The following is a 230,686-nucleotide window of genomic DNA, read 5'->3' on the forward strand; positions in this document are numbered from 1 at the left end:
CACTGCTTGACCGAGCCGGACGAGCGCGCATGCGCCGACAGCACCTTGTTGCGGCAGCGCGCCTCGGAAGCGGCCATGGCGACCTCCTCTTCCGACATCGGCGTCTCCTCGGCGCCCATGCCGGTGATGCTCTCGCCGGACAGATTGAGCTTTATCGAATCGACGCCGTATTTGATCAGTTGGCGCACGGTGCGGCGGATTTCCTCGGGACCGGAAACGACGATGCCGAGGTTCAGCCCCTCATGCGGAATGTGCGACGGCGAGGAATCGCCGAGGCCGCCGACCGTGGTGATCTCCGGCCCCGCCGCGAGGTAGCGCGGTCCGGGGAAGCGGCCCTGGTTGATGAATTTCTTGGCGACGACATCGAGACGCGGCTTGGCGGCGGCCGCACCCCTGCCGGCGGTGAAACCGGCATCGAGCACCAGCTTGGCCATTTCCATGGTGACCAGCATGTGCTCCTCGATCTCCATCATCTGGATGGGGTCGATGCCGGGCGCGTTGTTCCAGGACAGATGCAGATGCGCATCGATCATGCCGGGCATCAGCGTCGCGCCCATGCCGTCGATGACGGTTGCGCCCCCTGGTGCGCCGCCAGTGTAGGACGACGAAGAGGACGAGCCGAAGCGCGACGAGCCCTTGGTGATCTGCTTGATGCGGTTGCCCTGCACCAGCACCTCGCCGGTGTAGGGATATTCACCTGATGCGTCGAGCACGCGCACATTGGTGAACAGCGTGCTGCCCGAACCGTTGCCGTTCCAGCTATCGTCTGCCATCACAAGCCTCCCAACTTGCCGAGCGCGTAGTTCTACGCCCGATCTGAAATCCTCACCTATCAACCCGTCTCAAAAAATCGGCGAGCTTCTGGCTGCTTTCGCGCGGGCTTTCCACCGTGGCCCAGTGCCCGCACCGATCCAGCGACGAGAATACGGCGCCCTTGATCTTGTCGGCAAGCGCCTGGGCGACCCCTTGCGGGTTGACCGTGTCAGCGTCGCCGGTGACCAGCAATGTCGGCGCCGTGATCCTGCGCGCATCGACGGCGGTCGCCTTGGCCAACGCCTCGCAGGTGCGGGCATAGGATTCCGGATCCTGCCTGGTGATCGACTCCCGCACAAAGGCGACGGCGGCAGGCGAGGTTTCCCTGGTGTGCGCCGAGATCGCATTGGCGACGATCTGGTCGGCGATGTCGGCGATACCACCCGAACGCGCCAGCCGCGCCCGATTGCCGAGCCCTTGCCTGGTCGCTTCAGCCGGTTCCGCGAGCGCACCGAACAGCGCCAGCGATTTAACCAGCGAGGGCTGCGTCGCGGCGATCTGCTGGCAAACGATGGTGCCCATCGAATGGCCGACGAAATGCGCAGATACGACCCCCATGCCGGCCATGGCGCGGATGACGGCCTCGCTCATCCCTTCGATGGTCAGTGGTTCGATCGGGCGTGGCGAGCGGCCAGAGCCCGGAAGGTCGAGCCGGATGACGCGGTACCCGGAAAGTGCCGCCATCTGCGGCTGGAACATGTTCGACGTGCCGCCGAGGCCATGGATCATCACCACGGCCGCACCATCGCCGACGGTTTCGGCAACGACCTGGCCAACTGTCACCGTGGTCATTGCGCATGCTCCGCGAAGCGGTTTTCCAGCGTGCCGATGCCGTCGATCTCGATGCGCACGACGTCGCCGGCCTTGAGGTATTTCGGCGGATCAAAACCGATGCCGACACCGACCGGCGTGCCGGTGGCGATGATGTCGCCGGGCTTCAGCGTGATGCCTTGCGACAGGGTGGCGATGATGGTCGGAATGTCGAAGATGAGCAGCGAGATCCGGGAATCCTGACGCAGATCCTCATTGACGAAACACCGGATGCCGGCGGTCGCCAGATCAAGTTCGTCCTTGGTCACCGCCCATGGCCCCATTGGACAGAATGTGTCCTGCGACTTACCGATCAGCCACTGGCTGTATTTGCCTTGCAGGTCGCGCGCCGTGACGTCGTTGACGATGGTATAGCCCCAGACATGGTCGAGCGCATTCGCCTTCGAAATGCCGCGCCCGCCCTTGCCGATGATGACGGCCAGTTCCGCCTCGTAGTCGATCGCCGTCGAAACCGAGGGATCGATCAGCACGCTGGCATGGTTGGCGACGACCGATTCCGGCACTTTGGAAAAGATGATCGGATGCTTGGGGATCGCGCCGGCGCCGGCGCTGGAATCGAAACCGCTGCGGGCGAATTCATGCGCGTGCTCGTGATAGTTCTTGCCGACGCAGAAGATGTTGCGGCGCGGCTGCGGGATCGGCGCTTCGATCTCGACCTGCACCAGCGGGATCGGCGAGAGCGTGCGCGGCAGGCCGGCGCCATTGCGCTCGATCAAAGCCAGAATGCCTGATTTGGCCTGGTCGACGGAGAAATCGAAGGGGGCAATGGTCTGGGCATCGAGGTCGACAAGACCCACGCGACGTTCGCCGGCGATCGAAAAAGTCGCGACCCGCATCCACTTCCTCCCTGAACCTTTTATGAACCAATACTGGCTCTTTCGATACACGCTATCGCCGATTGGTTCACGCTTCAAGAGGATTCCGACTCACAGATCGACAAAATATAGGCATATCGCGTCCGTTTTTCATCTGAACGCTGGACCTCGCGGCAATCGGTTGATAATATTGGTTCAACATTGGATCAGATAAAAGCTCTTAACGGATGCCGAAACTCGTCGCCAACGATATCGCAACAATGCTCAAGAAGCGGATTTCCTCGGGCGAGTGGCTTGAGGACGGCCGCATGCCGCCTGAGCGCGACCTAGCGGTCGAATTCGGCGTCGCGCGCAACACAGTGCGCCGTGCCGTCGGCTTCCTGGAGGACGATGGAACTGTCGTCCGCCATGTCGGTCGAGGTACCTTTCTGACCGCGACCAACCCGACGTCGATCACCTCAATGGTCACGCGGATGGAAGGCACCAGCCCCGCCGACATGATGGAGATCAGACAGCTGCTCGAACCGGCGGCCGCCGCCTTTGCCGCAACCAATGCCAGCGCCACCGAACTGAACGCGGTTCGCGAAGCGCACCAGACCGCATGCGACGCCAGGGACATGCCGGATTTCGAGCATTGGGACGCGGAATTCCATCACCGGGTGTTTGCGTGCTGCCGCAATGACTTTCTGAAGGAGATCCACAATCTCATGCGCGCCATTCGCAACCAGTCACCCTGGTTCGAAAATGAAGAAGCGTTCGTTCTCGGAGGAACGCCGCCGAGCCTACTGCGACGAGCACCAGGCGATCCTAGATTGCCTGTTTCATCGCGATCCTGAAGGTGCGAAAAACGCAATGCTTGCGCACCTCAGAACCGTCGAGCGCAACCTTCTGGGTCGATAGATCCGCGCATCGTTGGCCGCCCGTCAGTAAGGCAGCCCGACATAGTTCTCGGCGAGCGCGGTCGATGCGGCCCGTGAGTGCACGAGGTAGTCGAGTTCGGCTTCCTGGATGCGCTGACCGAAGTCACCGGTGTCGGGAAAACGGTGCAGCATGGTCGTCATCCACCAGGAAAAGCGCACTGCCTTCCACACCCGCGCCAGCGCCTTTTGCGAATAGACCTCGATGCCGGTTTGCGACTTCTCGATGTAGAAATCGCGCAAGCCGGCGAAGAGATAGCGCACATCGCTGGCGGCGAGGTTGAGGCCCTTGGCGCCGGTGGGCGGCACGATGTGGGCGGCGTCGCCGACCAGGAACAGCCGGCCGAAGCGCATCGGCTCGGCAACGAAGGAGCGCAGCGGCGCGATCGACTTTTCGAAGGACGGCCCGGTGGTGACGTTCGCCGCAGTCCGTTCCGGCAAGCGGCGGCGCAATTCGTCCCAGAAGCGGTCGTCCGACCAGGCCTCGACGCGGTCGCCCTCGGGGCACTGCACATAGTAGCGGCTGCGATGCGTCGAGCGCATCGAGCACAGCGCAAAGCCCCGCTCGTGATTGGCGTAGACCAGTTCCTGATCGGCCGGCGGCACTTCTGCCAGCACGCCGAGCCAGCCGAACGGATAGTGCCGTTCGAAGGTTTTCAGCGCGCGCTCCGGGGCCGATTTGCGGCTGACACCGTGATAGCCATCGCAGCCGGCGATGAAGTCGCAATCGATGCGATGAGAGACGCCGTCCTTGGCGTAGGTGACGAACGGCGCGCCATCGAAATCATGCAGCGCGACATCGGCGGCCTCATACACCGTGACGAGGCCGGCCGCCTCGCGCTTATCCATCAAATCATGCGTCACCTCGGTCTGGCCATAGACGGTGACATGCTTGCCGCCGGTGAGTGCCGCGAGATCGATGCGGTGCAGGCGTCCGTCGAAGGCCAGCGAAATGCCGGAATGCGGCAAGCCTTCGGCATGCAGCCTTGCCGCAGCGCCCGCCTCTTCCAGCAATTCGACCGTGCCCTGTTCGAGCACCCCTGCCCGCACGCGGCCAAGCACATGCTCGCGGCTCGAGCGTTCCAGAATGACGGTCTCGACGCCAATGCCGGCCAGAAGCTGGCCAAGCAGAAGGCCAGAGGGTCCGGAGCCGACGATGACGATTTGAGTGCGCATCAGTGGCCGAGACTTTCGATCTGTGCTGCCAGTTCGGCGGCGAGCCGCAGCGACGCGGCGGTGGCCACCACCATCTGCGGCAGCAGCAGCCATTCCAGCGTCCAGGCCGCGCCCGAGCGCTCCTGTTCATGCAGCAGCGCCTGATGCATGCCGGAAAGCTGCGTGGCGTTGAAGCGGGCCAGAGCCACCAGCGCCTCGGCCTTCACGGGGTTCTGCTTGTGCGGCATCGCCGACGAGCCGCCACCGCCGGACAGCGCGATGTCGGCGCCGCCCTGCGCCATCAGCGCGATGTCCTGGCCGAACTTGCCGAGACTGCCGGTCAGCAGCGACAGCCAGCCGGCAAAATCGGCCAGCCCGTCGCGCTGGCTCTGCCATTGCGGCGCATCGGCAAGGCCTAGTTTTGCTGCAAGCGCGGCGCGCACCGCCGGCCCCTTGTCGCCAAGCTTTTCCAGCGTGCCGGCGGCACCGCCGAACTGCACCACCAGCAAGCGCCTGGATTGGTCCGACAATCTTTCCTGATGCCGTTGCAACGGCGCACGCCATGCAGTCACGCGATCCGCCACTCTGATCGGGATCGCTGGCTGCATGCGGGTCATGCCGGTCAGCGCCCTGCCTCCAAAGCGCTCCTCGAGCGAGGTAAGCCGTATGATGGTCTCGGTCAGCAGCAGGCCGAGATGCTCGATGACGGATTTCAGCCGAAGCATCAGGCTCGTGTCGATGACGTCTTGGCTGGTGGCACCGAAATGCACTTTGTCGCCATGCGGTTCGCCCACCGCAGCCCTGATCTGGCGCACCAGTTCGGGCACGACAACGCCGTCCTTGGCGACGCCTTCCCTGAGCAAGGCGGTGTCGGGCCGGAACGTGGCAAGCGCCGTCACAATCGCTGCCTTCGCCTCTCCGGTGATAACGCCGTTTTCAGCCTCGGCCTCCGCAAGCGCGCTCTCGAACGCCAGCGCCGCCTCGATTTCCACCTCGACGGAAAAATGCCTCGATGCTTCCTCGTCGCCGAGGAGAGCTGACAGTAACGGATGGTCGAAGGGCGATACGGTCATGAGATCTCCTAGCTGTCGAAGAAGACCGTTTCCTTCTCCCCCTGGAGATGGATGTCGAAGACGTAGGTGTCGCCCTGGCGCTCGGCGATCAGCGTCGGCACGCGGATGCGATGTTCGATGCGCGCCAGGATCGGATCCTCGGCATGGGCCTTTTCCTCGTCGGAAAAATAGAGCCGTGTGTGCAGGCCGAGATTGATGCCGCGCGCGACGATCCACAGCGTGATGTGCGGCGCCATCAGGCGACCATCCCGGAATGGTACGCGGCCGGGCTTGATCGTCTCGAATGCGCAGATGCCGGTGTCCATATCCGTCGGGCAACGGCCCCAGCCGAAAAAGTTCGGATCGGCGGCGCCGCGCAATTCGGCCGGTGAATTGTAAAACCCGTCGGCGTCCGCCTGCCAGATCTCGATCAGCGCGTCCTTGAGCGGCGTACCGGTGCCGTCGAGCACACGGATTTTGAGACCGATGCGCTCGCCCTTGGTCTTGTCGTTGACCATGGTCGCGCCAAGGTCGGCCGCATAGACGCCGCCGATGCCGCAGAAGTTCGGCGCCAGCCCGATATGGACGTAAGGGCCAGCGGTCTGCGAGGGGCTTTCCCTGAGGCGGTCGAGCGATTGCGCCATCAATTGCCCTCCAGCCTGTTTTCGAATAGCGACGAGCGGCGGCCGCGCAGCACGATGTCGAACTTGTAGGCGAGCGCATCCATCGGGATCGTCGCCTGCGTGTCGAGGATGGCCGTCAGCGCCTCGATGGCCGCCTTGTCGGCGATGCCGCGCACGATCGGGCACTTCCAGATCAGTGGGTCGCCCTCGAAATACATCTGCGTGATCAGGCGCTGGGCAAAGCCATGGCCGAAGACCGAGAAATGGATGTGCGCCGGACGCCAGTCATTAGGCCCGTTCGGCCAGGGATAAGGACCGGGTTTGACGGTGCGAAAAGCATAACCGCCATCCTCGGCTGATATGGTGCGGCCGCAGCCGCCGAAATTCGGGTCGAGCGGGGCGAGATAGCCATCCTTCTTGTGGCGGTAGCGGCCGCCGGCATTGGCCTGCCAGAATTCGAGCAACACGCCGGGAACGCCAACGCCGCGCTCATCGAGCACCCGCCCATGGACGATGATCCGCTCACCGATGGCGCTCTCGCCCGGCCTGGCGAAATTGTGGATCAGGTCGGCGTCGAATTCGCCCAGCATGGCGTGGCCGAAGACCGGTCCCGCTATTTCCGACAGCGTGTTGTCGAAGGACAAAAGCGCCTTCTGCGGCGAGCGCAGCACCGAACTCTTGTAGCCCGGCGTCAGCGCCGGCGGATGCCATGTCCGGTCGCGCTGGAAGAAAGCGCCGGTCTCGGGCCTCCGGTTCGAGCCGGCCTCAGCTGGCATTGTCGGCTCCGTCCATTTCCGAAAACACGTCCTTGGCTATTCTGAAGGCACGGTTGGCGGCCGGCACGCCGGCATAGATGGCGACATGCAGGAACGCCTCGCAGATATCGTCGCGCGTGGCACCGGTGTTGGCGGTGGCGCGCACATGCAGGGCGACCTCTTCATCATGGCCGAGTGCCGCCAGCAGCGCCAGCGTGACGATCGAGCGCTCGCGCTTGCTGAGACCCGGCCGCGACCACACCGTCCCCCAGGCCGCCTCGGTGATCAGTTCCTGGAAAGGCTGATCGAAATCGGTGGCGGCGACCTCGGCCCGATCGACATGGCGGTCGCCGAGCACGGCGCGCCGCACCGCGAGGCCGGTGCGATATCTGGCTGCGTTGCCGGGGACTTCATCCATGGGTTTCTGCTCCAGGGGCAAGCGATGCGACAAAATCGCGGATCAGCGCGACCAGCGCTTGAGGCTGTTCGACGCAAGGGATGTGTCCGGCGTCGCGGATGATCTCGAAGCGCGCACCGGGGATCAGAGCGGCCAGCGAGCGGACGAGATCGGGGGGCGTCGAGCCATCCTGGTCGCCGACGACGCAGAGCGTTGGCACCGCGATGCGGCGCGCGCTCTCGGTGAAATCCGCATCGCGAACAGCTGCGCAGGTGCCGATGTAACCAGCGAGCGCTTGCCGGGTCATCATGTTCCAATAACCGTCAAGCTCGGCCACCCGCGCGGTGTGGAAGGCGAGGGTGAACCACACTTTGAGAACACCGTCGGCAATAGCCTGGATACCCTTGCGTTCGACGACCGCGATGCGTGTGTTCCAGCTCTCGTTGGTACCGATCTTGTGGGCCGTGTCGCACAGGATCATGGCCTCGACGATCCCGGGGCGCCTGGCATAGAGCCCTTGCGCGATCATGCCGCCGACCGACAGGCCGCACAGCACGACCTTCTCCAATCCGAAATGATCGATGAGCCCCGAAAGATCGTCGACATGATCGTCGATCGACCTGATGTCGCCGATGTCGGACAGCCCGTGGCCGCGCTTGTCATAGACCAGCAAGGACATTTCGCCATCAAGTGCGGCGACAACGTCGTCCCAGATGCGGAAGTCGGTGCCTAGCGAATTGATGAATATGACCGCGCGCGCAGTGCCGGTCGCCTTGATGTGGCGATGGTGCAGCGTGATGCCGCCAATGGTGACGAATGGCACGATTTCGATCCTCCGCCCCCACATTGCACAAGGCATTTGGTTCGGTAAAATGATATTTTACGCCGCTTCATTAACTCCGGGGTTATCAAATTATGGCCGAAAGCCGCATCCGGTTCCGTCACCTGCAGGCCTTCCTGGAGGTCGCGCGGCAGGGCAGCGTGGCCCGCGCCGCCGATTTCCTGCATGTCAGCGCGCCGGCGGTGACCAAGACGTTGCGTGAGTTGGAAGAGGCCCTCGGTGTCGCCGTCGTCGAGCGTGACGGGCGCGGCATCCGGGTCACAAGGCTTGGCGAGATCTTCCTCGGCCATGCCGGCTCGGCGATTACGGCGTTGAAGCGCGGCGTCGATTCCGTGCGCCAGGACGGCGCCATCAACCGCCATCCGATTCGCATCGGCGCGCTGCCGACCGTGTCGGCGAAGGTCATGCCACAGGCCATGAGCCTGTTCCTCAGGGAAAACACCGGAGCGGCGATCAAGATCGTCACCGGCGAGAATGCCGTGCTGCTCGAACAATTGCGCATCGGCGCGCTCGATCTCGTCGTCGGCCGACTGGCGGCGCCAGAAAACATGACCGGCTTCTTCTTCGAGCACCTCTATTCCGAACAGGTGCTGTTCGTGGTGCGGGCCGGACATCCGCTGCTGGAACCGGGGGCGGACATCTTCGCCAGGCTCGACGAATTCCCGGTGCTGATGCCGACCCGGGAATCCGTCATCCGCCCCTTTGTCGATCGCCTGTTCATCACCAACGGCATGACCGCGCCGGCGACCGAGATCGAGACGGTCTCGGATTCGTTCGGGCGTTCCTTCATGCGACAGAGCAATGCGGTGTGGATCATTTCGGCCGGCGTGGTGGCCAACGAAATCGCCAGCCGCGCCTTCGTCGCTTTGCCGGTCGACACCGAGGAGACCAAAGGGCCGGTCGGCCTGACGATGCGCACCGACACGGCGCCCTCACCCGCCTTCACCATCCTGCTGCAGACCATTCGCGAGGCGGCCAGACCGGGCAAATGAGGCATTGGACTGGTCGGACCGGCGCCGTCTTCATCGGAAATCTCCTAACCGTGAGGTTAATGAAACACCGCAAAATATCATTTTACCGAACCAAACCACTGGTGCACTGTACCGATGGAGGACCACAGAGGGAGGAATGCATGACCTACGCTAGCGGTAGCAGATCCAGTATTCGTGGCGTGTCTCGGCGCCAGTTCATTGCCACCTCGATTGCCGGCGGCGCCGCACTCGCTCTGGGCGGCAAGAGCGCCTTCGCCCAGGCAGGCGACACGCTCAAGGTCGGCTTTGTCAGTCCGCGCACCGGGCCGCTGGCCGGCTTCGGCCAGACCGACGGCTATGTGCTCGATCTTGCCCGCAAGGCGCTGGCCGGCGGCCTTGAGATCGGCGGCAAGAAATACAGTGTGGAAATCCTCGATCAGGATACGCAGTCCGATCCATCCCGCGCCGGCCAGCTCGCCAAGGACCTGATCAACAACCAGGCCATCGACCTGATGCTGGCGGTGTCGACGCCCGAAGTGATCAATCCGGTGGCCGATGCCTGCGAGGCCGCCGGCGTGCCGTGTCTGTCAACCGTCATGCCGTGGGAGGCCTGGTATTTCGGCCGTGGCGCCAAGCCCGGCGCGCCCTCGCCATTCAAATGGACCTATCATTTCGGCTTCGGCGTCGGCGAGTTCTTCAAGACCTATATCTCGCAATGGAACCTGATCGAGACCAACAAGAAGGTCGGCGTCATGTATCCCAACGACGCCGACGGCAACGCCATCCGTGCCAATCTGGCGCCGCTGCTGGCCAAGCAGGGTTTTACCATCGTCGATCCCGGCGCCTATGAAACCGGCACCACCGACTATTCCTCGCAGATCGCGCTGTTCAAGCAGGAAGGCGTCGAGATCTTCAACTCCTTCCCGATCCCGCCGGACTTCGCCGCTTTCTGGCGCCAGGCGGCGCAGCAAGGGCTGATCAAGCAGATCAAGATTTGCCAGGTGGCCAAGACCGGGCTGTTCCCCTCCGACATCGAGGCGCTCGGTGACCTCGGCGTGAAGATTTCCAGCGCCGCCTACTGGCACAAGGCCTTCCCCTACAAGTCGCCGCTGACCGGCGTTTCGGGCACAGAGCTCGCCGACGGCTATGAGGCGGCAAGCGGCAAGCAGTGGACGCAGCAGCTCGGCGCCTCGATGTCGCTGCTCGACGCCGGCTTCGAAGCGCTGAAGGCCAGCACCGATGCCAAGGACAAGGCGGCGGTGGCCAAGGCGCTAAGCACACTCAAGACCGAGACGATGATCGGCAAGGTCGACTTCACCAGCGGCCCGGTCGCCAATGTCTCGCCCGGCCCGATCATCGGCACGCAGTGGGTCGCCGCCAAGGAAGGCAGCAAATTCCCGCTCGACTATGTGGTGACCGAGAACGCCACCGATCCGAAAGTGCCCGTCGAAGCCAAGCTTCTGCCTTACAACGGTTGACGGGCCGCTGACGAGGATCGCCTGGTGACCCATCCGCAACAACAGGCTGTTCTCACCGCCGCCGGCATCCACAAGCGCTTCGGCGCGCTTGTGGTGCTGGATGCGGTCGACTTCACCATGGCAGCCGACGAGGCGGTCGGCATTGTCGGTCCGAACGGCGCCGGCAAGACGACGCTGCTCAGCGTGCTTTCAGGCGCCTTTCCGCCAAGCGCGGGCACGGTCAGCTTCAAGGGCGGCGACGTGACGGCGCTGCCGGCGACGCAGCGCTGCCGGCTCGGCCTGGTGCGCACGCATCAGGTGCCAAAACCATTCAGCGGCATGACCACTTTCGAGAATGTCTTCGTCGCCGCCTCGCATGGCGCAGGGCTTGGCCGCGACGAGGCCTATGAGGAGGCGCTCGGCTCGCTGAAACTATGCGGCATGCTGGGTGTTGCCAACCGCCGCGCCGAGACGCTCGGCTTGCTCGACCGCAAGCGACTGGAACTGGCACGCGCGCTGGCGGCAAGACCGACGCTGCTATTGCTGGACGAGATCGGCGGCGGGCTGACCGATGGCGAAGCCGGCGAACTTGTCGACACGATCAAGGAATTGCGCCGGCGCAAGATCGGAATCGTCTGGATCGAGCACATCGTCCACATCCTGCTGCAGGTGGCCGAGCGGCTGATCTGCATGGATGCGGAAAATCATCGCCGACGGCGAGCCGCAAGCCGTGATGGCCGATCCGGAGGTGGTGCGCGCCTATCTCGGCGGAGGCCCGAAATGAGCCTGCTGTCGGTCGAGGACCTGGTTGTCCGCCATGGCCTGCTGCAGGCGGTGCGGGGCATGAGCTTCTCTGTCGAGCGCGGCGAGACATTGGCGCTGGTCGGCGCAAATGGCGCCGGCAAGACGACGCTGCTCAGGGCAATCGCCGGCGCGCATCAACCGGCAGCCGGGCGCGTGCTGCTCGACAGCGCCGATCTGACCAGCGTGCCATCACACAGGCGCGTCGGCATGGGCATCGCGCTGGTGCCGGAAGGGCGAAAGCTGTTCGTGCAGATGACGGTCGAGGAAAACCTTCTGCTCGGCAGGACCTCCGGCCGACCGGGCGACTGGAGCGTCGACAAGGTGCTCGAGATGTTCCCCAATCTGAAACCGCGCCGCCACGCCAAGACGGGCCATCTCTCAGGCGGCGAGCAGCAGGCGACGGCGATCGGCCGGGCGCTGATGAGCAATCCGGACGTGCTTTTGCTCGACGAGGTTTCACTCGGCCTGTCGCCACTGATCGTCGACCGTGTCTATGCGGCCCTTCAGGGGCTAATCGCTTCCGGCACGACCATCATCCTGGTCGAACAGGATCTCAATCGCGCGCTGTCGGTCTCCGACAGGGTCATCTGCATGCTCGAAGGGCGTGTCGCGCTCGAAGGGCCGAGCAAGGCGGTGTCGCGCGATGATGTGACAAAGGCCTATTTCGGCCTGCACCGGAAAAGCCCCGGGAGCGTTCCGGCATGAGCAACCAGATCATCCAGGGCATTCTTCTCGGCGGCTACTATGCGCTGATCGCCTGCGGCCTGTCCTTCATGTTCTCGGTGATGCGCATCATCAACCTCGCCCATGGCAGCCTCGCCGTGTTCGCCGCCTTTGCGCTGTGGTGGCTGGCCTCGCGGTTCCATATCTCGCCCTTTGTTGGCCTGCTCATCGTGTTGCCTTTGATGGCGGCGATCGGCTGGGCGTTGCAGCGCTTCCTGCTCGAGCGCAGCGCGCGCGGTGGGGCGCTGCTGCCGATCCTGACCACGTTCGGCCTGGCGATCGTCATCGACAACATGCTGTTCGAGCAGTTTGGCGCCGATACGCGCTCGCTGGCGCCTTATATCGGCAGCCTGTCCTATGATTCCTGGGAGTGGCCAGGCAGCATCTATGTCGGCAAGCTTGCCGTGATCATGTTTGCCACCGCCGTGATCCTGCTGGGCGGGCTGCAGCTTTTCCTGACCCGCACCAGGCTTGGCCGCGCGATCCGCGCCACTTCGGAAGACCCTGATACGGCCGGCTTGGTCGGCGTCGATGCACGCCGCGCCAATGCCATTGCGGCGGCCATTGCCATGGTCACGGTTGGCCTTTCCGGCGCCTTCCTCGGCATGCGCGCCACCTTCGACCCCTATGCCGGCGCGCCGCAATTGCTGTTTGCTTTCGAGGCGGCGGTGATCGGTGGCGCCGGCTCACTGTGGGGAACGCTGATCGGCGGCATCGTGCTGGCGCTTGCGCAGACGCTTGGCGCGCAGGTGCATCCGCAGGGATTTCTGATTGGCGGCCATGCGGTGTTCCTCGTCGTGCTGTTCGTGCGGTTGTCGACATCCGGCCTCGGGCTGCGCGGCCTGTTGCGTCTGCCTTCGCGGAGCGCGTCATGAGCACCGTTTCGTCCTCACCGGTCATCGAGCGCGGTACGGCGACATCGCGGATCGCGGCGGTGGCTGTTGCTGTCATCATCGCGCTGCTTGCCATTGCGCCGCAATTCCTCTCGGCTGGCGCCGTCGACCGCATGACCGCGCTGTTCATCTATGTGATCCTGGCGGCGATGTGGAACGCTCTTGCCGGCTTCGGCGGGCTGGTCTCGGTCGGCCAGCAGGTGTTCTTCGGGCTCGGCGCCTATTTCGCCATCCGGCTGGCCGATGCCGGGCTCAACCCCTTCGCCTCGCTTTTTGTTTCGGCTGTCATTGTCGGCTTGGTCTCCTGGCCACTGTCGCTGTTCATGCTGCGGCTGAGGAACGGCGAGTTCGCCATCGGCATGTGGGTGATCGCGGCGCTGACGCATCTCCTGGTCAATCTCGACCGGCTGGTGCAAGGCGAAACCGGCACGTCGCTGATCTCGCTCAACGTCTACGATGCCGGCACCAGGCGGGCTGTTATCTACTGGCTGGCGCTGGCCTCGATGACCGCCCTGCTCGCCATCCTGTTCGGCCTGCTGCGCGGCAGCACCGGTGCTGCCATCCGCGCCATACGCGACAATGAGGACGCAGCCGCCTCGGTCGGCGTGCGCGTCACCGGCACCAAGCGGCTGCTGTTCGTGCTTGCCGCCTTCGGCATCGGCATTGCCGGCGCGCTGTGGCTGGCGACCTCCATCACCTTCCAGCCGAAAACCTACTTCAACGTTCAGTGGACCGCCTACATGATCTTCATGGTGCTGGTCGGCGGCATCGGTACGTTTGAGGGCGCCATTCTCGGCGCGCTGGTGTTCTTCCTCATCGAGACGTGGTTCGGCGGCACCGGTGTCTGGTACCTGGTCGGCCTCGGCGCCACCGCCGTGCTGTTCTCGCTGTTCCTGCCGCGCGGCCTGTGGGGAACGATCGAGGAGCGTTTCGGCTTGCGCCTGCTGCCGGTCGGCTACCGCGTCAGGCTTCCGGCATCCTCTGTCGATGGCGAAGCGACGCCCTCGCCGCAACAAGCCACACTTGATCAGGAGAAGGCATGACCATGCTTTTCGGCAAGACGATCCTCATCACCGGTGTCGCCTCAGGTATCGGCGCGCGCACGGCGGAACTCGCCGGCCAGCTTGGCGCCGAGGTGATCGGCGTCGATGTGCGTGAGCCGGCTGCTGCGGTGGGCAGCTTCGTCAAGGCCGACATCTCGTCGAAGGTCGGCGTCGATAACCTCATCGCGCGCCTGCCGCAGCGAATCGACGCGCTCTGCAATGTCGCCGGCCTTTCCGGCAACACCGGCGCGGTGCCCACGCTGGCCGTCAATTTCTTTGGCCTCAGAGCGCTCTCGGAAAGCCTCGCGCCAAGACTTCGCGAAGGCGGCGCCATCGTCAATGTCGCCTCGATCGCCGGCTATGGCTGGCGCGCCAATCTCAACCGCGCCGCGTCGATGGTCGGCATCGAGGGTTTCCCGGATGTCGCTGAGGTGGTCGCCGACCACGCGGTCAAGAACGAGGAAGGCTATCCCGTCTCCAAGGAGCTGCTGCTGTTGTGGACCTTCCGCGCAGCGCATCAGGATCTGTTCAAGCGCCGTGGCATCCGCGTCAACGCAGTGAGCCCCGGCCCGGTCGAGACGCCGATCCTGAAACAGTTCCGTACCGTGCTGGGTGACGCCCGGGTCGACAGCGACATTGCCAGGGTAGGACGTGCCGGCACCTCGGCGATATCGCTCCGGTCGTGCTGTTCCTGTGTTCGGACGGCGCGCGCTGGGTCAATGGCGCGAATGTGCCGGTCGACGGCGGCCTCGAAGCATCGATAAACGCCGAAGTGCTCGGCTTCTAATTCAATGAGGCGCTCCTGATGGAGCGAGGGAGACAATCATGGATATCGGACTTCTGATCGACGGCGATAAAAGGGATGCGTCCGGTGCAGCCGCCTATGAGCGCATGGACCCGTTCACCGGCAAGCTGGCGACGCGCGCCGCGGCGGCCAGCGTCGCCGACGCCAACGCCGCCGTCGAAGCCGCCGCAGCCGCCTTCACGACCTGGTCGAAGACCGGGCCTGGCGAGCGCCGCGCCTTACTGTCCAAGGCGGCTGACGTCATGGCCTCCAAGGTCGGCGAGTTCACCAAATTGATGATGGAAGAGACTGGAGCCACTGGCCCCTGGGCCGGCTTCAACGTCATGCTGGCGGCCAACATGCTGCGCGAGGCGGCGGCGATGACGACGCAGATCTCGGGGGAAATCATTCCCTCGGACAAGCCGGGGACACTGGCCATGGCGATCCGCCAGCCGGCCGGCGTGTGCCTCGGCATCGCGCCGTGGAACGCGCCGGTCATTCTCGGCACCCGCGCCATCGCCATGCCGATCGCCTGCGGCAACACCGTGGTGCTGAAGGCTTCGGAAATGTGCCCGGGCACGCATCGGCTGATCGGCCAGGTGCTGGTGGAGGCCGGCCTGCCCAAGGGCGTCATCAATGTCGTCACCAACGACCCCAAGGATGCCGCCGGGATTGTCGAGGCGCTGGTAGCCCACCCTGCGGTCAAGCGCGTCAACTTCACCGGTTCGACCAAGGTCGGCCGCATCATCGCCGAACTCGCAGGGCGGCATCTGAAGCCAGCGCTGCTTGAACTCGGTGGCAAGGCGCCGCTGCTGGTGCTGGACGATGCCGACATCGATGCGGCAGTGAATGCCGCCACCTTCGGCGCCTTCATGCATCAGGGACAGATCTGCATGTCGACCGAGCGGCTGATAGTCGACGACAAGGTCGCCGATGAATTCGTAACAAAGCTCGCGGCCCGTGCCTCGCAGCTGCCGGCCGGCGATCCGCGCGGCCATGTCGTGCTGGGCTCGCTGATCAGCAGCCAGGCCGCCGACAAGATGGAGGAACTCGTCGCCGACGCTGTCGCCAAAGGCGCCAAGCTGGTCGCTGGGGGCAAGCGCACTGGCACCGTTGTCGAGGCAACGCTGCTCGACCATGTGACACCGGCCATGCGCGTCTATTCGGAAGAATCTTTGGGCCGGTCAAGCCGGTAATCCGGGTGAAGGGCGAGGACGAAGCCATACGCGTCGCCAACGATACGGAATATGGTCTGTCGTCGGCGGTGTTCAGCCGCGACATCAAGCGCGCCATGGCGGTCGCCGCGCGCATCGAGGCCGGCATCTGCCACATCAACGGCCCGACCGTCGGCGACGAGGCGCAAATGCCGTTCGGCGGCGTCAAGGGCTCGGGCTATGGCCGCTTCGGCGGCAAGGCCTCGATTGCCGAATTCACCGACCTGCGCTGGGTGACGATCGAGGATCCGGGCCAGCATTATCCGTTCTGACCCGGCCAGCTTCGGGATCAAACAGCCAGTGACGGCGTGAAGCGAACACTGGCGGATCGCATCAGACCGGGCGCCAGTACGATGCAACCGGTGTCGATGCGGCCGCTCGTGCGGTTGAAGGCATCCGTGATGTTGCTGACCGGCTCGGCGCAAAAGAACGGCTCGCCTGGCGGCGTGTAGAGGACGAGGAAATCGAGCGGCGCCTCGGCCTCGATGTCCAGCTGCCGCCCGTGTTCGGGCCAAGTGATCCTGGCGCGGCGCGCCCATCCGGTGAAAACCGTGTCGAAATCCACTTCCGATACGTCAAAGCCGATGGACGGATCGGCGCCTACAGGTGGCAGGACATGCCAGGTGGGCAGGACCTCCGTATCGGTTTCCCACATGCCGGATACCGGCGCCTGTACATGCGTCCATGGCGTCGACGGGAAATAGGGATGGAGGCCGAAGCCAGCCGGCATCGGCGCGTCCGACAGGTTGCGCACTGTTATGGTGATGCAAAGCCTGCCGTCGGCCAGCGTGATCTCTTGCTCGGCCTCGTAGCTCCATGGCCAGGAATCGGCGGTGTGGCGATAGCGCAGGACGATCGTGCTGGTTTCATGCCTGGCAACCGTCCAAGGCCGACGCCAGCCATGACCATGCTCATGATGCGGATCGTCGGCAGTCGTCGGGAGCTGGATGGTGCGCCCAGCGAACTCGAAGCGACCGCCCCTTATGCGATTGGAATAGGGAACCAGCGGGAAGCAGGCCATGGCGCCGGCATCGCGACGGCTGACCGCCGCCGGATCCGCCGGGCGCAGCCAATCCACGGCAGAGCCATTGTGCCACCAGCGATACGACGCCAGCGCTCCGCCGGCGGCCGGCGCAATGTCGACCGTCGCGATGCCGTCGCTGATCGAGACCAGTTGCGTGTGCTGCGCGGCAACAGCTGCGGAATTCTTTGTCGTTGGCACTTCCCTGTCCCTTGACTCCAATCGCCACGGCTATAAGACATATCATATGAATAGTATGAAGAATAAGAAATCTTTCAGCACGGCGCGCACGTCACGGGTTGCCGTGGCCGTTTCCAGTGGCTCCACCGCGTTGCACGCAACGGTCGTCGAGCAGATCGGCTTGCGCATCGTGCAGGGCGACTTCCTGCCCGGCGAGGCGCTGCCCAATGCCGACGATTCCAGCGAGATGCTGGGCGTCAGCCGCACAGTGCTGCGCGAGGCGATCAAGGTGCTGGCCGGCAAGGGGCTGGTCGAATCGCGGCCGAAGACCGGCACACGCGTGCGTCCACGCGCCGACTGGAATTTCCTCGATCCGGACGTGCTGTCCTGGCGCTACGCCCGCGGCGTCAGCGCCGATGATGTCCGCGCGCTGTTCGAACTGCGGCGTGCCATCGAGCCTATGTCGGCAGCACTTGCCGCCCAGCGCGCCACGCCTGCACAGATCGCCGAGATCCATGCGGCACTGGCCGAAATGGAGGCGGTGAGCGATGACGGCGACCGCTTCGCCAAGCCCGATCTGGTGTTCCACCAGACCATCCTGCGCATGACCGGCAACGAGCTGATCGGCTCGCTGGCGGCATTGGTCGAAACCGCGCTGGTGATGAGCTTTCGCCTCTCCAACGACAATCCGGAAGGCCAGCGCCACTCCTTGCCACTGCACCGCGAGGTGGCCGAGAAGATCGCCGCCGGCGACGCCGCTGGCGCGCAGAAGGCGCTGCTGGTGCTCATCGACAATGCCGAGGACGACGTGCGCCGCAGCGTAGAGAACCGCAACAAGCGCCGCCAGGATCGGGAACAGACATCGTGACCGAAACCAGACGCAAACTGCGGTCCGAAGCCTGGTTCGGCGGTGAAGGCAAGAACGCCTTCATGCACCGCAGCTGGATGAAGAATCAGGGCATCCCCGCCGACGCTTTCGACGGTCGCCCGGTGATCGGCATCTGCAACACCTGGTCGGAACTGACTCCGTGCAATGCGCATCTCCGCGCCTTGGCCGATCACGTCAAGCGCGGCGTCTACGAGGCCGGCGGCCTGCCGCTGGAGTTCCCGGTGATGTCTTTGGGCGAGAGCAACATGCGCCCGACAGCTATGTTGTTTCGCAATTTGGTCAGCATGGATGTCGAGGAATCGATCCGCGGCAATCCGATCGATGGCGTCATCCTGCTGGTCGGCTGCGACAAGACCACGCCGGCGCTGCTGATGGGGGCTGCCTCGTGCAATTTGCCGACCATCACTGTCTCCGGCGGACCGATGCTGAACGGCAAGTTCCGCGGGCAAGATATCGGTTCCGGCACCCATGTCTGGAAGTTCGCCGAAGAGGTGAAGGCTGGTCGCATGCCGGTCGCCGACTTCCTTGCCGCAGAACAGGGCCAGAGCCGGTCGGCCGGCAGTTGCATGACGATGGGCACGGCCTCGACCATGGCCAGCATGGTGGAGGCGCTCGGCATCGGCATGCCGGACAATGCCGCGATCCCGGCGGTGGATTCGCGCCGTGGCGTGCTCGCCCAGATGGCCGGACGCCAGATCGTCGAATTGGTGCGCAGGGACGTGAACATTTCGGACATTCTCACAAGGCAAGCGTTCGAGAACGCCATCCGCGTCAACGGCGCGATCGGCGGCTCGACCAATGCGGTGCTGCATCTGATTGCCATCGCCAACCGGGTCGGCGTCGATCTCAGCCTCGAGGACTGGGACCGCCTTGGCCGCGACGTTCCAACCATTGTCGACCTGATGCCGTCGGGCCGGTTCCTGATGGAAGATTTCTACTATGCCGGGGGGCTGGCTGCGGTCATGGCGTCGCTTGATGAAGTGGGGCTTCTTCATCGCGACGTCATGACCGTCAGCGACAAGACGATCGGGGAGTTGATCGACGGCGCGCCCAACTATAACCGCGAAGTCATCCGGCCGCTGAGCGAGCCGCTGACCGAGCAAGGCGGCATCTCGATCCTGCGCGGCAATCTGGCGCCCAATGGCGCCGTCATCAAGCCGTCGGCAGCGACGCCCGAACTGATGCAGCATCGCGGCAAGGCCGTCGTCTTCGAGAACATCGAGCACTACTACGCCCGCATCGACGATCCGGAGCTGGATATCGACGCCTCCTCGGTGATGGTGCTGAAGAATTGCGGACCGCGCGGCTATCCCGGCATGGCCGAGGTCGGCAACATGCCGCTGCCGGCCAAGCTGCTCAAGCAAGGCGTCTCCGACATGGTGCGCATCTCGGACGCGCGCATGAGCGGCACGGCCTATGGCACCGTGGTGCTGCATGTGGCGCCTGAGGCCGCGGCAGGCGGTGCGCTGGCGCTGGTGCGCGACGGCGATCTCATCGAGCTCGATGTCGCCGGCCGCCGGCTGGAACTGCTGGTGTCGGACGAGGAACTGGCAATCCGCCGCCGCGACTGGCAGCCGCCGGCGCCGCCGGAAGGCGGCTACCAGAGCCTCTATGTCGAGCGCGTGCTGCAGGCCGACAAAGGCTGCGATTTCGATTTCCTCGTCGGCCGGCGCGATGCCGGCATCCCCCGGCATTCCCACTAGGAGAGGCGCGCAATGACGGATCAGATCGGCAGCTACGCGACCTACCCGAGCCTCAAGGGCCGCAGCGTCTTCATCACCGGCGGCGGCAGCGGCATCGGCGAAAGCCTGGTGCGGCATTTCTGCGCGCAAGGCAGCCGCGTCGCCTTCGTCGATCTGGCCGAGGAACCATCCCGGCTGCTCGTCGATGCAATCACTGCCGAAGGACATAACGCGCCGCTCTTCATTCCTTGCGACCTGCGCGATGTCGAGCAGCTACAGGCGGCTACCGCGCAAGCAGCGCAGCACAACGGCCCCATCCAGGCGCTGTGCAACAATGCCGGCAATGACGACCGCCATCAGACCAAGGACGTGACGGTGGCCTACTGGGACGACCGCATGGCGGTCAATCTGCGCCACCAATTCTTCGCGGCGCAGGCGGTACGCCCGCAGATGAGCGCGCAAGGCGGCGGCTCGATCATCAATTTCGGCTCGATCACCTGGATGGTCGGCGATCCCGATTGCCCGGCCTATGTTACCGCGAAAGCCGCCGTCTACGGCATGACGCGGGCGCTGGCCCGCGAACTCGGCCCCGAGCGCATCCGCGTCAACTGCATGGTGCCAGGTTGGGTGATGACCGAGCGCCAGATGCGGCTGTGGCTGAACCCGGCCGGCGAGCGCCAGATCGCGGAACGGCAGTGCCTGCCCGACCGGCTGCAGCCCTCCGACATCGCGCGCATGGCGCTGTTCCTCGCCGCCGATGACAGCCGGATGTGCACGAGCCAGCAGTTCATTGTCGATGCGGGCTGGGTGTAACCCGCACGGTTCCAAGGGAAGAAGGGTATTTCATGCGTCTTGTTCAGTACAGAATGCCGGATGGCAGCAGGCGGGTCGGCCGCGTCTCCGATGACGGCAATCACCTGCATCCGCTCGAAAACACAAGCACCGTGCTTCAACTCGCCGAGACGGCGATCGCCGAGGGCGCGTCGATCGCCGCGCTGGTCGACAAGCGGACGGGCACCGCGACAGTCGACTATAACGAGCTTTTGCGCGATGGCCGCGTGCTGGCCCCGGTCGACCATCCGGAGCCGGCGCGCTTCCTGGTCACCGGAACCGGCCTGACCCACACCGGAAGTGCCGCCGCACGCAACCAGATGCATGTTCTGACCCATGGCGAAGGTGCCGACGAATCCGATTCCCTGAAAATCTTCCGCATGGGGCTGGAAGGCGGCAAGCCTGGCGCTGGCAAGATCGGCGTCCAGCCGGAGTGGTTTTTCAAGGGCGTCGGCACCTGCGTCGTGCCGCCCGGTGCTGAGCTGCCGATGCCGGCATTCGCGAAAGCCGGGGCAGAGGAAGCCGAGATCGTCGGGCTTTATCTCAATGGGCCGGACGGCCATCCCTACCGCATCGGCTATGCGCTCGGAAACGAATATTCCGACCACGTGACGGAGGGCGAGAACTACCTCTACCTCGCGCATTCCAAGCTTCGCTCCTGCTCGATCGGCCCCGAACTGCTGATCGGCGATTTGCCGGACGAAGTGCGCGGCCATTCCCGCATCCTGCGCGACGGCACCGTCATCTGGGAGCAGGAATTCCTGTCGGGCGAGGCGCACATGTCGCACTCGATCGCCAATCTCGAGCACTTCCATTTCCGCTATCCGATGCACCGCAGAGCCGGCGACCTGCATGCCTATTTCTTCGGTGCGGCGGTGATGAGCTACGCCTCCGGCGTCAAGACGGCCTCCGGCGATGAGTATGAAATCCAGGCACAGACATTCGGCAAGCCACTGCGCAACCGGATGGTGTCGGTGCCGGACGAGGGACTGGTCACCGTCACCCCGCTGTGATGGCAAAGGTCCGGAATTCACGGTCCACCAGAACGACAATGGGAGATTGAAAATGGGACTGAAGAAAGCGTTTCTAAGACTGGCGACAATCGGGCTCGGCATCGGCCTGATGACCTCGGCGGCGCTGGCCGCGAACCTGCGCGTGCTGGCCTGGGACGGCTATGCCGACCCGGACTGGGTGAAGGATTTCACCGCCGCCACCGGCATCGGCGTCGATGTCGTTTTCATCGGCAGCGACGACGAGATCTGGGCCAAGATCAAGGGCAGCGAAGGCCAGGATTTCGATGTCTTCGCCGTCAACACCGCCCAGCTGCAGCGCTACATCAAGGCCGACCTGGTGTCGCCCATCGACATCACCAAGCTGCCCAACCAGAAGGACGTGCTGCCGCGCTTCCGCGATCTGTCGCAGGTCAGCGGCGACACCAAGGACGGCAAGGTCTACGGCATTCCGTTCTGCTTCGATTCCATCGGGCTGATCTACGACACCGACAAGGTCAAGCCGGCGCCGACCTCGATGTCGGTGCTCTGGGATCCGGCCTACAAGGGCAAGATCCTGGCTTATGACAATGGCGAGCACAATTTCTCCTTCACCGCCCTGACGCTCGGCTACAAGGATCCGTTCAACCTCGACGCGGAGCAGATGGCGGCGGTCAAGGCCAAGCTGGTCGAGCTCAAGCGCAATGTGCTGAGCTTCTACACCACGGCCGACGAGGCACAGCAGATCTACCAGAACAATGACGTTGCCCTGATCTGGGCCAATTACGGCCAGCAGCAGGTCAAAGCGCTGCAGAAGATCGGCGCGCATGTCGCCTATGTCAATCCGAGCGAAGGCGCGCTGGCCTGGCTCGACAATTGGGTGATTTCCAAGGGCGTCCGCGACAATGCGGCGGCCGAAAAATGGATCGACTTCATGCTGACCAAGAAGGTCAGCGGCGCGCTTTCCGAGCGCACCGGCTTCGGCAACACCGTGGTCGAGTCGGGCAGCGCCGGCGGCAATGACAAGCTGGTCTGGCTCAACAATGTCGAGGACCCGCTCAAGCGCTCTGACCTGTGGAACGAGATCAAGGCGACGCCCTGATCCTTTCCGCACCTGACTTCGAAGGACCCGGCGGTCCGGACGTTCCGGACCGCCGCAGCGTATGCGAGAATAGTTTATGAGCCCGAACACCGACCTGCTGACGCTGCGGTCCGTCTCGAAATCCTACGGCACGGTCCCCGTGCTGCACGACATCGACCTGTCGATCCGGGACGGTGAGTTCCTGACCGTGCTTGGACCGTCGGGTTCGGGCAAGACCACGGTGCTGCGGCTGATCGGCGGGCTGGAACCGTTGACCGCGGGTGAGATCCGGCTGGACGGCCAGGACATCAGCCGCATGCCGATCAACAAGCGGCCGTTCAACACCGTTTTCCAGGACTATGCGCTGTTCCCGCACATGACCGTTTCCGGCAATGTCGGCTATGGGCTTTCGGTGCGCCATATCCAGCGCAAGGAGATCGCGCGCCGCGTCGCAGAAGCGCTGGAACTGGTGCAGCTCGGGCGCTTTGCCGACCGTTTTCCGGCGCAGCTTTCCGGCGGTCAGCGCCAGCGCGTCGCGCTTGCCCGCGCGCTGATCTGCCAGCCGCGCCTGATCCTGCTCGACGAGCCACTTGCCGCGCTCGATCTGGAGCTGCGCCGGCAGATGCAGGAATTCCTAAAATCTATACAGCGCGAGATCAAGACCACCTTCCTGTTCGTCACCCACGACCAGGAGGAGGCGATCGGCATGGCCGACCGGATCTGTGTGATGCAGGCCGGCCATATCCGCCAGCTCGGCACGCCGCACGACCTCTATTACAAGCCGAATTGCGAGTTCGTGGCGCGCTTCTTCGGCGAGAACAATCTGGTGGCTGGAAAACTCGGGCCTGCCCAGGGCGAGCAGCGGCCGATCGAGACCGCGCTGGGGCGGCTGATCTGCTCGATCAGCGACCAGCCGCATCTGAAGGCCGCGCCAGACGGCGCGAACGCCTTCGCGGCGTTCCGGCCCGAGGCCTTGCGTCTCGCGGATGCAACGGACGGCGACAACCGCTTTTCCGGCACCATCGCCGACCTGGCCTTCGCCGGCTCGTCCACAGTCGCCACCATCACGGCGGGGGCTGACACCGCGGCGCAACGCCTGCGGCTGCGCATGCCGAGCCGGATCGACGGCAGCGCGCTCAGGTCAGGCGAGGCGATCTCGCTTTGCTTCGCGCCGCATGAAGGCCATCTGGTGCTGGCATGAGCAAGGCCGGCTCGACATCTTCCGCGGAAAGACGCTTGTCGCTGCTGGTGACGGCGCTGGCCTTCGCCTTGCCGGTGATCTTCGTCCTGGTGCCGCTGGCTATCTTCCTGGTCTACAGTTTCTTCAGCGTCGACCAGGGCACGATCATCTACGCGCCGACGCTCGGCAACTACTTCAGGTTCTTCACCGACCCGATCTTCCTACCGGTGTTCTGGAACACCATCGTGCTGTGCGTGTCGGTGGCCGTGATCTGCATCCTGCTCGCCTATCCCGCCGCCTATTTCCTGACGACGCTCAAGGGGCGGTGGCGCTACGCCTTGCTGATGCTGCTTCTGGTGCCGCTCTTGATGAGCTACGTCATCAAGATCTACGCCATCCGCAGCATCCTCGGCCTCAACGGCTTCCTCAACAAGGCGCTGGTGGCGCTCGGCATCCTGGATCAGCCGTCGACGCTTTTCGTCTTCAACATGAACGCCATCCTGTTGACGCTGAGCCTGCTTTTGATCCCCTTCGCGATCCTGCCGATCTTCCTGTCGCTGGAGCGGATTCCGCAGACCTTGCTGCGCGCCTCCGACGATCTTGGCGCGAGCGGCCTGCAGACATTCCTGCGCATCACCTTGCCGCTCAGCCTGCCCGGCGTCGCCTCGGCGGCAAGCTTCGTCTTCGTGCTGGCGATCGGCGATTTCCTGACGCCGCAGATGGTCGGCGGGATCAGCGGCTTCACCTTCGGCCGCATCCTCTACAGCCAGTTCGGCACGGCCTATAACTGGCCGTTCGGCGCGGCACTGTCAGTGGCGCTGGCGATCGTGGTGATCTGCGCCATCCTCATCGGCGAACGCTTCGGGCGCAACCGGGGGACGTCGATATGAGCGCCCTGCCCCGGCCCCCCACCATCTTCCTGGCCGCGATCACCACGCTGGTCGCGGTGCTGCTCTACAGCCCGCTGTTCGTACCGATCGTGTCGTCGTTCTTCACCATTTCGCATGGCAATGTCGACTGGTCGTCACCGACGCTTTCGACCTATGTGGCGCTGGCCGAAAACCACGACATCCTGGCTGCCTTGCGCAACACGCTGATCGTCGGCGTCTGCACCGTCGTGCTCTCGGTGGTCAGCGGAACGCTGCTGGCACTCTACTATCACGGCCGCCGATCCGGACGCTCTTTCCTGCAGTTCATCATCTTCCTGCCGTTCCTGATGCCGCCGATCATCAGCGGCCTGGCGCTGCTGATCTTCTTCCGCGAAATCCACCTCGAACGCTCGCTGCTGACGGTCGTCATCGGCCACACCGTCTTCGTTCTGGCGATTGTCTATCGCACCGTGCTGATGCGGCTGCAGTCGATGAGCCGCACGCTGGTCGAAGCCTCCTACGATCTCGGCGCCACCGGCTGGCAGACCTTCTGGCGCATCATCCTGCCGAACCTGTCGAGCGCCATGGTCGGCGGCGCCATCCTGGCCTTCGCGCTGTCGTTCGACGAAACGATGATCACCATCCTGGTCACCGGCACGCAAAGCACGCTGCCGGTCCGGCTGTGGGCGATGATGCGGCTTGGCTTCTCGCCCGACATCAACGCACTGGTGGCGCTGATCCTGATGTTCACCGTGCTGCTTTGCGTGCTCGCTGCCCGTTTCCTGATCCCCAGGCAGATGGCGACGGAACGGAGCTGAGTTACCGAACAGGATCAAGGTCGAAGACGCGCCCCGGATTGAGGATGTTCTTCGGGTCGAGCGCCGTCTTCAGCCGCCGCATCGCGGCGATCTCGGCGTCGCTGCGCACCAGATGCAGCCACTGCTTCTTGTCGAGGCCGATGCCATGTTCGGCCGAAACGCCGCCTCCCGCCGCCGCCACGCCGCTATAGACGATGCCGTACGCCGCCGCCGGATCGACAGTGCGCACCTGGTAGTGCAGATTGCCATCGCCGAGATGGCCGAAGACGTAGATGTCGGCGCCGGGGTCAAAGGCGCGGATCGCGGTCTCCGCTTCTTCCAGGAACGCCCCCATCCGTGCCAGCGGGATGCTGATGTCGACGCCGATCAGGTCTTTCATCGAAAACAGGACGCGATTGGCGTCTTCCCGGACATCCCAGAGCGCCCGGAATTCACGCGGCGATTGCGAGACGACGACATCGTCAACCACGCCGTCCTCGACCGCCTGCATCAGAACTTCGGCGAAGCGCTCGCTGTCGCGCTCAGGCTCGCTGCCCTGGATCTCGGCCAGCACATAGACGGGTGAGCCTGCCGGCAAAGGTGCCGGCATAGCCATACTGGCCGCCATGACGTCATAGAGCGGTGCGAAATTCACCTCATAGGCTGATAACAACGGGCCCAGCTTTTGCCTGAGCAGCCCGAGCAAGGCGATCGCCGCATCGAGCGAAGCGAGCGCGCAGAAGGCGTTCACCTCGGAAGCCGGCTTCGGGTGCAGCCGGAGCGCGGCGCGGGTGACGACGCCAAGGGTGCCTTCCGCGCCGACGAACAGCTGGCCGAGGTCGTAGCCGGAATTGTCCTTGGGCAGGCCCTTCAGCGAGGACAGCACGCTGCCATCGGCAAGCACCGCCTCCAGCCCCAGCACCTGCGCCCGGTACATGCCGTAGCGCAGCACGCGGATGCCGCCGGCATTGGTGGCGATGTTGCCGCCGACCGTGGCCGAACCGCGCGCGCCGATATCGACGCCGAACATCAGTCCGGCGCCATCGGCCGCCTCCTGCACCGCTTGCAGCGTCGCGCCGGCTTCGGCGACGATGCTGGCGGCTTGACTGTCCGGCGCGGCGAGGCTGGTCATGCGCTCCAGCGACAGCACGATCTCGCCCGGCTGGACGCGTGTGCCGCCGGCCAGCCCGGTGCGGCCGCCCTGGACAACGACCGGCTGACCGACAGCGTTGCATCCTGCGAGTGCCGCCGCGACACCGACGGTATCGCGCGGGCGCAGCACCACTTCGGGCAGTGCGCCAAGCTTGCCGTCGGGATCGTCGCGATAGCGCTGGTCGACATCGGAGCCGGCCAGCACGCCGCCGGCGCCCAGCCTGTCGCCAAGAGCGGAGAGAAGCCGTTGCGTTTCAGGCGACATCGTGCTCACGCGCCTGCGTGGCGAAGCGCGTCGTCTGCATCCACCAACCGGACGGCCCGATGAGTATTCCTGTCCGACACGTACGCCATCCTTCAATTGCAGCCAGCCGATCCTATTCGGGATCGCTTGCCGTGCAAGCGATATCGACCTGCCGTGAACGATGCCGGCATCAATCACGATAAGGCGCGATTGATGCCGGAATCACCGTCGGCCTACTGCAGCTTGGCCTGCAGCGCGTTGACGTCGTCGGTGGTCATTTCACCGTCGGTGGTCACCTTGCCGTCGACGATCTTCCACAGCCGGAACGGGCCGGTGATGTCGCCATATTTGTCGAAAGCGACCGGGCCGATGACGCCTTCGTAGCGGATCGGCTTGCCGTCCTTGATCAGACCGAGCGCCTTGGCGAACTCCTCCTTGCCGGCAAAGATCGGCGTGCCGGCCGGGTCGACCGCCTTGTACATCGCGTCCTTGATCTTGGCCGGATCCTCGGAGCCGGCAATGGCGATGGCCAGACCGACGATGGCGCCGGCATCATAGGAGCGGTCGGCTGCAGGATTCGACGGTTCGATGCCGGAGAATTCCTTGTAGTTCTTCATGAAGTAATCGGTGGAGGCCGTCGGGCTGGTGCCGGACGAGGTGCCATAGGCATCCTTGAGATAATCGGCGCCGACGGACTCGATGAAATCCGGGCTGTTCATGCCGTCATTGAGCAGGAATTTCTGCACGCCGCCTTGCGAAATCCAGGTGCGGGCAACGGTCGCGCCATCGACCGGCGTGCTGACCAGATAGAGCCCGTCCGGCTCGCCTGCCATCGCCGCCGTCACCTCCGAGGCATAGCTCGACTGCTTCTCGTTGTAGGGCGTGTCGGAGACGATGGTGCCGCCCAGCGCTTTGTAGGCGCGCGAGAATTCGGCCACCATGTTGACGCCGAAATCGTTGTTGACGTGGATGATCGACAGCTTCTTGAAGCCCTTGTCGATGGCGTATTTGGCGGCAGCGACGCCTTGCAGCGCATCGGACGTGATGGTGCGGAAGAAGATGCCGTTGGTCTTGCCGTCGCGGCCGAGCGCCGTCAGCGTCGGCGAGGAAGAGGCCGGCGAGACCTGGACGATCTTGGCCGGCGCGGTCACCGAAGTCAGGATCGGGATCGACACCGAAGAGATGATGCCGCCGATGATGACCGGCACCTTCTTGACCTGCACCAGCTGGGTCGCGGCATCGACCGCGATGTTGCCCTGGCTCTGGCTGTCGCGCGTATCGGTCGCCAGATCGCAGCCGCGCACGCCGCCGGCGGCGTTGATGTCGCGGAAGGCCATCTCGACCGACTTGGCGCCGGCCTGACCGTACTCACCGGCCGGGCCGGTCAGTTCCATGACGAGGCCGACGGTGATCTTGCAGTCGGCGGCCTGTGCAGCACCCGCCAGTGTCACGAGAGCAAGCGCGGTGGTGAGTTGGAGTATCGTCTTTCCCATTGTTGTTCCCCTTTCGTTACTCGACTCTAATTTGATCTCTGGAGCGTGTTCAGCGTTCCGGCACCTGCAGCCAGGTTTCATGCAGATGTCGCCATTCGACGCCGTTGGGCGCCGATGAACTGGTGGTGAAGACGGCACTCGATTGGCGGCGGCTGTGCTTGCCCGCGCGCAGCTGCGCCTCGACGTAGAAGATGACGATCGTATCGGCGCTTTGCCAGCCGGGCCGGATGTCCTCGATCGAGATGGCAAAGCCGTCGTCGCATGTGGCGCGGCTGGAGCGGACATGGTCGACGACCGCAGCGCGGTCGAGCACCTTGCCGTCCGGCGCGACCATGCTGAGGCCATCACCCATGGCGCGCTCGAAGCGGTCGAAATGCACCGTCTCGGCACGCGCGGCGACGAACCAGTCGACGAAGAAGCGATGCAGGTCGATGACCTCAGCGCTGGCCTTTGAAAACAGCGTATCGTTGACGGCGCTCATGTGCGGCCTGCGTTCAGATTGTAATGCATGATCGAGCCGTGGCGGCCGTGGCGGTCGCGCTCCAGCGTGTAGACGTCACCCAGTGGACCCTGGCTTTGCGAAATCACGGCCGCGATCTTCGCCCGGTCGTCGGCGTCGAGCGCGACGTCCATGATTTTCGCATTAGCCAGCGCATGCGCCTGGTTGCGGGCGCCGACGATGACGGCCGCCACTTGGCGCTGTTCCAGCACCCAGGCGCTGGCTATGGTGGCGATGTCGACACCGTGGCGGTCGCCGACCACTTTCAGCGCCCGAAGCAGTTGCTGGAACAGGTCCCAGCCGCCAAAATCATCGATAATCAGCTTGTATTTGACCAGCGAGCGATTTTCGAGCGGCATGGCGGGTTCGGCCACGCCAAGCCATTTGTCGCTAAGGAAGCCGCCGGCCACGGAGCCATAACAGAGGAAGCTGACGCCGTTTTTCGCGGCGAGTGCGGCGAGGCTGTTGCCCGGCCGCTGGTCGAGCACCGAATATTGCAGCTGCTGGCTGACCAGCGGAATGCCGGCGGCGAGGATTTCAGCGAGCCGCGGCGTGTCGAAATTGGTAGTGCCGAGATTGCGCACCTTGCCTTCCAGCCGAAGCTCGTTGAGCCAGGCCATCGCCTCGACATAGCGAGGCTGATCATAGTCCCACCAATGAAACTGCACGAGATCGAGACGCTCGGTATTCAGCCTGCGCAGGGACTGGTCGACAATGCCCCTGATGTAGTCGCGGCTGATCGTGGCCAGCCGTTCGAGATCTGGCACCAGCTTGGTATGCACCTTCATCCTGGCGGCGACATCGAGGCCACGCTCGCTGGCCAGCCGCAGGCGCGCGGCACCAATCAGCTCCTCGACGCCGGTATAGATGTCGGCGCAATCATAGGTCCAGATGCCGGCATCGAAGGCGGCGATCAGGTCGCTCACAGCCTGTTGGCGCTCGACGGCGCCGTGGCCGCCGGCGAGTTGCCAGCCGCCGCGGATCACGCGCGAGATGGTGTAGCCAGGGCCGAGCTCGAAGGTCTTGGCGGTCATGTCTGGTCGTTCTCCTTCGGCAGCGGCACGGCCGTGGTTTCGGCATGGCTGAACCGCCGCTTGGCCAGCCTGACGATCCGCAGCCGGCTGGCGCAATTGGGATCTGGACAAGCGATCTCGGCGTCCGAGGTCATCCAGTCATTGCGGTCGGTCGGGCGCTGCTTTGCCGCGAGAAACGGCAATACGGAGGCAAGCGAATAGATCGAAAAACTCTGCCCTGCCGGCATCGACAGCATCTCGCCCTTGAGCTCGAAATAGTCGCCTGATTTGGCGCCGCAATAGATCGGTTTGCCCTCGGGGATGACCGCCTCGACACGAAGATCGAAGAGTTCGAAACTGTCGTCAGCCATGTCAGGCCTCCACCAGGCTGAAGGTGACGTCGCAGGCACCGTTGCGCCGGATGATACCGCAGGCGGCGGCGAACTGGTCGCGCTGATCGGCTCGCACCTGCGCCACCACGCTGCCGGCCAGCCAGCCGATCGGGAACAGAAGCCGCGCCCCTTGCCCATAGTACAAGCCGATGTCGAAGATCGAATTGGGATTGCCGCCCCACATGCGCGGCGGCACATAGGACAGCACGATGTCGCCCGGCTGCGGTGTCAGCGTCGCGTTCTCCGCCGGCAAGGGCCTGGCATAGGCCTGGCCCTCGAGATCGGCAGCGGGAACCGGACAAGAGATTTCCGGCCCTGTCCACATGGCATGGATGCCCGGGACGACGCGCGGCGTGGCGAGATACGCCAGGAGAAAGGCAGCGTTTTCCGGCGCCTTTTCGGGCAGCAGCAGCGCCGTCACGGAAAGCTTCGAGCGCGGCTCGGTGATGCTGATGGCTGACTTCGTCATGTCGGGTCTTTCGTGGCGGCGGATTGAAGCTTGTCGCGCAGGAAAGCAAAGGGCCGGCTGATATCGGCCACCAGTGCCTCGCGCGCCGCTTGCGCATCCTGTTTGGCGAGAGCCGCGACGATGCTGCGGTGATAGTGCGCGGTGTCGACCTCGCCGGCATCGGAAAAGGCGTAGATGGCGACGCGTATGCAAGGTCCCGATTGCAGCCACAGGCTTTCGATCATCGGGATCAGCACAGCCGAGCCGCAGCAGCGGTAGATCTCGAAATGGAAGCTCTGGTTGAGCGTCGCTTCGCGGTCGATATCCTTCTTGTGCTTCAGTGCCCGCATCTCGTCCCATTCGCCGAGCATAGCTTCGATCGAAGCGATCTGGCGCGGGCTCATGCGCGTGGCGGCAAGCGCAATCGCTTCGCCTTCGATGAGGGAGCGGGCGCGCAGAAGGTCGTCGATACGCTCCAGCGTGATCGGCGGCACGCGCACCGAGCGGTTGGGCAGCGCCTCCAGCGCCTTTTCCGTGATCAGCCGGCCGAGCGCTTCGCGCACCGGCATGGTCGAGGTGACGAGCGCGTCGGCGAGGCCACGGATGGTCAGCACCTGGTTCGGCTCGAACAGGCCGCCGATCAGAGCCCGGCGCAACTCGGAATAGACGCGATCCTGCACGGTCTCGCGGCCGACCGGCGTAAGCTGGGCTGCGATCGTTTCGTTGTTTCGCTCGATGGCAGCCTTTTGCATGGCATTCCCGGTCTTGGCCCGTTTTCGCTTGCGGATGAAATTAAAGCCGAATAGCGTGATCAAAGCAAGTGTGATCACAAATCAAAAATCAGGAGGCGACAACGATCGTCTTCGGCCAGAGGGTTTGATGAGCGAGGCAGCGGAGCGCCAAGGGCAGGAGACCCGGGCACCGGTCCTGACGGCAAGCAACGTCGTCAGGCGGTTCGGTGGCCTTGTCGCCGTCAACGATGTTTCGTTTGATGTCAAAGCGGGAGAAATCCTCGGCCTGATCGGACCAAACGGCGCTGGCAAGACGACGATGTTCGATCTGCTTGCCGGCAGCATATTGCCGACCAGCGGCGATATCCTGCTCAACGGCGTGCGCGTCTCCGGCGAGGCCGCGCATCTGCGCATCGGCCGTGGCCTTGGCCGCACCTTTCAGATCCCGCGCCCGCTGCCCAATCTGACACTGGTCGAGAACATCATGCTGGCGGCACAGGGCCAGGCCGGGGAAAAGCTGCTCGCCAATTTCGTCACGCCGTGGCGGGTGGCGGCGCAAGAAAAAGCGGCCAGGGCAAAGGCGCTCGACCTTTTGGAACTCGTCACCCTCACCCATCTCGCGCATGAGCCGGCGCGCGTGCTGTCCGGCGGCCAGCGCAAGCTGCTCGAACTCGCCCGCGTGATGATGGCCGACCCGGCGATCATCCTGCTCGACGAGCCGGCAGCCGGCGTCAACGCAACGCTTCTGGAAGTCATCATCGACCGCGTCCGTGACATCAATGCGCGCGGCATCACCTTCCTTTTGATCGAGCACAACATCGACATGGTGACGCGGCTCTGCCACCGCGTGCTGGTCATGGCGAGCGGCCAGTTGCTCAGCGAAGGCACAGCGGAAGAGGTCGCGCGCGACCCGCGCGTCATCGAGGCCTATCTCGGAGGCACCGCATGAGCGAAACCGTCCTCGACGTCCGCGACCTCGAAGCCGGCTACGAGCCCGGCGTGCCGATCGTGCGCGGCGCCTCGATCACCGTCAGCAAGGGCGAGATCATCGTCGTTCTCGGCCCCAACGGTGCCGGCAAGTCGAGCTTCATCAAGGCGATCGCCGGTCTCGTGCCGATCACCGGCGGCACGGTGTTCCTGGACGGCAAGGACATCACCGCCGCACCCGCCCACACCATGGTCCGGCTTGGTCTGGCCTTTGTGCCGCAGACAGAAAACATCTTCCCGTTGATGTCGGTCGAGGACAATCTCAAAGTCGCCTGTGGCATTCTCGAACGGCGCGATATTCCTGGCCGTATCGAGGAAATGTATGCGGCCTTCCCCGACCTTGTCCGCCAGCGCCGCACTGCCGCCGGCAACCTGTCGGGAGGGCAGCGACAGATGCTGGCCGTTGCCCGCGCCCTGATCGTCCATCCCAAGGTGCTGGTGCTCGACGAACCGTCGGCCGGCCTGTCGCCGAAATTCGTCTCGATGGTGTTCGAGATGCTGGCCGGTATCCGCAAATCCGGCGTCACCATCCTCCTGGTCGAACAGAACGCCAAGGCGGCACTGGCCATCGGCGACCGCGCCTATGTGCTGGTCGAGGGCAAGGACCGGCACGAGGGCGTCGCCTCCGAACTATGGAACGATCCGGTTGTCGCGGAACTCTATCTCGGCCAGCGCCCCTCGCACGCCAGCAAGGGAGGCGCGGCATGAGCCTGCAATTCATCGTCGACGGATTGCTGACCGGTTCGATGATCGGTCTCGGTGCCATCGGCGTGACGCTGACCTATTCGATCCTGCGCTTCTCCAATTTTGCCCACGGCGACTTCATGGCCTGGGCACCTATGCGACGCTCGCCGTCGTCAGCGCCATCGGCGCCACCTTCGGCAAGGTGGCGCCGATCGCACCTTTGTCCTTCGGCTGGCCGCTGCTTGTCGCACTGGTCATTGGCATGACCTTCACCGCTATACTGGCGCTGCTGCTCGACAAGGTGCTGTTTTCGCGGCTTCGCTCGCAGGGGCAAGCCATCATCGTGGTGATGGCGAGTTTTGGTGCCTCGATGGCGCTGCGCAGCCTGCTCGAATTCACCTTCACCTCGCGGCCGACCTATTTCAGCCGGGCGATCCAGATCGCCATGCCGGTCGGCTTCGGCATCCGCATCACCCCCGACCAGATCGCGCTCTTGCTGCTGACCGCCGTGCTGGTGCTCGGCGTTCATTTGTTGATGACACGCACGCAGACCGGCCGTTCCATGCAGGCGCTGAGCCAGAACGCGGCACTTGCCCGCATCGTCGGCATCGACGTCGCCTCCGTGGTGCGCGTCACCTGGGTCATCGGCGGTGCGCTGGCCTGCGTCGCCGGCGTGATGATCGGCATCCTGGTGCAGATCCGCCCGTTCATGGGCTTCGACATGCTGCTGCCGATGTTCGCCGCCGCCATCCTCGGCGGCATCGGCAGCATTCCGGGTGCGGTGCTCGGCGGCATGATCATCGGGCTCGCCGAAGCCGGGGCGGTGCAACTGATCGGCGCCGAATGGCGCGCCGCCGTTTCCTTCATCATCCTGATGGCGGTGCTGTTCGTGCGGCCGATCGGCCTGTTTGGTGTGAGGGAACGCTGATGGACCTGCTCGGCTACGGCGCCTTCTTCCTGACCACCGCGTTGATCTTTTCGCTGGTCACGCTTGGGCTCAATCTGCAGTGGGGCCTCACCGGACTGTTCAATGTCGGCCTCGCCGGCTTCGTCGCCATCGGCGCCTATACATCCGCGCTGCTGACCACACCGGACGATGCCGCGCGGCTCGGTGGCTTCGGCCTGCCGATCCTTGTCGGCTGGCTCGGCGCCATGGTCGTCGGCGGCATTGCCGCTGCCCTCACCGGCATGGCGACATTGCGGCTCAGGTCCGACTATCTGGCGATCACCACCTTCGGCGTCGCCGTGGTCGTGCAACTCGTCGCGCTCAACGCGCAGAAGCTGACCGGCGGCCCGTTCGGCATCGGTTTCATACCGCGCCCGTTCGGCAGCCTCGCCGAGACGCCGCTGCTGTTCAACCTGTCGAACCTTGCCGTGGTCGCGGCGGTGACGCTGATCGCCTACCTCGCTTTGGAACACCTGTCGCGCAGCCCCTGGGGGCGTGTGCTGAAGGCCTTGCGCGAGGATGAGCGGGCGGCGATTTCGCTTGGCAAGAGCGCGCGCTTCTACCGCGTCCAGGCTTTTGCCGTCGGCGGCGCTATCATGGCATTGGCCGGCGCGCTGCAGGCGCATTTCACCGGCTTCATCGCGCCGGACAATTACCTGCCGATCCTGACCTTCCAGGTCTGGGTGATGCTGATCGTCGGTGGCTCGGGGAGCAATCTCGGCGCCGTCATCGGCAGCATTCTGGTCTGGGGGATCTGGGCAGGGTCAGGCACGCTGACCAGCGTGCTGTTTGCGCCCGAGCAGCAGGCGCGCGCGGCCTCGCTGCAGATCGTCGCCATCGGTGTCATGCTCTGCGTCATCCTGCTGATCCGGCCGAACGGGCTGTTCGGCGACAGGCCACAACGGCTACGCGGCAAGCGGGCAAAGGTGGCTGCGGGCGAAAGCGGCTCCGGTTCATGAATGCCCTGGGTCGAGACGAGACGCACGGCGCTTCGCTCTGGCACGCCGTCAGCCGCAATCGCCGGGAACGGCCGGCGCTGCAAGGCGGGCTGGATGTCGATCTGGCCATCGTCGGCGGTGGATTTTCCGGCCTGTCGACCGCGCTGCACGCCGCCGAAAAAGGCATCTCGGTCGCCGTCCTCGAAGCCGAAATCATCGCCAGGGGCGCGACCGGCAGGAACGCCGGTTTCGTCGTGCCCAACTTTGCCAAGATGGACCCGGACAGCATTCTTGCGCATCTCGGCCCCGATCGCGGCGAAAGACTGATCGATTTCGCCGCCGGCAGCGCCGATCTGGTCTTCGGCCTGATCAGGCGGCACGGTATCGACTGCGACGCGGTGCAGAACGGATGGATCCAGCCGGCGCATTCGCCCGCCGCCTTCGAGAAGGTCAAATCGCGTGCCGGGCAATGGGCTCGGCGCGGCCGGCCGGCTGTCACGCTGGATCGGCAAGACGTCGAAGTGCTGACGGGCGTTCGCGGCTATGCCGGCGGCTGGATGGACCGTTCGGGTGGCGTGATCAATCCGGTCGGCTACGCGAACGGACTGGCCGATGCGGCGGAGAAGGCTGGCGCGAAGATTTTCGAGCGAACGCCGGTCACCTCGATCGATCGCGCAGCTGATGGCTGGTCACTGAAAACGCTATCGGGTTCGGTGCGTGCCGGCAAGGTTCTGATCGCCACCAACGCCTATGGCGGGTCGCTCAATCCGCTGCTGCAGCGAACCTATTTTCCGCTGAAGATTTTTCAGATCGCGACCGAGCCGCTGCCGCGCGAAATCCGCACGCGGCTGCTTCCCGGGGGGCAAGGCGCCGGTGATACCAGGCGCAATCTCTTCACCTTCCGCTTCGATGCCGACAACCGGCTGATCAGCGGCGGCATGCATATTCTGAGTGCCGGCGCCGACACACGCGTGCCGCGCACAATCTGGCGACGGCTTGCCCAACATCTCGACCTGCCCGATTTGCCGCCGCTGGCCTATGGCTGGTCGGGAATGGCCGCGGTCGAACCGGATTTCCTGCCGCATCTCATGGACCTCGGACCAGGTCTGATCGCCGGCCGCGCCTGCAACGGGCGCGGCATCGCCATGACGACGGCGATGGGCAAGGTGCTGGCCGACTGGGCTGCGGGAATCGAGGCGCGCGACTTGCCGCTGTCGTTCGCGCCGCCGGCGCCGATCCCCTTCCATGCGCTGCTGCGGCACGCGCCCAACATGCTGCTTGGCTGGAGCATGCTGCGCGACCGGCTGGACGAGGCGAGATAGGGACGATCGCTTCTGGTCGCGCGGATCAGGCCGTCATGCGCAGATTTTCGGAAAGAACCGCGGCCGCCACGGCAATGTCCTGTTCAAGGGAGACCCGGACCTCGGGGCCATTGCGCTGCTCCAACGCGGCAACAATCCTGCGATGCGCGTCGTTCGACTGTGGAATGTAACGGTCAGCCTGCATCAGCAGCTTCAGATAAGGCCCAACCCGACCCCAGAGATCGCGGATCATGTTCAACAGGATCGGCGCACCGGCATGCTGGTAGATGGCGAAGTGAAACGCCTCGTTCAGCGCGAGGTAAGCCCTGGCGTCGCCGGCCTCGATGGCACGCTGCATGCCGGCGAGCGTCGCCTGGATCTCGACCAATCCGCTTTCGCTCATCCGCGAGGCGGCCATCTCACCCGCCAGCCCCTCGACGGCAATGCGGATATGGGTCAGTTCCTCAAAGGCCGGGGCCGACAGCAAGGGCACGATGATCGAACGGTTGTTCTGCATCTCGAGCAGCCGCTCGGCGACCAGCCTTTGCAGCGCCTCGCGGATCGGCGTCGTAGAGATCCCGAAGGTCTCGGCGAGCTTGCGGATGACCAGCGTCTGGCCTGGGCTGAAGCCGCCTGAAATCAATTCCTGCTTGAGCGCGCCATAGGCGCGGTCGTTGAGGGTTTGATGTTCGAGCTTCAGCATGCGCCCCTATCACCAGTTCGACAGAGCGCGATCGAGCGTCTCGGCCAGCTGCTCGGCATTGTCCCTGGCAAATGGCAGAGGCGGCCTGATCTTCAGCACATTGCCGCGCGAACCGCAGGACGAGATCAGCACGCCATCCTCGCGCATGCCTTCGACGACCGCTGATGTCTTGCTGGCGGCCAAGGCCTCGTCGCCATCGGCCGTCAGCTCGACGCCGAAATAGAGGCCGTTTTGCCTGACGTCACCGACCATGCCGTGCCGGCCCTGCAGCGCGCGCAGCAGCTCTGCGGTATAGGCGCCGACATTGCGCGCGTTCTCGATCAGTCCCTCGCCTTCGATCACCTCCAGAACCGCGATGCCGACGGCGGCCGCGACCGGATTGCCGCCGAAGGTGTTGAAGTAGCCGGTGTTGGAGCCGAAGGATGAAACAAGCCGCGGCCGCACCAGCACAGCGCCCATCGGATGCCCGTCGCCAATCGGCTTGCCCATGGTGACGATATCGGGCTCGAGGCCGTAATTGGCGAAACCCCACATGCCCTGGCCAAGCCGGCCGAAACCGGACTGGACCTCATCGGCGATAACGATGCCACCGGCCTTTCTGACGTGATCCGCCGCCTCGCGCATGACCGCCGCGTCGGGGAAGAAAATGCCGTCGCTGGAAAAGGCCGAGTCGAGCAGCAGCGCCGCTGGACGGATGTTTTGCGCGCGCATGTCCTCGATGGCGGCGGCGACATTTCCGGCGAAATCATGCGCGGCGCGGCCATGGTTGCGGAACGTGTCCGGCGCCGCCACGGTCCGGTGGTGCGCGGGTACGCCCTTGGCCCCGACCGCCGCCGGCGACAGCTGCGCGGTCGCGATCGTGGCGCCGTGATAGGCGAAATCGGTGATGATGACGCCGGTGCCACCGCTGGCATTCTGGGCGATGCGGATGGCGAGGTCGTTGGCCTCGCTGCCGGTGCAGGTGAACATGGCATGGCCGAGATGGGCCGGAACCGTGCCGAGCAGTTTTTCCGCGTAGTCGAGGATGATCTCGCTGAGATAGCGCGTGTGCGTATTGAGTGTGGCCGCCTGCCCCGACAGCGCCTCGACGACACGCGGATGGCAGTGCCCGACCGAGGCGACATTGTTGTAGGCGTCGAGGAATTTGCGCCCTCCCGCATCGTAGAGCCAGACGCCGCTGCCACGCACCAGATGGATCGGGTTGCGGTAGAAGGCGCGGTAGGTCGGCCCGAGCAGCCTGGCGCGGCGTTCGAGCAGGGCCTGCTCGGATGCCACCGAATCGGCATTGGCAGGATATGGCGAGGACTGGGACACGAGCATCTACTCCGGATTGGAATGGTCGAGGAAATAGCGGCGGGCCTCCGCGGACGACAGTCCGTCCAGCCGTTCGAGCGATGCCCAGACCTCGGTGATGAGACGCAGCACATAGTCGCGCTTGGCCGGGAACCGTTCGGCCTGCCAGCTGGCGATGTTGGCGATGAGCGCAAGCCGGGCGCGGATCAGATCGAACAGAATGCCGACCTCTTCGGGTTCCAGCGGCTGCACGGATTGATAGCCGGCGACGAAGCGCGCGGCGGATGCCAGCGGATGACCTTCAGCCGGCCAGCGATAGACGGCGCCGATGGCGAGGTCGCAGATCAGCGGCGAATGGATCATGTCGCCGAAATCGAGAATGCCGGTCACGACCTCCGGCCGCGAGGCGTCCATCACCACATTGTAGGAGTTCATGTCGTTGTGGACGATCTGGGCGCGCAGGGTCGGGATGACCGGCGCCGCGTGCTCCTCAAAGGCGTCCATCACACGCTCGACCATAGCCCGGTGACGGGAATCGGCGATATACGCCAGCATCGGCCGCGTCTTGGCGACCTTGCGGATGTCCCAGAGCAGGTCGCTGCCGGCCGCCGGATGGAAGAAGCCGCGCAGTGCCCGGCCAAGCCGGGCGAGAAAAATGCCGAGATTGCGATCCTGCGCCGCCGAGGTGGGCGAGCGCGACAGCAACTGGCCGGGCAGATAGGTGACCAGCCGGATGATGCGCGGCGCCGATCCGCCGACGCTGACCGTGAATTGCGCTTCGCCCTCGCGGCTTTTGCGCACCGAAGGAACCGGCAATGTCGGGTCGACCGCAAGGATATGGTCGAGTGCCTTGTTCTGGAAATCGGTGAAGCCGGCTTCTTCGGCCGGATGGGAAACTTTCAGGACGAACTCGCCCTCGCCTTCGGTCTGGATGTGGAAATTGTGGTCGCGTTCGCCCGGCAGCGGACGCGCGCTGCCGGTGAGGCCGTAGTGCCGGCGCAAGATGGCGAGCGCGTCGGCGATCGAAACATCGGGCGCGTCCTCGGCGAGCGTTTCGCCGAAACCGTCAGGCACGGCTGCGTTCATGAGTGCGCCTCCGGATCGATCGGCTCGAGGCCGCACCAGTCGGCGATGAACAGCGCGATGGTCTGGGTGACCTTGCGCACCGAATCCAGATCGACGGCCTCGTCATAGCCATGCGGCATGCGGCAGATCGGGCCATAGACGATCGCCGGCGTGTCGGCATAGAGGCCGAAGAAGCGTGCATCCGTCGTAGCAGAGGTAACATGTTCGGTCAGCGGCTCGCCCCACACGGCCGTATGGCTGCGGCGCAGCACGGCTTCCATCTCGTCGGCACCCTCCAGCACGTAGCCCTCGGCCATGAAGCCATTGTAGCTCATCTTGGGCGGGCGATTGGCCAGGAACGGATCGGCGCGGGCCGCATCGGCGATGCAGGCTTCGAGCTCGGCCCTGGCGTCCTCGAGCTTCTGGCCGGGATAGGTCGCGACACGCATCTCGAAAACACAGCGCGCCGGCACGCTCGATGTCCATTCGCCGCCTTCGATCTTGCCGAGGTTGAAGCGGATCGGATGCGGGTGATTGCAGAAATGCGGATCATCGACCTTGCGCGCATTCCAGACGATTTCGAGCTGCTTCAGCGCCTGGATGATGAGGAAGGCCTTCTCGATGGCATTGGCGCCGGCCGAGAAAGCGCCGGAGGCATGTTGCGGATCGCCGTCGACCTCGACCCTGAACCAGATCGGCCCGACTTGCGCCCGCATCAAGCGCGGTTCCAGGGGCTCGGGAATGAAGGCGGCATCGGCGCGATAGCCGCGCTGCAGACAAGCGAGCGCGCCATTGCCGGTGCATTCCTCCTCGACCACCGACTGGAGGTAAACGTTCGCAGCCGGCTGATAGCCGAGGCTGCGCAAAGCGGTCAGCGCATAGAGACAGGCCGACAGGCCGGCCTTCATGTCGCCTGCGCCGCGGCCATGCATCCAACCATCCTCGATCGCCGGGTCGTAGGGATCGCGCACCCAGCGGTCGAGCGGTCCCGTCGGCACCACGTCGATATGGCCGTTGAGGATCAGCGAGCGGCCAGTGGCGTTTCGCGGCGTGTGGGTGGCAACGACGTTGAAGGCATCGTCATACGAGACCGCCACGGGTGAAAAGCCCGGCAGATCGCGGATTGCGTCGACATCGACACGCCACATGTCGACCCTATAGCCATCGGCCTCATAGGCAGCGGCCATGAAGGATTGCGCGGCGTGCTCCTCGCCGCGCTGGGAGGGAAAGCGCACGAGGTCCGCCAGGAATGCGACTTGCCGCGCGAAGCCGTCATCGACCGCGCGCAAAATGGCTTCGTGGGCAATTCGCTCAGTCATGATATTCCGCTTTCTCGTGGATGGTGTATCATATCTCATATGCCATTTCCGGGAAAGGCAAAGAGACAGGTCGGGCCAAAACGATGGCCCAACCCGGGAAGCTCTTGGCAGGGGGGCGCAGAGTTGGCATCAGCTTCCCGCATGCCAGCGAAGCTGCATGGCGGAGATCGAGGACAGATGCAGGTCACCGACGGCCCATTGCCGGATGAAATCACCGATCTCGCGTCCGGTTACCGGCGCGTGCCGGCCGGCAAGATCGTCAATGCGGTGACATGGATGGAAGCGCGTGCCCCGATGCCGGGTCTCGCCCAACCCTTGGCAATGACCCGGATCAGCAAGCCCGACAGCGCCGCCTACCGGGCGATCTTTCTCGAGATCGGCGCTCCCTGGCTGTGGGACCGCGCCGCCGAAATGTCGGATTCCGAAGTCGCCGCGCATGTCGCCGACCCGCGCCAGCATCTCTATTACGGCCATGATGAAAGCGGCGGCCATGTCGGCATGGTCGAATTCCGCGTTGCCGACGACAACGAGATCGAGATCACCTATTTCGGCCTTTTCCCTTCCTTGACCGGCCGCGGCCTCGGCAAGCGGCTGATGGCCGGTGCGCTCGATCAGGCATGGCGCCTCGGCCCCGGCCGCATCTGGCTGCACACAAGCAGCATCGACCATCACAGTGTCATCGGTTTCTACCGGGCTTGCGGGTTCAAGCCCTATGCAGCGGGTTTCGAGATCACCGACGATCCCCGTATCAAGGGAACCCTGCCGCGCGATGCGGCCCCGCAAATCCCGTTGATCGAAACGGAATGGGTGCCTGGCGCCAGATGAGACCGTCTTCGCAACCCGCCGGCCTTTCATCGTCTCACCATCGCCGGTGGGTGCGGCGCGAAAGCATCCTGTCGAGGCTGGAGCGGCATGTCGATACGCGCATCGTGCTGTTCGCGGCGCCCGCCGGCTTCGGCAAGTCGACGACGATGGCGCAGTGGGCCGCGGAAGTCGTGCGTCACGGCCGGTTGACCGCATGGCTGTCCTGCGAGGCGACGGACAATGACGAAGGCGCCTTCCTGTCGCATCTTGTGGGCGCGTTGCGTCACCTCGTCCAGAACCCAGCCGAGCTCGACCTCGCCTTCCAGTCGAGCCCGATCCCGCAGCTCGAGGTGGTGCTCGCGGCACTGGGGGCGGGTCTTGCGGCGCGCGACGCCGAGATCACCCTGTTCTTCGATGACTATCACGTCATCGAAGCCCCGGCGGTCAAACGTTTCATGGAGCGCCTGACCCGGCAGGCGCCCGCCAACGTCGCCTTCGTCATCGGATCGCGCAACCTGCCGGACCTGCAACTCGGCAAGCTCAGGGTGCTTGGCGACGTGTTCGAAATCGGCCCGGATGATCTGCGCTTCGCATCGTCCGAAGCCGAAGCCTTCTTCAACGACAAATTGGGCCTCAGCGTCAGCAGCGGTACCGTCGAGACCTTGTGCTCGCGGACCGAAGGCTGGGCCGCCGGCCTGCAACTCGCCTCGCTGTCGCTCAGTGCCGCGCATGCACCGGAAACCGTCATCGGCAATTTCACCGGCGCCAACCGCAATGTCGCCGATTTCCTGATGGGCGAAGTCTTCCTGGGGCTGCCGCCGGCCCTGGCGAAGTTCCTGCTCCACAGTTCGATCTTCGAGCGCTTCAGCGCCGAAGCGTGCCGGGCCGTCTTGCGCGCGGCCGACGCCGAGGCTGACATCACCGAGATCGAGACCCGCAATCTTTTCCTCGTGCCGCTCGACGAGGAGCGACGCTGGTTCCGCTATCATCATCTGTTCCACGACTTCCTCAGCCGTGAAATGGAACGGCGCGAACCGGAGATGATCGCGCCGTTACATCTGGCCGTCGGCCGAATGGTTCGGCGAACGCAAGATGCTGACCGAGGCGATCGGACATGCGCTCGCCGCCGGCGACCAGGCCCGCGCGGCGGTGTTCGTCGAAAACAACGCGCTCGAACTCATCGCCCAGTGCCAGCTGCTTTATGTGCGCCAGTTGCTGGCGCTGCTGCCCCGGAAACTGGTCGACCAGCGCATCCGGCTGCAACTCGTCGTGTTGTGGCTGGCGGTGCACTCAAGCCAGCCCGAGATCGCCCAGCAGACGCTCGCCAATGCGCGCAAGCTGGTCGAGACCGGACCGGCCGACGGCAAGGACCCTGGCACACTGACTGGCACGACGATCGAGGCCGAAATCGCCGTCCTCGATGCCGCCGTGCACAGCACGCTGGAGCGGTTCGAGGACGCGCGCGACACCGCACTGTCTGCCCTGCGCATCATCGCGCCCGACGCCTGGTTCATGGAAGGCGCGACCGCCAATGTCATCGGCTACAATCTCTATGCGCTGGGCGACCTCGAGGGTGCTCGGGCGGCGGCGGACGCGGCGCGCAAGGCGCATGAGCGAAGCGGCAGCCTGCTCGGCGTCACCATCGCCAATTGCTACATGGCCGTCATCGAGCGCTCGGCCGGCCGCCTGCCCGCCGCCGAAAAGCTGCTGCGCAACACTATCATCGAGGCCAGGACGCGGATCGGCGCGAACTCCTATGCCGAGGCGCTGGCCGGAACGCTGCTCGCCGAACTCGCCTACGAAACCAACGCATCCGGCGAGGCGCTGACGCTGGTCGAAAATCTCGGGCCGCTGATCGAGGGCGCCGCGGTCATCGTCTATCCCCTGGCCAGCGTGCCGACCTATGCCCGCGTGCTGCAGCTGACCGGTCGCGGCGACGTGGCATTGGATATGCTGGAACGCGTCTACCAGCGCGTGCGCGGCTCCGTCTACCGCCGCCTCGCTTCGGTGCTGGTGCATGATCGCATCCGGCTGCTCATCGACCAGAACCGCATCGCCGAGGCGCGCGCCCTGCTCGACGAGCATCGCCGCGAAAGCACTGAAACCGCCCCGACTGTCGCCAACGAATTCGAGTTCTTCGCCGAAGGAAGGCTGCTGACGGCGGAAAAATCCTACGCGGCGGCCGCGGCACTTCTCGACGCGCTGCTGGAGCGGACGAAAAGCAGCGGGCGCATGCGCCGCCACATACTGGCGCTGATCCTGCGCGCCAAGAGCGCCGGCCAGGACCAGCGCGAGGCCGACCGGCATCTCCTCGAAGCGCTGCGCCTTGCCCAGCCTTCCGGCTTCATTCGCTCTTTCGTCGACGAGGGCAGGCCTGTGGTCGAAGCGTTGATGCGGCTGCGCGCCGCGCAGGCAAAGACCGACCCGTCCCTGTCAGCCTATGCAACGCGCATCATCGATGCCGCGCAGACCATGCCTGTGGCGATGCGGAAGCAGGCGGCACCGGCAGCGGAAAAGGAACAACTCACCCAACGCGAGACCGAACTGCTGCGCTGCCTGTCGGAAGGCATGTCCAACAGGGATATCGCGGTTGCGCTGTCGGTCAGCGAAACGACGGTGAAATGGCATTTGAAGAACATTTTCGGCAAGCTCTCGGTGTCGAACCGCGTCCAGGCCGTGCGTGCCGCGCAGGCGGCAGCGAACCTCCGTCCCCCTCCGAAAGGAGGGGCATAGACATCTGGCACAACCCCCTCTTTCGGGTCGGGCCATGGCATCGTTAGCCTGCTAGCCTCCTCCGGATTGCAGAGGACGCTGCTTATGGCGACAGGTTACGTTTTTCACGAACAGCTGATGTGGCATGACACCGGCCCCAGTGCCGACATGATGCCTCCCGGCCGTTTCGTGGAACCCGGCCGGCACCTGGAATCGCCCGGATCGAAGCGCCGGCTGAACAACCTCATCCAGGTCAGCGGCCTGGCGCGCCACCTGGTGCCGATCCTTGCCGAGCCGGTGACGGTCGAGGATCTCTTACGCGTTCACACGCAGCGCCATGTCGACGATATCCGCATGCTCAGCGAACGCGGTTCCGGCTTCGCCGGGCCGCAGGCGCCGATCGGCCTCAACAGTTTCGACATCGCCCTGCTCTCGGCCGGCACCACCTATGCCGCGATGCGCGCGGTGCTGACCGGCCGCGTCGACAATGCCTATGCGCTGGCGCGCCCGCCGGGGCATCATGCCGAGCCCGACCAGGCGATGGGCAACTGCCTGTTCTCCAACATCGGCGTGGCGGTGCGCCGGCTGCAGCATGAAGGCCTGCTCGGCCGTGCGGCGATAGTCGACTGGGACGTGCATCACGGCAACGGCACCGAGACGGTGTTTTATTCCGATCCGTCGGTGCTGACGATTTCCCTGCACCAGGACAATCTCTACCCGACCGGGCGCGGCGCGCTGGCCGACAATGGCAAGGGTGAAGGCGAAGGCTACAACATCAACATCCCGCTGCCGGCGGGCAGCGGCACCGGCGCCTATGAGGCGACCTTCGACCGCGTTGTTGCCCCCGCACTGCGCGCCTTCAAGCCGAACCTCGTCATTGTCGCCTCCGGTTTCGACGCATCGGGCTTCGATCCGCTCGGCCGCATGATGCTGAACAGCGAATGCTTCCGGCGCCTTGCCGCGCGCATGGTGGCGCTGGCCGCCGAAACGTCGAACGGGCGCCTGATGATGAGCCATGAAGGCGGCTACTCCGAGGGTTATGTGCCGTTCTGCGGCCATGCCGTCATCGAGACGCTGGCCAATCACCGCACCGAAGTGGTCGACCCGCTCTCGGACCATATCGACGAATGGGCCGGACAGGATTTGCAGCCGCATCAGGCTGCGGTGATCGACGCCGCCGAAGCCCTGCTCGCCGGCCTGCGCCAACGCCTTGCAAGTGCTGCCTGACACGATGGATTTTGTCGTCACCACGCTCCTCAACGCGCTGACGCTGATCAGCATCCTGATGCTGGTCGGGCTCGGGCTGGCGATCAGCTTCGGCCTGATGAACGTGACCAACCTGGCGCATGGCGAGTTCGTCACCGTCGGTGCCTTTGCGGTCTATTTCGTCCAGAGCATCGGCGGCTCGTTCTGGCTGGGTCTGGCCGCCGCGCCCATCGCCGGCGCCGTGGTCGGCTGCATCCTGGAATTCGCCATCATCCGTCATCTCTATTCGCGGCCGGTCTCGACCGTGCTTGCCACCTGGGGCGTCAGCCTGATCCTGCAGCAAGGACTGGAGCTGACCTTCGGTCTCGGCGCCAAGCCGGTGACGCCACCGATCGAAGGCACGCTCGACCTGTTCTTCACCGTCTATCCCGCCTATCGGCTGATCCTGATCGCCATTGCCATGCTGACCTTGCTCGGCGTCGTCCTCTTGATCAGCCGGACCTCCTTCGGGCTCGACATCCGCACCGTCATCCAGAACCGCGAAATGGCCGAAGGCGTCGGCATCAACACGCGGCGCACCTACGCCATCGCCTTCACCTTCGGTGCGGCCATTGCCGGGCTCGCCGGCGGGCTGGTCGCGCCGCTGGCGATCGTACTGCCGCAGATGGGCGTGAACTATCTCGCCAACGCCTTCTTCGTCGTCATTGTCGGCGGCGTCGGCTCGATCGGAGGCCTCGTCGCCGGCAGTGTCTTCGTCGGCGGGCTGACCAGCGTACTCAACTACCAGATCTCGCCATCGCTGGCGCAAGCGATCGTGCTGCTGGCGGCCATCGTCGCCGTGCGGCTGCGGCCCAACGGCCTGTTCAACGGAGCGTCGCGATGATCGCCCGCGACCGCAACTGGCTGCTGATCTTCGCCGTCTGCGCGGCGCTCGCCGTCATCTATCCCCTTTTCGCCGACGGTTACCAGCTGACGGTGATCCGCGACGCGCTGATCTTCGGCCTGTTCGCGGCGAGCCTCGACTTCTTCTGGGGTCGCACCGGCATATTATGTTTCGGCCACGCCGCCTTTTTCGGCATTGGCGGCTACATCATGGCGCTGATCACGCTCAACGACGCCATCCCCTTCGGCAGCCTGCTCGGCATCATGGGCGCGGTGGCCGGTGCAGCCTTCGTCGCCGCCATCATCGGCTACTTCCTGTTCTTTGGCGGCATCCGCGGCAGCTACTTCACCATCGTCACGCTGGCGATGGGCGTCATCTGCCAGCAAGCCGCCGTCTCCTGGAGCTCGGTCACCGGCGGCGACAGCGGCCTGATTGGTATCCCGCCGATCGCGTTTGATGTTGGCGGGATGCATGTCGATCTCAGCCAGGATCTGCCCTCCTACATCTTCGTCACGGCGATCGTCGCGGTGGTCGTGCTGGCGCTGTGGTCGATCAGCCGTGGCCGCTGGGGTACGGTGCTGACCGCCATCCAGGACAATGAGGTCCGGGCGGCAGCGCTTGGCCACAATGCGCCGCTGCGGCTGCTCGTCACCTTCGTCCTGTCCGCCGCCATCGCCGGGCTTGCCGGGGCGCTTTATGTCTGCATGGCCGGGCTGGTAGCGCCCGACCTGTCCGGCCTGCTTCTGTCGACGGAAGTCATCGTTTGGGTGGCGGTCGGCGGGCGCGGCACGCTGCTTGGTCCGGTGCTGGGCGCCATCGCCATCCAACGCGCGCAGCAGACGATCTCAAGCTTCAACCCGAGCCTGTGGCCGCTGCTGCTCGGCTGCGTCTTCGTCATCATCGTTTTCGTGCTGCCCGACGGCATACTGTCGATCTACGCGCGGCTGAAGAGCCTGTTCAAAGGCCGGAGGCAGGCGCGATGAGCGACGTCCTGCTCCAGGCCGAGAATGTCGGCATCCGCTTCGGCGGACTGCAAGCACTGGAAGGGTTGAACCTGACGGTCCGCGATAAGGAGCTCTGCTGCATCATCGGCCCGAACGGCGCCGGCAAGAGCACCTTCCTCAACGTCTTGACCGGCACGCTTCGCCCGACCAGCGGCAGCGTGCACTTCCTCGGCCACGATATAGCCGGCCTTCCGCTGCACCGCATCGCCCGACTCGGCATTGCGCGAAAATTCCAGATCCCGTCGGTGTTCCCGAGCCTCTCGGTCGAGGACAATCTGAAGGTGGCGCGATGGGGCGTGCCCTCGCCTGTCCGTCCAGTCGGTGAACTGCTGGAACTGGTCGCGCTCGGCAATCGCGCCGCCACGCTGGCCGGCGAACTCGCGCACGGCCAGAAACAATGGCTGGAGATCGGCATGGCTTTGGCGATCGAGCCTCGGCTGCTGCTGCTCGACGAGCCCACCGCCGGCATGACGCCGCAGGAGACGCTGGCGACCGCCGAGATGCTGCTGCAGCTCAAGGGCGAGTTCTCGATCGTCGCCGTCGAACACGACATCCGTTTCGTGCGGGCGCTGAACTGCGAGACGCTGGTGCTGCATCAGGGACGCCGGCTGCGCAGTGGTCCTTTCCATGACATCGAGACCGACGAAATGGTCCGCGATGTCTATCTGGGGAGGCGCTGACCATGCTGCGGACACTCGCGGTCTCGGCCGGCTACGGCCTGCTCCCGGTGCTGAACGGCATCGACCTCAGCGTCGCATCAGGCGAAGTCGTCGGCCTGCTCGGCCGCAACGGCGCCGGCAAGACGACGCTGCTGCGCGTCATCGCTGGCGGCTTGAAGGCGAGCGGTGGCGCCGTGGTTCTCGGCGACCAGGACCTTACGAATGCGCCGGCCTTCCGCCGGGCGCGGGCCGGCATCGCGCATGTGCCGCAGGGCCGCGGCATCTTCAACCAGCTGACTGTGCGACAAAACCTGGAGGTCGGCACGCGTGCCGCCAGGGACCGTGGCGACGGCGGCATTCCTGACGATATCTTCGGCTATTTCCCAATTCTGCGGGAACGTGAGGCACAAGTCGCCGGCACGCTTTCAGGCGGCCAGCAGCAGATGCTGGCCATCGGCCGCGCGCTGTGCGGCCTGCCCTCGGCGCTGCTGCTCGACGAGCCCTCGGAAGGCATCCAGCCGAACATCGTTCAGTCGATCGCCGAGCTGGTGCCGCGCATCGCCCGCGAGCGCGGCATCGCGATCGTTCTGGTGGAGCAGAATCTCGATCTCGTTCTCAAGGCGGCGGACCGCTGCCTGGTGATGGAGAAGGGCAGGATCGTGCACGAAGGCACGCCGGAGGCGTTCGCCGACGAGAGCCTGCTGAAGGACCTGCTGGCCCTATGAGGCGCGCCCAAGCGCGCCTGGACCTGATGACTTTGTAAGGCGTGCATGGGGCGCGCCTGGACTGGAAGGGAACATAACAATGATAAGCAGAAGAACGATCCTGAAATCCGGCGGCGCTGCCGCCGCCTTCGCCATGGTCGGCGCGCCGTCGATCCTGCGCGCCGCCGACACCGTCAAGGTCGGCCTGTCGATCCCGATCACGGGGTTGCAGGCGATCCTCGGCGAGACTCTGCTCAATTGCTACAAGCTCGCCGCCGCCGAACTCAACGCCGCCAACGGCATTGGCGGCCGCCAGGTCGAGTTGTTCATCGAGGACAACCAGACCACGACCAAGCGCGCCATCGACAAGGCGCGCAAGCTCCTCAACGAAGACAAGGTCGACGTGATCATGGGCACGATCATTTCGCCCGAGCGCAGCGCGACGCTGTCGGTGACCTCGAAAGCCAAGAAGCTGTTCTTCTACCCGACCAATTTCGAGGGCGGCGAATGCAACCGCTACTTCGTCGCCACGGGGCCGATCCCGATGCAGCAGGTCGACCCGATGATGCCTTGGGTGGCGGAAAACCTCGGCAAGACGATCTACGTCATGGCCTCCGACTATGCCTGGCCGCAGAAGATGACCGAGGCGATCACGGCCGCCTATGAGAAGGCCGGCGGCAAGATCATCGGCGCCGACTATTATCCATTCGGCACCACGGATTTCGGCCCGACCTTCCAGAAGATCAAGTCGCTGAAGCCCGATGTCGTGTGGTCGATGGTGGTCGGCAACGATGCGGTCACGCAGCTCAAGCAGTATCGCAGCTTCGACATCAAGCAGCCGCTGATCGCGCCGCTCGACGAGGTCTTCAACAAGGACGCGCTGCCGCCTGGCGTCGCCGCCGGCACCTATGCGCCGCAGCCCTACTGGATGGCGCTCGACAATCCGGTCAACAAGAAGTTCATCGCGAGCTTCCGCGAAAAGTTCGGCCAGGAGAAAATGGTCAACGGCATCGGCGAGGCCGGCTACAACGGCCTGCATCTCTATGCGCTGGCCGCCGAGAAGGCCGGATCGCTGAAAGACGACGATGTGCTCAAGGCGCTGCCGACCATCGAGTTCGACGCGCCGCAAGGCAAGATCCGCGTCGATGCCTCCAACAACCACACGCTCTGCCATTCCTATGTCGGCAAGGCGGTGGCGGACGGCATCAGCTACGAGATCGCTAAGGATTTCGGCACCATCGCGCCGGTCACGCCCTACTGCAAAGTGTAGGCCCTCGCACCCAACCAATCCTGACGGCGGCTTTGCCGCTGCCGTCAGGGTCTCTGTGGCGCCGGCAGCCGCTCGCGCAATTCGTCGACGAGCACCCTGGTGTTCTCGGAATAGTCGATGGGCACGACGACGAGATGCACGCCGCCACCGGTGAAGGCCTGTTCCAGCGCCGGGCGCAAGTCGGCGACCTCGGCAACCCTCGTCCCTTTGGCACCGTAGGCCTCGGCGTATTTGACGAAATCGGGATTGCCGAAGGTCATGCCGAAATCCGGGAATTCGTCGACCGCCTGCTTCCAGCGGATCATGCCATAGGCGTGGTCCTCAAGCAGCAGCACGACGAGGTTGAGCTTCAGCCTGACGGCGGTTTCCAGCTCCTGGCTGTTCATCATGAAGCCGCCGTCACCGCAAATGGCCATGACGCGGCGCGTGGGATAGAGCAGTGACGCCATCATCGCCGACGGCAGGCCGGCGCCCATCGTGGCGAGTGCATTGTCGAGCAGCAGCGTGTTGGCCATGCGCGTACGGTAATTGCGGGCGAACCAGATCTTGTACATGCCGTTGTCGAGGGCGAGGATCCCGTCCGCCGGCATCACGGCGCGCACGTCATGCACGAGGCGCTGCGGCGTGAAGCGGTCCTCGGTGGCGCGCGCGGCGATCCGGCTCAAAATGCCTTCCCTCAGCGGCAGCAGGGCCTGCGCGTTGGGGATCTTGCCCTCGACACGGTCTGCCAGCAGCGCCAGCGAAGGGCCAAGGTCGCCGACGATCTCGGCCTGTGGGAAATAGACCTGCTCGACATCGGCCGTTTGATAGCCGACATGGATAACCTTCGGCCCCTTGGCGCCCATGATGAAGGGCGGCTTCTCCACCGTGTCGTGGCCGATGGTGATGATCAGATCGGCCTGCTCGATGGCCTCGTGCACATAGTCGCGCTCCGAAAGGGCTGCCGTTCCCATATAGAGCTCGGTGCCGCCGGGCACCGTGCCCTTGCCCATCTGCGTGGTGAAGTAGGGTATTTGCGTACGCAGCACGAACTGCGCGACATCGGGCGTCACGCGCGGCCGCGACGCCGCCGCGCCGAACATCAAGAGCGGACGTTTGGCCTCCATGATCATGCGGGCGGCGCGATCGAGCGCACCCGCACTGGCCGTTGGCAGTTCGACCGGGTGCGTCGGCACCAGCGCCACCGGCTCGCACTCCGCCGCCGCGATGTCTTCCGGCAGTTCCAGATGCACGGGGCCTGGACGCTCTTCCTGGGCGACGCGGAAGGCCTCGCGCACCAGTGAGGGGATTATCTTCGGTGAGACGATCTGGCGCGAAAGCTTGGTCAGCGGCTTCATCGCGGCGACGATGTCGACGATCTGGAAACGCGCCTGCCGCGATGACAGGATGCCCTTCTGGCCGGTGATCATGATCATCGGCATCGCGCCGAGCAGTGCATAGGCCGCGCCGGTCGTCAGGTTGAGCGCGCCAGGGCCAAGCGTGGTGATGCACACGCCCGCCTTGCCGGTGAGCCTGCCATAGGTGGCGGCCATGAAGGCAGCGGCCTGCTCGTGGCGGGTGAGGATCAGCTGGATCGACGAACGGCGGATGGATTCGACGATGTCGAGATTTTCCTCGCCCGGAATGCCGAAGATCCGGTCGACCCCTTCATTCTCGAGGGCCGCCACGAACAGATCCGAACCTTTGGTCATGAACAATCTCCCTGCAATGCGCGCATTCCGCCAGTCACCTTCATATGGCAGGGAAGGCGCCGCCGCAAAGAGCGCAAGCCTGCTCTGTCGGCAATCAGGCCATCAGTTTCGACAAGGTGGCCGCCAGCGCATCGACGGCGAGCCGGACCTTGAGCGGCAGATGCGGCGTCTGCAGCCAAAGGGCGTGGCAGTCGTAGGGATAGCGCGGCTGGTCCGGCAACAGCGCCACCAGCGTACCGGCCTTGATGCGCTCGCGAACCAGCCACCAGGGCAGCCACGCCAACCCCATGCCTTCGACCGCGGCGTCGGCGATGGCATCGAGATCGTCGAGCCGCAGCCGGCCATTGGGCATGACCTCCTGTGCGGCTTGCCCTTCGCGTGGGAAGAGCCACGGCTGAGCGACCTGGCCGAGCCGGCGATAGACAATGGCTTGATGATCGGCGAGGTCCTCGATCCGACGCGGTTCGCCATGAATTCTGAGATAAGACGGCGCGGCACAGACAACCATGCCCTGGCGCGCGACACGCCTCGCGATCACGCCGGCCTTGTCGTCCAGATCACCGGTTCGGATGGCGAGATCAAAACCGTCCTCGGCGAGATCGGCGAAGCGGTCGCTGAGCGACAGGTCCAGTTCCAGCATCGGATATTGCCGCGCGAGCTGCAGCAGCACGGGGGTGACGCAGTGGCGGCCGAAATGCGCCGGCATGGTCACGCGCAATTTGCCTCTCGGTTCCGAAAACTGGTCGGCGGCGAGCGCATCGGCGGCTTCCGCCTCGGCCAGTACGACCCGGCAGCGCTCGTAATAGGCGCGGCCGAAATCGGTCAGGCTCTGGCGGCGCGTGGTGCGGTTGATGAGACGCACGCCAAGCCGCTCCTCGAGAAAGCGGACATGCTTGCCCACCATCGGTCCGGACAGGTCAAGCGCGACAGCCGCAGCCGCGAACGAGCCGAGGTCGACCGCCTTGACGAACACGGCCATGCTCTCAAAGCCTATCCATATTCGAAACCTCTGGTTTCTACTGCTTTATCCCTACGCCCATTTATCCATGAAACCTTTGGCTGCATAGCTCATTCGGTTCAGATAATTTGGAGTAGCCCGAATGACACGTGTAGTTCGCTTCCACCAGCATGGCGGTCCCGAGGTTCTGCGCATCGACGATATCGACCTTCCCCTACCCTGCCCTGGCGAGGTTCAAATTCGCGTCAAGGCGCTCGGCCTCAATCGCGCCGAAGCGCTGCTGCGCGCAGGCACCTATATCGAAACACCCGCCCTGCCCTCCGGACTTGGCCTTGAAGCGGCGGGGGTTGTCGAAGCGGTAGGCGAAGGCGTGAAGGATTTCGCGCCGGGCGATGCTGTCAGCGTCATCCCGCCGCAATCGATGGTTCACTGGCCGGCTTACGGCGAGTTGGTCACCTATCCGGCCGGGCTCATCGTCAGGCATCCGCCATCGCTCGACTGGCAGACGGCGGCGGCTGTCTGGATGCAGTATCTCACCGCCTATGGCGCGCTGATCGACATCGCCAGGCTGCGTAGCGGAGACGCCGTCGTGATCACGGCGGCGTCGAGCAGCGTCGGCCTCGCGGCGATCCAGATCGCCAACAAGGTTGGCGCAACAGCGATCGCGGTGACGCGAACGGCGGCAAAGAAACAGGCCCTGCTCGATGCCGGCGCGGCCCACGTCGTGATCCTGGCCGAGGGGGATCTTGCCGCACGGCTGAACGCAATCACCGGGCCGCAAGGCGTGCGCGTCGTGCTCGATGCAATCGGCGGTCCGATCTTCGAGCCGCTGACGGCCGCGATGTCAAAGGGTGGCATTCTGATCGAATATGGCGGCCTCAGCAGCGAGCCGACGCCGTTCCCCTTGCCTGCCGTCTTGAGCAAGACGCTGACGCTGCGTGGCTATCTCGTCCATGAGATCACCGGCGATCCGGCGAAGCTGGAGGCGGCCAAGGCGTTTATCCTAGAAGGCCTGGAGACGGGCAAGCTGAGGCTGATCATCGACCGGTGCTTTGCCTTCGATCAGATCGTCGAAGCGCATCGCTATCTCGAATCGAACCAACAATTCGGCAAGATCGTGGTGACGGTCTGAGCAACTTTCCGGCGATACCGCCCTTGAAGGCTTGGCCCCACATTCCTAACTATCGAATGCGGGCCGGGCCCCTCTGACGATCGCTTCTGGTGATTGTGATGTCGGACCGCTTTAACGGGCCCGTTTCCACCCTTTTCGGTCAAGCGGGCTCAATCCTTTCGGTTTGGAGCCCCGTATGACATCTTCCCTTCTTGGCCTGGTTTGCCCCTCCTGCCGCGTCGCGCTCACAATGAGCGAACGCCAGGGTATCGAAATCGATTACTGCCCGCAGTGCCGTGGCGTCTGGCTTGATCGAGGCGAACTCGACAAGATCATCGAGCGTTCCGGCAGAGAGGCGTCGCCCGCGCCGCAGCCACAGCCGGCGGCGTTCTCCCAGCCGCAGCACGGCCATGGCCGCGACGACGACTATTCCCGCTCGCAGGGCCATCGCTATCCCAAGCGGAAGAAATCCTTCTTCGAAGAATTGTTCGATTGACCCCATGACGCCGCCCGGTACCCGGGCCGGCATTGCTGAAAATTTCTAAGAACCACATCGATAAAGGCCAACCCCGATGATGTCTCGCACAAGCCGATTTGCCACCCTCTTTGCAGGACTGTTCCTCGCATTCTCCATGGTCGCGATCGATCATGCCGAGGCGCGGCGCGGCGGCAGTTTCGGCAGCCGCGGCACGCGCACGTTCCAGTCGGCGCCGCCGACCAGGACCGCTCCGGCGCCGACCGCTCCGGTCGAGCGTTCGATGACGCCCAACACCGGTGTGAATTCTGCCGCCCGGCAGCCGCAGGCCGGCCCGCAGAGGCCCGGCTTCATGAGCGGCTTTGGCGGAACGATGATGCGCGGCCTGTTGATCGGCGGCCTGATCGGCCTGCTCTTGGGCCAGGGCTTCGGCGGCCTGGCCGGCATGTTCGGTTTCCTGCTTCAGGCCCTGCTCATCGGTGGCGTGATCATGCTGGCCATACGCTTCTTCCGCTCGCAATCCGCGCGTGGTCCGGCGCCCGCGCTCGCTGGTGCCGGCAATGCCCAGGCGTCGCGATTTGAGAACCGCGCAACGGGACAGCAGACGGCGGGCTCGTTCACAATTCCCGGCTTCGGCGGCGGTTCGGGCGGTGGCTCGCCGGCTACAGGCTCCGAGGAGATCACACTGGCTCAGACCGACCTCGACGCCTTCCAGGAGCTGCTGACCGATGTTCAGGAGGCATTCGGGCGCGAAGACCATGCTGCGCTCCGCCGGGCAACGACACCCGAAATGGTGTCCTATCTCTCGGAAGAACTGGCCGACAACGCCCAGAAAGGTCTCAGGAACGAGGTCTCCGACATCACCTTGCTGCAGGCCGACGTCGCGGAAAGCTGGCGCGAGGATGACCGCGACTACGCCACGGCGGCACTGCGCTACGAGTCCCGTGACGTAATGCGCGAACGGGCCAGTGGCAAGGTCGTCGAGGGCGACGCGGATCATCCGACCGAGACGACCGAGCTGTGGACATTCACGCGTCAGAGCGGCTCGAACTGGAAGCTTTCGGCCATCCAGCAGGCCTGAGCCCCGGTTTGTACGAGGATCGATGCGAGCGGGTCAGCGCACGATCCTGACGCACATCGGCGTGCCGATCTCGATGGCGCGCCCGGTGTCCCCGCGCGCGCTGAGAACAAGGCGCCTTCCGGTTCAGACTGCCGACAACACCAGACAGGCACTGCGCGGGATTTGCTCCCCTGCCCGGCCACGCTTGAGCGCCTGTGGCCGGCCAAAATTTCGCCTGTCCTCGCTTGCAACGTAGCCCCATATGTGAAAATACTATTTACAAAAGAAGATTGACGGGAGGAGACGTCGTGCATTCAGGCGCCTTGATGCGAGTTCAACGGCTGCACGGAACCTCCCACGAGGCCGCCGGAGCCAGCTATGAATGACTTCGCCCCTACCGTCGGCGTGGTCTCGACGTATCCGAAAAACATGCCCGAGGCGCATGCCGCGCTGCCGGTGTGGAACGCCGAGAACTGGTTGTATGAGGACTGGCCGGTCGGCCAGAAAATCCGTTCGTTGCGGCGCACCATGGCGGAAGGTGACAGCCATCTGTTCAACACGTTGGTGCTCGACATCCACCCCTATGTGCAGGACCAGATGTTCGCCGAGAGCGAAGGCATTTTCGGCAAGCGGCTGATCGCCGGCGCCTTCGTCTTCTCGGCGGGGCTGGGGCTGGTCGCCACCAACTGCGTCAACGCCTTTTCCTATGGCTACGACAAGCTCCGCTTCATAAAGCCAGTCTTCATTGGCGACACGATCTATTCGATCCGCTCCAACCTCGACAAGAAGCCGCGCTACAAGGAGATGGGGCTGATCCGCGCCAGCTACGAAGTGTTCAAGGGCGAAGGTGAACTCGTTTTGTATTGCGAGCATTTGCAGACGGTGAAGTATCGCAACCCGGCCGATTTCGTCGGCAAGACGGAGAAATGAAAATGCCGGCTTTGGCCGAATTGCCGCTTGCCGGTCTCACCGTCGTCGACATGAGCCAGTTCCTGTCCGGGCCTTATTGCTCGCTTCGGCTGCTCGATCTCGGCGCCCGCGTCATCAAGATCGAGCGTCCGGATGGCGGCGACCTGTCGCGCCGGCTCTATCTCAGCGACACCGAGATCGGCGGCGATTCCACCATCTTCCACGCCATCAACCGCGCCAAGGAAAGTTTTGCCATCGACCTCAAGAACGAGGCCGACCTGAAGACGCTGCGCGGGCTACTGGCCAAGGCCGATGTGCTGATCCAGAATTTCCGGCCTGGTGTCATCGAGCGCCTCGGCTTCGACTATGAGACCGTGCGCAAGATCAACCCGCGGCTCGTCTACGCCTCGATCAGCGGCTATGGCGAAGAGGGTCCATGGGTCAAGCGGCCCGGCCAGGATCTGCTGGCGCAGTCCCGCTCCGGCGTCATGTGGCTGAATGGCGACGAGGACCAGGGGCCGGTCCCGTTCGGGCTGGCGATCGGTGACATGCTGGCGGGTGCGGCCTGCGCGCAAGGCATCCTCGCGGCGCTCGTCCGGCGCGGCATCACCGGCCAGGGCAGCCATATTGAAACCAGCCTGCTGGAAGCGCTGGTCGACTTCCAGTTCGAGGTGCTGACGACGCATCTCAATGACGGCCGCCGCTTGCCCAGGCGCTCCAACTTTCGCAGTGCGCATGCCTATCTGTCCGCGCCTTACGGCGTCTATCCAGCCAAGGACGGCTACCTCGCCATCGCCATGACGCCGATCCCCAAGCTTGCCGACCTACTGTCGCTCAATGAGCTGGCACCCTATCGCGACAGGCCGGCCTCGTGGTTCACCGCGCGCGACGACATCAAGGCGATCATCGCGCAGCGGATCGCCAGCAAAACCATCGACGAATGGCTCGCCATTCTCGAGCCCGCCGACATCTGGTGCGCCAAGGTGCTGACCTGGCCGGAAATGCTGGCAAGCGAAGGTTTCCAGTCGCTCGACATGCTGCAGACGGTGACGCGCGAGGACGATGTCTCGATCCTCACCACCAGTTCGCCGCTGAGGGTCGATGGTGTCAGGGCCAAGGTCGATCGTGCCGCGCCGCGCATCGGCGAGCACAGTGCTGCGATCCGCGCGGAGTTCGGCCTGTGACCGCGCTCAAGGGCATGACCTGGAGCCATCCGCGCGGCTACGATCCGATGGTCGCCTGCTCGGCACTGTGGGAGCAGAAGACCGGCGTCGCCGTCGAATGGGACAAGCGCTCGCTGCAGGATTTCGAATCCTTCCCGGTCGAGGAACTGGCGCGCGCCTATGATTTGATCGTCATCGACCATCCGCATGTCGGCCAGATCACGGCGGAAAACTGCCTCGCGCCGCTGGATGTCGCCGGCCGCGAGGCGGAACGTGCCGCGCTCACCTCAGGCAGCGTCGGCCAGTCCTATCCGAGCTACAGCTGGCAGGGCCGGCAATGGGCTTTCCCCATCGACGCGGCCAGTCAGGTCCAGGCCTGGCGACCGGATGCGCTCGATGCGCCGCCGGCGGGCTGGAGCGAAGTGCTCTATCTCGCGCGGCAAGGCCGCGTGCTTTTGCCGCTGCGGTCGCCGCATGTGCTGATGGTGTTCTATACGCTTGCCGGCAATCTCGGTCATCCCTGCGCCACCGATCCGTCCCGCGATCTCATCGATATCGAGACCGGCAGCCAGATCTTGGAGGCGATGCGCGAGATCGCCGCGCTGGTCGAACCGGCCTGTTTCGAGATGGATCCGATCGCGGTTTCCGAACGGATGGCGGCGGCCGATTCCAAGATCGTCTGTGCACCGCTGATCTATGGCTATGTCTCCTATGCGATATCGGGGTTTCGCGCGCACCGGCTGGCCTTCACCGATATCCCGGCCGTCGGCTCCAACGGCCCCGTGGGCTCCGCGCTCGGCGGCACCGGCATAGCGGTGTCGGCCTTTTCAAAAGCCAAAAATGCCGCGATCGATTTCGCCTATTGGGTTGCCAACGGCGATGTCCAGCGCGGTCCCTATGCAGCCGCCGGCGGACAGCCCGGCCACGCAGCAGCCTGGGAAGACCAGAGCGTCAACGCCGCGACCGGCAATTTCTATCGGGACACGCGCGCCACGTTGGAAGGCGCATGGGTGCGGCCTCGCCATGACGGCTACATGGCGTTCCAACAGGCCGCGTCGGACCGCATCCTTTCCGGCATGACCTCCGGGCACAAAGCCGCCCAGGTCGTTGCCGATCTCAATCGCCTGTTCCGGGAGAATTCTCCCGCACAGGTGTCCGGCGCTGCCGGCGGAGGAGCCTGAACGAAACCGAACGGCGGGTAACGTCTGGGGCTATGCCCCGTTGAGATACCGAGGCAAATCCAACTATTCCAGCCGCCAGAGCTTGCGGGCATTGCCCGACAGCAAGCTGTCGCGCTCGGCGATGCTGCAGCCGGAAAGCAGCGCATGGGTCGCCGCCACCCAGGTCGACAGGCCGCCGCCGAGCGTGCAGACCGGCCAGTCGCTGCCCCAGACGACACGGTCCCAGCGGAACGAACCAATGGTGTGTTCGACATAGGGCCGTAATGTCTCGACCGTCCAGGCAGGGCCGCCATAGGCAACCACGCCGGAAATCTTGGCCATGACATTCGGGCGCTTAGCGATCTCGCTCATGTGCTCGCGCCAGGGATGCTCGGCGTTGGCCTTGATGTCGGGGACGCCGCAATGGTCGAGGACGAACTGGACGTCGGGCGCCAGGTCGGCCAGTGCGATCGCCTTGGGGATCTGATGCGGCAGCACGACCAAATCGAAAGTCAGACCGGTGCCGCCAAGCCGCTTGATGTTGTCGCGAAACACCGCGCCTTCCGACAGATCATCCGGCACGACATGGAGCACACGGCGGAAGCCCTTGACGAAGGGATTTGCTCGTTGCCGTTCGACATACGCCGGAAAATCCGCGTCTTCCGGACGGCAGGACGCGATCGCCCCAGCCAGCATGCTGCCGGACTGCCGTGACAGGACTTCGACACGCTCGGTCTCTGCTTCGATGTCGGCCGGATCGACATCGACTTCCATATGCAGCACGCGCTCGACGCCGACACGCTGCGCCTCCGTGGCATATTCCTCATAGGAGAAATCGCGGTTGAGCGACGGCACGCCTGCAAGCCAGGGATAGCGCAAGGCCGAGCGATCGATGAGATGCAGATGGGTATCGATGATCATGGCGAGGCTCCTCCCTCCAGTGTTTTTCAATCATCTCACGGAGGAATTCTTCATTCAAATAAGAATTTATGCTGCCGAGCCGACAGCCGACCCAGCCAGATGCGATAGCTTTTCGCAGGTTGCCAGCAACAGCTCGATCGTCCTGGTGATGTCAGGCGCTGAAGGCGTGTTGATGACTGTGATGTAGGGGATCGACAGCGCTGCGATGGCCCTGCCATCGGAACTGCGCACCGGTGCCGAAAGATTGAAGACGCCAGCGGTCTGCATGGAGGCCATCATCTCGTAGCCGCGGTCGCGGATCTGGTCGAGCCGGGTGAAGAACTCGGCCGATTGCGGCGTCTTGTCGGTGCTGCGGACATGCTCGGAAATCATCATCTGCCGCTCTTCCTGCGAGCGGAAGGCAAGCAGTACATGGCCCGAACCAGTGTCGAACAGGCTGATATGGGAGCCGACGCGGATCGAGATGCCCCAGTAATTCGGCGCTTCCTGCTGGGCGATGACGACGGCGGAACCGCGATCAAAAACAACGAGTTGGTTGGCCTGCTGCGAGGTCTCGGCCAGTTCGCGCATAAGGGGGGTTGCGTAGGAAACCAGCCGCCGGACGGGAGCGTGCAATTGCGCCAGGCCGAACAGTTTCAGCGTCAGAGAATAGCGGTCGCCATCCAGCCTTGTGACATAGCCGCGCCGCACCAGCCGGTCGAGCATGCGGTAGAATTCATTGGGGCTACGGTCGAGTTTCTTGGCGATTTCGGCCTGCGTCAGGCCGCCATCGACACCGGCCAGCAATTCCAGGATGTCGAGTCCCTTGTCGAGCGCCGGCGCGCGATATCGCTCGTCTTCGCTGTCGTCCATGGGGCACTTCTCCAGTGAAATCGATTCTTCATATACGCATAAATGAAGCCGGCGGAAACAAATTTCGCCTTGACGTATTCATGAATGTTTTGTTTGTATATGAATGTAGCACTTCTTGTCATCAGACGAGTTGCGGTCGCCTGCCAAGGCGCACCAAGGGAGGATACCAATGAACAGACTGCTTTCCGGCGTGCCCGCCGGCGCATTGATGCTTGCATTTGGTGCAGGCCCGGCCCTTGCCGGCGACCTGCCCGGCAAGTTCGAAGGCGTGACCGTCGACGTGAAGCTGATCGGCGGCCAGCAATATGAAAAGCTCTACGAACGCATTCCGGAATGGGAGAAGGCGACCGGCGCCAAGGTCAACATCCTGACCAAGAAGAACGGCTTCGACATCGACAAGGAGCTCAAATCCGACATTGCCTCGGGCAGCACCAATTGGTGCGTCGGCTGGAACCACTCGTCCTTCGCGCCGCAATATACGGGCCTCTACACCGACCTCAGCAAATTGCTGCCCAAGGAGGAGATCGATGCCTTCGTGCCGTCGACGATCAAGTCGGCGACCATCGACGGCAAGCTGGAGATGCTGCCGCGCGCGCAGTTCGACGTCTCGGCGCTCTACTACCAGAAGAGCCTCTACGAGAACGCCGACAACAAGACCAAGTTCAAGGCGAAATACGGCTATGACCTGGTGCCGCCGGACAGCTGGAAGGAAGTCACCGACCAGGCCGAGTTCTTCGCCAACCCGCCCAATTTCTACGGCACGCAATTCGCCGGCAAGGAAGAGGCAATCAATGGCCGCTTCTATGAAATGGTGGTCGCCGAGGGCGGCGAATATCTCGACAAGGACGGCAAGCCGGTCTTCAACTCCGAGGCCGGCATCCGCGCGCTCGACTGGTTCGTCAATCTCTACAAGGCCAAGGCCGTACCGGCCGGAACCACCAACTACCTCTGGGACGATCTCGGCCAGGGCTTTGCCTCGGGCACCGTCGCCATCAACCTCGACTGGCCGGGCTGGGCCGGGTTCTTCAACGATCCGAAGTCGTCGAAGGTCGCCGGCAATGTCGGCGTGAAAGTCGCGCCGAAGGGCTCTTCCGGCAAGCGCACCGGCTGGTCCGGTTTCCACGGTTTCTCGGTGACCGAGAACTGCCCACACAAGGAGGCCGCGGCTTCGCTGGTGTGGTGGCTGACCAATGAGGACAGCCAGAAGCTCGAGGCCGCCGCCGGCCCGCTGCCGACCCGCACCGCGGTCTGGGACTGGGACCTCAAGCAGGCCGAAAACGATCCGTACAAGAAGGAGGTCCTCTCCGCCTTCCAGGAAGAAGCCAAGCACGCCTTCGCCGTGCCGCAGACGCCCGAATGGATCGAAATCTCGAACGCCGTCTATCCGGAACTGCAGGCGGCGATCCTTGGCGACAAGACCTCCAAGCAGGCTCTGGATGAAGCGGCCGCCAAGGCGACGCAAATCCTCCAGGACGCCGGCAAGCTGTAGAACCGTCTCCCAAGGCTGCCTCCCCCATCAGGAATGGGGGAGGCGATCGCGTCTTGGCGTATGCTCGGCGATACATGGCCCTTTCGTCGCGTCCGCCTCGCCGCCAGTCCAATGCAACATTTCAGGAATTCTGATGAAGGGCTTCAAGCCATCCGCGCCTTTCCTGCTGCTGCTTCCAGCCATCATCGTGCTGGCGGCGGTCGTCGTCGTGCCGCTGCTTTTGTCGCTCTATTCCAGCTTCACACCCTTCCGCCTGACCAAGCCCGAAACCTTCTTCGTCTTCGTCGGCTTCCGGAACTATCTTTCGATCCTGACCAACGCCGATTTCTGGTGGGCTTTCGGCCGCACTGTGCTGCTGCTGACCATCGCGCTCAATCTCGAAATGCTGCTGGGTCTCGGCCTTGCCATGCTGGTCGAGAAGGCGACGCGTGGTCAGCGCATCCTGCGCACGCTGATGATGTTTCCGATGATGTTCTCGCCGATCCTCGTCGGCTTCCAGTTCAAGTTCATGTTCAACGACAATATCGGCCTGGTGAACAATGCCCTGCAGTCGCTCGGCATCACGCAGGACGCTATTCCGTGGCTGATCGAGGGCCATCTCGCCTTCATCGCCATTTCGATCGCAGAGATCTGGTCGTCGACGGCGATCTTCGCCATCCTGATCCTCGCCGGCCTGCTCGCCATGCCCAAGGAGCCGATCGAGGCGGCGCGGGTCGACGGCTGCACGCCGTGGCAGACGTTCCGCTATGTGACGTGGCCCTTCGTCATGCCCTTCGCCTACATCGCCATGACCATCCGTTCGCTCGACGTCGCGCGCGCCTATGACATCGTCAAGATCATGACCGATGGCGGACCGGCGGGCCGCACCGAACTGTTGTGGACGCTGGTGGCACGCACCGCCTACAGCGACGGGCGCATGGGCATGGCCAACGCCATGGCCTATTTCTCGATCCTGCTGTCGATCGCCTTCACCGTCTATTTCTTCAACAAGCTCGCCGCGGCGCGCACGCAGATCGGTGCGGAGTGGTGATGGACGAGAATTCTTCCGCCCGCCTGAAGCGCCGGCTGCTTGGCATCGTCTATCGCATCGGCCTGTTCCTGGCGATGCTGACGATCTGCCTGCCGGGTCTCTGGATCGTGCTGTCGTCGCTGCGGCCGACTGTGGAAATCATGGCCAAGCCGCCGGTGTGGATTCCGCAAGAAGTCTCGTTCGACGCCTATGTTTCGATGTTCTCAGGCATCGGCAAGGGCGGCATCCCGGTCATCGAATATTTCCGCAACTCGCTGATCATCTCGGTGACATCGACGATCATTGCGGTCGCCATCGGCATGGCCGGCGGCTACGCCTTCGCGCGCTATCGTTTCCGCGGCAAGTCGAGTGTCTTCCTCGGCCTGATGCTGACGCGCACGGTGCCGGGCATCGCGCTGTCGCTGCCGCTGTTCTTCCTCTATGTGCGGCTCGGCATCATCGACACGCATTTCGGGCTGATCCTCGCCTATGTCGCACTCAACGTGCCGTTCACGATCTGGCTGATCGACGGCTTCTTCCGCCAGGTGCCGAAGGACCTTGCGGAAGCCGCGCAGATCGATGGCTGCACACGCTGGCAGGCGTTCTGGCAGGTCGAGTTCCCGCTTGCCGGGCCGGGCATCGCATCCGCCGCCATCTTCGCCTTCCTGACCTGCTGGAACGAATTCGCGCTGGCTTCGCAGCTGACCCGCTCGGTCAGCGCCAAGACGCTGCCGGTCGGCCTGCTCGACTACACGGCCGAGTTCACCATCGACTGGCGCGGCATGTGCGCGCTCGCGGTGGTGATGATCATCCCAGCGCTCACCCTCACCTATATCGTTCAGAAACACCTTGTCGGCGGCCTGACCTCCGGCGCGGTGAAAGGCTGATCCCATGGCAACAGTTTCCCTCAAAAAGCTGACCAAGCGCTACGGCAATATCGGGATCGTGCATGGCATCGATCTCGACATCACCGACCGCGAATTCATCGCGCTGGTCGGCCCCTCCGGCTGCGGCAAGTCGACGACTTTGCGCATGATCGCCGGATTGGAGGAGATCAGCGCCGGCTCGATCGAGATCGGCGGGCGCGTCGTCAACGATCTGCCGCCGCGTTCGCGCAACATCTCGATGGTGTTCCAGTCCTACGCGCTCTATCCGCATATGACGGTGCGCGAAAACCTCGGCTTCTCCTTCAAGATCGCCGGCGCCGCCAAGGAAGAGATGGACCGCCGCGTCGCCGAGGCCTCTGCCATTCTCGGCCTCGATACGCTGCTCGACCGCCGCCCGTCGCAACTGTCCGGCGGCCAGCGCCAGCGCGTCGCCATGGGCCGCGCAATCGTGCGCGACCCCGATGTGTTCCTGTTCGACGAGCCGCTGTCCAATCTCGACGCCAAATTGCGCACGCAGATGCGAACCGAAATCAAGAAGCTGCATGCCAAGGTGCAGTCGACGGTGATCTACGTCACCCACGACCAGGTCGAGGCGATGACGCTGGCAGATCGCATCGTCATCATGCGCGATGGCCATATCGAGCAGGTCGGCACGCCCGACGAGGTCTTCCGGCGGCCGGCAACGCGCTTCGTTGCCGGCTTCATCGGCTCGCCGCCGATGAATTTGCACGAGGCGACGATTGATGACGGCCAGATGGTTTTCGCCAGCGGCGAGAAGCTGCCTTTGCCCGCCCAGTTCAAGGCCAATGTCGCCACAGGCGACAGAGTGGTGTTCGGGCTGCGGCCCGACGACATCTATCCGACCGGCCATGGCATCAGCTCAGGTGCCGCCGCCGATGTCCATCAGATCGAACTGCCGATCACCGTCACCGAACCACTCGGCAACGAGACGCTGGTGTTCGTCGAGTTCAACGGCACGGACTGGGTCTCGCGCATGCTGAACCCGAGGCCGCTCAAGTCCGGCGAGCGGGTGGCGATGAGCCTCGACCTGTCGCAGGCGCATCTGTTTGCCACCGAGACCGGAAAGACATTGCGGAGCTGACCGATGGCTAGAATCGAGAAGATCGAACTGCGGATGGTGGACCTTGTACCCAAGGTCAAGCGCACCGACGCCATCCAGAGCTTCGTCAGCCAGGAAACGCCGATCGTCACCATCACCGACTCCGACGGCGCGGTCGGCACCGGCTACAGCTACACGATCGGCACCGGCGGCTCCTCGGTGATGCGGCTTTTGTCCGACCATCTGGCGCCGCGCCTGATCGGCCGTGACCCCGACATGATCGAGGCGATCTGGCACGATCTCGAATTCGCCACGCATGCGACCACGATCGGTGCCATCACCGCCATCGCCATTGCGGCGATCGATACGGCGCTTTGGGATCTGAGGGCAAAGAAGCAGAACCTGCCACTGTGGAAACTGGCCGGCGGGGCCAAGGACCGCTGCCCGCTCTACACCACCGAAGGCGGCTGGCTGCATATCGAGACGGCCGCACTGGTCGACGATGCGCTGGCGGCCAAGGCCAAGGGATTTCGCGGCTCGAAGGTGAAGATCGGCAAGCCGCACGGGTCGGAGGATATGGCGCGATTGTCCGCAGTGCGCAAGGCGGTCGGCGACGGCTATGAGATCATGACCGACGCCAATCAGGGATTCTCGGTCGACGAGGCGATCCGGCGTGCTGCCAGGCTGCGCGAACTCGATCTCGCCTGGATCGAGGAGCCGCTGCCGGCCGACGACATCGACGGGCATATCAGGCTGTCCAACTCGACGCCGACGCCGATCGCCATCGGCGAGTCGCTCTATTCGATGCGCCATTTCCGCGAATACATGCAGAAAGGCGCCTGTTCGATCGTGCAGGTCGATGTCGGCCGCATTGGCGGCATCACGCCCTGGCTCAAGATCGCGCATGCGGCGGAGGCCTTCGATATCCCGGTCTGTCCGCATTTCCTGATGGAACTGCATGTCAGCCTTACCTGCGCTGTTCAGAACGGCCGATATGTCGAGTACATTCCGCAACTCGATGCGTTGACCGGCAAGCATATGCGCATCGAGGATGGTCACGCACTGGCGCCCGACGAACCGGGCATCGGCATCGACTGGGACTGGGACGCGGTCAAGGCCATGAGCATCGCCGAATTCACCACGGCGATCACGAAATAGGGGAACGGATATGCAGCGGATGGGAATGGTGCTGGGGCTGAAGCCGGAAAAGGTCGAGGAGTATGTCCTCCTCCATGCCGCCGTCTGGCCCGACGTGCTGACCATGATCTCGGCCTGCAACATCAAGAACTACTCGATCTATCTGAAGCGGCCGGAGAACCTGCTGTTTTCCACTTTCGAGTATCACGGCACCGACTATGCGGCCGACATGGCCAAGATGGCGGCCGATCCCAGGACGCAGGAATGGTGGGCTGTCTGTATGCCATGCCAGGAGCCGCTCACGACCCGCAAAGAGGGCGAGTGGTGGGCTTCCATGGACGAGGTCTTCCATCATGACTGAGGGCGGTTTCGACCCGGCCTCGCTCGTTCAATCCTGGCCCAAACCTTCGAAGCCTCGCCCGATCGTCACCTTCGGTGCGGGGTCGATTGTCGGCGATGCGCATTTTCCGGCCTACAAAAAGGCCAGCTTTCCGATTGCCGGCCTCTATGATCCGGACCAGGCCAAGGCGCAGGCCCTGGCCGAGAAATGGGGTGTCACGGCATTCCGCTCGGTCGATGAAGCCGCTGATGTCAAGGATGCGATCTTCGATCTGGCGACGCCGCCGGGTCGGCACGCCGAGATCCTGAAAGCTCTGCCGGACGGTGCGGTCGCATTGATCCAGAAGCCGATGGGCAACTATCTCGGCGAGGCGACCGAAATCCTCGAAATCTGCCGCGCCAAGGACCTCAAGGCAGCGGTGAATTTCCAGCTCCGCTTCGCGCCGATGATGCTGGCGCTCAAGGACGCCATCGCCAAGGGCTGGCTTGGCGAAATCGTCGATTTCGATGCCTGGCTGGCGCTGGCGACGCCGTGGGAGTTGTGGGAGTTCCTGCTCAAGGCACCGCGCGTCGAGATCGCCATGCACTCGATCCATTATCTCGACCTCATCAGGCAATTGCTCGGCGATCCCAAGGGCGTGCACGCCAAGACGCTCGGCCATCCCAACCACAAGGTGGCGCAGACGCGCACCAGCGCCATTCTCGACTATGGCGACACGGTGCGTTGCGCGCTGTCGATCAACCACGATCACAAATTCGGCCGCCGCCACCAGGCCTGCGAGTTCCGCATCAGTGGCACCGAGGGTGCGGCCTATCTCAAGCTCGGCCTCAACCTCGACTATCCCCGGGGCGAACCGGACATACTGGAAATCCATCCGAAGGGCGGGACGGACTGGATCAGCGTGCCGCTCGCCGGCGAGTGGTTCCCCGACGCCTTCGTCGGGCGCATGGCCAATGTGCAGCGCTTTGCATCAGGCGAAGATGACGAACTGGTCAGCTCGGTCGAGGACGCCTGGAACACAATGGCACTGGTGGAAGCCGCCTATAAATCGAGCGCGGCGCCGGCGACGCCGATCGCGGAAAGACCTTGATGGAACAGATCACCTATTTCGAAGACTACGAGATCGGCTCTTCGCGGCTGACCAGCGGCCGCACCATCACCGAGACCGACTTCATCGTCCATGCCGGCCACACCGGCGATTTCTTCCCGCATCATATGGACGCCGAATACATGAAGACGACGCCGTTCGGCCAGCGCATCGCGCATGGCACGCTGGTGTTCTCGGTCGGCATCGGGCTGACGGCAAGCATCGTCAACCCTGTCGCCTTTTCCTATGGCTACGACCGGCTGCGCTTCATCAAGCCGGTGTTCATCGGCGACACGATCCGCACGCGCACCACCATCACGGCCAAGGAGGACGACCCCAAGCGGCCGGGTTCAGGACGGGTGATCGAACGCTGCGAGGTGATCAACCAGCGCGGCGAGGTGGTGCTCGCCGCCGACCACATCTATATCGTCGAACGCAAGCCGGCACAGAGTTGAGGCTCTTCGGAGTTTCTATGTACCGGTGGCGCGCTTCGTAATGCGCTCCAAGCCGAGCAGCAAGACCAGCGTCGCCGCCACCAGGATCATGGTGAGTGCGGCACCAGCAAAGATGTCGCCGCGATCGGTGAGGCTGAAGATCGATACCGGCAGCGTCACCCAACCCGGCGGATAGACCATGACGGTGGCGCCGAGTTCGCCCATCGACAGCGCGAAACTTAAGCCGAAGGCGGCGACCAGATAAGGGGCGAGCAGGGGCAGCGTGACGTGCCAGAGCCGATAGGCCGGCCGCGCGCCGAGGCTCGACGCGACCTGTTCGAAGTCCGGCGAAAGCCGCGCCAGGCCGGCCGAGACATTGCCGAAGGTGAAGGCCGAGATCAGCACGAAATGCGCGATCATGACGATCGCGATCGTGCCGTTGAGCAGCAGCGGCGGATGGCTGAAGGCAACCAGCAAGCCGAGGCCGACGGACACGGAAGGCACCGCACTTGGGATGAAGAACAGCAGGCCGAGCAGGCGCTTCAGGGCGTGACCCTGAAGGCGAAGCGACAGGGCTGCCCAGGTGCCGCTGACCAGCGCCAGCGCGCTGGCCAGGAAGCCGGTGATCAGGCTCGCCTTGACCGAATTCCACGCCGCCCCCCTGATGACATCGGTGTAGTGCTCCGTCGTCAGGCCATTGGGCAGCACGCCATTCCACTGGTCGGCCAGGCTGGACAGGAGGATGACCGCCAGCGGCGCCAGGAACAGCACGCCGAAGATCAGCGCGAACAGCACCCACAACACGATCCGACCAGGGCGCGACCAGACCAGCATGGCTAGACCCCCAACCGGCCGGCGGCGAAACGGTAGAGGCCGAACAGGCCCAGCGACAGCGCGATGTTGACCACTGCGATGATGCAGGCGACCTGATAGGCCGATTCCTGGATCGCCTTGCCGTAGATCAGCAACGGCAGGGTGATGACGCCCTTTGCGCCGATGAACAGCACGATGCCGAACTCATTGACGGTCAGCAGCAGGCAGAGACTGCCGCCGGCGATGAGTGCCGGGATTGCCGCTGGCAGGATGACCTGACGCACGATGCGGAACGGGCGCGCGCCCAGCACGCTCGCGGCTTCGATCTGGCCGCGATCGACCAGCGAGAAAGCAGCAAGCAGCGGCCGCAGGATGAAAGGCGTATAGACGGTGACTTCGGCCAGCACCACGCCCCAGGTCGAGTAGAGGAAATCGACCGGCGGCAGCGGTAGCGAGAAGGTCTCCATCAGCCCGGCATTGAGCATGCCAGCGGAGCCGTAGAGGAAGGTGAAGGCAAGCGTCACCAGGAAGGTCGGGAGCGCGATGAAGGTGTCGATCAACCGGGCGATGAAACCGCTGCCGGGGAACGGCACGAAGGCGAGGATCAGCGCCAGCACGAGGCCGACGATCAGGCATCCGGCCGTCGCCGTGACCGAGATCGTCACCGTGTTGATCAGCGCGTTGAGGAAGAAGCGCGCTTGCAGCACGCGAACAATCTCGGCGGCATTGGCGACGCCGCTGTCGTCAAGGAAGGCCTGCCGGGCGATGAGCGCCAGCGGATAGAAGAACAGCAGCGCCAGCAAGGCCGCCGGCGGCACGATCCAGAATTTGCCGGGCTCCCTCCGGATCGCCGGTGCGTGAAGGGCGACCGCCTCAGACACCGGAATCTTCCGGAAGCAGCGAGGTGTCGGCGGGCGCGAAGAACAGCGGCACCCTGGCGCCGGGTTCGGGCAAGGCGATCGGCAGTTTTGTCGCCGAGACGCGCACCGGCGTGCCGTCGACATCGAGCACGAGGTGAGTGAGTTCGCCCTGCCAGTGCACTTCCCGCAACGTGCCGACGATGCGGTTGGTGTGCTCTGCGTCGGCCGTCAGGCCGAGATGCTGCGGCCGGATGCAGAGCAGACTCTTGTCGCCGGCCTTCTCGTCACGGCCGGCGCCGGTGAGCACTGAGTCACCGTGCCTTGCCGTGGCAAGGCCCTTCGAGCCAACAGGCTCGGCAATTGTCACCGGCAGGAGGTTGGCGCGGCCGAGGAACTCGGCGGTGAAGCGGTTCGGCGGGCGGCGGTAGAGTTCCGTCGTCGGTCCATGCGAACAGACCCTGCCGTCGCGCATGATGGCGATCTTGTCGGCAAGCGTCAGCGCTTCGGTCTGATCATGGGTGACATAGAGGATGGTGAGGCCGGGCAGGCTGCGGTGCAGCCGAGCAATCTCCTCGACCATGTTGCGGCGGATCTGCGCGTCGAGCGCCGACAGCGGCTCATCGAGCAATAGCACGCGCGGCCGCACGGCAAGTGCGCGGGCAATCGCGACACGCTGCTGTTGACCGCCCGAAAGCTCGCGTGGATAACGCTTGGCGAAAGTCGCCATGCCGACCGTGCCGAGCGCATCCTTGACCCGCTCGGCGATCAGCGCCTTGTCGGCGCCTTGTGCCCTGAGCCCAAAGGCAACGTTGTCTTCCACCCGCATATGCGGAAACAGCGCGTAGTTCTGCACCACCATGCCGAGGCCGCGTTCGTAGGGCGGCAGGTCGGTGACGTCTGTCGCGCCGATGCGGATGCGGCCGCTGGCCGGCCGCACGAAACCGGCGACAGCCCGCAAGGCGGTGGTCTTGCCGGAGCCGGAGGGGCCGATCATCGCCAGGATTTCACCCGGCGCAATGTCCAGGGTCAGCGGATGCAGGACGACATGCGCGCCATAGGCGACGCTGACCTTGTCGAAATGGACATTGGAACCGGCGCCGCGAATTTTCGCGGCGTCGATGTCCATGACACTGGTACCAGTAAAGGCCACGGCCGACATGGCTTGGTTCTCCGGATTTCCGTCCTCGGGTGTCAGCTTCCGGTCGCCTCGTTCCACTTCTTGACATAGTCGGGAAGTTTGCTCAGCGCCTCGTCCCAATTCGGCGACCAGATGGTCAGCCCCTTCATCGCCTCCTGCAGCTTGGCGAAGTTGGCGTCGGACGGCGTCATGTCTTTGCGGGCGGGCACGCCGATGGCAATCGAGCTGACGGTCGACTGGGCTTCCTTGGACAGCAGGAAGTCGATCAGCTTCTTGCCGTTGTCGGCATTGGGCGCACCGGTGACCAGGCCGACTTCATAGGGCAGCGCGAAAGTGGAGCGCACACCGTCGGGACCAGCGGGCCAGAATACCTTGATGTTGGGATTGTCGGCCATTTGCGACATGTTCATCTGCAGATCGCCATTGGCGACGTGCAATTCGCCCTTGTTGACCAGCGCGGTCAGCTTGCCGGTCGAGGCGGACGGACCGACATTGTTGTCCTGCAGCTTCTTCATGAACTCGAAGCCAGCATCCTCGCCGCCGAAGGCATGGATGATCTGCAGCATGACGGCGGTGCCGTCACCGGCCTGACCTGGGGTCGAATACTGGATCTTGCCCTTGAACTTGGGATCGAGCAGATCGCTGTAACTCTTCGGCGCTTCCGACAGCACGGCGCTGTTGTAAATGAAGTTCATATAGTTGTTGACCAGCGGCCGGTACTTGTCGGTGCCGCCGTCGATCTGGTCGGCGCCTTGCGGCTTGTAGTCCTGCAGCAGGCCGTCGGCGGCGGCGCGCTGGACGAAGGGCGGCAACGTCACCAGCACGTCGGCCTGCGGGTTCGACTTTTCCTTGGCGACGCGCTCGACGACCCCGCCGGAGCCTGCCTCGATATACTGCACGGTGATGCCGGTGGCCTTGGTGAAGGCGGCGAATTCGGTCTCGTACCAGCTGCCATTGCCGTCATGCAGGCCGTCGGCGGAATAGATGGTGACGACACCGTCGGCGAAAGCCGGTCCGGTGAGAGCCGACGACGCCACCAGCGACGCGGCGAAGGCCATAGCGATGGTTGCATTGCGCGATTTCATGGATCAGTTCCCCTGTGATTGTTGGCACATTCTGCGATGCACTAGGACCGACCGGCTTCGGGTCTCTGGCGGACGTTGAGCCGACTGGATGTCGTTGTTGCGCCAACTCTGGGGACTGATGATCGATAAGTAAAATCTATTTATTTTATGACAGGCAAACTTCTTCTGATGTTTGTCATGGAACTGTCGCACAGATGTCGCGGGCGCGATTTTGGCTACGCGGAAGGCGTCTATCAGTTTGAAAAATCAGGGATATCAGCTGAATGAAACGCCCGATGTCTGCGCCCGCAAACGCGGATCATGCGAGCGGATGGTCACCGGGCGACCGTCAAGGATCTCGAAGCAGCGCGCGAGCGTGTCGTCTTCGAGCCGGCGCATCGCCTCATGCGTGAAGAAGGTGAGATGCGGAAACAGGATCACATTGTCGCGATCGAAAAGCGCGCTCATCGGATGACCTGACCTGGCCAGCGGCTCGACCGAATAGACGTCGAGCCCGGCGCCGCCGATACGGCCGGCGACAACAGCCTCGACAAGCGCCGTCTCATCGATGAGGGCACCGCGCGAGACGTTGACGATGATGGCGGAAGGCTTCAGGCAGGCGAGTTCCGTCTTGCCGATCAGGCCGCGCGTCTTGTCGTTCAACACACAATGGATCGAGACAGAATCGCAGACGCGCAGCATGGCTTGCAGGTCGTCGACCTTCTCGATGCCGGCGGCGTGCATGGTTGCGGCATCGACACCGGGATCGAAGCCGAGAACCCGGGCATGAAACCCTTGGCCTGCCATGCGTGCCATGCTGCGGCCGATCTTGCCGCAGCCGACTAGCCCGAGCGTGGTGCCGGAAATGTCGCGCCCGAGCCAGCACTGCGCGGGCCAGACCCAGCCATCGCGCGACACCGCCGCCGTGATCGCCGGCAGCCGCTTGGCCAGCGCGATCATCAGGGCGAAGGCGCCCTCAGCGACGGTTTCCTCGGCGTATTCCGGCACGTTGGCGACAGGGATGCCGCGCCGCATGGCGGTAGGAATGTCGATGGCGTCGATGCCGACGCCGTATTTAACGATGCCCTTCAATTTCGGCGCTGCATCGATCACCCGCGCCGTGATCGGTGTGTAGCACATCAGGAGAAGATCGGCGTCGGCAATGGCCTCTATGAGATCGGCTTCGAAAATGCCGTCCGGCAGCGTCACCAACTCAACGCCCCTCGCCCGCAGACCGGCGTCGATGCCGGGGCATTCGAGCTCCTGGTCGGTGCGCACGGCCTTCATGGTCAGGCCGCCAGCACGGCGCGCTCGACAATGTCGAGGGCGCGGTCGAGATCGGCTTTCGAGATAACCAGCGGCGGCGACAGCGTCAGCACATTGCCATGGCTGACCTTGAAGCTTAGGCCCTGCTCCAGGCAGGCATAGAAAACCCGCTCAGCAAGCTCGCGCGCCGGCTGCCGCGTGGCGCGATCCTCGACCAGTTCGACGCCGACCATGAGCCCCCTACCCCTGACGTCGCCGACATGAGGCGAGCGCGCCATCAGATCCTGCATGCGTCCCAGCATATGTTGGCCGAGTTCGGCCGACCGTTCGACCAGCCCTTCCTCCAGGATGATGTCGATGGTGGTCAGGGCGGCGCGCGTCGTCACTGGGTTCTTTTCGTGGGTGTAGTGACCGATAGCGAAGCCCCCGGTGACATCGAGCTCGCGACGCGCGATGACGGCGGCGATCGGCAGGATGCCGCCGCCAAGCGACTTGCCGAGAACGACGATGTCGGGTGTCACGCCATCATGCTCATGGGCGAAGAATTTTCCTGTTTTGCCGAGGCCGGTGGGGATCTCGTCGAAGATCAGCAGCGTGCCATGCCGGTCGCAGGCCTCGCGCACCCGTTTCCAGAAGCCGGACGGCGGTGGATTGGGCGTCGCCCGCATCGGCTCGGCGACGACCGCCGCCACGTCCTGCTCGCGGCCGAGCACGTAGGCAATCATGTTGGCGCAGGCGAGACCCGATGCTTCGAGGGAATCGTGGCCGTATGGGCAGCGATAGCCGTCCCAGGGCGCGACATGCTCGGTGCCGGTCATCATCGGGCCTGATATGTGCGAGCGGAAGGTGGCTTCGCCGCCGACGCTGGCAGCACCAAACCCAGCGCCATGAAACGCATCCCAGAACGACACCGTCTTGAAGCGACCGGTCGCGGCGCGCGCGATCTTCAGCCCCACCTCGATGGCATCCGAGCCGCCGGTGGTGAACAGCACCTTGCCGAGATCGCCCGGAGCAAGTGCCGCCAGTTTCTCGGCCAACTCGACCGCGGGTTCGCAGGTGAAGCGGCGCGGCGCGAAGCAGAGGTCATCAAGCTGCTTCTTGATCGCCGCCACCAATTTGGGATGACCGTAGCCGAGGTGATGCACGCTGTTGCCGTGGAAGTCCATGAAGCGGCGGCCAACGGTGTCCTCGATCCAGATGCCTTCCGCCTTGGCGATCGTCGACAGGCACGGGCTGGACAGGCTCTGGTGCATGAAGGCGGCGGCATCGCGGTCAAGCAGGCCGCGGATGCGGGGATCGTCCTGGCCGGCATCCCAGCCGCCGCGCGCGGCCGTCGTGTTGGAATCGCCCTCGGTATGCACAAGTTCTTTGATCGCGGCCATCACCGTCTCCGAAACGCGAATGAGGGAGCGTCGGCCGCCCCCTCGGTTGGTCTGCCAGTTGCTATGGCCCGGTCACGACCAAGGCAGTGAAAATGTCTTCACATTGGTGTAGCTCTTCATCGCCTCGATGACGCCTTCCTTGTAGCCATTGCCGCTGTCCTTGATGCCGCCGAAAGGCGACATCTCGATCCGGTAGCCCGGCACTTCCCAGATGTTGACGGTGCCGACCTGCAGGCCGGCAATGTATTTTTGCATGCGCGGAAAGGAGTTGGTGCAGACGCCCGACGACAGGCCGAAGGCCGTCGAATTCGACAGCGCGATCAGCGCCTCGTCATCGTCCGGAGCGCGCACGATTGGGATGATCGGCCCGAACGTCTCTTCCATCACCAATTCGGATGTGTGCAGGACGCGATCGACGACGATCGGCGGCAGCAGCGCGCCCTGGCGGCCGGGATTGTAGAGGATGTCGGCGCCCTGTTCGGCGGCCATGTGGACACGGGCCTCGAACAGTGTCGCCGCCTTCTCGTGCACGACGGTGCCGAGATCGGTCGAGCGGTCCATCGGATCGCCGAAGCGGATCCTTTTCGCCCGTTCCAGCACCAGCGGCACGAAGCGGTCGGCGACGCTTTCCTGGACGAGGATGCGCTTGACCGCGGTGCAGCGTTGGCCGGAGTTCTTCGTCGCTCCGGCCACTGCCAGGTCCGCCGCCTTTGCCAGATCCTCGTCCGACAAATCGTTGAGGATGATCAGCGGATCGTTGCCGCCGAGTTCAAGCACCTGGCGCTTGTAGCCGGCGGTGCGGGCGATCATCTTGCCGACCGGCACGCCGCCGGTGAAGGTGATCAGATCGATGTTCTCGTTGGTGATCATCTCGTTGCCGATCTCGGCCGGCCAGCCGGTCACCACCGACAGCATTTCCGGCGGCAGGCCGGCTTCGTAGAGAATATCGGCCAGAAGCAGCGCCGTCATCGGCGTCAATTCGGTCGGCTTGACCACCACGCAATTGTTGGTGGCAATCGCCGGCGCCACCTTGTGCGAGACCATGTTGAGCGGATGGTTGAACGGGGTGATCGCCGAGATCGCCTTCAGCGGCTCGCGCGTGGTGAAGATCTTGCGCGCCTTGCCGTGCGGGGTGAGATCGCAAGAGAATATCTGGCCGTCGTCCTGGATGCACATCTGCGCCGACAGCGTGAACACGTCATAGGCGCGGCCGACCTCATAGAGCGAATCCGCCTTGGAGATGCCGAGCTCCAGCGTGATGAGATCGGAGATTTCTTCCCGGCGTGACGCCAGCGCTTCCGCCGTGCGGAAGAGTATCTGCTGGCGCTCGTAGCGTGTCAGCTTCGACCTGTAGCCGGCAGCGATCTCGAAGGCTTTTCGCGCATGCTCGGCGCGGCCGGCCGGCACGGTACCGATAACGGTGTCGTTCCAGGGGTAACGCACCTCGACAACGCCGTCGGCATCAACCTTCTTGCCGGCGATACGCATCGGCTCGTGGCGAACTTTGATGGCAGGGTCAAGCTTGGTCATGGGCTCTGCTCCAGCAGATTTTTGGGTACGTCGCGGCGGAGGATCGACCCCCACTCCGGCCCTTCGGGCCACCTCTCCCCCGATCGACGGGGGAGAGGAAATCAGGCGAGGTCAGCGCCCCAACGGTTCCAGGCCAAGCTGCAGCTAGCCCTGGCGCCTTTCCTCTCCCCCGTCGATCGGGGGAGAGGTGTCGAGCGAAGCTCGACGGAGTGGGGGTCGACAATCACGCTCGGCATCAAGCCAGTGCCGCCGCCATCGTCGCGTAGTAGAAGGCGTCGAAATTGCGCAGTGCCGGCTCATTCGGCAAGTCCGGCAGCACGCGGTTGACGATGAACGGCACTTCCTGCTCGGTCAGGCCGCCATGCGAGCGCAGCGGTTCGTTGAGGGCCGCCAGATCGTGGCGATGTTCGCTGGTACCAATGGTCTTGTTCTCGGTCGAGATCAGCACGATGTCGCCGATGCGGTCGGCCGGCAGTTCGAAGCGCTCGCATGCGGTCGGGCTGTCGACGACAAGCATGATGCCGTCGATCTTGGCCAGCCGCGTCATGATAGCAGCCTGATCCGCGCCGGCCGGAAGATAGGCGGTGGCAAAGGAACCAAGCGCGCCGTGATGCACGACATAGGGATCGGTGATCGGCAGGATGACTCGGGCCGCGTCCTTGCCCAGCCATTCGTCGAGCAGGTCCTGGACATAGACGACGTCGGGCGAACCATCAGCCTTGTGCTTGGGTTTCATGCCATGGTCGGCGGTGACGACGATGGCCGCGCCCAGCGCATCGAGTTCGGTCAGGTATTTGTCGAACATTTCGTAGAAGGCGTTGGCCTGGGGTACGGCGGGCGCGTATTTGTGCTGCACATAGTCTGTCGTCGTCAGGTACATGATGTCGGGGCGGAACTCCCTGAGCAGTTGGACGCCGGCGGCAAAGACGAATTCCGACAGTTCGGCCGAATAGACCTCCGGCACCGGCAGGCCAAAGTGCTTGGAGGCATTGTCGATGCCATGCTCGGCTAGCGTCGTGGTGTCGGACTGTTCCGCCGAGAAGCACAGCGCGCGGCCTTCGTCGAAGGCGAGACCCTTGCCGAGCAAGGCACGCAATTTGTCCTTGGCGGTGACCACGGCAACCTTGGCGCCGGCATCGTAGAAGGCTTGGAAAATGGTCGGCGCGCGCAGGAAGCGCGGGTCGTTCATCATCACTTCCTTGCCGGTCTCGCGCTCGTAGAGATAGTTGCCGCAAATGCCGTGCACGGACGGCGGACGGCCGGTGGCGATCGACAGATTGTTGGGGTTGGTGAAGCTCGGGATGACCGAGTGCGCAAAACGCACCGTGCCCTTCTGCTTGATCCTGACCAGAGCCGGCATCAGCCCGGCCTTGATTGCTTCGTCGAGATAGGCCGGCTCGCAGCCGTCGAGGCAGATGGCGATGGCCGGCACACGCGGCCAGGTGTAGGTGCGGCCGTTGACGGCAACGTTGATGGAAGACATCTGGTTCATCGGAATTCCTTCGAAATCGGCCGCGTCAAGCGGCGAGTTTGGCGCGCTCGGCGAGTGCCGCGGCGGGTGGAGCGGCGGTGTCGACGCCCATTTCATGCAGCGAGAAAGCCGCCGCCTCGACGACGCGGCGCATGACATGTTCGTCCATCTGGCCGATGCAGCCGACGCGGAAGCTATCCACGGCGGTCAGCTTGCCCGGATAGATGATGAAGCCCTTGTCCTTCATCAGCTCGTAGAAGCGGTCGAAGGCAAAGTTGGCGTGGGCGGGGTTGAAGAAGGTGACGATGATCGGCGACAGCCAGCGGTCCCCAAGCAAGGTCTCGAAGCCGAGGTCACGCATGCCGGCCACCATCACGTCGCGGTTCCTGGTGTAGCGGGCGCCACGCCCAGTGACGCCGCCCTCAGCCTCATGCTGGCGCAACGCTTCGAGGAAGGCGGCGACGACATGGGTGGGCGGCGTGTAGCGCCACTGGCCGGTCTTGTTCATATGCGCCCACTGGGCGTGGACGTCGAGCGACAGCGAATGGCTGCGGCCCTTGGCGGCTTCCAGCTCGCTCTTGCGGGCGATGATGAAGCCGAAGCCCGGCACGCCCTCGATGCATTTGTTGGCGGACGAGACCATCGCCTCGTAGCGGATCTCGTTGACTTCGAGCGCGATGGCGCCGAAGGCGCTCATGGAATCGACCAGCAGCTTACGGCCCTTGGCATGGACGGCTTCGGCGATCTCGGCGACGGGGTTCAAAATGCCGGAACTGGTCTCGCAATGAATGGCGATCACATGGGTGATGGCGGGGTCGGCCTCGAGTGCGCCCGCCACCTCGTCGCCGCGCGGCGGCAGGTAGTCGCCCTTGTCGATCAGCGTATAGGCGCGGCCGAGATACTGCATGGTCTGCGCGGCACGCAGGCCGTAGGCGCCATTGGCCAACACCAGCACCTTGCCATCCTTGGGCACGAACGAACCCAGCATCGCCTCGACGCAGAAGGAGCCGCTGCCTTGCATCGGCACGCAGTCGAATTCGTCCTTGGTGTCACCGGTCAGCGCCAAAAGGCGGCGGCGCATCTCGGCGGTCATGCCGCGAAAATCACCGTCCCACGATCCCCAGTCGCGCAGCATGGCCTGCTTGACCGAATAGGCCGTGGTGAGCGGACCCGGGGTCAGCAGATAGGGCTCGCCCAGCGCCGGACTGGCCAGCGGCTCCGCGGCAAATTTCGTCTCGGCGCGCATGGTGTCCTCCGACAGATCGCTGCTTTTTGATGCGGCCTTATTCTTGGCCGGAACGACATATTTGTAAAATCGTTATTTTGTATCGAAGTATCGATTTTCACGATGGTAGAGTGAACCACGCTATGCAAATTGCATCCCAGTCATGACACGGTTGTGAAGCCGGATAAGTTCGCTTTTAGCATAAGCTAAATCGTTCGTTTCAGCCTTCAGGAAATCTGGCCTTATGCTAGATTGCGTCAGGATTCCGCTGTCTCGAAGGTGAGGACGAATGCGCTACGTTCAGCTGCGAGCCTTTCATCAGGTGGCCATCTCCGGCGGTTTTTCGCGGGCTGCAGAGGCGCTGTTCCTGACCCAGCCGGCCATATCGGACCAGGTGCGCAAGCTTGAGGAAGAGTATGACGTCCTGCTGTTCAACCGGAACAAGAAGCAGGTCACGCTGACCCATTCGGGCCAGAAGCTGCTCGAGATAACCCACCGCATGTTCGATACCGAGCAGCAGGCGCTCGAACTGCTGACGGAGTCGCGCGCGCTGCGCTCCGGCACGCTGCGCATCGTTGCGGACGCCGCGCATCATCTGCTCCACATCCTCGGCAGCTTCCGGGCCCGCTATCCCGGCGTGCAGGTCTCGGTGCGCGCAGGCAACACCGAAACGGTGATCAGCAGTCTCTACAGCTACGATGCCGACATCGGCGTGCTCGGCGAGGTGCCGGCCGGACGCGACTTCGAGGTGCTGAAACTGAACTCGACGCCGATCATCGCCTTCGCCTCCATCGACCATCCGCTTTCTGGCAAGAAATCGCTGACGCTCAAGCAGCTCGCGCAGGAATCGCTGGTCATGCGCGAACGCGGCTCGAAGACGCGCCAGAAGCTGGAAGACCTCGCCACGGCTTCGAAGATCGAATTGAGGCCGGTGATCGAAGCCGAAGGCCGCGAAGCCGTCCGCGAGATCGTCGCCTCGGGCGCCGGCATCGGCTTCGTCTCGGCGGCCGAATTCGGCCAGGATTCGCGATTGGTGGCGATCACCATCGACGCGCCCGAGACGCTGATGGACGAAGCGCTGATCTGTCTGCGCGAACGCAGCGGCGGCAAACTGGTGCGCGCCTTTCTCGACATGGCAAGGTCGATGTCAGCGGACTAAGCGGCGGCCCTGATCTCCAGCGCATCGGCTTTCACCCGCTCCGACTTCGGATCGTAGGGGCTGCGCAGGTGCGCTGTCGCGGCATGCCGCACACCCGCAAGGTCGATCTCGAAACGGCCGCCGGCGAGGAACACGGCGTCGACACCGGCTTCATTCTCGATCAGCCCGAGCGCCACCGAGCGGCCGAGCGTGTGGCCATAGGCGGCCGAACGAACCTCGCCCACCGGCTTGCCGTCACGCAGGATCAACTCGCCACCCCACAGCATCGGTTCAGCATCGTTGAGCGTGAACAGCACGATGCGCTTGGTCGGCGCTGACGACTTTGCCGCGACCAGCGCGTCACGGCCGATGAAGCCACCTGACTTGTCCATGGCGACAGCGAAGCCAAGCCCGGCTTGCCAGGGGTTGATATCGGGCGTCAACTCACGCCCCCAGGCGCGAAAGGCCTTTTCGATACGCAAGGCGTCGAGCGCGTAGTAGCCGGCGTCAGCCAGGCCGAACTCGCGCCCCGCCTCATGCAGCGCCTCGTAGACGCCGACGGCGAATTCAGTCGGCACGATCAGTTCCCAGCCCAGTTCGCCGACATAGGTCATGCGGTTGGCATAGGCGGTGGCGTAGCCGATATCGATCTCGCGCATAGTCGCGAAGGGAAAGCCCGTATTGGAAAGATCCGCCGACGACAATTTGCCAAGGAGATCGCGCGAGCGCGGCCCCATCACAGCCAATACAGCATAGGACGAAGTGACGTCGGTCAGGATCGCATGGGCGTCGGACGGGATGTTCTTGACGATCCAGTCTGCGTCGTGGACCGCCTGCGCGGAGCCGGTGACGATGAGAAATTTCTCCGCACCCAGTCGCATCACGGTGAGGTCGCTCTCGTAGCCGCCGCGCGCGTTGAGCACGCCCGTGTACACCGACGTACCGACCGGCACATCGATGTTGCCGGCGCAGATCCGGTTGAGCATGGCGCAGGCGTCGTGGCCCTGGACGAGGAGCTTGGCGAAGGAGGTCTGGTCGAAGATGGCGACGGCTTCGCGCGTTGCCCTCATTTCGCGCCGTACCGCCTCGTGCCAGTTCTGGCGGCCGAAGGCGTAGTTGTTCTCCGCCTTCTCGCCTGGAGCGGCAAACCAGTTGGCGCGCTCCCAGCCCATTTTTGAACCGAAGCAGGCGCCCTTGGCGGCCAGCCGATCATAGAGTGGCGAGCGGCGGAAAGGCCGCGCGGTATCCGGTTCGCGGTTCGGCCACGGCATGGCGTAATGCAGGCCGAGCGTCTCCTTGACCCGGTCATGCAGCCAGCGCGGATTGTTGTTGAAGGCGGCGAAGCGCCTGATGTCGACCGGCCACAGATCCATGGTCGGCGCGCCGTTGACGATCCATTCGGCCAGCGCCCTGCCCGCACCGCCGGCGCTGGCTATGCCCATCGAGTTGAAGCCGGCGCCGACATAGAAATTCTTCAGTTCCGGCGCTTCGCCGAGGATGAAATTGTTGTCGGGCGTAAAGCTTTCGGGGCCGTTGTAGAATTTCTTGACCGCGGCCTGCGCCAGCTGCGGCACACGGACCAGCGCGTTTTCCATCAGGATCTCGAACTGGTCCCAGTCGTCCGGCAGTAACGCGAACTCGAAATTTTCGGGAATGCCGTTCATGCCCCACGGCTTGGCATGCGGCTCGAAGCCGCCCATCACCAGGCCGCCGACCTCTTCCTTGAAGTAGATGAAGCCGTCGGGGTCGCGCATGACCGGCAAGTCCGGATGCACACCCTCGATCCGGCCGGTGACGATGTACATGTGTTCGGCCGAGTGCAGCGGCACCGAGACGCCGCACATCAGCCCGACCTTGCGCGCCCACTGGCCGGCGCAGTTGACGACGATTTCCGAAGCGACGTTGCCGCGATCGGTCTCGACGCCGCAGGCGACACCATTCCTGACACTGATGCCGGTGACCTTTACCCGCTCGAAGATTTTGGCGCCGCGGTTGCGCGCGCCCTTGGCCAGGGATTGCGTGAGGTCCGTCGGGTTGGCTTTGCCGTCGCCTGGCAGCCAGACGGCACCAACCAGATCGTCGGTCGCCATCACGGGCCAGAGATCAGCGGCCTCCCTGGGCGAGATGACGTCGATCTCCACGCCCTGTGCGCGCGCCGAGGCGGCCGTGCGCTTCAGCACGGTCATTCGATCGGCCGTTCGCGCCACGGACAGCGAGCCGCAATTCTTCCAGCCGGTGGCAAGCCCCGTCTCGGCCTCCAGCTCGCTGTAGAGCTGCGTTGAATATCGGATCAGGCTTGTCATGTTGGAATGGCTGCGCAACTGCCCGACAAGGCCGGCGGCGTGCCAGGTGGTGCCGCCACTGAGCTGGCCTTGCTCGAGCAGCACGACATCGGTCCAGCCGAGCTTGGTCAGGTGATAGGCGACAGAGCAGCCGATAATGCCGCCGCCGACAATGACAATTCGAGCCTGGGTGGGAAATTCATGTGCCATGAGCGTTCCGCCATTTGAAGGGATGGCGGGCACACTAACACAGAAAAACCAAATATCAACTCAAAATGTCACAAAATATCACATCAAGCAACGATGAGTTCTGGCCCCTTTTGCGAAAGCGCCTCGGCAAGGGCGGGTTCGGGACTGGCGTCGACGATCACCCCGGCAGCGCGTTCGAAATTCGGAACCCTGAGCGGCGTCAGCTTGCCGAACTTGCTGCTGTCGAGGACGAAATAGGCCTTCCCCGCGAGCGCGATCATGCGGCCGCGTTGCTCGGCGCCGGCGCGGGTGAAGTCGGTGACCTCGCCGTCGGGGGACAGGGCGCCGCCACCGAGAAAAGCGATGTCGACGCGAAAGCGGGCCATGGCATCGAGCGTGTCGATACCGGAGGCTGCCTCCTCGCCCGGATCGATTTCGCCGCCCAGCATGTGCACGCGTATGCCCGGGACATGGCAAAGATGCAGCGCGATCTTCAGGCTGGCGGTGCAGATGGTGAGATCGCGCAGGTCCGTCATGGCCTGCGCGACGGCCATTGTGGTGGTGCCAGAATCGAGAAAGACCACCATCCCATCCCTCACCAGATCAACGGCAGCCCTGCCGATCGCCGCCTTGCCACCGGCGTTTTCCTGGCTGCGCAGGCTCATCGCCGGTTCGCTCGGCTCGAAGCGGGCAGCACCGCCATGCACGATGCCGAGCCTGCCCTGCTCCGAAAGCAGCTTCAGGTCACGACGGATGGTTTCGCGCGAGACATCGAAGAACTCGGCCAGTTCGGCGACGCTGACAGAACCCTGGGCGCTCAGCCGCCTCAGGATCTCGTCGTGGCGGCGCGGGGCAAGGGCGCGCGCTGGCAGGCGACTGACGGGAGACATGGCGATCCTCGTGTCGAGCATTGATGTTGCAATATGTGGCAGCGAACCCAGATAGACGCAACCGCGCCTCCGGCCAGGCTTAGGGCTTCCGCGACAGGCCGCCGCCCTCAATCGCCTTGACGAGCGTCTCACTGCCTTCGCGAAGGTGCTGCCGCAGAATGCTCACGGCTTTCTTGCCGTCGCGCTGGCGGCAGGCGGCCAGCAGGTCGCGATGCTCGTTCTGCGAGCGGGTGCGGTAGTCGAGGTTCGACAGCAGGATGCGGACATAGCGATCGGCGGCGTTGTGATGCGCCTCGATCAGGCCGAACAGACGCTGGTTGCCGCAGGCATGATAGAGCGACAGGTGAAAGGTCCGGTTCAGCGCGCCCCAGCGACCGACATTGCGCTCGGCATCGATCTGGTCGAGCACCTGTTCGGCTTCATCGAGCTTGCCTTCTGACAGGGTGGGCACGGACAGCCGTAGCGCCTCGCATTCGAGAAGTTCGCGCACGGCATAGATTTCGCTGATTTCGGCGCCGTCCATCCGGGCGACATGCGCGCCCTTGGTCGGATGGATAGAGACAATGCCCTCGGCCTCCAGTTGGCGAAGCGCGTCACGGATCGGCATGCGGCTGAAGCCGAATTGCTCGGCCAGTTCGTCCTGCCGCAAAGCGGTGCCAGCCTTCAGCGCCCCACTGGCAATGGCTTCGCGCAGGACGTTGGCGACCTGCTCCGCCACCGTCTGCGGCCTCTCGATCAGGCTTTCGGAAAATCCGCGCAATCGATGCTCCCACCTCGGATGGCATCAGCCTAGCGGAAAAGCATCGAGGATATAAGTATCCTCGTGTACAGGATTGGGCTTGGCCGGGAACCGCTTTGATCAATCGACTTCGACGGCAACCACCGCCGCGCAGTCGCCGGCCTTGACCAGCCCGGGGAAATGGCGCGCCGCCAGCATGCCCGACATCTTTGCCCGTATCTCCTGCGGGGCGATGCCGGTGCGGCCAACGGAATGGATGCGGGCCAGCACCGCGCCCTTGTCCACGGGCTCGCCGAGATCGACCATAGTTTCGATCATGCCGTCATCCTCGGCGAACGAGAAGCAATCGCCTGACGGCATGTCGAGCCATTGAGTTCTGCCCTTCTCGACCGCACCATCGACAATGCCGGCATGGCGCAACACATTGAGAATGCCGCGCCGCGCGATGCGCACGGTCTGCGCACGCGAGGTGCCACCACCGCCAAGCTCGGTGCTGACAAAAACCTTGCCCATTTCCTCGGCTGCCGTGTCGTACATGCCAACGGAATCGATCTCGATCATGCGCATCGAGAAGGGCGCCGAGAATGCCGCCACCGCGTCGAAGGCTTTCTGCTCCAGCGCCTTGTCGGGCAGCGTGTGGGCCGCGCAGAAGGGCACGAAGTCCAGCGTCTTCCCCCGGAGTGAAAGTCGAAGACGATGTCGGCGCTGGGCAGCAATTCGCGCTGGAAATAATCGGCGATCTTTTCGGTCACCGTTCCGTCCGGGCGGCCGGGAAAGCTGCGGTTCATGTTGCCCTTGTCGATCGGCGAGGTGCGCGTGCCGGCGCGGAAGGCCGGATAGTTCATCGCCGGCACGATGATCACGCTGCCGCTGACGTGCTTCGGATCGAGCGTGCGGGCGAGATCGTAGAGTGCCAGCGGCCCTTCATACTCGTCGCCATGGTTGCCGCCGGAAAGCAGCGCCGTCGGACCCTTTCCGTTGCGGATGACGCAGATCGGGATCATCACCGAGCCCCAGGCCGAATCGTCGCGGCTGTAGGGCAAGCGCAGAAAACCATGCTGGACGCCGTCACGATCGAAATCGACGGTCGGCGCGATCGGTGACGGGCGGAGGCTGGACATCGAGCTCAATTCTTCACCACCAGTTTGCGCGGCACACTGGCCAGGCACTCTACACCGGTTTCGGCGATCAGGATCGACTCGGTGATCTCCAGCCCCATCGTCTCCAGCCACAGGCCGGTCATGAAGTGGAAGGTCATGCCCGGCTTGAGTTCGGTGCGGTCGCCGGGGCGCAGGCTGATCGTGCGTTCGCCCAATCCGGCGGATAGGACAGGCCGATCGAGTAGCCGGTGCGGTTGTCCTTGACGATGCCGTATTTCTTCAGAACGGCGAAGAAGGCATTGGCGATGTCCTCGCAGGAGTTGCCGGGTTTCGCCGCCGCAAGCCCCGCCTCCATGCCTTCCAGCGTCGCCTTCTCGGCATCGAGGAATTCCTGCGTTGGTTTGCCGAGGAAGACGGTGCGTGACAGCGGACAGTGGTACCTGTTGTAGCAGCCGGCGATCTCGAAGAAGGTGCCCTCGCCGCGCTTCATCGGCTGGTCGTCCCAGGTCAGATGCGGCGCCGATGCATCGGCGCCCGACGGCAGCAGCGGCACGATCGCCGGGTAGTCGCCGCCGATGCCATCGACGCCGCGCGTGCCGGCGTCATAGATCTCGGCAACGAGATCGCATTTGCGCATGCCGACTTCGATCTTGTCGACGATGCGCTGGTGCATGGCTTCGACGATGCGGGCGGCCTTGCGCATATAGTCGATCTCGGCCGCACTCTTCACCGCGCGCTGCCAGTTGACCAGCGCGGTGGCGTCGACGAAGCGGGCGTTGGGCAGATGCTTCTGCAAAGAGGCAAAGGCGGCGGCCGAGAACCAGTAATTGTCCATCTCGACGCCGATGGCCAGCTTGCCCCAGCCGCGATCGGCAAGCACGCTGGACAAGAAATCCATCGGGTGGCGCTCCGTCGACTGCACGTAGTGGTCGGCGTAGCCGACGATGTTGTCATGCGCGAGATAGGCGGTGCGCTTAGCGCCGTTGGCGTCCTGGCCGCGGCCGTACCAGACCGGCTCACCCGAGGGCGGCACGATGACCGCCTGATGCACGTAGAACGACCAGCCATCATAACCGGTCAGCCAGGCCATGTTGGAGGGATCGCTTACGATCAACAGATCGACGCCCTTCGCCGCCATGGCTTGCCGCGTCTTGGCGAGGCGATCCGCAAATTCGCCGCGCGAGAATTTCAGGTTTGGTTGCATTGTTCTTGGTCCTTGTTTTGCGGCCAGCATCAGCTTTCAAAGATGGTTCCGGCATTGGCAGCGCGAGCCCGGTCGCGGGCGAGCGTCGCAATCGCCGTGTCCTGCACGCCGGTGCCGGTCAGGTCGGCGATGGTGATATCGCTGGCCGAGCGCCGGCCGTGTTTTGCGCCGGCGATGATCTGGCCGAGCTCAGTCACCTCGGCATCTGCAGCCATCACTCCTGCAGCGACGGCATGGTGCAGTTCACCAAGGCGCCGCGTTTGGCGGGCGCTGTCGGCGACATAGAGATCGGCCATGCGCAGGATCGCCGACGCAATCTCGTTCTTGTGCTCGGCATCCGAGCCCATGGCGGTGATGTGCTGGCCGGCGGCGACGAAGCCGGCCTTGATCAGCGGCTCGGTCGACGGCGTCGTGGTGACGATGATGTCAGCGCCGGCAGCCGCCTTTGCCGCCTCGGGTTCCGCGCGCACGACGATGCCAAGTTTCTCACGCAAGCGGGCAGCAGTGGCTTCGGCCTTGGCGGCGTCGCGCGCCCAGATTCGCGCCTCGGCGATCGGCCTGACAAGGCGCAGTGCTTCCAATTGCAGACCTGCCTGCAAACCTGCGCCGAAGATTGCCGCTACGGTGGAGTCTTCGCGCGACAGATGCTTCGCCGCGACCGCGCCTGCCGCTGCGGTGCGGACATCGGTCAGGTAGCCATTGTCGAGCAGCAGCGCCTCGACCACACCGGTCTTTGCCGAAAGCAGCACCATCATGCCGCCACCGCTCGGCAGGCCGAGCTTTGGATTGTCGAAGAAGCCGGAGCTGATCTTAACGGCAAAGCAGTCGATACCGGGTGCGTAAGCGGACTTTACGTCGACTTCGCCGCGATGCTCGGGGATGTCGAGGCGCAGGATCGGCGGCATCGCCACCGGCAAGGTGGCCAGTGCGCGAAAGGCGTTCTCGACGCAAGCGACCGCGTCGAGATCGAGCGTCACGATCTCACGCAATTCTCTCTCGGTCAGTATCGTCATACGGCTCATGCGGCGCGCTCCCCAATTGCCTCGCCGCAGACGATCCTGCGATGTGCGTTCATGTCGATGTTGCGGCCCGAGAGAAGTACGACCACCGGCCCGCTCGCCTTGACCTTGCCGGTGAGCAGCGCGGCGATGCCCACTGCGCCGGCGCCCTCGACGATCTCGCGCTCCTCAGCGTAGGCATGGTGGATGCCGGCGGTGATCTCGTCCTCGCTCAGCAGGATGACATCGTCGAGCAGGTCGCGGCACATGGCGAAAGTCAGCCTGTTGTCGAGGCCGATGCCGCCACCGAGCGAATCCGCCAGCGTCGGCAGTTCTTCCACGGGCACTGGCATGCCGGCATCGAGGCTTGCCTTCATCGCTGCGCCACGCGCCATCGAAACGCCAATGATTTTTGTGCCGGGGTTGACGCCCTTGACGGCGGCAGCGACGCCGGAGGCCAGCCCGCCGCCGGAGAGCTGCACCAGGATGAGAGCAGCGTCCGGAACCTGCTCGATCATCTCCAGCCCGAGCGTGCCTTGCCCGGCGATGATGGCCGGATGGTCGAAGGGCGGCAACATCACCAGCCCCTCCTCCGCCACCAAGCGCTCGACCTCCTGCTGCGCGTCGTCCTGGCTGTTGCCGACAATGCGGATTTCGGCGCCAAGTCGGCGGATTTCGTCGAGCTTGTTCTGGGGCACCAGGCGCGACATGCAGATCACCGCGCGCATGCCTTCGAGCTTCGCGGCATGCGCCAGCGCCCGGCCGTGATTGCCGGTCGACGCCGCGACCACGCCGCGCGCCTTCTCTTCCGCGCTCAATGAGGCGACGGCATTCGAGGCGCCGCGCAGCTTGAAGCTGCCGGTGGTCTGGCGGTGTTCGAGCTTGAGATGGACGGGGGTGCCCAATTGTTCTGACAAATTCTGGGAAAGCACAGTTGGCGTGCGCTCGACCTTGCCGGCAATGCGCTCACGCGCGGCTCGGATATCGCTAAGAGTGACGGTCGCCATGATCGTCAATCGCGAGGCAAAGGCAGCGTCATCAGACGGCCGAATTCGGGGTGGGCCGTCTCGTCGCCGCACAGCCGCAGGCAATTCCAGGCGCTGGCCTGGTTGCTGGTCACAACCGGGCGATCGATCGCCTGTTCCATGCCGGTGACCGCGAGCGCACCGCGCAGCGCCGTGCAGGACACGAACAGCGCTTGGGCCTGCGGGTGGGTCGCCTGACGCGCGAGATCGACAAGCGTCGCCGGGGCGATACGCGCCATCTCGCGATCATCCTCGAAATCCAGACAGGTAAAGCTGGCGATCTCGAAACCACGTGCCGCGAAATAGGCTGCCATCGGCCTGGAGGTTTCGACCGTGTAAGGGGTGAGGATGCTGATCCTTTTCGCACCCAGCGCCTTCAGCCCGCGCACGCCCGCCATCGGCGGCGTGACGACGGGAATGTCGGGCTTGACCGCCTGGATCGCCGCCTCGATCTCGGCATCGCCGATCACCACGGATGCCGAGGTGCAGGAATAGCAGATGGCGTCGAGTGGCTCGTCCGGAAGGATCAGCGCCGCGCCCGCGGTCAGCGCCGGCTGCATCTTGCGCAGATTGTCAGGCGTTGTCGGGTTGGCGTAAGGAATGCGCGCGACATAGACGCCGATGCGCTCGCTCGCCACCATGCGGCGAAAGTCGGGTTCGCTGGTGTGATCGGTGGCAAGGATGATCAGGCCGATGCGCTTGTTGAGCGGACGGTCATCGAGTGCTGGCTGGTTGGGCGCAACCTTGATCTCAGGCAAAGGTTTCACGGATTACCTCTCGATCTTGCCGTAGCGGCGTTCCAGCCAGCGCAGCAACACGACCGAGCAAAGACTGATGGCGAGGAAGAACGCGCCGACCAGCGTGATCGGCTCGATATAGCGGTAGTAGGTGTTGGCGACGCTCTTCGCCTGGTTCATCAGCTCCAGCACGGTGATCGCCGAGAGCAACGGCGTCTCCTTGAACATGGCGATGAAATAGTTGGCCAGCGCCGGGATCATCGGCGGAATGGCCTGCGGAATGATGATGTGCGTCCAGGTCTGCGTGGCGCTGAGATTGCAGGCCTTGGCGGCCTCCCACTGACCACGCGGTACATTGTCGATGCCGGCGCGGTAGACCTCGGCCGTGTAGGTGCCGTAGTGCAAGCCAAGCCCGATGACACCGGCGACCAGCGGCGGCAGAAGAATGCCGATGTCGGGCAGCACGTAGAAGATGAAATAGAGCTGCACCAGAAGCGGTGTGCCGCGAATGAATTCGGCCGCCCAGCCGACGGTGCCCGACAGCGCCTTGTTGGGCGAGCGGCGTGCGAGCGCAATGCCCAACCCGACAATCGCCGCCAGCACCGAACCGAGCAGCGTCGCCAGGATGGTGATCTTCACCCCCTGGATCAGCGTCGGCAGGATCTGCCGGACAAAATCCCAGTCCCATTCCATCAGGCGCGCACCCCATCGAGGCCGCGTGCCATGCGGCGCTCCAGCGAGCGCACACCCCATGAAATGAGCAGCGCCAGGATGAAATAGATGACCAGGATGGTGGTGAACGGCACCATGGTGTTGCCGGTCTGGGCACGCACGACCTGCGCCTGGAAGGTCAGGTCGGCGAGCGAGATCAGCGAGACGACCGATGTGGCCTTGAGCAGTTCGATGGCGTTGTTGCCGAAGGTCGGCAGCATCACCAGAAATGCTTGCGGCAGGATGACATGGCGCATGCCTTGCCAGCGGCCGAGATTGAGCGCGATGCAGGCCTCGTGCTGTTCGCGCCCGATCGATTGCACGGCGCCGCGCACCACTTCGGCGGCATAGGCGCCGACATTCAGGCCCAGTGCCAGCACGCCGGCTTGCAGTGGCGTCAGTTCAAGGCCAATCAGCGGCAGCACGAAATAGGCGAAGAACAGCTGCACGAAGATCGAGGTGCCGCGGAAGAATTCGATATAGGCGGTGGCCAGCGCCCTCAGCGCGAAGAAGCGCGACAGCCGCCCCATGCCGGCAAGAAAGGCCATGATCAGGGCAAGCACCGATCCCATCAGCGTCAGCTCGATGGTGACAAGCGCTCCCTGCACTATCAGGCCGAGATAGCCGGACCACTGGGTCATTCGATTAGAGGTTCCAACGTTGGCGGTTAGCTTCCTTCTCCCCGTTCCACGGGGAGAAGATGCCGGCAGGCAGATGAGGGGCAGCGCTAGCATGGCAGAACTTGGCGCTGCCCCTCGTCCGTCACTTCGTGACACCTTCTCCCCGTGAACGGGAGAAGGAAAAAGAGGCGCTACTTCGCCGAGCAGAGCTTGTCGCGCGTTGTCGACATCGCGGCGGCGGCCGAGAAGCCGTAGGGCTCGATGATTTTGGCGAACTCGCCCGACTTCTTCATCTTGGCAAGTTCGACGTCATAGGCATCGCGCAGCGCCTCGTCGCCCTTCTTGAAGGCGGCGCCGTCGCAATAGACCGGGGCGCCCTGCACCGGCGCGATGACTTCGAGGTTCGGATCGGCGGCCTTCTTCATCAGATCGTTGATCGACAGGACCGGCAGCGAGTAGGCGTCGATGCGGCCGTCCTGCACCATCTTCAGGCCGCTCTGGCCATCCGGCACGACGATGACACGCTCGCGCGGCACGCCGGCATTGAGGGCCAGCTTCTCCTCGGTGCCGCCGCCGGGCGCGCCGATCGTGGCTGTCGTGTCCTTGGCGACATCCTCGTAGCTCTTGAAACCTTTCGGATTGCCCTTCTTCACCAGCATCGCCTCGGCGTCGCACAGCACCGGTTCGGAATAGGCGACAGCCGCGCAACGTTCCGGCTTCATGAACAGGCCGGCGGTGACGACGTCGAAACGGCCGGCCTTCAGGCCGGGGATCATCGCGCCATATTCGGAGATCGAGGCGACGATGTCGCTAACGCCGAGGCGCTTGAAGATCTCGCGCGCCACGTCGGGTGCCGCGCCCGAAACCTTGCCGTCGGCGGCGACGGCCGTGTAGGGCGGCTCGTTGGCGATGGCGACGCGGGCGAAGCCCTGTGCCTTCAACTGCTCGAGTTTGCTGTCGTCGGCCGAACCCGCGGTCGAGGCGGCCAGCACCGCCGTCAATGCAAGGCCGGCGACGCCGGCCAGAATGCCAAGTTTCTTCATTGTTCCCAACTCCTTGTTTCTTGTCTTGGTTTTGGCTTCTTGCCTTGGTTTGTCTGGGGCGATCTTCCGCCCCCGCAAAGCGGTCAGACGCGATGTCCGGCCGCGATGATCTTCTTCAGGAAGCCTTGCGTGCGCTCCTGCTTGGGATTGCGGAAAATCTCGTCGGGTTTGCCTTCCTCGACGATCTTGCCGCGATCGAAGAACAGCACCCGGTCGGCGAAGTCGTGGGCGAACCCCATCTCGTGGGTGACCAGCAGCATGGTCATGTCGGTCTCGGCGCAGAGCCGCCATAGGACGTTGAGCACTTCCTCGACCAGTTCCGGGTCGAGCGCCGACGTCACCTCGTCGAACAGCATGATCTTGGGCTGCAGAGCGAGCGCGCGGGCGATAGCGACGCGCTGTTTTTGACCGCCCGACAGCTGCGCCGGCATCGCCTTGGCCTTGTCGGCCATGCCGACCATGTCGAGCAGTTCCATCGCCCGCTTCTCGGCGGCAGCGCGCGGCGTGCCCTTGGTCAGCATCGGCGCCAGCGTCACATTTTCGATGACGCTCTTGTGCGGAAACAGGTTGAACAGCTGGAAGACCATGCCGATCTTCTGCCGCATCCTGGCCAGATGCCGCTCGTCGGCCGGCAGCAGCTGGCCATTGCGCTCCATGTGGTAGAGCTGCTCGCCCTCGATCTGGATGTGGCCGCCATCGATGCGCTCCAGCGTCATCAGGATGCGCAAGATGGTCGTCTTGCCCGAACCGGACGGGCCGATCAGCGCCAGCTTCTCGCGCGGCATGACCTGCATCGACAGGCCGTCGAGCACCTTGAAGCTGCCAAAGCTCTTCGAGATGCCGTCGATCTTGATGATGGGCGCGGTGGCGGACAAATGAATTTCCCCGTGCTGGAGAAGCCTGTGCCCTTAACGATGCGGAACGCGCCAAATCATGTCAATTGGGAAAATAATATCATGACAATTATTCTGATTCCGCACAATTTCGAAGCACAGTTGGCTCAAATCGCCAGCAGCAGGTGCTCCGGATCGCCAAGCAAGAGCTTGGTGACAACGCCGAGGCCGGCGCGCAGTTCCCCCTCGGTGGTCGAACCCAGCGAGATGCGCACCGCCGGATGCCAGGGCGCATCCGAAATGCGGAAGGAGGTGCCCGGCGCGATCGCGACGCCCTGCAGCCGGGCCTGGGCGACAAAGCCCTCCTCGGCACGGTCGTCGGGCAGTTGCAGCCAGACATGCAGCCCGTCGCGCCGGGCGCGATAGTCGATCCCTGCCAACACCTCGGCGGCGATGTCCTGCCGCCGCCGAAGTGCGGCGCGCTGCCAGCGCACGAGCTCCATCGCCGTGCCGTCGGCCACCCATTTGGTGGCGATCTCGGCCACCAGCGGTGTTGCCATCCAGTTGGAGACCAGATGCCGGTTGGCCACTGCCGCGACATAACGGTCGGGCGCGGCGAGGTAGCCGATGCGCAGGCCAGGCACGGTGATCTTGGTGAAGGAGGTGACGTAGAGCGTGCGTTCCGGGGCGAAGGCCGCGACCGGCGGCGGCCGGTCCTCGACCAGCGGCCCCAGCACATCGTTCTCGATGATGGCGATGTCGTGCTTGCGTGCAACGGCAGCGATTTCTTCGCGCCGCCGCGCATCCATCAGCGTTGCCGTGGGGTTGATCACCGAGGGCTGCACGAACACCGCGCGGATGTCTGACAGCCGGCAGGCCTCGTCCAGCGCCTCCGGGATCAGGCCGTTGTCGTCGATCGGCAAGCCTTCGAGGTTGAAGCCGAGATAGCGCGCCAGCGGCACCAGCGTGTGATGGCCGATCGCCTCGGTGGCAACTGTCGAGCCCGGTGGCGCCACGCTCATCAGCGCCACCGTCATGCCGGCGGTGGCGCCGTTGGTCAGGCTGATGTTCTGCGCCGAGGCATCGAGCCCGCACAGTTTCAGCCAGTCGACCGCCACGGCGCGGTGGCGCGGGAACACCATGTTGGGCCGGAAGGACAGCGCCGAACTCGAGGGAAGATTCTCGGCCAGCCAGCCCAGCGCCTGCTTCAGCCGCTCCAGATGCATCGGCTCGCAGACCGGCTTCAGGATGGAGAGGTCGATGACCTCGCCGAGACGCTCGGGCAGATAGGGCGGCTCCGGCTCGCGGCGCTGCGTCTGGACGAAGCTGCCACGGCCGATCTCGCCCGAAATCAGGCCGCGGCGGATCAATTCCTCATAGGCGCGGCTGACCGTCTGCACCGACAGCTTGAGATCGTCGGCCAGCCGGCGATGCGTCGGCAGGCGTGCGCCATTGGCGAGGCGCCCGTCGTGGATGGCGCGCGCGAACTGGTCGGCCAGCGATTGATAGGCTGGCCGCCGGATGAGCGCGGGATCGGGTTGCCACAATGTCATGACTTATTAGAGATCGAAATCAGTGCAATTGACAATCGAAATAATGCGCCCTCATGGTACTGTGGACGAAAAAGTGGGCGCTGATGACTGCTGCGAAACTCGACGCGATCGACCTCAAAATCCTCGACGCCATCCAGCGCGACGGACGCATTACCAAGCTGGCGCTGGCCGAGCAGGTCGGCCTGTCGCCGACCCCATGCTGGATGCGGCTGCGCAAGCTCGAGAAGGCCGGCATCGTTTCGGGTTATCACGCCCGCATCGCCATGCGCGTCGTGGCACCGGTCGCCACTGTGCTGATGGAGGTAACGCTGGCCACCCATCGCCAGGCCGATTTCGACCGCTTCGAGCGCGTCATTCGCGACATTCCCGAGATCGTCGCCTGTTGGTCGGTGGGCGGCGGCGTCGATTATGTGCTGAAGGTGATGGCGCGCGACATCGATGCCTACCAGCGGCTGGTCGACGGCTTGCTTGAGCGCGAGATCGGCATCGACCGCTACTTCACCTACATCGTCATCAAGACGGTGAAGGACGATATCGCGCTGCCCATAGCCGACTTGTTGCCCGCGTCGCCGTAGCGGCGGAGAGATCGTCTGCCCGATCGGTGCAATAGAGAGAAACTCTCTACCAGCGTGCGCCCAAACAGCCTCTCTGTCTGTCCGCGATGGCTAGTCTCCCAGCATCAGACCGAACCGGGAGGCTTCGACCATGTCTGCGCATTTTGCCCGCTCGCATCGCCACGAGGCGCTCGACCGCCTCGCCGACCGCCGGCTGCTGCGCGAACTCGCCTATGTCGACGGGCATTGGACGGCAAGCGAGGCCGCCGAAAGTTTTGAGGTCACCGACCCCGCGACGGGAAGCACGGTCGCCTTCGTCGCCGCGCTGGATGCGCGGCAAACGACGAAAGCGATCGATGCCGCCGCCCGCGCCTTCCCGGCCTGGCGGTCGCTCCTGCCGCAGGAGCGTTCGAAAATTCTGCGAAAATGGTTCGAGCTGATCATCGCCGCGAAGGACGACCTCGCTTTGCTGATGACGCTGGAACAAGGCAAGCCGCTGCAGGAGTCGCTTGGCGAAATCGATTATGCCGCCTCCTTCGTCGAATGGTATGCGGAGGAAGCAAAACGCCTCAATGCCGAAAGCGTCACCAGCCATCTGCCGAACGCGGAAATGATGGTGCGGCGTGAGCCGCTTGGTGTTGTCGGCGTCGTCACGCCGTGGAATTTTCCTCCGCCATGCTGACCCGCAAGGCGGCCGCCGCCCTTGCCGCCGGCTGCACCATCGTCGCGCATCCTTCCTCGGAAACGCCGCTGTCAGCGCTGGCGCTGGCCGAGCTTGGTGAGCGCGCCGGATTGCCGGCCGGTGTCTTCAACATCGTCACCGGCAAGGCCGCGACGATCGTCGGGTGCATGTGCGAGGACCCACGCGTCCGCGCCATGAGTTTTACCGGCTCGACCGAGATCGGCAGGCTGATCGCCGCCCAGAGTGCGCCGACGATGAAACGGCTGGTGATGGAACTCGGTGGCCACGCACCGCTGATCGTGTTCACCGACGCGGATCTCGACAAAGCGGTGGGCATCGCCATCGACGCCAAATTCGCCACGTCGGGCCAGGATTGCCTCGCTGCCAACCGCATCTATGTCCAGCGGCCGCTCTACGATCGCTTCTGCGCCGCCTTCGCCAGGCGGATCGAGGCGCTGCGGATCGGCAATGGGCTCGCCGACACGATTGATATCGGGCCGCTGATGCATGAGCGCGCCGTGGCAAAGGTCGAGGAGCAGGTCGCCGACGCCATCGCTCATGGCGCGCGCTGCCTCGCCGGCGGCAAGCGGCATCCGGCCGGGCCATTGTTCTATCAGCCGACACTGCTGGCTGATGTGCCCGACGACGCGCTGATCATGCGCGAGGAAACCTTTGGGCCGGTCGCGGCCGTGACGCCGTTCGACAGCGAGGACGAAGTGATCGTCCGCGCCAACGCCACCGAATATGGCCTCGTTGCCTATGTCGTGACCGAGAATGGCGCGCGCCAGCAGCGCATGGGCCGCGCGCTCGACTACGGCATGGTCGCCATCAATCGCGTCAAGATCACCGGCGCGCCGATCCCGTTCGGCGGCGTCAAGCAATCCGGCATCGGCCGCGAGGGCTCGCGCCACGGGCTCGAAGCTTTCACCGATCTCAAGTATCTCTGCTTGGACGTCGCATAAGTCCGCCGGCCACATTTCAAGGAGTCAAAAAATGCTCGACCAGTCCAACGAACTCAACGCCTGGGATCGCGACCACTTCTTCCATCCCTCGACGCATATGGGCACGCATGCGCGGGGCGAGAGCCCGACGCGCATCATGGCCGGCGGCGAAGGCGTTACCGTCTGGGACAACAATGGCAGGAAGAGCATCGATGCCTTTGCCGGCCTCTATTGCGTCAATGTCGGCTATGGCCGCCAGAAGATCGCCGATGCCATCGCCGCCCAGGCCAGGAATCTTGCCTACTATCATGCGTATGTCGGCCACGGCACCGAGGCCTCGATCACCCTGGCCAAGATGATCATCGACCGCGCGCCGAAGGGCATGTCGAGGGTTTATTTTGGCCTCTCCGGCTCGGACGCCAACGAAACCAACATCAAGCTGATCTGGTACTACAACAATGTGCTGGGACGGCCGGAGAAGAAGAAGATCATCTCGCGCTGGCGCGGCTATCACGGCTCGGGCGTGATGACCGGATCGCTGACCGGGCTCGACCTGTTCCACAACGCCTTCGACCTGCCGCGCGAGCCGGTGCTGCACACCGAGGCGCCTTATTATTTCCGTCGCGCCGACCGCTCGATGAGCGAGGAGCTGTTTTCGCAGCATTGCGCCGACAAGCTCGAGGAGATGATCCTGGCCGAAGGTCCCGAAACCGTCGCCGCCTTCATCGGCGAGCCGATTCTCGGCACCGGTGGCATCGTGCCCCCGCCGGGCGGTTACTGGGAGAATATCCAGGCGGTGCTGAAGAAGTATGACGTGCTGCTGGTCGCCGACGAGGTGGTGACGGGCTTTGGCCGGCTGGGCACCATGTTCGGCTCCGACCACTACGGCATCAAGCCGGATCTCATCACCATCGCCAAGGGCCTGACCTCGGCGTATGCGCCGCTGTCGGGCGTCATCGTCGCCGACAAGATGTGGCAGGTGCTGGTGCAAGGTTCCGACAAGCTCGGGTCGCTCGGCCATGGCTGGACCTATTCGGCGCATCCGATCTGCGTTGCCGCCGGCGTCGCCAATCTCGAACTGATCGATGAGATGGATCTGGTGACCAATGCCAAGGAAATCGGCGCCTATTTCCGTGCTGAGCTCGCCAAGGCCGTCGGCGGCCATAAAAACGTTGGCGACGTGCGCGGCGACGGCATGTTGGCGGCGGTCGAGTTCGTCGCCGACAAGGACGACCGGGTGTTCTTCGACGCCTCGCAGAAGATCGGTCCGCAAGTGGCGACAGCGCTTGCCGCAAGCGGCGTCATCGGCCGCGCCATGCCGCAGGGCGATATCTTGGGCTTTGCGCCGCCGCTCTGCCTGACGCGCGAGGAAGCCGACATCGTGGTGGCCAAGACCGCCGATGCCGTGAAAAGCGTGTTTGCCAATCTCTGAGATCGACCCGTGAATGCCATGACCAGAATCCTCCCCGCCACCATGGCCGCCGTGCTGCTCACCGGGCACGGCGGGCCGGAAAAACTCGTCTACCGCACCGATGTGAAAGTGCCCTCGCCCGCACCGGGTGAGGTACTGGTCAAGGTCACCGCTTGCGGCATGAACAACACCGATGTCTGGGTGCGCCAGGGTGCCTACGGCACGGAGGAGGATGCTGCCGCCGTGTCGACCTGGCGGAGGCAGGGCAACACGCTTGTTTTCCCGCGCATCCAGGGCACCGACACGGTGGGCACCATCGTTGCCGTCGGCGAAGGCGTTTCGCCGGACCGTGTCGGCGAACGGGTGATGGTCGATTTCTCCATCTACAACCGCGATGACGATTCACTCGCCGACATCGACTATATGGGCCATGGCCGCGACGGCGGTTATGCCGAGTACCAGGCGGTGCCGGCTGAGAATGCGCATGTTGTCGACACGGATATGAGCGATGTCGAACTTGCCACCTTCTGCTGCGCCTATCTCACCGGTGAACAGATGCTGGAACGCGCCGGCTTGAAGGCCGGCGAACGCGTGCTGGTCACCGGCGCTTCGGGCGGCGTTGGCTCCGGCATCGTCCAGCTGGCGCGGGCGCGCGGCGCCATTCCCTATGCCGTTGTCGGCAAGGGCAAGGAACAGGCGGTGATCGACATCGGCGCCGAAGCCGTGATCACCCGCGGCGTCGACGATCTGCCGCAAGCTGTGCACGAGGCGACGGGCGGCCGACCTATCGACGTGGTCGCCGACCTCGTTGGCGGCGCGATCTTCAACGACCTGCTGCGCATCCTGAGGCCCGAAGGCCGCTACACCACTGCGGGGGCGATCGCCGGCCCGGTCGTGCAGCTCGATCTCAGGACCATGTATCTGAAGCAGTTGCAGCTGCATGGCTCGAGCCAGGGCACGCGCGCTGATTTCCGCCGCATCGTCGGCTACATCGAGGCGAAGAAAATCCGACCGCTGGTGGGAGGCGTCTACCGGCTCTCCGATTTTCACCACGCGCAGGCCGATTTCATCACCAAGGATTTTGTCGGCAAGCTGGTGGTGGTGCCCGACGCTGTCGCGGAGCGGTCGGCGTAGTTCCAAAATCCTGACCCCTCGCTTCCGGCTTCTAGCCGCTGCGCCAATGGGAATGGCTTGCAGTCCAACCGACAAGCCGCCACAAACGGTGACGCCCGCCGCGCCGCTGGTCCGGGCCTCTGGTCACAGGATACAGGCGAGACATGACAGCCCGGATGATACTGCTCGACGCCAGGCCATTTGGCGTGGCTGACGTCGCCGAGATCGCACGCCGCAACGCCCGGCTGATGCTGGGCGAGGAAGCGATGCGCCGCATCCGGGCAAGCCGCGCCCTGATCGAGCATCTCACCGGGCTTGGCAAACCGATGTACGGCGTCACCACGGGCCTCGGCGCCTGTGTCGACACGCCGCTGGCGCAGGCCGATCTGATCGCCTTCCAGCAAAGCGTGCCGCTCAGCCACAGCATGGGCATCGGACCGGCGCTGCCGACCGAGGCGGTGCGGGCGATGATGACCGCGCGCATTTCAGGCATGGCCGCCGGCGGCACCGGCACCTCCGAGCGCGTCGTCATGGGCCTGGTGGCGGCGCTCAATGCCGGCGTCCATCCAGTGATCCCCACCTGGGGCTCGATCGGCGCGGCGGACCTTGCCCATCTCGGCCATATGGCAAGGTCGCTGCGCGGCGATGGCGAAGCGGAGTTCCTGGGCAGGATCATGCCCTCCGCCGAGGCGCTTGCGCTCGCCGGGCTCGAACCGCTCGATCTGCGCGAAAAGGACGGCCACGCCATCATCGTCGCCAACAGCCTGTCGACGGGAACCGCGTGCCTGTGCCTCGAAGACGTCGCCCATCTCATCGACTGGGCGCTGGCTGCCGTGGCGCTCAACTACGAGGCGTTCCGCTCTTCGCTCACCGCGATCGACGAGGATGCCCTTGCTGCGCGGCCGGCCTTCGGCCAGCGCGAGATCGGCGCCCGGCTGCGCACGGAGCTGGCGGGAAGCGGCCTGTGGAAGGACAAGGCGGCACGGCGCTTGCAGGATCCGCTCAGCTATCGCTGCGTGCCGCAGGTCTGGGGCGGCCTGCTGAATGCGTTCGAACAGGCAAGGCTGGCGACCGAGATCGAATTGACCCATTCGGCGACAATCCCGTGATCCTGGCCGAGGGTGAACGGTGATTTCCAACGGCAATTTCGACCTCACGGCAATGACGCTCGCCTGGGAACAACTCGGCCAGGCGCTCGCGCATTGCGCCGTCGGCACCGCCAATCGCTGCATGAAGCTGATGTCGCCGACAACAGCCGAACTGCCGCGCTTCCTGTCGGCGAGAGGCGGCAGCCGCCAGGGCTATGCGGAGCTGCAGAAACCCTTGTCAGCGCTGGAAGCCGAAATCCGGCATCTGGCCAACCCGATGTCGCTCAGCCCGCTGGCCGTTTCGGACGGCATCGAGGACCAGTCGTCGATGGCGCCCAGGGTGGTGGCCAAGACCGCCGAGATTGTCGAGCGCATGCGCTATCTCGTGGCGATGGAGCTGATCTTCGCGGCGACCGGCGTGGAGTTGCGCGGTGTCGTCGACAGCATGGGCGAAGGGCCGCAGCGCACCTTCGCCGCCGTCCGCGCGCTCGTCAGCCCGCTCGACGACGACCGCGAGATGAGTACGGACATGACACGGATGGCGCGAATGGTGGCCGGTCCGCGGTACTGAGCGGCGACCGATCCACCAAGCACGGTGTCGCCGGCACCCGGATCTGCCTATTGGTAGAAGTATCGCCCCATTAACGTGAAGCGAACGACGCTGGCGTCCGACCTGACGACTACCGAGGTGGAAGCCACACTGCCCGGCAAGTACACCCAATTGCCTAAATTTCCTTCGTGCGCCGCCACATGCAACGCATACATGCATCAAGACATAAAAAGAAGAGATGTTGCGAAATTGCTTGCCGATAGGATGTGATCATATTAGAAATATCGAATACATTCTTTCCTGAGACAAAATAACAGAACGTACGCCTGCCTGTCGCAAGCACTGCGAAAGTATCCGAAGGGTCAAGGCTGGCAAGTGCGCGTTCCGCAGAAAGAGAGCGTCCCCTGGAGGCCAATGAAGGCCGAGCGTCTGCCTGATCTGGCACCCCTGATCCCGTCTGGAGGAACCCATGGCCAACACCTACAAGGTCCATTTCGTCAGCAATCGAAACCCGATCGTGAACAGTCAGGGTCGGATCACCGGTTTTGGTCCCAATCTCAGCCAGGCTCAAGGCGTCGATGTTCGCTACGGAGAGGTCCAGGTGATGGTCACCGGAGCCCCCAAACAGGGCAAGATCGTGCCTGGCACCTTGCTTGTGTACGACGAGAAGATACTTGTCGAGAAAGGCAAGGCTCAAATTCGCGGAAGCGACCAGATGTTTGCTGCGCTTCATCCGGCATTCGTTTCGGCAAAGACGATCATCTTGTTCGCGCACGGCTTCTTCAACACCTTTTCCGACAGCGTCGAGCGTGCGGCGACGATCCTCAGCTTCTACGGAATAGACGCCGAGATCATCGTTTTCAGCTGGCCGTCCGCGGGCACACTGATCGGCTACCAGCATGACCGGGCAACGTCACGACAGAGCGGTCCCGCGTTTGCACGGGTGATCCGCAGGTTGGCATCGGAACTTGCCGGCCTTTCCCCAACCTCACAGCGTCCAACCGTTCACCTGCTCTGTCACAGTATGGGAAACTATATGCTGCGTTTTGGCGTCCAGGCATTGCTGGCACAGCCGCAAGATACAAAACCCGGTGAGACCCAACCGTCCGTACCGGCGACGCATCTTCCGACCATCTTCAATCAGATCATTCTCGCCGCTGCCGACGAAGACTCCGACGCTTTCGACCGTCAGGACAAATTAAAGGCGCTGCCAGACCTCGGGCGTGGCGTTACCGTCTACTACACCCACAAGGATTGGGTGCTGACCTTCCTGAGTGCCGGAATTGAATTCAACGGCCCCCGGCTCGGCGCCGGAGGACCCGACAATATGGCGACCATCAGCGACAAGGTGAGTGCGGTGGACGTGAGCGACGTCGTTCCAACCGAACTCAACATGAATAGCCATCAATATTATCGGCTCTATACGCCGGTGCGCGACGACGAAGTCGCGGTGCTGGCGGGTCAAGCGCCCGATAAGATCCACAACCGGGCTGCGACGGGCGTTCCACACCGGTACCGGATCGAGCCGTGAGAGCTGGAGTAGCGCCCCGATATTACTGGTAAGGCCCCCTGAGATTCAGCTTCTCGGCCAGAAGGCAGAAGTGATCGATCATCCGGACGAGCTCCTCGCCCTGTTCGGCGACGATCCTGCTGCGCTCGGCAGGCGGCGTGTCCAACAGAGCCTGCCACAGCCGGCCTTGTCGATCGCAGACATCCGCCAGCTCGGAGCATTCGTCGGCGGTCAATTTCAAAAGGTGGTCCGCCGTCACCGGTCCGATGCCGGGGGGCGTCGTCGCGCCAAGGGAGAGATAGCCCGGCGGCACCGTGCCCTTCGCATTCGCCACCGATTTGCGGCAGATGACATCGAACAGCTGGTCGACGGCCTGTTTGGCGCCGGCGACGCGCGAGGGATGATCGGTATCGGCTGCCGCATGCGGCAGAAGTTCGAGTTTGTCGCCATGCTTCTCGACGAGGTCGAGATAGGGCAGCATCGGGCCGGAAAGACGCCCGGTCGAGGCATCGCTGAACAGGTCGGCATCGATGGCGGCGTGGCGCACCTGGCCTGCATCGAGGGCGTCTCCGAGGGCCGCAACGTCGACAAGCTCGCCGCGATCGTAGTTGACCAGCACCGCGCCTTTGTTCATGCGGGACAGGACGTCCGCGCCGATGAGCCCTGCATTGGCGTAGCGGCCGGTTTGCGCATCCTGCTTGCCGAGGCCGACATGGACGCTGAGCACATCGGCACCTTCAGCCGCATCGATGAGGTCTGGCGCAAAGGCAAAGCCCTCGGCTTCAATCCAGTCGCGGTGCCTAGGCCGGGCGTGGATCACCACGCGCATGCCGAAGGCGCGGGCGAGCTTGGCCACCTCGCGGCCGATATTGCCGTAGCCGATTACGGCAAGCGTCTTGCCTTCAAGCTTCTCGGTGGGGAAATCGCGCAGCTCCCTGCCCGTGTCGAAGGCGCCGCGCGCCACCAGCTCGTGAAGCCTGTCGACCGGAAGATCCGGCAGCACGTTCAAAATCGCCTTCATCGCCATCTGCGCCGTGGCGCGGCTGTTGATGCCGGGCGTGTTCATCAGCACGGCGGTGCCGCCCTCGCCGCTGCCTCCACCCCAGGAGCGCGAGCCCATGTTGCCGGTGCCGGCGCCGATACGCACGCCGGCCAACGGAAAGACGGTCTCGGCGGGCAGGAAGGTCGCCGCGGCGATGACGGCGTCATAGCGCCCGTCGCCGGCGGCTTGGATCAGCTCTTCGCTTGTGCTGAGGTCCGGCTGGTAGAAGAAATGCACCCGGCCACGCTCAAGGCCTGCTTTGTCGCCAACTGCTGCGGCGTGGAAGCGGCCGCCCTTGGCTTCGATATGGGCGCGCACTTCGCTCGGATCAGGCTTGCCGTCAGACCCGAAGCGCAGGCCGACCAGATCGCAGATCAGCACGGCGTAGACGCTTTGCGGATCGATCGGCTCCCCGGCCTGTGAGCTGGTATTTGCGGTCACGTCGTTTCCCCCAAAGCAAGAACGGCAGGCCCACAGCAGGGTGTCCTGAACAATCAGAACCTATCCGCCCGGAAGGGCGTCAGATCGATCACCGGCGGCAAACCGGCGGCAAGTTGCGACACGATCTAGAGGCTGGGTCCCAGCTCGATCGGGCTGCCGTCGCTGAACCGGGATTGACGAAATCTGTGAAGATCATGTCCGATCTCGTTTCCCTGGACGAGGTCGGACACGACGCGGCCCATCCCGGGTCCGATGCCGAAGCCGTGACCGCTCATTCCGGTGGCGATGACGAGACCCGGAATTTCGGCGGCACGATCAACGACCGGCACGACATCCGGCATCGCATCGATCATGCCCGCCCAGCTCGCCTTGACCGGCACCGTCTTGAAATGCGGGAAAAGTGCGGTGAATTCGCGGTCGATATCGCGCAGCGCCGAGGTTTTCGGAGCCGGATTGAGGATGCGCATCCGTTCGAACGGGCTTTCCTCGTCCGCGTTCCATCTGCGTGGGGTTGACCAGCCGTCCGGATAGCCTCGCGGCGCGGCCGGCAAATAGTGGGTGCCAAAAGGATTGGCCATCAGGGCCGGAACATATTTGCGCGCGTGACGAAAAGCGTCAGGCCCGACATACAGCTGATTGGAGCCTCCCGATGCCAGCGTATAGCCGCCATCCTGCCTGCGCCGGAATGCGATATGTTCGTCGGCGACGGCACCCGCATGGATTTCGGGCATGGGTCCGGTTGCGGCGACGGTCGCCCTGACGCTGAGTTGCGGGATGGAGACGCCGTGGGCGCTCAGGAACAGCGACGTCCACGCACCACTCGCCACGACAGCGTTCGATGTGGCGATACGGCCCTGCTCGGTCCAGACCCCGCTCACGCGCCCAGCCGATATGTCGAGCATGCGCGCCGCACAATTCTCGATGATCGTGACGCCCTCCCGGGCGGCCAGGCGGGCAAGTGCTGGCACCGCCACCCAGGGCTCGGCGCGCATGTCCGATGGAGTGGTCATCGCGCCCTTGAAAGAGCGCGACATGGCCGGGATCAGCTTGGCTGTTCCGGCTTGATCGAGGAGACGCGTGTCGACGCCGTGCATCTCGGCTACTTCCAAGAACTTCGCGAAGCCGGCCATCTCCTTGTCGGTTCGCGCAAGATAGGTAACGCCGGTCTGCTTCAACCCGATGTCTTCGCCGCATTCCTCGGCCAGTTGACGCCAGAGGCGTTGCGCTTCGATGACAACAGGCAGTTCAGCGGCGTCGCGACCCTGCTGCCGGATCCAGCCCCAGTTCCGCGACGATTGCTCGCCGGCGATGCGGCCCTTTTCCAGCAATGTCACCGAAATGTTGCGTCGCGCCAGGAACAGAGCCGTGGTCACACCGATGACGCCACCGCCGATGACCACAACCTCCGAAGCCTTCGGCAACGGCGCTTGAAACTGGATTGGCATGGCTTCGATGAAGGGAAAGTTTGTCAAATAAGACTGCCCTCTTGGTATTTACGGCGGTGTCGGCCCTCGCTGCCGGATCGGCCGCTTCTGTGGAATGTCGGCGATGCGTGACAGAACTGATAGTCCGTCAAGGCTGGGTCGAGCTGGAGAATCTGCGCGTCAAAGCCATGAAATTGTTTATGCCAGTGGATGTCGCCCCGACGCCATGACATGAATTTTGACGGCAAGGCCACGAACGCCGGCATCGCCTGTCAGGCACAGTGCGATACCGCCATTGGCCCCTTGAAGGGTCAAGTCGGACACGCGTAACATTGGGCCATCAGAACTGAGTCTGCTTCATTCGTCCGGGCTAATGTCCGGATTGGATTGGATATTTTCCTTGCCTACGGATGCAACCAGCGGCGCGGCGAAGCGCAGCAAATCGTTTGCCCATGTGGCGGAAGCCTCCTGGGGCAAGGGGCTCAGCACCTTGCTGCGTATCGTGCGCATGACGCTGCGCCATCCCTGGCAGGTCGCCATCACACTCGTCTCGACCTTCATCGCCGCGACGCTGCAGCTTTTCATTCCGCGCCTGTTGGGACGCGCCATCGACCAGGCGCAAGGCGTGATGGCCGCGAGTGGAGGCACTGCCGCCGAGCGGGCGCTGTGGCACACGGCGCTCACGCTGCTCGTCGTCAGCATCCTGCGCGGTCTCTTCACCATGGCGCAGAACTATTATGGCGAGGCCGTCGGCCATCAAACCGGCTACGAACTGCGTCTGGCCTTCTACGAGAAGATCCAGCGCCTGAGCTTCTCTTACCATGACAAGGTCCATACCGGTGACCTCATCACGCTCGGGCTGCTCGATCTCGACGGCGTGCGCATGTTCTTTGCCACCGGCATCCTGCGCGTTGTCTTGCTCGGCGTGCTGATTGGCGTGGGTGCGTATCTCTTGATCAGCACCGACCTCGTCCTCGGACTGCTCAGCCTGAGTTTTGTGCCTTTCGTCGCCTGGCGCTCCTCGGTGACCCAGCTCAGATTACGCAGCACCTGGCTGACGCTGCAGGAGCGGCTGTCGGTGCTGAGCCGGGTGATGGACGAGAATCTCGGCGGCATCCGCGTCGTGCGCGCCTTCGCGGCGCAGCGCCATGAGCTCAAAAAATTCGACCGCGCCAAGCAGGCTGCGCTGGAGCTGGCCAATGAGCGCGTCGACATCCGCGTCTCCAACACCAGCGCCATGAACTTTTCCTTCCTGGCGGCGATGGGGCTGGTGCTGTGGTTCGGCGGCCAGAAGGTGATATCAGGCCAGATCAGCGTCGGCACGCTGGCGCAGTTCCTCACTTTCATGACCATCTTGCAGATGCCGGTGCGCCAGCTCGGCCTGATGGTCAACTCGTTCGCGCGCGCCTCGACCTGCGGCACGCGGCTGTTCGAACTGCTCGACACCGAACTCGACATCAAGGACGCGCCCGACGCCAGAGATCTCGTGATCACCGAGGGCGTGCTGCGCTTCGACGATGTCGGCTTCCGCTATGCGGGCGCGGGCGACCGTCCGACCCTGTCCGGCATCTCCTTCGAGGCGAGGCCCGGCGAAACGATCGGCATTGTCGGCCCGCCCGGCAGCGGCAAGTCGACGATCGCGCATCTGATCCCGCGCTTCTACGACGTCACCTCGGGCGCGATCACCATCGACGGCCAGGACATCAGCAAGGTCACGCTGCAATCGCTGCGCAAGGCGATCGGCGTCGTGCAGCAGGACGCGTTCCTGTTCACCACCTCGATCGAGAACAACATCGCCTATGGCAATCCCTGGGCGCGCGAGACCCGCATCGGGCAAGCCGCCGAGTATGCCCAGCTGCACAACTACATTATCGGGCTTCCAGCCGGCTACACCACCGTCGTCGGCGAACGCGGCGCCTCGCTTTCCGGCGGCCAGCGGCAGCGCCTGACCATCGCGCGCAGCCTGATGCTGCGGCCATCGGTTCTGGTCTTCGATGATTCCACCGCCGCCATCGACGCCGGCACCGAGCAGCGCATCCGCGCGGCGATGAAGCGCTTCGCCAGAGATCGCGTGACACTGATCATCTCGCATCGGCTGAGTTCGCTGATGCATGCCGACCAGATCCTGTTCGTCGAAGGCGGCCGCATCGTCGAGCGCGGCACGCACGAGGAGCTGCTTGCGCTCGGCGGTCGCTATCGCGCGCTTTACGACCTGCAGCTGCGGCCGGACGACGACCGGCTCGAGGGAGCCGCATGATGTCGACGCAGGACGACGACGAGAAGGAAGACAAAAGCAGGCGGCCGACCAAGGCGGTGGTCGGCTCGCATCGCGACGAGGAAGAGGTTTTCGGCAAGGCCTATGATCCGCGCATCGTCAGGCGCATCTGGAGCTTCGTCAGCCCCTATCAGGGCCGGATCTTCATCTCGGTCGCCGCGGTGCTGGTGTTCACGCTGACGCAGCTGGCGATCCCGCTGGTCATCCGCTACGCCATCGACCACGGCATGGCGCCGGGCAGGCTCGACCGTTCGGTGATGATCTGGGCAACCGGCACCTTCGCGGTGATTATCCTGATCAACTATGCCGCCAGCCATGTGCAGGAAAGTGTCGTCGGCAAGGTGGCCGAGAACGTGCTCTCGGATCTGCGCCGCGCCATGTTCAGCCATCTGCAGCGCGTGTCCCTGAGCTTCATGGACAAGACCGAGGTCGGCCGGCTGATGTCGCGCCTGCAGGGCGACGTCAATTCGATGCAGGAATTCCTTGAGACGTCCGTCATGTCGGTGGGCGACATCGTGCTGCTGTTCGGCATCGTTACCGTGCTTTTGTGGCTCGATTTCCGGCTCGGTCTGCTGACGCTGTCGACCATGCCGATGCTGTTCATCGTGCGGCTGTTCTGGCTGCCGCGCGCCAAGGTCGCCTTCATGGCCGCGCACGAGACCAATTCGATCGCCAACGGGGCGCTGGCCGAAGGCATCCATGGCGTGCGCACCGTGCAGAGCCTCGAGCGCCAGCACGTCAATTTCGACCTCTATGACGAGAAGGTGCTCGCCAACCTCAACGCCCATCTGCGGTCGGCCAGATATGCCCAGCTGATGGTGCCGATCGTCGACACGCTGACCGGCATCGCCATGGCGACGGTCATCGTCGTCGGCGGCTCGATGGTGCTGTCGCACAGCCTCGACGTCGGCGTCATGGTGGCGTTCCTGTTCTACATCCAGCGCTTCTTCGACCCGATCCGCTCGCTCACCATGCAGTACAGTGTCATGCAGCGCGCCATGGCTTCGGGCCAGCGCATCTCCGAAGTGCTCGACGTGCCGGTGGATGTCAGCGACAAGGACAATGCGGTGGCGCTGTCGCGCGACATGGACGGCTCGGTCGAGTTTCGGAACGTCACCTTCGGCTACCGGCCGAACCAGCCGGTGCTGAAGAACATCTCGTTTCGCGTCAATCCGGGCGAGACGGTCGCGCTCGTCGGCCCGACCGGGTCGGGCAAGTCGAGTTCGATGGCGCTGGTGCACCGCTTCTACGATGTCTGGTCGGGTAAGGTCCTGGTCGGCGGCCATGATGTGCGCGACCTGACGCAGGATTCGCTGGGCGATCAGGTGGCCATGGTGCTGCAGGAGCCGTTCCTGTTCTCCGGCACGGTGCTGGAAAACATCCGCTACCACAAGACATCAGCCAGCCGCGACGAAGTGGTGCGCGCGGCACAAGCCGTCGGTGCGCACGACTTCATTGAGCAGCTGGCCGATGGCTACGACACCGAACTCGAGCAACGCGGCGGCAACCTCTCGCTCGGCCAGCGCCAGCTTATCAGTTTTGCGCGCGCGCTGGTGGCCGACGCCAAGATCCTCGTGCTCGACGAGGCCACCGCCAGCATCGATTCCTACACCGAGATGCTGATCCAGAAGGCGCTGATCAAACTGCTGGAGGGCCGCACCGGACTGGTCATCGCCCATCGGCTGGCCACCATACGCGGCGCCGACCGCATCATCGTGCTGCAGAATGGCGAGATTGTCGAAAGCGGCAACCACCAACAGCTGATGCAGAGGAAAGGCCTCTACGCCCGCCTCTACAATATGAACTACGCTTCGTTCGACGACATTTCGCAGGAAGAGATGGGAATGGACGCGGCGGTCGGCAAAGCGACGTGAATGGTGCCGTTCCAGCGAAGATCAGCGTATCGGCTGACAATTCAGCGGGGCGCGGAATGACTCGCTAACTGACTGTCGGAAGCGTACAAAGCAGGTGTCGCCAGCCTGTGAGTGGGCGCTGGCGATTGAAAGAGTCGATCACGCTTTCGCCCCTTAATCACGGGAGATGCGCGATGGCGGTCAACGGCATAGTGGACGCCGACCGGTTGACGACATGTCCAGCGTAGTCGCCAAGTCCGAAGAGCAGCAGGAGGCCGAAGCCGAAGTCGCGGGCTTTCACGACGAGCTTGGCCCATTCGTTGTTGCCGCCGAGACAACACGAATGGCCATGGTTTTTGCCGATGCGAAAGAACCCGGCAACCCCATCATTTTTGCCAATGACGCCTTCCTCGCGCTGACCGGATACGCCAGGGAAGAGGTCCTGGGTCAGCCCTTCAATTTCCTGATGGCGGACAGCACCGACGCCAGGGCGCTGAAACGTATCAAGGCGGAGTTCGAAGCCAATGCGGAGGCGGGCACGGAAATCCTCTACAGGCGTAAGGATGGCAGTGAATTCTGGGCGAGTCTTTTCGCCAATCCTGTCCAGGACAAGAGCGGCGCCATCGTTCAGTATTTCGCCTCCTTCGTCGATCTGACCAAACACAAGGAGGAGCAGGCACAATCCAAAATGCTCATCGACGAACTGAACCATCGCGTGAAGAACACGCTGGCAACGGTGCAGTCGATCGTCTGGCAGGCATCGCGAGCCAATTCCGATCCACGGGCGATCCGCGAAGCCGTCGAGTCCCGGCTGTTTGCGCTCTCCCGGTCGCACAATTTGCTGACCCGTGAAAATTGGCACAGCGCCGGGCTGCTCGATGTGCTTCACGATGCCCTGGAACCGTTCGACGTCACCGACGGGCGGGCGGAACGTCTGGCGATATCAGGCGAGAACATCCGCCTTTCGACAAGAGCGGCACTGGCGCTCGGCATCGCCTTCAACGAACTCGCGACCAACGCGGTGAAATATGGTGCGTTTTCCAATGACAAAGGCTCGATCCGGATCGACTGGACGATCGAGCCGGCGCCGGATGACCGTCGATTGATCCTTTGCTGGCGGGAGAAGGATGGACCGCCGGTTACGCCACCGTCGCGACAGGGGTTCGGTTCGCGCGTGATCGAGCGCGGCCTCACCCACGAACTCGAAGGCACTGTGCAGCTTGACTATCGCCCGGACGGGTTGATCTGCACGATGAACATTCCGGTACCGGGAATTCACGATGGATAAACTGCTTTCCGGCCGGCGCATGCTCGTTGTCGAGGATGAAATTCTGGTCCTGATGATGATTGAGGACATGCTGGGCGATCTTGGATGCCAATCGGTGACCTCAGCCGCTACGATCGAAAAGGCGATCGCCCTGATCGAAGCGCAGACTTTCGATGCCGCAATGCTGGACATGAATCTCGACGGCGACGACAGCAATACCGTGGCCGATGCGCTTGCGGAGCGCGGTGTGCCGTTCATCTACTCGACGGGTAACAGTGGTCGCGATATGCGCGATGGTTTCAGCAATCGTGCCGTCCTTCGCAAACCGTTCAGCTTTGACGAACTGAACACCACACTCGAACGCCTGCTTTCCAGCTGACCGAGGGAAACAAGAACTCCTTTGTGTGGCCGGCTGACGTCGCGCCTCACCTCAGACGTCGAGACTAGATGGTACGCAAGAATGCCAAGATTTCTGCCGCGAGCACCTGTGGTGCTTCCTCGGCCATATGGTGTCCGCAGGCGATGCCTTTTCCCCGCAGGCTTGTCGTCCACGGACGCCATACGCCGAGAACGTCGCCATAAAGCCGTTCCAAATCATCGCGCATCGACCACAGAACCATGGTGGGACATTGGACCCGTCGGCCCGCCGTTCGGTCATCCGCGTCATGCAGATGGTCGATTGAGAGCCCGGCCCTATAGTCCTCGACCATCCCATGGATGACACGAGGGTCGAAAATCGCCGCCCTGTAGTCCGCAAATGCCTCCGCGCCCATCTGATCAGCGGAGCCGCCATACCAGGCTTCGGGGTCGGCCATGATCGCCTGTTCCGGCTTGTCGGGCTGGGCAAAGAAGAACCAATGCCACCAATCTGTGGCAAAGCGGGCGTCACATCGCTCGAGGGCTTCAAGGATGGGAACACCGTCCAGAATGATGAGATGCGTCACCGCGGACGGATGATCCATCGCTGTCCGGAAAGCGGTGTAGCTTCCGCGATCGTGCCCGGCGACGGCAAACCGGTCAAAGCCGAGAAGGCGCATGAGCGCGACACAGTCTTTTGCCTTGGCGCGCTTGGATGATCCTGCATGATCGTGTGTGTCCTCGGGGATCGAAGACTGCCCGAAACCGCGAAGGTCAGGACAAACAACCGTATGGCTTTCGGCGAGAAGCGGCGCAACGCGATGCCAGGTGGCATGTGTACGTGGGTGGCCATGCAGAAGCAGGACCGGTGGTCCTGAACCGCCGTGCCTCACCCGAAGCGACGCCTCGGGCAGCTGGACTGTCTCAAGTCGAAAACCTTCGAACATCAAGCTTAAACCTTGCCCTGTAGTTGGAGGTTCCACTTCTGATCGGAACCTTCGCCTGTCGTCGAAGGTTGATGTACCAGATTGGGCGGGCGGAAGAGGCCGAAGCCGAGCCATCCGTCATGCGAGGCACAAATGGCCCACACCAACGGGGGCATACCCCAAGACGAGCCTTATGGAGCAATCCACTTTGCAGAGAAGCACGGTCTCACGCTGAGAGACGCCAAGTTCATCATTGCCGCGAATGGACCATCGCGCAGGACGTGTGATGCGGCAGCTGCTGCATTCGTGCGGAATAAAGCCGCGAGGTTCAGGAAGTGGCTTCGCTGATTGTGCCAAGACCGATGCATCGGCTTTGGTAGTCTGCGTTCAGAACTCAGCTATTCCTTCGGTATCGAAGACACAGATGCTGGCTGACGCTCATACAGGGCGATGAGCCTGTCAGGGCCAAGTTCAGATCCTGGGCGGCAATGTCGCACCTGACACGTGAAGGGCCGAAGTCCTTGGTGATCCGCCGTGCCTGGGCCTGCGTGATCCCGTGCTTCCTGGCGAAATAGGCTGTTTCGTAGGGTTTTTGCACAGCCGGTTAGCGCCATCTTTTCTTGTTGTCGACCGGTAGAGGACGAACAGCCCCGGGCGAAAACGTGTATGTGGCAAAGGGATCGGGCTTGTGAGCGGGATGCCCATATCCAAATCGACCGCCGAAATCTCCTTCAGCATCCTGGTATTGGGATGGCAATTCGGGCGACGTGCGCACTGCATCGGTGTGGTCGCGATCTTCCGTTGTGAGCGGGCCAGGTCTTTTCATGCAGCTAAAGAAATCGTCAGGCCAGTTGGTTCCTTGGTGGACCCGGACATGGTTTCCGAAACCTTTCCAGCCGCGATGCGAGGCCAGCGGTTCGTTGGGCGGCGGTTCATGCCTTGCGTCCATTGGAACAAGAATGCCGTGCGGAACGTTGGTGGATGTCAAAGTAACAGGAACAATCATGCCCTACAGGGCAAGAGCGGTGAACGGCCAACTCGGCTGGGCGCGCTCAGGAGGCGCATATGGATATCACCACAATCCTGGTCATAGTTCTTATTGTTATCGTGCTGGGCGGCGGCGGATTTTACGGTCGCGGACGCTGGTACTAAGGTTCCGTAAGTGGAACATTGGGACGTTATCCAATCGGTCCGAGCGGACGCGATAAACCCGCGTCCGATGTACTGATCCGCAATCTCCCACGCGGGCGAGGACGGCGCCTTGGTGCCGTCCGGAGGAACCTCCTTGCATTGCAGGCCTCGCGCCCCCGGCCGCGACATGTTCAACGCCGACACAGCCTTCCCGAGAGACCTAATTGCGCATTCCCCTGATGTGGCCGCTGACCTGCGCGCCGTCCTCGGCGCGCAGGTACCGAAATCCGGGAATGGAGATCAGCGGGATGATCGCGGTCAGCAGGAATACTTGGTGAAAGCGTTCCGGCGTGAGCACGTGGGTCTCCCCTGCGATCAGGCCCAGCAGCATGGCGGCGATCGAGACGCCGAGCGAAACGCTGAGCTGCTGCAGCACGCCGCCGAGGCTGGTGGCACGGCTGAGCTTGTCCGCCGGCAAGTCGGCGTAGGACAAAGTGTTGGAGGTCATGAACTGCGCCGAGCGGACGATGCCGAACAGGAAGACATAGACGCCGATCATCCAATGCGGCGTATCCGCGTTCATCAGGGCGAAACCGCCGACGGTGGCGGAGCCGACAACCGCGCTGCCGATCAGCGCGACACGGAAGCCGAAGCGCCGCAGCAGCGGCGACAGCAGCGGCCGCATGAGCAAGGCGCCGAAGCTGCCGACGAATGTCAGCGACCCCGAAGTGACCGGGCTCATACCGAAGCCGAGCTGCAGCATCAGTGGCACGAGGAAAGGTACGCCGTTGAGGCCGACGCGGCACAGCCCACCTGCCAGCGTGCCGACCCAGAAAGAGCGAAACCGAAACAGCGTCAGGTCGACGGCCGGCGCCGCGACGCGGCGCGCATAGCGCCCGAAGGCGAGCAGCAGCAGGACGGAAGCGGCCAGCACCAGCACCGTTGCTGAAACGGGAATGATCGGCCGGCCGATGCTTTCCAGTCCGAATTGTAAGAGCGCCACGCCGCACCCCACCATCAGGAACCCGGCGAAGTCGAAGCGCTGCACGGCTTCCTCGTGGAAATCGTCGACGAAACGCAGCGCCGCCAGAATGCCGAAGCAGCCGAACGGCACGTTGACGTAGAATATCCAACGCCACGATGCGTAAGTGGTGAGCAGGCCGCCGAGCAGCGGGCCAATGACCGGTCCCATGATGGCCGGCAAGGTCATGTAGGTCATGGCGGTGATCAGCCCGCTGCGCGGAAAGCTGCGCAGCAGGATCAGTCGCCCGACCGGCGTCATCATGGCGCCGCCCAGCCCCTGCAGGGCGCGCATGGCCAGCAGCATGCCGAAACTGTTGGCCACGCCACATAGCGCCGAGCCGAGCGTGAAGGTGAACAGCGCCAGCGCGAACACTTTTCGCGCGCCGAATCTGTCAGCGAACCAGCCGCTGACGGGAATAAACACGGCGAGCGTCAGGATGTAAGTGGTGATTGCAAGGTTCAGCCGGACCGGCGTGGTGTCCAGGCTGTGGGCGATGGCCGGGATCGCGGTGGTGATGATGGTGGAATCGAGCTGCTCCATCAGAAAGGCGATGGCGACGATGATCGGGATGATCAACCTCAGCCTCGGATCGCGCTCGGTGGCAAATTGAGGCTGTTCCAATGCTACGGCCAATTCCGTCATGCGGGCGGCTTATGTTCTCTAGCCAAAGTGGCGCATCCGGTTCAAAGGCAAGATTGCCCAACGTGCCAGCCAGCGGGGGCCTGACCGCACGGGCGTCTTATGGTCCGACAAATAGGTCGGGGGTAGTCCTTTCCAGCCTGCCGGAAGTCAACAAATCTTGACCGGTGCCGTGAATTGACGGGGCACCAGCTAGACCAGAGACGCCATCCGACATCGCCCAAAGACGCCGCACAGTTCAGCGGGCACCCGTCCCGATTTCGTGAAGGAACGTGTCCGGCGAGGGACGGCTTTCCTTCCCATATCTCTGGAACGGAAAGGAGACATTCCCATGAAAAGGCAACTCGTATTCATCAGCTCCATCCTGCTGACCCTGGCCACCAGCGCGATCCCGTTTGCGACCGTCGCCGATGCCGCCATCGTCAAGCATCACTATGTCCACCTCACAGCCGCCCATGGCGGCCACGCGAGTGGCGGGCATGGAGGCCACGGCGGCTGGGTTGGCGGCGGCTGGACCGCCGACAATTCGACCGGCGGCAATGGCTGGATGGACAGCGACTACAATGGCTACGGCAGTTACCATGGCTATGTCGGCGACTTCTGCGGAACCATCGCCTGGACGCTCGACCTCTGCGGTCCTCACGGCCCCTGATTGCTGACTACGCCGCCGGCCCGCACAGGACAGCCGGCCCGGATGTTCCGGGACGGCTGCCTCGTCATTCCGCGCAATGCAGGAGGAGGCCCCGCTCGGATGCTACGCCATTTCGGGGCGTCTTGACGCTTCGCGGATCGCCTTGTGCACGCCGCGCTGCAAATCCATGAAGGCCGGCGTTTCCATCACCTCTTCCCGGCGCGGCCGCTCGATGTCTACATTGAAGGTCTGCATGATGCGTCCGGGGCCGATCCCCATGACGACGATGCGGTCCGACAGATAGACCGCCTCCTCCACATCATGCGTGACGAACAGCACGGTCAGCCTGTGCTCCTCCCAGATCTGGGTCAGCAGTTCCTGCATCTGGTGCCGGGTCAAGGCATCGAGTGCGCCGAACGGCTCGTCCATCAGTAGCATCTTGGGCCGATAGGACAGCGCACGCGCAATGGCGACGCGCTGCTTCATGCCGCCCGACAATTCGGACGGAAAACGGTCGGCGCTCTGCGACAGCTTGACGAGATCGAGATGCTCGAGCGCGATCTCACGGCAGGCCGTGCGATCGTAACCGGCGGCCTTGAGCGCGAATTCTATATTCTGCCGCGCCGTCAGCCAGGGAAGCAGCGTGTAGGACTGGAAGACGACGCCACGGTCGAGACCCGGCTGCAGGATCGGCGCGCCATCGATGCTGAGATCGCCAGCGTCGAAATCCTGCAGTCCGGCGACGATCGACAAGAGCGTGCTCTTGCCGCAGCCCGACGTGCCTACGAGCGAGACGAACTCATTGTCGGCAAGATCGAGGTTGATGTCGCGCAGCACTTGCGTGCGCCGCTCGCCCGTGCCGAAGCTCTTGTCGAGACCGGCGATGCGCAGTTTGGGAACAGTCATCGGCGGTTCCTCATTGCGAGTGGCCATCCTGCCGGAACAGCACCTTTTCCAATGCCTTCATGACCTGGTCGGTGATGAGACCGAGCACGCCAAGCAGCAGGATGTAGCCGATGATGGTGTTCGTCTGGAAATAGCGCTGCGAAACGGTGATGCGATAGCCCAAGCCCGACGTCGCCGCGACAAGTTCGGCCAGCACCAGCCAGGTCCATGCCCAGCCCAGGCTGATGCGCAGCGTGTCCCAGATGCCCGGCAGAGCGCTGGGCACGACGATGCGCGTCAGGATCTTGCGGTCCGGCAGGCCGAGCGTACGGCCAAGGCCGATGAAATCGGCAGGAACCCGTTTCACATTGTCCATGATCATCAGCACCTGCTGGAAGAAAGTGCCGATGAAGATGATCAGGAATTTCTGCGTATCGCCGGTGCCGGCCCACAGGATGGAGAGCGGCACAAAAGCGACGACCGGCATGTAGCGGATGAAATCGACCAGCGGCTCGATGGCCGCTTCCCAGGAGCGGAAACTGCCGATCAGCACGCCGATCGGGATCGACAGGGCCGAGGCGATGAGGAAGCCGATGGAAATGCGATACGCCGAGGCGCTGAGGTCCACCCACAACGTGCCGTCAGTGGCGAGCTTGGCGATCTGGGTCGCGACGCTGCCGGGCGATGGCAGGAAAATGGGCTTTACCCATTCCAGCCCGGTCGCCGCCCACCAGGCAAGGCCAAGCCCGACAAAGACGGTCACCGCGATCATCAGGAAACGCGACCGGGCGATCGGCACGCCGATCCCAGAGGATCGGCGCCGCCTGGCCTGTTTCGTGACCGGCCCTGATGAGGGAAGAGCCAGACCCGTTTTCGCGGGGGGTTTCGCGGACATCTGCGCTACCACCGCGATCCGGCCTTTGTCATTGCGCCGCCTTGACGAAGGACGGGTCGATCATCTGTTCCGGCGTCACGTCGGCCTGCAGCAGCTTGGCGTTCTTGGCGGCCGCCTCGACATCGGCGAAGGTCTTGGTGGTGAAATCGCCGGTGAGCGCCGTCTTGTTTTCGGCCAAGGAGTAGTAGCGCACGCCATCGAAAGCGGTGTTCAGGTCCTTGACGTCGGAACCGACCGCCTTGGCGATAATTGCGCGGCCGCCGGGTGTATCTGAAGTGTAGTCCTTGAGCGCGGCGTCCCAGCTCTTGATCATGGCCAGAACCTGGCCGGGCCGCGACTTGATCACCTCGTCACGCACCACCAGCACGTCGCTGATCAGGCCGGGATCCTCGCCGGCGGTGAACAGCAGCTTGACGTCCTTGTTCTGCGCCATGGCGACGGTGAGGTATGGTTCGTAGGTGACAGCGACCGGCACCTGACCCGCGATCAGCGCGCCGCCGGCGTCGGACGCCGGCATCGGAACGGCTTTCACATCGTCGATCGACATGCCATTCTTGGCGAGCGCGTATTTGAGCAAGATGTCGCTCGTCGTGCCTTCCTCGAAAGCGACCTGCTTGCCCTTGAGGTCCTTAATGGAGGTGACGTCCTTGCCGGCGATGATGGCATCGGCCGTCATCGAGACATCGAGCAGCAGCACGATCTTCACCGGCAGGCCGGCGGCAACCATGCCCATCGCCGTGTGGGTGGCGATGTTGGCGGCGTCGAGCTGGCCGCTGGCCAGTGCGGCGTTGATGTCCTTGTCCTCGGCGAAGTTGACGATCTGGACGTCCGACAGGCCGTTTGTCTTGAACAGGCCCTTGGCGTCGGCGACGTGCCACTGGCCGTAGCCAAGCCAGGGCTCGATGCCGATCTTGAACGATCCGGCCTCGGGCGTCGTGGGAATGGCCGCATCGGCCGCGTGGGCCGCTGGCGCGGCGGCGAGCCCGATGGCGGCGGCCATCATGAGCGCGCGAAATTGTCCTGCTAGGTTACGCATCATCTAGTTCCCCTTGATGATCAGACCGCTTTTTACCCAGGCATCCGGTCTGGTGAGACTGTGGGTTTCTGCTCTCGCGGCACTGTGCCTCGGCATCTTAACCACCACTTCATGGTGAAGTGCCGGGATATTTCAGCGTCAGCGGCAGCGGATGTCAAGGCTAAAATACATACATGCATATACAAGTTAGAATGACTCAAATCTTCCGTTGATCTGGCGCTTCAGCCTCCCTTCATCGGCGTCGCCGTCAGTTGGTCTTGGAGGGGGAATACCGGCTGCCGAGTGAGTAGCGGCTGCCGACATAGGTCAGCTTGCTGATCGTCGCGACGATCGCGCCCGTCCATGTGCGACGGTGCAGAAACAGGCAGCAGCTGCCGACATCGATGTTCAGATGCCGCGCCGTCTCGGCGTCGGCGGGACCGCGGAGATGATGTGCTCGACCTCGGTCACCGGGGTTTTCTGCATGAGGTAGTCATAGGTCGCCGTCTTCGAAAAATCCTGCTTGTCATAGTCGGGAATCAGGCTCGGATTGACGAAGCGCTCTTCCAGTTGCACCGGCAGGTCGTTCTCGAAATTGACGACGACGGAGTGATAGATCGAAACACGTTTTGGGAACTCGAAGGACAGTGCAAGCTCCTTCGTCGGCGTGATGGTTTCCAGCACGAGGACTTCGGAGCGATGCCTATTGCCGCGCTCGACGATCTCGGCTGCGATGTTGTTGATCTCGATCAGCGTCGATTGCGGGCGGGGCGGCGCGATGAACGTGCCCACACCTTGCAGCCGGATCAGGAAGCCCGCCGCGGTCAGTTCCCGCAAGGCGCGGTGGACCGTCATCCGCGAGACGCCCAACGAAACCACCAACTCGTTCTCGGACGGCAGCTTGCGATCCTTGCCCCATCGGCCCGTTCCGATGTTGGTCAGGATGTAGTCCTTCACCTTCTCGTAAAGGGGGCTCGCCGTATCGGGCAACTCGATCATTTCAAAATCCTTTCCGGCAATTTATCGGAAATCACGCCGGCTCAACAGGTTGCCGCATGCGGATGATTGTTTTCAAGCCATCGCTCTGCCCCGCCAACAGCCGCTCGTAGGTGGCCGGAATGTCGTCGAGACCGATCTCTTGATCGATCAGGGCGAGCAGCGGGTCGCTCAATTCACCCAGCATCCGCACGGCGTCGGGCAGTTCGTCGGCGAAGGCGTGGCATCCCAGCAGCGCGATCTCGCGTTCGACCAGGAGGTTGGGATCGATGTCGAGACGACCGTGAAAGATGCCGACCATCGCCACCGCGCTGCCGGAATCGAGCACGCCGAGCAATTGAGTGAATGCGGCGATGCTGCCGGTCGCCTCGACCGCCGCCAGCAGTGGGGCATTGCCGGTTGCGGCGACAATGGCATCGCGGTTGAGGTCGACGATCGTTGCGCCGGTGACCCGTTCCACGCGGGCAGAGCGCGCCTGGTTGCGGTCGGCGACGAGCACCGTGCCAGGGAAAGTTCGGGAGAGCAGCAGCGCGGCGAGACCGCCGATCGGCCCGCAGCCGACGACCAGCACAGAGCCTGCCGTCTTCGGCAGCCGCCGCACCGCGTGCAGCGCGACCGCGAGTGGCTCGGCCATGGCAGCGACCCGCTCATCCAGCGCCGGATCGACGACATGCAGCAGACGCGCGGGCAACACCGCCTGTTCGGCAAAGCCGCCGTCGCAGACTTCACCGACGAAGCCCAGCGAAGCGCAGAGATGGCGCCTGCCGGCACGGCATTGCGGGCAGTCCCCGCACCAGAAACGGGAATCGGCGACCACCCTGTCGCCGACGGCGACGGTGTCGACGCCTTGGCCGAGCGCGGTCACCGTGCCGGTCAACTCATGGCCGGCCGTCGAGGGCGACCGGCTTATCCATTGGCCGGTGCGGAAATTGTGCAGGTCCGAACCGCAAATGCCGGCGGCATCGACCCTGAGCTTCACCCAGCCGGCATCAGGTACGCCTGGTGTGGCGATGTCCTCGACGCGCAGATCGCCAGGTCCATAAAGCCGTGCCGCCTTCATCGCCATCGCCTCCGTTCAACCGGCGAGGTAGCGGTCGCGGATCTCCGAGACAGCATTCTCGTGCGAACTGAAGCCCTCGTAGCGGGCGAGCCTGCGGGCATGCTTCGCCAGTTCCGGATAGGCGGCCGAGGTGACATAGCCGACCGACGAGCGCTTGACGAAATCCGTCACCGAAAGCGGCCCATAGGTCCGTGCCCAGCGGCTGGTCGGCAACACCGCATTCGGCCCGAGGACGAAGTTGGCAAGGGTCACAGGCGTATGCGGCCCCATCAGGATTTCGGCCGCCTCGGTGATGTGCCCGAGATGCGCGAACGGTTCCTTCGAGAGGATTTCGAGATGTTCGGGCGCATAGTCGTTGATGAAACGGTAGCTGTCTTCCAGCGACGCGGTCAGCACGATGCCGCCGCGCTTGCCGGTCAGCACCGCGCGCGAAAACTCCACGCGCTGTTCAGTCATCCGCGACCAGTGTTGCGGGAGTGCGGCAAGTGCAGCCTCGGCGACCTTGCGGCTGTGCGTCACCAGATAGGCCGAGGAATCCGGCCCGTGCTCGGCCTCGATCAAAAGGTCAAGCGCGGCAAGGCCGCCGTCGACGCTGTCATCGGCGAAGATGATGGCTTCCGACGGACCGGCAGGCAGGCCGGTGTTGATGACCGAAGACAACACACTTTTGGCCGCCACCACCCACGGGCTGCCGGGGCCGACGATCTTGAGCGCGGGCTTCACCGTCTCGGTGCCGTAGGCGACGGCGGCGACGGCCTGGGCGCCACCGCATTTGTAGACGGTTTGCACGCCGGCAAGGCGAGCCGCGACCAGGGTCGCCGCATCCACCGAACCGTCGGCTGTCGGCGGCGTCACAATGGCGATCTGCGGCACGCCGGCGATGACAGCCGGAACCGAGGTCATCATCGTCACCGACGGAAAGGCGCCCTTGCCGCGCGGCACGTAAAGCGCCACGGAGGCGATCGGCGTGTATCGGTCGCCGGCATAGGCGCCCGGCCGGACTTCCTTGAGCCACATCGTTTCCGGCTTCTGCTCCTCATGGAAACGCCTGATATTGTCGATGCCGAAGCCGATGCTTTCCACGACATCCTTCTCGACCTTGTCGAAGGCCGCATCGAACTCGGCTTCCGAGACCTTCAGTCCGCCCTCAGTCACATCAGCCTTGTCGAGTTCCCTGGCGAAGCGGATCAGCGCGGCGTCGCCCTCGTCCTTGACGGCCTGGATGATCGGGCGGACCTTTCGACGAAGACCGACAGATCGGCCTCGGCGCGTTTCAGCAGGCTGGCCCGCTGGGTGGCGTCGAGCGATGACAGATCGTGGAAGCTGATGTCGGACATGGGTATTCCTCTTTGTTAGAACGCAACGGGCCGGCCGGTCACAGTGCGGAAGACCTTTGATTTCGAACCTGTGGCGAGCTGCCTCAGATCGATGCGAGAAACCCGCCATCCACCGGAATGGACTGGCCGGTTATGTAAGCGGCAGCATCCGAGGCAAGGAACACGGCGACGCCGTGCAGGTCGCCGAGATCGCCGAAACGATGCTGCGGGATCTTGGCGAGCATTGACTGCTGCCATGCCTCGTTGCTGTAGAACACATCGGTCATCGCTGTCCTGAAATAACCCGGGGCGATGGCGTTGACCCTGATGCCGAGATCCGCCCACTCCGCCGCCAGCGCGCGCGTCATGCCGAGCAGGCCCGATTTGGACGAGCCATACGGGACCGCCGTGGGAATGCCGACTTCCGAAGTCAGCGAGCAGAGATTGATGATGGCGCCGCCACGCCCGGCGTCGCGCATCTGTCGCGCAGCCGCCTGGGCGCAGAAGAACGCCCCCTTGAGATTGGTGTCGACGATCCGGTCCCAGAGCGCCTCGTCGACGTCGAGCGAGGGCCGGACCTCTTCCATCCCGGCATTGTTGACGAGGATGTCGAGACCGCCAAGCAGGCCGGCGGCCTCGGCAGTGGCCGTCCGGCAGCGGCCGACATCGGTGACGTCGAGGGCGACGGCATGCGCGACACCGCCGGCCGCGCGGATCGCCGCTGTCGTCTCCCCGAGGGAGGCCAGGCTGCGCGCGGTGACCGCGACGTCGGCGCCGGCAGCACTCAGCGCCTCGGCGATGCTGCGGCCGATGCCACGGCTGGCGCCGGTGACTAGCGCTTTCCTGCCGGCAAGATCGAACAGAGAAGCATTGCGCATGTGATCCTCCGTGCCGGTGACGGCCTCCGCTTCCATAGCGAGACTATCAGATCAAGTTACATATACAAGCATATACAAACCATTTCGGCCACGCTACTCCTGACAAAATTCGCCGCACCAGCGCGCCCGTCGGTGACCTGGCTTGCCCCGGTGACGATGCAGCGAAACCCGGCGTTTGAGAACCCGGCCGAAGACGGAAGTCGCTTGGCCAACAGCAAAGGAGCCCGCTCGTGTCGAAAGCTTCAAATATGGTCCGAACCGAGGTCACGCGCCTGTCGCCTTACAATTCCGGACTCACCATCGCCGAGGTCATGCAGCGATACGCTCCAGCCAGGATCGCCAAGCTGGGCTCGAATGAAAACCCGCTTGGCCCGAGCCCGACGCTCGCCACGATGATGCAGGCCGGCGCCGAGATGTTCCGGCTCTATCCGGATCCGGCCGGGCGCGAGCTGCGCCAGGCCATCGCCGCCAGATATGAATTCGGCGAGGATCAGGTCATCCTCGGCAATGGCTCGGAGGATCTTCTTTCCGTCATCAGCCGTGCCGTCTTGCGGCCCGGCGATACCGTCGTCACGCTCTATCCGTCATTCCCGTTGCACGAGGACTATGCGACGCTGATGGGCGCGAGTGTCAACCGTGTGGCCGTCAACGACGATCTCACCATCAATGTCGATGCCCTGATCGAAGCGGTGAGCGAACGGCCCCGCATGCTGCTGTTCTCCAACCCGATGAACCCGGTCGGCAGTTGGCTCTGCGGCAGCGATCTGTCGCGGGTTCTCGATGCCGCCTACGACGAGACGCTGATCGTCGTCGACGAAGCCTATGCCGAATATGCCGAGGGTGAGGACTACGCGTCGTCCCTGCCCTATCTCAGCAAACGCGACCGGCCGTGGATCGTGCTGCGGACATTTTCGAAGGCGTTCGGGCTTGCCGGATTGCGGATCGGCTTCGGCATCGTCGGCGACCCGGAATTGCGAGGGCTGCTCGACAGGGTCCGCACGCCGTTCAACGCCAATGGCGTTGCGCAGGCGGCAGCCTTGGCGGCGCTCGCTGATGAGGAACATCTTGCCAGGATCGTCGCGCTGGCCAAGGCGGAAAGAACGCGTGTCGAGAGCTTTCTCAGGAGCAAGGGCCTCGAAGTCGCCGCTTCTCGAGGCAATTTTCTGTTCTTCAACTGCCGGCAAAACGCCAGCGCATTCGCCGAGCGCCTGCTGCGCGAAGGCGTCATTGTCAAACCCTGGAAGCAGGAAGGTTTCGACATCTATGCGCGCGTCAGCATCGGCTCGCCATCGGAGAACGACCACTTCATGGCCGCGCTGTCGCAACTGTTGTGATTTCCCGAAAGCCATGCTGAATTGCGTGGCGCGCCCGGCACGATATTCGAGAGTCTGCCGTTATGGAGTTTCTCGCAGGTAGCGCGTCCCCTTACGCCCGACGGCTTCCGCCCAGCCTCTCTGACCTGCGTTTCTTCCGGTTCCCTTGACAATGCCCAATTTGCTTGAAAGCAGCCCGCCCCGGAGTCTCTACCGCGAAACGGCCGGCGGCACCGGCAACTACCCGACCCTTGCCGGCGCGCAGCGGGCAAGGGTCGCCATTGTCGGCGGCGGCTTCACCGGTCTTTCGACAGCCTTGCATCTGGCGGAAGCCGGCGACGACGTTGTCGTGCTCGAGGCACAACAGCCGGGCTGGGGCGCGTCGGGCAGGAATGGCGGCCAGGTCAATCCCGGCCTCAAATACGATCCCGACACGATCGAGGCGATGTTCGGCCCCGAACTTGGGCCGCGGATGATAGATTTCTCCTATGGCGCGCCGGATTTCACCTTCGGCCTCATCAAGCGCATGGCGATCGCCTGCGATGCCCGGCAGAACGGCACCATACGCGCGGCCATCCGGCTGAAACCGGAAGCCACTGTGCGGACCACGGCCGCACAATGCGAGCGGCGTGGCATGCCGGTCAGCCTGCTGGACGCCCAGGCGATGGCGGCGCGAACCGGAACCGACAGATACATAGCCGGCATGTTCGACGCCCGCGGCGGCGACCTCCACCCCTTGAAATACACAATCGGCCTGGCAGCCGCCGCGCAGAGTGCCGGCGCGCGGATTTTCGGCGGCAGCGAGGTGCTTTCGCTAAAGAGGGAGGCCGGACGATGGCTCCTAAAGACCGCGAACGGCTCGGTCAGCGCCGAGAAGGTTCTTATCGCGACCAATGGCTATACCGGAGCCCTGTGGCCGGGCCTGGAGCAGTCTCTCGTCCCGGTGTTCAGCGCGATTGCGGCGACCGAGCCGCTTTCGCCGGCGGTCGCAGCCGCAATTCTCCCCGAAAGGCCAGTCCTCTACGAGGCCGGGAACATCACCGTGTACTACCGCATCGACGCCCAGAACCGTCTTCTCATGGGCGGCCGGGGGCCGATGAAACCCATCGGAGATGCTTCCGCCATCCGCTACCTCACCGACTATGCGCTGCGGCTCTGGCCGGCGCTTGCGGGAACACGCTGGACACACGCCTGGAACGGCCGGGTTGCGATCACCAAGGATCACCTTCTGCATGTTCACGAGCCGGAAGACGGCGTGCTGATCTGCCTTGGCTACAACGGCCGTGGCGTCGCCATGGCCTCGGCCATGGGCGCTGCTCTGGCGCAGCGGCTGCAAGGCCGTGAGACGTCGCCGTTTCCCATGCCGATATCGCCGCTCAAGCCCATCCGGTTTCACCGCTTCTGGCCGCTCGGGGTGAAGGCCGCGATCCTTTTGGGGCGGCTGAAGGACCGGTTCGGCCTCTGAGGCGAAGAGCCGCCCGGCCTGACAGCCCGTGAGATGGCACCAGCTTCTTATCGAAATTTCGGAAACGCGTCGCCGGCCGGCGCGTTGGCCCAGCTCTGCAAAGTCTGGCCGCCGTCGATCAGCCAGTCGACGCCGGTGACATGCCTTGCCTCGTCCGAGGCGAGGAAGGCCACGGCGGCCGCGACATCGTCAGGCTGGCCGATGCGGCGCAACGGAATGCGGTCGGCGAAATGCTGGACGCTGCTCTTGAAATCACCGTCGCCGGAAGCCGGCACGCCGAGCGTCGTCTCGATCACACCGGGGCAGATGGCATTGATGCGGATGCCATAGGGCGCCGCATCGAGCGCCGCGACCCGCGTCAACCCGACTACGCCATGCTTCGAGGCGACATAGCCGGCGCCGCCCGCAAGCACGTCCCAGCCGGCCATGGACGAACCCATATTGACGATCGAGCCACTGGTTCCGGCCTCGATCATCGCATGGAGCGATGCCTGCAGGACGAGGAAGATGCCGCGCAGATTGATGCGGATGATGGTGTCCCAGTCCTCGACCGGCAAATCATGCACGGGAGCGACGACCCCCGAAATGCCGGCATTGTTGAACACCACATCCAGCCCGCCGAACGTCTCGACGGTGGTTGCGACGGCGCCGCGCACATTCTTCTCGTCGGTGACGTCGGCTTCGATAGCGATGGTGTTGTCGCCGAGAGAGCGAGCGAGTTCCCGGGCCGCCGCGCCGTTGCGGTCGACAATGGCAACCCGCGCGCCTTCGTCGAGGAAACGCCGGACCGCGGCGCTGCCGATGGCGCCGGCGCCGCCGGTGACAAGGACCGTCTTCTGGTCGAACCTTTTCATCCCTGGGTCTCCGGCTTTGGATAGGAACGCCATGAATGCTGTGGCTCGAAGCCGATCGTTTCGCGCGCATGGACGGTATCGAGCACGGAACCGAAACCGGCGATCGGCCGCGACAGGGCGACGCCTGGATATACGCGGCGTACCAGCGCTTCGGTCTCTTCCTCCATGAAGGTGTCGGCAGCGCTGAGCAGGACGCGCAGATGGCCGTCGCCTTGCCATTCGAGCGCCCGCAGAAAACCCTGCCCGGCATCGCGCGCGTCGAGATAGGCCCACAGGTCGCGGGCGCTGTCGGCGGTGGCGCGGCGTGGACCGACGCCGGCGAAGAAGGATTGCGGGGTCTGGATCCATGGCATGCGGATGCTGACCGCCGAGAAGGCGCCGCGGCGCACCGCCGCGTCGACGATTTCCTCGCCCAGCCATTTCGACAGGCCGTACGGATCCTGCGCGGCGACAGGGTGGTTCATGTCGACCGGCAGATAGGGCGGAATGACCATCTTCTCGAAGAAGGGGTAGCCGAAGACGCTGAAGGACGAGGCATAGACGAAGCGCCTGATACCAGCCATGGCGGCGGCCTCGACGACATTGTAGGCGGTCGCGACATTGGTCTTGAACACCTCGCCGCCGGCGCGCCCGGTCGGGCGCGGAATGGCCGCGACATGGACGACGGCATCGCAATCGCGCACCAACTGCAGGCTCGATCCCAGATCCGTCAGGTCGGCGGTGATGTGGCGCCATGCGCCCCCGACCGGCGCCACGGTATCGATGCCCAGCACGTCATGGCCGGCGGCAAGCAGGGCCTCGGCCACGTGGCGGCCAAGCAAGCCACTGGCACCGGTGACGATCGTCCTCATATCACGGCCCTCGGCGCGGCAAACTCGGCGGCATGAATATCGTTGATGGTCATACAAATTGAGGCCATGATTGCCACCCCTTGTCAAGGCCATATCCGGCTGGACAAATAGCGCATACGCTTGTCAGAGCAGCGTGCGCAAGGCCGGTGACTACTGCTTTGCGTCGAACGGGATTGACTTGGCACCCGCCAGGGTTTTTTGTATGAGTATCAACGATCGACCAAAGGAGTCCGCCATGGCCGTGGACGTTTTTTCCTCACATCGGCACGACGACGCGATGCGCCTTGATCCGAAGCGTGCAGCCATTATCGTCATCGACATGGTCAACGAGTTCTGCAAACCGGGCGGGGCCATGGTCCTGCCTGGATATGAGACGCTGGTCGGCCCGCAGTTGGCCGTCATCGAGGCGCTGGGCGTGCCGGTGATCTGGGTTCACGACGCGCACCGGCCGAGCATGCGCCGCGAGCGCGAATGGGTCAAGCGCACGCCGCATTGCGTGGAAGGCAGCTGGGGACCGGAGATCATCGAGGATCTCGGCGCCCGCGATGACGAGATCCATGTCATCAAGCGGCGCTACTCGGCCTTCTTTCAGACCGACCTCGATCTGACTCTCAAGGATATGCAGGTCGACCAGTTGGTCATCTTCGGCGTGGTCACCAACATCTGCGTGCGATCGACCGTCCACGACGCCTTTTTCCAGGGCTATGAAGTGGTGGTGCCGAGCGATTGCTGCGCGGCGACCGGACCGCGCGAGCAGGAAAGCTCGCTCTACGACATAGCGACGCATTTCGGCGTGGTCAGCGATTCGGCTGATGTCGTCGCGGCGCTTCGCGATGGGACGTCGCTGCAACCGACCGAAGTCGCGGCTTGACCTAGAGCCAGCGGCATCCGAGACAGGCAACAGGAGTGCGGTTTGACGACCGACAAGAAAACCGAGAAAAGCGCGGCACTGAAGCAGCAACGTGGCAATGCGGAACCACTGAGCCGCGAGCAGGTGCTGGAGCGATACGCCGAGACCGGCTACGCGTTGGACCAGCACCCGGCGCACGTCATCCGCAAGGCGCATCAGCGCGCGACGCTGCGTTTCCAGCAGGTCATGGCCGGTGAAGACCTGTCGCCGACCCAGTTCGCGGCCCTAGCCACCATCCTCAAACATGGCGAAGTCTCGCAGAACCATCTCGGCCGGCTGACGGCGATGGACCCGTCGACCATCAGCATCGTCATGCGCAAGCTGCTCAAGCACGGGCTGATCACGCGCAGCGCTTCCGACACCGACCAGCGCCTGTCGATGATCGCGCTGACCGAAAAAGGCACTGAATACACGCTCGAGCGGCTCGCACGCAGCGTCGAGGTCGGACGGCGCTTCCTGTCACCGCTGTCACCTGCCGAGCAGGCGACGCTGCTTCGCCTGCTCAAGCGCATCAATGACGACGATCCATCGAATGGCGACGGCGGCAAATAGGCCGCGCCCAGACCTTTCCATACCAGCAGAAATGAGAACCAATGCCGTCCGACCCCAAGTCGTCTGCCACGCTTGTCATCCGCAATATCGGCCTTCTGCTGAGCGGTGACCTCGGCCAGCCGATCCTCGACGCCGATACCATCGTCGTGACCGACGGGCGCATTACAGGTATTGGCAAGGCTGATGACGTCGACAGCGGCAACGCGGCGACGATCATTGATGCGATGGGCTGCGCGGTGGCGCCGGGGCTCATCGACAACCATGCTCATCCGGTGGCCGGCGACTGGACGCCGCGGCAGAACCAGATCGGCTGGATGGATTCCACCGTGCATGGCGGCGTCACCACCATCATCTCGGCGGGCGAGGTCCACACGCCCGGCCGCCCGCGCGACCTGGTCGGGTTGAAGGCACTGGCGATCGCGGCGCAGCGGACCTTCTCCAACTTCCGCCCCAACGGCATGAAGATCCTGGCCGGCGCGCCCATTCTGGAACACGGCCTGGTCGAGGATGACTTCCGCTACCTCGCCGAAGCCGGTGTCACACTCATCGGCGAGGTCGGACTTGGCAGCGTCAAGGATGGGCCAACCGGCCGGCAGATGATCGCCTGGGCACGCAAATACGGCATGACCTCGATGACCCACACGGGCGGTCCGTCCCTGCCCGGCTCCGGCCGCATCGGTGCCGATGTGGTGCTGGAAGTCGACGCCGACATCGTTGCCCACGTCAATGGCGGACCGACGGCGCTTCCCGAAGCCGAAATCCGGCAGATCTGCGAAAACGGCGCGCGCGCGCTGGAAATCGTCCATAACGGCAATCTGCGCACCGGCCTGTTCGTGCTCGACCTGGCCAGGCAGCGCGGCGAGCTTTCGCGCGTCGTCCTCGGCACCGACAGCCCGGCCGGATCCGGCGTGCAGCCGCTAGGCATTTTGAGGACGCTGACCATGCTGGCCTCGCTGGGCGGCATCGCGCCGGAAGTGGCGTTCTGCCTTGCCAGCGGCAACACGGCGCGCGTGCGCGGACTGGCAGACCGCGGCATCATCGAAATCGGCCGCGCCGCCGACCTGATCTTCATCGATCAGGCGATGGGCGGCGCCGGTGACGGGCTGCTCGACAGCGTGGCGCTCGGCAATCTGCCGGGCATCGGCATGGTCGTGGTCGACGGCGAGGTGCGCACCGGCCGGAGCCGCAACACCCCGCCGGCGATGCGGGTGCCGGAAGTCAGGACTGCGCAGTGACGATGGTCTTCTGGCTCATCAGCTAACTCCATCCTTGCCGACAATCTTGTCCTTGGTCAGCCCGCCAACGCGCGGGTGCGGCCGGCCGGAATCGGTGACGGCGATGGCGACGACGATCTCGTCGGCGCGCGGCGCATCGGGGACGCGGACCTCCATGCCGTCGAAATGGCTGCGCACCTTCGCCGCGTCCTTGTGGCCGAGCGGAATGTCGAGCGGCACGCCAAGACCGCCGCGCTTCTTCGACGAGGGAATGAGCGCAGCACCCTTGCCCAGCACGTCGCGGAACGGGGCGCCGAGCGTTGGGTGAAGGATGGCGGCGGCATGTTCAAGCTCGCCGTCGGCGCCGACGGCGGCCGCCTTGCCGAAGCTCTCGACCTCACCGCCGGCAATGCCAAGCGCAGCCACCGCCCGCCTGGGCAAGATGTCGCCCAAGGCTTCGCCAATCGCGCTCAACGCCGACAGATCCTCGACAAACGTGCCGGCATAGGGGTTGCGGATCACCGCGATCGCGGCGGCACGCCGGGTCGGCGGGTCGACGGGGCGGCCGCCTTCGATCCGGGTTTCCTCGACGATGGTGATGATGCGGCGGATTTCCAGGCTCATCGCAATCCGTCCTCGCCCTTGATGTCGGCCGCCGCCAGGCCGCCAACCCGCGCATGAACGCGTGCGCCGGTCGTCATCGCCAGGATGACCGCCATCTCGTCGCTGCGCGGCGCATCGCCAACGCCGATCTCGATCGCGTCGAAATGGCTGCGCACATAGGAGGCGTTGATGTGGGTGATCGGAATGTCGATGCGCGTTCCGGGGCCGCCGACCTTCTTGGTCGAGGGCACGATCGCCTTGGCGTTGCCGAGAAGTTCGCGCATCGCGTAGCCGCCCCGGATTGTGCCACAGCGCGCCATGTTCAAGCTCGCCGGCGGCACCAACGATAGCGCCCTTGCCGTAGCCTTCGACAGCGGCGGCACCGTCGCCCATCGCATCGATCAGGCGCCGCGCCATTTCGAGGCCGAGTGGCTTCAGATCCTCCATGAAGCCGGTGATCTCTTCGACGTAACGTCCGGCAAAAGGGTTGGCGATGACGGCGACGATCGCGCCGCGCTTGGGCGGACGTGCCGCGGGCGGCCCGCCCTCATGGAAGATCTCTTCGACCTGGACCAGAAATTTCCTGACCACCACAGCTGGCATTGCGCGTATCCTTCGACCGTCACTCACGAAAATTCGTTAGAGTATCAACAATTATGCATAGCGATATTTGTCAAGCACGGAGGTGGAGGACGCCAGCGACGAGCCCGAGAAAACTGCATCGGATGACGATTGACAGCCTGTTTAGCCGCTCCTAAACTCATATGACCATCAACGAACTCGCCGCCGTCTCGGCGACACGTGGGGATGGTCAAGGCGTGGCTTCAAAAGCTGAAAAAAGCTGAAGGGGAATACCATGAAAAGGGCGCTCAAGAGCTTATTTCTGGCTGGCACGATGCTGGCCGTTTCGTTGGGATCGGCCGCCGCACAGACCAAGGTTTCGGTCGCCGCCATCTCGGGATATTTCGCACAGGGCTTTGGCGTTTCGATCGTCAACGGCCTCAACAAGGCCAAGGCCGATTTCGGCATCGACCTCAAGCTGGTCGACACCGGCAATCGCGCATTGGACTATGAGGAGCAGTTCGAGAACCTGGCCAAGGGCAAGCAGTACGACCTCATCTTCGTCATGGGCTGGGAACTGGTGGATTCGCTGCAGAAGGTCAGCAAGGAATATCCCGACCAGCGCTTCGTCTTCATCGATGGCGTGCTCGACAATCCGAAGATGATCTATGCCAACTTCGCCGAGGAACAGGGCTCCTTCGTCGCCGGCGCTCTGGCCAGCATGATCGAGGCCAAGGGCAGCGAATTTCCCAAGATCGGCGACGGCAAGGCAATCGGCTTCGTCGGCGGCCGCGACATTCCGGTGATCCGCAACTTCCTTGGCGGCTACGAGCAAGGCGCCAAATACGCCGCGCCCGACGTGAAGGTGAACTCCGTCTTCGCCGGCACCTTCGATGATCCGGCCAAGGGCAGCGAGCTTGCCCAGGCGCTGTACGGCCAGGGCTCCGACATCGTTTACAACGTCGCCGGCCCGACCGGCGAAGGCGTGATGCAGGCAAGCGCCGCCGCCGACAAATATTCGATCGGCGTCGATATCGACATGTGCGGCACGGCTCCCGGAAATGTGCTGGGCAGCATGCTGAAGCGCGGCGACATCGCCGTCTACACGCTGATCAAGGACGAGGTCGGCGGCAACAAGGTCACCGCCGGCACCCGGACCTTCGACCTGGCGTCAGGCGGCGTCGAGTTCAAGGTCTGCGACGACATCGCGCCGAAGATCCCGGCCGACGTCACGACCAAGCTGGACGAGATCAAGAAGGGCATTCTCGACGGCAAGATCGTGATCGCCAAGGCGAAATAAGCCAGCAACAGCGCATCCCTCCCAAGAAAGCGCTACACTGATCCGCCGCGGCACGCCGCGGCGGATCAGTGTCCAATCTTCGAGAGCTCGCAATCTGCGAGAGCCCAATCTGCGAGAGCAATGGTGTCGAACGCGCCGGGGTCACCGACCCTCCACAACACTGCCGCGATGGCCGTCGAGCTGACGGCTATCACCAAGCGTTTTGGCGCCTTCATTGCCAATGACGGCATCGACCTTGCCGTGCGCCGGGGCGAAATCCACGCCATCATCGGCGAAAACGGCGCCGGCAAGACGACGCTGATGAACATCCTGTTCGGCCTGCTGCAGCCCGACGAAGGCGCGATCCGGCTGAATGGCGAGGCGACGGTGGTCGCCGACCCTGCCGCCGCCATCAAGGCGGGGCTCGGCATGGTACACCAGCATTTCAAGCTGGTGCCTTCGCTCTCGGTCGCCGACAATGTCTTTCTCGGCATGGAAATCCGTCGTCATGGGCTGATCGACCATGCCGCGCAGATCGCACGCACGCAGGAATTGTCGAAGCGTTTCGGACTGCATGTCGATGCGACCGAGCGCGTCGGGCTGCTCTCGGTCGGCATCGAGCAGCGCATCGAAATCCTGAAAGTGCTGGTGCGTGGCGCCCGCACCATCATCCTCGACGAGCCGACTGCGGTGCTGACGCCGCAGGAAAGCCGCGAACTGTTCCAGACGCTGCGCAGCTTCGTGGCCGAGGGCATGACGGTGATCTTCATCTCGCACCATCTGGAAGAGGTGATGGAGGTGTCCGACACGGTGACGGTGCTGCGTAATGGCCGCAAGGTTGCGACCCGCCCGACATCGGAACTCGACAAGGACGAGCTGGTGCGCATGATGGTCGGCCGCGAGGTCAGTTTCGACCGGCGGCCGCGCGCGGCGCTGCAGGGCGATGTGATCCTTGAGGTCAAGGATTTGTGGGCGCGTGATGATCGCCGCTTGCCAGCCCTTCGCAACGCCAGCTTCACTGTCCGCTCCGGCGAGGTGGTGGGGATTGCGGGCGTCGCCGGCAATGGGCAAACGGAGTTGGCGGGAAGTGCTTTCGGGCCTGCGGCCGGCAAGCCATGGCGAGGCCCGGCTGAAGGGCCAGGATCTCACCACGCTCTCCACCGCCGCGATCCGCGAGGCGGGCCTTGCCCATGTTCCGGGCGACCGCATGGTGCGCGGGGTCGATCGCAATGCGTCGATCGCGGCAAACACGCTGATGGGCCGCCAGCACCGCGCGCCGTGGAGCCGCAACGGCATGCTCGACTGGAAGGCGATTGCCGGAAATGCCGGTGCGCTGATCAAGAGCTTCGATATCCGGGCGCAAGGAGCGGGCGATGCCGTCAAGCGGCTTTCGGGCGGCAACATCCAGAAGGTCGTGCTGGCGCGCGAGTTCACCAATGGCGCCGACTTCCTGCTGATCGATCAGCCGACGCGCGGCGTCGACATCGGCGCCCAGGAGGCCATTCATGACGAGATCATGCGCCAGCGCGCGGCCGGCCGTGCCATCCTCTTGATTTCCGTGCAGCTTGACGAATTGGCGGCGCTCGCCGACCGCATCCTGGTGATGTTCAACGGGCGGATCATGGGCGAAGTCGCCGGCGACGATGCCGACGAAGACAGGATCGGCATGATGATGGCGGGTGTTACGCCGCAGCTGGAGCCCGCATGATGAGCGACCGTTTGCGCGCCTTTTCCGGCCAGATCATTGCCGTGGGCGTAGCCTTGCTGTTGGGGGCGATCATCATCCTTCTGGTCGGCGAAAGCCCGGTGCGTGTCTTGATGACGCTGCTGCGCGGCGCCTTTGGCGACCAGGAGAAGATTGCCGGCACCCTGCTGCAGACGACGCCGATCCTGATCTGCGGTGTCGCGGCCTGCATCGGCCTGCGCGGCGGCATGTTCAATGTCGGCATCGAAGGGCAGCTCTTCCTCGGCGGTTTCGCCGCCGCCTGGGTCGGCTTCAGCTTTTCCCTGCCCGCGGGCATCCATATGCTGGCGGCGCTGGCGCTCGCGGTCGTCGCGGGTGCGGCCTGGGTCGCCATTCCCGCTTTTTTCCGCGCCCGCTACAACACCAACGAAGTCGTCTCGACCATCCTGTCGAACTACATCGCCGTGCTGCTGACCTCCTATTTCACCATCTTCCTGTTCAAGCGGCCCGGCGGCTGGTCGGAGACGCCGCCGATCCTGGCGACAGCCTATCTGCCGGAGATCTTTTCCTTCTCGCGGCTGAACTGGGGGCTGGTGATTGGCCTGCTGCTGGCGGTCGGTGTCGCGCTGGTCTTCCGCTACACCAGTTGGGGCTATGGCGTGACCATGGTCGGCTCGGCGCCGAAATTCGCCGAATATGGCGGCGTCAACGTCAAGCGGCAGGGCTTTGTCGTGCTGCTGCTTTCAGGCGCCGTCGGCGGGCTGGCCGGCGGCGTCGAGACGCTCGGCGTGCATCACCGGTTCATGGAGGGCTTTGCGCCGGGTTTCGGCTTCGACGGGCTGATCGCCGCCCTGCTCGCCAACGGCTCACCGGTCGCCACCATCGTCACGGCGCTGTTCTTCGGCGCGTTGCGCAGCGGGTCGCTGCTGCTCGAGGTCGACACCAGCGCCTCACGCGAAATCATCACCGTCATCCAGGCGCTGATCATCCTGAGCGTCTCGGCGCAGGTTCTGATCAAACGTCGCGGCGACAGCCAGGCGGGGGAGCGGCGATGGAAATTCTAGACAAGCTTGTCAACGTTGCGCTGATCGCGGCGACGCTGCGCACCACCGCGCCGATCCTGCTGGTCGCGCTCGGCGGCTCGTTCACCACCAAGGCCGGCATCTTCAACATCGGCCTCGAGGGACAGATGCTGGCCGGCGCCTTCTTCGCCGTCATCGGCTCGATCTGGACAGGTTCGGCATTCGCGGGCGTCGCCTGCGGCGTCGCCGCGGCCCTTGCCTTCGCGCTCGCCTTTGCCGTTCTTGTGGTTACGTTCCGGGCCAATGAGGTGGTCGTCGGCCTGGCGCTCAACATCCTCGCCGGCGGCATGACGATCTCGCTGATGAAAGCGATTTTCGGCACGCGCGGATCGATCGTCGGTCACGGCATTGTCGGCCTGCCCAAGGTGCAGATACCAGGCGCCCAGGCGCTGCTCGGCTCGTGGGCGCCGCTGATCTCGGGCTTCACGCCGATCGTCTATGTCGCCTTCATCGCGGTGCCGTTGCTGGTGCTGTTCTACAACCGCACCCGGCTCGGCCTCTACATCCGCGTCGTCGGCGAAAAGCCCGAAGCCGCCGAAGCGCTCGGCATCTCGATCACCCGCGTCCGCTACACCGCCTCGCTGCTGTGCGGATTGCTGGCGGGGCTGGCCGGCGCGCATCTGTCGCTCGGCTACATCACCATGTTCACCGAGAACATGTCGTCGGGCCGCGGCTTCATGGCGGTGGCCATCCTGATCTTCTCCAATGGCGATCCGCTGAAAGTGCTGGCCGGCTGCCTGCTGTTCGGTTTCGCCGATGCCTTCTCGCTGCGCCTGCAGACCTTCGGCTTCCCCTCCTATCTGGTGCTGACCGTGCCCTATGTCGTCGCGCTGACGGCGCTGTTCGCGCTGTCCTACCGGGCACGGCCGAAAATCATCAAGGAGACGCTGGCATCGATGCAGAAACTGCTGTCGGTGGACAGGAACAGCAGCGCCCCGGTCGACAAAAATCCTCAGTGAAGGAACTCTCATGGAACGCATAATCCTCGACGTGGATTCTGCCGGCGACGATATTCTCGCCGTGCTGTTTGCCGCGGCGAACCCGAATGTCCGGCTCGAAGGCGTGACCACCGTAACCGGTGCGGCAGGCCCGATCGAACAGGTCACCAATGTCGTGCTCAACACGCTGACGCTGGCCGGGCGCGACGACATACCGGTCCATGCCGGGGCGTGGCGGCCGATCGTCGGCAACGCCAAGGCCGACATGGAGGCGCCTGTCCATTTCGAAAAGCGGCTGGTTGCCCGCTTCGGCGACCGGCTGAAGAAATTCAACCCGCCGGCACCGACTCCCGTCCGCCTGGCAAAGTCGGGACATGCGGTCGACTTCATCATCGAGACGGTGATGGCCAATCCGGGTGAGATCACGCTGGTGACGACGGGGCCGCTGACCAATGCGGCGATGGCGCTGCTGCAGGAGCCGCGCCTGACCGGCGCGCTCAAACGGATGCTGGTCTTGGGCGGCAATTTCCAGACGCCCGGCAACATGACGCCGCTGTCGGAATACAACATCTGGGCCGATCCGGAGGCGTCGCGCATCGTGCTCAACGCCGACGTCGACAAGATCCTGGTGCCGCTCGACATCTGCGAGGACAACCGCGTCGCCGCCTCGATGCTGACGCGCGACGACATTGCCGACATGCAGGCCGTTGCCCGGAAGAACGCCGTCTTCGACATGATCGCCGACAGCTTTCCGATCTATATCGACATCTGGCGCGAGTTCTTCGACCTGGTCGGCTTCCCGATGGATGACGTCATCACCGTGGCGCTGGCCTTCGATCCGGCCCTTGCCACCATGACCGAACCGCTCTTCGTCGATGTCGTGCTGGATGGCCGCCTCGCACGTGGACAGACGGTTGCCCATCGCGGCCGGCAGTTGCTACCCGGCGGCGGGCCGAAGACCACGCGCATCTGCACCGATCTCGACGGCCGCCGCTTCCTGAACATCTTCAAGCAAACCGTCGCGCGCTACGAGCAAGCGGCGTGAGGACCGACAAAATGACCATTGCAACTCCCATCCTGTTCGACTGCGACCCAGGCCACGACGACGCCATCGCGCTGGTCATGGCGCATCGCTCGCCTGATATCGAACTCATCGGCGTCACCACCACCTGTGGCAATGCCGAGGTCGAGAAGACGACCGCCAACGCGCTGCGCATCCTTGAATATATCGGCGCCGGCGACGTGCCCGTCGCGCAAGGCTGCCACCGCCCGCTGGCGCGGCCGCTGGTGCTCGGCACCGCCGATGGTCCGAGCGGCCTCGAAGGTTCGCCCTATCTGCCGCAGGCGACGATCAAGCCGGTCGACCAGCACGCCGTCGATTTCCTGGCCGACAAGCTGCGCGCCGCGCCCGAACCGATCCTGGTTGTCGCCACCGGCCCATTGTCCAATATCGGCCTGATGATCCTCAAGCATCGCGATGTGCTGCCCAAGATCAAGGAATTGATCTGGATGGGCGGCGTCTTCTACCGCAAGAGCGAGATCATCACGCCGACCGAGTTCAATGCATTCTGCGATCCTGAGGCGCTGAAGATCGTGCTGGACAGCGGTGTGCCGATCCTGATGGTCGGGCTCGACGTCACCATGCAGGTGCTGATCGAGGCGCCGCAATACGCCGAACTGGCGACCATCGACACGCCGCTCGGCAAGCTCGTCAATGACTGGCTGCTGTTCTACGAGAAGCTGCACCGCAACTCGATGGGCGTCGGCGGCGCAATGCACGATCCGCTGGCCTTGGCGCTCGCCATCGACCCGACGCTGGTGCGCACGCGTCCCGCCCATATCGATGTCGATCTGTCCGGCACCTATGCGTTCGGCGCGACGGTTGCCGATTTCTGGGGCGAGCGCGGCGAGGAGGACAATGCGCGTATCGCCCACGAGGTCGACGCGGACCGTTTCTTCAAGCTGATGTTCGACCTGCTGCGGGATTAGAGCCGCTCGGGGATATTCCCTTGGTTCAGCGTGGCCCGGTGTCAGCGACCGGGCCAGACAATCTTTGGGCGTGCCATCGCAGATGGTCGTCCATGAATGTCGAAATGAAGAAATACGAGTGGTCGTAGCCGTCCTGCATGCGCAGGGTCAGCGCGATGCCGGCGTCGGCGCACGCCGCTTCCAGAAGCCAGGGCCTCAGCCCGTCCTTGAGAAAGCCGTCCGACGTTCCCTGATCGACGAAAAGCTCGGGGAAACGGTGGCCATCCTCGATGAGCAAGGTGGCATCGTAGCGCCGCCATGATGTCTCGTCCGCGCCGAGATATTTTTCAAAGGCCGGCTTCGACCAGCCGGCGGTGCTCGGCTGCACGATCGGCGCGAAGGCCGAGCAGCTTTTGAAGCGCTCGGGATTTTTCAGCGCGATCGTCAGCGCGCCATGCCCGCCCATCGAGTGGCCGAAGATCGCCTGGCGCGTCATGTCAGCCGGAAACTCCCTCGCGATCAACGCCGGCAATTCCTCGGTGACGTAGGAGTACATGCGATAGTTCGTGGCGTAGGGCGCTTGCGTCGCATCGACATAGAAGCCGGCGCCGCTGCCGAACTGCCAATTGTCCTTCTCGTCGGGAATGTCGGCGCCGCGCGGGCTGGTGTCGGGACAGACGATGATCAGCCCGAGCTCGGCGGCCATCCGCCGGTACTCACCCTTGTCCATGACATTCGCATGGGTGCAGGTGAGGCCGGAGAGATACCATACGACCGGGCAAGGTTTTTCACGGGCCTGCGGCGGCACGAAGACGGCAAAAATCATGTCGCAGGCGCAGGCATCCGAAGCATGCGAATAGACCCCCTGCATGCCGCCATGCGATTTGGCAGCTGAGATGGTCTTCATCCGGTCCGACATGTTCTTCTCCGCCTTCGGCAAACGTCCTTAACGGCCGCCTGTCTAAGGACCATGGTTGCCAGGCGCAAGCCCCGGCTATTCCGCCGCCAGGGCCGTCACTTCCCGCCGGAACGGCAGCGCATCACCGATATCGTGTTCGTCCAGCTCGCGTGCGAAGCGGTGGCCGGCATAGGTCGCCCAGGCGATCGGCCCCGGCGCCTCGGCATCGCCTATGACCTTGATCGAACGGATACCATTGTCGGCCCATTCGTCGCGCCGCGCTTTCAGCGCGCGCCAGACCTCGTCGTCCTGCTGGCGCGACGTCACTAGCACCACGGCGTCGGCGGCGATGTCGCGTTCGGCACCGGTGTAGGCGCAGGCGGTGGCAACGCCTCCCGGCACGACGCGCGTCACGGTCCGGTTGAGCACGATCTCGACACCGAGTCCGGCCAGGCGGCGGTGGATAGCGCCCTGCTCCAGCGTGTTGCGGGTCCAGTCCGAGACATAGGCGGACGGCGTGACCAGCGTCACCTTGGCGCCCCGGCGCGCCATCAGCTCGGCCAGAACGCCACCCATATAGTAGTGGTCGTCGTCGAACAGTACGACAGCGCCGGTCGGCACATTGCCGCCCATCAAATCGTCCGGCGTGTAGACCGGCGTGGCCTGGTCGATTGGCATCGGCACGACATGGGCGCGCGCCACGCCATCGCGGCGCCATGTCGAGCCGGTGGCAAGGGCGATGTGCTGAAAGCCGAAGGCCAGGATATCCTGCTCCGACAAACGGCTTTCGAAATAGACGTCGACATTGGACATCTGGCTGAGCTGGTACTGGCGATAGTCGCGCACGCGGCCCCAGGCCGACAGCCCAGGCAGGCGGCACTCGCGCGCGACGCGGCCGCCGAGCTCGGTGCCGGCCTCGGCGATGGCCACCTGGTAGCCGCGCAGGCCGAGCGCCCGGGCGGCCTCCAGCCCGGCGGGACCGGCGCCGACGATCAGCACGCTGTCGCTGTCGCCCTTGGCCTGCATGCGCTCGGGATGCCAGCCCTTGCGCCACTCCTCCATGAAGGTTGGGTTCTGCGTGCAGCGCGAGATCGACATGGTCATGTCGCCGGTGATGCAGATGTTGCAGCCGATGCATTCGCGGATGTCCTCGATGCGCCCCTCCTCCACCTTCTTCGGCAGGAAGGGGTCGGCGATCGATGGACGGGCGCAGCCGATGAAATCGAGCGTGCCGGACTTGATCATCCTGACCATCACATCCGGCGAGGTGAAACGGCCGACGCCGACGACCGGCTTCGAGGTCAGCGTCTTGATGCCGGATACCAGGCTTTCCTGCGCGGCCTCTTCCTTGAAGCGCGACGGCCCCGAACAATCCTCCCAGGCGCCATGCGCCAAATCCCAGAGGTCGGGCAGGTCGGCGTGCATCTCGATCATGTCGCGCACTTCGGAATTGGCGAAGCCGAGCTCGCCGATCATCTCGTCGAGCGATAGCCGCAACGTCAGGCCACAGGTGTCACCGATGGCATCCCTGCCCTCCTCGATCAGCTCGCGCATCAGCCGCGAGCGGTTTTCCAGCGAGCCGCCATACTCGTCGCTGCGCTGGTTGGTGGCGGTGGACAGGAAGTGCTGGATGATGCCGAAACCATGCGCGCCGTAGAGACACACCAGATCGAAGCCAGCCATCTTGGCGCGTTTGAAGGCGTTGCGGTGCCAGCGCCTGAGGTCGCGTATATCCTCTCTGTCCATGGCGCGCGCCTGCACCGGATCGTTGGTGAAGGTGCGGATCGGCAGAGCCGACGGCCCGCGCGGCACTTCCTTGGTGTAGAGGTTGGGGCCGTTGATGCCGGAATAGGCGAGCTGGATGCCAGCCAGCGCGCCATGCTGATGCATGGCCTTGGCCATTTTGGCCAGCGCCGGGATGTCGGCGTCGTCCCACAGCCTGAGCTCGATGAAGGGCGTGATCTCCGAAGTGTGGTGCATCTCGGTCTGCTCGGTGAAGATGACACCCCAGCCGCCTTCCGACTTGATCCTCCGCATCTCGGCCGCGGCGGACGGATCGCGATAGCCGCCGCCATTGCAGTGCGGCACCTGGTAGAAGCGGTTCTTGGCGGTCACCGGACCGATCTTCACAGGCTCGAACAGAATGTCGTAGCGTGGATCACGCATGGTGGTTCCTTCCTGCCAGCGTCGCATCGCGGCATGCGCGGAGATGGTTTTTCAGCCTTGGCGCAAGCCGGTCCGCCCGGTGGGTAGATGCGGTGACCCTACTCATAAGTTGCGGCGCGTGCCGGAAAACTACAGATTTCTTCTGTGCCGATTAGGACGCGCCTAATCCGCCCCTCGCCGCCTGGATTAGCATCCGGCAAATCCCGGCTGAGCCAAATGCGACTTCAAGGCGGTGGCCACGCGATGCTAGATAGCGCGCACGGCCAACAAGACGTGAGACGCATGGACAGCATCCAGATCCTTGAAAAGCTGATCGCCTTTCCGACGGTCAGCCGCGACTCGAACCTCGACCTCATCGGCTATGTGACGGAGTTGCTGGGGACGCAGGGCATTGCCTGCCAGATCATCCGCAGCGCGGATGGCCACAAGGCGAACCTGTTCGCCACCATCGGGCCGGCCGACGCGCCCGGCGTCATGCTGTCCGGCCACACTGACGTCGTCCCCATCGACGGACAGGACTGGACGCTGCCGCCTTTCGAGATGACCGCGCGCGCCGGCAAGCTTTACGGCCGTGGTGCTGCCGACATGAAGGGTTTTGTCGCCTGCGCGCTTGCAGCCTGCCTCAAGGCCGCGAAGATGAGCCTGCAAACGCCCTTGCATCTGGCGCTTTCCTACGACGAAGAGATCGGCTGCATCGGCGTACACAGCCTTATCGACATGCTGCGATCCGCGCCGCACCGGCCTCTGCTGTGCATCGTCGGCGAGCCGACCAACATGCAGGTGGCGACCGGACACAAGGGCAAGCTTGCGGCGCGCGCCCTCTGCAGGGGACGCGAAGGCCATTCGGCGCTCGCTCCGCTGGCGCTCAACGCCATTCATCTGGGCTGCGACTTCGTCTCCGCACTGCGCCGGGAACAGGACCGGCTGGCGCGCGATGGCGCGCGCGACGGCGACTACGACATTCCCTACACCACCGTCCACGTCGGCAAGATCAATGCCGGTGTGGCGCTCAACATCGTGCCGAACCTCTGCCAGCTCGACTTCGAGATCCGCAACGTCGCGGCCGACAATCCGGACGAAATCCTCGATGGCCTGCGCGCGGAGGCGCAGCGTATTGCCGTTGCCGCTTCAACGATCGCGCCGGAAGCGGCCATCGACATCGAGATCACCAACACCTATCCGGGACTGGACACACCGGCGAATTCGCAGGCCGTGGCCTTCGTGAAGTCGTTGACCGGCGCCAACGACACCATCAAGGTTGCCTTCGGCACCGAAGGCGGATTGTTCAGCCGCGACCTCGGCACGCCGACCATCGTGTGCGGGCCGGGCTCGATGGCGCAAGGGCACCGGCCGGACGAATTCGTCAGCGTCGAACAGCTACGCCGCTGCGACGACATGCTGGACAATCTGCTGCAACGGCTTGCCGATCACCGGCTTCAGCTTGCGTGACGGAACGCCTCTATTCCACAACCCGCCCGCTGCCGAACACGCCCTGTTCGACGACGAAACGGCGGCAATGATCGATGAAAGCCTGCACCGTCTGGGTGCGGTGCTCGGCGTTGGGCAAGGCGACACCCATGGTCAGAGGCCGCAAATCCCCTGCCAGAGGCACGAAGACCAGCGGCTTGCCGTCGGGCGCCAGCGTGTTGAGCGGCCGCATGTTGGCGATGCCGTAGCCGAAGCCGTTCGCTACCATCGACCGCATCACCGCGATGTCGCCGGTGCGCTCGGCAATGTTCGGCCTGATGCCCCGCATCTGGAAGGCCGAGAGAAAATATTCGCGGCTGTATGGCAGGTCGAGCAGCACCATCGGCTCGTCAGCCAGTTCTTCCGTCGTGATCGAAGCCTTGCCGGCGAAGCGGTGCCCCTGTGGCAGCATGACATAGGCCGGCACCAGCATCAGCGGTTCGAACGTCGTGTCCTGCGACAGTTCGAGATCGTAGGTAAGTGCTGCATCGATCTCGCCCCGCTGCAACATTTCGAGCAACTGCCCCTGGTTGCGTTCGAACTGCCGGAACCGCACTTCGGGATAGGCGCGCTCGAACTTCATGCGCAGGGTCGGCATGACGATCTGCGCGAAGGTCAGCAAGCATCCGACCGCCAGCGGCCCGCGCACCTTCTCGGCGATGTCGCCGGCAATATCGTGCAGGGCGTCGGCATCGGCCAAAAGCCGGGCGGCCTCCTTCAGGAAAACGCGCCCGCCGGCCGTGAGCGACAGGCCATGCGAATGCTTGCGGACGAAAAGCTGGACGCCGAATTCGGCCTCGAGCTGCGCGATCGACGCCGAGATCGAAGGCGGCGAGACATTGACCTGCTCGGCCGCCTTGGTAATGGAGCCGGCTTCGCCGACGGCGACGAAATATTCCAGTTGTCTGAGCGTGAAGCGTAGCGGCATGGGCTTCTATGTTGCCGGTTTGGGGGCCGCGATCAAGCGCCCGCTCCGCCTCAGTACTTGATCCATGTCGTTTTCAGCGCGGTGTACTTGTCCAGCGCATGCAGCGACAGGTCGCGGCCGAAGCCGGATTGCTTGATACCGCCGAACGGCGTCATCGGGCTCAGCGCGTCGACCGTATTGACGGAAACCGTGCCGACGCGGAGCCGGCCGGCGACGCGGTGCGCGCGCGAAAGACTGTCGGTCCATAGCGATGCGGCCAGCCCGTAGGGGCTGTCATTGGCTATGCGGATAGCCTCCTCCTCAGCGTCGAAAGCAATGACCGAGAGCACCGGCCCGAATATCTCGTCCCTGGCGATCGGGTCGTCATGGGCGACATTGTCGAAGATGGTGGGCTGTATGAAGCTGCCCCGACCATTGACCGTGACGCGATCGCCGCCGGCGACCAGGCGCGCGGTCTTCTTGCCGGCCTCGACGAAGCGCATGACGTTAGCGGCATGGCGGGCATCGACCATGGCGCCCATTTTCGAGGCCGGGTCGAGCGGATCGCCAGGCTGGGTGACCGCCGCGCGCTCAGCCAGTTTCTCCACGAAGGCATCCTTGATGGAGCGTTGCACGAGCAGGCGCGAATTGGCCGAACAGACCTCGCCCTGGTTGAAGAAGATGCCAAATGCCGCCATGTCGGCTGCCGCATCGAGATCGCCGCAATCGGCGAAGACAAGGTTCGGGCTCTTGCCGCCGGTTTCGAGCCAGACCTGCTTCATGTTCGACTGACCCGAATATTGCAGGAACATCTTGCCGACCGCGGTCGATCCGGTGAAGGCGAGGCAATCCACGTCCATGTGGCGACCGAGCGCCTGTCCGGCCGTCTCGCCAAGGCCGGGTACAACGTTGAGCACACCGGCCGGCAGGCCCGCCTCCATGGCGAGTTCCGCCAGCCTGAGCGCCGAGAAAGGCGACTGTTCCGCGGGCTTCAGCACCACCGAATTGCCCGCCGCCAGCGCGGGCGCGCATTTCCATGTGGCCATGTCGAGCGGGAAATTCCACGGCACCACAGCGCCGATGACGCCGAGTGGCTCGCGCCGCACCAATACCAGATCGCTCGCGCCTGTCGGCGCGATCTCGTCGTAGATCTTGTCGATGGCCTCGCCATACCACTGGAAGATCGCCGCCGAGCCGGGAACATCAACGGTGGCGGCATCCGTGACCAACTTGCCCATGTCGAGCGATTCGAGCAGGGCAAGCTCCTGCAGGTTTTCGCGCAGCAGCCGTGCCAGCCGCAGCAGAACCTCCTTGCGGTGCGCCGGGCTGGTGCGCGACCAGACACCGGCCTCGAAACTGCGGCGCGCCGCGGCAACGGCCAGATCGATATCCTCCTCGCCGCACGACGCCACCTCGGCCAACGTTTCGCCGGTGGCCGGGTTGATACTGGCGAAGGTGCGGCCCGAACGCGCGGCAACCGTCTTGCCGTCGATGAACGCCTTGTCGCGAAAACGGATCGCCGATGCCTTGCCGATCCAGTCCTTGTGACTGAGTTCGCTCATGCGGACGCCTCCCCCTGCGTACTCACTACTCGTCGCCCGGCACGCCATAGCTCGGCGCGTCGGACGGATTGATCGCGCGGGTGACATAGGCATCGAGTTGCGGCTTGTAGCGATCCCACAGGGCTGCCAGCTCCTCGATCGGGCAGCTTTCGCTCCAGTCGCAGCGCAGGTCCGCGACCGGCCAGGCGACCTCGCGCACCAGCTTCATTCCAGCCGAATGGACCGGACCCGCCTCGCCACCCGCCTTCAGCGCGGCGCGCATGGTCGCGATCAGGCGGTCGCCGAGATGCCCTTCCGAGGCGAGGAAGGCCTCGACCATGGCTTGCGGCACGCCATCATGGGCCAGCATGTTGCCGCCGCAGGCGACATTGTCCGCACGCGCTTCCGCCCAGATGCCAAGCGCCCTCGGCCCGGAATGGATGGCGGTGGTCCCGGCGACATCGACAGCCAGCACCTGCCGGTACTCGCTGTAGGCGCCGGTGCGCTTCAGGATGGCGACCGCCTCGGCGGCCGAGGCTCCGCGCGCCAGCAGTTCGAGCCCTCTCGTACCGAGAGTCGGATCGGTGACGTTCTGGCTGGCGACAGCGCCCACGCCCGCCTGCGCATAGGCGCAACGCGCCGCCACCGCCGGTGAGGAGGACGACACCGCGACGCCGAACATGCCGGTGCGGCTGCACCGCGCGACAATTGAGAACGTCATCAGGATCAATCCGGGATGACGGCGGTGCCGTCTATCTCGACCAGCCAGTCCGGCCGCGCCAGGGCCGACACGACGAGGCCGGTCGAGACGGGATGCACGCCTTTGATGTACTCGCCCATGGTGCGGTAGACCGCCTCGCGATGGCGCACGTCGGTGATGTAGACGACCACCTTGACCAGATGCTCCATGGTGCCGCCGCACTCCTCGATGAGCTGCCTGATGTTCTGCATCACCTTGTGCGTCTGCTCGGCCGGATCGTGGCTGTCGATATTCTTGGCGGTGTCGAGATCCTGAGGACACTGGCCACGCAGATAGACCGTCCGGCCACCCCGCGTGACGACCGCCTGGCACAGATCATTGTCGAGCTTCTGCTCGGGATAGGTGTCCTTGGTGTTGAACTTGCGAATTCTCGTATGCGCCATGCTGGTCTCCATCAGATCGGGCTCGCGGCTGTCGTCAACGTCGGTCAGGCGTCCACTGTCTCGCGTTGAGCGGCAGCGTGATAGGCCAGATATTTGCGCTGCGTCGAAATACGGTCGGCGACATGCTTGGCATCATGCCAGACACCCCAGATGAAACTCGATCCTCTTCGCGACTGCCAGGGAAGGCCGAGAAATAGATTCCAGGTTCGGTCGAGACGCCGCGCTGATGCCTCGGCCGGCCCTTCCCGTCAAAAGCATCGACCTTCAGCCAGCTGTAATCGACGGCAAAGCCTGTCGCCCAGATGATCGACGATATGCCAGCTTCGGCCAGATCGAGTTCACGAAGCGGATTAGCCAGGCATTCGGGATCCGGGTCGATCCGACGGGCCGCGGGCTCTTGCGGAAGGTCGAGGCCGTTGCGCGCGACATAGGCGTCAGCCTCGTCCAGCAGCGACATCAGGTTGGCGTCACCGCGGGCAATGTTCTTCGCCAGATCGGGCGCGAAGGTCAGCACGCCGTCCTGATATGTTTTCGTCATGCCGACCAGGGTAAGTCCCTGCGCGGCCAGCCGACGGAAATCAATCGTCTCGCCGCCACGCGCGCCGCTCACCGCGATCGTGACATGTTCTGTGCCAGGCCCTGGGGTCTCGAGGTCCCATTTGCCGAGAACGCCAAGCCACCAGCAGAAATCGCGCCCGCGATAGGCGCGCGGCGGGCGGTCGTGCGGGCCGACCGAGAGGTAGACGCGCCGCCCCGAGCGCTGCAACTCATCGGCGATCTGCACACCTGACGATCCCGCCCCGACCACCAGCACCGCGCCCTTTGGCAATTGTCCGGGGTTGCGGTACTCGCTGGAATGGATCTGCGGAATGCCGGCATCGCCGGGGACAAGAGCGGGGATGACGGGGACCTGGAACGGTCCGGTCGCCGCGACGATGCTGTTGGCTTCGATCACCCCGTCCGACGTCTCGACGCGGAACCCGGGCCGTCCGACATTTCTTTGTGCGAGCTTGACCTCGACGCCGCAGCGGATCGGCGCATTGATCTGTTTTGCATAGGCGGCGAAATAGTCCGCAACCTCCTCCTTGGAGGGAAAGCCGTCGGGACCCGTCACGGGAAATTCCATGCCCGGGAAACGGTCGTGCCAGGCCGGGCCGTTGGCAACGAGCGAGTCCCACCGCTGCGAACGCCAGCGCTCAGCGATCCGGCCACGCTCGAGAACGAGATGCGGCACGCCGCATTTGCTCAGATGCTCAGACATAGCCACCCCCGCCTGGCCACCGCCGACGACAAGTGTGTCTATTTTTTCCACCGACATTTCTGCGTCCTTTCCCCCCAAGAGTTTCTGCGGATGCGAGGAGGTCAGATCGCTGGTGTACTGGAGGGACTGATTAGCGAAAATTACGATTTCACGTGGCAGTGGTTAGCTTGTCCCTAAATGCCAGGAGACCGGCCAGTGCGAGACTACGACAGCATCGCCCTGGCTGCTTTTTCGCCGATCATCATGGACGGCGCATTGGTGTTGCCGCCGATCAGTGTCGGCATGATCGAGGCGTCCCCCACGCGCAGATTGTCGAAGCCGCGCACCTTGAGGCCGGCGGGATCGACCACTGCCATGGCGTCGTTGCCCATCTTGGCCGTGCCGACCGGGTGATAGACGGTGAGCGCTTCGGCACGCAGATAGGCGAGGATCTCGTCGTCGCTGACGACATCGGGTCCCGGCAGGATTTCCGGTCCGCGAATATCGGCAAAGACCGGTGCAGCCAGGATCGAGCGCGCCAGCTTGATGCCTTCGACCAGGGTCAAAGCATCCTGCCCGTCACTGAAGAAGCGGTGATCGATCAGCACGTTGCGGCGGGTGCCGTCGCGCTCGAGCGTGATTGCGCCGACGCTTCCCGGCCGCAGCACGCAAGTGTGCACGGCATAGCCATGGCCATATTCGACGAGCCGGCCGCGATGGCTGCGGTAGCCCGGGACAAAGTGGAATTGGACATCGGGAATATCGCCGGCATATTTCGTCCTGGCGAAACCGCCGGCCTCGACGTAATTGGTCGTCAGCATGCCCTTGCGCCGGACGAAATACTGAAAGGGTGCGGCCAGCATCGCCGGCAGATTGGCGAGCGACAGGCCGAGCGTCCTGGTGCTGTTCGACCGCACGGTGATCATGCCGTCGACATGGTCGCGCAAATTCTTGCCGACGCCGGGCAGGTTCATGACCGGTTCCACCCCCGCCGCCTTCAGCTCTTCGGCCGGGCCAATGCCGGAAGCAAGCAGGATGCGCGGCGATCCGATCGCACCCGCACTCAGGACGACTTCGGCGCGGCATGACAGCCTTTGGGCTGCTCCGTCCCTGATCACATTGACGCCGGTCACGCGTCCGTTTTCGATCGCCAGATTAAGCACCTCGACGCCTGACAGGACCTGGAGGTTCGAGCGGCCGAGAACCGGCCGGACGAAGGCGGTGTAGGCCGAGAAGCGCTCGCCCTTGTCCTGGGTGACGTTGTAGATGCCGAGGCCGAGTTGGCCATCGCCGTTGAAGTCGCGGTTTTCGGGCAGGCCGACGCTGCGACCCGCCTCTACCCAGAGGCTGGATACGGCGTTGGGATCACGCGGATTGTCGACCAGCAATTCGCCGTCGAAGCCGTGATAGGCCGGGCTCTGCGACAGGAGATTGCGCTCCAGCGTCTTGAAGACCGGCAGCACGTCGGCATAGGACCACCCCGCGCAGCCAAGCGCTGCCCACTCGTCGTAGTCCTGCACGGCGCCACGGATGTAGACCATCGAGTTGATCGAACTCGACCCGCCAAGAAGCTTGCCTCGATTGACCGGTATGCGGCGGTTGTTGAGCAGCGGCTGCGGCACGCCCTTGTAGCCGTAGTCGAAAGTCGGATTGCCGTAGAGCGAGAGAATGCCGGCCGGCACGCGCACCCTTGTTCGATCGTCGCTGCCGCCGGCCTCGATGAGGCAGACGCGATTGGCGGGGTTTGCGCTCAGCCTGTTGGCCAGGACACAACCGGCCGAGCCCGCGCCGATGACGATATAGTCGAATTCCGCGGTCGCGATGCTCATGCCGGTCTTCGTTTCATGCATGTCGTCCTCCCAAAACCGAGGTCACTTTTGGGCGACATGCATTAGTGCTCGTCGTCTTCGTCGTTCTTCAAGAGCTCGAGGATTTCCCGCTTCATGGCGATGAAGTTCGGCTCCATGACCAGGTCCATGCTGCGCGGACGCGGGAGGCCGACGCGGATTTCTTTCTTGATCTGGCCGGGCCGGCCGGACATGACGAGCACCCGGTCCGCCAGCAGGATCGCCTCGTCAATGTCGTGGGTGACGAACAGGACGGTTTTCTTGGAATGGTCCCAGATCCTCAGCAAAAGCTTCTGCATGGAGTGGCGGGTCTGGCTGTCGAGCGCTCCGAAGGGTTCGTCCATCAGCAGCACCTGCGGATCGTTGGCGAGCGCACGCGCAATCGCCACGCGCTGCTTCATGCCGCCGGACAGCTGCGAGGGATAATGGTTGGCGAATTTCGCCAGGCCGACTTCCTGGAGAAAATGCTCGACGGTGGCCCTGCGCTCGGCCGCCGGCATGCCCTTGCGCTTCGGCCGTATTCGACGTTCTGCGCCACGGTCAGCCAGGGAAACAGGGTATAGGCCTGAACACCATGCCGCGATCCGGGCCTGGCTCGGTGACCGGCTTGCCGCCGACGGAGATCATGCCGCCGGTGCGCTCCTCGAGACCGGCAATGAGATAGAGCAGGCTCGACTTGCCGCAGCCCGATGGGCCGACGATCACGCAGAACTCATTGGGCACGACATGGAATGAGATGCCGTCCAGCGCCAGCACGGCGTTGTCGCCCTTGCCGTAGCGCAGGACCACATTGTCGATGCCGATGTCGGCGCTCTTCGGTTTCGTCGCGAGTGTCAGGGCATCCATGTCTACGAACTCCTCAATTGGCCCAGGGAGCGACGAGGCGGCGGATGCCCCGGAACAATTGGTCGGTGCAAAGGCCAAGGATGCCGATCAGGGCGATGGCCATGAAGATGACGTCGACCTGGAAGCCGCGCATGGCCTTCAGCGATATGTAGCCAAGCCCGCTGCGCGCGGCGACGAGTTCGGCGACGACGAGATAGGTCCAGGCCCAGCCCATCGTGACGCGCAGCACGTCGAGCACGTTGGGAAGCGTGGCCGGAAAGACGATGTGGAAGACCGTGTCGCTGCGTTTCGTCCCGAGCGTGTAAGCCGCATTGACGAGGTCGCGCTGAACGCTGCGGGCGCTGTCGGCGATCATCACCAGTTGCTGGAAGAAGATGCCGAAGATGATGACGGCCACGCGCTGCTCGATGCCGATGCCGATCCACAGGATGAAAAGCGGCACGAAGGACGTCACCGGCAGATAGCGGATGAAATTGACGAGCGGGTCGAGCGCGGCCTGGACGATGCGGTAGGTGCCCATCGTTAGCCCAAGCGGCACCGCCACGATGCTCGAAATGACGAAGCCGATCAGCACCACCTGGACGCTGGCCAGCACGTGCTCCCACAAGGAGCCGTCAAGCGCCATGTTGATGGTGGTGAACAGTACGGATTCCGGGCGCGGCAGGAACATTTCCTTGACCGCTCCGGAATAGGTCAAGGCAAACCAGCCGCCGATGACCGCGCCCCAGACCAGGACGCTGAGCGTGATGGAGAGAGGGCGCGACACGGCCTGAAAAGGCGTGGTGACAGCTTTCCAGGCGGATCGACCGGGCTGATTTTTTTCCACGCTCGTGGTCACGATATGGCTGATGGGAGACGTTGCATTCGGTGCCAGTGTCACAGGGAAACCCTTTGGGCCGGATGGACCGCGGGCGCGAGGCCCGGCCCGCGGTCCAGCGAGCTCACTTTACAAGGATAGGTTACTTCGCAAGGCCAAGTCACTTCGCAAGGAACGACGTATCGACGAGGTCGTCGTATTTGATGTCCATCTTGAGCTTGCCGAAGCCGCCCAGATATCGCCGCCGAGCTTGATCAGCTTGCCGGCTTCGCCAGTCTCGCCGCCGGCGAAGAATTGGGCATTGCGGTCCTTGCCGTAGAAGTTCACGCCCGCGGCGGAGGAGGCGAAGTCCTTCGGATCCTTCAGCCAGCCGCCGACGCCCTTGGCCATCACCTCATAAGCCTTCGCAGGATTTTCCTTGATGAACTCGTTGGCCTTGTAGAGCCCCTTGACCAGCGCCTCGACATCCGCCGGGTTCTTGGTGATGTAGTCGCAGTTCAGCGCCACCACATCGACGATCAGGCCTGGCGTCTTGGAGGAGTCGATCAGCACCTGTCCTTTGTTTTCCTTCTTGGCCAGCGTCAGATGCGGTTCCCAGGTGACGGCAACGGGAATGCGGTCGGCCATAAAGGCGGCGGCGGCATCATCCGCCGTCATGTTGGTGATCTTCACATCGGTCTGGCTGAGACCGGCCTGCTTGAGCAGGATGTTGAACCAGAACTGCGACACCGAGCCTTCGTTCAGCCCGACTTCCATGCCCTTGAGATCGGCGACGCTCTTGACGCCGCTCGGCGCCAGAACGCCGTCGCCGCCATGGCTGTCGTCCAGGGCATAGACCGATTTGAAGCAGACATCCTTCGAACGGTATTTCATGATTTCGTCGATGGTCGAGGCACTGCCGTCGAGCTCGCCGGCGGCGACGGCCGCCATGTACATCGATGCTTCCTCGATGATTTCGAGCGAGACATCGAGGCCGCCTTCCTTGAAGTAGCCCATGTCACGCGCAAGGAAGAGCGGGCCGTATCCGACCCAGGTCGTCATGCCCAGCTTCAAGCTGCCGGCTTCGGCGTGGAGGCTCACCGAAAGGGCGCTCAGCGCAATGCCGGCCGCAAGCGCGGCGCGGCGAAACTTCGAGATTATTGTCGTCATCACGTTCCCCTGTCTTTTTCTGAGGTCAGGCGCTGTCGGCGCCAAAACAACCCGCTTCGGACGCATCGCCGAAGGCTGCCGCCTGACGTTCTTTTTGTTCTCTTTCAGCCGGTGGAGGGAGCAAAGCACGCTGTGTGCGATGCACAAATAATGATTTTCTATAATTCTGCTTAGGCTGGGCCTAACCAGGCCAGCGCTGACCGCGCTGGGGCCTTAGGCGCATGGATGACCGTATCGGGATGGCCGCGCGAAGAAGCAGGCGTTCGCAGCCCCCTGGAGGCCGTGCCGACAGGGCATTTCCGTGAAACGGTGGGACGCTCCGGTCAGTGTTTCAGGATCTGGCTGAGGAACAATCTGGTTCGATCGTGGCGTGGCTGGCCGAAGAATTCGTCTGGCGTACCGGCCTCGACGATCTGCCCGGCGTCCATGAAGATGACGCGGTCGGCCACGGCACGGGCAAAGCCCATCTCATGCGTCACGCACACCATGGTCATGCCGTCGCGGGCCAGTTCCGTCATGGTGTCCAGCACCTCCGAGACCATTTCCGGGTCGAGGGCGGAGGTCGGTTCGTCGAACAGCATGACAGCCGGCTCCATGCACAGGCTGCGGGCAATCGCCACACGCTGCTGCTGGCCGCCGGACAGCTGGATGGGGAACTTGTTCGCCTGCTCGGGAATGCGAACCCGCTCGAGGAACTTCAGCGCGGTCTTGCGCGCCTCCTTTTCCGACACCCCCTTCACCCACATCGGGCCGGCCATGCAGTTCATCAGCACCGTCATGTGCGGAAACAGGTTGAAATGCTGGAACACCATGCCGACGTTGGAGCGCACGTCGGCGACGTTGCCCATCTTGCCATGCAAGGCAACGCCATTGACGGTGATATCGCCCTCCTGATGCGCCTCCAGGCGATTGAAGCAGCGGATGAGCGTCGATTTGCCGGAACCCGACGGCCCGCAAATGACGATCCGCTCGCCCTTGTGGACGGTCAGGTTGATGTCCTTCAAGACGTGAAAGGCGCCGTACCACTTCGATACGTTGCGCGCTTCGATGATGACATGAGCGTTCATCTGACCTTGCTCCTGCGGTAGTGCCGCTCGATCCGTGCCTGGATCAGTTCGAGGCAGATGGACAGCATCCAGTAGATCATGGCGGCCGAAATCAGCATCTCCATGTGCTGGAAGGTCTTCTGGCCGAGGGTGCGCGCCAGGAACATCAGTTCCCAGACGCCGATGACCGAGACCAGCGAGGAATCCTTCAGCATCGAGATGAACTGGTTGCCGGTCGGCGGAATGATGACCGGCAGCGCCTGCGGCAGGATGATGCGGCGCATGGTCAATGCGAAGCCGAAACCCATGGAGCGCGACGCCTCCCACTGGCCGCGATCGATACTCTGTATGCCGGAGCGGAAAATCTCGGTCATGTAGGCGCCATAGCAGAGCGAAAGCGCCAGGATGCCGGCAGGCACCGCGTTGATGACGAAGCCGAGTTGCGGCAAGCCGAGATAGATCAGATAGACCTGCATGAGCAGCGGAAGGCCGCGGAAGAAGGAGGTGTAGAAGCTGGCGATGGCGTAAGCGAAGCCATTGCTGGAAAGCTTGGCGACCGCGCCGGCAACGGCGATGACCGAGGCGATGACGATGGAAATCGCCGAAACGTAGAGCGTGGTGACAACGCCCTGGCTGATCAGGAACGGCAGCTTCTCCCTGATGAAGGGCAGGCTGAGATGGAACGTCTCGAAGAAGGCGATGAACAGCAGCAGCAGTTCGAGCCAGACGATGCCGATCTGGAACTTGATCGGCGCGAAACCGATCAGCACGACATTCAAGGTGAAGATCACCGCTATAGCGAAAGCAATGGCAAAGCGGCCGTAGAGGCCACTCACCGACGGTTCGCCGATCACCGGACGCATCAGTTCAGCGAAGCTGGTGCCCGCCATGTTGAAGGCCATGAAGAGCAGCAGAACGACGCCGAACATCGTCGCCACAAACCAGGGTTTGTGGACGAGGATTTCGGCTTCGACGGTATCCGGATAGAGCATCTTTGAGCACCGGCTGTTCGGCGGCCTGCCCCAAGGCAGGCCGCCTTAAGGGCTAGTTTGTCTTCGAATAATCCTGCCCGTACCATTTTTCGGAAAGCTTGCTCAGCGTGCCGTCCGCCTTCATCGCCTTCACGGCGTCGGCGATCTTGGCGGAGAGTTCGGGATCGCCGCGCTCGATGGCGATCGCCAGCGGTTCGTAGAATACCGGATCGCCCAGCTGCTTGATCGGGTAGCCGGCCTTCTGCGCATCCAGGATCGACGGCAGCGAGGAGACCACCGCGTCGAGGCGCACGCCATCGCCAAGGCGAAGGTCGTCGAAGGCGGTCGTCGAATTCTCGTAGGAGTGGACCTCCTTCGGGTTGAGCTTGTACTCGAATGGCGGCGCGCCGGCGGCGTCGAGCGTCAGATCCTTCTTGGCATAGGCCTCGAAGGTGGAGGTGCTGGTGGCGCCGACCACCTTGCCGTCGAGATCGGCCAAAGTCTTCGCCTTGCTGTCCTTGTGCACGGCAACGGCCGCCGGTGTGTAATAATAGACCGCCGGAAAATCGAAGATCTCGGCGCGCTTCTTGGTCGGCGTCATCGAGCCGGCATGCATGTCCCAGCGCCCTGCCCAATTGCCGGCCGTGATGATGTCCCAGCCGGGCGTGATGAACTCGACCTTGACGCCGAGGTGCTTGCCGATCGCCTTGGCGACGTCGACATCGAAGCCGTCCAGCTCGTTGCTGGCATTCACGAAGGATTGCGGCGCCCAGTTGGCGTCGGTCGCCACCTTGAGCGTGCCGGCCGCCATCACGCGGTCGAGCACAGCGCCGGCGTGAGCAGGATATGCGCCAAGCGCAAGCGCCATCGCGGCCATCGTCAGCTGTCGTCTGTTCCAGATTGTCATGTGCGTATTCCCCTGTTGTTGTTCAGTCACTTGCGGTCACTTCCGTTCAGCCGGTCGTGACGTCGCAATCTCGTGCCGACCAGGTCGGCGTCTTCTCCCAAAGGCTCGCGGATTTAGCGACGTCGCGGCCGTTCCGGTCTTCCGATGTCGCGGAGGATGTTCGCCGTCGCCATTCCCCCGATCACAGGGAAGGCCCCGGCCTGATGCCGGCGAAGCGTCACGCGAAGCTTGGGGCCGGCGTTGCTCTCCTGCCTCGCGAAGGTTGCTATCCATGGGCCGCCGCCCTCTTGGCACCTTGATCCAACAGGAAATCGCCCATCGCCGCGGCAACCCGAGCCGGCGCCTCGATCAGGATCGAATGGCGAAGTCCGGCAGGATCGCGAGTTGCGACCCTTGCAGCTGTTCGTGCATCAGCCGCGCCATGCGCGGGCTGGAACCCTGGTCATCCTCGCCGGTCACGATCAGCGTCGGGCAAGTGATGCGGTCGAGAATGCCGCCGAAATCGGTTTCGGCCAGAACGCGATAGGCTGCCACGTAGCAGTCGCGGTCGTTCTCGGCATCCCGCCGGCGCAGCTCCGCGATAATCTCCGGATTGCTGTCCTGAAATTCCTCCGTCAGCCAACGCGACAGCGAGGCGGCGTGATGCGCCGAGGCGTCGCTCGCCATCAGCGCCGCCAGCCGGCCACGCACCGCGTGCCGCTCTTCGGGCGTGCGGCCGGCGACCGTAGACAACAGCACCATTTTTTGCAGGCGCTCGGCATGCGTCAGCGCCAGGCGCTGTGCGATCAGGCCACCCAGCGAAAACCCGGCCAGATGGAAAGTGGCAAACCCCATATGGTCGGCCAGCGCCAGAGTCTCGCCGACGAAATCGTCGATCTCGTAGCGACCCTTCACGCGGCTGGAGCGACCGTGGCCGCGCAGGTCGAAGGTGAGAACCGCGAAGTGATCCTTCAACTGCCCGGCCACGCCATTCCAGGCTTCGAGGTAGGAGCCGACGCCATGGATGCAGACCAGCGGCACGCCGCCCTCGCCGTCCAGGCGCCAGTTGAGCAGCACGCCTTCGACATCGAGCTGGCCGGTGCGCGCCATGGTCACGCCCTCGCCGCCTGGCGCGCTTTGTCGCGCTCGCGCGCGGCAAAGACCGGCATTACCTCGTCGACCCACAGCTTGATCGTCTTCTTCTGCAATTCGAACGGCAGGTTGAACGTCAGGCCGAGGCAGTACTGGTCGACGCCCGCCGCTTCATAGTCGAGCAGCTTCTCGATCACCTCGTCCGGCGTGCCGAACATCAGGTTGCGGCGGATGTTCTCGGGATTGTAGTTGTCCTTGCCCTTGACGCTCTCATAGGGGACGGCTTCGGGAAAGCCGTTTTGCACGGTGCCGATGTTCTGGAACAGGTTCTCGAAGGCGCGGCCGTAGTCGATGGCATGCCCGACCGCGATCTCCCAGTCCTGCGCCCGTTCGTAGACGCAGGTGCGCCGCTGCATCATCAGGCGCGGGCGCGGCACCTCCGGATGATCGGCGACGGCCTTGCGGAATTTCTCGCCGAGCACCGCGATTTCGGCCGCCGGCGCCGACAGGGGCGTCGACAGGATCGAGGCGCCGATGCCGACGGCCCAATCGAAGGTGCCCGGGTCTCGCGCGGCCACCCAGATCGGCGGATGCGGCTTCTGCAGCGGCTTCGGGACGCCAGCGGCGAGCGGGAACTTCCAGTAGTGGCCGTCATGGGCATAATCCTGCGCCCACAGTTTCTTCACCGCCGGCACCAGTTCCTTCAGATAGGCAACGCCTTCCTGCTGCGGCATGCCGCCGGCCATGCGGTCGAACTCGTATTGGTACGAACCGCGCGCGATGCCGAACTCCAGCCGACCGCCGGTCAGGTGATCGCAAAGCGCCGCCTCCCCCGCCAACCGGATCGGGTTCCAATAGGGCGCGACCAGCGTCGAGGTACCGAGCCGGATCTGCTCGGTATGCTGGGCAAGCCATGTCAGCGTCATCAGCGGATTGGGCGAGATCGTGCATTCGATCGTGTGATGCTCCGCCGTCCATAGCGTCTCGAAGCCGCCTTCGTCGGCCATGCGCGCCAGCTCAAGCAGATTGCTCTTCACCTTCGACATCGGGATGTCGGGCGAGAAGCGCTCCATGGTCAGCGAAACGGCGAATTTCATGTCGGTCTCCCCAGTGTATCGGGTCTTGGTCAGCGAAGGCGGATGACGAACGGGTCCTGCATGGCGCCCGAATAGTCGATGACGACATTCTTCAGGCGCGAGAACTCCTCCATGGCGTCGAAGCCGCCGCGCCGGCCGTAGCCGCTCTCCTTGAAGCCGCCATTGGCGGACATGAAGGAGGAGGCGCGATAGGTGTTGATCCAGACCGTGCCGGCCTCGACTTTCCTGGCGAAACGCAGCGCGCGGTTGATGTCGCGTGTCCAGATACCGGAGGCCAGCCCATAGCGTGTGTCGTTGGCGAGCCGGATCATTTCGTCTTCCGACGAGAACGGCATGACGCCGACGACGGGACCGAACAGTTCCTCCTGCATGAAGTCCATGCCGTTGTCGGCATCGGTCATGACAGTCGGCTCGAAATACCAGCCGCCGGCAAGCTCGTCCGCCTGCGGACGCTTGCCGCCCGCCGCGATCCTGGCGCCCTGGCGCGCACCGGAGGCGACATAGGTTTCCACCTTGGCAAGTTGGGCCGACAGCGCCAGCGGGCCGATGTCGGTTTCCTCCAGCATCGGCAGCCCGACCCGCACGCGCCTTGTGCGCTCGACCAGCGCCTCGACGAAGCGATCGTAAACGCTGGCCTCGACGAAACAGCGCGAGCCGGCGACGCAGCTCTGCCCGGCGGCCGCGAAGACACCGGACACGACGCCGTTGACGGCATGGTCGATGTCGACATCGCCGAAGACGACATGCGGCGACTTGCCGCCGAGTTCCATCGAGCAGGGGATGAGATTCTGCGCCGCATTGGCGGCAATCCGCCGCCCCGTCACGGTCGAGCCGGTGAAGACCAATTTGGCGATGCCCGGATGCCGCGTCAGCGCGTCGCCGGCCACAACACCCGTGCCGGTCACGACGTTGACGACGCCGGCGGGAAAGCCAGCTTCCATGATCAGCTCGGCCAGAGCGAGCGTCGAGGCACTGGCATGCTCGGACGGCTTGACGACCACCGTGTTGCCGAGCGCCAGGCATGGCGCCAGCGTGCCGGTGAGCAGCATCAGCGGCGAGTTCCATGGCGTGATCATGCCGACGACACCAATCGGCTCGCGCAGGTTGAAGTTGAGCATGTCGAGCTTGTTCACCGGAATGGTGTCGCCGAGCAGCTTGTCAGCCATGCCGGCGAAATAGGTGTAGCTGTCGGGCATGGCGCGCATCTGCGCCCGCATTTCCTTCAGCAGCTTGCCATTGTCGCGCGTCTCGATCAGCGCCAGTTCGTCGGCGTGCTCCAGCACCAGCTCCGCCAGCCGGCGAACGAGCTTGCCCCGGTCAGTCTGGGTCATGCGCCGCCAGGCCGGCGCCGCGAAAGCGGACCGCGCGGCCTCGACAGCCGCGCCGACATCCTCGGCGCTGGCCTCGGCGAACTGGTACCAGGGCTTGCCGGTGGTCGGGTCGAAACTGTCGATGTACTGCCCACTCCTGGGCGCCACGAAAGCCCCGTTGATGAACAGGTTCTGGCGCGAGCCTTCGAGCGATGCGACCGTCGTTTTCATGCTGTCTGTCCTGCCTGAAACATCATTCGGACGCGGCCTGCGTCCACGATTGCGACTGGCCGTCGATCATGGCGACGCGACCGCCGTCGCCGGTGTCGATGTAGATGCCGAAGCGCTTGTCCTGGCGCTCGCGCGCATAGCGGCGCAGCATGGCGCGCAATTCATGCGTGGCGATCCGCTCATAGGGCAGCGCGTCGACGGCAAAGAAGGCGTGGCCGTCCGGAAGTGCTGCTTCAACGCTCTCACGGCTCAGTTCGGCGCGGTAGATCAGATAGCCGGGATCGCTGTCGGCGACGTCGAACACCGAATAGAGGAAGGTGTTTTCAGGGACGAGGCTCAGCGCCTCGCCGCCATCCAGCACAAGTTGGCTGTCGGCCTTGCGCCGCCGCGCCGTCGGCAGCACCCAGCTTCCCTTGCCGTCGGTGCGCAAGAGGATCCGGTCACCAGCTTCGACGAGATAGCCGATGATCATGTCCTGCGAGGCCAGCCAGCCGGCGGGCAGCGGATCCTTCACGCTGGCGTAACGGCCGCGGCAAAATCCGAGCGGCGCCGATGGGCTCGTTCCAAAAGCCTGGACCTGGCCGATCAGGATGATGTGGTCGCCGGCCTCGATGCGGTTGTGAACGGTGCAGTCGAACCAGGTCAGGCTGTCGGTGAGGATCGGCGCGCCGGTGTGGGCGCGGTCATGGTTGACCGACTGGAACTTGTCCGCCGCTTTCGACGCGAACACCGAAGAAACATCGGCCTGGCCTTCATGCAGGAAATTCACCGCGAAGGACCGCGTTTCGTTAAATGCCGGAAAGCTCGCCGCCGCCTTGCCGACGCAGACCAGGAGCAGAGGCGGGTCAAGCGAGACCGAAGTGAAGGAGTTGGCGGTCATGCCGCGCGGATTGCCGTCGCAGTCGCGCGTGGTGATGACGGTGACGCCGGTGACGAAGGTGCCGAAGGCACGACGCAAGGCGATCGGGTCGATCGTCCTTTGTGCCACCGCGTCCGCCATTGCTTTCCTCCATAGTGTCGGATGAAAGCTAGGCAGGAGCCGGCCGGCGTTCTTCCTCCGGTCTGTAGGAAAGATGTCGTGGCGCGCTGCTGCCATCCCGAGCAAGTGCAGGCGCGGCGAGCCTGTGCCTGGCAGCGGACGCCAGGCAGTGCCAGCGGTGTCGGGATGGAGTGGTTCTAGCGGACGGGCGGCACGCGGCTGTCGATGATGCCGCTGAGACGGATCGCCAGTTCAACCGCGAAGCGCTGTTCGGGCGTGTCGAGACGGATCCCGAACAGTTCCTCCATGCGCGACAGGCGATAGCGCAAGGTGGTGACATGCAGGCCGATGGCGTCGGCGCAGGCCTGGCTGCGACAGCCCTCGCGCAGATAGGCAAACAGCGTGTCCAGATAGGGCGTGCCGTGGTCGCGATCATGCGCGATCAGAGCGCCGACACTGTCCTCGACGAAGCCGCGCACGTCGGGAGCGTCGGCGGCGGCGACCAATATCGGCAGCGGGCCGAAATCCTGGCCGGCAAAAACACCGGTGCGTCCGAAGGAACGGCCGATCCGGATCATGCGGCGGCACCGCTCCCAGGCGATGGGATAATCGGCCAGCGCGGCACAGACCTCCGAAAGCACCACCACCGGTTCGCGCTCGAAATAGCCGCCAAGCTCGGCCGCGATCTTGTACGGCAATTTCGCGAAGCGCGCGCCGTCCTGCCCGGCATCGGCCGGGACGAGGCAGACAAGCCCATCCTCCACCGCGATTGCCGTGCCGGCAATGCCGGCCTGCTGCAAGAGACGCACCAGCGCATGATGCGGATCGGCAAGGCCGATGGCACCATCCTTCGCCTGCTCGGCGAGGTCGACGACGATCATCTTCTGCGCAACCGTCAGGTCGAGCCCCAGCCGCCGTGCGCGATTGACGATATCGGCCTCGTCGCGCCAGCGACGCTCCGCCACCTCCAGGAAAAGCTCGGTCAGCGAACGCGTCTCGAAACGGAAGCGCACGAAGCTGCGCATCATCTGCACGCTGAGCGCGAATTTGGTGCTGTCGAGCAGCATCTGATCGAGTTGGCCCGATGCCTGCGGCGTCGGGAAAATCATCAGCGCGCCAACCACTTCGGCATCGATGGTAAGCGGCTCGATGCGCACCGAGAGCTTGAGCTGTCGCTTGCCGTCATCGACAAACAACGTTTCGGTGTGGCGCCCGTCGGACGCGCCGCGCGCTATCTTGAAGATCTGCCGGCTCAGCGTTCCGCTCACCGCCTGCTGCCAGGAGGCGATGTCGAAATGCGCCTCGCTCGGGGAACGGCCGGCCACGACCAGATTGGCATGGAAATCGATCACCACCACCGGATTGGGCAGAAGCTCGCCGACCTTTTCGGCGAGCGAAACCACCGACCCGTCCGACAAGGCCTGCTGCAGAAGCGAGGTGTGCGCCGAAAGCGCGCGTTGCAGGCGTTCGCCGGCCTGCTTCTCCTGGCGCAGCCGATGCTGTTTCTCGACCGCGATCTCACCCAGGTGCACGATCATGCCGATGAAGGCGATATCCTGCGCCGTCACTTCGGTGATTTCGCGCGAGACGACGGTCAGCACCATCGGCCGGCCGTCCTCGTCGACGCAGTTCATCGGCATGACCAGCACGCTGCGGTAGTCGCGCTCGAAGGCCTCGCGGCGATAGCCCGGGAACTCCTCCGACACCCGCGCGTCCCTGATATAGACCGGCTCATTGCGGTTGAGCGCAACGATCGAGGGACTGGTGGCGAGCTCCCAGCGATCCGGCAGCGTGCGCTGAATGAGCGTCGGGTCGTGGCGCACGATGACATAGGCGTGGCCATGCGGGGCATCGATGCCCATGATCGAGCCCAGCGTCCATTGGGCATGACGGCAGGCCGCCAGCACGAGATCGCGCAGCACGGACTGGAGATCGCCGCCCGAATTGATGAGGCTGGCGGCGTCCCGCAAGGAGAGAATTTGCGACTCGTGGTCCACGGTGATTTTCCGCCACTCGCGAAGGGCGAATTTAAGCCGTCGCGGATATACGAACGCTACACCGCTTCCAAGCGGGGCGCACGCCGATTCTTCCTACGAACCGGAGGAATACCCGCTGATTGGCACTGACTAGGCTGGGTTTGACCAACTGGGATCCAAATCATGGAATTGCGAAAGATCTGCACCTTCATCGAGGAAGTGCATCTCGAAGGCGGCAAGGCAGCTGCCAGGCCTGTGACATCGATCGTCCTCGCCGCCATAGTGCGCAATCCATGGGCCGGGCGCGGCTTCGTTGAGAACCTGCGGCCGGAGATTACCGCCATAGCTCCACGGTTGGGACATGAACTCACGCGCCGGCTGCTCGAAATGATGCCGGCCGAGCGCATCGAAAGCTACGGCAAGGCAGCGGCGGTCGGCACATCAGGCGAGATCGAGCACGCCTCGGCGCTGATCCACACGCTGCGCTTCGGCAATGTGTTCCGCGATGCCGTCGGCGGCACGACCTATCTCGAATTCTGCAACACGCGCAACGCGCCGGGCGCGCTGTTATCGCTGCCGATGATGCACAAGAGCGAGAACGGCCGCCGCTCGCATTTCATCACCGCCAACTTCCAGATCGCCGACGGCCCGGCCGCAGACGAGATCGTCGTCGCCATCGGCGCGGCGGATGGTGGCCGCATCCATCCCCGCATCGCCGACCGCTTCCAGGACATGGCCGAGATGGAGAAAGAGCGGCTCGCCGTTCAAGCCTGACATTTTGCCCAGCCGGCTTGGCCTCTCGATCGCCTGACGTTAGCCTCTGCGATTGCCGAACGCGGGAGTGACATGTGACGATACGGCCAATCGTAAGATTTCCCGACCTTCGTCTGCGCTCCGTCGCCGAGCCCATATCGGTCTTTGACGAAGACCTGCACCTGCTTGCCGGCGATCTGGCCGACACAATGCGCGCCGCTCCAGGCATCGGAATCACCGCGCCTCATATCGGCATCCTGAAACGGTTGGTCGTCCTCGAAGTGTCGCCCGCGGCCGGCCTGCGCAGCTACGTCAATCCCACCATCCTTTGGGCATCGGGCGAAATGATCCGCCATGTCGAAGGCAGCGTGTCCATGCCAGGGGTTACGGAGGAGATCGAACGGCATGCACGCGTGCATATCGGCTATCAGACCCTGGACGGCGACGAGGCAGTCGAGGAGGCCGAGGGCCTGCTCGCTGTCTGCCACCAGCACGAGATCGACCAGCTCAATGGTCTCTTCTGGATCGAGCGGCTCTCCCGCCTGAAGCGGGAGCGGCTTGTCAAACGATACCAGAAACAGCAGCGGGGCTTTTAGTCGACGGCGCCCACGCATCCGCCGTCGCCAGGCTGGGCAAAGTCCAGCGCCCTCGCCTCAGATCACCGCTTCTTCCAGGAACGGCTCGTTGCGCGCAATGCGCTCGTAGCAGAACGGCGACAAATCGAGCGTCTGGAAAGCGCCGTGAACGATCAGCTCCGACACCGCCCGGCCCACGGCTGGCGACTGTTGCAGCCCGTGCCCTGAAAAACCATTGGCGAACATGAAGTTGGTCACCTGCGGGTGGAAGCCGACGATGCCGTTGTGGTCGAGCATGTTGTATTCGTAGTGGCCGGTCCAACTGGTCTGGACCTTCAGCGCATCGAAGGCCGGAATGCGATGCCAGAGCGCCGGCCAGATGTAGTCGTCGAATTCCTCGAAGTGCATTTCGAAGTCGTCATAGTCGGCCGGACCGTCGCCTTGCGGCGTGTTGCCGGTGAGGAAAAGCCGCCTTCCGGCCGCACGAAGGTGCCGGAGAGGTCGATGACATTGGGCATGCGGCCGGGGATCGGATTGGCGCTGGCGAAGACGAAGCTGTAGCGCTTGTAGGGCGCGACCGGGATTGAGAGCCCGGCCATGGCGGCGACCTGCTGCGCGCGCGGGCCGGCGGCATTGACCAGGGTCCCGCAGGAAATCGTCTGGCCGGTCGCGAGCCGGGCCGAGACGACGCACCCATCGGCGATATCCAATCCGGTCACGGCGTTGTCGATATACTCGACGCCGCTGGCACGCGCCGCGCGGCGGAAGCCGTTCAGCAGCCCCATGGAATCGAACCAGCCCTCTTCGCGCGAGCCCCAGGAGCCTCCGCCGAGATCCTCGACATTGAGCCAGGGGAAACGCTCCTTCAGAGGGCCTGGCTCGAGGAAGACGGTGTGGGCGCCGAGGCTGCGCTGCAGGTCGACCCGCTCGCGCGCGGCTTCGACGCCTTCAGGCGAGCAACAGTAGAGATAGCCATATTCCTTGAAGCCGAGATCGGGCGCCGGCTCATCCTTGTAGAAGGGCGCCATCCGCTCCGGGAAATTCCGGATGATGTCGATGCCGAACTGGCTGATCTTCACATTGATCGGATTGGAATATTGCTGGCGGATGGCGCTGGTGGAGAGCGCCGTCGACGAGAAGGTGTAGCTCGAGTCGCGCTCGACCACGAGGATCGAGGCGCCATTGCCCAGCGCCTGGCTCAGCCAATAGGCCGTCGACGAACCGACAACCGCGCCGCCGACGATGACGATGTCATAGGCGGCGCGCGACGGTGCCTTGTAAGGAGGAATTGCCACGGTCTGTCTCCGGTCTACTGATTGAATGAGGCGATCAGGGCGTCCGAGCCCCGTGCCAGCACGCCGAGGTCCGACCCGACGGCAACCATGGTGAAGCCGTCGGCGAGGTAGCGGTCGGCATCGGCCTTTGCCGGCGCCAATATGCCGCTGGACTTGCCTGCGGCGGCGGCCGCCTTGCGCACGGAGGTGATCGCCTCCTGGACATGCGCGGCACCCGGATTGCCCATCGCGCCCATATTGGTCGAGAGATCGCCTGGGCCGACGAAGAGCACGTCGACGCCGTCGACAGCGGCGATCTCGGCGGCGTTGGTCACGCCTGTCTCGCATTCGATCTGCACGGCGAGAAGCTGCTGCTCGCGCGCCTTGGCGTGGTAGCCGGCGATGCGGCCGAAGGCGTTGGCACGGTGACCGACCGAGAAGCCGCGGACGCCGCCCGGCGCATAGGTCATCGCCGCGACGATGGCGCGGGCCTGCTCTGCCGTGCGCACATTGGGGATCATCAGGCTGCGCGCACCGATGTCCAGCGCCTGCTTGATCAGATTGGCATCGTCCGATGGCAGCCTGACGACGGGCTCGCTGTCGAAGCCGCCCATGACCTGAAGCTGCGCCATGATGCTGCGCAGATCGTTGGGGCTGTGCTCGCCGTCGATCAGCACCCAGCCGGCTCCGGAGCCGGCGACGATCTCCGTGGTGAGAGCCGAAGCCAGCGAGCACCAGATGCCGATATGGGCCCGACCGGCCGTCACGGCGGCCTTCAAAGTGTTGCGGCGCTCCTGCATTTTACAATCGGTCTCCAGCCAAAGAAGATGCATTGAAATTTGTATGATGTCCTATATCATATGGCTGACTTTGGCTGCAAGGCCGGTTTTACCAGCGATGTCTGCTTGGGAGTTTGGACATGAAGATCGGCTTCATCGGGCTTGGCGTCATGGGTGCACCGATGGCGCGCCATCTCGCCGCTGCGGGTCATGAGATCGTCACCGTCCTGAACCGCTCGCAGCTGCCGCGCGACCTTAAGGCATCGGTCGTCGCGTCCCCTGCCGAAGTGGCGAGGGTGTCCGAGATTGTTATCACCATGCTGCCCGACACCCCTGACGTGGAGCGCGTGCTGTTGGGAAAAGACGGCGCAGTCGGGGGATTATCGGCCGGCAAGCTGGTGATCGACATGAGCTCGATCAGCCCGATCGCCACGGCTGAGTTCGCGGCGAAGCTTCGTGAGACGGGAGCCGGCTATCTCGACGCGCCGGTCTCGGGTGGCGAGGTCGGCGCCAAGGCGGCGAGCCTCACCATCATGGTTGGCGGGCCGGCCGCCGAGTTCGAACGGGCGCTGCCGATCTTTGAGACGCTCGGCAAGAACATCACCCTGATCGGCGAACAGAACGGCGCCGGGCAGACCTGCAAAATCGCCAACCAGATCATCGTCGCGCTCAACATCGAGGCCGTGGCCGAAGCGCTGGTCTTCGCCAGCAAGGCCGGCTGCGACCCGGCCAAGGTGCGCAGCGCGCTGATGGGCGGCTTTGCCGCGTCGCGCGTGCTCGACGTGCATGGCGAACGCATAATTGCCAGGACATTCGCACCGGGCTTTCGCATCCGGCTGCACCAGAAGGATCTCAATCTCGCGCTCGAAAGCGCGCGCGCGCTTGGCGTGGCCCTGCCGAACACCGCCATGGCGCAGCAGCTGATGAACGCCTGCTCGGCCCGTGCGGGCGGCGCGGAGGCCGACCACTCCTCCCTCGTCAAGGCGCTCGAGATGCTGAGCGACCATGAACTGTCAAACGGAAAGGAATAAATCGATGCGCGGAACCGGCAAGGCCGATGTCTTCGTCATGCTCGCCCACCCCGTGGGCCATGCCAAGAGCCCCGGCATGTTCAACGAGATCTTCGAGCAGAAGGGACTGGACAGCCTGATGGTGCCGCTGAGCTGCCGCCCGGAGGATTTCGACACCTTCTGGGCCGGCATCACAGCGGCCGAGAATATCCGCGGCGTGATCATCTCGGTGCCGTACAAGGTCGCGGTCTATCACAAATGCTCGGCCGCGCATGACCGCGCGGCGCGGGTCGAGAGCGCCAATTCGGTGCGGCGGCTGCCTGATGGAAGCTGGTACGCCGACAATTTCGACGGGGTCGGCTTCATCGACGGGCTGAAGGCGGGCGGGCACCAGATCGCCGGCCGCCGCATCCTTCAGGTCGGCGCCGGCGGCGCCGGCGCTTCGCTGACCTACTGTCTGGCCGAGGAAGGCGCGGCGGAGATCCGGCTGACCGACATCGACAGGGGACGCGCGGAGAAGCTGGCCGCGCTGGTCGGCAAGTCCTTTCCAAAATGCCGTATCGAGATTGGCCAGCCCGATCCGTCCGGCATGGACATGGCGATCAACGCCACGCCTTCCGGGCTGAAGGCCAGCGATCCGCTGCCTATGGATGTGACCAAGCTGAGGCCTGACATGACGGTCGTCGACATCATCATGGAACCGACCGAGACGGCGCTGCTCAAGGCAGCCAAGGAGATCGGCTGCCGCGTCCAGCCCGGTCGCCCGATGATGGACTTCCAGGTTGAAGCCATGGCCGAATTCTTTGACATCGAGCGCAAGGATCGCAGCCATGGCTGAGCCACTGATCGCCGTCGTCATCGGCGGCACTTCCGGCATCGGCCGCGCGATCGCCTTGCGCTTCGCCGAGGACGGCTACCAGATCACCGTCGCTGGCCGGGACGCGATACGAGGCAAGGAGGCGGCCGGCGCCTGCGAGACGGCGGGCGCGCCGCGCGCTTTGTTTGTCCAGACCGATGTCGCCGAAGCCGCCTCGGTGGAGGCGCTGGCCGAAGCGGTCGGTGCTGCGTTCGGCACGCCTGATGTCGTCGTCAACTGCGCCGGCATCCTGCAGAGCGGCAAGCATGTCCTCGACCAGGATCTGGACGAGGACGAGAAGATGTGGCGCGTCAACTATCGCGGCACGCTGCTGGGGTGCCAGGTGTTCGGCCGGCTGATGTCGGCCGCAGGACGCGGCGCGATTCTGAATGTCGGCTCACTTGCCTCTTTCGCGCCGCTGTCGCTGCCGGCCTACACGCCCGGCAAGCACGCGGTGCTGGCGCTGACGCAGATCCTCGCCGCCGAACTCGGCCCGCACGGCGTGCGCGTCAATGCGGTGGCGCCCGGCTACACACTGTCCGATGGGCTGAAGGCCAGGATCGCCAAGGGCGAGCGCAACCCCGAAGCCATCCAGGCGACCACGGCTTTGCGCCGCTTCGTCGAGCCGCGCGACGTTGCCGAGGCGGCGCTGTTCCTCTGCTCGGACCGTGCGGCGTCGATAACCGGCGTCACCTTGCCTGTCGACGCCGGCTGGCTCGTCCAGGCGCCCTACGCCCAATATCTGCAAGGCAATCCCATCCGGCAAACGCCGGCAATCTGACGAGGGAAAAATCCGTGAGCGACATCAAGCGCTTCGACTTCGACACCCGCATCCACCACGGCGTCATCCACAATGGCACGCTCTACCTCACCGGCCAGGTCGCGAGACCGGGCCAGTCGGCCGCCGACCAGATGCGCGAGGTGCTCGGCAAGATCGATGCGCTGCTGGCCAAGGCAGGCACGGACAAGACCCGCATCCTGCACGTCCAGATGTGGCTTGATGACGTCAGGGATTTCGACGAGGTCAACACGGTGTGGGATGCCTGGATGCCGAAAGAGCATGCGCCGGCGCGCTCTTCCAGCGAAGGACGGATGGCCAAGCCCGGCATGCTGGTCGAGTTGATCGTCACCGCGGCGGTTTGAATGGTCCTGCCGGTTCGGGCATCATCGCGAATCGGGTGAGAGGGAGACCGATGACGAAGCGCAAGCCGCTTTCCACCGTCGTGGCGGAGAGCCTGTCGGAAAAGATCCTTACCGGACAGCTGCTTCCCGGCGCGCAATTGCCGACCGAGGCGGAGCTTTGCGCCGAATACGATGTCAGCCGCACGGTGGTGCGGGAAGCGGTGGCACGGTTGCGCTCAGACGGCATGGTGGTGCCTCAGCAGGGCCGCGGCATGTTCGTCAGCGAAACACCAGCGCCGCGCAATTTCTCGATCCCGGACGAGGCGCTGAGGACCTTGCCGGAAACCATCGCTTTGCTCGAGCTGCGGTTGAGTGTCGAAGTAGAGTCCGCCGGCTTGTGTGCGGAACGGCGAACCGACGCGGAGGCGAGTGGCATCCGCGCGCTGATGGAACAGGTCGACGCCCAGCAGGCCGATCCGGCCGTTGTCCAGATCCACTACGACTATGATTTCCACCTGGCGATCGCCAGGGCGGCGCGCAATGAATTCATCCACGGCTTCCTCGCCTATCTCAGGCCGATGATCGTACCGCGTTTCCAGCTCGGCTACGTGGTCACGCCGGAGCGCAAGGACAGCTACTACACGCGCATCCACAACGAGCACAAAGCCATCGTCGATGCCATCGAAAGGCAGGACGGTCGCGCCGCGCGCCAGGCCATGCGCAAGCATCTGCACAACAGCCTCGGGCGCGTGCGGGCGCTGGCCCGGGCTTCCGGCGTGGAGGCGACGGAGGCCGAGCAGAAGGCGGCAGCGGCCTCGCTGTTCACCGATATGAAGAGGCCCTCCCCGACCGGCGGATAGCTGGCGACTTCGATCGCACAGGCATTCGCCGGGGCTCAGATTAGCCATGCATTGCGAAAGCCATGTTTTTGCTCCGCCGACTGACCGAGACCGTTTCCGGCAGGCAGAGAATGCCATTTTTCGGCCGTTTCCCCAGATTTGCAGCCTCGGCGCCAGAGTGACCACCTGCCCGATTTTCGGACGCGATAAGAAAATTCGAAAGTTTATCTTTCCTTTTTGCTGGTTTTCTTGGTTTCGCGGCGCCGGCCAGCGCCGCACATTGAAATCCAGGCAAACGGGGAAGCCGCAAATGGGGAAGCCCAAGTGACGACAGCCTTCATCACAGGAGCGACGAGCGGCATAGGACGGGCCATGGCGGTCGCGTTGAGCGATGCCGGCTACGACGTCTATGCGGTCGGGCGCAGCCAGGCCGCGCTCAAGGCGCTGCAGGCCGAGCGGCCCGGCATCGTGCCGATCGCCGTCGACGTCACCGATCGCGAGGCGCTGGAAGCGGTTCTGGCCGATCTCACCATCGACGTGCTGATCAACAATGCCGGGATCATGCCGCCGCTTGGCAATTTCGCCGACATGAAGATATCAGACATCGACACCACGCTGGAGGTGAACCTCAGCGCCGCGATCCTGCTTACCCGCCTGGTCGTACCGCAGATGCGCGAGCGGCAGTCTGGCCACATATTGTTCACCGGCTCCGTCGCCGGCCACGCGGCATTCTCGAACATTGCCGTCTACGCAGCCACCAAGGCGGCGATATCAGGCTTTGCCGCAGCACTCCGCGCCGATCTCTCGCCATCAGGCGTACGCGTTACCGAGATCGTCGCCGGCCGTGTCGAGACGCAGCTCTACCAGGACATCCTCGGCGCCGAGGCGCGCGCGGCCATGTACGCCAGCAAAGTGGTGCAGCCGGAGGACGTGGCCAGGATGGTCGTCGCCGTGCTTGCGCTGCCCGCATGGGCCGACGTCACCCGTTTCGACATCATGCCCACCTGGCCGACATCGCCAAGCGGCACCAAGTAAGGAAACTTTACATGAAGGATCTTTCCGTTCTGATCGTTGGCGGTGGCGCCGGCCTTGGTGCCCTCCTGGCAGAGATGGCTGTCGAGGCCGGGGCGGCAAAGATCGGCATCATCGACATCAACCAAGAAGCCGCCGAATCCGCACTCGCGCCGGCGAAGGCCAAGGGCCTGCCGACCGCTGCTGCTGCCTGCGACATCCAGGTCGGCCCGCAATGCCACACCGCCTTCGATGCCATCGTTTCCAAGCTCGGGCGCATTGATACGCTGATCAATTGCGCCGCGATCTATCCGCGCCGCCCGCTGCTGGAAATCAGCGACTCCGATTGGGATGCCTCCAACGGCATCAACATCAAGGGCACCTATCACATGATGGTGGCCGCGGTTCGCCATATGCAGTCGCAGGAGCCGAAGGCGCATGTGCGCGGCCGCATCGTCAACCTGACCTCCGTCGACGCCTTCAAGGCGCATCCGCAGAACGCCCATTATGCGGCGACCAAGGCCGCCGTCGTCAGCCTGACGCGGTCCTTCGCCCATCACGTCGCCAAGGACGGGATCCTGGTGAACTCGGTGGCACCGGCCGGCATGGCCACGGAGAAGGCCAAAGCCCTTGGCTTCCTGGAGGAACTGGCCAAGGCAAGCCCGCTCGGCCGTGGCGCCGAGCCGACCGAGATCGCCGAGTGGGTACTGATGACGGGTGGCCCGAAGAACACTTACATGACCGGCGAAAACGTCATTGTTTCAGGTGGTTATATCTACGCCTGAGGCGGCTTTCTGCAGCCACCGGCGACTGAAATACCGCAGTGCATGATCAACGGAGCCTCGAGCGGAAGGAGCGGAATTTTCGATGACCGGCAAGCTGCGCCTTCCCTCGCTGAACGCGCTTCGCGTCTTCCACGCCGTAGCGCAGCACAAGAGCTTTCGGCAGGCCGCGGATGAATTGCTGGTCACGCCGCAAGCGGTCGGCCAGCAGATCAAGCTTCTGGAAGACACGCTCCAGGTGACGCTGTTCGAGCGCAAGGGCCGGTCGATCGAACTGACCGAGTCCGCCATCCTTCTGTCACACTACGTCAAAGCCGGCTTCGACGAGTTTTCGGAAGGTGTACGCCGCGTCACCAAGTCGACCTACCGCGACCGCATCAACCTGAATGCGAGCCCATATTTCGCCACGCACTATCTGCTGCCCAGGCTTTCGCTGTTCCGGGAAATCCTGCCGGGCGCGGATCTGCGGCTGACGACGATGGTCGACCTGCCCGATTTCGGGCGCGACGACATCGATATGACGGTGCAGTGGGGCTACGGCAACTGGCCGGACTACGAGACCACGCTGCTGGTGCCGGACCCGAAGATCATCTGCTGCACGCCTGATATCGGCGAGAAGATCAAATCGGCGCACGACCTGACGAAGTTCACGCTGCTCGACACCGTCAAGTCGAAGCGCCTGTGGCCGGACATACTGCGCCACCTTGGCGTGGAACTGACGAAGGGCGACCGCAGCATAAGCTTCGATGACGCGGCAACCATGCGCCGGGCGACCCTGCAAGGCATCGGCGTGGGCCTGGTCTCCGTCATCGACGCCGAGGAGGATTTCAGGGCGGGCATGCTGGTCGCGCCGATCGGTCGCGACGCCATCACCGATATGCGGCCGGAGGAAATCCCCGGCTTCTATCTCGTCGTCCCGCGCGGGCATCTGCGCGTGAAGGCGGTTGCCGCCCTGCATCGATGGCTGGCCCAGCAGGATTGGCGAAGCGACCTCACGATCCCCTTGCCGAAACCGACCCCGCTTTCCGACTAGCAAGCGGCTTTTCGACCGGGCTCCAGAAAGTTTCTTTCAGAGCTCCAACAACAAAAAACGGAACAACCTCAACAGTGGAGACATCAACATGACTATGATGAAATGGGGGGCTGCGGCCCTGGCCCTTGGCCTCGTGCATTTTTCGGCGCCGGCGCAAGCCGCCGGCGGCAAGACGCTCGATACGGTCAAGGCACGCGGTGTGCTGAACTGCACCGGCCATGACGGCTCCTATCTCGGCTTTGCCGAGGTGGACGACAAGGGCAATTGGAAGGGCATGGACATCGACCTCTGCAAGGCAGTGGCCACGGCGGTGTTCGGCGATCCGACCAAGCTCAAGGTCGTCCCGATCAGTTGGGCGCAGCGCTGGCCGGCGTTGCAGTCGGGCGATGTCGACATCATCATCAAGGCATCGGGCGGCACGCTCAGCCGCGACACGGAACTCGGGCTGCAGTTCTCCATGTCCTACTACCTCGGCACGACCAAGGTGATGGCGCACAAGGAACTCAACCTGAAGTCGCTCAAGGATGCCGCGGGCGGCACGATCTGCATTCCCGCCGGCACTTCGCAGGAGCAGCAGGTCGCGGCCTATACGGCCAAGCTCGGCATCAAGCTCGAGCCCGTGCTGATCGAAAAGACCGAGGAACTCGAACAGGCCTATTTCTCGGGACGCTGCGATCTCTATGCGCAGTGGGGTCCGACACTGGCCATCGCCCGCATCGCCAAGGGCAAGGTCGAGGACCATGTCATCCTGCCGGACGTGCTCGCGGTCGAGCCTGAAGTTATGATCATGCGGCAAGGCGACGACAATTGGGTCGATATCGCCAACTGGACGCTGAGCACGCTGATCTTCGCCGAACAGGAAGGCATCACCTCCAAGAATGTCGACGAGATCAAGGCCAAGCCGACCTCGCCGCAAGTGGCCAAGTTCCTCGGCGTGACGCCGGGCATGGGCAAGGGTCTCGGCCTCTCCGACGACTGGGCCTACAAGGTGATCAAGAACGTCGGCAATTATGGCGAGATCTTCGATCGCGATCTCGGCAAGGGCTCGCCCTACAAGATGGACCGTGAGCTGACCAATTTGTGGAACAATGGCGGCGTCCTGTTCCCGCTGGTCATCGACTGATCGGGTCTGAACGCATCCTGCTCTAGGCTCCGCCCGGCCTCTGCCGGGCGGAGCCAACGGCAATTTCGAGGAAGATTGATCGATGGTCAGCCTGCTGAGAAATCAGAAGGTCCGCAACGCTCTGTTGCAGGTTCTCTATGTCGGTTCGATCGCAGCCCTGGTGTTTGCCGGCGTTGTGATCGCGCGGCGGAATCTGGCCGAGCAAGGCATCACCTCCGGCTTCGACTTCCTGTTCAAGTCGACAGGCTGGGATGTGAACTTCACGCTGCTGCCCGCCACGGCCAATGATCCCTATTGGTGGTTCTTCCTCATCGGCATCACCAACACGCTGTTCCTGGGGACCGTCGGCCTGATGCTGGCGACGATCGTCGGAACAATTGTTGGCTTGGCACGGACCTCCTCCAACGAATTGGCGCAGCTGCTCGGCCGCACCTATGTCGACATCTTCCGTAACATCCCGCTGATCCTCCAGGTCTTCTTCTGGTACGCGCTGATCACGCATTTACCGACGCCGCGCGCTGCGCACGAAGCCTGGGGCTTCCTGCTCACCAGCCGCGGGCTCTACATCCCGTTTCCGAATGTCGGCGGCGTGGCAATGGCGCTGGCCCTGTTGGCCCTGGTCGCGGCCATAGCGCTGCCGCTCTGGCTGGGCAGCACATCGTGCCTGAGCCAGGCAATCGGCCAGCGGCATGGCATCCAATTCGCCGCAGTCGCGGCAGCACTCGCCTGCGCCGCGATCATCCTGGCGCTCGGCCGCCTGCCCGACGCGCCGTTCATCGACTTTCCGGCATTGCAAGGCCTGAACCTCAGGGGTGGCCTGCGCATTCCACCGGAGTTTTCCGCGCTGGCGATCGCCATCGCGATCTATGGCGGCTCCTACATCGCCGAGATCGTGCGCGGCGGCTTCAAGTCCGTCGGCAAGGGCCAGATGGAGGCGGCGCTCTCGCTGGGGTTGAGCCCGTGGCGAGTGTTCACGCTGGTGCGGCTGCCGCTAGCGCTGCGCGCCATGCTGCCGATCCTGGCCAACCAGTATGTCTGGCTGATGAAGGCGACCACTATGGGCATTGCGGTAGGCTTCACGGATTTCTTCATGATCGTGGCGCTGACGATCAACCATTCCGGCCAGACCCTCGAAGTGATCGGCATCCTGATGGCCGGCTTCCTCGCCATCAACCTCTCGCTGGCAGCGCTGTTCAACCGCCTCAACAAGGCCATTGCCCTCAAGGGCAATCAGCTGAGGGGCTGAGATATGGAGATTGTCGCTCCCCCGCCCCCGGAAAGATCGAGGATCTGAGGCGACGCTTTTTGGCGACCCCGCTTCAGGCCGTGATGTCGCTGATCTCCCTGGCCATCATGGCCTTCATCGTCTGGAAGCTGCTCAACTGGGCTGTTTTCTCCGCCGTCTTCACCACCAGCGGCGGACCCGAGGCCTGCCAGGCCGCGGCCGGGGCCTGCTGGTCGGTGATCGCGGCCAGGTGGCGCATCATCTTCTTCGGCCTTTATCCCTATGAGGAGCAATGGCGCTCGGCGCTGGCCTGCGTGGCCGTGGTGGTGATGACGGTGCTGAGCTGCATTCCAGCCTTCTGGACGGGCCGCCGCATCGCGCTGGTTTGGGGGATCGGAACCACCCTCTTCTACGTGCTGATGAAAGGCGGCGTGCTCGGCCTGCCCTTCGTCGGCGAGGAAGCCTGGGGCGGGCTGGCGCTGACCCTGTTCATCTTCGTCACCACCTGCCTGATCGGCTTCCCGCTGGCGATCTGCCTGGCTCTGCTGCGCCGGTCGGAACTGCCCTGGATTTCGCGCACCACCGGCCTGATCATCGATGGGGTGCGCTCACTGCCGCTGATCTCGATCCTGTTCACATTCGCCATCGTGCTGCCATTCGCGCTGCCGCAATGGCTGCAGGGCGACAAGCTGTACCGGGTGATCCTGGGCTCGGCGCTATTCTTCTCCGCCTACCAGGCGGAGATCGTGCGCGGCGGCATGCAGGGCGTCGCCAAAGGCCAGGAGGAGGCCGCCATGGCGCTCGGCATGCGCTATTGGCAGCGCATCGGCCGCATCCTGTTGCCGCAGGCCATGCGGAACGCTTTGCCAGCGACGATCAACCAGTTCGTCATCTCGTTCAAGGAGACCTCGCTGGTGGTCATCGTCGGCTTCTTCGAGATCCTGGCTTCCGGCAATGCCGCCTATGGAACCGGCGAATGGCGCTTCGCCTATGTCGAGGTCTATGCCTTCATTGCCTTCATCTACTTCGTCTTCGTTTTCAGCCTGTCCCGCTACGGCGCCTTCCTTGAGCGCCGCATGTCGGTCAGCGAACGCTAAGGAGGCGAGGACATGATTTCAAGCAAGTCGACCCCATCAGCCGGACCCGCGCTCCGCATCGAAAATCTCGACAAATATTACGGGACGTTCCGCGCGCTGCGGGGCGTGAACCTGTCGGTCGAGCGCGGCGAGAAGATCGTCGTCTGCGGTCCCTCCGGCTCGGGCAAGTCGACCATGATCCGCTGCATCAACCGCCTCGAACAGCACAATGGCGGCCGCATCACCGTGCTCGGCACCGAGCTCAACGACGATGTCGGCAACATCGACGAGATCAGGCGGGAGGTCGGCATGGTGTTCCAGCACTTCAACCTGTTTCCGCACATGACCGTGCTGGAGAACTGCATGCTGTCGCCGATGATCGTGCGCAGAAAGCCGCGCGCAGAAGCCGAGGCAACCGCTCGGCGCTATCTGGAGAAGGTCCGCATTCCCGAGCAGGCGATGAAGTTTCCCGGCCAGCTGTCCGGCGGCCAGCAGCAGCGGGTCGCGATTGCGCGGGCGCTGTGCATGCAGCCGCAGATCATGCTGTTCGACGAGCCGACCTCGGCGCTCGATCCCGAAATGATTTCGGAAGTGCTCGACGTCATGGTGACGCTTGCCTCCGAAGGCATGACGATGATTTGCGTCACACATGAGATGGGCTTTGCCCGCCGCGTCGCCGACCGGGTGGTCTTTATGGACGGCGGCGAGATCGTCGAGGAGGCGCCGCCGGACGAATTCTTCACCGCATCCCGCAACGAGCGCACCCGACAATTCCTGTCGCAGGTGCTGGGCCATTGAGCGGCATTTTTTGAAGATGCAAGGTTTGAAGCAGCACACATCTTCAGGGATTTCCATGACTGACCCAACAGCCGCTTTGCGCGCGATCCTCGGACCGAAAGGCTGGCTTTCGGGCAGCGACGCCGCGCCCTACCAGCGCGATTGGCTCAACCGCTATGGCGTCGCGCCGCTGGGCGTCGCCAGGCCAGCGACCACCGCCGAAATGGCTGCGGTCGTCACGGCGTGCCGGGAGGCCGGGCTGGCGGTGGTGCCGCAAGGCGGCAACACCGGGCTTTGCGGGGGGGCCGTCGCGGAGCAGCCGAACGCGGTAATCGTCTCGCTCTCGCGTATGACGGCGATCGGCGAACCGGATCGGGAGAGCGGATCGATCGTCGTCGAAGCGGGCGTCGTGCTCGCCGCGCTGCACGAGGCGCTGGAGCCGCATGGCTTGATGTTTCCCATGCATCTCGGTGCGGAAGGCAGCGCTGGGATCGGCGGCCTCATCGGCACCAATGCCGGCGGCAGCCAGGCTTTCCGCTTTGGCATGATGCAGGATCTCGTGCTCGGCCTCGAAGTCGTGACCCCGGACGGCACCGTGTGGGACGGGATGCGCGCGGTGCAGAAGGACAATGCCGGCTATCAATTGCGAAAACTGTTCTGCGGCGCGGAAGGCACGCTCGGCATCGTGACGCGCGCGGTGCTGCGGCTCTATCCCACGCCAAGGCAGCAGGCGAGCGCGCTTCTGGTCATGCCCGACTTTGCCGCGGCCGTATCGTTCGGCGCTTTCCTGCGCGGCGAGGCAGGCGAATTCCTCACCGGCCTCGAATTCTTCAGCGATGTCGGCCTGACACTGGCGCTCAAGCACTTGCCTGATCTCGCCTATCAGTTGGAGACACGGGGCGACGTCTACCTGCTCGTCGAACTGGCATCCGGCTCGCCCCGCGTTCCCCTGGACGAGATCCTGAATTCGGCATTGGAATGGGGGATGGAGCAAGGCTTGGTGCTGGATGGCGCGCTGGCCACATCGGGCGCGCACCGGGCGCAGTTCTGGCGGCTGCGCGAGGAGCAGCCGGAAGGCCAGCGGCTGGAAGGCGAACAGCTCAAGCACGACATATCGGTGCCGCCAGGTGCGATCGCCCGCTTCATCGAGGCGGGCGGGAAAATTTGCGACGACATTCTGCCCGGCGTGCGGATCAACCCGTTCGGCCATCTCGGCGACGGCAACATCCACTACAATCTGTCGCCGCCGGAAGGCCGTGGCGATTTCGACGGCAAGGCCGGGCAGTTTGCCGAGGCGCTGTCTGCGCTTGCCACGCAAATGGGCGGCAGCTTCGCTGCCGAGCACGGGCTTGGCCGGGCCAAGATCGCCCTGGCCGAGCGCAATCGCGGTTCGGTTGAGCGGGACCTCATGGCGCGGCTGAAGGGCGCGTTCGATCCGCTGGGCGCGATGAACCCCGGCGTTCTGCTGAAAGGTAAAGAAAAACTTTCGCATAAACGGCATTTCTTGATTTCGCCCCGACCCGCCAGAGTGCAGGTATAAATCCGAAAGGCAGGCTCGGTCCGCTTGCCGCCAGATCGAGGATGTCGAAAACATGATCCGCAATGGCGGCCACCTTCTTGTCGAATGCCTGATCGCTCTCGGCGCGACCAAGAGCTTCGGTGTGCCCGGCGAAAGCTACCTGGCCGTTCTCGATGCGCTGCATGACACGCAGGGCAGGCTGGACTATGTGCTCTGCCGCAATGAGGGCGGCGCGGCGTTCATGGCTTCGGCCTATGGCAAGCTGACGGGATCGCCCGGCATCTGCTTCGTGACGCGTGGCCCGGGCGTCACCAATGCCAGCATCGGCGTCCACACGGCCATGCAGGACAGCTCGCCGATGATCCTGTTCGTCGGCCAGGTCGGCACCGACATGAAGGGCCGTGAGGCTTTTCAGGAGATCGACTACCGGGCTGTCTACGGCACTGTCGCCAAATGGGCGGTCGAGATCGACGACGTGTCGCGGCTGCCCGAGATCGTCGCGCGGGCCTGGACCACCGCCTTGACCGGACGGCCTGGCCCCGTGGTGGTCGCGCTGCCGGAAGACATGCTGACGACCCTGACCGAAGCCGCCCCGCTCAGCGGGCCGGCGGCGATTTTCGAGCCGGCGCCGAGCGCGGACGCGATGGCCTTGGCGCTCAAGTTGCTGGCCACGGCCGAGAAGCCGGTTCTGCTCATGGGCGGCGCCAACTGGACGGAGGATGGACGCGCGGCGCTGCAGGCTTTCGCTGAGGCTTCCGACATTCCGGTGGTGGCCGCGTTCCGCTATCAGGATCAGTTCGACAACCATTCGCCGGCCTTCGTCGGCGAGGCAGGCGTCGGCATGGTGGCGCATGTGAAGAAGCTGATCAGCGACGCCGACGTGATCCTGGCCATCAATGTGCGCTTCGGCGAGATGACCACGGACGGCTATACGCTGCTCTCGGTGCCGCAGCCGCGCCAGAAGCTGATCCATGTCCATGGCTCCGACCGCGAGATCGGCAAGATCTATGTGCCTGTCATCGGCATCCATGCCGGCCCGAACGCCTTCGCCAGGGCGCTGACGCCGGTGAAGGGCGCCTGGGCAGAGTGGCGCGCGGCGGCGCGCAAGGCCTATGAAGGGACATTCGCGGCACCCGTCCAGCCAGGCCCGGTCGATATGGTGGCGGCGAGCGCCTGGCTGCGCGAGACCTTGCCCGCCGACGTCATCCTCACCAACGGCGCCGGCAATTTCACCGTGTGGCCGAACAAGTTCTTCAAGTTCGGGCCGCAGGCGCGGCTGCTTGCGCCGCAGTCGGGCGCGATGGGCTACGGCCTGCCGGCGGCGGTTGCTGCCAAGGTCGCATTCCCGGAGCGCACCGTCGTCTGCTTTGCCGGCGACGGCGATTTCCAGATGAACTGCCAGGAACTCGGCACCGCCATGCAGGCGGGCGCGCAGCCGATCGTGCTGATCATCAACAACGGCATTTACGGCACCATCCGTGCGCATCAGGAGCGCCACTACCCGGCCCGCGTCTCCGGAACCTCGCTCGAAAACCCGGACTTCGTGGCGCTGGCGAAGGCCTATGGCTTCCATGCCGAGCGGGTCGAATCCACCGCGGATTTCGCCGCGGCCTTCGGGCGGGCACTCAGCTCGACGACCGGCGCCGTCCTCGACATCGCCATCTCGCCCGAAGCGCTGACGCCCCGGCAGACCCTCTCCCAGATGCGCGAAGCCGCGCTCGCTTCGCAGAAGGCCAAGGCATGACCTCCCGAACCGACGACATCCGTCTTGGCGCTGACATAGGCGGCACGTTCACAGACATCGCCCTCGATCTCCGGGGAACGCTGTTCTCGACCAAGGTGCTGACCAACTATGCGGCGCCAGAGCAGGCGATCCTCGACGGCATCGCCGTCGTCACGCGCGATGCCGGCATTTCGCCTGCCGAGATCGGCATCATCATCCACGGCACGACGCTCGCCACCAACGCCCTGATCGAACGCCGTGGCGCCAAGACCGCGCTGGTCACCACCGAAGGCTTCCGCGACGTGATCGAGATGCGGACCGAAAACCGCTTCGAACAATATGATCTGAACCTGCAGCTGCCGACGCCGCTCATCCCGCGCGAGCATCGCTTCACGGTGAAGGGCCGGATCGGCGCCGAAGGGCAGGAACTGCAGCCGCTCGATGAAGCCGCGCTGGAGGAGATTGCCGGACGGATCGCGGCCGGCGGCTTCGGTTCGGTGGCGATCGGCTTCATCCACGCCTACACAAATCCGGCGCATGAACGCCGCGCGCGCGAAATTCTGTCCCGCAAGCTCAGCATCCCGATTTCGATCAGCGCCGAAGTGTCGCCGCAGATGCGCGAATTCGAACGCTTCAACACGGTCTGCGCCAACGCCTATGTGCGGCCGCAAATGGCCGACTATCTCGCCCGTTTCCAGACGCGACTGAAGGAGATGGGCGCCGAGTGCCCGGTCTTCATGATCCATTCGGGCGGTGGCCTGATTTCGGTGGAAACTGCCTCGGAATTCCCAGTGCGCCTGGTCGAATCCGGCCCGGCCGGCGGCGCCATCTTCGCCGCCGATATCGCCAGGCGCTTCGGCCTGGAAAAGGTCGTCTCCTACGACATGGGCGGCACCACCGCGAAGATCTGCCTGATCGAGGACTTTGCGCCGCGCACGGCCAGAACCTTCGAGGTGGCGCGCACCTACCGCTTCTGCAAGGGCTCGGGCATGCCGATCTCTATTCCGGTCATCGAGATGATCGAGATCGGCGCGGGCGGCGGCTCGATCGCCTGGGTCGACGCCATGGGTCGCATCCAGACCGGGCCGGAAAGTGCAGGCTCGGAGCCGGGGCCTGCCTGCTACGGCCGCGGCGGCACGCGCCCGGCGATCACCGACGCTGACCTCGTGCTCGGCAAGCTCGATCCCGACAATTTTGCCGGCGGCGCGATCCGGCTCGACACGGCGGCGTCGGAACAGGCCATCCTGCGCGATGTCGGCGAGCGCCTGTCGCTCGATGCCATGTCGACGGCCTTCGGCATCTGCGAGGTGGTGGACGAGAACATGGCCAATGCCGCCCGCGTCCACGCGGTCGAGAACGGCAAGAACATCTCCGACAATCTGATGATCGCCTTTGGCGGCGCTGCCCCGCTTCACGCGGCAAGGCTGTGCGAAAAACTCGGCATCGAACGCTGCATCGTCCCCAAGGGCGCCGGCGTCGGGTCGGCGATCGGCTTCCTCAAGGCGCCATTCGGTTACGAGGCGCTGGCGTCGAAGCTGACCCGCCTGTCGCGGTTCAAGCCGGCCGAGGTCAACGCCTTGCTCGGCGACCTCAGAGCATCAGCCGAAAGCTTCGTGCGCAGCGGCGCCAGCGGCAGCATCGCCTGCGAGATCACCGCCTTCATGCGTTATGCCGGCCAGGGCTGGGAAATCCCGGTGCTGCTGCCGGACAAGCCGTTCGGCGACGATGCCATCACCGGGCTCAAGGAGCTGTTCGAGGCGAACTACCAGCGCTTCTTCGGCCGCGCCATAGAAGGGCTCGACGGGTTGGAGGTCGAGATCGTCACCTGGTCGGTCAAGGCGACGGATATAAGGCCCGATGTTGCCAGGCACGAACTGACGGCCGGCACCCGAACCAGCCAGCCGGCCACGACCCGCGCGGTGTTCGATCCGGCAAGTGGCGAGCCGCAGACCTATGGCATCGTCGAACGCGAGGCGCTGTGCGCCGGCGACCGCGTCGCCGGTCCCGTGGTCATCGTCGAACGCGAGACATCCACCGTCGTCACCACCAGCTTCGACGCCGTCATCCAGAGCGACGGCGCCATCCTTCTGATCCGCAAAGGCAGCCAGTCATGAGCGACATCGGCGACATCCGCATGCAGGTGATGTGGAACCGGTTGATCTCGGTGGTCGAGGAGCAGGCACTGACCTTGCTGCGCACCGCCTTCTCGACCTCGGTGCGCGAGTCCGGCGACCTCTCGGCGGGCGTGTTCGACCCACGCGGCCAGATGCTGGCGCAAGCGGTGACCGGCACGCCCGGCCACGTCAACACCATGGCCGAGGCGGTGCTGCATTTCATGAACGAGATCCCGCGCGAGGCCATGTTCGAGGGTGACACCTATGTCACCAACGATCCTTGGTTGGGCACGGGCCATCTGCACGACATCACCATGGTGTCGCCGTCCTTCCTGAACGGCGAGCTGGTGGCCTTCTTCGCCTGCACCGCGCATGTCGTCGATGTCGGCGGGCGCGGCTTCGGCGCCGACGCCAAGTCGGTCTACGAGGAAGGCATCCAGATCCCGATCATGAAGTTCGCCGAGAAGGGCAAGGTCAACCTCGACCTCGTCCGCATCCTGCGCGCCAATGTCCGCGAGCCGAACCAGGTGGTCGGCGATTTCTATTCACTCGCCGCCTGCAACGAGGTCGGTCATCGCCGTCTTGTCGACATGATGAAGGAGATCGGGCTCTCCTCGCTCGACGGGCTCGGCGACTTCATCTTCTCGCGCACACGAGACGCCATGCTCGAACGCATCAAGGCGCTGCCGAAGGGCAGCTGGTCGAACGAACTCGTCACCGACGGCTACGACGCGCCGGTCAAGCTGGCGGCAAAAGTGTCGGTCCGCGACGACCATGTCGAGGTCGATTTCACCGGCACCGACCCGATGAGCCGATGGGGCATCAATTGCCCGATCATCTACAGCAAGGCCTATGCCTGCTACGCGCTGAAATGCGTGGTGGCGCCCGACATTCCCAACAACGCCGCCTCGCTCGCCTTCTTCACGGTGACGTCGCCGGTCAACATCCTGAACGCGGTGCGGCCAGCACCTGTGGCGCTCAGGCACATTTTCGGCCACATGGTCCCAGACCTGGTGCTGGGCGCGATCTCCCAGGCCTTGCCGGGCAAGATCCTCGCCGAAGGCGCCGGCGCGCTGTGGAACATCCACATCTCGGTGCGGCCGGTCACGGGCGGCCAGGGCCGCCGTGCCGAAGTGCTGATGTTCAACTCCGGCGGCATGGGCGCGCGCCCTGGCCTCGATGGCCTGTCGGCGACGGCTTTCCCGTCCGGCGTCCACACGATGCCGATCGAGGCGACGGAGCACACCGGGCCGATCGTCATCTGGCGCAAGGAGCTGCGGCCGGACTCCGGCGGCGACGGCGAATTCCGTGGCGGCCTCGGACAGGTGATCGAGATCGAGGCGATCGAGGGCCATGAGTTCGACTTCTCGGCGATGTTCGACCGCGTCAATCACCCTGCCCACGGACGCAATGGCGGCGAGCCTGGAGTGGCCGGCGTGGTCAGACTGGACGACGGCACGCAGATGCGGCCCAAGGGCTGGCAGCACGTTCCGGCCGGCCGGCGGCTGATCCTGGAATTGCCGGGCGGCGGCGGCTATGGCGATCCGGCCAAACGCAGCACCGAGGCGCGGGCGAACGACCGCTCCAAGCAATACATTTCGGAGAACGGCAAATGAGCTACATTGCCTCGCGCCTGTCGGCGGTGAAGCCTTCGGCTTCCATGGCGGCCTCGCAGGCCGCCAAGGCCCTGCGCGCCAAGGGCGTCGACGTGATCGATCTCGGCCTGGGCGAACCGGATTTCCCGACGCCCAGCCACATCATCGATGCCGCCCATGTCGCTGCCAAGGCCGGACAGACGCTCTACACGGGTGCTGCCGGCACGGCCGAGGTGCGCGAAGCCATCGCCGGCAAGTTCCGCCGCGAGAACGGGCTGGATTACACGGCCGATGACATCTTGGTGGCCAACGGCGCCAAGCAGATCATCTTCAATGCGCTGATGGCAACGCTGGAGAGCGGCGACGAGGCGATCCTGCCGGCGCCCTACTTCGTCTCCTATCCGGAAATGGTGAAGCTGCTCGGCGGTACGCCTGTCACCGTCGAATGCCCGGAGACATCGGGCTTCCGCTTGACACCAGACGTGCTGGAGAAGGCCATCACGCCGAGGACGAAGTGGCTTTTCCTCAATATGCCGGGCAACCCGTCTGGCGCAGTTTACTCCGAGGCCGATCTCAAGGCGCTCGGCGCGGTTCTCTCGAAGCACCCGCAAGTGCTCATCCTCTCCGATGAGATCTACGAGCATATCCTCTTCGACGGGCGCGAATTCGTTTCCTTTGGTAAGGCCTGCCCGGAACTCAGGGACCGCACACTGATCGTCAACGGCGTCTCGAAGTCCTATGCGATGACCGGCTGGCGTGTCGGCTACGCGGCCGGACCGGCGCCGCTGGTGAAGGCGATGTCGACGATCCAGAGCCAGTCCTGCACCTCCGTCTGCTCGATCGCGCAGGCAGCGACGGTGGCCGCGCTCAACGGCCCGCAGGACGAGGTGGCGCGCTTCCGGCAAGCCTTCGAGGCGCGCCGTGATCTTGTCGTCGATGGGATCAGGAAGATCAACGGCCTGACGCTGTCACCGCCGGACGGCGCCTTCTACGCCTATATCGGCTGCGCCAGCCTGATCGGCCGCAAGACGCCCGGGGGTGTCGTGCTGGACAACGATGCGGCGGTGGCAAACTATCTTCTCACCGAAGGCCGCGTGGCGTCGGTGCCGGGTGCCGCCTATGGACTTTCGCCCTATTTTCGTATCTCGACCGCGACCAGCGAAGAGGTGCTGACCGAGGCGATCGCGCGGATCAACGCCGCCGTCGCGCAAGTGGAGTAGATGATGCCGCATTATGACCGTATCCTGATCACCGGTGCTGCAGGCCGCCTCGGCTCGGAACTGCGCAAGGGGCTGGTGCCGCTGGCGAAGACGATCCGGCTGGCGGGGCGTGAACCGTTCGGCGATCTCGCGCCGCACGAGGAGGAAGCTGTCTTCGACCTCGCCGACATGGAAGCCACGATCGCTGCGACCAAGGATTGCGACGCCATCGTGCATTTCGGCGGCGCACCGCTCGAATGCGAATGGCAGACGATCCTCGATTCCAGCATACGCGGCTCCTACCATATCTACGAAGGCGCCCGGAAACACGGCGTGAAGCGCGTGATCTACGCCTCCTCGGTGCATGCCATCGGCTATCACGAGGTCGAGGCGCATATCGGCGTCGACGCGCCAGTGCGGCCCGACAGCCTCTACGGCGTGTCGAAGAATTTCGTCGAGAGCCTCAGCCGGCTCTACTGGGACAAGTTCGGCATCGAGACGGTGTGCCTGCGCATCTTCTCGTCTTCCCCGAACCGGCGGACCGCCGCATGCTGTGGTCATACCTCTCCTTCGCCGACTGCGTGCGGCTGGTCGAGGCATCGCTGACCGCGCCGCGCGTCGGCCACACCATCTCCTTCGGCATATCCGACAACAGACTGAAGATGGTCGACAACAGCGGCGCCAACCATCTGGGTTTCGTCCCACAGGACAGCGCCGAACCGTTCCGCGCCGCGGTCGAAGCCAAGACCCCCATTCCCGATCCGAAACGGCCGTCGGTAAAATATCTCGGCGGCTGGTTCTGCGAACTTGGCCACCCGGATGACAAGCCGGCGTGACGGCAGGATGATGCGCCGTCCGGTATTTCTCCGACATGCCGCCGATCTGTCCGTCATCTCCTCCGTGCCGCGGTGACCTTGCCTCGCCTCTGACAAGGGAGCCGCAGCACCGAAGCATGCTTCATCCCCATTCACCTGAACCTACTCGAAGGAATAGGTGAAACCTTCCTTGGAGGCGCCGACGGTGACCTTTGTCATCTTTTCGCCCGCAAGCGACCGGTTGAGCACGCCGCGGCTCAATTCCGGCAAGAGCGTGTTGGTCAGGATGGCATCGATCATGCGTCCGCCGGATTCGATCTCGGTGCAGCGGGCCTTGACCAGATCCATGACACCGTCGCCGATCACCAGTTCCGCATCGTTGGTCGCCCGCAGCCGGCGCGCGATCTTGGCGAACTGGTGACGGGTGATGGCCTCGATCATGGAATCCGAGAGCGGGTAATAAGGAATGGTCACCACCCGGCCGAGGAAGGCCGCAGGGAAGACCTTCAGCAATGGGCTGCGCAAGGCGGTATCGAGATCGTCGAGCCCGGCCCGCAATGTACCATTTTTGGTGCGGTCCATGATGACCTCCGAGCCGACATTCGAGGTGAGCAGGATCAGCGTGTTCTTGAAATCGATCCGGCGGCCCTCGCTGTCGTCCATCATGCCTTTGTCGAAGACCTGGAAGAAGATTTCGTGCACGTCGGGATGCGCCTTCTCGACCTCGTCGAGGAGGATGACCGAATAGGGTTTTCTGCGCACGGCCTCGGTCAGGATGCCGCCCTTGCCGTAGCCGACATAGCCGGGCGGTGCGCCCTTCAGCGTCGAGACGGTGTGTGCCTCCTGGAACTCGGACATGTTGATCGAGATCAGGTTCTGCTCGCCGCCATAGAGCGTTTCGGCCAGCGCCAGCGCGGTTTCGGTCTTGCCGACGCCCGAGGGGCCGCAGAGCAGGAACACGCCGACCGGCTTTTCCGGCGCGCCGAGCCCGGCGCGGCTGGTCTGCACGCGTTTGGCGATCATCTCCATGGCGTGATCCTGGCCGACGACCCGCTCCGAAAGCGTGGTGGCGAGCTTGAGCGCCTTTTCGGTCTGGCTGGACAGCATCCGTCCCGTCGGGATGCCGGTCCAGTCCTGGACGACAGCCGCCACGGCATTGCGATCGACGGACGGCAGGATCAGCGGTGTCTCGCCCTGCGCCTCGGCCAGTTCGGCCATCAGCTCACGCAACCGGGCAAGGTCGGCCACCGGATCTGACGGCGCAGGATCGGCAACCGCCGGCGCCTCGGCCTTGGCTTTGGCCGCCTTGGTCTTCGTCGTTTCCGCCTTCGCCGTTTCAGCCTTGGGCGGCTCGGTCTTGAGCGGTTCAGTCTTGGACGGCTCAGTTTGGGGCACCTTGGTCTTTTCCGCGTCCGCCGCCGCGGTTTTCGGTATCGGCCTCGGCGGTCGCCGCCGCATCGAGCGGCACGCCCTCGCCGCGCAGCCTGGCGCGCAATTCGAGGATCTCGGCGACCAGCGCCTTTTCCCGATCCCAGCGCTGCTGCGCTGCCGCCAGAGTGACCTCGCTTTCGGCAAGCCCGGTCTCGACGCGGGCCTGCCGCTCGGTCACCTCGATGCCGATCGCGGCCTCGCGGCCGATGATGCCGCGCTCGACCTCCAGCGCCTGGCGGCGGCGCAGGATGTCCTCGACCTCGGCCGGCGTGGCGTGCTGCGATATGGCAACGCGAGCGCAAGCGGTGTCGAGAAGGCTCACCGCCTTGTCCGGCAATTGCCGTGCCGGGATGTAGCGATGCGACAGGCCGACAGCCGCCTCGATGGCCTCATCGAGTATCTGCACCTCATGATGCTTCTCCAGCACGCCGGCGACGCCACGCAACATCAGAACGGCCACCGCCTCCGACGGCTCATCGATCTTGACCACCTGGAAACGGCGGGTCAGCGCCGGGTCCTTCTCGATGTGCTGCTTGTATTCGGCCCAGGTCGTTGCCGCGATGGTGCGAAGTTCGCCCCGCGCCAGCGCCGGTTTCAAGAGATTGGCCGCGTCGCCGGTGCCTGCCGCGCCGCCGGCGCCGATCAGCGTATGGGCTTCGTCGATGAACAGAATGACCGGCGTTTCGGACGATTGGACCTCATCGATGACGGCCTTCAGCCGTTTTTCGAATTCGCCCTTCACGCTGGCGCCCGCCTGCATCAATCCGACATCGAGCATGCGCACGCTGACGCCTTGCAGCGTCGGCGGCACGTCGCCTTGGGCGATACGCAAGGCAAAGCCCTCGACGACCGCGGTCTTGCCGACCCCGGCCTCACCGGTCAGGATCGGGTTGTTTTGCCGGCGTCGCATCAGGATATCGACGATCTGCCGGATCTCCGGATCACGGCCGACGACGGGGTCGATCTTGCCGTCGCGGGCGCGCTGGGTCAGGTCGGTGGCGTATTTGGCCAGCGCCGAATCCCCGCCCGGCCCTCGTTTCATCGGCGTTTCTGTGGCGGGCGTCGCCGGAGCGACGCCGGCTTCGAGCGAGCCTTCCGTGACATCGGCGAACCGCGAGATGACGGCGTCGGCGTCGATCTTGTCAAACTCACCGCTGATCTTCGACAACAGGCCTTCCAGCACCGGCGTCTTCAGGCAAGCAAGCAGAATATGCGCGCTGCGGACTTCCTCGACGCCGAACTCGAGCGTCGCCAGGTTCCAGGCTTCCTGGATGGCATGAAAGATGTGGTCGGAGAATTCCTCGATCGATGTCGCGCCATAAGGCAATTTGTCGACGGCGCGGGTCATGTCGGCCGTGAGCCGGCTCGCATCCACGCCGGCATCGGCGATGATCATTTGCACATCCGTGCGGTCGGAAAGCACCAGTTGCTCGATGAAATGGACGAGTTCGACGTAAGGATTGCCGCGCAGTTTGGCAGCGTCGGCGGCAGCCTTGAAGGCGCGGACACCCACAGGATTGAGCTTGCCGACCAGTTCCTTGCGTTTGAAAGTCTGCGATGACCGGCGCTGTTCCATCGAACGTGCTCCTGCGATCTGCCAGCCGATAACGTGCCACATAAGGCGTCACTTGACAAAGCGCGTGATGGACCGATGTCGGGATGCCCGGTTTAGCCGGCTCCTTTCCATTTGTGGAAAGTCCCGCATTACAGGCTGGAAACAGCCACGGAATTGAATGCCTCTCCGCAATGCGGTTCGCATGCAGCTTTGGCAATCATACCACGGATTTCGGCCCTCGAGAGCGATCGCATTTAGCTTCTGTTAATTTTTGAGCAGTCGTTGAATTGTGGTAAAGTGCAACCGTGTGATAACGTCGCGTCACTTACGGTTTGAGGCCGGTCGCTGGGGGTTTGTGTGCTTGATGTCGCACTCTGGCTTAGTCCGCTCGACGGTGGAAATCCGTCAGGGGAGGATTTGCGCAACGACCCGGCTTTTCATGAGCTGGAGCGCCTGACGGAGCCGGAGATCAAGGTCGTCCACGACGGCAACAACAAGCCCACGTCGCAAAGCACCATTCCGGTCGACTGGTCCGCCGTGCTGGCTAAGGCGGCGGAATTGCGCGCGCATGGCCGCGACCTGCGCCTGCTCGTCATCGTCACCCGCGCGCTGGCCAATGAAGAAGGACTGGCCGGGCTGGCGCAGGGGCTGACCCTCATTGCGCAGACCTTCGACCAGCATTGGGAAACCATGCATCCGGCGCTGCGGTCCAACGCTGCGCCGCGCGATGCTGCCTTGCGCCGCATCAACGCGCTGCTCGACCTGCAGAATGGTCAGGACGGGTTGTTGGCGAACCTGAGGCAGATGATTTTCTTTGCGCCACGCTCGATCGGGCCGATCAGCGGACGCGACCTGGAGCAGAGCGCGCTCGACGACCGTGTCATGCTCCAGGAAGCCGCCTCTGGCTTGAACACGGCGGAAAAGGCCGCACTGGTCAGCGCGCACGGGCAATTGTTGAACCGGGTGCGTGCCGGATGCGCGGCGCAGGCGGATCAGGCCGGTGCGGAGATGGTCGCGCTCGTCGCCGACGCCCGGGCAGCGATCGCTGCCCTTGATGCGGTCGAAACCGCCCTCAACGCGCGCCTCGAGGGCGGCGGCGCTCCTGTTCCGGAATTAAAACGGTTTCTGCAGCGTTTGCTGACGACCCTCGAACGGAACGCGGCAGCCGGCGCCGTGGCGAATGGCGCGGCCAAGACGCCCACCCCGGCAGAACCGGCAACGTCTGCTCGAAACGGTCATGGAGCCGATACTATGGCAAGTACGGCAAGCTACACGGAGACCAGCACCGGGCTTCCCGACCGGATCTCCTCGCGCGACGACGTGGTGAAATGCCTCGACCTGGTCGTCGCCTTCTATGACCGCACCGAACCGTCGAGCCCGATCCCGCATCTGGCGCGGCGCGTTCGCCGCATGGTGCACATGGATTTCGTTGAACTGATGGAAGATCTCGCCCCGTCGGGGCTGAAGGAATTCCGGCTCCTTGCCGGCGTTCCCGATGTCAAGAAGACGGCTCAGAAGGATGAAAGGTAACAGCACATGCCAGCCGAAAGCAAAGCGAAGGTCATAGAACGAAATCGCGCGCCGCGGGTGCAGATCGCCTACGATGTGGAAACCTACGGTAGCCCGACGACGATCGAATTGCCGTTCGTCATGGCCGTGATGGCCGACCTTTCCGGCGCTTCGCAGACCAGGGAAGCGTCAAAATCGGTGCTGGACCGGGCCTTTGTCGAGACCGACGCCAACCGCTTCCCCAAATTCATGGAGGCGCTCGGGCCGCGCGTTAAAGCCCGGGTGAAGAACACGCTGCCGCAGGCCGAAGGCCAGGAGCGCGACGAGGAACTGGCGCTTGATCTCACCTTCACCAAGATGGGCGATTTCGCCCCGGACAAGATTGCCGAGCAGGTGCCGCAACTGGCCGAGATCCTCAAGATGCGTCGCCAGCTCGAGGAACTGCTCGGCTTCATGGATGGTCGCGTCGACGCCGAAAAGCGCATCGCGCAGCTTCTGAACAACGAGCCGTTGCTTGGCAAGATCGCCAACCAGGCGCTCGCCGACGACGACAAGGCAGGGGAGTAAACCATGGCCGAACAGCAAAAGACTGCCGCCGTCGCCGAGGCCGAAGCCATCGACCTTGGAGAATTCAGCGGGCTCCTGGAGAAGGATTTCAAGGTCAAGAAGGACGACAGCGAGAAGCTGCAGCAACTCGTGCGCAATCTTGCGCTCGCGGCGCAATCGCGTTCCGAGACCACGACCATCTCGTCCAATGCGATCAAGTCGATCAAGTCGCTGATCGCAGGCATCGACAAGATGCTGACGGCACAGGTCAACGAGATCCTGCACGCACCGGAAGTGCGCGAGATGGAAGGCACATGGCGCGGCCTCTGGTATCTGGTCAACAACACCGAGACGGATCAGAAGCTGAAGATCCGGGTGATGAACATCTCCAAGGAGCAGCTGGCCGACACGCTCGAAGACTATGAAGGCCAGATGTGGGACCAGAGTCCGATCTTCAAGAAAGTCTATACGGACGAGTATTCGATGCTGGGCGGCGAACCGATCGGCTGCGTGATCGGCGCCTATGAATTCTCCAACCACCCGCGCGATGTCGGCCTGCTGCGCAACATCTCCGGCATCTGCGCCTCGGCGCACACGCCGTTTATCGCAGCCGCCTCGCCCCGCCTGTTCCGCATGGACAGCTGGCAGGAATTGCCCAACCCGCAAGACCTGCAGCAGATCGTCTCCAACCCGGCCTATGCCTCGTGGCAGTCGCTGCGCGAGAGCGAGGACGCCCGCTATATCGGCCTGACCATGCCCCGCGTCCTGGCCAGGCTGCCCTATGGCACCGATACCGTTCCGGTAAAGGGCTTCACCTTCGAGGAAGAGGTGCACGGCGATCACAACAAATATGTCTGGATGAACGCCGCCTTCCCGATGGGCGTCAACATCAACCGCAGCCACAAGCTTTTCGGCTGGGGCACGCAGATCCGCGGCGTCGAGAATGGCGGCACGGTGCTCAATTTGCCGGTGCACAGCTTCCCGACCGACGATGGCTCGATCGCGATGAAATGCCCGACCGAGGTCGCCATCGACGACCGGCGCGAGGCCGAACTGGCCAAGCTCGGCCTGATGCCGATCCTGCACCGGAAAAACACCGATCTGGCGGCCTTCATCGGCGCTCATTCGCTGCAGGACGACGAGACGCGGGCGGGCCGGCTGGTCGACCCCGATGCGCAGTCGAACGAAAGGCTGAGCGCCAACCTGCCTTATCTCTTCCCGGTTTCGCGCTTCGCGCACTATCTCAAGGCGATCGCGCGCGACAAGGTCGGTTCGTTCAAGGAGCGCTCCGACATGCAGATCTGGCTGACCGAGTGGATCAACCGCTACGTGCTGGCCAACCCGGCCTTCGCCGACGACAAGGCGCGCGCCAAGCGCCCGCTTGCCGCGGCCGAGGTCCAGGTGGACAGCGTCGAAGGGCGGCCGGGCTACTACAACGCCCGCTTCTATCTGCGCCCGCATTACCAGTTGGAAGGCATCAACGCCTCGCTGCGGCTGGTATCGGAACTGCCGTCCGTGAAGACCTGATTTGCAGCAACCTGACCTTGTTTCGTTTGAAAGCGGTGGAGAGAGACAATGCCAATGAAGATCGATGGTTTTCTGAAGGTTCCCGATATCAAGGGCCCAAGCACCCGCGACGGCCACTCCGACGAAATCGAAATCCATGGCGTCGACTACAAGATGGTCGCACCCTATGACCCGAATTCGCTCTCACGCCGTGGGCGCGTGTCGATGGGCATGATCAAGTTCATCAAGCACTACGACAAATCCTCGCCCTATCTGAAAAAGGCACTGTTCGAGAACAAGGCGCTGGATGAAGTGGTGTTCTCGGCCCGACGGACCATCGATGGCGAGACCAAGGATTATCTGGTCGTCACGCTCACCGACGCCTCGATCATGGAATACGACATGTCGCAGGCCGAGGATGAGGAAGACCTGATCCAGGAAGAAGTCAGCTTCGCCTACAAGAAGATCAAGTTCGTCTATGACGGCAATGATGAAGCCGAAATGGATGTCTATGTCGGCAAGTGAGGTTCGGCGGCCCGGCGCGGGCAAGCAACAGATCGCGGGCAGCCTGCGGGCGAAAAGCGAGGCGGTCCAGCCGTCGCTGTGGGATCGCCTCGTCAACGACCTGCCGGGCCTGACCTCGGAGATAGACGGGCTGCGCCATGTCCTGTTGGACGAGCTTGGCGCGGACCGTCTCGACAGCCTCGTTGCCGGCAGTGCACGGACCATCGATGCCGATGCGGAGCTGACGCCCGATCAGAAACGGCGTCTGCATCGCCTGGCCTTTCAGACCCAGCACCGCGTCGAGATCGAAAGTCGCGGCGTGGTGGTATCGGCCCGCGTGCTCAGGGAAGCGGTGCGGCGCGACATCGAGGCGCTGTTCAACACCGAGCGCTTCGAGGCCACGCCGCTGCTGTCCGACCTGGAAAATGAGCAAATGGCGGACAATCCACCATCGCTCGCCGATTTTCCCGAGGTGCGTCGAAGCGTGGTCAATTACGGCGTGCCTTCCTTCTCGGGGCGGTCATCGCGCGACTTTGACCGCGACGTGCTGGCGCGCGAAATCCGCTCGGTGCTCGCCACTTTCGAGCCGCGCCTGCAGGAAAGCGCGACGAAGGTTACCGTCACCCTGGGCGACAAGACCGTGGGGCTGAAGATCGAGATCGATGCCGTGCTGATCATGACGCCCACACCGGAACGCATGCGCCTGCGCACGACGATCAATCTCGACAACGGCTTGGCGCGGACCGAAATTAGGGACGCCTGAGATGGATCGCGTCTTCGTCGAATATTACGAGGAGGAACTGACCCACATCCGCGGCCTTGCGGCGGAATTCGCCGACATGCATCCGGCGGTGGCGCGCAACCTTTCCCTCGATACGGTGCCCTGCCCGGATCCTTATGTCGAACGGCTGCTGGACGGTGTCGCCTTCCTCGCCGCGCGCACCCGGCTGAAAGTCGACGCCGAGCGCTCGCGATTTTCGCGCAGCGTGCTCGAAGTCCTCTACCCCGATCTGGTCACGCCGGCGCCCGCGACGGCGATGGCCGTGCTGAAACCCGGCCAGCAGGTGCAGACCATGCCCGCCGGCCATGTCGTCAAGCGCAACACGCGGCTGGTCTCCAGCCTGCAGCCCGGCCTGTCGACGCGCTGCACCTTCTCCACCGCGCAGGACATGACCCTGTGGCCGATAGCCATCACCTCAGTCAGCTATTTTCAGGATCGCAGTGCGCTGGCCGCGGCCGGCATAGGGCCGATCGGCGGCACCGGCGGCGAGGCGGCACTGCGTCTGGCGGTGACGCGGACTGGAAAAGGCAAACTCGACGAATTGGCGCTCGACCAACTCGACCTCTATTTTGCCGGACGCACCAAGGCACCGCTTCTGTTCGACGCGATTTTCGGCGCCTGCGTGGCTGTCGGCGCACGACCGGAAGGCAAGACCAATCGGCTGTCGCCCTTGCCGGCGCCCGAAATGGTCGGCATCAGCGACGACGAGGCCTTGATGCCACGTACCCGCCCGACATTCGAAGGGTACCGCCTGCTGCGCGAATATTTCATCATGCCGGAGCGCTTTCACTATGTGCGGGTTCTGGGGCTGCAGCCGGTGGTGCGCCAATGCGAGGCCGGACTGGAGATCATCCTCCTGTTCCGCCGCCCGGTGCCCGAACTCGCCGACCTGACGCCAGCGGATTTCGAACTTTTCGCGACGCCGATCATCAATCTGTTCGAGCGTGAGTGCAACGTCGTCGAGCTCGATCAGCGCAAGACGCGGCAGGTGCTGCACGCTGACCGGACGCGGGCGCGCGACTTCGAGATCTATCGTGTCCTGCGCGTCGAGGATGCCGACAGTGAAGGCAGCGACGCGGAGATACCGGAGCTGTTCAGCCTCGGGCAGAACCGTGGCAGCGGCTGGGTCTATTCGACAGAACGGCGCCCAAGGCGGGCAACGGAGGATGAACGGCGCGACGGCCTGACCCGCACATCATACACCGGGGATGATGTTTTCCTGGCCGTATCCAGACCGCTCGCAAGTCCCGCGAACCGGCCGTTGAAGCGTCTCGACATCATGGCGCTTTGCACCAACCGCGACCTGCCGATCCTTGATGACAATCCGACCTTGACGCTCGAGGCCGGTGACCCGGTCGAATCCGTTCGGCTGCTCGGTGCGTTGCGTCCGCCGCAGCCGGCCATCCCCGCGGCGCTGCCCGCCGGGGCCAATGGCGAATCCCGGGCCGACGATCTCGCCTGGCGAATGGTGGCGCAGCTGGCGCTCAATTTCTTGAGCCTCGCCAAGGAAGGCCGCGGTGTCGACCCCCTGCATGCGCTGCTCGATCTGTACGCCGACCGCGGCGATCCGAGCCTTGCCCGCAACGTGCATTCGATCGTGCGCATCGACTCGCGCTCGGTGATCGAACGGCTGCAGATCGACGGGCCGATGTGTTTCGGGCGTGGCACGGAAGTGACGCTGCATGTCGATCAGTCAGTGCTGGCCGGGCAAAGCACCTTGCTGCTTTCGGCCTTGCTGGCGCGGCTGTTTGCCCGTCATGCCGGAATAAACGGCTTCGTGCGGACCCGCACGCGGCTGCTGCAGAAGCAGGAGGATGTGCCATGGCCGATGACGCCCGGCAATCGCTACCTGATCTAGACAGGATACCTGATCTGGACAAGATCGGCCCGGACTGGGCCGAAGCTCCCTCCGAAGCGTTCGACTTTTTCGAACTGCTGCGCCGTCTCGAACAACGGGGCGGCCTGTTCGGCCATTCCGGACGCCCCGACCGCGAGCCGGCAAGGCTCGGCCAACATGTGCGGCTGGCCTTTTCCGCGCGCGACCTGGTGCAGTTCCGCGAAGCCAGCGACAAGGCGCCGGCCCGGGTCACGGTCGCAAATCTCGGCCTGTTGGGGCCTGAGGGCCCAATGCCGCTGCATCTGACGCGCTGGGTGCTCGACCGCCTGTCGCAGCGCTGGTTCGCCGGCGCCGACGCGCAGCAGACCAGCGACACGACATTCGTGGATTTCGTCAACATCCTGCAGCACCGCATGATTGCCCTCTACTACCGGGCCTGGGCCGACGCGCATCCGGCGGTCCAGGTCGAGCGCGCGGTCGGTGGCCGCGTTCGCGCCATGCTTGAAGCGATGGCGGGGATCGGACTTCCCGGCACCCAAAATCCCGATCTCGACACCGTCAAGCTCCGCCAGGCCGCGTCGCTCGCCAGTCAGGTCGACGGCCCCGAACGGCTGACGCTGTTCCTGGCGGAAGCGTTCAAGGTGCCGGTTCAAATCAAGGAGTTCATCGCCGCCTGGATAACCATACCAACCGGGCTGCAGACCCGCCTCGCCAAAGCCTATGCGGGACTGGGCAAAGGGGCGACGATCGGCCCGCGCGTTTTCAGCCGCCAAAGCAGGATCGAACTGCGCGTCGGCCCTCTCGGTTTCGAGGAGTTCAAGGCGTTCCTGCCGGGCGGCTCGCGCCTCAAGCTGTTCAAGCAGGCCGTCCGCGACATGGTCGGGGAATCACTCGACGTCGACCTGCGCATCGTGCTGGCGCGTGAAGCCGTGCCGCCGCCCCGTATCGGAGCGGTCCAACTCGGCCGGACCGCCTGGCTTGCGCGGCCCGCCGAAAGGGGCGATGCTGACGATCTGCGGCTGCGGACAATTGTCGGATGGCGGCCGGAAATGGCGGGGGTCGCGGCATCAGCCTGCTGCTGACGCTGGAGCAAGGGCCACGCACCCAGGCGGTACGGCAGACCCGGCTGGACGAGGGCGAGCTGGTGATCGGCCGCAGCGCGGACGCAGGCTGGCAGATCAACGATCCCGACATGTTCGTTTCCCGCGCCCATTGCAGGATCACGGGCGGGCGAGACGGCTATTTCGTCACCGACACGTCGAGCAGCGGGCTGTACATAAACGACTCCGACAGCCCGCTTGGTGCCGGCCAGTCGACGCGCCTTCAAAGCGGCATGCGGCTGAGGCTTGGCGACTATGTCGTCCATGTCGACCTGCAGACGCCAACCGCCCAGGCACAGCCAGCCAGCCAGCCGGTTCCGGAACGCCTGCCGCCGGGATCGCGGGCGCCGCTGAACATCGGCAGTGACGACTTCTTTCCGCCAAGATCGAGGAAGAGCCGCGACGGCCACGGCCGGCCGATCTGCCGAACCCGTTCGAGCAGCCGGTTGCGGGCGCGTTCGAACGTGCCGCCTCCAGCCAGCGCAGCTCGCCTGCCTTCGATGACCCGTTCAGCCTCGACCCGGTTTCGACGCCTGTGTCGAAAGACGCCGCCGCTTACCGCGAACCCGGCGGCGCGGCGAGCCAGACGGACCCATTCAGCCTCGACCCTGCGCCGTCCCTCGGCCGCGGTGCCCAACTCGCTCCGGGAAAGCCGTCCGATTTCAGTGATGATTTTGCTTTCGGGCCAGCCGCCACAGCCGGTTCGGCAAACGGTGTCGGCCAGGCCGGACAGCGTGAGCGCGTCGCCCAACGACCCGCCAATCCCTGGGATCCGCCTGTGCAGGCAGCTGACGCCCCTCCTCCAGTCCGCACAGGTGCCGCAGCCACGCCAGCCCGCCCGCCGGTAGCACCGCAGCCGGGCGACATGGCGCTTCGCTCCGCATTCCTGCGTGGCATGGGCGTCGAGGAAGCCGATTTCCCGGGGCGCGACAGCGTCGCGGAAATGGAGAAGTTCGGCCGCGAATACCGGTTGATGATGGAAGGCCTGATGCAGCTTCTGCGCAAGCGGGCCGAGGAAAAGGGAAATGCCCGCGTCGCCCAGACCGTGGTCGGGGCTTCCGAAGTCAATCCGCTCAAGTTTCTGCCGACGGTCGACGACGCCATCGTCACGCTTCTCGCCGAGCGCAGCCCCGGATTTCTCACCGGCGAGGCGGCTATCGCCGACGCGGTTCGCGATCTTGCGCAGCATCACGTGCGCGCCTGGCGCGGCGTGCAGGCCGCCTTGCGCCGGATGGTCGACCGTTTTGACCCGGCAGCGATCGAGGAAGAGCTGAAATCGAATTCGGCGATCGGCACCCTGCTTTCGGGCGGGCGCGGCGCCAAGCTGTGGGAGCTCTACCAGAAACGCCATCGTGAAATCGCCGAGAGTGCCGAGAAAAGCTTCCTTGGCGAGATCGGCGCCGATTTTCGGGACGCATATGAGGAGGAGTGAAACATGATCGACCGACGCGAATTCATCGTTGCCCTGGGCGCGACCGGGCTGCTTGCGGCTTGCCAGAGCGGCCCGCCGAAACCTTCGGTGATCACCGTCAACGTGACCGGCGGGGCCGGCATGAACCCGGGACCGGGCGGCGGCGACCGGCCGGTGACAGTTCTCGTCATGCGGCTGCGCAGTACCGGCAAATTCAATTCCGCCGACTACTTCGCGCTGCAGGGCGATGCCGGCTCCGCGCTGGGCGGCGATCTCATCGGATCCGACCAGATCGCTGTCGGGCCGGGAAAATCCGCGTCCAAGACCATCACCGTCGAGCCGGACGCGACGGCGCTGGGCTTCGTGGCCCTGATCCGCGAGCCTACCGGCAAGAACTGGCGGACGACCAAGTCGGTGTCGGCGGGATCGAAATTCACGATCAACGTCACGGTTGGCAGCGGTGGCATTTCCGCCTAGCGGCCAAAGCAAGGGAGCTCGATGCAGAGAGTAGCGGCATGAGCGAAGCAAACAGGGTGCTGTGGTCCGAAGGCCTTTTCCTGCGGACCCAGCATTTCCAGCAGCAGGATCGCTTTTTCGAAGCGACAGTGCGCGGCGCGTTGCAGGCCGGGCAGTTGCATACGTTCGGCTTTCAACAGCTGACGCTGGACCAGGCGTTGCTGGAGGCCGGCCAGATTTCGATCCTGTCGGCACGGGGCATTTTTCCGGACGGAACGCCCTTCTCCATTCCCGACATGATGGACGCGCCGCGACCATTGCCGGTCACCCCGGACACGGTGCCGGACCGGTGCTGGTCGCGTTGCCGCTGGAACCTCCCGGTGGTGTCGGCTTCGATCCGGCACACGCCGCCGCCTCGGGAGCACGCTATCATGGGCGGATCGTTTCGGTGCGTGACGCCGTCCAGGGCGGCTCGGATCCTGAAGAAATCGAAATTGCCCGTCCGCAGGCGCTGCTGCTTGCGCCCAGCAGGTCGGTCGGCGGCTACACGGCCTTGCCGATCGCCGACCTCAAGGGGATTCGAGCCGATGGCGGCGTCTCGCTGGACGAGGCCTTCCTGCCGCCGACACTGGTGACCGGCGCGGTGGCCTGGTACCGGCAATTGCTCCAGGAAGTTGTCACCGGCCTCGACCAGATCGCCGAGGCGCACGGCAAGATGGTCATGGGCGGACCTGGGCGCAGCGTCGAAGACCTGCTGATGCTCAATCTCGCCAATGCGGCGCGGCCGCGGCTGGCCCATATGCTGGCGCAGGATGTCTTCCATCCGGCCGAGCTTTACCTGGAACTTGCCGGGCTCGCCGGTTCGATGGCAACCTATGGATCGAGCGCGCGACGGCTGGGCGAGTTGCCGGCTTACGATCACATGGCGCCCGGGCCTGCCTACATGGCGCTGGCGGATGCGCTGCGCTCGCTCATCCTCAGCCTGCGCTACATCGAACCGAAATCGCGGGCGCTGCCGGTCATGCGGCATTCGACCAATGTCTGGAAGATCCGCATCGACAATCCGAAGCTGCTGGTCGCCAGCCGCATCGTCATCCGGGTCGGTTCGGAGCTGTCGGAAGACGCGCTGCGCAAGATCTTCGTCAACCAGGCGACTGTCGGTTCGGCCGACCAGTTCGAGGGCCTGTGGAAATCGCGTCTGCCGGGCATTCCGCTGAAACCGCTTCATTCCCAGCCGCGCGAGATCCCTTACGACGGCGATCGGCTGTGCCTCGAACTGGACCAGAAAAGCGAGCACTGGGCGTCGCTGCTCGATGCCCCGGCTTCGTCATCGGCGTTTCGGGCGTGTTGCCAAGCGAGCCGCAGGTGGACTGCTACTCGGTGAACAGGTGAGATGATGAGCCGCGATGATCCTTTCGGACTGTCGGAGGATCGCGAACGCACCCGCATACGATTGACCGGCGCGCCGACGCCGCGCCCGATGGCGCCGCTCCTGCCGGGCGCGGCGGTCAAGCGGTCGCGCACGCACCCGAACGCGCTCGTCAACGCATTCGCGCCCCTGCTCGAGTTCGCGCCCGAGCTTGAAAGCGCGCTGGCGCCGGAGAACCCGGAAGCCCTGCGCACCCGTCTGCTCGAAGAACTGGTTCGGGCACGCGACACGGCAATGGCGACGGGATCCTCGATGGAGCGGGCCGACCAGGCGGCCTGGGTGGTGGCGGCGTTGCTCGACGACCTCGCCCTGAACACGCCTTGGGGCGGGGCCAGCGCCTGGCCGCGGCAGCCGCTGGTGGTGATGCTGCGCGGCGATGTCGATGCCGGCACGCAGTTCTTCACGCGTCTCGACGAGTTGGAACGCCATCCCAACCGCGACCGCGAATTGCTGGAGTTGCAGTATGATTGCATGGCGCTCGGCTTCCGCGGCAAATACCGCGTGCCCGGCCGGTCGGGCGACCGGTCGCTCAACGCCGTTCGCGTGGCGGCGGCACGCTTCCTGCGCGATGCCGACGCAGAAGGCGCGCCGCTGTCGCCCAACTGGAAGGGCGTGATCGCCTCCGACGAGCCGCAGCGCTTCATCGTGCCGATCTGGGTCATGGCGCTCGGTGCGGCGGTCATCGCCACCGCCATCCATGTCGGGCTGTCGATGGGGCTGAGCAGCCAGGCGGTCGAACTATCAGCCCTTGTGCGCGCACTGCCGCCGGCTGAACGCGGCGATATCAGCCGGACGTCGCCCAAGGTCGACGCCCCGCCGCCGGAGAAAGTGGATTTTGCGCTGTTGCCCGAATTCCAGGCTGGTGCGCCCGCCGGCCTCAAATCCGCGCTCAGCGGCACCGAGAGCGTTTCGCTGGCCAAGCTGGTCATCCAGGCCTCCAACCCCGAACTGTTCCAGTCGTCGCGGCCACAACTGACCGACGGCTTCGAGCCGCTGATCGCTTCGATCGCCAAGGTGATCCTCGCCAATCAGGAGCTGATCGGCAACATCACGGTGATCGGTCATACGGACGGCGTTCCCCTGCAAAAGACCAATCCGCTGTCGACCAACCAGCGGCTGTCGGAGGCGCGCGCGCAGACGATCGCCGACATGCTGGTCCAGAACGGGGTGCCGCAGGACCGCGTTCATTCCGAGGGCCGCGCGGCCACCGATCCAGTGGCCAGCGACAGCACGCGCGAGGGGCGAGCCTTGAACCGCCGCGTCGAGGTGCTCGTCGAAAAGAGGCTGTGAGATGTTCATCCTGCGCTTCCTCTGGGCGGTCCTGACATCGCGCTGGCTGTGGACGCTGATCGGCATCACGCTGCTTTCCCTGGTCATCTGGGTATTCGGTCCGATCGTCAGGGTCGGTCCCTATTCGCCTTTCGATTCCGACAATGTGCGCATTGCCATGATCGCGGGGCTGATCATCCTGTGGTTGATCTGGCTGATCGTCGCGCAGCGCCGGGCCATCCGCGCCAACCGCATGTTCGTCGCCGAGATCGCCGCGCCGGTTGCGGAGAAGCCCCTCGGGCCCGGCGAAGAGAACGTCGCCGCCGTGGGCGCCAAATTCGCCGAGGTGATGGCCGAACTGAAACGCCGCAAACTCGGCGGACGCAAATTCCTGCGCGAGATGCCATGGTATGTGATCGTCGGGCCGCCGGCCACCGGCAAGACCACGGCCTTGCGGCAGTCCGGACTGAATTTTCCGATCGACCTCACCGACGATCTGCAAGGGGTCGGCGGCACGCGCAACTGCGACTGGTTCTTTTCCGAGAACGCGGTTCTGATCGACACCGCCGGCCGCTATGTCCAGCAGGAGAGCCAGCCCGATGTCGACGCGGCGGAATGGCTGGGCTTCCTCGACCTTCTGAAGAAGCATCGCGGCCGGCGCGCGCTCAACGGCGTGATCGTCGCGCTGTCGATCGACGTGCTTTCGGAGGGCGACGAAGCGATCAAGGCGCACGGCCGCAAGATCCGCCGCCGGCTGGCCGAGCTCAACGACCGGCTGGAAATCCGCCTCCCGGTCTATCTGATGCTGACCAAGGCCGACCTGATCAAGGGTTTCGAAGCGTTCTTCGGCGGCCTGTCGACCGCCTCGCGCGAGCAGGTCTGGGGAACGACCTTCGCGCTGGATGCGCGCGTCGATGCCAAGACCATCGAACGCGAGATTTCGACACTGGCGACGGAACTGGAGCGGCGGCTGGTGCCGCGCCTGGAGGATGAGGACAAGCTCGCCGCCCGTGCCGATATCTTCAGGTTCCCGCCCAGCTGTCCAGCCTGTCCGAACCGATCCAGGTTCTGGTCGAGGCGATGTTCGGCGAGAGCCGCTATGAAGAGGCCGCATGGCTGCGCGGCCTCTATCTGACATCGGCGACGCAGGAAGGGGCGCCCATCGACCGGCTGACCGCAGCACTGTCGTCGTCCTTCGGCCTGCCGCCACGGCGGGTCCTGCCAGCGCCAAGGGTCGAGAAGCGCAGCTTCTTCCTGAAGAACCTGCTCACCGACGTCATCTTCAAAGAGGCCGGCCTCGGCACGTTCGATCCGCTGGCGCAGCGCCGCCGCGCGTGGATCTGGCGCGGTGCAGCGACCGCATGTGCAGCGGCCGCCCTGCTGGCCGGCGGGCTGTTCACCTGGTCCTATTTCGACAACCGCAACGCGATCACGGCCCAGGCAAGCCAGTTCGAGGCGCTGCAGACGCCGCTGACTTCCGTTGCCGCAAACCCGGCATCGGTGCAGCAGCCCGCCATCGACAGTGCGCTCGAGGCAATGGACACCGTCGCAAACGCCCGCACAGCACCGCCGGGCAGCGCCCAGGATCTGCTGGGCCCATCGGCCTCGGCGGAACTGGTGCGGGCGCAGACCGACACGTACGACCACGCCCTGCGCAACGTGCTCGAGCCGCGTATGGTCGCGCTGCTCGAGGCGACCATGTGGCGGCAGATCCGCGATCCGGATTTCATGCTCGGCGCGCTCAAGACCTATCGCATGATGACGGGCCTGTCGCAGATGGATCCCGATTTCGCCCAGAACTGGTGGGTGAACAGCCTGCCCGAATTCGCGGCCGCGGCACCATTCCCGACCGCCGATGCCGAAGAGCATCAGCTTGCCGCCATTCGCCGCATGGCGGTCGACGAAAGCTATGTCGCGCCCGACCAGGCCCTGGTCGCCGAAGCGCTGAAAACGGTGTGCACGATCTCGTTGCCGGCGCGTGCCTACAAGCAGTTGCTGGCCGATCCGGAGGTGGCCGGGCTCAAGGAGTGGATCCCTGCCAATTTCGCCGGCCCCAATGGCGGCAAGGTGTTTGCGCGGCGTTCCGACAAGACACTTCGCGTCGGCATTGCCGGGGCCTTCACCTATGCCGGCTTCCACGACGCCATCCTCGACCGCGTCGACGATGTCGCCGCCCAGGCGGCGCTCGACCGCGCGGTTTTCGCCGGCGGCTGCTCGGAGAATTCCGAAACCTCGGTTTCGGCGCTGTCCGAGGACATCCTGAAGCTCTACTATGACGACTACATCGCGCAATGGGACAGCTTCCTGCGCGACATGCGGCTCGCGCCGTTGACCGATCTCAATGTCGCCAGCGAAAACCTGAAGGATCTCTCGAGTGCCGATTCAGCCCTGAAACGGCTGCTGACGGCGATCGTCCAGGAGACCGAACTGACGCGTTCCGACGAGGCGCCTGCTGACGACAAGGCGGCAGCCAAGGGCGCCTCCAAACTGCTCGGCAAGTTGGGAAAACTCGGCAAGCTGGCGACAAGCGGGGCGAAACTGCTGCCCCGTGCCGGGTCCGCCACAGAGGTGGACCTGACCGGCAATCTGGTGGCCGAACATTTCAAGCCGCTGAAGAGCACCATCGCCGAGGTCGACGGCCAGCCGCCGGCACTCGATGCCGCCGTCGTCGCGCTGACCGCGCTGTCGAACGTCCTGCAGACGGTCACCGCCAACCCCAATCCGCAGGATGCCATCAAGAAGCAGGGTGGCCTTGCCGAGCTGACCGGCGCGGTCGCGAGGCAAGCGCAGATCTTGCCCGACCCTATCAACGCCTGGCTCGGCGGCATTGCCGGCGACACCAGCAATTTGACGCAGAAAGCGGTCACTTCGGAGCTCAACGCTATCTGGCGGGCGGACATACTGCCGTTCTGCCAGGCCGCTTTGGACAACCGCTACCCGTTCAGCGCCGACAGCGCGGTCGACGTCAACGTGCGCGATTTCGCCCGCCTGTTCGGGCCGGCCGGGCTGATCGACGGCTTCATCAACGACCACCTGATCAACTATGTCGACACCACCAGCCAGCCATGGAAATGGCGCGCCGATTTCGGCCTCGATCCTTCGGCGCTGGCGGCGTTCGAGCAGGCCAGGCATATCCGCGACGATCTCTTTCCCGGAGGGACGGGACCGGTGATGAGCTTCACGCTCGAACCAAAGGACCTGTCTCCCAACGTCACGCGCGTCACGCTCAATCTCGATGGCCAGACGCTGGTCTACTACAACAACGCGACGCGGCCGCAACCGATGACCTGGCCCGGCAAGGACGGCACCGGGGTCATTTCGCTCGCGTTCCAGCCCATCGACGGATCGCCCGAAATCATGCTCAACGAGACCGGCAGCTGGGCCTGGCTGAGGATGCTGCGCAGCGGCCGTTTCGCCGGCACGTCGCTCTCCGATGTCTACAGCCTGCGCCTGGGCACGAAAGGCATGTATGCCGATTTCGAGCTCAAGGCGGCCAGCGTCGAGAACCCCTACAATCTGGAGATGTTCAAGAAATTCTCATGTCCGCCGCAGATATGAACACCGGATTCTTCGGCAAGATCCCGGCGACCGGAGATTTCGTCGCCGCCAACCTGCCGCGGACTTTCATCGACCGCTGGGACCGCTGGATGTCGATGGAATTGCTGGCGCGGCCCGACGAGGGAGACCTCGACACCCGCGCATGGCGCTTCATCATCCAGGCTGGCATTTTCGGCGACCAGCCCTGCGCCGGCGTGTGGCGGATGAGCGAGGATCGCGTCGGCCGGCGCTATCCATTCGCCATCGTGCGGTTGGGCCCACCGCCGGAGCCCCTCGATCCGTGGTTCGACGCCGTCGTGGCGCTCATCCAGAGTTGTGTCGGCGACTATTGGCCGCAAACAAGATTGGCCGAGCAACTGCAGGATTTACCTCCTCCCGGCTCGGCTGGTGATCCGCCACGAATTGCATTTTGGAGTGATGATTGGCAGGTCAAAGAGTTCAGTTTCGCCGACATCCAGGATCTCGCTGCCAATGCCTTGCCGGCGATGCGCGCGGCACCGGCCGAAACGGTGGAATTCTAAGCCAATGGGATGCACCGTATTCGCCGAGAAAATGGGATGGTTCCACAAGGGCAGTGACGGCAAGGGCATCGCGCCGGGTGACGTTTGTTTGACACCGCCGCCACCCCCGGCAGGCCCCCTGCCCGTCCCCTATGTCAACATGCTGTTCGCCAGCGATCTGACAAAGGGCAGCAAGAGCGTCAAGGCCGACGGCAATCCGACGTGCCTGGAGGACGTTTCGGAGATCGCGACAAGCACGGGCAATGAGCCAGGCACGCAAGGCGGTGGGGTCATAACGCACAAGACCAAGGGCAAGGGCAACTTCACGCTCTGGTCCTTCACGGTGAAAGTCGAAGGCAAGGGCGTCTGTCGCCATGGCGATCCGCTACTCCAGAATGAAGCCAGCAGACCGCCGAACTGCACCGCACCCGGCGCGCTTGTGATCCTGAAAGCGGCGCTTGGCAGCGATTATCGCAAGAGCAAATGCAAGACGCCCTACGACAGCGACAAGCACCGCCCGAGCATCAAACAACCCCAGAAGGACGAGGTTTACGGCAAGCAGTGCTGGGAGTGCGCAAAACAGATCCGTGCAGGAAAGCGGGCCAAGACACCAGGCGGCAAATGGATGCGCGAGGAGGACTACGGCAAGGCCGATTCCGGTGGGAAAAAACGCTACAAAAACCGTGATCGAAAGAAAATGACACCGGATCATCAGCCGCCTCTGAACCGTGCATGGGAACTCGGCGGCTGCCATCTCAAACCGTCGCCTGACGCGTTCAAGGAACTCATGAGCAAGCCTGAGATGGTGAGGCCGCATTGTCGCGCGCACTCCAACACACAAGGCACAAAGGTCTCCAAGATTGGCGCCAGCATCAGAGCCGGGCGCTCCTAGAGGGGAATGGAGATGGATAAACGCTACAAGGAGATTCAGGCGCGATACCTCGCTGAAATGCGTACGATCCTGCCCGCGGTCATGGCCTGGTGGAAGGCCCACGCTGTTCGTGATCCGTCCGAGCTTGTCGGTTCGGTTCCACAGAATGATTTCGAAGCTCGGTGGCCGGCCGGACCGACTGCTCACCCTCGGGTTCTCCATGTCTTTCGCAAGTACTTCCTCGAGATCGATACCCTGAATCTCGATAACGAAAGCCGCGAGCCCCCCCGCGGCGGCGAGACAAAGGAAAGCGACTGGGGGACGGATGGAGAGACCGAGGAGGTCGATTTCCAGCTTCCGATTGACCTGCTGGTCGATGATCTGCCCAACGTCGCACCCGATGTCTATGAACTGGTCAGGGGCCTTGTTTTCGTACCCATCGGTCAATCTCCCGACGAGGAGTTCTGCTGAGATGGCCTTCAAGATCGTGCACAATGTCGAGAAAGCCGTGCGCCAATTGCTGGGTGCGCCAACCGATCTTTACGGAGAAATTCCCGATCAAGGCCGGGAAAGACCGCTCGCCGATGCAACCGACGCGCACAAACGCCTCTATGCCCAATATGTCGCGGACTTTGCGACGACATACGAGATTGGCGATGCGTGGTGGCAAGATTGCGTCGAAGCCTTCGTCTCGGACGGCTACAAAAGATCGGAAGCGATTGATCTGGCCTATGACAAGCGACTTGCCGGACCCGCCTCCGCGTCCGAGGTTGTCTGGTTCTTTCGCACGTACTGGCTGTCGTTCGACGAACTGAACCGAACCCTTCCGCCGGGCGACCGCGTTCCACCGCAAGTCGCCATGCTGGGCTGGCTGGTCGAAGGAGGCCTCAAGGACTATGTACGCCTGCTCACCTGCATGCCGTACTGGCCGATCGGGCTCGACGAGAACGGTAACTGGAGCTGAGTCATGGCCTTTGACGTCTGGCTCGAAAACCGCACACCCTTTGCTGCCGCGACCCACGTGCAGTTGAATGCGGACGGTCAGGAAGTGCTTGTGGCCATGCTCTCGGCGAGCTTCGAGTCGCCAGAGTCAAACGGCGCACTGCGACCGGCCGACGAGCAGTTGCCGGTCACGTTCGGTGACGTTCCGTTCGGCAACCCGACCCTGTCCTCCAACAGATACGAGGCAGACATCGCCCCGGTGAAGCCCGCCGCGGAAGTGATCGTCAACGCAACGGCCTATGCCACAAACGGCAGACCGGTGCGCGAGATGCAAGTGGGTCTGAGCATAGGCAATGTGCGCAAAGTGCTGAACGTCGCCGGCGATCGCATCTACGATGCCGGCAGCTACAGCGCGCCGCATCCTTTCAGGACGATGCCGATCGTCTACGAGCGCGCCTATGGCGGCACGACGCAGGATGGGAGAGTCGAACCACGCAATCCGGTCGGCGTCGGGTTCCATCATGCCGCTTCGGCGGATCCTGCCGTCAGGACACAGGCGCCGAACATCACTTATCCAGGCGAGCCGGTCTTGAGCCCTGCCGACCGGCCAAGGCCGGCAGGATTTGCAGCACTGGGCCGTGGCTGGCAGCCGCGGCTCGGCTTTGCGGGCACCTATGATCAGAACTGGGTCGACACGCAATGGCCGTTGCCGCCAAAGGATTTCGATCCGCGACACCACCTTTGCGCACCGGCAGATCAACAGTTGCCGCGGCTTACCGGTGGTGAGGAAGTGTCGCTCGTCGGCCTCACACCGACGGGACGCTGGAGCTTCCGACTGCCGCGGATCACGGCACCGGTGAGGTTGATTTATGACGACAGGGTAGTGGTACACGCCTTTGCGCCGGACACTGTAATCATCGAGCCGGACCTTTGGCGCGTGACGCTGAAGGCACGCCTGTCCTTCGTGACGCGCCGCAACGCCCCGGCGTTGCGTGAGATTGTTTTCGGCCATGTCACGCCAGCACTGCTTTTGGCACGACGTAAGCGCAAAGAGTATCTTCTCCCCTCGGCGGCGACGGCACGCTGCGCGATCAGCCGGTCTGGCAGCCATGAAGCGGCCGCTCTATGTCGCAGGCGCCGGTGCGGTCACCGCGGCAGGGTTAAACGCGCGGCAGACCATTGCAGCAATTCGCGCGAGCCTCTCCGCCTTCGAGGAGACGGTGCTAGCCGACCCGCTCGGCGCCACTCAGATCGTCGCACGCATTCCCTCCCACCGGCGCTTGCGTCCAAGCAATGGCGTCTGGCTGGTCAATATGGCCGCAAGAGCCATCGGCGAAGCGTTGCAAAGCGGCAAGATCGCATCCGAGGGGACCGCTATTTTGCTGACACCACCCGAAAGCTTTCGCAATCACCCGGCCTATGGTGACATTGCCCCGTCGGCTTTCTTGGCGGCGGTGATGTCGGCGACCGGACATAAATTCCACCCGGCATCACGGGCAACCGACGGCGGCGCGGCCGCAAGCATTGGCCTGCTCGAACGCGCATTGGAAATGATGGAGCAGCAAGGCGTCGAGCAGGTTCTGCTCGGTGGGGTCGACAGTCTCGTCAACGACACGGATTTCGCTCGACTGGGGCAGGCTGGGCGCCTCAAGGGAGAAGACAACGCACAAGGCCTTGTTCCGGGCGAGGCGGCGGCCTTCGTCCGGCTGACGCGCAGCCCGGAAGGAAATGCGCCCGTCCATGCCGCCATCCACGGCGTGGGCCTGGCCCAAGAAACAGACAGCGTTCTTTCCGAACGCTACAGTCAGGGTCGCGCCTTGCTCGGCGCCTTGCGCGATGCCGTGACCGGATCGGGCCCATCAGAGCCCGACATCGATTTTGTCATCAGCAACAGCAATGGCGAGCGCTACAGCGGTTGGGAGCAGTTGATCACGCGGCCACGCTTCTACCGCACGCGCCGCGAGACGCTGCCCACCGCTTTCCCCGCCATGACCATCGGCGACATCGGCGCTGCCGGCGGGGCGCTTGCGCTGATGCTGGCTGCCGACAGTTTCCTCAATGACTACGCGCCCGGAAAGACCGCCGTCTGCGAACTCGCCTCGGAGAACGGCCTGCGCGCCGCGGCGGTGATGGCCCGGATGACCCGGCGCTGAAACTCACATCCAGGCTGGAAAGCGGCGGGTGACGCGCCAATCGGCAAGCGGCGTGTCAGCTGTGGCCAGTGCCGCGCGCAACGCGTTGAGCCGCAACAGGCGCATCGACCGGAAAGGTCGATGATCGCGCCCACCGCGTCCCTCGTCCCACCATGCCTTGACCTTGTCGGCCACCGGGAGCGCGGCGTCGTCCAGATGGGCGAAATCCTTGCCGAGCAAAGCCGGGTCGACGACAAAAAGGTCAGTGTCGCCGAAATCAACCTCGAACAGGTCGCGAAATGCCGCACCGGCGGCAACGACAAGTTCCGGCTCGCGCATTTTTTCGATCAGCCAGGGCATCACCGCGCGATCGCCAAACAGGCCTACCGACGCTGTCGCCACGCCGCGAAGCGCGGGCTGCTCCAGGTGCTTCTGCAGCCAGCCCTTGCCGGCCTTCGCCGCACTCGTCAGCAGGCGGATTTCGATCGCCGCCGCCGCAAGCCCCGGTTCCGTCAGCACGATCTTGTCGATGACGGGATGGGCGGACCGCGTTTCGCCAAGCAGGCAAGCGGCCAAGGCCGCCGTCAAGCGTTCCTTCGGCGTCTCTCCGTCAAGGCCGGTCAGCACGGACGGCAGGACGTCGCGGCGCTTGATGGCGCCGGCGAGCCTGACAGCGCGGCTGCGTACCTTTGCGTCGGAATGGTTCGCCAGGTCGGGAAGACGCGGCCCCGGATCCACGCGATGGTGCCAGAGCGCCGATAGGCCGAGGCAGCACTGCAGTGCATCCCGGCTGTCCAGCCATTTCGCCACCAGCGGCCGCAGGTTTTCACGCGGCGTGCGCGCGATCGCGGCGGAAAGGCTCGACAAACCATGCTCGCCCAGCGTCGCGGCACTGTTGAGAGCGACTTCGATCAGATCGGCATCCCCCCAACGCAATGCCAGTGCGCCAATCACGAAAAGCTCACCCGGTTCGGCATAGTCCGTGAACCTGGCTTGGGCAGCTTCCCAGCCGGCTTTGCCGGCAGCCATGAGCCCTTCGAGATTGGCTTCGAGACGCTGGTCGATCCGGCCGATATCCGTCTCATCAAGGATAGGGCCATCGATCTCCCGGCGACGGCGAAGCCAGAGGAAAGCCGCATCTTCGGCGTGCTGATCCACGATGGCGGCGATCGTCGCGACCCGATGCATCGGCAATGCCTCAGTTGAGGTGCACGGCCCCGCCGCGAATACGGTTGGTCCCACTCGCCTGGCTGGTCAACTGGGTACCGCGAATGGTCACGCGGCCGTCCTTCTCCAGAATGATCGACGCCAGACCGCAGCGCAGTTCTATGCGTTCTTCGCCGCTGATGACGATACGATCGCCTTCGCGCACAACCGACAGTTTCCTCTCCTTGTGCGCCGGATCGACGATGCGTCCGACGACCAGCGGTCGCGTCGGATCCCCCTCCTCGAACAGGAGCGCCAGCTCCGAACCGATCGCCGAAACATCCAGTTCGGTCAGGCTGCGCGCGGCAATCGCCGTCTCGCGCGGATTGCCGACGAAGACCACCAGCGGCGCTCCGCCCTCAAAACCGATGAGCAGGCCGATTACGACGCCGTCGATGCGATCCAGCACTTTCATGATGACGCCCTCAATTGTTGTTGATCGTGCTTCCCTTGACGATCACGTCGCCGTCGGCCTTGACGGTGATCTTGCCGCTGCCCTTGAGTGTAATGTCCTTGCCGTCGGCGACAATGGTGCCGTCCTTTTTCATCGTGATCGTCGCGTCACCGCATTTGAGCGTGATGGAGTCGCCAGCTTCGATCACCAGATTCTTGCCAACATTGATCGAACTGTCTTCGGCAATCTGGATACCGCTGCCCTTGCCGACCTTGAGAGCATGCGCTCCGCCGACATCGGTGGCGTCGTCGGCGCCGATCTTGGCCGTTCGTGCCTTGCCTATCTCGGACGATTGCGCCCCGCCGACAGCGAAACTCTGATCGGCGCCGACATTGACGCTTTGCGCCGCCGCAATATTCCAGCTGTCGGCCGCCCCGATGTCGTGGCTCTGCGCTGACCCTACAGTGACCGACCGTGTCGCGCCGATGGTGTTTGTCTGCGGCCCGCCAACGCTTCGCGTCTCGGATGCACCGACCGTGTCGATGCGGGCAGCGCCCACGGTGACGGTCTGGACAATCCCCACCGTCTGCGAGTGGTTGGAGCCGATCGTCTCCGTCGAGTTCGAACCGATACCTATCGTCTCATTCGCCCCCACCGTCAGCGAGCGGTTCTTGCCCACCGTCTCGGTGTCGTTGTTGCCGATATTCGTGGTCTGGTCGACGCCGACCTTGACCGTCTTGTTGTTGCCGACGTCCTCGTCGAGGTTGTGGCCGACGGAATGCTTGGCATCGTGGTCGATGCGGTCGGACTGGTCGTGCTGGACGAGCTTGGTGCGGTCGTGCTTGATCAGAAGGTTGTGGTCCTTCTGCGCCTGAAAATTGACCAGTTCCGAGCCGGCCTTGTCCTCGAACATCAGCTCGTTGTAACCGCCGCCGCCTTTCGAGGAGTTGGATTTCCAGCCCGATTGCGTTGCGTTGCCGGGCAAGCCATACGGCGGCATCTGCGAGGCGTTGTAGACCCTGCCAGTGATGATCGGCAGGTCAGGATCGCCTTCGAGGAAGTCGACGATCACCTCTTGGCCGATGCGCGGTATCTGGATGAAGCCCCAGCCGCTGCCGGCCCAGGTCTGCGAGACACGCACGAAGCAGGAACTGTTCTCGTTCTTCTTGCCGAGGCGGTCCCAGTGGAACTGCACCTTCACACGGGCATATTTGTCGGTGAATATCTCCTCGCCGGAAGGACCGACCACCGTCGCCGTCTGCGGCCCGCGCATGATCGGCCGCGCCGTGATCCGCGGAGCGCGGTAGGGCAAGGCAGTCGGCGCGACACCCAGCACGATCTTGTAATTCTCGCTGTGGGCCTCGTTCTGGGTCCTGTAGCCCGGATCGAACAGCCTGTATTCGGCGCTGATCACCAGATACTCCTGGTTCTGGTCATCGCGCGGAAAGCTTTCCAGCTTGAATGTACAGCCGGAATGGAGGCCGCGCACGGTTCCGACCGCGGTGATGCGCTGGTGCACGGCCTGGAGTTCCTCGCGCCGGATACCGGCCAGGGTGTCGCCGCGCCCAACATCGAGATGCGCCCCGGGCTGGCGATAATTCTCGCCGGAGGCTTCCTTGTGGCTGAACGGCTGGGCGGACTTCGCCATCAGATCGGCGCCAGGCTTCTTGAAATCATAGTCGGTATGGGCATAAGCCCCCGGCCGCACCGAACTGCCCGGAATCCATTCGGTGATGTATTCGACGTCGCGCCGCGAACCCTGCCCCTCGAAATTATAGAGTATCTTCTCGTAGCCCGGCGCCGGCTTCAGCTTGCTCATCGTATCGCACAGAACGAGCGTGTGCTTGCCCTCGTCATGCTCGAAGAAATAGAAGATGCCTTCGTGCTCGAGCAGGCGCTGCACGAAATCCAGGTCGCTCTCGTCGAACTGCACGCAATATTCGCGCGAGGGGTACGACCCTTGCAGCCGCTTCTCGAATTTCGCCGTACCGTATTTCGAGAAGATCTTTTCGACGATCTCGACGGCGGTCATGTTCTGAAAAATCCGGCAATCGGTGGTGTTGCCGAGAAACCAGAGCCACGGCCTGACGACCGCTTCGTAGTAGGCCAGCCGGTCCTCGATGCGGGTCAGGCGAAACTCGGACACCAGGCCGCTGAACCAGCGTTTCGGATCGGATTCGCCTTCAACCGAAACCACGCCGCCCAGCATCTTCAGCGGATCGATATCCGCCTTGGGGCTGACGAAGCCGACCGTATAGGCGAAGCAGCGGCTGATCTCGTCGCGCCCGACAAGATGCGTGAAGGTCAGGTCGGCGCCGGCCGGCGTCTGCACAACCGTGGCACGTTCGTTCGGCATGGGTCGTGCCCCTCCTGGACGCGGCCGCCGGCGCGGTGGATTTGAAGTTCCCGCCAGCTCATCGGGAACTTTTCAGGGCCCGCCGCACCAGGCCATGTTGAGCCTACCACATGTTGTCGCGCCTACCAAAGAGCATGCACGACAGCAAAACCTTACCATGTCGATGCATCGGCTCGAAACGCCGCTGTCCTGTTGGATGTGCAAACTGCTAGAATGTGGAGTATCGGTCAGCATTCGGTGGCGATCCTGGATGTATATCAGCCTGCAAATCAACAATGTCGACGCCTTGCCGCCTGGCCTCTCGACCGGCTACGCGGCGCGGGATCGCAGCTTCGAAATCGGACGCGATGCCTGCGACTGGACCTTGTCGGACCCGACAAGTTCATCTCGGGACGGCATTGCGAGGTCCGCTACGAGGCAGGCGCGTTCTGGCTGCACGACATCTCGCGCAACGGAACCTACATCAACGGATCAAACCAGCGCATGACCGGCCCGCATCGGCTGGGCAATGGCGACCGGATGCTGATCGGCCGCTATGTCATCTTCGTCTCGATCGACGAGGAGCGCGCCGCGACAGGTCATCCCGGCCACGGTGCGACGCAGCGCGAAATGTCCGTCGCGGCAGGCCGGCCGGCGGAATTCGGAGATGGGCCGTTCTTCGATCCCGCGGGGCAACGGTCCGGGCAGCGGGGTGCGGCGTCAACGTTCCCGTCGCAACCGCTTTTGCCCTCGACCAGGGACGAAGTGCTGCGGGAAATCGCGATCGCGGCCGGCATCTCGCCGGAACTGCTGCAAGCGCGCGACCCGCATGAAGTTGCCGCCGAAATCGGTACGGTGCTGCGCACGGTGGTCGAGGAACTGACCTTGCTGCTGAAAGCGCGCGCGGCGGCGAAAATGCTGGCCAAGAGCACGCAGCGAACGATGATCAGCGCCGCCGACAACAATCCCCTGAAATTCGTTCCTGCAACCGACGACATCCTCGAAATCATGTTCGCACGGCGCCGGGCCGGCTATCTTGATGCCAGGCGCAGCATCGAAGATGCATTCCGAGATCTGAAGACGCACGAATTCGCCACCTATGCCGCCATGCAGGCCGCGCTGTCGCGGCTGCTCGACGACCTGTCTCCCGAAGCGATCGGAAGAAAGCTTCCGCCGACGTCGTTCTCGTCGAAGAAGAGCCAGGCCTGGGACGCTTTTGTCGCGACCTGGCGAACCATGGAGGAAGCGCACGAGAACGGCATGCTGGACATATTCCTGGCCTATTTCAGCGAAGCCTACGCCAAGGCCGACAAGCAGAAATAGGCCGGCATTCGGTTCCAATCGAGAGTTTCTGAGATTACGATCGCATACGACAATTCGCCAAGCGGGTAAGGCTTATCGACCTGGGGGTCTGCGGCAAATGTCATCATACGGCGGGATAGTAAGGTGTAGCCGACCGTCCTCAAGACACTGCCCTGGTCGTCAGGGCCTGCCTTTGTTTTACCCGATCGCGAGCGGCCTTGCGCCTGTCCGGCAAGAGCGCGGGTGCCGGGCGTGGACGGACGATCGGCCATGAACTCGAAAGACGATCCTTTCGGCCCGGCGGGCAAGACCGTCATTCGCGCCACGCCACGGCGGGAGCGAAAGCCGGCGCCGGTCGCTCAGGAGCCCGTCGCGGATGGCGGGCATCCCTCGCCGGTCAAGGAATCGACCGTGTTCGATCCCGGCGTCGGCCGACATACACCGCCGGGCTGGACGTCGGGGACCGTGATCTATCAAGGAACACCTCCAGTAACGGCGCCGACGTCGGCTCTGCGGCAGGAGACCCTGCTCAATGTCACCGACAGTGTCCGATATTCCGCGGCAAACCCGATCCTTGCCGCGGCCGCACCGTTGCTGATGCTGTTCGGCCAGCTCAGGCTTATCTCTGTCGAGAGACAGGCGGAGCCGTTGGCCGAACATGTCACGGAGGCGATCGACAAGTTCGACCGGGTACTGGAGAAAGCAGGCGTTGCCGAAGAGGATGCGCGGATTGCGAAATTTGTCCTGTGCGAAACCGCCGACGATCTCATGGGGAATCTGCCCTGGCCACGCAAGGACGCCTGGGCACAGCACAGCATGTTGTCGCAGTTCTTCCACGTCGAGCCCGACGGCACGGGCTTTTTCGAAGCGCTGAACAAGGTCCTGGCCAGCCCGGAGGCCCATTACGACCTGCTCGAACTGATGCATGTCTGCCTGTCGCTGGGGTATGAGGGCCAGTATCGCGGCCTGACACGCGAGGACAGCAACCTCGAACGCGTTCGGCGCGACGTCTACGAAACGCTTCGCTATTTCAAGCCTCGCGCGGACGAAGACATCTCGCCTCGCTGGCAGGGCCTGGCGACGACGATGACGCAGTCGTGGACACGCCTGCCGCTGTGGGCCGTGGCGGCAGCGGCGTCGGCACTGCTGACGGCGGCATTTTTCGCACTGCGGGTCTTCATCACCAATGAAGGCGACGCTACCGCTGGTGAATTGCTGGCACTCAACCCATCGACGCCGATCGCCATCGAGCGCGCCAGCGTGGCACCGTTGGCCGAGCCGGCGAAAGTCGTCACCCCTCCCGCAGCCACCACCACGCAGATCGATCGCATCCGCTCGGCACTGGCCAAGGACGTCGACGCCGGCGGGCTGACCGTCGGCACGAAGGGCGACTTCATCGTGGTGGAAATCAGCAATGTCCTGCTGTTCCAGTCCGGCAGGGCCGATGCGAAACCAGAGTTCCAGCCGATAGCCGCCGATATCGCAGCCGCCCTGGAACCCGAGCGCGGCCCCATCAGGATCGTCGGCCACACGGACAATGTGAAGCCGCGAAAATCGAGCCCGTTCAAGTCCAACTTCGACCTTTCCGTCGCCCGGGCGAAGGCCGTCGAGACCATGATGGCGCCGAAGTTCAGCGATCCTTCCAGGCTGACGGTGGACGGCAAGGGCGAGGACGAGCCAATCGCCGACAATGCAACAGCGGAAGGCCGCGCCAAGAACCGCCGTGTCGATGTGATGATCGCCAAGGAGGAAAAGTTGTGAGCAGGGCCGGTTGGAAGCGGCCATGACGCGTTGGCTGCTGCGGATATTCAGCATGATCGCGCTGGCCGGTTTTGCGGCGGCAGTGTGGTTTGCCGGACCTTTGGTCCGCTTCGCCGACAGCCGTCCTCTCGAACCTACCTGGCTGCGTTCGGCAATCATCGGTGTGATCGTGGCGGCCGTGACGCTCTTCTACGGATTGCGTTTCTGGCGGATGCGCAAGGCGCAAAAGGCATTGGAGATCGCCGTTGCCCGCAATGACGACGGGGATAGCGACTCGCAGGTGCTCGAGGCGCGGATGAACGAGGCGATCGCCGCGCTCAAACGGTCGAGCGGCAAGCGCAATTTCCTCTATGAGATCCCCTGGTACATCATCATCGGTCCGCCCGGCGCGGGCAAGACAACGGCGCTCGTCAATTCGGGCCTGAATTTTCCGCTGGCCGGTTCAGGCGATGCCCAGCCGGTCGCCGGTGTTGGCGGAACACGCGCCTGCGACTGGTGGTTTACCGACGAGGCCGTGCTGATCGACACCGCCGGACGCTACACGACGCAGGATTCCAATGCTCAGAGCGACAGTAAGAGCTGGCGCGCCTTCCTGTCGCTGCTCAAGAAATATCGCCCACGGCAACCGATAAACGGCGTCATCCTGGCGATCAGCCTTGCCGATCTCATCGGCCTCGACGATCAACAGCTTGACGCCCACGTCGTCGAGATCCGCAGCCGTCTGCGGGAAATCCACGAGACGCTGAAAATCCAGTTTCCAGTCTATCTGCTGTTCACCAAGGCCGATCTTGTTGTCGGCTTCATGGACTACTTCGGCGGTTTCGACGAGCCCCGCCGGCGCAAGGTCTGGGGCGCGACATTCCAGACCGCCGATCGCACCAGGAACATGGCGGCCGAGGCCCCGGCCGAATTCGATGCGCTGGCAAGACGGCTGGTCGAGGAGATGCCCGACCGCCTCCAGGAAGAGGCTGACCCGGCCGCGCGCATATCCATCTTTGGCTTTCCGGCGCAGTTCGGGCGCTGAAGGGCCGAATTGCGAGTTTTATCGCCGGCCTGTTCGATCCGGGCCGCAGCCAGGTGAATGCCAGCCTGCGAGGACTCTACTTTTCGTCAGGTACGCAAGAGGGAACGCCAATCGACCAGGTGTTGGGCGCGATCGGCCGCAGCTTCGGCAGCAATTCCCGCGCCCATCTTTCCGGAACCGGCAAAAGCTTCTTCTGCATGATCTGTTGACGGGCGTCATCTTTGCCGAATCCGGTTGGGTCTCGTATGACAAATCGGCGGCAAGGCGGGCGGCGGTCGCCAGATTTGCGGGGTTTTGCGCCATCGCATTGATCGCCGCGGCGGCGCTCGGAACGCTCGCCCTGAGCTTCACGGCCAACCGGTCGCTGATCGCCTCCACCACGCAGGCCATGGGCCAGTATCGCACGACGGCGGACACACTGCTCAAAAGCACCGAGGTGACCGATGTCGACCTCGAAAACGTCATCGGCCCGCTCGACCAGTTGCGTGATCTGCCGGCCGGGTTCGAAACCGCCGACATGCCGACACCGATCGAGGAGACGTTCGGCCTCAGCCAGCGGGAGCGACTGCTTTCGGCGTCCAAGACGGCCTACCGGCAAGCGCTGGAACGCATGTTCCGGTCACGCCTGCTGATCCAGGCCGAACGGACGATCCAGGCCAAGATGGCCGATCCCGCCGCGCTCTACGAGCCGTTGAAAATCTATCTGATGCTCGGCGGCAAGGCGCCGAAGGTCGACGACGCGTTGATCGTTTCGTGGATGAAGCAGGATTGGGAGCAGAACCGCTATCCAGGCGAAAACAACCGCGCCGGACGCGAGCAGCTCGAAAAGCATTTGCGCGCCATGCTTGCCCTGGACGACGCCTATGATCCGGTTTTCGAACTCAACCAGCCGCTCGTCGAAGCCGCTCAACGCTCGCTCGGGCGCATGAGCCTTGCCGACCGCGCCTCCGCATTGATCAAGTCGGCGGTCTATTCGGCAGCGCTGGAGGATTTTTCGGTTTCCGTCAAAGGCGGATCGGAGGCGCAACTGCTGTTCGAACGTGTCGACGGCGGCGATCTGTCAGGTCTGCGCGTTCCCGGCCTCTACAGTTGGAACGGCTTCAACCATTTCTATCTCGGACAGCTCTCGCATATTGCGCAGATGCTGGTCGACGACCAGTGGGTGCTCGGCGGCGGTGGTGAGCAAGGCGGCATCGACCAGGAATTGCTCAAGCTCGGCCCCGAACTTCTCGATCGTTATGGGAAGGAGTTCGCAACGGCGTGGAACAGCGTTCTCGACGGGTTGAAGTTCAAGGCGATGCTGAAGGACAAGCCGCACTATGTCGTGCTTTCCGCCGTCGCCTCGCCCAGCTCGCCGATCGAACAGCTGTTTACGGCGATCGCCGACGAAACCGCCCTGACGCGCGATGCTGCTTCCGGCAAGGATTCAGGCACAGGGGGTGAGGCCGGCACGGTTCAAGTCCAGTCGCAAGACGCGGCAAAGATGGCCAAGGGGCTGGCTCGCATCGGCATACAAATCGCCACCGGAAAATCGCAAAGCCGCGCCGGCACAGGATCCGCGGCAGCGCAGAACCAGAATCCCGGGGCCAACATCGAAGCGCAGTTCAAATCGTTCCAGGCCCTGGTGAGCGGTCCTGCAGGACACCGCCCGATCGATGCCTTGACCCAGAATTTCCGCGACATCTACCAGAGCCTGCAACTGGCGACCGACGTTCCCTCGCAGACGGAGCGCGTCAACGCCAATCTGCAGCTGCAGATCGCCACGCTTCGCGCCAATGCCTCGCGACTGCCCAAGCAACTCGCCAGAATGATCAATGCGACGGCGAACGAGTTCGAAGGCAACGTCACCGAAACCTCGGTGGCGAATTTGAACCAGATGCTTGACCAGGCGGTCACGGCTGCCTGCGAGGCGGCCGTCAACGGCCGTTATCCGTTCGCCGGCAATGGCACCGAGGACATGGCGATGGCGGATTTCGCGAAGCTGTTCGCCCCGGGCGGGCTGCTGGACCGGTTCTTCGCGCAAAATCTCGCATCGCTGATCGACATGAGCGGTCAGGACTGGAGCTGGAAGCAGGATGCCCGCTTCGGCCGCGACCTGTCGAAATCGACGCTGAAAGACTTCCAGCTGGCGGCCGAAATCCGCAGCGCCTTCTTTCCCCAGGGTGGTTCGGCGCCCTCGGTCAGCATCACCTTCACGCCGTTCTCTCTGCATGGCGATGCCGATGCGGCGGTGCTCGATGTCGATGGTCAGACGGTCCAGAGCAACCAGGCGAGCAATGCGCCAAGCATAGTGACCTGGCCGAGCGGAGCGGCCTCAGGATCCGCCAGTCTAAGCCTGACGCCGGAGCTGCCGGGCCGTGAATCCAGCATCAAGTTCAAAGGGCCATGGGCGCTGAAGCGGCTCATGGACAAGGCGACCATCACCGGCACCGACAGCAATGTCCAGGCGCGCTTCGTGATCGGCGGGCGCGACGTCACCTATACGATCCAGACCGGCTCCGGCCCCAGCCCCTTCCTGCTTCCGGCACTTTCCGATTTCAGCTGCCCGAAGGCGTTTTGAGATGGGCTCGATGCTTTTCAACGCGTCGACACCCGGCATGAGCCGCAGGCGCCCGGACCTTAATTTCGATACTTTAATGGTCGAGCCTGTGGCAGACTGCCGTGAGCGGGCGCCCAGGAGTGCGCCGCAGAGGACGCTTGAGACGCGTTTGGTGGCAAGGTGAGCGATGTCGCCCTTCCCTTTGACAGCTTTGGCGTGAGCCATAAGGGCTGTGTCCGCGAGGTTAACGAAGACAATTATCTGCTTGAGCCACGAACCGGGCTTTGGGTGGTGGCCGACGGAATGGGCGGGCATGACGCCGGAGAAGTCGCGTCGGCCAGCATTGTCGACCATCTCGCCACGATCGGCATCGCAAGCTCGGCTCCGGATCTGCGGGCGCGCTTCGAGGACAGGCTGAGCCGGGCCAATGCTGAAATCCGCGGCATATCGGAATCGCGCGGCATAACCATCGGCTCCACGGTCGCCGCCCTGTTGGCGATGGACGGACGGTTTGCCTGCCTGTGGGCGGGCGACAGCCGGGTCTACCTGATCCGCAACGCCGCGATCTCGCAGATTTCGAAGGACCATACCGAGGTGCAGGAACTCTTGGACCGAGGCATGATCAGCGCGGCCGAGGCGCTCACCTGGCCACGCCGCAATGTCATCACGCATGCGGTCGGCGTCAGCGACGACTTCGTCATCGACTTCCAGCAGGGCGAACTGATGCCGGGGGACATTTTTGTGCTGGCCACCGATGGGCTGACGGCCCATGTCACCGACGCGGAGATCGAGGCAGCGGTGGTGTCGGCAACGCCTCAAGCGGCCTGCGAAAATCTTTTGGAAACGGTGCTGGCGCGGGGCGGAACCGACAATGTCACCATTGTACTGGTGAAGATCGCAAACGAGCGCAATGGACAATCGCTCCACCCTGATCTGTCCAGAGCGGAGGGCCGAGGCTGATGAGCGCCGACGACAAGACGCGAATATCGCCGCAGGTGGCCAACACCGCCGTCGGCACACAGCTCAGCGGCATCTACGAATTGGACGAGCGCATCGCATTCGGCGGCATGGGTGAGGTCTACCGCGGCCACAACATCCAGACCGGAGACCACGTCGCGATCAAAATCGTGCTGCCGGAATTTGCCCGGGACCAGACGATCCTGTCCTTGTTTCGCAAGGAGGCCTCGATCCTCAACCATCTGTCGCATGACGCGGTCGTGCGGTACCACGTCTTCACCATCGATCCCGGCATCGGTCGTCCCTACCTCGCCATGGAATTCGTCGACGGCGAGTCGCTGTTCGACATCATGCGGCGTGGGCCGATGCCGACGGAAGCGGTGCGTAAGCTCTGTCATCGCCTCGCATCCGGCCTGAGTGCCGTGCATCAGGCGGGCGCGATCCATCGCGACCTCTCGCCCGACAACATCATCCTGCCGGGAGGCCGGGTCGACCGCGCGAAGATCATCGATTTCGGCATAGCGCGATCGGCGACGGTGGGCGGGGAGACGCTGATCGGCGGAAAGTTCGCGGGAAAGTACAACTACGTTTCACCCGAACAGCTCGGGCTGTACAGCGGCGACGTCAGCGAGCAGTCCGACATCTACAGCCTTGGGCTGGTGCTGGCGGCCGCGCTGCGCGGCAAGCCGATCGACATGAGCGGATCACAGTTCGAGATCATCGAAAAGCGCCGGACCGTGCCCGATCTCTCCGACATCGACGAGGATTTCCGTGGCATTGTCGAAGCCATGCTGCAACCGGATCCGCAGGACCGGCCGGACAGCATGGCTGATATCGCCAGGATGACGCGCGACGAAGACGAAGCGACAACACCGCCGCCATCCCGGACGCCCCGCGACCGTCCGGCTCTGCCAGCGGCGGGGCATACCCTTATCCCTGATCCCAAGGCACAGCCCCAGCCATCCAATGTCGCGGGGCACAGCGCGGCGACGGCAACGGGTCCGGGTGAGCAGCGCTTCGTCCCGCATGTCCGGCCCGCGCATCTGTCCGAGCCGCGGCCTCCGGCAGCCCCCAGCCCGCCACGCATGGCCGCAAGCAATGTCCCCGCAAAACCCGCAAGAACCCGAACCATCGCAATCGCTGCCCTGGCGACGCTGGCTGTCGCTACAGGCGCCGGCCTGTACCTGGGCGGCTTCATGACGCCGGCGACGCCGACTGTCGGCAAGACATCGCTTTCACCCGAACCACCAAAGCCTGCGCCAGAACCATCGAAGCCGATCCCGACGGACAAAGTCGCAAGCCCGCCCGAGCCGGCAAAGCCAATTCCGCCCGCGCAACCGGAGGCCAGCGCACAGCCGGCTGAAAATCAGCCAGAGGCGGCTCAAAAGCCGCAGCCGGCCAAGCCTGCCGAAGCCCCCTCGCCTGCCGAGCAACCCCCGAAGCCGCCGATGATGGCAGCGCAACCGCAAACGGAGCCGAGTGCGCCATCGGCTGCAAGCCAGGCAGATACCAAGACCGTGCAGACGCCGGAGCCCGCGAAGCCCGTTGTTGCCCCGAAAACGGAGACACCCCTGAAGCCATCCGCAACCGATGCGCAGCAACCGCCCGAAAAGGCACCGCCGGCAATCCAGCCGGACAAGATGGCCAGCGGCAGTCAAACGACAGCTCCGCCGCCTGTCACGACCGCTCCAGCCCCGCCAGCCGCGAAGGTCTCAACGCCGCCGCCGGCCCAGCCAGAGGCCGTGGAGCCCCCGAAGCCCAAGCCTCAGATCAGCCCGCCGGCAGCGCCCAAGGCGACCGTGCCGGCGCCTAAGCCCACTGCGAGCCAGACGGATACCGCGAACGCTGAGAGCCAAAACGCCTCGCCACCGCCGGCCAAACAGCCGGACCAGGCTGTCGTCGCGTTAAATGTGCCCAAACCAGCGATCCCTCCGGTCGTCGACGACCTCGCGCAACGTGTCTCTTGGGTTCGCGACTTCGGCGGCGGCGACTGTTTCTATGCGACCATGACATCGTCAACCGACAAGGCCGCCGCGATCGAAGGTTTTGGCACGGCGGTGCAGCCATTCGAACGGATGCTCAGCGACTTCCAGGCAAAATTCCATGTCGAACCCGACATCAGCGTCCGCCTCATCGAGCCGAGCCAATGCGAAGTCACCAACTTTCTGCGCTTCCTCGGGCAGACCGCGGCCGACAAGCCGCAGCTTGTTCTCGACCGGACATCGGTGCCTGATGGTACGCCGATCAGCGGCACGCTGGTGACGCGCGGCGGGCTCATTTCCAGCGTGCTGCTGATCGATCACAAGGGCATGGTGTTCAATCTCGACGACCGCATCGTCGCGCAATCGGACAAGGCTACCTTCAGCATTCCGATTGGCCTCGGCGCCGCCGATAAGGCCACTGGGAAGGCCGTGCCGCAGATCATCATGGTGATCACCGGCCCGCAGGATATCCAGGCGGCGGCCATCTCCACGCCGATGCCGGCCTCGGTGGTGCTGCCGAAAATTCTCGAGGAGATCGAGACCGACGGATCGCAATTTTCAGCCACTGCCAAGTATTTCCGGCTCGGCGGATAGCATGGACGCCCGATGGAACTCCGCCGCGCGTGTTTGCCTCCTGCCGACCTGCCGATAGAGCAGCGTGATCCGGCTCGAGCCCTGCTTGCCCTGACCGGCCGCATGAGGCTCGCGATCATGGCTGGAGCGGCATTGCTGGCCGTGTTGGCGTCCGGCGAAGCGCGCGCCGAATTCACGGTCTGCAACCAGACACTCGACGTCGTCAATCTGGCGGTCGGCCAGAAGGTCGACAATGCGGACCAGACCGACGGCTGGTGGACCATCGGCGCCAACCAATGCGTGAACGTCATCCGCGAGGAACTGACGAACCGCTACATCTACATCTATGCCACGGATGTGTTCGGCCATGCGATCCTGACCGGATCGACCGAGATGTGCATCGAGCGGCGGCGGTTTTCGATCCGCGGCATCGACGAATGCTGGCAGCGCGGCCATATCGCGGCGCAATTTCTCGAAGTCGATACGCTCGAGCAGGTGCGGTGGACCTTCTTCCTGACCGGAAGCAATCCGTGACGCACAGTATCGACACCAGCTTCAGAGAGAAAAAGCAGGCGCGCGCCGCGCTGCGCAGGCGCACGCTTTGGCGCAGGCTCCTTGCCGGTTTCGCCGTAGTGATCCTGCTGTCCATCGCCGCCGGTTTCTACTTCACCGCGGACTATTGGTCGTTCGGTGACGAAGACGAGGAGTTGCACGCGGTCGAAGGTGCGGATGATGTGCCTGCCGATGCATCCGTCTATGTGCCCGCCATCATCGACCTGGCGGGAGATCCGATGTGGATCACGCTAGCGCCCGATGCCGACACGGCAAGCAAGGGCCATACGGTGGCGCGCCCGGCCGAGCTCGACAGTTCCGGCGCCTCGCCGCAGATCGAGATCCTCTCCGACGTGATGCTGAGCGCCAGCGAAAAGTTCATGACGACGATCCCGTCGACGCAGGAGGACTTCGCCTTCTTCCAGGCACAGCGGCGGACCGCCCCGACATCTCCGGCTGCCGCACCCGCCGAGCAGGCCGCTCCGCCTGCCCCGGCGGCACCGGACGACCAGCAGGGCGACCTGGACAATGACCTTCAGGCGGCACCCGAAGCGAGCGAGGCCCCGGCCGGTTCGGCGCCCAAGGCGGATGCCGACGACCCGGAGGCCGGCTGGGGAGAGACCATCGATCAGGGCGAGGCAGCGCTGCCCGCCTTCAAGAAGACCCAGATCGAGAACAATACGACCGTCGCAACCGTGACCAGCGAGTACCAGCGCTTCGAGGCGACCGAAGACACGTTCGTGAAGATCCTCAACGACCGCAGCCTGGACAGTGTTGCGCTCGATGCACATTTTTCCGCCGACGACGCCAAGCTCGCAGGCGAGGCGCTGAAGAGCCTGTTCAACCGCGACAGCCTGGAGCCGGGTTATGTCGTTGCCATGCGCGGATTCCGGCCGAACCGCGAGACGACGACAATGTCGCTCATGCAGGTTTCGATCTACGCCAAGAATGTCTTTGTCGGCACGCTGACGCGCAATGCCGCGGGCGCCTTCGTGTCGGGTGTCGACCCCTGGGTGCGCGAGGACCTGTTCAACTATTCCGGTACCGATCAAGGCGGGCCCAAGCGGCAATATCGCCTCCTCGACGCGATCTATTCGACGGCCGCGCGCAACAAGGTTCCAACCGGCGTCATCGGCGAGGCGATCATGTATCTGTCGCGAGGACAGGACCTCGACGCCTTCGCCAGCGAGGACCAGCGCCTGGTGCTGATCTACTCGCAGACGCCGCGCGGCAAGGACGAGACGTCCGGGCGGGTGCTTTATGTCGGCGTCCAGGGCGGTGAGAAGACCATCGACTGTTTCGTCTTCCAACAGAGCGACGGCCAGTTCGCCTGCGTCACCGGCAATGACGAAGTGCGCTCGCTCAACGTCGCCAACGGCATGGTCACGCCGGTGAACGGGGTGATGACCTCGACCTTCGGCCCGCGCAAGCACCCGATCCTCGGCGTCGTTCGTATCCACAAGGGTGTCGATTGGGCAGCCCCTGTCGGCACGCCGATCATGGCGGCCTTCGACGGCGAGATCAGCTTTCAAGGCGATGGCGGCAGCTATGGCAATCTGGTGAAGATTTCGCACCCAAACGGCCGCGAGACGCGCTACGCGCATATGCAAAAATTCGCCATTGCGAGCGGCGTCGGCACCAAGGTGAAGGCCGGCGACGTCATCGGCTATATCGGCACCACCGGGCTTTCGACCGGCCCGCACCTGCATTTCGAGCTCTACCAGAACGGCGAGGCAATCGATCCGCTGGGGACGGCCCTCACGGTCGCCACCTATGACACTGGCAATTCCGGTAATTCCGGCGATGTTGCCGTCGAAACGCTGACCGAGCGGATCGTTCATGTCGAAAGCGGCGGCAGCGCCCGCGCCAAGAACCCGAATTCGTCGGCGACCGGCGCCGGCCAGTTCATAACCAAGACCTGGATCCGGATGATGAACACCTATCGCCCGGAGCTTGCACGCACACTGTCGACCGCCGACCTCTTGGCCTTGCGCTACGACGCCACCATTTCGCGTGAGATGGTGCGCAATCTGGCACGCGAAGGCGAGGCCTATCTGCGGGCGCGCGGCCACCAGATCACAGCCGGACGGCTCTATCTCTGCCATTTCCTCGGCATGGAAGGCGCGCACCAGGTGCTGTCGGCGCCGGGTTCGGCGCAACTGAGCGCAGTGCTTGGGGCGGCCGTCATCCAGGCCAACCCGTTTCTCACCGGCAAGACAGCCAGCTATGTGGTGGACTGGGCGGAAAGGAAGATGGGCCAGAAGCTGAGCCGGGTGGCCACCGATGCCACCCCACCGCCGACGACCACGGAAATCCGCCAGACGTCGCCGGAGTTCGAAAAATACAAGCAGGCGGTCACCGCCCTCATAGGCTCGATTCAGAATACGCTTTGAGCCTGTCTGCCACGGCATTGGTCGCTCAGGCCATTGGCGCCACTATTTTTCAGGCCCCTCCGTGAACCAAAACCGCGGTCAAGATCACATACGTCCAGGAGCCATTGTTGGCACAGGCGACCCAGTCGCTGACGAAATCTAGCACCCTGGTGAGTGGAGGGCTGGTCCATGAAAGCGTTCGCGGTCTTTCTGAGCGGGATTATCCTGGTTTTCCTTGCCGCATTCGGCGCCGAGGCCGCCGCGCCTGACGCCAAGCGCGTCGCGCTGGTGATCGGCAACAGCGACTATGTCCATGCGGTCACCTTGCCCAACCCCGCCAACGATGCCCGCCTCATCGCATCGACGCTGCGCAATGCCGGCTTCGAGGTGATCGAAGGGGTCGACCAGGACAATGCGGGCATGCACAACCTCATCAGCCGATTTACCGAGCAAGCCTATGACGCCGACCTCGCGGTCATCTTCTATGCCGGTCACGGCATGCAGGTCGACGGCAAGAACTACCTGATCCCGGTCGACGCCGATTTGACGTCGCCAGCCTATCTCAAGACCCGCACCATCCAGATCGACGATTTCATGGCCGCGTTGCCGCCCGACCCGGCGATTGGCGTCATCATCCTCGATGCCTGCCGCGACAATCCGCTGGCAAGGACGCTGGCGGCCTCGCTGCCGAAGAGCCGCTCCACCTCGTTGGGCACCGGCCTGGCGCCGGTCGAAGCCAGATCGGACGGCGTCGGTACTGGCGGCCTGCTGATTGCCTATGCAACGGATCCTGGCGCCATCGCTTTCGACGGCGACGGAACCGACAGCCCTTACTCGACGGCGCTCGCCAGGCATCTGACCGAACCAGGCGTCGAAATCCAGAGCGCACTGACGCGGGTGCGCGGCGAAGTGACGGAAACCACGCAAGGTCGCCAGCGGCCGTGGCACAACGCATCGCTGGGACGCGAGGTTTTCCTTGGGAAACCCGTCGCGGCGGCGGCGCCGGCGGCAAATCCCGTTGCCGACGCAGCAGCGACATCCGCTCCCGCCCCTGTCGCCGGCGATTCTCCTTCGTGGGAGGTCGAGCAACGTCTTTGGGACGAGGCTGTGAAGCACAATTCCGGTCCGTTCTATCAAGCCTATCTCGACCAGTTTCCGAACGGTCGCTTCGCCACCGTGGCGCGGCTGAACATTGACGAATTGAACGGCCCGAACGCTCAAAACCGGCAGGTCGCGGCCCTCGATACGAACCAGGCGAACGCCGGTTCCGGCTCTGCCGTGCGGACCTCGGTCAGCGTTCCAGACGAGATGAAGCAGACGCCGGGCACCGAGTTGACGGAAAGTGCAATCGGCCTCGACCGCCAGGGCCGCATCGACCTGCAGTTGCGGCTCGAAGCGTTGGGCAACGAGATTGGGCGCATCGACGGAACCCTGGGCTCTCAGACCCGTGAGGCGATCGGCATCTGGCAATCCGATAACGGACTGCCGCAAACCACCTATCTGACGCGCGAGCAACTGGCGTTCCTCGCGATCCAGTCAGATCCGATGATGGAAGCCGTGCGTGCCGGATATGCCGCTGATCAGGCCCGTACGGCGCAGCCGAAGAAGCCCGTTGTGCAGAAGGCCCGCACGCTAAGGCCGGTGGCACAGAAGCCCCGCAAGCAACAACTGGTCGTTTCGAAGTGGCGCAACCGCGAGACCATGATGGTTCGGCTGGATGATCCTCCGCCACGCCGGCGCGACAACGACTTCCTGACCAAGGCACTGATCTTCGGCGCCGGTGTGGCGATAGGGGGCGTGCTCAAACACTGACACCCAGAGCAATTCACTGTTTCACGGAAACAGTGAATTGCTCTAACTCTTTGTTTTGACGTAATTCTAGCGCGCTACTGCGTCTTGATCCGCATTTCCACGCGGCGGTTGACCGGATCGTACGGGTTGGGGCTGCGGGGGTTCTTCTCGCCCATGCCGATCGCGTTGATGCGGCTGGGATCGACACCGCTGGCCGTCAGGAAGGCTGCCACCGATTTCGCACGCCGTTGCGACAGGCCTTCATTGTAATGCACCGTGCCGGTGGCGTCGGTATAGCCTTCGACGACGAAGCTGAACGTGCTCAGCCGGCTGTCCTTCAGCGCCTTGGCGAACTCATCGAGCTCAGCGCGCGCGGTGGTGTCGAGCGTGGCCGAATCCAAGCCGAAATTGATCAGCATATCGAGGCTGGATTTTTCGCCCGGCGCGTCCTTTGCCTTGGTCTTGCTTTTGCACTCCTCCTCGGTGCCGACGCAAATTCCCCGTGACTTGCCGAGGTCGGCGGCGCCAGTGAAAAACTTCACGATGTCTTCTGATTTCTGAACGGGATCGGCGGAAGCGTGGGTCGAGAAAAACACCACCGCCAACACAAAGGCTGACCTGCCCCACTGCATAGCGGTTACTCCTGTTTGAGCATCCGATTTCGACGATCGTGACGATACCAAAGTTCATGGCAATTGTCTGTCGATAAACGCTGGTGGGCACGATCGTGCCAAGGGGTGTTGCGGCGGCACCGGGTTGAGACTTGACCAGCGCCCCGCCTGGGGCTTGAGTGGCCAAGGCTTCTCGATGAAGGCGTGGCGATCATGGCCAATGGGCTCCGATTCAAGACGGCACGAGATCTTTTCATGGCTTGCCCCGCTATTGCCCGGGACATGAGAACCCTTCCAACCGACCAAAGCTCGATCGCGTTTTGCCGCGAGTTGCTCGCCGGACGCGTTCCCGAAGAAGCGATTACCTTCTGTGCCTACCTGCTTCCCGAGCGAGCCGCGGTCTGGTGGGCGCATGAATGCCTGAGCCATCTGACCGAGCTGTTCGATGCGACCGATCAGGAATTGCTTGCGCATGTTGGCGACTGGGTGGGTGAACCGGACAATCCCCACCTTCGGGCAGCCGTCAGCACAGCGGCAGCGACACCACCGACAACGCCGGTCGGCTGGATTGCGCTGGCTGCCGGATGGCGCGACAGTTCGGCTAATGCCGCAACGATGGCACCGGCCTTGCAACCATTTCCTGCCGCCCATGCGGTCAATGCCGGAATTCTGGCCGGACTGGCCCGTGTCGCGCTCGCGGACCGGTTTGCCGTTCTTTCGGCATTTGTCGAAATGGGCATCCAGATGGCCGAGATCGAGGCGCGCCAATCGGCGGATGCATATTAGAACAGCGCCATCCCGACAGAAATCAGACTTCCTACTTGCAGCCGCCTTGCGCCCATTTGGCAAGCGCCACTTTGAAGCGTGTCCCCAGCGGATGTTGCAGGCGCAAGACAGAGACATCGTTGGCGGCGAAATTCTTCGCCTGATCGCACAGCCTGGCCTCGTTCCATTCATGGCAGCCGTCGCAGTGCTTGTCCTCCCAGACCGACTTGTCCAACCCCTCCACCGGACTGAACAGGGGCTTGCCCTTGATCAGTTCGGCGATGCTCTTGCCGTCGATTGCCGCGTCGCCGAAATCGACCGGATGGTTGAAAAGGATCGGGGCATCCGACGCCAGTTCGGGGATTTTCTGGCGCAGCACGTCGAGTGCCAGCTGATCGTCGCTTTGGCCTGACGCACCGGCGGCGCCGGTGTTGCGCGCCTCGGAGCCGCCTTCGGCCTGAGGTGTGGCCGCTTCGCCCACGATCAATGGCGCGTTGAGATCGACCTTGTGCAGGACGACCTCCGTGGTCAGCGATACATTGAGCCAGGGGCGCTGCTTGCCGGCGGTTGCCTTGAAGACATCACCGGTCACCCTGTTCATCGCCTCGGTGATGGAGACGTTGGGCGCGCCGATGTGCTGAAGCAGCGCGGCGGTGAACGGCGAATGTTCGCCCGACCCGTCATAAGCGAGTTGATTGGGGCTGGCGGCGAAGGCAACGAGCGTGCCGGCGCCGCCATTCTCGATCGGGATCTCGGCGAGGCCGCTGCTGGCGCCATGGACGCCCGCGGTCTTGGCCAGCACTTCGGCGAGGGGATTGTCGCGACAAGCGTCGAGAAACACCAGCCTGATGCTGGTCTCCCGCGACATCTGGCGTAAAACGAAATCAACCGACACGGCCTCGAAGTCGAGGGAGGTCTCGTCCTCCAGCGCGGCGTCGACCGGAAGCAGGTAGTTTTTGCCCGAAACCTGCAGACCGTGGCCTGCGTAGAAGAACAGTGCGATATCGGCACCGCGCACCTGTTTTGCGAACTGGGCGATGGTTGCCTGCGTCTGCGGCTTGGTCAGGTCAAAGCCCGAAACCACCTCGAAGTCGAGCTTCTTCAGGCGTTCGGCCATGGCTTGGGCGTCGCGCACCGGATTGGCGAGGGGTGCCGCATGCTGATACTGGGCGTTGCCGAGGACCAGGGCGACGCGGCGCTCGGCACTGGCGGCCGTCACAGTCAACAGCAAGGCGAGCAGCGCGAAACTGGCGGCGCGAAAGAGGCCACCGCAACGGGCGATCGGATCGGACCTCACCGCCACCTCAGAGCTTGGTCGCGGAAAATTCGATCCGCCGGTTGAGCGCCTTGTTCTTGGGCGTATCGTTGGCGGCAACCGGACGCTCCTCGCCATAGCCCGCGGAACTGACCTGGTTGCGCGGAATGCCCGCGGCAATCAGGGCGTCGGCAACCGCCTGGGCCCGGCGCTCCGACAATTGCTTGTTCGCCTCCGGCGATCCGTCGGAATCGGTATAACCGGAGACCTCGACCTTCAGGCTCGGGCATTTTCCGACGACACCTTCAACCTCGGTCAGCAAGGGGCGGCTTTTCGCATCGAGCCGCGCACTGGCGGGCCGGAAGTAGATGGCGCCGGTGCGCGAGAGCACGGCGAACCGGTTCAGGCATTCCTCGTCGCTGAAGTTCGCCTTGGCGGCATCGGTGGCGACCGGCCCCACATCGGCCGTGGCGGTCTGGGTGGCGGCCGACTTGCTGCCGTCGGCAGTGAAGACGAAATCGAATGACACCGACGCGGTGGGCACGATGTTGGTGACGTTGGCGGCCTGCTGCAGCTTGTCGATGTTCGGCAGCAGGCCGAAATCCTCGACATGGACAGCGACCGGAGCCTCCGAAGCAACCGACACCATGTTGTCGCTGATCATGGTGACGACGACGCTGGCCTCGAGGTCCTTGTCGACGCCGTGCAGATTGAGGCGGAACGGCAAGGTTGCCTTCACCCTGCGCTTTGTCGCGAGATCGGCGAATGCGGCGGGATCCACTTTCGCCGTCAGCTCGGCGGTCGGGTATTTGAATGTCTCGAAGAACAGGAAGCGCATGCGAACGTTGCGCAGGTCGACGCCGGTATCGACCGAATTGAGGTCGAACGTGACCTTGGCATCGCCCGCCGCGCTCAGCGTGCCGGTGATGTTCCTGATCTTGTTGGTCTCAACGATGGTGTTCTTCTTGACCGACTGGTAGGTGATCACCGAAGCGGTGGGATCGAGCGTCCAGTTCGGCGCGGCATTGGCGGCTTGCGACCCAAGCAACAGCCATGACGCAACGATCAGGCCAAGAGCCCTTGCAGCAGGGCCTTTCGACGTTGTCTTCCACCAGAATGCGACGACTTCGAACATGGACCGCCCCTGCCCAGGACTACCGTATCGACACCGAACACCACGTGAACACGGTCGAAGCATAGAGCACTTGCACGCTCTTGGCGACCTGCTGTTGGAAGCTCATCCCCAGCCGCCACCACCACCGCCACCCGAACCCCCGGTGCCGCCACCACCGCCGCCGCCGCCACCAGTGCCACCGCCCAACGGTGGAACGACGACAGGTGTGGTTTCCTCAACCGGCACAATCACCTTCTTGGCGGTGACTTTCTTCTGCTGGCCGATCTTCGGCGTCGACGTCGTGCGAACGAGCTTCGGCTTGTGCTTCGTCGTCGTCAGCACCGGTTCGGGCTTGGGCGCGACGGACATGCAGCCCGTTAGCCCCGCCAGGGCACCGGATAGAATCGTTGCAATCAATGCCTGCTTCACTGCCCTGCCCACGATCGCCTCCTTGTGGATCAAAACAAGTCCCGACGCGGATTGGCTTGCTCCCAGACCGCTCTGGCCGTCTTGACCAGTTGGTCGTCCAGCGAGCCGTTCGCCGCGATCTTGGCCTTGAGTTCGCCGCGCAATTGCTTGAGCGCCGCCGTCTTCGCCTTCACTGCGAATTTCGTTAGCGTCGTCTGGGCGCCCGGCAATTCGTTGCGAAGATCGAGCGCGACGGCGAAGGCCAGATAGCGCACAGCTGTGACCTGGTCGGCCTTGTCGCCCTTCTGCATTTCGAGAGCCGCGCGGTCATATGCGCCGGACTGATCGCCGCGTGCCGTGGCCAGTTCGAACAGTCTCTGCGCTTCATCGAGGTTCTGCCCTACGCCGACACCGTCGCGGTACATGCGGGCGAGGCTGGCCGGAGCGTAAGGCTGGCCGAGATCCATGGCCTTCTGGAAAAGCCCTTGCGCCTGGCCGGGATCCTTCTCGACGCCCACGCCAGCCAGGTAGTTGCGGCCGAGCAGGTTCATCGAATACATGTCCTGCCGCTCCACGCCGGCTTTCAGAAAGGCCACGGCGCGGGCCGGATCGGCGGGCACGCCATTGCGGCCTTCGGTGAAGATCGCGGCAAGATCGTTCATCGCGTAGGTATGGCCCATGGCGGCCGCCTTGAGCAGCAGGTCCAGCCCCTTGCCGGTGTCGCGCTCGACGCCATAGCCATTGAACAAGGCACGCCCCCATGACGTCATTCCGTAAGGATCGCCCTTGTCGGACGCCGCCGCGTAGAAG

General features: G+C 64.0%; 186 protein-coding genes and 24 pseudogenes (2 of these 210 running past the window's edge). 118 read left to right on the top strand and 92 right to left on the bottom strand.

The genetic code is table 11. The features are described 5' to 3' along the window. The 3 genes in view from AC0V8S_RS31485 to AC0V8S_RS31495 are tightly spaced (at most 52 nt apart) and all read right to left on the bottom strand, a layout consistent with a single transcriptional unit that may run on beyond the window. A protein-coding gene (locus AC0V8S_RS31485) for a metal-dependent hydrolase family protein (protein WP_475435401.1) crosses the window boundary here: on the bottom strand, nt 1-773 show its 5' portion. The gene continues 568 nt to the left of window position 1, outside the view; the window shows 773 of its 1,341 coding nt (coding positions 1-773); the start codon lies at nt 771-773; its stop codon lies off the left edge, out of view. Nucleotides 774-825: 52 nt separating this feature from the next. Beyond that, nucleotides 826-1,605, bottom strand: coding sequence for an alpha/beta fold hydrolase (locus AC0V8S_RS31490; protein ID WP_183457053.1), 780 nt, complete (start codon nt 1,603-1,605; stop codon nt 826-828). Next, nucleotides 1,602-2,480, bottom strand: a complete 879-nt coding sequence (locus tag AC0V8S_RS31495; RefSeq protein ID WP_183457051.1) for a fumarylacetoacetate hydrolase family protein — start codon at nt 2,478-2,480, stop codon at nt 1,602-1,604. The genes AC0V8S_RS31490 and AC0V8S_RS31495 overlap by 4 nt, the downstream gene beginning before the upstream one ends. Before the next feature lie 206 nt (nt 2,481-2,686). Here AC0V8S_RS31495 and AC0V8S_RS31500 point away from each other — a divergent pair, with 206 nt between their 5' ends. Together AC0V8S_RS31500 and AC0V8S_RS31505 are read left to right on the top strand one after the other, a co-directional pair. Further along, a complete protein-coding gene (locus tag AC0V8S_RS31500; RefSeq protein ID WP_475435403.1) occupies nt 2,687-3,295 on the top strand; it encodes a FadR/GntR family transcriptional regulator in 609 nt (202 codons plus the stop codon). After that, nucleotides 3,264-3,359, top strand: a complete 96-nt coding sequence (locus AC0V8S_RS31505; protein ID WP_475438729.1) for a hypothetical protein — start codon at nt 3,264-3,266, stop codon at nt 3,357-3,359. Before AC0V8S_RS31500 ends, AC0V8S_RS31505 begins: the two co-directional genes overlap by 32 nt. Nucleotides 3,360-3,382: 23 nt before the next feature. Here the strand turns inward: AC0V8S_RS31505 and pobA are convergent, their stop codons facing one another. The 6 genes from pobA to pcaD are packed head-to-tail and all read right to left on the bottom strand — an operon-like array spanning nt 3,383 to nt 8,205. Continuing rightward, nucleotides 3,383-4,552 carry a 4-hydroxybenzoate 3-monooxygenase gene (gene pobA, locus AC0V8S_RS31510; RefSeq protein WP_183457048.1) on the bottom strand — a complete coding sequence of 390 codons (1,170 nt, stop codon included), beginning with the start codon at nt 4,550-4,552 and terminating at the stop codon, nt 3,383-3,385. Then, on the bottom strand, nt 4,552-5,604 hold the full coding sequence (locus AC0V8S_RS31515; protein ID WP_475435404.1) for a 3-carboxy-cis,cis-muconate cycloisomerase: 1,053 nt from the start codon (nt 5,602-5,604) through the stop codon (nt 4,552-4,554). The genes pobA and AC0V8S_RS31515 overlap by 1 nt, the downstream gene beginning before the upstream one ends. 8 nt (nt 5,605-5,612) lie before the next feature. Beyond that, nucleotides 5,613-6,227, bottom strand: a complete 615-nt coding sequence (pcaG, locus tag AC0V8S_RS31520; protein ID WP_475435405.1) for a protocatechuate 3,4-dioxygenase subunit alpha — start codon at nt 6,225-6,227, stop codon at nt 5,613-5,615. Then, a complete protein-coding gene (gene pcaH, locus AC0V8S_RS31525; RefSeq protein ID WP_475435407.1) occupies nt 6,227-6,982 on the bottom strand; it encodes a protocatechuate 3,4-dioxygenase subunit beta in 756 nt (251 codons plus the stop codon). Before pcaH ends, pcaG begins: the two co-directional genes overlap by 1 nt. After that, complete coding sequence (gene pcaC / locus AC0V8S_RS31530) at nt 6,972-7,379, bottom strand: 4-carboxymuconolactone decarboxylase (RefSeq protein WP_475435408.1); 408 nt, start codon at nt 7,377-7,379, stop codon at nt 6,972-6,974. Before pcaC ends, pcaH begins: the two co-directional genes overlap by 11 nt. Beyond that, nucleotides 7,372-8,205, bottom strand: coding sequence for a 3-oxoadipate enol-lactonase (pcaD, locus tag AC0V8S_RS31535; protein ID WP_475435409.1), 834 nt, complete (start codon nt 8,203-8,205; stop codon nt 7,372-7,374). The genes pcaC and pcaD overlap by 8 nt, the downstream gene beginning before the upstream one ends. A gap of 68 nt (nt 8,206-8,273) precedes the next feature. On the opposite strand from pcaD, the gene pcaQ reads away from it, so the two are divergent. From pcaQ to AC0V8S_RS31575, 8 genes and pseudogenes are all read left to right on the top strand, one after another. After that, a complete protein-coding gene (pcaQ, locus tag AC0V8S_RS31540; protein WP_475435411.1) occupies nt 8,274-9,191 on the top strand; it encodes a pca operon transcription factor PcaQ in 918 nt (305 codons plus the stop codon). Between the two features lie 140 nt (nt 9,192-9,331). Continuing rightward, complete coding sequence (locus tag AC0V8S_RS31545) at nt 9,332-10,648, top strand: ABC transporter substrate-binding protein (protein WP_475435413.1); 1,317 nt, start codon at nt 9,332-9,334, stop codon at nt 10,646-10,648. A 117-nt stretch (nt 10,649-10,765) separates the two neighbouring features. Beyond that, nucleotides 10,766-11,411, top strand: a pseudogene (locus AC0V8S_RS31550) (ABC transporter ATP-binding protein). After that, nucleotides 11,408-12,136, top strand: a complete 729-nt coding sequence (locus tag AC0V8S_RS31555) for an ABC transporter ATP-binding protein (protein ID WP_475435415.1) — start codon at nt 11,408-11,410, stop codon at nt 12,134-12,136. The pseudogene AC0V8S_RS31550 and the gene AC0V8S_RS31555 overlap by 4 nt, the downstream one beginning before the upstream one ends. After that, nucleotides 12,133-13,029 carry a branched-chain amino acid ABC transporter permease gene (locus tag AC0V8S_RS31560; RefSeq protein WP_475435417.1) on the top strand — a complete coding sequence of 299 codons (897 nt, stop codon included), beginning with the start codon at nt 12,133-12,135 and terminating at the stop codon, nt 13,027-13,029. Before AC0V8S_RS31555 ends, AC0V8S_RS31560 begins: the two co-directional genes overlap by 4 nt. After that, nucleotides 13,026-14,090 carry a branched-chain amino acid ABC transporter permease gene (locus tag AC0V8S_RS31565; protein ID WP_475435419.1) on the top strand — a complete coding sequence of 355 codons (1,065 nt, stop codon included), beginning with the start codon at nt 13,026-13,028 and terminating at the stop codon, nt 14,088-14,090. Before AC0V8S_RS31560 ends, AC0V8S_RS31565 begins: the two co-directional genes overlap by 4 nt. Before the next feature lie 2 nt (nt 14,091-14,092). Further along, nucleotides 14,093-14,877: pseudogene (locus tag AC0V8S_RS31570) on the top strand (coniferyl-alcohol dehydrogenase). Between the two features lie 38 nt (nt 14,878-14,915). Continuing rightward, a pseudogene (locus tag AC0V8S_RS31575) lies at nt 14,916-16,360 on the top strand (aldehyde dehydrogenase). A 17-nt stretch (nt 16,361-16,377) separates the two neighbouring features. Here the strand turns inward: AC0V8S_RS31575 and AC0V8S_RS31580 are convergent. Next, on the bottom strand, nt 16,378-17,310 hold the full coding sequence (locus AC0V8S_RS31580; RefSeq protein WP_475435421.1) for an aldose 1-epimerase: 933 nt from the start codon (nt 17,308-17,310) through the stop codon (nt 16,378-16,380). Nucleotides 17,311-17,365: 55 nt separating this feature from the next. On the opposite strand from AC0V8S_RS31580, the gene AC0V8S_RS31585 reads away from it, so the two are divergent. The 8 genes from AC0V8S_RS31585 to AC0V8S_RS31620 all read left to right on the top strand — a co-directional run bounded on the left by AC0V8S_RS31585 (nt 17,366) and on the right by AC0V8S_RS31620 (nt 25,628). Further along, the gene (locus AC0V8S_RS31585) at nt 17,366-18,157 is read left to right on the top strand and encodes a FadR/GntR family transcriptional regulator (RefSeq protein WP_475435423.1); all 792 of its coding nucleotides are present in this window, start codon (nt 17,366-17,368) and stop codon (nt 18,155-18,157) included. Nucleotides 18,158-18,219: 62 nt separating this feature from the next. Beyond that, complete coding sequence (locus tag AC0V8S_RS31590; RefSeq protein ID WP_475438730.1) at nt 18,220-19,881, top strand: IlvD/Edd family dehydratase; 1,662 nt, start codon at nt 18,220-18,222, stop codon at nt 19,879-19,881. A 12-nt stretch (nt 19,882-19,893) separates the two neighbouring features. Then, entirely contained in the window at nt 19,894-20,673 is a 780-nt protein-coding gene (locus tag AC0V8S_RS31595) for an SDR family NAD(P)-dependent oxidoreductase (protein WP_475435424.1), read from the top strand. Between the two features lie 32 nt (nt 20,674-20,705). Then, nucleotides 20,706-21,704, top strand: coding sequence for an AraD1 family protein (gene araD1 / locus AC0V8S_RS31600; RefSeq protein WP_475435425.1), 999 nt, complete (start codon nt 20,706-20,708; stop codon nt 21,702-21,704). Nucleotides 21,705-21,756: 52 nt separating this feature from the next. Continuing rightward, on the top strand, nt 21,757-22,782 hold the full coding sequence (locus tag AC0V8S_RS31605; RefSeq protein ID WP_475435427.1) for an ABC transporter substrate-binding protein: 1,026 nt from the start codon (nt 21,757-21,759) through the stop codon (nt 22,780-22,782). 76 nt (nt 22,783-22,858) lie between these two features. Then, complete coding sequence (locus AC0V8S_RS31610) at nt 22,859-23,962, top strand: ABC transporter ATP-binding protein (protein ID WP_475435428.1); 1,104 nt, start codon at nt 22,859-22,861, stop codon at nt 23,960-23,962. Then, the gene (locus AC0V8S_RS31615) at nt 23,959-24,831 is read left to right on the top strand and encodes an ABC transporter permease (RefSeq protein WP_475435430.1); all 873 of its coding nucleotides are present in this window, start codon (nt 23,959-23,961) and stop codon (nt 24,829-24,831) included. Before AC0V8S_RS31610 ends, AC0V8S_RS31615 begins: the two co-directional genes overlap by 4 nt. Continuing rightward, on the top strand, nt 24,828-25,628 hold the full coding sequence (locus AC0V8S_RS31620; protein WP_475435431.1) for an ABC transporter permease: 801 nt from the start codon (nt 24,828-24,830) through the stop codon (nt 25,626-25,628). The genes AC0V8S_RS31615 and AC0V8S_RS31620 overlap by 4 nt, the downstream gene beginning before the upstream one ends. Before the next feature lies 1 nt (nt 25,629). Here AC0V8S_RS31620 and AC0V8S_RS31625 read toward each other — a convergent pair whose 3' ends face one another. The 7 genes from AC0V8S_RS31625 to AC0V8S_RS31655 form a co-directional block, all read right to left on the bottom strand. After that, nucleotides 25,630-27,024, bottom strand: coding sequence for an FAD-binding oxidoreductase (locus AC0V8S_RS31625; RefSeq protein ID WP_475435432.1), 1,395 nt, complete (start codon nt 27,022-27,024; stop codon nt 25,630-25,632). Nucleotides 27,025-27,236: 212 nt separating this feature from the next. Continuing rightward, the gene (locus tag AC0V8S_RS31630) at nt 27,237-28,496 is read right to left on the bottom strand and encodes an ABC transporter substrate-binding protein (RefSeq protein ID WP_475435434.1); all 1,260 of its coding nucleotides are present in this window, start codon (nt 28,494-28,496) and stop codon (nt 27,237-27,239) included. A gap of 49 nt (nt 28,497-28,545) precedes the next feature. After that, nucleotides 28,546-28,977, bottom strand: a complete 432-nt coding sequence (locus AC0V8S_RS31635; protein ID WP_475435436.1) for a hypothetical protein — start codon at nt 28,975-28,977, stop codon at nt 28,546-28,548. Next, nucleotides 28,974-30,029, bottom strand: coding sequence for an aldo/keto reductase (locus AC0V8S_RS31640; RefSeq protein WP_475435438.1), 1,056 nt, complete (start codon nt 30,027-30,029; stop codon nt 28,974-28,976). The genes AC0V8S_RS31635 and AC0V8S_RS31640 overlap by 4 nt, the downstream gene beginning before the upstream one ends. Beyond that, complete coding sequence (locus AC0V8S_RS31645) at nt 30,026-30,379, bottom strand: TIGR04076 family protein (protein WP_475435440.1); 354 nt, start codon at nt 30,377-30,379, stop codon at nt 30,026-30,028. The genes AC0V8S_RS31640 and AC0V8S_RS31645 overlap by 4 nt, the downstream gene beginning before the upstream one ends. Nucleotide 30,380: 1 nt before the next feature. Continuing rightward, nucleotides 30,381-30,869, bottom strand: a complete 489-nt coding sequence (locus tag AC0V8S_RS31650; protein ID WP_475435442.1) for a DUF3830 family protein — start codon at nt 30,867-30,869, stop codon at nt 30,381-30,383. Further along, a complete protein-coding gene (locus tag AC0V8S_RS31655; RefSeq protein ID WP_475435443.1) occupies nt 30,866-31,600 on the bottom strand; it encodes a GntR family transcriptional regulator in 735 nt (244 codons plus the stop codon). The genes AC0V8S_RS31650 and AC0V8S_RS31655 overlap by 4 nt, the downstream gene beginning before the upstream one ends. Nucleotides 31,601-31,727: 127 nt before the next feature. Between AC0V8S_RS31655 and AC0V8S_RS31660 the strand changes: the two genes are divergently transcribed. The 5 genes and pseudogenes from AC0V8S_RS31660 (at nt 31,728) to AC0V8S_RS31680 (ending at nt 36,456) form a co-directional block, all read left to right on the top strand. Then, complete coding sequence (locus tag AC0V8S_RS31660; RefSeq protein ID WP_475435444.1) at nt 31,728-32,528, top strand: ABC transporter ATP-binding protein; 801 nt, start codon at nt 31,728-31,730, stop codon at nt 32,526-32,528. Further along, on the top strand, nt 32,525-33,274 hold the full coding sequence (locus AC0V8S_RS31665) for a branched-chain amino acid ABC transporter ATP-binding protein (RefSeq protein WP_475435446.1): 750 nt from the start codon (nt 32,525-32,527) through the stop codon (nt 33,272-33,274). Before AC0V8S_RS31660 ends, AC0V8S_RS31665 begins: the two co-directional genes overlap by 4 nt. Next, nucleotides 33,271-34,178 (top strand): annotated as a pseudogene (locus AC0V8S_RS31670) (branched-chain amino acid ABC transporter permease). Before AC0V8S_RS31665 ends, AC0V8S_RS31670 begins: the two are co-directional and overlap by 4 nt. Further along, the gene (locus AC0V8S_RS31675; protein ID WP_475438731.1) at nt 34,175-35,155 is read left to right on the top strand and encodes a branched-chain amino acid ABC transporter permease; all 981 of its coding nucleotides are present in this window, start codon (nt 34,175-34,177) and stop codon (nt 35,153-35,155) included. The pseudogene AC0V8S_RS31670 and the gene AC0V8S_RS31675 overlap by 4 nt, the downstream one beginning before the upstream one ends. Then, entirely contained in the window at nt 35,152-36,456 is a 1,305-nt protein-coding gene (locus AC0V8S_RS31680) for an NAD(P)/FAD-dependent oxidoreductase (RefSeq protein WP_475435447.1), read from the top strand. The genes AC0V8S_RS31675 and AC0V8S_RS31680 overlap by 4 nt, the downstream gene beginning before the upstream one ends. Before the next feature lie 25 nt (nt 36,457-36,481). Here AC0V8S_RS31680 and AC0V8S_RS31685 read toward each other — a convergent pair whose 3' ends face one another. The 4 genes from AC0V8S_RS31685 to AC0V8S_RS31700 are packed head-to-tail and all read right to left on the bottom strand — an operon-like array spanning nt 36,482 to nt 40,815. After that, nucleotides 36,482-37,138: a GntR family transcriptional regulator gene (locus tag AC0V8S_RS31685; RefSeq protein ID WP_475435449.1), complete on the bottom strand. Its 657-nt coding sequence runs from the start codon at nt 37,136-37,138 to the stop codon at nt 36,482-36,484. Nucleotides 37,139-37,147: 9 nt separating this feature from the next. Then, nucleotides 37,148-38,458: an aspartate aminotransferase family protein gene (locus AC0V8S_RS31690; protein WP_475435451.1), complete on the bottom strand. Its 1,311-nt coding sequence runs from the start codon at nt 38,456-38,458 to the stop codon at nt 37,148-37,150. After that, nucleotides 38,459-39,517 (bottom strand): phosphotransferase, encoded by a 1,059-nt coding sequence (locus tag AC0V8S_RS31695; protein WP_183456993.1) that lies wholly within the window; start codon nt 39,515-39,517, stop codon nt 38,459-38,461. Next, complete coding sequence (locus AC0V8S_RS31700) at nt 39,514-40,815, bottom strand: ArgE/DapE family deacylase (protein WP_475435453.1); 1,302 nt, start codon at nt 40,813-40,815, stop codon at nt 39,514-39,516. The genes AC0V8S_RS31695 and AC0V8S_RS31700 overlap by 4 nt, the downstream gene beginning before the upstream one ends. Before the next feature lie 177 nt (nt 40,816-40,992). Here AC0V8S_RS31700 and AC0V8S_RS31705 point away from each other — a divergent pair, with 177 nt between their 5' ends. The 9 genes and pseudogenes from AC0V8S_RS31705 to AC0V8S_RS31745 all read left to right on the top strand — a co-directional run bounded on the left by AC0V8S_RS31705 (nt 40,993) and on the right by AC0V8S_RS31745 (nt 50,057). After that, nucleotides 40,993-41,640 carry a GNAT family N-acetyltransferase gene (locus AC0V8S_RS31705; protein WP_475435455.1) on the top strand — a complete coding sequence of 216 codons (648 nt, stop codon included), beginning with the start codon at nt 40,993-40,995 and terminating at the stop codon, nt 41,638-41,640. 770 nt (nt 41,641-42,410) lie between these two features. After that, a pseudogene (locus AC0V8S_RS31710) lies at nt 42,411-42,599 on the top strand (winged helix-turn-helix domain-containing protein); the annotation flags it as partial. Nucleotides 42,600-42,711: 112 nt separating this feature from the next. Continuing rightward, nucleotides 42,712-44,352, top strand: a complete 1,641-nt coding sequence (locus AC0V8S_RS31715; protein ID WP_475435456.1) for a LuxR C-terminal-related transcriptional regulator — start codon at nt 42,712-42,714, stop codon at nt 44,350-44,352. A gap of 84 nt (nt 44,353-44,436) precedes the next feature. Then, nucleotides 44,437-45,558 carry a class II histone deacetylase gene (locus AC0V8S_RS31720; RefSeq protein WP_475435458.1) on the top strand — a complete coding sequence of 374 codons (1,122 nt, stop codon included), beginning with the start codon at nt 44,437-44,439 and terminating at the stop codon, nt 45,556-45,558. Further along, nucleotides 45,548-46,420 carry an urea ABC transporter permease subunit UrtB gene (gene urtB, locus AC0V8S_RS31725; protein ID WP_244661567.1) on the top strand — a complete coding sequence of 291 codons (873 nt, stop codon included), beginning with the start codon at nt 45,548-45,550 and terminating at the stop codon, nt 46,418-46,420. Before AC0V8S_RS31720 ends, urtB begins: the two co-directional genes overlap by 11 nt. Then, on the top strand, nt 46,417-47,403 hold the full coding sequence (locus AC0V8S_RS31730) for a branched-chain amino acid ABC transporter permease (protein WP_183456984.1): 987 nt from the start codon (nt 46,417-46,419) through the stop codon (nt 47,401-47,403). Before urtB ends, AC0V8S_RS31730 begins: the two co-directional genes overlap by 4 nt. After that, on the top strand, nt 47,400-48,104 hold the full coding sequence (locus tag AC0V8S_RS31735; protein ID WP_183456983.1) for an ATP-binding cassette domain-containing protein: 705 nt from the start codon (nt 47,400-47,402) through the stop codon (nt 48,102-48,104). Before AC0V8S_RS31730 ends, AC0V8S_RS31735 begins: the two co-directional genes overlap by 4 nt. Before the next feature lie 2 nt (nt 48,105-48,106). Continuing rightward, the gene (locus AC0V8S_RS31740) at nt 48,107-48,808 is read left to right on the top strand and encodes an ABC transporter ATP-binding protein (protein WP_183456982.1); all 702 of its coding nucleotides are present in this window, start codon (nt 48,107-48,109) and stop codon (nt 48,806-48,808) included. Between the two features lie 79 nt (nt 48,809-48,887). After that, nucleotides 48,888-50,057 (top strand): substrate-binding protein, encoded by a 1,170-nt coding sequence (locus tag AC0V8S_RS31745; RefSeq protein ID WP_475435460.1) that lies wholly within the window; start codon nt 48,888-48,890, stop codon nt 50,055-50,057. A 44-nt stretch (nt 50,058-50,101) separates the two neighbouring features. Here AC0V8S_RS31745 and AC0V8S_RS31750 read toward each other — a convergent pair whose 3' ends face one another. Then, nucleotides 50,102-51,748 carry an acetolactate synthase large subunit gene (locus tag AC0V8S_RS31750; RefSeq protein WP_475435462.1) on the bottom strand — a complete coding sequence of 549 codons (1,647 nt, stop codon included), beginning with the start codon at nt 51,746-51,748 and terminating at the stop codon, nt 50,102-50,104. Nucleotides 51,749-51,842: 94 nt separating this feature from the next. Continuing rightward, nucleotides 51,843-52,746, bottom strand: a pseudogene (locus AC0V8S_RS31755) (LysR family transcriptional regulator). Nucleotides 52,747-52,848: 102 nt separating this feature from the next. Between AC0V8S_RS31755 and AC0V8S_RS31760 the strand changes: the two are divergent. The 6 genes from AC0V8S_RS31760 (at nt 52,849) to AC0V8S_RS31785 (ending at nt 58,605) form a co-directional block, all read left to right on the top strand. Beyond that, nucleotides 52,849-53,838 (top strand): zinc-dependent alcohol dehydrogenase family protein, encoded by a 990-nt coding sequence (locus AC0V8S_RS31760; RefSeq protein WP_475435464.1) that lies wholly within the window; start codon nt 52,849-52,851, stop codon nt 53,836-53,838. Between the two features lie 175 nt (nt 53,839-54,013). After that, nucleotides 54,014-54,313, top strand: a complete 300-nt coding sequence (locus AC0V8S_RS31765; protein WP_475435466.1) for a TFIIB-type zinc ribbon-containing protein — start codon at nt 54,014-54,016, stop codon at nt 54,311-54,313. Between the two features lie 76 nt (nt 54,314-54,389). Continuing rightward, a complete protein-coding gene (locus tag AC0V8S_RS31770) occupies nt 54,390-55,373 on the top strand; it encodes a Tim44 domain-containing protein (protein ID WP_475435467.1) in 984 nt (327 codons plus the stop codon). A gap of 357 nt (nt 55,374-55,730) precedes the next feature. Further along, nucleotides 55,731-56,282, top strand: a complete 552-nt coding sequence (locus tag AC0V8S_RS31775) for a MaoC family dehydratase (protein WP_475435468.1) — start codon at nt 55,731-55,733, stop codon at nt 56,280-56,282. Nucleotides 56,283-56,284: 2 nt separating this feature from the next. Then, nucleotides 56,285-57,445: a CaiB/BaiF CoA transferase family protein gene (locus AC0V8S_RS31780; protein WP_475435470.1), complete on the top strand. Its 1,161-nt coding sequence runs from the start codon at nt 56,285-56,287 to the stop codon at nt 57,443-57,445. 14 nt (nt 57,446-57,459) lie between these two features. Continuing rightward, the gene (locus tag AC0V8S_RS31785; RefSeq protein WP_475438732.1) at nt 57,460-58,605 is read left to right on the top strand and encodes an extracellular solute-binding protein; all 1,146 of its coding nucleotides are present in this window, start codon (nt 57,460-57,462) and stop codon (nt 58,603-58,605) included. A 63-nt stretch (nt 58,606-58,668) separates the two neighbouring features. On the opposite strand, the gene AC0V8S_RS31790 is transcribed toward AC0V8S_RS31785, so the two are convergent. Next, complete coding sequence (locus AC0V8S_RS31790) at nt 58,669-59,505, bottom strand: amidohydrolase family protein (RefSeq protein ID WP_475435472.1); 837 nt, start codon at nt 59,503-59,505, stop codon at nt 58,669-58,671. Nucleotides 59,506-59,571: 66 nt separating this feature from the next. Then, the gene (locus tag AC0V8S_RS31795; RefSeq protein ID WP_475435474.1) at nt 59,572-60,357 is read right to left on the bottom strand and encodes an IclR family transcriptional regulator; all 786 of its coding nucleotides are present in this window, start codon (nt 60,355-60,357) and stop codon (nt 59,572-59,574) included. 169 nt (nt 60,358-60,526) lie between these two features. Between AC0V8S_RS31795 and AC0V8S_RS31800 the strand changes: the two genes are divergently transcribed. From AC0V8S_RS31800 to AC0V8S_RS31835, 8 genes are all read left to right on the top strand, one after another. Continuing rightward, nucleotides 60,527-61,846: an ABC transporter substrate-binding protein gene (locus AC0V8S_RS31800; RefSeq protein WP_475435475.1), complete on the top strand. Its 1,320-nt coding sequence runs from the start codon at nt 60,527-60,529 to the stop codon at nt 61,844-61,846. Nucleotides 61,847-61,979: 133 nt separating this feature from the next. Then, the gene (locus AC0V8S_RS31805) at nt 61,980-62,876 is read left to right on the top strand and encodes a carbohydrate ABC transporter permease (RefSeq protein ID WP_475435476.1); all 897 of its coding nucleotides are present in this window, start codon (nt 61,980-61,982) and stop codon (nt 62,874-62,876) included. Next, nucleotides 62,876-63,742, top strand: coding sequence for a carbohydrate ABC transporter permease (locus tag AC0V8S_RS31810; protein WP_475435478.1), 867 nt, complete (start codon nt 62,876-62,878; stop codon nt 63,740-63,742). The genes AC0V8S_RS31805 and AC0V8S_RS31810 overlap by 1 nt, the downstream gene beginning before the upstream one ends. Before the next feature lie 4 nt (nt 63,743-63,746). Continuing rightward, on the top strand, nt 63,747-64,844 hold the full coding sequence (locus AC0V8S_RS31815) for an ABC transporter ATP-binding protein (protein WP_475435480.1): 1,098 nt from the start codon (nt 63,747-63,749) through the stop codon (nt 64,842-64,844). A gap of 3 nt (nt 64,845-64,847) precedes the next feature. Then, nucleotides 64,848-65,960, top strand: a complete 1,113-nt coding sequence (locus tag AC0V8S_RS31820) for a mandelate racemase/muconate lactonizing enzyme family protein (protein ID WP_475435481.1) — start codon at nt 64,848-64,850, stop codon at nt 65,958-65,960. 10 nt (nt 65,961-65,970) lie between these two features. Beyond that, on the top strand, nt 65,971-66,300 hold the full coding sequence (locus AC0V8S_RS31825) for an L-rhamnose mutarotase (RefSeq protein WP_475435483.1): 330 nt from the start codon (nt 65,971-65,973) through the stop codon (nt 66,298-66,300). Next, nucleotides 66,293-67,369 carry a Gfo/Idh/MocA family protein gene (locus tag AC0V8S_RS31830; RefSeq protein WP_475435485.1) on the top strand — a complete coding sequence of 359 codons (1,077 nt, stop codon included), beginning with the start codon at nt 66,293-66,295 and terminating at the stop codon, nt 67,367-67,369. Before AC0V8S_RS31825 ends, AC0V8S_RS31830 begins: the two co-directional genes overlap by 8 nt. Then, on the top strand, nt 67,366-67,821 hold the full coding sequence (locus tag AC0V8S_RS31835; protein ID WP_475435487.1) for a MaoC/PaaZ C-terminal domain-containing protein: 456 nt from the start codon (nt 67,366-67,368) through the stop codon (nt 67,819-67,821). Before AC0V8S_RS31830 ends, AC0V8S_RS31835 begins: the two co-directional genes overlap by 4 nt. Nucleotides 67,822-67,836: 15 nt before the next feature. On the opposite strand, the gene AC0V8S_RS31840 is transcribed toward AC0V8S_RS31835, so the two are convergent. From AC0V8S_RS31840 to AC0V8S_RS31880, 9 genes are all read right to left on the bottom strand, one after another. Beyond that, nucleotides 67,837-68,634 carry an ABC transporter permease subunit gene (locus AC0V8S_RS31840; protein ID WP_475435489.1) on the bottom strand — a complete coding sequence of 266 codons (798 nt, stop codon included), beginning with the start codon at nt 68,632-68,634 and terminating at the stop codon, nt 67,837-67,839. A 2-nt stretch (nt 68,635-68,636) separates the two neighbouring features. Beyond that, entirely contained in the window at nt 68,637-69,494 is an 858-nt protein-coding gene (locus AC0V8S_RS31845) for a 2-aminoethylphosphonate ABC transporter permease subunit (protein WP_475435491.1), read from the bottom strand. After that, entirely contained in the window at nt 69,487-70,632 is a 1,146-nt protein-coding gene (locus AC0V8S_RS31850; RefSeq protein ID WP_475435492.1) for an ABC transporter ATP-binding protein, read from the bottom strand. The genes AC0V8S_RS31845 and AC0V8S_RS31850 overlap by 8 nt, the downstream gene beginning before the upstream one ends. Before the next feature lie 32 nt (nt 70,633-70,664). Further along, nucleotides 70,665-71,696: a 2-aminoethylphosphonate ABC transporter substrate-binding protein gene (locus tag AC0V8S_RS31855; RefSeq protein WP_475435494.1), complete on the bottom strand. Its 1,032-nt coding sequence runs from the start codon at nt 71,694-71,696 to the stop codon at nt 70,665-70,667. A 255-nt stretch (nt 71,697-71,951) separates the two neighbouring features. Then, nucleotides 71,952-72,962 (bottom strand): C-terminal binding protein, encoded by a 1,011-nt coding sequence (locus AC0V8S_RS31860; RefSeq protein ID WP_475435495.1) that lies wholly within the window; start codon nt 72,960-72,962, stop codon nt 71,952-71,954. Between the two features lie 2 nt (nt 72,963-72,964). Beyond that, nucleotides 72,965-74,323 carry a (R)-1-hydroxy-2-aminoethylphosphonate ammonia-lyase gene (gene pbfA, locus AC0V8S_RS31865; RefSeq protein ID WP_475435497.1) on the bottom strand — a complete coding sequence of 453 codons (1,359 nt, stop codon included), beginning with the start codon at nt 74,321-74,323 and terminating at the stop codon, nt 72,965-72,967. A 72-nt stretch (nt 74,324-74,395) separates the two neighbouring features. Next, nucleotides 74,396-75,853, bottom strand: a complete 1,458-nt coding sequence (gene phnY / locus AC0V8S_RS31870) for a phosphonoacetaldehyde dehydrogenase (RefSeq protein ID WP_475435499.1) — start codon at nt 75,851-75,853, stop codon at nt 74,396-74,398. Nucleotides 75,854-76,088: 235 nt separating this feature from the next. Then, entirely contained in the window at nt 76,089-77,345 is a 1,257-nt protein-coding gene (gene phnA, locus AC0V8S_RS31875) for a phosphonoacetate hydrolase (protein ID WP_475435500.1), read from the bottom strand. Between the two features lie 25 nt (nt 77,346-77,370). Further along, complete coding sequence (locus AC0V8S_RS31880; protein WP_475435502.1) at nt 77,371-78,570, bottom strand: 2-aminoethylphosphonate--pyruvate transaminase; 1,200 nt, start codon at nt 78,568-78,570, stop codon at nt 77,371-77,373. Nucleotides 78,571-78,838: 268 nt separating this feature from the next. Here AC0V8S_RS31880 and AC0V8S_RS31885 point away from each other — a divergent pair, with 268 nt between their 5' ends. After that, nucleotides 78,839-79,708: a LysR substrate-binding domain-containing protein gene (locus AC0V8S_RS31885; RefSeq protein WP_475435503.1), complete on the top strand. Its 870-nt coding sequence runs from the start codon at nt 78,839-78,841 to the stop codon at nt 79,706-79,708. Here AC0V8S_RS31885 and AC0V8S_RS31890 read toward each other — a convergent pair. The 13 genes and pseudogenes from AC0V8S_RS31890 to ehuR all read right to left on the bottom strand — a co-directional run bounded on the left by AC0V8S_RS31890 (nt 79,705) and on the right by ehuR (nt 93,611). Further along, complete coding sequence (locus AC0V8S_RS31890; protein WP_475435505.1) at nt 79,705-82,179, bottom strand: GcvT family protein; 2,475 nt, start codon at nt 82,177-82,179, stop codon at nt 79,705-79,707. The genes AC0V8S_RS31885 and AC0V8S_RS31890 overlap by 4 nt on opposite strands. Nucleotides 82,180-82,262: 83 nt before the next feature. Beyond that, nucleotides 82,263-83,048: a DeoR/GlpR family DNA-binding transcription regulator gene (locus AC0V8S_RS31895; RefSeq protein ID WP_475435507.1), complete on the bottom strand. Its 786-nt coding sequence runs from the start codon at nt 83,046-83,048 to the stop codon at nt 82,263-82,265. A 79-nt stretch (nt 83,049-83,127) separates the two neighbouring features. Then, a complete protein-coding gene (locus tag AC0V8S_RS31900; protein WP_475435509.1) occupies nt 83,128-83,808 on the bottom strand; it encodes a GntR family transcriptional regulator in 681 nt (226 codons plus the stop codon). Between the two features lie 99 nt (nt 83,809-83,907). Beyond that, nucleotides 83,908-84,908 (bottom strand): annotated as a pseudogene (gene doeB / locus AC0V8S_RS31905) (N(2)-acetyl-L-2,4-diaminobutanoate deacetylase DoeB). A 5-nt stretch (nt 84,909-84,913) separates the two neighbouring features. Beyond that, nucleotides 84,914-86,091: pseudogene (doeA, locus tag AC0V8S_RS31910) on the bottom strand (ectoine hydrolase DoeA). A 29-nt stretch (nt 86,092-86,120) separates the two neighbouring features. Continuing rightward, nucleotides 86,121-87,113 (bottom strand): cyclodeaminase, encoded by a 993-nt coding sequence (locus tag AC0V8S_RS31915; protein WP_475435510.1) that lies wholly within the window; start codon nt 87,111-87,113, stop codon nt 86,121-86,123. Further along, complete coding sequence (gene eutB, locus AC0V8S_RS31920) at nt 87,110-88,096, bottom strand: hydroxyectoine utilization dehydratase EutB (RefSeq protein ID WP_183456934.1); 987 nt, start codon at nt 88,094-88,096, stop codon at nt 87,110-87,112. Before eutB ends, AC0V8S_RS31915 begins: the two co-directional genes overlap by 4 nt. Nucleotides 88,097-88,101: 5 nt before the next feature. Continuing rightward, the gene (gene eutA, locus AC0V8S_RS31925; RefSeq protein WP_183456932.1) at nt 88,102-88,881 is read right to left on the bottom strand and encodes an ectoine utilization protein EutA; all 780 of its coding nucleotides are present in this window, start codon (nt 88,879-88,881) and stop codon (nt 88,102-88,104) included. A 3-nt stretch (nt 88,882-88,884) separates the two neighbouring features. Beyond that, nucleotides 88,885-89,544 carry an ectoine/hydroxyectoine ABC transporter permease subunit EhuD gene (gene ehuD / locus AC0V8S_RS31930; RefSeq protein ID WP_183456930.1) on the bottom strand — a complete coding sequence of 220 codons (660 nt, stop codon included), beginning with the start codon at nt 89,542-89,544 and terminating at the stop codon, nt 88,885-88,887. Beyond that, complete coding sequence (gene ehuC, locus AC0V8S_RS31935; protein ID WP_183456928.1) at nt 89,544-90,203, bottom strand: ectoine/hydroxyectoine ABC transporter permease subunit EhuC; 660 nt, start codon at nt 90,201-90,203, stop codon at nt 89,544-89,546. Before ehuC ends, ehuD begins: the two co-directional genes overlap by 1 nt. Nucleotides 90,204-90,373: 170 nt before the next feature. Beyond that, a complete protein-coding gene (ehuB, locus tag AC0V8S_RS31940) occupies nt 90,374-91,225 on the bottom strand; it encodes an ectoine/hydroxyectoine ABC transporter substrate-binding protein EhuB (RefSeq protein WP_183456926.1) in 852 nt (283 codons plus the stop codon). Nucleotides 91,226-91,308: 83 nt separating this feature from the next. Next, nucleotides 91,309-92,100: an ectoine/hydroxyectoine ABC transporter ATP-binding protein EhuA gene (gene ehuA / locus AC0V8S_RS31945; protein ID WP_475435513.1), complete on the bottom strand. Its 792-nt coding sequence runs from the start codon at nt 92,098-92,100 to the stop codon at nt 91,309-91,311. A gap of 125 nt (nt 92,101-92,225) precedes the next feature. Further along, a complete protein-coding gene (ehuR, locus tag AC0V8S_RS31950) occupies nt 92,226-93,611 on the bottom strand; it encodes a MocR-like ectoine utilization transcription factor EhuR (RefSeq protein WP_183456924.1) in 1,386 nt (461 codons plus the stop codon). Nucleotides 93,612-93,694: 83 nt separating this feature from the next. Here ehuR and AC0V8S_RS31955 point away from each other — a divergent pair, with 83 nt between their 5' ends. From AC0V8S_RS31955 to AC0V8S_RS31980, 6 genes and pseudogenes are all read left to right on the top strand, one after another. Beyond that, complete coding sequence (locus AC0V8S_RS31955) at nt 93,695-94,186, top strand: Lrp/AsnC family transcriptional regulator (protein WP_183456922.1); 492 nt, start codon at nt 93,695-93,697, stop codon at nt 94,184-94,186. Between the two features lie 130 nt (nt 94,187-94,316). After that, nucleotides 94,317-95,809 (top strand): annotated as a pseudogene (locus tag AC0V8S_RS31960) (NAD-dependent succinate-semialdehyde dehydrogenase). A 31-nt stretch (nt 95,810-95,840) separates the two neighbouring features. Next, nucleotides 95,841-97,220 carry an aminotransferase gene (locus AC0V8S_RS31965; RefSeq protein ID WP_475435515.1) on the top strand — a complete coding sequence of 460 codons (1,380 nt, stop codon included), beginning with the start codon at nt 95,841-95,843 and terminating at the stop codon, nt 97,218-97,220. Nucleotides 97,221-97,238: 18 nt separating this feature from the next. Further along, on the top strand, nt 97,239-98,333 hold the full coding sequence (locus AC0V8S_RS31970; RefSeq protein WP_475435517.1) for an alcohol dehydrogenase family protein: 1,095 nt from the start codon (nt 97,239-97,241) through the stop codon (nt 98,331-98,333). Between the two features lie 143 nt (nt 98,334-98,476). Beyond that, a pseudogene (locus AC0V8S_RS31975) lies at nt 98,477-99,971 on the top strand (HAL/PAL/TAL family ammonia-lyase). Nucleotides 99,972-100,419: 448 nt separating this feature from the next. After that, nucleotides 100,420-101,481 (top strand): alpha/beta hydrolase, encoded by a 1,062-nt coding sequence (locus tag AC0V8S_RS31980; RefSeq protein ID WP_183456915.1) that lies wholly within the window; start codon nt 100,420-100,422, stop codon nt 101,479-101,481. A gap of 22 nt (nt 101,482-101,503) precedes the next feature. On the opposite strand, the gene AC0V8S_RS31985 is transcribed toward AC0V8S_RS31980, so the two are convergent. Continuing rightward, nucleotides 101,504-102,943 carry an NAD(P)-dependent oxidoreductase gene (locus AC0V8S_RS31985; RefSeq protein WP_475435519.1) on the bottom strand — a complete coding sequence of 480 codons (1,440 nt, stop codon included), beginning with the start codon at nt 102,941-102,943 and terminating at the stop codon, nt 101,504-101,506. Between the two features lie 125 nt (nt 102,944-103,068). Continuing rightward, nucleotides 103,069-104,415: an NAD(P)/FAD-dependent oxidoreductase gene (locus AC0V8S_RS31990; RefSeq protein ID WP_475435521.1), complete on the bottom strand. Its 1,347-nt coding sequence runs from the start codon at nt 104,413-104,415 to the stop codon at nt 103,069-103,071. 325 nt (nt 104,416-104,740) lie between these two features. Between AC0V8S_RS31990 and AC0V8S_RS31995 the strand changes: the two genes are divergently transcribed. From AC0V8S_RS31995 to AC0V8S_RS32010, 4 genes are all read left to right on the top strand, one after another. Beyond that, nucleotides 104,741-106,624, top strand: a complete 1,884-nt coding sequence (locus tag AC0V8S_RS31995) for an ABC transporter ATP-binding protein (RefSeq protein ID WP_475435523.1) — start codon at nt 104,741-104,743, stop codon at nt 106,622-106,624. Further along, complete coding sequence (locus tag AC0V8S_RS32000) at nt 106,624-108,516, top strand: ABC transporter ATP-binding protein (protein WP_475435524.1); 1,893 nt, start codon at nt 106,624-106,626, stop codon at nt 108,514-108,516. Before AC0V8S_RS31995 ends, AC0V8S_RS32000 begins: the two co-directional genes overlap by 1 nt. Before the next feature lie 214 nt (nt 108,517-108,730). Continuing rightward, the gene (locus tag AC0V8S_RS32005; RefSeq protein WP_183456905.1) at nt 108,731-109,783 is read left to right on the top strand and encodes an HWE histidine kinase domain-containing protein; all 1,053 of its coding nucleotides are present in this window, start codon (nt 108,731-108,733) and stop codon (nt 109,781-109,783) included. After that, nucleotides 109,776-110,141 (top strand): response regulator, encoded by a 366-nt coding sequence (locus AC0V8S_RS32010; protein WP_183456904.1) that lies wholly within the window; start codon nt 109,776-109,778, stop codon nt 110,139-110,141. Before AC0V8S_RS32005 ends, AC0V8S_RS32010 begins: the two co-directional genes overlap by 8 nt. A gap of 64 nt (nt 110,142-110,205) precedes the next feature. Here AC0V8S_RS32010 and AC0V8S_RS32015 read toward each other — a convergent pair whose 3' ends face one another. Next, a complete protein-coding gene (locus tag AC0V8S_RS32015) occupies nt 110,206-111,066 on the bottom strand; it encodes an alpha/beta fold hydrolase (RefSeq protein WP_475438733.1) in 861 nt (286 codons plus the stop codon). Nucleotides 111,067-112,396: 1,330 nt separating this feature from the next. Next, a complete protein-coding gene (locus tag AC0V8S_RS32020; protein WP_475435526.1) occupies nt 112,397-113,821 on the bottom strand; it encodes a DHA2 family efflux MFS transporter permease subunit in 1,425 nt (474 codons plus the stop codon). Nucleotides 113,822-114,170: 349 nt separating this feature from the next. Here AC0V8S_RS32020 and AC0V8S_RS32025 point away from each other — a divergent pair, with 349 nt between their 5' ends. Continuing rightward, on the top strand, nt 114,171-114,491 hold the full coding sequence (locus tag AC0V8S_RS32025) for a hypothetical protein (RefSeq protein WP_475435528.1): 321 nt from the start codon (nt 114,171-114,173) through the stop codon (nt 114,489-114,491). A gap of 102 nt (nt 114,492-114,593) precedes the next feature. Here AC0V8S_RS32025 and AC0V8S_RS32030 read toward each other — a convergent pair whose 3' ends face one another. The 7 genes and pseudogenes from AC0V8S_RS32030 to AC0V8S_RS32060 form a co-directional block, all read right to left on the bottom strand. Next, nucleotides 114,594-115,376 carry an ABC transporter ATP-binding protein gene (locus AC0V8S_RS32030; protein ID WP_475435530.1) on the bottom strand — a complete coding sequence of 261 codons (783 nt, stop codon included), beginning with the start codon at nt 115,374-115,376 and terminating at the stop codon, nt 114,594-114,596. 10 nt (nt 115,377-115,386) lie between these two features. Beyond that, a complete protein-coding gene (locus tag AC0V8S_RS32035; RefSeq protein ID WP_179297843.1) occupies nt 115,387-116,154 on the bottom strand; it encodes an ABC transporter permease in 768 nt (255 codons plus the stop codon). Between the two features lie 124 nt (nt 116,155-116,278). Continuing rightward, the gene (locus AC0V8S_RS32040) at nt 116,279-117,286 is read right to left on the bottom strand and encodes an ABC transporter substrate-binding protein (protein WP_183465181.1); all 1,008 of its coding nucleotides are present in this window, start codon (nt 117,284-117,286) and stop codon (nt 116,279-116,281) included. Between the two features lie 247 nt (nt 117,287-117,533). Beyond that, a pseudogene (gene hutC / locus AC0V8S_RS32045) lies at nt 117,534-118,264 on the bottom strand (histidine utilization repressor). Between the two features lie 31 nt (nt 118,265-118,295). Beyond that, nucleotides 118,296-119,321 (bottom strand): zinc-dependent alcohol dehydrogenase, encoded by a 1,026-nt coding sequence (locus AC0V8S_RS32050; RefSeq protein WP_475438734.1) that lies wholly within the window; start codon nt 119,319-119,321, stop codon nt 118,296-118,298. Between the two features lie 15 nt (nt 119,322-119,336). Beyond that, a pseudogene (gene hisD, locus AC0V8S_RS32055) lies at nt 119,337-120,658 on the bottom strand (histidinol dehydrogenase). 83 nt (nt 120,659-120,741) lie between these two features. Continuing rightward, on the bottom strand, nt 120,742-121,515 hold the full coding sequence (locus tag AC0V8S_RS32060) for an SDR family NAD(P)-dependent oxidoreductase (RefSeq protein ID WP_095199174.1): 774 nt from the start codon (nt 121,513-121,515) through the stop codon (nt 120,742-120,744). A 230-nt stretch (nt 121,516-121,745) separates the two neighbouring features. Here AC0V8S_RS32060 and AC0V8S_RS32065 point away from each other — a divergent pair, with 230 nt between their 5' ends. Together AC0V8S_RS32065 and AC0V8S_RS32070 are read left to right on the top strand one after the other, a co-directional pair. After that, on the top strand, nt 121,746-122,849 hold the full coding sequence (locus tag AC0V8S_RS32065) for a histidinol-phosphate transaminase (RefSeq protein WP_475435532.1): 1,104 nt from the start codon (nt 121,746-121,748) through the stop codon (nt 122,847-122,849). 160 nt (nt 122,850-123,009) lie between these two features. Continuing rightward, on the top strand, nt 123,010-124,293 hold the full coding sequence (locus AC0V8S_RS32070) for an NAD(P)/FAD-dependent oxidoreductase (protein WP_475438735.1): 1,284 nt from the start codon (nt 123,010-123,012) through the stop codon (nt 124,291-124,293). 47 nt (nt 124,294-124,340) lie between these two features. Here the strand turns inward: AC0V8S_RS32070 and AC0V8S_RS32075 are convergent, their stop codons facing one another. Next, a complete protein-coding gene (locus AC0V8S_RS32075; protein WP_475435534.1) occupies nt 124,341-125,147 on the bottom strand; it encodes an SDR family NAD(P)-dependent oxidoreductase in 807 nt (268 codons plus the stop codon). Next, nucleotides 125,144-125,998, bottom strand: coding sequence for an NAD-dependent epimerase/dehydratase family protein (locus AC0V8S_RS32080; RefSeq protein WP_475435536.1), 855 nt, complete (start codon nt 125,996-125,998; stop codon nt 125,144-125,146). The genes AC0V8S_RS32075 and AC0V8S_RS32080 overlap by 4 nt, the downstream gene beginning before the upstream one ends. A gap of 235 nt (nt 125,999-126,233) precedes the next feature. Between AC0V8S_RS32080 and AC0V8S_RS32085 the strand changes: the two genes are divergently transcribed. Genes AC0V8S_RS32085 through AC0V8S_RS32095 form a run of 3 tightly spaced genes read left to right on the top strand, consistent with a single transcriptional unit; the run spans nt 126,234 to nt 128,695 of the window. After that, nucleotides 126,234-126,869 carry a cysteine hydrolase family protein gene (locus tag AC0V8S_RS32085; protein WP_475438736.1) on the top strand — a complete coding sequence of 212 codons (636 nt, stop codon included), beginning with the start codon at nt 126,234-126,236 and terminating at the stop codon, nt 126,867-126,869. A 42-nt stretch (nt 126,870-126,911) separates the two neighbouring features. Next, complete coding sequence (locus tag AC0V8S_RS32090) at nt 126,912-127,460, top strand: MarR family winged helix-turn-helix transcriptional regulator (RefSeq protein WP_475435537.1); 549 nt, start codon at nt 126,912-126,914, stop codon at nt 127,458-127,460. Between the two features lie 41 nt (nt 127,461-127,501). Continuing rightward, a complete protein-coding gene (locus AC0V8S_RS32095) occupies nt 127,502-128,695 on the top strand; it encodes an amidohydrolase family protein (protein ID WP_475435539.1) in 1,194 nt (397 codons plus the stop codon). 18 nt (nt 128,696-128,713) lie between these two features. Here the strand turns inward: AC0V8S_RS32095 and AC0V8S_RS32100 are convergent, their stop codons facing one another. After that, nucleotides 128,714-129,298, bottom strand: coding sequence for an amino acid synthesis family protein (locus tag AC0V8S_RS32100; RefSeq protein WP_475435541.1), 585 nt, complete (start codon nt 129,296-129,298; stop codon nt 128,714-128,716). Further along, nucleotides 129,295-129,880 (bottom strand): annotated as a pseudogene (locus tag AC0V8S_RS32105) (amino acid synthesis family protein). The gene AC0V8S_RS32100 and the pseudogene AC0V8S_RS32105 overlap by 4 nt, the downstream one beginning before the upstream one ends. A gap of 253 nt (nt 129,881-130,133) precedes the next feature. Between AC0V8S_RS32105 and AC0V8S_RS32110 the strand changes: the two are divergent. The 6 genes and pseudogenes from AC0V8S_RS32110 (at nt 130,134) to AC0V8S_RS32135 (ending at nt 136,810) form a co-directional block, all read left to right on the top strand. Next, the gene (locus AC0V8S_RS32110) at nt 130,134-131,138 is read left to right on the top strand and encodes a BMP family lipoprotein (RefSeq protein ID WP_183456884.1); all 1,005 of its coding nucleotides are present in this window, start codon (nt 130,134-130,136) and stop codon (nt 131,136-131,138) included. 120 nt (nt 131,139-131,258) lie between these two features. Then, nucleotides 131,259-132,825: pseudogene (locus AC0V8S_RS32115) on the top strand (ABC transporter ATP-binding protein). Then, nucleotides 132,825-133,865 carry an ABC transporter permease gene (locus tag AC0V8S_RS32120; protein ID WP_183456882.1) on the top strand — a complete coding sequence of 347 codons (1,041 nt, stop codon included), beginning with the start codon at nt 132,825-132,827 and terminating at the stop codon, nt 133,863-133,865. Before AC0V8S_RS32115 ends, AC0V8S_RS32120 begins: the two are co-directional and overlap by 1 nt. Next, nucleotides 133,853-134,842, top strand: coding sequence for an ABC transporter permease (locus AC0V8S_RS32125; protein ID WP_475435543.1), 990 nt, complete (start codon nt 133,853-133,855; stop codon nt 134,840-134,842). Before AC0V8S_RS32120 ends, AC0V8S_RS32125 begins: the two co-directional genes overlap by 13 nt. Before the next feature lie 10 nt (nt 134,843-134,852). Continuing rightward, nucleotides 134,853-135,866: a nucleoside hydrolase gene (locus AC0V8S_RS32130; RefSeq protein ID WP_475435545.1), complete on the top strand. Its 1,014-nt coding sequence runs from the start codon at nt 134,853-134,855 to the stop codon at nt 135,864-135,866. Between the two features lie 11 nt (nt 135,867-135,877). Next, nucleotides 135,878-136,810, top strand: coding sequence for a nucleoside hydrolase (locus tag AC0V8S_RS32135; protein WP_475435547.1), 933 nt, complete (start codon nt 135,878-135,880; stop codon nt 136,808-136,810). A 25-nt stretch (nt 136,811-136,835) separates the two neighbouring features. Here AC0V8S_RS32135 and fghA read toward each other — a convergent pair whose 3' ends face one another. Both fghA and AC0V8S_RS32145 read right to left on the bottom strand, forming a co-directional pair. Then, nucleotides 136,836-137,708, bottom strand: coding sequence for an S-formylglutathione hydrolase (fghA, locus tag AC0V8S_RS32140; RefSeq protein ID WP_183456879.1), 873 nt, complete (start codon nt 137,706-137,708; stop codon nt 136,836-136,838). Nucleotides 137,709-137,783: 75 nt separating this feature from the next. Further along, nucleotides 137,784-139,853 carry an oxidoreductase gene (locus tag AC0V8S_RS32145; protein ID WP_475435549.1) on the bottom strand — a complete coding sequence of 690 codons (2,070 nt, stop codon included), beginning with the start codon at nt 139,851-139,853 and terminating at the stop codon, nt 137,784-137,786. 282 nt (nt 139,854-140,135) lie between these two features. On the opposite strand from AC0V8S_RS32145, the gene argE reads away from it, so the two are divergent. Continuing rightward, the gene (gene argE / locus AC0V8S_RS32150; protein ID WP_475435551.1) at nt 140,136-141,302 is read left to right on the top strand and encodes an acetylornithine deacetylase; all 1,167 of its coding nucleotides are present in this window, start codon (nt 140,136-140,138) and stop codon (nt 141,300-141,302) included. Nucleotides 141,303-141,312: 10 nt separating this feature from the next. Here argE and AC0V8S_RS32155 read toward each other — a convergent pair whose 3' ends face one another. The 17 genes and pseudogenes from AC0V8S_RS32155 to AC0V8S_RS32235 form a co-directional block, all read right to left on the bottom strand. Then, nucleotides 141,313-142,248, bottom strand: coding sequence for a LysR family transcriptional regulator (locus AC0V8S_RS32155; RefSeq protein WP_027045706.1), 936 nt, complete (start codon nt 142,246-142,248; stop codon nt 141,313-141,315). 50 nt (nt 142,249-142,298) lie between these two features. Next, nucleotides 142,299-143,789 carry an aldehyde dehydrogenase gene (locus AC0V8S_RS32160; protein WP_183456874.1) on the bottom strand — a complete coding sequence of 497 codons (1,491 nt, stop codon included), beginning with the start codon at nt 143,787-143,789 and terminating at the stop codon, nt 142,299-142,301. A gap of 25 nt (nt 143,790-143,814) precedes the next feature. Next, nucleotides 143,815-144,489: a DUF1028 domain-containing protein gene (locus AC0V8S_RS32165; RefSeq protein WP_183456872.1), complete on the bottom strand. Its 675-nt coding sequence runs from the start codon at nt 144,487-144,489 to the stop codon at nt 143,815-143,817. A gap of 5 nt (nt 144,490-144,494) precedes the next feature. After that, nucleotides 144,495-144,911, bottom strand: coding sequence for a RidA family protein (locus tag AC0V8S_RS32170; protein ID WP_183456870.1), 417 nt, complete (start codon nt 144,909-144,911; stop codon nt 144,495-144,497). Nucleotides 144,912-144,955: 44 nt separating this feature from the next. Then, a pseudogene (locus AC0V8S_RS32175) lies at nt 144,956-146,229 on the bottom strand (flavin-containing monooxygenase). 146 nt (nt 146,230-146,375) lie between these two features. Then, nucleotides 146,376-147,980 (bottom strand): GMC family oxidoreductase, encoded by a 1,605-nt coding sequence (locus AC0V8S_RS32180; protein ID WP_183465175.1) that lies wholly within the window; start codon nt 147,978-147,980, stop codon nt 146,376-146,378. A 62-nt stretch (nt 147,981-148,042) separates the two neighbouring features. After that, nucleotides 148,043-148,844: pseudogene (locus AC0V8S_RS32185) on the bottom strand (ABC transporter ATP-binding protein). 13 nt (nt 148,845-148,857) lie between these two features. Beyond that, nucleotides 148,858-149,670 carry an ABC transporter permease gene (locus AC0V8S_RS32190; protein WP_475435554.1) on the bottom strand — a complete coding sequence of 271 codons (813 nt, stop codon included), beginning with the start codon at nt 149,668-149,670 and terminating at the stop codon, nt 148,858-148,860. Between the two features lie 120 nt (nt 149,671-149,790). Then, entirely contained in the window at nt 149,791-150,810 is a 1,020-nt protein-coding gene (locus AC0V8S_RS32195; protein WP_475435555.1) for an ABC transporter substrate-binding protein, read from the bottom strand. A gap of 323 nt (nt 150,811-151,133) precedes the next feature. Then, nucleotides 151,134-151,877, bottom strand: coding sequence for an amino acid ABC transporter ATP-binding protein (locus AC0V8S_RS32200; protein WP_475435557.1), 744 nt, complete (start codon nt 151,875-151,877; stop codon nt 151,134-151,136). Beyond that, nucleotides 151,874-152,848 (bottom strand): amino acid ABC transporter permease, encoded by a 975-nt coding sequence (locus tag AC0V8S_RS32205; protein ID WP_183456858.1) that lies wholly within the window; start codon nt 152,846-152,848, stop codon nt 151,874-151,876. The genes AC0V8S_RS32200 and AC0V8S_RS32205 overlap by 4 nt, the downstream gene beginning before the upstream one ends. 52 nt (nt 152,849-152,900) lie before the next feature. Further along, nucleotides 152,901-153,734, bottom strand: a complete 834-nt coding sequence (locus tag AC0V8S_RS32210) for a transporter substrate-binding domain-containing protein (RefSeq protein WP_183456856.1) — start codon at nt 153,732-153,734, stop codon at nt 152,901-152,903. Nucleotides 153,735-153,999: 265 nt separating this feature from the next. Further along, nucleotides 154,000-154,823: pseudogene (locus AC0V8S_RS32215) on the bottom strand (alpha/beta fold hydrolase). A 2-nt stretch (nt 154,824-154,825) separates the two neighbouring features. Next, nucleotides 154,826-155,902: an LLM class flavin-dependent oxidoreductase gene (locus tag AC0V8S_RS32220; RefSeq protein WP_183456854.1), complete on the bottom strand. Its 1,077-nt coding sequence runs from the start codon at nt 155,900-155,902 to the stop codon at nt 154,826-154,828. A gap of 29 nt (nt 155,903-155,931) precedes the next feature. Continuing rightward, complete coding sequence (locus AC0V8S_RS32225) at nt 155,932-157,443, bottom strand: aldehyde dehydrogenase (RefSeq protein WP_475435559.1); 1,512 nt, start codon at nt 157,441-157,443, stop codon at nt 155,932-155,934. A 22-nt stretch (nt 157,444-157,465) separates the two neighbouring features. Continuing rightward, a complete protein-coding gene (locus tag AC0V8S_RS32230; RefSeq protein WP_475435561.1) occupies nt 157,466-158,443 on the bottom strand; it encodes a flavin reductase in 978 nt (325 codons plus the stop codon). A gap of 176 nt (nt 158,444-158,619) precedes the next feature. After that, a complete protein-coding gene (locus AC0V8S_RS32235; protein WP_475435562.1) occupies nt 158,620-160,419 on the bottom strand; it encodes a helix-turn-helix domain-containing protein in 1,800 nt (599 codons plus the stop codon). Nucleotides 160,420-160,581: 162 nt separating this feature from the next. Between AC0V8S_RS32235 and AC0V8S_RS32240 the strand changes: the two genes are divergently transcribed. Beyond that, nucleotides 160,582-161,172: an amino acid synthesis family protein gene (locus tag AC0V8S_RS32240; protein WP_475435563.1), complete on the top strand. Its 591-nt coding sequence runs from the start codon at nt 160,582-160,584 to the stop codon at nt 161,170-161,172. Nucleotides 161,173-161,246: 74 nt separating this feature from the next. Beyond that, the gene (locus AC0V8S_RS32245) at nt 161,247-161,747 is read left to right on the top strand and encodes a peptide deformylase (RefSeq protein ID WP_475435564.1); all 501 of its coding nucleotides are present in this window, start codon (nt 161,247-161,249) and stop codon (nt 161,745-161,747) included. A gap of 57 nt (nt 161,748-161,804) precedes the next feature. Here the strand turns inward: AC0V8S_RS32245 and AC0V8S_RS32250 are convergent. Further along, a pseudogene (locus AC0V8S_RS32250) lies at nt 161,805-163,021 on the bottom strand (NAD(P)/FAD-dependent oxidoreductase). A 14-nt stretch (nt 163,022-163,035) separates the two neighbouring features. Further along, a complete protein-coding gene (locus tag AC0V8S_RS32255) occupies nt 163,036-163,800 on the bottom strand; it encodes an HpcH/HpaI aldolase family protein (RefSeq protein WP_475435566.1) in 765 nt (254 codons plus the stop codon). 119 nt (nt 163,801-163,919) lie between these two features. On the opposite strand from AC0V8S_RS32255, the gene AC0V8S_RS32260 reads away from it, so the two are divergent. The 18 genes and pseudogenes from AC0V8S_RS32260 (at nt 163,920) to AC0V8S_RS32345 (ending at nt 183,619) form a co-directional block, all read left to right on the top strand. Next, on the top strand, nt 163,920-164,810 hold the full coding sequence (locus tag AC0V8S_RS32260; RefSeq protein ID WP_475435568.1) for a 2-hydroxy-3-oxopropionate reductase: 891 nt from the start codon (nt 163,920-163,922) through the stop codon (nt 164,808-164,810). Between the two features lie 4 nt (nt 164,811-164,814). After that, the gene (locus AC0V8S_RS32265; RefSeq protein ID WP_475435570.1) at nt 164,815-165,627 is read left to right on the top strand and encodes a shikimate dehydrogenase family protein; all 813 of its coding nucleotides are present in this window, start codon (nt 164,815-164,817) and stop codon (nt 165,625-165,627) included. After that, nucleotides 165,620-166,426, top strand: a complete 807-nt coding sequence (locus AC0V8S_RS32270) for an SDR family NAD(P)-dependent oxidoreductase (RefSeq protein ID WP_475435572.1) — start codon at nt 165,620-165,622, stop codon at nt 166,424-166,426. The genes AC0V8S_RS32265 and AC0V8S_RS32270 overlap by 8 nt, the downstream gene beginning before the upstream one ends. A gap of 14 nt (nt 166,427-166,440) precedes the next feature. Continuing rightward, complete coding sequence (locus tag AC0V8S_RS32275) at nt 166,441-166,788, top strand: RidA family protein (protein WP_475435574.1); 348 nt, start codon at nt 166,441-166,443, stop codon at nt 166,786-166,788. A gap of 50 nt (nt 166,789-166,838) precedes the next feature. Next, nucleotides 166,839-167,627: a FadR/GntR family transcriptional regulator gene (locus AC0V8S_RS32280; RefSeq protein WP_475435576.1), complete on the top strand. Its 789-nt coding sequence runs from the start codon at nt 166,839-166,841 to the stop codon at nt 167,625-167,627. A 303-nt stretch (nt 167,628-167,930) separates the two neighbouring features. Further along, nucleotides 167,931-168,641 carry an SDR family oxidoreductase gene (locus AC0V8S_RS32285; protein ID WP_475435577.1) on the top strand — a complete coding sequence of 237 codons (711 nt, stop codon included), beginning with the start codon at nt 167,931-167,933 and terminating at the stop codon, nt 168,639-168,641. Nucleotides 168,642-168,652: 11 nt separating this feature from the next. After that, complete coding sequence (locus AC0V8S_RS32290) at nt 168,653-169,402, top strand: SDR family NAD(P)-dependent oxidoreductase (RefSeq protein WP_475435579.1); 750 nt, start codon at nt 168,653-168,655, stop codon at nt 169,400-169,402. A gap of 82 nt (nt 169,403-169,484) precedes the next feature. Continuing rightward, nucleotides 169,485-170,432, top strand: coding sequence for a LysR substrate-binding domain-containing protein (locus AC0V8S_RS32295; RefSeq protein WP_095199033.1), 948 nt, complete (start codon nt 169,485-169,487; stop codon nt 170,430-170,432). 88 nt (nt 170,433-170,520) lie between these two features. Continuing rightward, the gene (locus tag AC0V8S_RS32300; RefSeq protein ID WP_475435581.1) at nt 170,521-171,555 is read left to right on the top strand and encodes an amino acid ABC transporter substrate-binding protein; all 1,035 of its coding nucleotides are present in this window, start codon (nt 170,521-170,523) and stop codon (nt 171,553-171,555) included. Between the two features lie 82 nt (nt 171,556-171,637). Next, nucleotides 171,638-172,801 carry an ABC transporter permease subunit gene (locus tag AC0V8S_RS32305; protein WP_475435583.1) on the top strand — a complete coding sequence of 388 codons (1,164 nt, stop codon included), beginning with the start codon at nt 171,638-171,640 and terminating at the stop codon, nt 172,799-172,801. Between the two features lie 59 nt (nt 172,802-172,860). Then, entirely contained in the window at nt 172,861-173,877 is a 1,017-nt protein-coding gene (locus AC0V8S_RS32310) for an amino acid ABC transporter permease (protein WP_475435585.1), read from the top strand. Between the two features lie 12 nt (nt 173,878-173,889). After that, nucleotides 173,890-174,654, top strand: coding sequence for an amino acid ABC transporter ATP-binding protein (locus tag AC0V8S_RS32315; protein WP_475435587.1), 765 nt, complete (start codon nt 173,890-173,892; stop codon nt 174,652-174,654). 55 nt (nt 174,655-174,709) lie between these two features. After that, nucleotides 174,710-176,173 carry an FAD-binding oxidoreductase gene (locus AC0V8S_RS32320; RefSeq protein WP_475435589.1) on the top strand — a complete coding sequence of 488 codons (1,464 nt, stop codon included), beginning with the start codon at nt 174,710-174,712 and terminating at the stop codon, nt 176,171-176,173. 52 nt (nt 176,174-176,225) lie between these two features. Continuing rightward, entirely contained in the window at nt 176,226-177,896 is a 1,671-nt protein-coding gene (locus AC0V8S_RS32325) for a thiamine pyrophosphate-dependent enzyme (RefSeq protein ID WP_475435591.1), read from the top strand. Further along, nucleotides 177,893-179,989 carry a hydantoinase/oxoprolinase family protein gene (locus tag AC0V8S_RS32330; protein ID WP_475435593.1) on the top strand — a complete coding sequence of 699 codons (2,097 nt, stop codon included), beginning with the start codon at nt 177,893-177,895 and terminating at the stop codon, nt 179,987-179,989. Before AC0V8S_RS32325 ends, AC0V8S_RS32330 begins: the two co-directional genes overlap by 4 nt. After that, nucleotides 179,986-181,605, top strand: a complete 1,620-nt coding sequence (locus AC0V8S_RS32335; RefSeq protein ID WP_475435595.1) for a hydantoinase B/oxoprolinase family protein — start codon at nt 179,986-179,988, stop codon at nt 181,603-181,605. The genes AC0V8S_RS32330 and AC0V8S_RS32335 overlap by 4 nt, the downstream gene beginning before the upstream one ends. Beyond that, nucleotides 181,602-182,804 carry a pyridoxal phosphate-dependent aminotransferase gene (locus tag AC0V8S_RS32340; protein ID WP_475435597.1) on the top strand — a complete coding sequence of 401 codons (1,203 nt, stop codon included), beginning with the start codon at nt 181,602-181,604 and terminating at the stop codon, nt 182,802-182,804. The genes AC0V8S_RS32335 and AC0V8S_RS32340 overlap by 4 nt, the downstream gene beginning before the upstream one ends. A gap of 3 nt (nt 182,805-182,807) precedes the next feature. Continuing rightward, a pseudogene (locus AC0V8S_RS32345) lies at nt 182,808-183,619 on the top strand (NAD-dependent epimerase/dehydratase family protein). A 141-nt stretch (nt 183,620-183,760) separates the two neighbouring features. Here the strand turns inward: AC0V8S_RS32345 and tssH are convergent. After that, nucleotides 183,761-186,605: pseudogene (tssH, locus tag AC0V8S_RS32350) on the bottom strand (type VI secretion system ATPase TssH). Between the two features lie 336 nt (nt 186,606-186,941). Here tssH and tssA point away from each other — a divergent pair. The 18 genes and pseudogenes from tssA (at nt 186,942) to AC0V8S_RS32440 (ending at nt 206,956) form a co-directional block, all read left to right on the top strand. Then, on the top strand, nt 186,942-188,114 hold the full coding sequence (gene tssA, locus AC0V8S_RS32355; protein WP_475435599.1) for a type VI secretion system protein TssA: 1,173 nt from the start codon (nt 186,942-186,944) through the stop codon (nt 188,112-188,114). Nucleotides 188,115-188,120: 6 nt separating this feature from the next. After that, on the top strand, nt 188,121-188,660 hold the full coding sequence (gene tssB, locus AC0V8S_RS32360; protein WP_095199080.1) for a type VI secretion system contractile sheath small subunit: 540 nt from the start codon (nt 188,121-188,123) through the stop codon (nt 188,658-188,660). Nucleotides 188,661-188,663: 3 nt separating this feature from the next. Further along, on the top strand, nt 188,664-190,166 hold the full coding sequence (gene tssC / locus AC0V8S_RS32365) for a type VI secretion system contractile sheath large subunit (RefSeq protein WP_183456807.1): 1,503 nt from the start codon (nt 188,664-188,666) through the stop codon (nt 190,164-190,166). 54 nt (nt 190,167-190,220) lie between these two features. Continuing rightward, a complete protein-coding gene (locus tag AC0V8S_RS32370; protein WP_416361774.1) occupies nt 190,221-190,670 on the top strand; it encodes an Hcp family type VI secretion system effector in 450 nt (149 codons plus the stop codon). Beyond that, nucleotides 190,657-191,412 carry a type VI secretion system baseplate subunit TssE gene (gene tssE, locus AC0V8S_RS32375; RefSeq protein ID WP_183465171.1) on the top strand — a complete coding sequence of 252 codons (756 nt, stop codon included), beginning with the start codon at nt 190,657-190,659 and terminating at the stop codon, nt 191,410-191,412. Before AC0V8S_RS32370 ends, tssE begins: the two co-directional genes overlap by 14 nt. Nucleotide 191,413: 1 nt before the next feature. Then, on the top strand, nt 191,414-193,288 hold the full coding sequence (gene tssF, locus AC0V8S_RS32380; RefSeq protein ID WP_183456805.1) for a type VI secretion system baseplate subunit TssF: 1,875 nt from the start codon (nt 191,414-191,416) through the stop codon (nt 193,286-193,288). Next, nucleotides 193,252-194,349, top strand: coding sequence for a type VI secretion system baseplate subunit TssG (gene tssG / locus AC0V8S_RS32385; RefSeq protein WP_475435601.1), 1,098 nt, complete (start codon nt 193,252-193,254; stop codon nt 194,347-194,349). Before tssF ends, tssG begins: the two co-directional genes overlap by 37 nt. Beyond that, nucleotides 194,334-195,799, top strand: a pseudogene (tagH, locus tag AC0V8S_RS32390) (type VI secretion system-associated FHA domain protein TagH). The gene tssG and the pseudogene tagH (AC0V8S_RS32390) overlap by 16 nt, the downstream one beginning before the upstream one ends. Before the next feature lie 3 nt (nt 195,800-195,802). Continuing rightward, nucleotides 195,803-196,255, top strand: a complete 453-nt coding sequence (gene tssJ, locus AC0V8S_RS32395) for a type VI secretion system lipoprotein TssJ (RefSeq protein ID WP_183456799.1) — start codon at nt 195,803-195,805, stop codon at nt 196,253-196,255. Between the two features lie 38 nt (nt 196,256-196,293). Beyond that, a pseudogene (gene tssK, locus AC0V8S_RS32400) lies at nt 196,294-197,626 on the top strand (type VI secretion system baseplate subunit TssK). 4 nt (nt 197,627-197,630) lie between these two features. Next, entirely contained in the window at nt 197,631-198,953 is a 1,323-nt protein-coding gene (gene icmH, locus AC0V8S_RS32405) for a type IVB secretion system protein IcmH/DotU (RefSeq protein ID WP_475435604.1), read from the top strand. 1 nt (nt 198,954) lies between these two features. Further along, nucleotides 198,955-202,490, top strand: a pseudogene (gene tssM / locus AC0V8S_RS32410) (type VI secretion system membrane subunit TssM). After that, nucleotides 202,472-203,011, top strand: a complete 540-nt coding sequence (gene tagF, locus AC0V8S_RS32415; RefSeq protein WP_475435606.1) for a type VI secretion system-associated protein TagF — start codon at nt 202,472-202,474, stop codon at nt 203,009-203,011. Before tssM (AC0V8S_RS32410) ends, tagF begins: the two are co-directional and overlap by 19 nt. Nucleotides 203,012-203,042: 31 nt before the next feature. Next, on the top strand, nt 203,043-203,882 hold the full coding sequence (locus AC0V8S_RS32420; RefSeq protein WP_183456791.1) for a DUF4150 domain-containing protein: 840 nt from the start codon (nt 203,043-203,045) through the stop codon (nt 203,880-203,882). A gap of 12 nt (nt 203,883-203,894) precedes the next feature. After that, nucleotides 203,895-204,332, top strand: a complete 438-nt coding sequence (locus AC0V8S_RS32425) for a hypothetical protein (protein ID WP_183456789.1) — start codon at nt 203,895-203,897, stop codon at nt 204,330-204,332. Nucleotide 204,333: 1 nt separating this feature from the next. Beyond that, nucleotides 204,334-204,825, top strand: a complete 492-nt coding sequence (locus AC0V8S_RS32430; protein ID WP_183456787.1) for a hypothetical protein — start codon at nt 204,334-204,336, stop codon at nt 204,823-204,825. A 3-nt stretch (nt 204,826-204,828) separates the two neighbouring features. Further along, entirely contained in the window at nt 204,829-206,229 is a 1,401-nt protein-coding gene (locus tag AC0V8S_RS32435; RefSeq protein WP_475435608.1) for a DUF2169 family type VI secretion system accessory protein, read from the top strand. Further along, nucleotides 206,144-206,956 carry a hypothetical protein gene (locus AC0V8S_RS32440; protein WP_475435610.1) on the top strand — a complete coding sequence of 271 codons (813 nt, stop codon included), beginning with the start codon at nt 206,144-206,146 and terminating at the stop codon, nt 206,954-206,956. The genes AC0V8S_RS32435 and AC0V8S_RS32440 overlap by 86 nt, the downstream gene beginning before the upstream one ends. 3 nt (nt 206,957-206,959) lie before the next feature. Here the strand turns inward: AC0V8S_RS32440 and AC0V8S_RS32445 are convergent, their stop codons facing one another. Then, nucleotides 206,960-207,889, bottom strand: coding sequence for a hypothetical protein (locus AC0V8S_RS32445; RefSeq protein WP_475435611.1), 930 nt, complete (start codon nt 207,887-207,889; stop codon nt 206,960-206,962). Nucleotides 207,890-207,928: 39 nt separating this feature from the next. Between AC0V8S_RS32445 and AC0V8S_RS32450 the strand changes: the two genes are divergently transcribed. Further along, entirely contained in the window at nt 207,929-208,141 is a 213-nt protein-coding gene (locus tag AC0V8S_RS32450; RefSeq protein ID WP_475435613.1) for a hypothetical protein, read from the top strand. On the opposite strand, the gene AC0V8S_RS32455 is transcribed toward AC0V8S_RS32450, so the two are convergent. Both AC0V8S_RS32455 and AC0V8S_RS32460 read right to left on the bottom strand, forming a co-directional pair. Then, nucleotides 208,134-208,556 (bottom strand): DUF6484 domain-containing protein, encoded by a 423-nt coding sequence (locus tag AC0V8S_RS32455; RefSeq protein WP_432421197.1) that lies wholly within the window; start codon nt 208,554-208,556, stop codon nt 208,134-208,136. The genes AC0V8S_RS32450 and AC0V8S_RS32455 overlap by 8 nt on opposite strands. Before the next feature lie 10 nt (nt 208,557-208,566). Beyond that, nucleotides 208,567-210,891: a type VI secretion system Vgr family protein gene (locus AC0V8S_RS32460; protein WP_475435615.1), complete on the bottom strand. Its 2,325-nt coding sequence runs from the start codon at nt 210,889-210,891 to the stop codon at nt 208,567-208,569. 213 nt (nt 210,892-211,104) lie between these two features. Here AC0V8S_RS32460 and tagH (AC0V8S_RS32465) point away from each other — a divergent pair, with 213 nt between their 5' ends. From tagH (AC0V8S_RS32465) to AC0V8S_RS32500, 8 genes and pseudogenes are all read left to right on the top strand, one after another. Further along, nucleotides 211,105-212,193 carry a type VI secretion system-associated FHA domain protein TagH gene (tagH, locus tag AC0V8S_RS32465; RefSeq protein ID WP_475435617.1) on the top strand — a complete coding sequence of 363 codons (1,089 nt, stop codon included), beginning with the start codon at nt 211,105-211,107 and terminating at the stop codon, nt 212,191-212,193. Between the two features lie 249 nt (nt 212,194-212,442). After that, nucleotides 212,443-213,933 carry a type VI secretion system protein TssL, long form gene (gene tssL / locus AC0V8S_RS32470; RefSeq protein ID WP_475435618.1) on the top strand — a complete coding sequence of 497 codons (1,491 nt, stop codon included), beginning with the start codon at nt 212,443-212,445 and terminating at the stop codon, nt 213,931-213,933. 22 nt (nt 213,934-213,955) lie between these two features. Then, nucleotides 213,956-217,517: pseudogene (tssM, locus tag AC0V8S_RS32475) on the top strand (type VI secretion system membrane subunit TssM). A gap of 159 nt (nt 217,518-217,676) precedes the next feature. Further along, nucleotides 217,677-218,456, top strand: a complete 780-nt coding sequence (locus AC0V8S_RS32480; RefSeq protein WP_183456771.1) for a PP2C family protein-serine/threonine phosphatase — start codon at nt 217,677-217,679, stop codon at nt 218,454-218,456. Then, nucleotides 218,456-221,029, top strand: a complete 2,574-nt coding sequence (locus AC0V8S_RS32485) for a serine/threonine-protein kinase (protein ID WP_475435619.1) — start codon at nt 218,456-218,458, stop codon at nt 221,027-221,029. The genes AC0V8S_RS32480 and AC0V8S_RS32485 overlap by 1 nt, the downstream gene beginning before the upstream one ends. A gap of 102 nt (nt 221,030-221,131) precedes the next feature. Beyond that, entirely contained in the window at nt 221,132-221,542 is a 411-nt protein-coding gene (locus AC0V8S_RS32490) for a DUF1036 domain-containing protein (protein WP_348524750.1), read from the top strand. Further along, entirely contained in the window at nt 221,539-223,953 is a 2,415-nt protein-coding gene (locus AC0V8S_RS32495; protein WP_475435620.1) for a M23 family metallopeptidase, read from the top strand. Before AC0V8S_RS32490 ends, AC0V8S_RS32495 begins: the two co-directional genes overlap by 4 nt. Before the next feature lie 168 nt (nt 223,954-224,121). After that, on the top strand, nt 224,122-225,744 hold the full coding sequence (locus tag AC0V8S_RS32500) for a caspase family protein (RefSeq protein ID WP_475435622.1): 1,623 nt from the start codon (nt 224,122-224,124) through the stop codon (nt 225,742-225,744). A 74-nt stretch (nt 225,745-225,818) separates the two neighbouring features. On the opposite strand, the gene AC0V8S_RS32505 is transcribed toward AC0V8S_RS32500, so the two are convergent. Beyond that, the gene (locus tag AC0V8S_RS32505; RefSeq protein WP_096455150.1) at nt 225,819-226,355 is read right to left on the bottom strand and encodes an OmpA family protein; all 537 of its coding nucleotides are present in this window, start codon (nt 226,353-226,355) and stop codon (nt 225,819-225,821) included. A 192-nt stretch (nt 226,356-226,547) separates the two neighbouring features. Here AC0V8S_RS32505 and AC0V8S_RS32510 point away from each other — a divergent pair, with 192 nt between their 5' ends. Next, nucleotides 226,548-227,120 (top strand): DUF6931 family protein, encoded by a 573-nt coding sequence (locus AC0V8S_RS32510; protein WP_475438737.1) that lies wholly within the window; start codon nt 226,548-226,550, stop codon nt 227,118-227,120. Nucleotides 227,121-227,151: 31 nt separating this feature from the next. Here AC0V8S_RS32510 and AC0V8S_RS32515 read toward each other — a convergent pair whose 3' ends face one another. The 4 genes from AC0V8S_RS32515 to AC0V8S_RS32530 form a co-directional block, all read right to left on the bottom strand. Beyond that, nucleotides 227,152-228,396 (bottom strand): caspase family protein, encoded by a 1,245-nt coding sequence (locus AC0V8S_RS32515; protein WP_475435623.1) that lies wholly within the window; start codon nt 228,394-228,396, stop codon nt 227,152-227,154. A gap of 7 nt (nt 228,397-228,403) precedes the next feature. Beyond that, nucleotides 228,404-229,489: an OmpA family protein gene (locus AC0V8S_RS32520; protein ID WP_475435625.1), complete on the bottom strand. Its 1,086-nt coding sequence runs from the start codon at nt 229,487-229,489 to the stop codon at nt 228,404-228,406. Nucleotides 229,490-229,591: 102 nt separating this feature from the next. Further along, nucleotides 229,592-229,909: a hypothetical protein gene (locus AC0V8S_RS32525; RefSeq protein ID WP_475435627.1), complete on the bottom strand. Its 318-nt coding sequence runs from the start codon at nt 229,907-229,909 to the stop codon at nt 229,592-229,594. Nucleotides 229,910-229,926: 17 nt separating this feature from the next. Then, nucleotides 229,927-230,686, bottom strand: partial view of a caspase family protein gene (locus AC0V8S_RS32530; protein WP_475435629.1) — the final stretch only. It continues 1,790 nt past the right edge of the window; the window shows 760 of its 2,550 coding nt (coding positions 1,791-2,550); its start codon lies beyond the right edge, outside the window; its stop codon occupies nt 229,927-229,929.

The organism is Mesorhizobium oxytropidicola (assembly GCF_056174625.1).

Excerpts from the sequence above, each read along its gene's own strand:
- AC0V8S_RS32210 (WP_183456856.1), bottom strand. The coding sequence starts at position 153,734 with ATGACAATCTGGAACAGACGACAGCTGACGATGGCCGCGATGGCGCTT.
- pobA (WP_183457048.1), bottom strand. The coding sequence starts at position 4,552 with ATGCGCACTCAAATCGTCATCGTCGGCTCCGGACCCTCTGGCCTTCTG.
- AC0V8S_RS31735 (WP_183456983.1), top strand. The coding sequence starts at position 47,400 with ATGAGCGACGTCCTGCTCCAGGCCGAGAATGTCGGCATCCGCTTCGGC.
- AC0V8S_RS31605 (WP_475435427.1), top strand. The coding sequence starts at position 21,757 with ATGGGACTGAAGAAAGCGTTTCTAAGACTGGCGACAATCGGGCTCGGC.
- AC0V8S_RS32505 (WP_096455150.1), bottom strand. The coding sequence starts at position 226,355 with ATGCAGTGGGGCAGGTCAGCCTTTGTGTTGGCGGTGGTGTTTTTCTCG.
- AC0V8S_RS32080 (WP_475435536.1), bottom strand. The coding sequence starts at position 125,998 with ATGAGGACGATCGTCACCGGTGCCAGTGGCTTGCTTGGCCGCCACGTG.
- AC0V8S_RS31850 (WP_475435492.1), bottom strand. The coding sequence starts at position 70,632 with ATGTCGGCCGTGGCCTTTACTGGTACCAGTGTCATGGACATCGACGCC.
- pcaH (WP_475435407.1), bottom strand. The coding sequence starts at position 6,982 with ATGCCAGCTGAGGCCGGCTCGAACCGGAGGCCCGAGACCGGCGCTTTC.
- AC0V8S_RS31890 (WP_475435505.1), bottom strand. The coding sequence starts at position 82,179 with ATGGCACATGAATTTCCCACCCAGGCTCGAATTGTCATTGTCGGCGGC.
- AC0V8S_RS32110 (WP_183456884.1), top strand. The coding sequence starts at position 130,134 with ATGAAAAGGGCGCTCAAGAGCTTATTTCTGGCTGGCACGATGCTGGCC.
- pcaG (WP_475435405.1), bottom strand. The coding sequence starts at position 6,227 with ATGGCGCAATCGCTCGACCGCCTCAGGGAAAGCCCCTCGCAGACCGCT.
- AC0V8S_RS32270 (WP_475435572.1), top strand. The coding sequence starts at position 165,620 with ATGGCTGAGCCACTGATCGCCGTCGTCATCGGCGGCACTTCCGGCATC.
- AC0V8S_RS31995 (WP_475435523.1), top strand. The coding sequence starts at position 104,741 with ATGTCCGGATTGGATTGGATATTTTCCTTGCCTACGGATGCAACCAGC.
- tssL (WP_475435618.1), top strand. The coding sequence starts at position 212,443 with ATGAACTCGAAAGACGATCCTTTCGGCCCGGCGGGCAAGACCGTCATT.
- icmH (WP_475435604.1), top strand. The coding sequence starts at position 197,631 with ATGAGCCGCGATGATCCTTTCGGACTGTCGGAGGATCGCGAACGCACC.
- AC0V8S_RS32015 (WP_475438733.1), bottom strand. The coding sequence starts at position 111,066 with ATGTTCGAAGGTTTTCGACTTGAGACAGTCCAGCTGCCCGAGGCGTCG.
- tssB (WP_095199080.1), top strand. The coding sequence starts at position 188,121 with ATGCCAGCCGAAAGCAAAGCGAAGGTCATAGAACGAAATCGCGCGCCG.
- AC0V8S_RS31840 (WP_475435489.1), bottom strand. The coding sequence starts at position 68,634 with ATGCTGGTCTGGTCGCGCCCTGGTCGGATCGTGTTGTGGGTGCTGTTC.
- AC0V8S_RS31815 (WP_475435480.1), top strand. The coding sequence starts at position 63,747 with ATGGCAACAGTTTCCCTCAAAAAGCTGACCAAGCGCTACGGCAATATC.
- AC0V8S_RS32320 (WP_475435589.1), top strand. The coding sequence starts at position 174,710 with ATGACTGACCCAACAGCCGCTTTGCGCGCGATCCTCGGACCGAAAGGC.
- AC0V8S_RS31895 (WP_475435507.1), bottom strand. The coding sequence starts at position 83,048 with ATGTCTCCCGTCAGTCGCCTGCCAGCGCGCGCCCTTGCCCCGCGCCGC.
- AC0V8S_RS31515 (WP_475435404.1), bottom strand. The coding sequence starts at position 5,604 with ATGACCGTATCGCCCTTCGACCATCCGTTACTGTCAGCTCTCCTCGGC.
- AC0V8S_RS31885 (WP_475435503.1), top strand. The coding sequence starts at position 78,839 with ATGCGCTACGTTCAGCTGCGAGCCTTTCATCAGGTGGCCATCTCCGGC.
- AC0V8S_RS32220 (WP_183456854.1), bottom strand. The coding sequence starts at position 155,902 with ATGAAATTCGCCGTTTCGCTGACCATGGAGCGCTTCTCGCCCGACATC.
- AC0V8S_RS32290 (WP_475435579.1), top strand. The coding sequence starts at position 168,653 with ATGAAGGATCTTTCCGTTCTGATCGTTGGCGGTGGCGCCGGCCTTGGT.
- AC0V8S_RS31495 (WP_183457051.1), bottom strand. The coding sequence starts at position 2,480 with ATGCGGGTCGCGACTTTTTCGATCGCCGGCGAACGTCGCGTGGGTCTT.
- AC0V8S_RS31665 (WP_475435446.1), top strand. The coding sequence starts at position 32,525 with ATGAGCGAAACCGTCCTCGACGTCCGCGACCTCGAAGCCGGCTACGAG.
- AC0V8S_RS32200 (WP_475435557.1), bottom strand. The coding sequence starts at position 151,877 with ATGAACGCTCATGTCATCATCGAAGCGCGCAACGTATCGAAGTGGTAC.
- pbfA (WP_475435497.1), bottom strand. The coding sequence starts at position 74,323 with ATGGCCGCGATCAAAGAACTTGTGCATACCGAGGGCGATTCCAACACG.
- fghA (WP_183456879.1), bottom strand. The coding sequence starts at position 137,708 with ATGTCGGACCGGATGAAGACCATCTCAGCTGCCAAATCGCATGGCGGC.
- tagF (WP_475435606.1), top strand. The coding sequence starts at position 202,472 with ATGTCCGCCGCAGATATGAACACCGGATTCTTCGGCAAGATCCCGGCG.
- AC0V8S_RS32340 (WP_475435597.1), top strand. The coding sequence starts at position 181,602 with ATGAGCTACATTGCCTCGCGCCTGTCGGCGGTGAAGCCTTCGGCTTCC.
- phnY (WP_475435499.1), bottom strand. The coding sequence starts at position 75,853 with ATGACCAAGCTTGACCCTGCCATCAAAGTTCGCCACGAGCCGATGCGT.
- AC0V8S_RS32040 (WP_183465181.1), bottom strand. The coding sequence starts at position 117,286 with ATGCGTAACCTAGCAGGACAATTTCGCGCGCTCATGATGGCCGCCGCC.
- AC0V8S_RS31645 (WP_475435440.1), bottom strand. The coding sequence starts at position 30,379 with ATGGCTGACGACAGTTTCGAACTCTTCGATCTTCGTGTCGAGGCGGTC.
- AC0V8S_RS32325 (WP_475435591.1), top strand. The coding sequence starts at position 176,226 with ATGATCCGCAATGGCGGCCACCTTCTTGTCGAATGCCTGATCGCTCTC.
- AC0V8S_RS31745 (WP_475435460.1), top strand. The coding sequence starts at position 48,888 with ATGATAAGCAGAAGAACGATCCTGAAATCCGGCGGCGCTGCCGCCGCC.
- argE (WP_475435551.1), top strand. The coding sequence starts at position 140,136 with ATGGACAGCATCCAGATCCTTGAAAAGCTGATCGCCTTTCCGACGGTC.
- AC0V8S_RS31750 (WP_475435462.1), bottom strand. The coding sequence starts at position 51,748 with ATGACCAAAGGTTCGGATCTGTTCGTGGCGGCCCTCGAGAATGAAGGG.
- AC0V8S_RS32295 (WP_095199033.1), top strand. The coding sequence starts at position 169,485 with ATGACCGGCAAGCTGCGCCTTCCCTCGCTGAACGCGCTTCGCGTCTTC.
- AC0V8S_RS31545 (WP_475435413.1), top strand. The coding sequence starts at position 9,332 with ATGACCTACGCTAGCGGTAGCAGATCCAGTATTCGTGGCGTGTCTCGG.
- pcaC (WP_475435408.1), bottom strand. The coding sequence starts at position 7,379 with ATGGATGAAGTCCCCGGCAACGCAGCCAGATATCGCACCGGCCTCGCG.
- AC0V8S_RS31785 (WP_475438732.1), top strand. The coding sequence starts at position 57,460 with ATGACCTGGAGCCATCCGCGCGGCTACGATCCGATGGTCGCCTGCTCG.
- AC0V8S_RS31650 (WP_475435442.1), bottom strand. The coding sequence starts at position 30,869 with ATGACGAAGTCAGCCATCAGCATCACCGAGCCGCGCTCGAAGCTTTCC.
- AC0V8S_RS31590 (WP_475438730.1), top strand. The coding sequence starts at position 18,220 with ATGCACCGCAGCTGGATGAAGAATCAGGGCATCCCCGCCGACGCTTTC.
- AC0V8S_RS31630 (WP_475435434.1), bottom strand. The coding sequence starts at position 28,496 with ATGGGAAAGACGATACTCCAACTCACCACCGCGCTTGCTCTCGTGACA.
- AC0V8S_RS32125 (WP_475435543.1), top strand. The coding sequence starts at position 133,853 with ATGGAAATTCTAGACAAGCTTGTCAACGTTGCGCTGATCGCGGCGACG.
- AC0V8S_RS32000 (WP_475435524.1), top strand. The coding sequence starts at position 106,624 with ATGTCGACGCAGGACGACGACGAGAAGGAAGACAAAAGCAGGCGGCCG.
- AC0V8S_RS32265 (WP_475435570.1), top strand. The coding sequence starts at position 164,815 with ATGCGCGGAACCGGCAAGGCCGATGTCTTCGTCATGCTCGCCCACCCC.
- AC0V8S_RS32280 (WP_475435576.1), top strand. The coding sequence starts at position 166,839 with ATGACGAAGCGCAAGCCGCTTTCCACCGTCGTGGCGGAGAGCCTGTCG.
- AC0V8S_RS32315 (WP_475435587.1), top strand. The coding sequence starts at position 173,890 with ATGATTTCAAGCAAGTCGACCCCATCAGCCGGACCCGCGCTCCGCATC.
- phnA (WP_475435500.1), bottom strand. The coding sequence starts at position 77,345 with ATGAACCAGATGTCTTCCATCAACGTTGCCGTCAACGGCCGCACCTAC.
- AC0V8S_RS32130 (WP_475435545.1), top strand. The coding sequence starts at position 134,853 with ATGGAACGCATAATCCTCGACGTGGATTCTGCCGGCGACGATATTCTC.
- AC0V8S_RS31855 (WP_475435494.1), bottom strand. The coding sequence starts at position 71,696 with ATGAAATCGCGCAATGCAACCATCGCTATGGCCTTCGCCGCGTCGCTG.
- tssJ (WP_183456799.1), top strand. The coding sequence starts at position 195,803 with ATGATCGACCGACGCGAATTCATCGTTGCCCTGGGCGCGACCGGGCTG.
- AC0V8S_RS31595 (WP_475435424.1), top strand. The coding sequence starts at position 19,894 with ATGACGGATCAGATCGGCAGCTACGCGACCTACCCGAGCCTCAAGGGC.
- AC0V8S_RS32230 (WP_475435561.1), bottom strand. The coding sequence starts at position 158,443 with ATGGCGGACGCGGTGGCACAAAGGACGATCGACCCGATCGCCTTGCGT.
- AC0V8S_RS32050 (WP_475438734.1), bottom strand. The coding sequence starts at position 119,321 with ATGAAGGCGGCACGGCTTTATGGACCTGGCGATCTGCGCGTCGAGGAC.
- AC0V8S_RS32240 (WP_475435563.1), top strand. The coding sequence starts at position 160,582 with ATGGAATTGCGAAAGATCTGCACCTTCATCGAGGAAGTGCATCTCGAA.
- AC0V8S_RS32435 (WP_475435608.1), top strand. The coding sequence starts at position 204,829 with ATGGCCTTTGACGTCTGGCTCGAAAACCGCACACCCTTTGCTGCCGCG.
- AC0V8S_RS31705 (WP_475435455.1), top strand. The coding sequence starts at position 40,993 with ATGCAGGTCACCGACGGCCCATTGCCGGATGAAATCACCGATCTCGCG.
- AC0V8S_RS31795 (WP_475435474.1), bottom strand. The coding sequence starts at position 60,357 with ATGGACGACAGCGAAGACGAGCGATATCGCGCGCCGGCGCTCGACAAG.
- AC0V8S_RS31830 (WP_475435485.1), top strand. The coding sequence starts at position 66,293 with ATGACTGAGGGCGGTTTCGACCCGGCCTCGCTCGTTCAATCCTGGCCC.
- eutB (WP_183456934.1), bottom strand. The coding sequence starts at position 88,096 with ATGGCGACCGTCACTCTTAGCGATATCCGAGCCGCGCGTGAGCGCATT.
- AC0V8S_RS32060 (WP_095199174.1), bottom strand. The coding sequence starts at position 121,515 with ATGCGCAATGCTTCTCTGTTCGATCTTGCCGGCAGGAAAGCGCTAGTC.
- AC0V8S_RS31565 (WP_475435419.1), top strand. The coding sequence starts at position 13,026 with ATGAGCACCGTTTCGTCCTCACCGGTCATCGAGCGCGGTACGGCGACA.
- AC0V8S_RS32195 (WP_475435555.1), bottom strand. The coding sequence starts at position 150,810 with ATGACGACAATAATCTCGAAGTTTCGCCGCGCCGCGCTTGCGGCCGGC.
- AC0V8S_RS31640 (WP_475435438.1), bottom strand. The coding sequence starts at position 30,029 with ATGACCGCCAAGACCTTCGAGCTCGGCCCTGGCTACACCATCTCGCGC.
- AC0V8S_RS31775 (WP_475435468.1), top strand. The coding sequence starts at position 55,731 with ATGAATGACTTCGCCCCTACCGTCGGCGTGGTCTCGACGTATCCGAAA.
- AC0V8S_RS32095 (WP_475435539.1), top strand. The coding sequence starts at position 127,502 with ATGCCGTCCGACCCCAAGTCGTCTGCCACGCTTGTCATCCGCAATATC.
- ehuR (WP_183456924.1), bottom strand. The coding sequence starts at position 93,611 with ATGACATTGTGGCAACCCGATCCCGCGCTCATCCGGCGGCCAGCCTAT.
- AC0V8S_RS31965 (WP_475435515.1), top strand. The coding sequence starts at position 95,841 with ATGCTCGACCAGTCCAACGAACTCAACGCCTGGGATCGCGACCACTTC.
- AC0V8S_RS32460 (WP_475435615.1), bottom strand. The coding sequence starts at position 210,891 with ATGCCGAACGAACGTGCCACGGTTGTGCAGACGCCGGCCGGCGCCGAC.
- AC0V8S_RS32005 (WP_183456905.1), top strand. The coding sequence starts at position 108,731 with ATGTCCAGCGTAGTCGCCAAGTCCGAAGAGCAGCAGGAGGCCGAAGCC.
- pcaD (WP_475435409.1), bottom strand. The coding sequence starts at position 8,205 with ATGTGGGGGCGGAGGATCGAAATCGTGCCATTCGTCACCATTGGCGGC.
- AC0V8S_RS31695 (WP_183456993.1), bottom strand. The coding sequence starts at position 39,517 with ATGAACGCAGCCGTGCCTGACGGTTTCGGCGAAACGCTCGCCGAGGAC.
- AC0V8S_RS31955 (WP_183456922.1), top strand. The coding sequence starts at position 93,695 with ATGACTGCTGCGAAACTCGACGCGATCGACCTCAAAATCCTCGACGCC.
- AC0V8S_RS31770 (WP_475435467.1), top strand. The coding sequence starts at position 54,390 with ATGATGTCTCGCACAAGCCGATTTGCCACCCTCTTTGCAGGACTGTTC.
- AC0V8S_RS31500 (WP_475435403.1), top strand. The coding sequence starts at position 2,687 with ATGCCGAAACTCGTCGCCAACGATATCGCAACAATGCTCAAGAAGCGG.
- AC0V8S_RS32085 (WP_475438736.1), top strand. The coding sequence starts at position 126,234 with ATGGCCGTGGACGTTTTTTCCTCACATCGGCACGACGACGCGATGCGC.
- AC0V8S_RS31790 (WP_475435472.1), bottom strand. The coding sequence starts at position 59,505 with ATGATCATCGATACCCATCTGCATCTCATCGATCGCTCGGCCTTGCGC.
- AC0V8S_RS32170 (WP_183456870.1), bottom strand. The coding sequence starts at position 144,911 with ATGGCGCATACGAGAATTCGCAAGTTCAACACCAAGGACACCTATCCC.
- tssF (WP_183456805.1), top strand. The coding sequence starts at position 191,414 with ATGGATCGCGTCTTCGTCGAATATTACGAGGAGGAACTGACCCACATC.
- pcaQ (WP_475435411.1), top strand. The coding sequence starts at position 8,274 with ATGGCCGAAAGCCGCATCCGGTTCCGTCACCTGCAGGCCTTCCTGGAG.
- tssG (WP_475435601.1), top strand. The coding sequence starts at position 193,252 with ATGGCCGATGACGCCCGGCAATCGCTACCTGATCTAGACAGGATACCT.
- AC0V8S_RS32425 (WP_183456789.1), top strand. The coding sequence starts at position 203,895 with ATGGATAAACGCTACAAGGAGATTCAGGCGCGATACCTCGCTGAAATG.
- ehuD (WP_183456930.1), bottom strand. The coding sequence starts at position 89,544 with ATGGAATGGGACTGGGATTTTGTCCGGCAGATCCTGCCGACGCTGATC.
- AC0V8S_RS31490 (WP_183457053.1), bottom strand. The coding sequence starts at position 1,605 with ATGACCACGGTGACAGTTGGCCAGGTCGTTGCCGAAACCGTCGGCGAT.
- AC0V8S_RS32430 (WP_183456787.1), top strand. The coding sequence starts at position 204,334 with ATGGCCTTCAAGATCGTGCACAATGTCGAGAAAGCCGTGCGCCAATTG.
- AC0V8S_RS32485 (WP_475435619.1), top strand. The coding sequence starts at position 218,456 with ATGAGCGCCGACGACAAGACGCGAATATCGCCGCAGGTGGCCAACACC.
- AC0V8S_RS31660 (WP_475435444.1), top strand. The coding sequence starts at position 31,728 with ATGAGCGAGGCAGCGGAGCGCCAAGGGCAGGAGACCCGGGCACCGGTC.
- AC0V8S_RS31760 (WP_475435464.1), top strand. The coding sequence starts at position 52,849 with ATGACACGTGTAGTTCGCTTCCACCAGCATGGCGGTCCCGAGGTTCTG.
- tssC (WP_183456807.1), top strand. The coding sequence starts at position 188,664 with ATGGCCGAACAGCAAAAGACTGCCGCCGTCGCCGAGGCCGAAGCCATC.
- AC0V8S_RS32160 (WP_183456874.1), bottom strand. The coding sequence starts at position 143,789 with ATGAGCGAACTCAGTCACAAGGACTGGATCGGCAAGGCATCGGCGATC.
- ehuC (WP_183456928.1), bottom strand. The coding sequence starts at position 90,203 with ATGACCCAGTGGTCCGGCTATCTCGGCCTGATAGTGCAGGGAGCGCTT.
- AC0V8S_RS31715 (WP_475435456.1), top strand. The coding sequence starts at position 42,712 with ATGCTGACCGAGGCGATCGGACATGCGCTCGCCGCCGGCGACCAGGCC.
- AC0V8S_RS31740 (WP_183456982.1), top strand. The coding sequence starts at position 48,107 with ATGCTGCGGACACTCGCGGTCTCGGCCGGCTACGGCCTGCTCCCGGTG.
- AC0V8S_RS31970 (WP_475435517.1), top strand. The coding sequence starts at position 97,239 with ATGACCAGAATCCTCCCCGCCACCATGGCCGCCGTGCTGCTCACCGGG.
- AC0V8S_RS32260 (WP_475435568.1), top strand. The coding sequence starts at position 163,920 with ATGAAGATCGGCTTCATCGGGCTTGGCGTCATGGGTGCACCGATGGCG.
- AC0V8S_RS32455 (WP_432421197.1), bottom strand. The coding sequence starts at position 208,556 with ATGAAAGTGCTGGATCGCATCGACGGCGTCGTAATCGGCCTGCTCATC.
- AC0V8S_RS32120 (WP_183456882.1), top strand. The coding sequence starts at position 132,825 with ATGAGCGACCGTTTGCGCGCCTTTTCCGGCCAGATCATTGCCGTGGGC.
- AC0V8S_RS31700 (WP_475435453.1), bottom strand. The coding sequence starts at position 40,815 with ATGACTGAGCGAATTGCCCACGAAGCCATTTTGCGCGCGGTCGATGAC.
- AC0V8S_RS31810 (WP_475435478.1), top strand. The coding sequence starts at position 62,876 with ATGGACGAGAATTCTTCCGCCCGCCTGAAGCGCCGGCTGCTTGGCATC.
- AC0V8S_RS31780 (WP_475435470.1), top strand. The coding sequence starts at position 56,285 with ATGCCGGCTTTGGCCGAATTGCCGCTTGCCGGTCTCACCGTCGTCGAC.
- AC0V8S_RS31720 (WP_475435458.1), top strand. The coding sequence starts at position 44,437 with ATGGCGACAGGTTACGTTTTTCACGAACAGCTGATGTGGCATGACACC.
- AC0V8S_RS32370 (WP_416361774.1), top strand. The coding sequence starts at position 190,221 with ATGAAGATCGATGGTTTTCTGAAGGTTCCCGATATCAAGGGCCCAAGC.
- AC0V8S_RS31765 (WP_475435466.1), top strand. The coding sequence starts at position 54,014 with ATGACATCTTCCCTTCTTGGCCTGGTTTGCCCCTCCTGCCGCGTCGCG.
- AC0V8S_RS31625 (WP_475435432.1), bottom strand. The coding sequence starts at position 27,024 with ATGTCGCCTGAAACGCAACGGCTTCTCTCCGCTCTTGGCGACAGGCTG.
- AC0V8S_RS31980 (WP_183456915.1), top strand. The coding sequence starts at position 100,420 with ATGGCCAACACCTACAAGGTCCATTTCGTCAGCAATCGAAACCCGATC.
- AC0V8S_RS32420 (WP_183456791.1), top strand. The coding sequence starts at position 203,043 with ATGGGATGGTTCCACAAGGGCAGTGACGGCAAGGGCATCGCGCCGGGT.
- AC0V8S_RS32100 (WP_475435541.1), bottom strand. The coding sequence starts at position 129,298 with ATGAGCCTGGAAATCCGCCGCATCATCACCATCGTCGAGGAAACCCGG.
- AC0V8S_RS32225 (WP_475435559.1), bottom strand. The coding sequence starts at position 157,443 with ATGAAAACGACGGTCGCATCGCTCGAAGGCTCGCGCCAGAACCTGTTC.
- AC0V8S_RS32180 (WP_183465175.1), bottom strand. The coding sequence starts at position 147,980 with ATGAGCATCGCGACCGCGGAATTCGACTATATCGTCATCGGCGCGGGC.
- AC0V8S_RS31915 (WP_475435510.1), bottom strand. The coding sequence starts at position 87,113 with ATGAGCCGTATGACGATACTGACCGAGAGAGAATTGCGTGAGATCGTG.
- AC0V8S_RS32165 (WP_183456872.1), bottom strand. The coding sequence starts at position 144,489 with ATGACGTTCTCAATTGTCGCGCGGTGCAGCCGCACCGGCATGTTCGGC.
- AC0V8S_RS32335 (WP_475435595.1), top strand. The coding sequence starts at position 179,986 with ATGAGCGACATCGGCGACATCCGCATGCAGGTGATGTGGAACCGGTTG.
- AC0V8S_RS32145 (WP_475435549.1), bottom strand. The coding sequence starts at position 139,853 with ATGCGTGATCCACGCTACGACATTCTGTTCGAGCCTGTGAAGATCGGT.
- AC0V8S_RS31555 (WP_475435415.1), top strand. The coding sequence starts at position 11,408 with ATGAGCCTGCTGTCGGTCGAGGACCTGGTTGTCCGCCATGGCCTGCTG.
- araD1 (WP_475435425.1), top strand. The coding sequence starts at position 20,706 with ATGCGTCTTGTTCAGTACAGAATGCCGGATGGCAGCAGGCGGGTCGGC.
- AC0V8S_RS32520 (WP_475435625.1), bottom strand. The coding sequence starts at position 229,489 with ATGTTCGAAGTCGTCGCATTCTGGTGGAAGACAACGTCGAAAGGCCCT.
- AC0V8S_RS31800 (WP_475435475.1), top strand. The coding sequence starts at position 60,527 with ATGAACAGACTGCTTTCCGGCGTGCCCGCCGGCGCATTGATGCTTGCA.
- AC0V8S_RS32500 (WP_475435622.1), top strand. The coding sequence starts at position 224,122 with ATGAAAGCGTTCGCGGTCTTTCTGAGCGGGATTATCCTGGTTTTCCTT.
- AC0V8S_RS31730 (WP_183456984.1), top strand. The coding sequence starts at position 46,417 with ATGATCGCCCGCGACCGCAACTGGCTGCTGATCTTCGCCGTCTGCGCG.
- AC0V8S_RS32330 (WP_475435593.1), top strand. The coding sequence starts at position 177,893 with ATGACCTCCCGAACCGACGACATCCGTCTTGGCGCTGACATAGGCGGC.
- AC0V8S_RS31610 (WP_475435428.1), top strand. The coding sequence starts at position 22,859 with ATGAGCCCGAACACCGACCTGCTGACGCTGCGGTCCGTCTCGAAATCC.
- AC0V8S_RS31635 (WP_475435436.1), bottom strand. The coding sequence starts at position 28,977 with ATGAGCGCCGTCAACGATACGCTGTTTTCAAAGGCCAGCGCTGAGGTC.
- AC0V8S_RS31655 (WP_475435443.1), bottom strand. The coding sequence starts at position 31,600 with ATGCAAAAGGCTGCCATCGAGCGAAACAACGAAACGATCGCAGCCCAG.
- tagH (WP_475435617.1), top strand. The coding sequence starts at position 211,105 with ATGTGGAGTATCGGTCAGCATTCGGTGGCGATCCTGGATGTATATCAG.
- AC0V8S_RS31615 (WP_475435430.1), top strand. The coding sequence starts at position 23,959 with ATGAGCAAGGCCGGCTCGACATCTTCCGCGGAAAGACGCTTGTCGCTG.
- AC0V8S_RS31685 (WP_475435449.1), bottom strand. The coding sequence starts at position 37,138 with ATGCTGAAGCTCGAACATCAAACCCTCAACGACCGCGCCTATGGCGCG.
- AC0V8S_RS32155 (WP_027045706.1), bottom strand. The coding sequence starts at position 142,248 with ATGCCGCTACGCTTCACGCTCAGACAACTGGAATATTTCGTCGCCGTC.
- AC0V8S_RS32300 (WP_475435581.1), top strand. The coding sequence starts at position 170,521 with ATGACTATGATGAAATGGGGGGCTGCGGCCCTGGCCCTTGGCCTCGTG.
- AC0V8S_RS31825 (WP_475435483.1), top strand. The coding sequence starts at position 65,971 with ATGCAGCGGATGGGAATGGTGCTGGGGCTGAAGCCGGAAAAGGTCGAG.
- AC0V8S_RS31620 (WP_475435431.1), top strand. The coding sequence starts at position 24,828 with ATGAGCGCCCTGCCCCGGCCCCCCACCATCTTCCTGGCCGCGATCACC.
- AC0V8S_RS32205 (WP_183456858.1), bottom strand. The coding sequence starts at position 152,848 with ATGCTCTATCCGGATACCGTCGAAGCCGAAATCCTCGTCCACAAACCC.
- AC0V8S_RS31860 (WP_475435495.1), bottom strand. The coding sequence starts at position 72,962 with ATGAAGGCCGTGCGCACCGACCAGGAGCTCGAATGCCCCGGCATCGAC.
- AC0V8S_RS31585 (WP_475435423.1), top strand. The coding sequence starts at position 17,366 with ATGAAGAATAAGAAATCTTTCAGCACGGCGCGCACGTCACGGGTTGCC.
- AC0V8S_RS32030 (WP_475435530.1), bottom strand. The coding sequence starts at position 115,376 with ATGACTGTTCCCAAACTGCGCATCGCCGGTCTCGACAAGAGCTTCGGC.
- AC0V8S_RS31820 (WP_475435481.1), top strand. The coding sequence starts at position 64,848 with ATGGCTAGAATCGAGAAGATCGAACTGCGGATGGTGGACCTTGTACCC.
- tssE (WP_183465171.1), top strand. The coding sequence starts at position 190,657 with ATGTCGGCAAGTGAGGTTCGGCGGCCCGGCGCGGGCAAGCAACAGATC.
- AC0V8S_RS32135 (WP_475435547.1), top strand. The coding sequence starts at position 135,878 with ATGACCATTGCAACTCCCATCCTGTTCGACTGCGACCCAGGCCACGAC.
- AC0V8S_RS31560 (WP_475435417.1), top strand. The coding sequence starts at position 12,133 with ATGAGCAACCAGATCATCCAGGGCATTCTTCTCGGCGGCTACTATGCG.
- AC0V8S_RS31880 (WP_475435502.1), bottom strand. The coding sequence starts at position 78,570 with ATGCGCGCCGAGACGAAATTTGCCGCGGAGCCGCTGGCCAGTCCGGCG.
- AC0V8S_RS32305 (WP_475435583.1), top strand. The coding sequence starts at position 171,638 with ATGGTCAGCCTGCTGAGAAATCAGAAGGTCCGCAACGCTCTGTTGCAG.
- AC0V8S_RS31680 (WP_475435447.1), top strand. The coding sequence starts at position 35,152 with ATGAATGCCCTGGGTCGAGACGAGACGCACGGCGCTTCGCTCTGGCAC.
- AC0V8S_RS31805 (WP_475435476.1), top strand. The coding sequence starts at position 61,980 with ATGAAGGGCTTCAAGCCATCCGCGCCTTTCCTGCTGCTGCTTCCAGCC.
- AC0V8S_RS32255 (WP_475435566.1), bottom strand. The coding sequence starts at position 163,800 with ATGCAGGAGCGCCGCAACACTTTGAAGGCCGCCGTGACGGCCGGTCGG.
- AC0V8S_RS32490 (WP_348524750.1), top strand. The coding sequence starts at position 221,132 with ATGAGGCTCGCGATCATGGCTGGAGCGGCATTGCTGGCCGTGTTGGCG.
- AC0V8S_RS32075 (WP_475435534.1), bottom strand. The coding sequence starts at position 125,147 with ATGAAAAGGTTCGACCAGAAGACGGTCCTTGTCACCGGCGGCGCCGGC.
- ehuB (WP_183456926.1), bottom strand. The coding sequence starts at position 91,225 with ATGAAGAAACTTGGCATTCTGGCCGGCGTCGCCGGCCTTGCATTGACG.
- AC0V8S_RS32510 (WP_475438737.1), top strand. The coding sequence starts at position 226,548 with ATGGCCAATGGGCTCCGATTCAAGACGGCACGAGATCTTTTCATGGCT.
- AC0V8S_RS32010 (WP_183456904.1), top strand. The coding sequence starts at position 109,776 with ATGGATAAACTGCTTTCCGGCCGGCGCATGCTCGTTGTCGAGGATGAA.
- AC0V8S_RS31690 (WP_475435451.1), bottom strand. The coding sequence starts at position 38,458 with ATGCTCGTGTCCCAGTCCTCGCCATATCCTGCCAATGCCGATTCGGTG.
- AC0V8S_RS32025 (WP_475435528.1), top strand. The coding sequence starts at position 114,171 with ATGAAAAGGCAACTCGTATTCATCAGCTCCATCCTGCTGACCCTGGCC.